Source organism: Ruicaihuangia caeni (assembly GCF_040536845.1).
Classification (GTDB): domain Bacteria; phylum Actinomycetota; class Actinomycetes; order Actinomycetales; family Microbacteriaceae; genus Ruicaihuangia; species Ruicaihuangia caeni.
In genome coordinates, this window is record NZ_CP159582.1 from 342,466 (window position 1) to 573,151 (window position 230,686).

Consider the following 230,686-nt stretch of genomic DNA (forward strand, 5'->3'; position numbering starts at 1 on the left):
ACCTTCGACGAGCCGAGTGCCGTCACGGTGTCGATCTCGCCCGCGAGGTAGCGGATGACGTCGATGTCGTGGATCAGGTTGATCAGCACGGGCCCGCCGCCGCGTCGCCGGCGCCACTCGATGTCGAAGTACTCGTCGGGCTTGCGCCAGGTGCTCATGAGCGAGACCGCCACGATCTCACCGATGCCGCCCGACTCGATGAACTTCTTCGCCGCAGCGACGTCGGGCGCGTAGCGGCGCTGGTGTCCGACCAGCACCGGCACTCCTCTGCGCTCTGAGGCTTCAACGATGCGCGAGGCCTGTTCGAGCGTGTCGGCGATGGGCTTCTCGACGAGCACCGCGACGTCGCGGTCGATGGCGGCAACGGCCGCATCCGCGTGCATGGCGTTCGGAAGCGCGACGATCACAGCATCGACCCCGCCCGCCTCGAGCAGCGATGCGTAATCGTTATGGTGCTGCGCGCCGAGTTCGACCGAGAGCTGCTTCGCGGCATCCGTAGGGTCGGCGATGGCGACGAGTTCGACGCCCTGCGCCTGCTGTGCGTATTGCGCGTGCTCGCGGCCGATCAGGCCGGCGCCGAACAATCCGAGTCTGAGTTCTGACACCCGTTCACTCCGGTTCTCTCAGGTCATTGACGATGCGTTCGGCGAGCAGCTTGCAAGGTGCAGCCCGACCTCACGCCGGTGTGTGCCATCCGATGGCACGCCTCCTTATGAGGGTCTCTCGGGTCGCAATTCCGCAGTTATGCTCCCTGCTGACTATTCTGTCGGAATACCGTTCCATTATTCGAAGGCGAACTAATCGGCGCGAGCACAGCGAGCCCACCGGTGGGATATGTCATCTGGGGCATTGAGCCGCGCCGAGTAAGCTCGCCGGGGCCCTGCGGATGCCGCAGCAACGATGCAGCGCAGCGCTTGCACCGAACCGCAATCACGAAAGGCAATCGATGAACCGATCGCTCATCGCGCCTACCGGCTTGTCCGGCGGGCGACGAATCGCGCGGAAAGCGCGAGAGAGGACAGCGGGAGATGACTGACTCCGCACCCGAGAACGCAGAAGCGGCATTCGAGAACCCCACAGCAGGCCCCGCTCCCAAAGAGAGCGCGTTCTTCCGCTGGTGGGGGAACATCGAGCTCTCGCTGGCCGCGTTCTTCTTGCTCACCATGTTCGTCGGCGTGCTGTGGCAGGTGCTCGGCCGCTATGTGCACGAGCTCAACTGGCCCGGCGCCGGTGAGATCGCACGCTACTCCCTGACGGGCATCACCTTCATCCTCATCGGCTACCTGATCGGCAAGAACGGGCAGATCACCGTCGCAGTGATCGACAACATCGCCAAGGGCCGCGCGCAGGTGATCGTGAAAGCAGTGGCAGCGTTGCTGCTCGCCGTGATCTGCGCGCTGCTCACCTGGGAGGCGTGGGCGATGTTCCAGAGCGGCTTCAGCCGCACCACCACGGTGCTGCAAGTGCCGCTCGCCTACGTCTTCGCGCTCCCGCTGGTGGGACTCGTGTCCGGAACCGTCCGCGCAGTCATCAAGATCTTCCACGCCAAATACGACGAGGCGGATTCGCTCACGCTCGAGGAAGCAGAGGCATAAGTCACATGGAACTCGCACTCGTAGCCATCGGCATCCTCGTCCTGCTCTTCCTGAGGGTGCCCGTCGCCTTCTCGATCCTCGGCCCGTGCCTCATGTACTTCATGCTGAACGGGTACTCGACCGGTCTCGCCCTGAAGACTGTGTTCGACGCGGCCAACAGCTTCCCCCTGCTGGCCGTACCGCTCTTCATCTTCGTCGGTGTGATCGCGAACAAGCTCGGCATCGCCGAGCGACTGTTCGACTTCTGCCTCGCGGCCATGTCGCGCGTTCGCGGAAACCTCGCCTACGTCAACGTCGGCACCAGCGTCGGCTTCGCCTGGATGAGTGGTTCGGCGCTTGCCGACGCCGCCGGCCTGGGCAAGGTGCAGGTGCCAGCCATGACGCGCGCCGGGTACCCCTTCCGCTTCGCCGCGGGCCTCACGGCGTCGTCCGCACTGATCTCGCCAGTCATGCCGCCGAGCATCCCCGCTGTCATCTTCGCCTCCGTGGCGACGATCTCGACCGGTGCGCTCTTCGCGGCATCCGTGGTTCCCGCGTTGCTCATGGCGCTCGGGCTCTGCGTGTACATCTTCTTCTGGGTGCGCAAGCGCCCTGAGTTCGCGAGCCAGCCCTTCGACTCCCGCCGCTTCTGGCGCGCGGGCCGCCGGGTGCTGCTGCCTCTCGGTACACCGGTCATCATCCTCGGCGGCATCGTGGGCGGCCTCTTCACGCCCACCGAGGCAGCCGGTATCGCGGCGCTGTACATGCTGATCCTCGGTATGTTCAATCGCACGCTGAACCTGCGTGTGCTGTGGGACGCAGCCAAGGAGACCGTGTTCCTCACCGGTGGCATCATGATCATCATCGGCGCGGCCGGCATGCTCGGTCAGGTGCTCGCTCGCGAGCGTGTGGCGCAGGGCGTCGCCGACTGGATGACGAGTGTGACCGACAGCCCGATCGTCTTCCTGCTCATTGTGAACGCGATCTTGATCCTGCTCGGCATGGTCGTCGACGCGACCGCGATCATCCTGGTCACGGTGCCCGTGCTCATGCCGGTCGTGGTGAGCTTCGGCATCGACCCGGTTCACTTCGGCGTGATCATGATCGTGAACCTCATGATCGGTCTGCTCACTCCACCGGTCGGCAGCGTGCTCTACGTCATGAGCTCCGTGACGAACCGCTCGGTGGACGAGATCTTCCGCGGCATCCTGCCGTTCCTCGTCCCGCTCGTGAGCGTGCTGCTGCTCATCACGTTCTTCCCGCAGATCGCGATGTTCGTCCCCAACGCGCTCGGGTTCTAGCTCCGGCAAGGCCCCCAAAGCGCACACACCGAGACGGCTCCGGAATGATCCGGGGCCACGAAGTAAAGGAAAATCAATGATCCACAGCAATCGGATCCGCCGCGGCGCCCTCTCGGCGCTCGCGCTGACCGCCGGAATCGGCCTGCTCGCCGGTTGTGCCGGCTCGGGCGACACCGGTGCGGACGGCAAGGGCGACGCCGCCGAGACCATCACGCTCGAGTTCGCAAGCAGCCAGTCGGAGCAGACCCCGAACTACTTCTGCGGCATGGAGCTCTTCAAGGAGCGCGTCGAGGCAGCCGACCTGGGCATCGAGGTCGACCTGTTCCCCGCCAGCCAGCTGGGCCCCGACACCGAGCGCGTCGCCGCGATCCAGTCGGGCGACATCGCCATGGACCTGCAGGAAGCCGGCCTCGCGTCGGTGTACCCGCAGGTGGGCATCCTCGGTGCTGCCTACGTGTTCGACGACGTCGACCACGCCTTCGACTGGATCGACAACAACTCGGAGGACTTCCGCACCGCGTTCAACGAGGCCACCGACATCACCATCATCGACGGCTGGTACTACGGTTCGCGCACCTTCAGCTCCAACGACCCGATCCACGGGCCGGAGGACCTCGCAGGCATGCAGATGCGCTTCCCCGACACCCCGCAGTACCTCGCCAACGCGAAGGCTCTCGGTGCGAACGCCGTGGCGGTCGCGTACGAAGAGGTCTACGTCGCGCTGCAGCAGGGCATCGCCGACGGGCAGGAGAACCCCGTCGTCGGCACCAAGACCGCCAGCTACGACGAGGTGCAGAACTACGTCGCGCTGAACAACCACCAGGTGAGCATCCACTGGGTGACCATCTCGGACAAGGTGCTCGACAAGATGAACGACGAGCAGCGCGAACTGGTCTTCGACACCGTGCGCGACATCCGCGCCGAGAACCGTCAGTGCGTCGAGGACGAGACCGAGAAGATCCTCGAGGACTGGCGTGCGAACGGCCCGGTCGAGGTCATCGAGACCGAGGACATCGACGTGCAGGCCTTCATCAAGGGCGCCGAGGAGTACTTCCAGTCGTACTACAAGGGCGACGACCTGGCGTTCTACAACAGCATCCGTGAGACCGCCAAGTAGTCTCTAGGACACGCGAGAAGGGGATCGGCTGGCGCCGGTCCCCTTCTTCGTTTCTCAGTTCATGGCCTCGGCCCCGAGCGCGAAAAAGAGGGGGACCGCCAAGTGAGCGGTCCCCCTCTTCGCCATGAACGAGTCAGTCGCCGTTGCTCACGAGCGTGCCGAGCTGTTCGCCGAGGATGGCGCGCGTGATGTTGCCGGCGGGTTCCATGCCGAACACGAGCATCGGCATCCCGTTGTCCATGCAGAGACTGAACGCTGTCGAGTCGACGACCTTGAGGCCCTGCACCAGCGCCTCCTGGTAGGTCACACGGTCGAGTTTGACGGCGCCGGCATGCTTGCGCGGGTCGGCGTCGTACACGCCGTCGACGCCGTTCTTCGCGACCAGCACCACATCGGCGCCGATCTCGAGAGCGCGCTGGGCCGCGACAGTGTCGGTGGAGAAGTACGGCAGACCCGCTCCCGCGCCGAAGATGACGACGCGGCCCTTCTCCAGGTGCCGCTCGGCACGCAGCGGAATGTACGGCTCAGCGACCTGTGTCATCGAGATCGCGGATTGCACGCGCACCTGCGCGCCCGCCTGCTCGAGGAAGTCCTGCAGCGCGAGCGCGTTCATGACGGTGCCGAGCATGCCCATGTAGTCGGCTCGCCCGCGATCCATACCCCGCTGGCTGAGCTCTGCGCCGCGGAAGAAGTTGCCACCGCCGACCACGATCGCGACGTCGACCTCGCGGGCCGCCTCGGCGATCTCGCGGGCGATGGCGCTGACGACATCAGGATTCACCCCGAGGGAGCCCGCACCGAACGCCTCCCCTGACAGCTTCAACAGCACTCTCCGTCGGCGCACCTCGGTCACATCGTCTCCTTCACAACGGGGTTGGTCATCACACTATGGCGGGGTGCCCGCTCATGGAAATGGGGTCCGAGACCGCAGTCTCGGACCCCATCACGTAGCGGTCTTACGCGCCGACCTTGAACCGGGCGAAGCCCGTGACCGTGATACCGGCGCTCTCGGCGACCTGCTTGACCGTCAGCTTGTTGTCGCGCGCGTACTCCTGGTCGAGCAGCGCGACCTGCTTGAAGAAGGCGCCGAGGCGACCCTCGACGATCTTCGGCAGCGCCGCTTCCGGCTTGCCCTCGCCGCGGCTGATCTCCTCGACGATGCGACGCTCGTTCTCGACCTCTTCGGTCGGGACGTCTTCGCGCGTGAGGTAGCTCGGGTTCGCGAACGAGATGTGCTGGGCGATGCTGCGCGCCGTGTCTGCGTCGTCACCGCTGTAGCCGACGACCACGCCGACCTGCGGGGGCAGGTCCTTGTTGGTGCGGTGCAGGTAGATCGCGAACTTCTCGGCCTCGACCGAGGCGACACGCCGCAGTTCGACCTTCTCGCCGAGGATCGCGGCCTCGTCGTTGATGAGGTCGGCGACGGTCTTGCCGTCGGCGGGAGCAGCAAGTGCCTCCTCAACGGTCTTCGCGCCCGCAGCAGCAGCGGCTTCGAGCACCGCGTTGCCGAGACCGACGAACTTCTCGCCCTTGGCCACGAAGTCGGTCTCGCACGCGAGCTCGATCATGGTGGTGACGGAGCCGTTCTCCTTGGCTGCGACGAGCCCCTCGCTGGTGGAGCGGTCGGCACGCTTCGCGTTGCCCTTGGCACCCTTGAGCCGGAGGATCTCGGTGGCCTTCTCGACATCGCCCTCGGCTTCGACGAGCGCGTTCTTGGTGTCGATCATGCCCGTGCCGAGTCGCTCGCGCAGGGTCTTGATGTCTTCGAGGCTGACGTTAGCCATACAAGCCGTCCTTACTTGGTCTCGTCGTTGGCGGGAGCGCCGGCGGCTGCCGGAGCCTCCTCGTCGGCGGGGAGAGCCGCTTCCTCAGTGGGAGCGAGGTCGCCGGGGACTTCCTGAGCGGTCGCCTCGACAGCGGGAGTCTCCGACGGTGCGGCAGCGGCGTTCGACTGCTCGAGCAGTTCGCGCTCCCACTCGGCCAGCGGCTCGACGGCCGAGACGTTGCCGGCCTCTTCGGGCTTCTGGTGGCGCTGGATGAGGCCCTCGGCCGCGGCGTCGGCGATGATGCGGGTGAGCAGGCTCACCGAGCGGATCGCGTCGTCGTTGCCCGGGATCGGGTACTGCAGCAGATCGGGGTCGGCGTTGGTGTCGAGGATGCCGATCACCGGGATGCCGAGCTTGGTGGCCTCGTCGACCGCGAGGTGCTCGCGCTTGGCGTCGACGACCCACAGCGCCGAAGGGGTCTTCGACAGGTTGCGGATGCCGCCGAGCGTCTTGTGGAGCTTGTCGAGCTCGCGGCGCTTGATCAGGAGCTCCTTCTTGGTGAAGCCCTTGGTGGTGTCCTCGAAGTCGATCTCCTCGAGCTCCTTCATGCGGGCGAGGCGCTTCGAGACGGTCTGGAAGTTGGTCAGCAAACCGCCGAGCCAGCGCTGGTTCACGTAGGGCTGGCCGACACGCGTCGCCTGCTCGGCGATGGACTCCTGCGCCTGCTTCTTGGTGCCGACGAAGAGGATCGTGCCGCCGTGCGCGACGGTCTCCTTGACGAAGTCGTAGGCCTTGTCGATGTAGGCGAGCGACTGCTGAAGGTCGATGATGTGGATGCCCGAGCGCTCGGTGAGGATGAAGCGCTTCACCTTCGGGTTCCAGCGGCGGGTCTGGTGCCCGAAGTGCACGCCGCTGTCGAGCAGCTGGCGGATGGTGACGACGGCCATGGCCGTTCTCCTTGTCTTGCGCGGTTGCGCGATCTCAGTTGTCTTCCGGAGCCGGTCGGCTCGGAACCTGGTGCCCGGTGCGTTCCCGCCACTCACCGCGACGACCGTGGTCGACGTGCGAAGGACTGAGTGGGAGCGTTGACCGAATGGGCACGCGAAGTCACCCGTCGATGACGGATGCAGGTGCAATAGTAGCAGCCGAGTCGCTGCACGCTCGCTCGGTTCGGCGACGGCGACGGCGCTTCGCCGCTCCTCCCCGAGCCGCATTCGCCCATGATGCTGCCCCAGTACGGCTGCGGTCGCACCGCGAGCGGGGTGGGCTCGAGAACGTATGCGAATGCTCCGAGGATCCGGCCGTCGATGTTGGTGGCGCCGTGCCGCACCTCGCGCGCGAAGAGCGCTTGCGGGCATGCTCCCGCTCGTGCTCGCCTTGGTGCTCGCCTCAACGCCCGCTGGTTCCTCCGCCGGTGCGGAACTGGGCTTGTCCTCCTCACCCTCGCCCCGGTGGAACGCGGATGCCCGCAACGATCCGCTCTGGGCATGGCCCGTACGCGCTGCGGCTGCCGTGGAGCGCGACTATCTCGCCCCGCCGACTCCCTACGGGCGAGGCCACAGAGGCGTCGACTTGCATGCCCCCGAGGGGACTACGGTGCTCGCGCCCGCAGCGGGAACGGTGCACTTCGCGGGGTGGGTGGTCGACCGGCCGGTGCTGTCGATCCGCCACGAGGGCGGCCTGCTCTCGAGCTACGAGCCGGTGGAGTCCGAGCTCTCGACGGGTGATGGGGTCATGAAAGGAGAAACGATCGGCACTGTCGTGGCCGGGCACTGCAGTGACGTCGGCTGTCTGCACTTCGGCGTGCGGCTGCACGGGGAGTACATCTCCCCGATGCTGCTGCTCGGCACCGTCCCTCGTTCAGTGCTCCTGCCCACACGGCGTTTGCCCTAGTGCGAGGGGCTGCCTAGGCGCGCGGGTGCGCGTTGCGGTACGTGGCCTTGAGTCGCTCCGCCGAGACGTGCGTATAGATCTGCGTCGTGCCGAGGCTCGCGTGCCCGAGCAGCTCCTGCACAGCACGCAGATCTGCTCCGCCGTCGAGCAGGTGGGTGGCCGCGGTGTGCCGGAGGGTGTGCGGGCCGGCGGGACCGCTATCGAGGTCACCCAGGAGCCGGGACATCACGCTGTGCACGGCCCTCGCTCCGAGCCGTCCGCCTCGAGCGCCGAGGAACAGTGCGTCATGCTCCGGCGACCGGCCTGCCCCGGCGAGCAGTTCCGGCCGGCCGCGATGCAGGTAGTCGTCAAGAGCGCGCTGGGCCGGGATGCCGTAGGGAATCACACGCTGCTTGGCGCCCTTCCCCATCACGCGCACGGTGAGGCGTTCACGGTCGAGGTCGCCGAGGTCGAGGCCGACAAGTTCGCTCACGCGAAGAGCAGAGGCGTAGAGCAGCTCGACGACGGCCAGGTCGCGAAGCGCGACCGGGTCACCGGTGGCGGCACGATCAGCGAGATTCTCGAGCAACGCCGCTGCCTGCGGCTCTGTCAGCACCCGCGGCAAGTGCCGGGCGGGTCTCGGCGAGCGCAGGCGCAGGCCGGGGTCGGCGGGCGCCGGCAGCTGTTTGGCGAGCCACTTCGTGAACCCGCGAACCGACGCCGTCCTTCGGGCCAGACTCGACTTGGCCATGCCTCGATTCGATTGCTCCCACAACCAATCACGCAGCAGTTCCAGATCCAGCTGATCCGCCTCGACGATGCCGGCGCGCTCCGCGAACGCCGCGAGACCAGCGAGATCCGCTCCATACGCACGGAGCGTCTGCGCGCTGAGGGCGCGCTCGGTCTCCAGGTGGGCGAGGTAGGCGTCGATGGCCGTGTCGAGGCGCATCGCTCAGCCCTCCCGAGCCACGGCGGCCGACGCATTCATCGGTTCAGGATAGGCCCGACCCAGAGGCCTTCCGCCAACCTCGTTCGCCAGACACGACCGCCCCCTCGAGTTCGAGCGCTCCGAGGATCGCCTGGACCCGTGCAACCGCGAGCCCGCTCCGCCGCGACACCTCGAGCGTGTGGCGCTCCGCTCGGCTGCTGAGGGCATCGAGCAGGCGCAACTGCTCGGGGTCGTGCGATGTGAACAGAGCCTGCTGCATCTCTGCTCCCTCGGGGTGCAGGGCGATCACCTCCTCTGCGTTCGTGACGCACACCGCGTCGTACTCCCTGATGAGGCGGTGACAGCCGGCGGAGGCGGCGCTGGTGACGGGCCCGGGCACGGCGCCGAGCGCGCGTCCGAGTGCAGCAGCATGCCCGGCCGTGTTGAGCGAGCCGGATCGACGGCCGGCCTCGACCACGACCGTCGCCTGGCTGAGCGCGGCGAGCAATCTGTTTCGCTGCAAGAACCGCCATTTCGTTGGCGGGCTTCCACAGGGCACTTCAGACAGCACCACGCCGTGCTCGGCGATGCGATGAAGCAGACCGTCATGCCCACTCGGGTAGAAGCGGTCCACGCCTCCCGCGAGCACAGCCGCGGTGACGCCGCCACGAGCGAGGGCCGCCCGGTGCGCTGCGCCGTCGATGCCGTACGCGGCGCCCGAGAGCACCGCGAAGCCTCGGTCGCAGAGGCCTGCCGACATCTCGATCGCAACGCTCTCGCCATAGGCCGTCGCCGCGCGCGCCCCGACAACCGCGATCGAACGCTGGAGCGACGCCAGTCGCCCGGGGTCGCCGCGCAACCAGAGCGCCGCCGGGGCATGCGGACCGAGATCATCGAGACCCATCGGCCACTCCTCATCGTCAGGACACAGGACCCTCACGGCTTGCCGCGCAGCGCTCAACAGAGTCGAGTGCACGTGACGAGCGACGGCACGAGGCCGCCACCTGTCTAGGGCCGCGTGCAATCGGGAGATGGCCGCCTGCGCATCACCGGCCTCTTCGAGCGGTTCACCAGTGGCGTCGTGGAGCCGGCGCACCAGCTCTGCGGGAGCGGTGCCATCGATCACCGCCTCCAGCGCTCGCACCCCGCCGAGCGCTCCAGTCAGCGTGCCTGCGTCGCGATCACCGGGTTCGGCGATCATGCTCCAAACGATGGCTGCGAGCAGGTGTTGGCGGCCATCGTCGTCGCGTTCGCGAAGCGCCACGCGATCGAGCAGCGGACGCAACTCGCGTTCATCGAGCCCGAACAGCGGTGCCGTCGCGCGCCCAGGCTGCGACCCATCGATCAACGGTCGGGCATGGGGGCTCAGGATCATGAGGAGAGGGCCTTTCGAAAGTAGAGAGCACGACCGAGGTGTTCTGCGGTTGGAGAGGACGAACCGGCCAGGTCCGCTATCGACCAGGCGACGCGGAGCACTCGATCGAACCCGCGCATCGAGATCGCTCCTCGCTCCAGCGCGCGGTCGAGCGGAGCCGTGACGGCCGCAGGAAGGCGATGCCGCGTGTCGCGCAACCACGACCCGGGCACTTCGGAGTTGGTGCGCCACGGTGTGCCCGCAAGCCGCTCGCGTGCCGCCGCGCGCGCTGCGGACACGCGCTCACGAGCCTCGGCGGACGTCAGTCGGGCGTTTCCCGAGGCCGCGGTGAGTTGCGCTGCGGTGACGCGAGACACACGAAGCTGGATGTCGACACGGTCGAGCAACGGACCCGACAATCGCGCGAGGTAGCGACGCCGTGCGTACGGAGCGCAGTCGCAGTCGGCGTCGGGCGCACCGTGCTGGCCACAGGGGCACGGGTTCGCCGCGAGCAGCAGCTGGAACTTGGCGGGGAACGATGCCACAGCGTTCGCCCTGTGAATCGTGATGCGTCCAGATTCCAGCGGCTGCCGCAGCGCGTCGAGGGCGACGGCCGAGAACTCGGCCGCCTCATCGAGGAACAACACGCCGTGGCTGGCTCGAGCGGCGGCGCCCGGGCGGATGATCCGGCTCCCGCCTCCGACGAGCGCGGCCGGAGTCGCCGTGTGATGCGGCGCTTCAAACGGCGGCCGGGTGGGCAATCGGCCGGTGACCGGCTCCCCTGCCAATGAGCGCACAGAGTTCACCTCGAGCGCCGCGTCCGTGTCGAGCTCAGGAAGGATGCCGGGAAGCCTCGCCGCAAGCATCGTCTTGCCCGCGCCCGGTGGTCCGAGCAGGAACATGTGGTGCCCGCCCGCAGCAGCGGCAAGCATTGCCTCGATCGCATCGTCGTTCCCGATGACCTCGCAGAGATCGGCATCTGCATCTTCGACAACGCGGGGCGCGGCCGGCATGATGGGCTCGACGTCGATCAGTTCCAATTCGGCGCCGTGCCAGACGGCCGCCTCCCGGAGTGAGGCCACTCCGACCACTCGCACACCCGGCACAAGGGCCGCTTCGGCCGCGTTGCCTGCCGGCACCATCACGGTGTCGAAGCCGGCCCGCGACGCCGCCAGCACTGCCGGGAGGATGCCGCTGATCGGGCGGAGCCGTCCGTCGAGGCCCAGCTCCCCCAGGTGCGCGAGCCGCTCGACGGACGCGGGGTCGACGACCCGGTCGGCAGCGAACGCGGCGAGTGCGATGCCGAGGTCGAACGCGGTTCCGTGCTTCGGGAGTCCCGCCGGCGAGAGGTTGATGGTGAGGCGTTGCCTGGTGAGAGGGCACCCCGAGTTCATGGCTGCAGCTCGCACACGATGCTGAGCCTCCCCCAGCGCGGCATCGGGCAATCCGACGAGCACGGTGGCGGGAAGCCCGCTGGAGATATCGGCCTCGATCTCGACGATCGCCCCGTCGATGCCGAGCAGTGCGACCGAGTGGGCGCGAGATACCGCCATCAGCACACCGCCCGCAGATGCTCGATGGCGGCGGCGCCGTCGTTCGACCGCAGCACGGCGACCGCGTCGATTCTGATCGCCCCCGTGCCTGGATGCGCTTCGCGCCACAAGCCGGCGAGCCGGCGCAAGCGCGACTGCTTCGCAGGTGTGATCGCAGCGAAAGGATGCCCGAAGGCCTCGCTCGACCTCGTCTTGACCTCGACCAGGACGAGCTCTCCCTGGTGCTCGGCGACGATGTCGACCTCGCCAGAGCGGCAGCGCCAGTTGCGTTCGACGATCGTGTACCCGCGACGTTCGAGATACTCAGCGGCGAGAGATTCCCCCTCGCGGCCGAGCCGGTCTTTCTGTGCCATGTCGTCCGCCCTCCTGGAACGAGGGTGGAGGGTCTGTGCAAAGGGAATCGGCGTCCCACCCGAACCTGCTCATCAGGCAGTTCGGTTCGCGGGTGTTGAGGGCGCGCGAAGACGGCGCCACGAGCCGCTCAGGGAACGGGCTCGGGCGAGCTACTCGTCGAGCGCGAGCTCCTTCGGCAGCTTGAACTCTCGCGTGCTCAGCTCCTCGATGTTCACGTCCTTGAACGTGAGCACCTTCACCGACTTCACGAAGCGGTCTGAGCGGTAGACATCCCACACCCAGACGTCGTGCATGACGAGCTCGAAGTAGAAGTCGTTCGCCGTGTCGACGCGAGTCTGAGTGACTTCGTTCGCGAGGTAGAACCGCCGCTCGGTCTCGACGACGTACTTGAACTGGCCGACCACATCGCGGTATTCGCGGTAGAGGGCGAGTTCGACCTCACGGTCGTAGTCGTCGAAGTCGTCGTCATCCATGCTGCACCAATCCTAGGCCGGAATATCGGGCGCGGTTCTCAGCCAGGTGCGCCGGTGCATGGCGCTGGCGCCGTGCACGGCGAGCGCCGCGAAATGCGCTGCACTCGCGTAGCCCTTGTTGCTGAGCCAGTGATACACCGGCTGCTCGTCGTGCGCACGGATCATGAGGCTGTCGCGATGCACTTTCGCGATGACGGATGCCGCGGCGACCGAGCCGCAGTCGCGGTCCGCCTTCGCGCGCGTCACCACCCGGAGCGGAGCCCGCAGCACCGGTGAGAGCCAGTCGTGGGTGCCGTCGAGGAGGACGACGCTCTCAGTGACGGGCACGCCCGACCGGTGCAGCTCTTCGAGCACGCGTCGAGCCGCGAGCCCTAGCGCGGCGATGATGCCGTCCTGGTCGACCTCTGCGGCAGACGCCAGCCCCACCCCGCACGCCTCCGCCCACGCGCGCGCGTCGGCCTCGACCCCGGAGCGCTTGGCCTCCGGGATGAGCTTCGAGTCGCGGAGCCCCTTGGGCACCGCTGAGGCCTTCGCCGCGATGACGGCAGCGCCGACGGCCACCGGCCCGGCGAGCGCGCCCCTGCCGACTTCATCGAGCCCGATCACCAGACGCGACCCGCCCGCGAAGAACGCCCGCTCAACCGAGAGATCCGGTTCGGCGACCGCCATCATCGCCTTCAGCGCTCCAAGTCGACGCCGCGGAACACGGTCTCGTAGTTGTCGAGCCAGGTCCAACGATCGATGGGCCACGAGATGACCACAGCCCGCCCGACGACATTGCCCATCGGCACGAAGCCGTTGCCCGGCTTGTCGCGGTTGTAGCGCGAATCGGCGGATGCCCAACGATTGTCGCCCATGACCCAGAGGGCGCCCTCCGGCACGGTGATCTTGAAGTCGTCGGCGGAGACCCTGGTGGCGCCGGCAGGCAGGTTCACGTACGGCTCGTCGAGCGGCACGCCGTTCACGGTCAGCTGACCGAACTCATTGCAGCAGGCGACGGTATCGCCGGGGAGGCCGATCACGCGCTTGATCAGGTGCTCGTTCGTGTCGTCCGCCGCGAGCCCCACCAGCGAGAGCACCCAGTCAGCCGCTGCCGCGATCGGCGCCTTCTCAGGCTCCGGCGACGGGGTGAGCCAGCCCCCTGGGTCCTCGAACACCACGATGTCGCCACGCGCCACTGGCACGAGCTCCGGCGTCAGTTGATTGACGATGATGCGGTCATCGCGGTGCAGCGTGTCGAACATCGACTCCGACGGGATGTAGAACGACCGGATCAGAAACGTCTTGATCAGGAACGAGATCACCAGAGCGGCGACGAAGATCACGAGCACGTCGCGGAGGAACGACCGCCATCCCCCACGCCTGCGCGGCGCCCTGCGAGATTCCGCCCGGCGCGCAGGCTGCAATGCATCCGTCATTAAACCCCTGAGCTCCCCGACCATCCTAGATGTGCGGGGAGCTCAGTCGAATCGGTGAGAGCCAGCGTCAGCTCTCGCGCTTCTCGCGAATCTTCGCCTTCTTGCCCGTGAGGTTGCGCAGGTAGTACAGCTTCGCGCGACGCACGTCACCGCGGGTGACGACCTCGATGTGGTCGATGACGGGCGAGTGCACCGGGAAGATGCGCTCGACGCCCACCTGGAAGCTCACCTTGCGCACGGTGAAGGTCTCACGCACGCCGTGGCCCGAGCGAGCGATCACGACGCCCTGGAAGACCTGGATACGCGAGCGCTGACCTTCAATGATGTTGACGTGCACCTTGACGGTGTCACCGGCCCGGAACTCGGGGATGTCGGTGCGAGTCGCAGCCGCATCGACGGAATCGAGGATGTGCATGGTGGTTCGCTCTCTGCGGCCGCCGCTGGTCGGCTCGCGGTAAGGAAGAATGGTTGTCAGTGGTGTGCCGTTGTGATCGTCGGTTCCCCAGAGGCAGAACCGGCTCAAGGCACAGCTATCAATTCTGCCATAGAGTCGAGCAGGCTGCGAACGAGTCGAAGGAGGCCGGTGACCCAGACCCAGGATCTGTTGCGACGGATCATCCGCACCGCCCCAGTTCAACAGCGCAGCAGTGAGCGAATCGAGCTGCTGCTCGATGCTGCTGCCGCGATCATCGCCGAGACGGGCGTCGACGGGCTCACGACGAGCCTCGTCGCGGCGAGGGCTCACTCCTCTGTCGGGGTGGTCTACCGCTACTTCCCGAACATCGGCTCGCTCCTGCAGGCGTTGACGGTCCGGAACATCGAACGCTACGTGGGCCGCCTGGCGTCCGCGCTCCGCCCCGGTCTGGAGGGCTGGGCGCCGGCGCTCGACGCGACCCTCGACATCTTCGTCGACATGATGCGCAATGAACCCGGGTTCCGATGGCTGCGACTCGGCGATCTCGTGCCGGAGCGGCTGCTCGATACCGATGGAGCGAGCGGCGGAATGCTGGCACAGCTGTACCTGTCGATGCTGAGCGAGCACTTCGAGGTGCAAGCGACCCCCGAAGCGGTCTTCAAGATCGAGGTCGCGGTCGAGATCGCCGACGGACTCATGCGCCGGGCCTTCGCGTACGACGCACACGGCGACGAGCGCTTCATCGAACGAACTCGGGAGCTCATGCACGCCGAGTTGGAACCCATCCGAGCGATGATCCCACGGTGACTCCCGCACGGCGGTGACTCTCGAACGGCAGGGCCTCCCGCGGCAGTGTCTCTCGAACGGCAGGGCCTCTGGAAGAGCGGTTACTGCTGGGCGCTGTACCGGCCCCGCTGCGGCTCAGCCGGGCAGCAAGTCTGGCCGCACCTGGCGCGTGCGCTCGAGCTGCTGCTCGTGACGCCATGCAGCCACGGCCGCGTGGTTGCCGCTCAGCAGCACCGGCGGAACGTCGAAGCCCCGCCAGCTCGCGGGCTTGGTGTAGCTCGGGTACTCGAGCAGCCCTGACTCGTGGCTCTCCTCGACCAGGCTCTCGGGGTTGCCGACCACGCCAGGGATGAGCCTGCCGATCGCCTCGATCATCGCCATGGCTGCCACCTCGCCGCCGTTCAGCACGTAGTCGCCGAGGCTCACGAGGCGCACCCTCGCGCGAGTGGCGGTGTGGTCGACCACGCGCTGGTCGATGCCCTCGTACCGGCCGCAGGCGAAGACCAGGTGCTGCTCCGCGGCGAGTTCCCTCGCCATCGCCTGGTTGAACTGCAGGCCCGCAGGCGAGGGGAAGATGACGAGAGGGCCGGATGCAGCAGTATCCTGCTCCGCCTCACCGTCGGGGTCGCCGATGATCTCGTCGAACGCCTCGCCCCATGGCTCCGGCTTCATCACCATCCCGGCGCCGCCGCCGTACGGTGTGTCGTCGACAGTGCGGTGGCGGTCATGCGTGAAATCGCGGAGATCGTGCACGCCGAGCTCGATGAGTCCTGCCCGGCGCGCCTTGCCGAGCAATGAGATGTCGAGCACATCGAAGAACTCGGGAAAGATCGAGACGATATCGATGCGCACGATATCGACCCTAGACTGCCCGGTCGTTGCGCGGGTACACGGCAGCGTGCCGGGGCGTCACTCTGCGGCGTCTTCGAAGAGCCCGGAAGGGGGCGTGAGCTCGACGAACCCAGCCTCGATATCGACCGACGGCACGATGGCCTTCACGAATGGGACCATCACTTCGCGATCGCCGGTGTCGACGACGAGCAGGTCTTGTGCGGGCAGGTGCTCGACTCGCGCGACGGTGCCGACCGGGGCTCCGTCGCGGCGCACCTGCAGACCGACCAGCTGGTGGTCGTACCAGGCGTCTTCCTCGGCGGGCAGCTCATCGCTGCTCTGTTCGATCCACAGGATCGCACGCACGAGAGTCTCAGCCGCGGTGCGATCGGTGACGCCCTCGAAGAAGGCGACCGGCTGGCCGTTGTACCAGCGGAGCTCGGTGAGCTCGATCGTCTTGCCATGCCACGGCGAGGTGCTCGGCACCTGGAGCGTGAAGGAGGCGCCCGGCACGAAGCGTCGCTCGGGCTCGTCGGTGTACAGCTCGAGCTTCAGCGCGCCCTTGAGCCCGTGCGCTTTCACCAGCCGACCGACGCGAAGCTGCGTGCGGTCGGGCTTCTTCGATGACGCCGCCACGACTAGGAGTCGGTGTCGATGACGTCGACACGCACACGACGACCATCGGCGAGAGCGGCCACGAGCGTGCGCAGCGCCTTCGCGGTGCGCCCGCCGCGGCCGATCACACGGCCGAGGTCCTCGGGGTGCACGCGCACCTCAAGGACCTCGCCGCGCGGTGAGCTCTTCGACGCGACCTGCACCTGATCGGGGTGGTCGACGATCCCCGAAACGAGGTGCTCGAGCGCAGAGGACAGCACTGGACTAGGCCTGGCCCTCTTCGGTGCCCTCGGCCGCGGGCGCCTCAGCGGCGTCGTCGGCTGCGGGTGCCTCGGACCCCGCCTTCGGCTGTTCAGCCTTCTCGCTCTTCGGCTTGAGCACGGCCTTCTTCTTCTCGTCGGCGACGAACTGAGCCTTGGCCTCGACGGGCTTGATGGAGCTCTTCGCGTCCTTCTCGCCCTTGAACTTGCCCCAGTCGCCGCTGAGCTTCAGCAGCGCGAGCACCTGCTCGGTGGGCTGAGCACCGACGCCGAGCCAGTACTGGGCGCGCTCCGAGTCGACCTCGATGAACGAGGGCTCCTCGGTGGGGTGGTACTTGCCGATCTCTTCGATCACGCGACCGTCGCGCTTGGTGCGCGAGTCTGCGACGACGATGCGGTAGTACGGCGCACGGATCTTTCCGAGGCGCTTGAGACGGATCTTGACAGCCACAATTCTCCTGAGTATTTGCGTGGTGTGAACTGGAGCCGCAGGCGTGGGGGCACTCTCGGCGAAAGCTCGTGGTGCTGCGGGCGCCTGATAGAGGGTCGGGCGAGCCGCAACTCGGCTATCCATTCTGCCAGATCCAGCGGGCTGCGGCGAACCACGACGTTCGCCGCCCGATGCGGGTGGCCCAGTCGGAGAAGAGACAGTGCAGTCGCATGGCCACCGGCATCCGCCCACGTCACAATCGAGTGTGGCAGTGACCTTCGCGAGTTCAGAGCGTTCGACCATCGGCATCGAGTGGGAATTGGCCTGCGTGGATGCCGAGACCCGGGAGCTCAGCCCTCTCGCGGCAGAGTTGCTGCGGCGCACCGAGGGGTACGACGGCTATCCGCGCCTCACGACGGAGTTCCTGACCAACACCATCGAATTGGCGAGTTCGGCGCACCGCCGGGTGCGGGATGCGGTCGCGGATCTGGTGTCGCTCATCGACCGCGCGCAACCGGTGGCGCGTGAGCTCGGTGTCGAGCTCGTCTGCGGCGCCACGCATCCGTTCAGCCGCTGGGACCGGCAACAGGTCACGCCCGGTAAGGACCGCTACCAGCGCGTGCTCGATCGGTCGCAATGGTGGGCTCGGCAGATGATGATCTGGGGCGTGCACGTGCACGTCGGCGTCGACCGCGCAGAGGCGGTGATACCCGTCATGAACGTGCTCATCGACCACTTCGCACACTTCCAGGCGCTGTCCGCGTCGAGCCCGTTCTGGCAGGGCGACGACACCGGCTACGCCTCCAACCGGGCGCTGATCTACCAACTGCTGCCGATCGCTGGGCTGCCACCGCGCTTCGAGCGCTATGAGGAGTTCGAGCGGATGGTGGAGGATCTCGTGGGCTGCCAGGCGATCGAGGACTCCAGCGAGCTGCGCTGGGACGTGCGCCCCTCGCCGAAGCTCGGCACCGTGGAGAACCGCATCCCCGACGGGGTCGCGACGATCGAAGAGGTGGGCACCATGGCGGCGCTCACCCAATGCCTCGCAGAGGAGACGATGCGACGACTCGACGCCGGAGAGACCGTGGAGCCGTTGCCCCATTGGTTCTGGCGCGAGAACAAGTGGCGCGCCGCCCGCTACGGACTCGACGCGAACATCATCGAGGATGCCGCCGGGTCGAGCCGGCCGGCACGATCGGCGATCGCGGCGCTGTGCCAGCGTCTGGCGCCGATCGCCGAGGAACTCGATTGCGCAGACGAGCTCGCGGGCGCAGAGCGGATCATGCAGCGGGGTGCCGGCTACGAGCGGCAGCGCCGGGTCGCGACCGACAGCACCGACCGCGGGCGGTCGGTCGTCGACTCGCTCATCGAGGAGTTGCGCGCAGGACTGGCATGAGCCCGGTGCGCCGGCCGACGATCACCTGCGGCACCGGAGGGGACCAAGCCGCGCCCCGCCCAGCCGCGCGGGGAAGCCGACTCAGCCGCGCGAGCGCTCGTCGCGCCAGCGGAGCCAGCGAGCGACCTTCTCGAAGTCGTACTCGGGGCCGCGGAGGCCGATCGTGAAGAAGGTCGCACCGAGGTCGAGCAGGGCGTCGGCATCCGCATCGCTCGCCCGCCGCAGTTCGACGGAGACCTCGATCTCCGAGACATCCCGACCGACCGCGTCGGCGTGCATCCGAAGCACCTGCAGCTTCTCAGCGAGCACCTCAGGGCTGCTGAAACTGTGCCAGATGTCGGCGTGCTCGGCCACGATTCGAAGCGTCTTGCGCACTCCCCCGCCACCGATCAGCACCGGGATGCGGCGAGTCGGCGGCGGGTTGAGCTTGGCCCAGCGCTGCTCGATCACCGGCATGTCGCGGGCGAGGGCATTCAAGCGCGAGCCCGGGGTGCCGAACTCGAAGCCGTACTCGTCATAGTCGCGCTCGAACCATCCGGCTCCGGTGCCGAAGATGAACCGACCCTGGCCGCCGTCACGGGCACTGATGTGGTCGATGGTGCGCGCCATATCGGCCTGCAGATTCGCGTTGCGGTACGAATTGCAGCTCACAAGCGAGCCGAACTCGACGCGCGACGTCTGCTCGGCCCACGCGGCCACCATCGTCCACGCCTCGAAGTGCAATCCGTCGCGGTCTCCAGTGAGCGGAAAGAAGTGGTCCCAGTTGAAGAGCACATCAACGCCCATGTCCTCGAGGCGAGCCACCGCGTCGCGGATCGTCGAATACCGGGCGTGCTCAGGCGCGAGCTGCACCGCGATGCGAAGCGGACGATCGGGGCGCGCTGCCTCACGGATGCCGTTGCTCATCGGCTCTCGATGCTCAGCTCTCGACACTCAGCTTTCGACACTCAGCTTTCGACACTCAGCGACCGAGGAGCTTCTGCAGCGACTCGAGCTCTTCGGCGCTCGGCCCGCCAGCACCCGCCGCGCCCCCGAGGCCGAAGCCGGATCCGCCTCCTGCACCCGGGGTCACGCCGGTCGCGCGGGCTGCTTCTTCGGCTGCGCGCTTCGCCGGGTTCCCCGACCGCGAGCCGCCCTTCTTCTTGCCCTTCGCCTTCGCGGCCTTGCCGCGCCCGCCGCCGAATCCCCCGGGGATCGGCCCCATTCCCGGCACCTGCGGCACCCCGCCGCGGGCGACGGTCTTCATCATCTTCGCGGCCTGCTCGAAGCGTGCGACGAGCTGGTTCACATCGGTGACCGTCATGCCGGAGCCCTTCGCGATGCGAAGCCTGCGGGAGCCGTTGAGGAGCTTGGGGTTTCGTCGCTCGGCGATCGTCATCGATTGGATGATCGCCTCGGTGCGCGTGATCTCGCGCTCATCGAAGTTCTCCAGCTGCTCACGCATGCCCTTGGCCCCGGGCAGCATGCTGAGCATGCCCTTCAGCGAGCCCATCTTCTTGACCTGCTGCATCTGGGCGAGGAAGTCTTCGAGCGTGAAGGTGTCGCTCGCGAGCTTCTCGGCGACCTTGCGCGCCTCTTCCTCGTCGAACTGCTTCTGCGCCTGTTCGATGAGCGTGAGGATGTCACCGAGGTCGAGGATGCGGCTCGCCATGCGGTCGGGGTGGAAGGGCTCGAAGTCGCTCAGCCCCTCACCGGTCGAGGCGAAGATGATCGGGCGCCCGGTCACACTGGCCACCGAGAGGGCGGCACCGCCGCGTGCGTCGCCGTCGAGCTTCGACAGCACGACGCCGGTGAAGTCGACGCCTTCCTGGAACGCCTTGGCCGTGGCCACGGCATCCTGACCGATCATGGCGTCGATGACGAAGAGCACCTCGTCTGGATCGATGGCCTTGCGGATGTCGCGCGCCTGCTTCATCATCTCGGCGTCGACGCCGAGCCGGCCCGCGGTGTCGACGATGACCACGTCGTGCTGCTTGTCGATCGCGTGCTTGATCGCGTTCTTCGCGACCTTCACCGGGTCGCCGACGCCGTTCCCGGGCTCCGGCGCGAACACGGGCACGCCCGCCTGCTCACCGACGATCTGCAACTGGGTGACCGCGTTCGGCCGCTGGAGGTCTGCTGCGACGAGCATCGGCGTGTGCTGCTGCTCGGCCAGCCACTTCGCGAGCTTGCCGGCGAGCGTCGTCTTTCCAGCACCTTGCAGGCCGGCGAGCATGATCACGGTGGGCGGGTTCTTCGCGAACTCGAGCCGACGCTGCTGACCGCCGAGGATCTGGATCAGCTCGTCGTTGACGATCTGCACGACCTGCTGGGCGGGGTTGAGCGCGCGGTTGACCTCGTCGCCGAGCGCGCGTTCGCGCACGCGGGTCGTGAACGCCTTGACGACGTCGAGGGCCACGTCGGCGTCGAGGAGGGCGCGACGGATCTCGCGCACCGTGCCGTCGACATCGGCGGCGCTCAGCTTCCCCTTACTGCGAAGGTTCTTGAACGTATCGGCGAGCCGGTCGGAGAGCGTGCCAAAAACAGCCATGATGCAGCCAGTCTACGGGAGCGGGCATCGGCGGATCGGGAACCGGACCAGGCTGCGGGCCGACGTCTCCCCGCGGCGCTTCGGGCGGTTCGGCGTGCAGTACGGTGACACGCATGCCTGCACCAGCGCTCACGCGCACCGAACGTCTCGATCGTCTTCCGTTCACCAGCCGGCATCGCCGTCTCCTTGTCGGCTCGGGCATCGGCTGGGCGCTCGACGCCATGGATGTCGGGCTGCTGTCGTACGTGCTGGTGGCACTGGCCGCCACCTGGCAGATCACTCCTGGCGAGCAGTCGTGGATCGCCACCGCGAGCGCCGTCGGCATGGCGATCGGCGCGAGTCTCGGCGGTCTCCTGGCCGATCGACTCGGCCGGCGGCAGGTGTTCGCGCTCACCCTGCTGGTCTTCGGGATCGCGACGGGAGTCAGCGCGCTCGCCTGGTCGGTGGCGCTGCTAGTGGCTCTCCGGTTCATCGTCGGTCTCGGCCTCGGCGCCGAGTTGCCGGTGGCCTCGACCCTGGTGAGCGAACTGGCGCCCGCCCGCATCCGGGGTCGCGTGGTGGTGCTGCTCGAAGCGTTCTGGGCCGCGGGCTGGCTCGCCGCCGCCCTCATCGGAGCGTTTCTCGTGCCCTCGAGCGACGACGGCTGGCGTTGGGCGCTCGCGATCGGAGTGGTGCCGGCCTTCTACGCCATCGTCGTGCGGTGGAGGCTGCCGGAGTCGGTGCGATTCCTCGAGACGCGGGGTCGTCACGAGGAGGCAGAGGCTGTCGTGCGCTCCTTCGAGGAGTCTGCAGGTGTCGGGCACGAAGCGGATGCGGCAGCCGACCGCGGCACACGCCTCAGCGTTGCCGAGCCGAACGCCGTGACGAGCAGCGCGGATGCCGCTGATGCGGCGGATGCGCACTCCACCATTGCCCACTCCACCGATGCGCGCTCGGCCGGTGTCGGGCCGGGCGCCGCGACTCAGACGACGCGGCTCGGTGGCCTGTTCAGTCCGGGCATGCTCCGCCGCACGGTGCCGCTCTGGGTCGTGTGGTTCTGCGTGAACTTCTCGTACTACGGCGCGTTCATCTGGCTGCCGACGATCCTGTTCAACTCGGGCTTCTCGCTCGTCCGCTCGGTCGGGTTCACGCTGATCATCACGCTCGCTCAGCTGCCGGGCTACGCCGTGGCTGCCTGGCTCATCGAGGTGTGGGGGCGGCGAGCGACGCTCACCGTGTTCCTGGCCGGCTCAGCGGCATCCGCCGCACTGTTCGGCACTGCGACCACCGACGCTTGGATCTTGACGTTCGGCTGCCTGCTGTCGTTCTTCAATCTGGGCGCGTGGGGTGCGCTCTACGCGGTGACGCCGGAGCTCTACCCGACCCGGCTGCGGGGAACGGGTGCCGGCTGGGCGGCCGGTGTCGGGAGGATCGGAGCGATCCTCGCGCCGCTGTCAGTGCCCCTGCTCAGCGCGGCCGGCGGATCGCCACTGCTGTTCGGGGTCTTCGGAGCGGTGTTCGTGATCGCGGCTGTGGGCGCGCTGCTGCTGGCCGAGCGAAAGGGGCGGCCGCTCGAGGACTGACCCAGTGGGTCTTCGAGCGACCGCCCCTTGCAAGCGGCGCCGTAACCGGCGCGGATCAGAACCCGGCGGGGACGACGGGCGTGAAGATCGTCTTGTAGTGCAGATAGGCGGTGATCGCCTCTGCCCCGAGTTCGAACCCGACGCCGGAGTCCTTCCGCCCGCCGAACGGCGCTCCGATGTCGAAGTTCGCCATGTTGAAGCCGACCGTGCCTGTCTCGAGGCGACGCGCGGAGTCGAGCGCGAGCGATTCGTTCTCGCTGAACACCGCGCCGGAGAGCCCATAGCGCGAGTCGTTCGCGATCGCGAGCCCCTCCTCCACATCGCCGCTGTACTTCGTGATCGAGACGGCGGGACCGAAGAGCTCCTCGCGGAACATCGTCATCTCGGGCGACACATCGACGAAGACCGTCGGCTGGACGAAGAACCCGGTGCCCTCGGCCGAACCGCCACCGATCATCGCCCGGGTGCCCTCCGTCTTCGCGATCTCGTAGTACCGCTCGATCGACGCCTTGTGCGCGCGGCTCACGACAGGGCCGACGACCGTTTCGCGGTCCATCGGATGGCCGACCGGCCATGACCTGACGGTCTCGGTGACGGCGGCCACCACATCGTCGTAGATCGCGGCGGGCACGATCAACCTGGTGTTGTTCGTGCAGGTCTGCCCGTTGTTGGCGAAGCTCAACTCGTGCAGGTGCTCCACGAACTTCTCGATGGATGCGTCTTCGAGCAGCAGTGCCGCCGACTTGCCGCCGAGTTCGAGTGTCACCGCCTTCAGGTGCTGGCCGGCCAGCCCGCCGATGTGACGCCCCACATCCGTGGAGCCCGTGAACGCCACCTTCTGCACGCCCGGGTGAGTGACGAGGTGGTCGCCAGTCTCGCGGTCGGTCGGCACGATGTTCAGGACGCCGGCAGGAACGCCGGCCTCTGCCGCCGCCTCAGCGACGAGGAAGGAGTTCAGCGCGGTCATGGTCGCCGGCTTGACGACAGCGGTGCAGCCAGCCGCGAGTGCTGGCGCCAGCTTGAAGAACAGCGTGCTGAGCGGGTAGTTCCAGGGTGCGATCATGGCGACCACACCGATCGGCTCCCGCCGGACGAGTGAGTGGCCGACGCCTGCGGGGCGCAGATCCTCGACCGGCGATCGCTCGATGACGTCGGCGTAGAAGCGCAACAGCGCCGCGGCGGTGTCGGCGTTGGCGCCGCGGGCGCGTCCGAACGGTGTGCCGACCTCCCGTGTGATGAGCTCGCCGAGCGCGTCGCGCCGGCGCTCGATCGCGTCGGCGAACCGGCGCATGACGGCCGCTCGTTCGGCCGGCCCGTAGCCGCCCCAGCCGTCCCTGTCGTTCAGCGCGGCGTTCGCGGCGGCGACGGCTCGATCCACATCCGCTCGCCCCGCGACCGCGTATGAGCCGACCACTGCCTCGGTGGTCGAGTCCACGATCTCGTGGCGAGCGGAAGTCTCTGGTGCGGTCCAATCGCCGCCGATGTACAGCTCGTCGCGTTCGACGATGCTCAGCGTGGCCTCAGGCATGTGCCACGACTCCTCTCAGGTTCTTGCCCGCGCGCAGATCGGCGAAGCCTTCGTTGATGTCTTCGAGCGCGTACTGCGCCGAGACGAGTTCGTCGAGCTTGATGCGGCCCTGCGCGTACAGGTCGAGGATGATCGGGATCTCGTGGCGCGGGTTGCACGAGCCGTAGATGGTCCCCTTGATCGTCTGCTCCTTGAAGATGATCTGGGTGCCGGGCAGTTGCACGTTCTTGTCGAACACGTCTTGCGACATGCCGGCGAGGACGAGGCGCCCGCGCTTGCCGAGCAGGCCGTACGCGGCCGTGACGATCGGTTCGGTCGTGTTGCCAGTGGCGACGATGACGACATCCGCCCCATCAGCCACCGGGTTCACGCTGCGCACGAAGGCGCCGGCTTCATCGGTCGAGGTGAACTCGGCCGTGGCGCCGAACTGACGCGCGAACTCGAGCTTCGCAGGGTTCATGTCGATCATGACGACGTGCCTGGCCCCGGCGAACTTCGCGCCCTGGGCGGCGTTGATCCCCACGCCGCCCGCACCGATCACGACCACCGTGTCGCCGACGCGCACCTCGGCCGAGTGCACTGCGGCGCCCCACCCGGTGAGCACGCCGCAGCTCACGACCGCCACGACCTCGAGCGGCACGACCGGGTTGACCTTGACCACCGTCTTCGCCGACACCACGGAGTAGCGTGCGAAGGTTCCCAGCCCGCAGTTCGCGGGAACCGGTTCGCCGTCGTGCGAGAACCGGAACGTCGCCGGGTCGGCCGTACCCGGGCTGTTCGCGGCGCTCGAGCAGAGGTTCGAGTGGCCGGTCACGCACCAGTCGCAACGCCCGCACGCCGGGATGAACGAGGCCGCGACGTGGTCGCCGACGGCGAGGCCCGTCACGCCTTCGCCGACCTCGCGGATGATGCCGGCGCCTTCGTGCCCGCCGACGGCCGGCAGGTCTCCGAGCCCTCCGTGGCGGAGGTGCTCGTCTGAGAAGCACAACCCGGCATGGGTGAACTCGACGAGCACTTCGCCGGCCTGCGGTGGCGCTAGGTCGATCTCAGTGACCGTCCAGTCCTCCCCCGGCGCCAGCATGAGCGCTGCTTGGGTCTTCATGGTGCTCCTTATTGCTTGCTGGTGACGAGCTCGTCGGCCGGCCCCGCCGCCGTGGCGGTCGCGTCCTCGCCAACGGCGGTCTGCTCGGCATCGGCGGTCTGCTCGGCATCCTCGGCCACCGGGCGCGCAGCACCGGCATCCGCCGCAATGCGCTCCCCCGCTGCGGCACCCGGGAGCGCCGCACCGGCGACCCCGGCCGCGCGATCGGCGGCGTCGAGCGAGAGCGAAGCAGGCGGGAACGCACGGGCGAGCAGCCAGTGGATCAGGAGTCCGCTGATGAACGCGACAGCCCAGTTGTAGTCGTACAGCGGCTTCAGCAGCGGGATGAACCCCGCCTCAGGGAACGGACCTCCGGTGCCGCCAGCGGAATAGGCGCCGCCGACCGAGAGCAGCAGCGCGATCGCCATCGCCGTCAGGGCCCGCCAGTTGAAGCCGCGACGGTACTCGTAGCGGCTCCCGCGCTGGTACAGCTCTTCCACGGCGAGGTAGCGGCGCCTGATGATCCAGTACTCCGCGACCAGGATGCCGGCGACCGAGCCGAGGAACGCACCGGTGAGACCGAGCCACACGAAGATGTAGAGGTTCGGGCTGGCGAGCAGGTTCCACGGCTGCATCAGGATCGCGATGACGCCCGTGATGATGCCGCCCATCTTGAACGAGACGTAGCGCGGGAAGGCGTTCGAGAAGTCGTAGGCAGGGCCGACCGTGTTGGCGGCGACATTGACCGCCACGGTGGCGACGATGATGCAGAAGAGGCTGAAGAGCACGGCCAGAGCGTTCGGGATGAGGCCGACGAGCTCCACCGGATCCCAGATCGGGCGTCCCCACACCTCGACGGTCGCAGAGGTGGTGAGCGCCCCGATGGTGGTGAACGCGACGATCGTCGGCGTGAGGCCCACGGACTGACCGACGACCTGCGCCTTCTGGCTCTTCGCGAAGCGAGTGAAGTCGGAGATGTTGACCGACATCGTGGCGAAGTACGCGATCATGCCCATCAGCGCGCCAGGGAAGATCGTCCAGAAGCCGGCGCCCCATCCGAGCTCCGATGGCGCCGATGCCATCGGACCGAGGCCGCCGGCGAGGTTCATGACCCAGACCATGAGGATGCCGGCGACCACGAGGATCAGCGGTGCGGCGAAGTTCTCGAGCTTGCGGATCGACTCGATGCCGCGCAGCACGAGGGCCATCTGCAGCAGCCAGAACACCGCGAACGAGAGCCAGAGGGTCCACGGGTGCCCGCCGAAGCGCTCGGCATCCGACCACCACGATCCGAAGAAGACACCGCACAGCGTGTGGATCGCCTGACCTCCGACCCACGTCTGGATGCCGAACCATCCGCAGGCCGAGATGGCCCGGATGAGCGCAGGCACGTTGGCGCCGAGCGCTCCGAAGGCCGTCCGCGCGAAGACCGGGAAGGGGATGCCGTACTTGGCCCCGGCATGGCTGTTCAACAGCAGCGGGATCATCACGATGAGATTGCCGAGCCCGACGGTGATGACCGCCTGCACCCAGCTCATGCCCATATCGATGAGCCCGCTTGCGAGGTAGTACGTCGGGATGCCGTGCGCGATGCTCATCCACAGCGCGGCGTAGTTGTAGGTGTGCCACGTGCGCCCCTTGAACGGGACTGGCGCGAGGTCGTGGTTGTACAGCTTGCTGACCTCGATATTGGCGGTCGTCGTCAGCTCGACGCGGCCGGCTTTGTCTTCAATGATCGCCTTGTTCGTCCCCATCTCAGTCGAATGACCTCACCGGGCGTGCGATCGTCCCTGCGCGACGCAGCATCGAATCCTCCTTGACTCTTAGGTTCAACTAGCGAACCACTGGTTCACTTTTCACGCAACTTGACACGCACGCGTCGGGAAACCGTGCATTCGCGCGGGTGCCCGGGCTGCGGGAGAGACTCCTCGGGCTCCGCGATCGCTGCCGCGAGGCAGGTCGATGCGGCCGAATGACGGATTCCGCGGCCTTGAACTTCGGGCGGCGCCATGAGCAGCGCGCTGTGCAACGGGCGGGCCACAACGAACGAGACGCAGCGGCAGCAGCAGCAGCAGCGAAAGCGGCCGAGCTCAGCCGACGAGCTTCTGCGCGTACACGTGAGGAGTGAAGCCGGTGAGGTCACCGATGCCCTCACCCTGGCCGATGAGCTTGATCGGGATGCCGGTCTTCTCCTGCACCGCCAGTACGAACCCGCCCTTTGCTGAACCGTCGAGCTTGGTGATCACGAGCCCGGTCACGCCGGCGTGCTCGATGAAGGCCTGCGCCTGTGAGACGCCGTTCTGCCCAGTCGTGGCATCGAGCACGAGCAGCACCTCCGCGATCGGCTCGAGCTTCTCGACGACGCGGCGCACCTTCGAGAGCTCGTCCATGAGGCCGGCCTTCGTCTGGAGTCGACCGGCGGTGTCGATCAGCACGATCTCGGCTCCGGTGGCGCGGGCGCGTTCAACCGTCTGGTAGGCGACGGATGCCGGGTCCTGCCCTTCCTGCTGCGGTCGCACGATCTGGGCCCCGGCCCGCTCGCTCCATGTCGCCAGTTGCTCCACCGCCGCGGCGCGGAACGTGTCGGCGGCGCCCACCAGCACGCTCCGGCCATGACCGACGAGGAACCTGGCGAACTTCCCGATCGTGGTGGTCTTGCCCACGCCGTTGACGCCGACGACGAGCACGACGGCGGGCCGGTTGCTGAGGGTCAAGGTGGTGTCGTACTGGGCGAGGCGTTCCTCGACGGTCTCGCGCAGCATCCGTTTCAGGTCTGCCGGGTCGGTCGTGCGGTACTTCGCCACCTGCTCGCGAAGGTGCTCGACGATCGCCTCGGTGGTGTCGGGGCCGAAATCGGCGCCGATCAGGGCGTCTTCGAGTTCCTCCCAGGTGTCGTCGTCGATGGTCTTGCGGGCGAACATGCCGCGCAGGGCACCGGACAGCGACCAGGGGGTGCGTTCAGCCATGCGTCCAGGCTAGGGCAACGCCGCCCCTGGTCTCGGCGTCCGGAAACGAGCACGGAGACGGCGCTCGGACTGGCGTCGCGGCGAGGATCAGAAATGATCCTCGCTTTGAGCTCCAACGTCCGGAACCGAGCGCCGAGACGGCGCTCGGCACTGGCGTCGCGGCGAGGATCAGAAATGATCCTCGCTCCTAGCTCCAGCGTGCTGACCGATCGTTCAGGCCGCTCGGGCATCATGGAGGCATGATCATCGCCCTTGTTCGTCACGGCCAGACCGATTGGAATGCCGAGGATCGGATGCAGGGCTCCAGCGACATCCCGCTCAATGAGGTCGGCCGCGCCCAAGCGGTGACCGCTGCGGAGGTTCTCTCGGATGCCGCCGCATACGGCGCCTCGGCGTGGTCGACCATCATCAGCTCGCCCCTGCAGCGGGCCCACGAGACTGCGAGCATCATCGCGTCGCGGCTCGACGTGCCCCTCGGCGAAGACATGCCCGAATTGGTCGAGCGGCACTACGGCGAGGCCGAGGGGATGACGATCCGCGAGATCGACGCGAAGTGGGCGCGCCGCACCATGATCCCCGGCGTCGAACCGGTCGACTCGGTCGTCACGCGCGGCGTCGCAGCGCTCGACCGGATAGCCGAGCGCCACGACGGCTCCGATGTGGTCGTCGTCTGCCACGGCACGCTCATCCGGTTGACGCTCGGCGAGCTCGCAGGACACCCGGTGGGCCGGGTGCACAACGGCGTGCTTTCGACGGTCGAGTACCGCGACGGCGAGTGGGTCGTGCTCAGCGTGAACGGCCTGCCCCTCGGCGACCCGCGAGTGCCCGCACACATCGAGTCGTTCTAGCCGCGGCATCCGCAAGCGCATGCCGGGCGCCCCGGCCAGAGTTCACCGCAACGGTCGGGGAAGCAACTCTCTCCGAAGCGGCGAACGCGCGCCGGCACGCGCCCGGGCCGGCGGTCAGGCGCTGCGTTCTTCGACGCGGACGCGCTGACCGACGACTGCGGAGACTCCGTCTTGCCGCATCGAGACGCCGTAGAGCGCGTCGGCGATCTCCATGGTGCGCTTCTGGTGCGTGATGACGATGAGCTGCGACGACTCGCGCAGGTCCTCGAAGATGGTGAGCAGGCGGCCGAGGTTCGCGTCGTCGAGCGCGGCCTCGACCTCGTCCATGATGTAGAACGGGCTCGGACGCGCCTTGAAGATGGCGATCAGCAGCGCGACCGCCGCGAGCGACCGCTCGCCGCCGGAGAGCAGCGAGAGCCGCTCGATCTTCTTGCCGGCGGGCTTGACCGTGACCTCGATGCCGGTGGTGAGCAGGTCGTCGGGGTTGGTCAGCTGCAGGCTTCCGGTGCCGCCGGGGAAGAGCACCGGGAACACTTCGTTGAACGCCGTCCGCGTGTCTTCGAACGCGGCCTCGAAGATCTCCTGCATCTTGCCGTCGAGCTCGTCGATGATCGCGAGCAGGTCCTTGCGGGTCTGTGTGAGGTCAGCGAGTTGTTCGGTCAAGAACTTGTGCCGCTGCTCGAGTGCTGCGAACTCTTCGAGCGCGAGCGGGTTCACTCGCCCCAGTTGCTGATACTTGCGCTCGGCCGCGGCGAGGCGGCGCTGCTGCGCGGCGCGGTCGAACGCGACGACCTCACGTTCAGGAGCGGCACCACCGTCGGCGCTTCCATCGCTCGACCGGGCATCGCCCGCCTGTGCATCGCCCGCCTGGGCATCGCCCGCCTGTGCATCGCTCGCCTGCGCGTCGGTGTCGCGCTGGAGCGTCGACACAGCGGCATCCGCATCGCCCGGCGCCTTGTCGACCGGCACCGGAACATGCGGTCCGTACTCGGCGACGAGCACGTCTTCCACCAATCCCAGCTCGTCCCCCGCGCGCTCCAGCAGCGACGAGAGGTGCAGCTTCTTCTCGTACAGCTGCATCTCGAGCCCGTGCACCTGCTCGCTCGCGGCGTGCAGGCGCTCTCGCAGTGCGCTCTCGGTTCGGCGCAGCTCGGAGAGCTCTTCGTTCTGGGCGGCTCGCTCCGCTTCCGCCGCGGCAAGCCGCACGCGTGCATCGGCGACCGAGCGATCGACCGAGTTCAGCACTGGCGGCAGCGCCTCGATGACCGAGGCCGCAGCTGCGATCTGCCGCTGGCGCAGCACCGCGAGCCGGGCCTGCTCCCGGGCGGCGTCGCGCTCGGCGTCGAGCTGTCGTGAGAGCTCGTCAGCGCGCTGCTGCTCGGCACGCACCCGCTCACGAGCGGTTTCGAGCTCGACGCGAGCCTGCAATTCGGCTGCGCGCGCCCGGTCGAGCTCAGCGACCATGCCGTCGCGCGCCGACACGTCGAGGATGGGGCGCGGCCGCGCCGCATACTCCTCATGCTCGGCCCTCGCGCGATCGACGGCGGCCTCTGCCACGCGCGCCGATTCCGCCGCACGGTCTCGAGCCGCCTGCAGACGCTCGCACTCGGCCTCCGCTGCTTCGAGCTGCACACGAGCGCGCCCGAGCTGTTCGGTATGCGCGGCGAGACGCCGGTCACGATCGCGCACGGCCTCGGCAGCGGCCGCGGCTCGCTGCTTCGCGGCGCTCAGCGCCTCACGCAGCGCGTCGACCTCGCTTCGACGCTGCTCGACGGCCGCGGTGACCTCGACGAGTCGTTCAGCGGCGGCATCCCTCTCAGCCAAGAGTTCGATGCGTCCTTGCGACCCCCCGGAGCCACCGCGCAGCACGTGCTCGGTCAGCACATCGCCGTCGCGCGTCACCAGCGTGACCGGCACCGTGCCGAGCGCTTGCCGCAGCAGCGGCACCGCCTTCCGTGCAGCACCCAGATCATCGGCGATCGTGACGTGCCCGAGCACACCAAGCACGCCGCTCGGAGCCGTGACGACGGATGCCGCCGGCTGCAGCCCCGCCACCTCGGGCCACTGCGGCGCGTGGGCCGCGGCATCCGCCACGACCACCTCGACTCGGCCGAGGTCGTTGGCCGCGGCGTGCTCCAGCGCGGCGTGCGCGGCACCCGCGTCGGAGGCGAGAAGCGCCTCGGCGAGCGTGCCGAGCGCTGCGGCCACCGCGGCTTCGAAGCCGGGCTGCACCTGCACGTGGTCGGCCACCGGGCCGAGGAGGCCGGGCAGGTCGGCATCGACCAGTCCCCCGGTCGCACTGCGTGAGTCGAGCGCGCGCGAGAGCGCGCTGCTTCGCGCGGCGAGCGCGTCGCGTTCCCGCTCGTCGGCATGCAATGCCTCGCGCGCCGTCTCCAGCTGCGTTTGCAGCGCGACCACCTGCTCCTCGGCGGCCGACTGGGTCTCGTCGAGCTCGGCATCCGCCGGCTCCTGATCGGGATGCCGTTGGCCTTCGAACTCGTCGTATCGGCCGCGCGCGTCCTTCAAGCGCTGCTGGGCCTGCTCAAGACTGTGCTCGTGGCGAAGCGATTCGCCTCGCGCGGCGGCGAGCGACGACTGGGCGACCTCGGTCTTGCTCGCAAGCCGCGCGAGCTCCAGATCGTGCTGCGAGACGAGCGCGCTCTGCGCGCTGATCTCCTCATCGAGCGAATCGAGGGATGCCTTCGCTGTCGCTGTCGCGGCCGCTGCTCGTGCGACGGCGTCTTCGGCCTGGGCGATGTCGCCGCGAAGGCGTTCGGCCTCCGACCGCGCGTCGTCGACCATCTGCTGCGAAACCGTCGATTGCATCCCCGGCAGCTCAGCCTGCTGCCCGAGCAGCGCGAGCTTCTGGTTCGCGAGCGAGTACAGGCTGCGCAGACGCTCCTGCACCTGCTCGAGCGCGAAGGCGACACGGCGGGCAGCGTCGACGGCATCCCCGCTCATCGCCTGCTCCAGACGGTTCTGACGCAAGCGGGCTTGATCTGCCTGCTCCTGCAGCACGATGCGCTCGCTCTTGCGCTCGTGCTCGGTGCGACTGAACTCGGTGATCGCAGCCCGCAACTGCACGACTTCGTCGGCGAGCAATCGGGCACGTGCGTCGCGCACGATGGCGGCGATGGTCTGCGCCTCGCGCGCGATCTCGGCCTGGTGCCCGAGCGGTTTGAGCTGTCGGCGCAGCTCGCCGGCGAGGTCGTTCAGGCGCGTGAGGTTCGCCTGCATCGCCTCGAGCTTTCGGAGCGTCTTCTCCTTGCGGCGACGGTGCTTCAGGATGCCGGCTGCCTCTTCGATGAACCCCCGGCGTTCCTCGGGGCTCGCGTGCAGCACATTGTCGAGTCGGCCTTGGCCGACGATGACGTGCATCTCACGGCCGAGCCCCGAGTCGCTGAGCAGCTCTTGCACGTCGAGCAGACGGCATCCTTCGCCATTGATGGCGTATTCGCTGCCGCCGTTGCGGAACAGCGTGCGGCTGATCGTCACCTCGGAGTACTCGATCGGCAGGGCGCCGTCGGAGTTGTCGATGGTAAGGGTCACTTCGGCTCGGCCGAGCGGCCCGCGCGTGGACGTGCCGGCGAAGATGACGTCCTCCATCTTGCCGCCGCGCAGGGTCTTCGCTCCCTGCTCGCCCATCACCCAGGCGAGCGCGTCGACGACGTTGCTCTTGCCCGACCCGTTCGGGCCGACTACACAGGTGACGCCGGGTTCGAACGCGAACGTGGTGGGTTGCGCGAAGGACTTGAACCCCTTGAGGGTCAGACTCTTCAGATACACGCAGCCGCCTGTCGTCGCTCGGTCTCGCTCGGTCTCGCACGGCGTCGACGCACCGGTCGAACGCTGCGACAACGGTACCCGACCGTGCGGCCCCGACCTCGACAGCGACGCGGTGCGGCCATAGGCTGTACTGCTTCCCGCAGGAGGACGAGGTCACGCGGGACCGCGGGCACGACCACGACGAGGAGGGGACGACGATGGCCGGGTTCACGATCGAGGAGCTCAGCATCCCTCGACGGCTCGACGACGAACACGGACCTGCCTTCATCGAGATGACGGCCGTGCGGAACGCGGTCGAGGCAGACATCGTCGGCAACGACGATCTGAATTACTCCCCTGAAGACCTCCTCCCCCACTGGCACGACCCGTACTCGCCGATGCGAGCGCTCATCGCCAGGGTCGACGGCCGGATCGTCGCGCGCGGCGTGTTCGAGTGGCAGGCCGAGGACGAGCACGTGGGGTTCTTCGACATCGGCGTGCTGCCGGAGTTCCGCGATCGCGGCATCGGCCTCGCGCTGCACGAGGGGATCGTCCGGTTCGCCCGCCAACAGCAGGTGACGACGCTGCAGGCGTTCGCCCTTCACCGGCTCAACGCAGGAGGAGCGAAGATCGTGCCGCCCACCGGGCACGGCGCCGTGTGGTCGAAAGACGACGGCGTGCGGTTCTTCCGCGGCTTGGGCTACCGGCTCGAGCAGGTCACCCGCATCAGCCGGTTGGCGCTCCCGGTGGACGACACGACGTTCAGGGAGCTGGAGCAGCGGGCACTCGAAGCCGCCGGCGATGAGTATCGGATCGTTCGCTGGCAGGGCCGCACGCCCGATCGGTGGATCGATGACTTCGCGCATCTGCGGCAACGCATGAGCGTCGACGCTCCGAGCGCGGGCATCGAGTTCGCCGAGGAGCAGTGGAATGCCGCGCGTATTCGCGACGCCGACGACCGCGCCGCCGAGAGCACGCGCACCATGCTCACCGTCGCGGCCGAGCATGTGCCCAGTGGCCGCCTCGCCGGATTCACGGAGCTCTCGGCGCCAGTGGCGATCGACCGTGCCGTTGACCAGGGCGACACGCTGGTGGTGCGCGAGCACCGCGGGCACGCGCTCGGCATGCTGCTGAAGCTGGCGAACCTCCGTCACCTTGAAGAGGTGAAACCGGGGCATCCCTCGGTCGTGACGTTCAACGCCGAGGAGAACCGGTACATGCTCCGCGTCAACGAAGCGGTCGGCTTCGTGCCCGTCGGCATCGAGGGCGCCTGGCGCAAACGTCTCGACGACGCATCAAGTTAGCCGCACCTGCCGGGAGCGGGATCCTTAGATAGGTCGTAGATAACTTCAGCTTCGACTGCACCGAAGCTGCTACGTCTTACCGAGCAGGATGTCGACCAGAATCGGCAGTGCAGTTGAAGGGTTGGACCCTTTCCTGCCCGGGGCCAGGTCCGGATCAGCCCGTCGCGCCACCCGGACAGCCGCCTCATATCTTTCGAACGGAAAGTTCGCCGCCAGGTGCTTCTTCTTTTGGAAGAGACCATGTCTCGACATCGAATCGTCTAGCTGCCTCGAGGTCTTCGCACCGGTGCTGGCATCAACATGCCACAGCAGCCACAGTTCGAACTTCACGTTCGAAATGAGCAGAAGTATGCCGTGTCGCTCCGCGAGCTCAATCGCGCTGTCCAGATGCGCATGATCGTCGACATCCACGAGGCAGACTGACTGGTAGTACGGCTCCGCCAATGCCCTCGCCGCAGCCTGCATCTGCATAGCCTTGCGCACGACGGAGACAGGATCCGAGGCGCCGTGCGCAGTTTTCACCGACACGTTCACGCCTTTGGAACGCAGCTTCTGCGTCAGCAACTCGACGTACTGCTTCTCCGTCGTTTCGCCCTCGGCTACGACGAGAATCCGCCGATAAGTCTCTCGCCTGGCCCGTCTAGCTCTTCCGGGCGCGTTGGATCGCCCCCGCGACAACTCGGCCATTTCAATCTTCCTCCGGCACCAGCAGTGCTTCAAGGATGCTCGGAGCCAGTCGCGGTGTTCCGCCATAGCGCCCCGCGAGATACCGCTTGGCTACATTAGCGTCTGAATGGCGTGGAAAGTCAGCGAGGCACCCAAGTTCCGTTACGCCGACGATGCTTTTCTCGGTGAACCACACCTGTTCCGGCTCAAGCTGAACTTCGCTCAGCGGAGAGAGTACATAGGTTTCGTGGCTCGTAAAGAGGAGTTGCGCCCCGGTCCTGTTGAGCGTGGGATCCGCGAATAGGCCGAGAACGACATCGAGGAGGTGCGGATGAAGACTGGAGTCAATTTCGTCGACGCATAGCAGGCCTCCCGAGCGCAGCGTTTCGATAACTGGGACCATCAGCGCCAGCCACGCAATGGTGCCATCGCTCTCCTGCGCGATCGAGAATGGAGGGCACTTGCTCGATTCCCCGCGGTGCGTGAACAGAAGGTTCCGTACCAGCTGTTTCGAGTCTTCCGCCTCAAGTTCTGCTAGCTCTCCCTCGTGCTTTTGTTCGGCTTTGTCTGCCGAACTCTCCTTTTCGTTCATTGCTGACGCAAACACCTGAAGCGCCCGCCGGATGTGCTCCGGTAGGTCCTTCTCTTCGACTGTGACCTCACGGATGCCAATATCCGCGACCTGCAGGAGCGCCTCGATGTCGAGCGGTGAAATCGACCCCTCGATGAGCGACTCCGCGATGTCGCTCAGCCGAACCTCTCGGTGTGCATCCTTTACCGAAACGATGTCAAAAGAGTTAGTCAGATCAGCAGCGATGGGACCCAACTGGGGGTGTTTTACCACTCGAGCGCGACTGAGAACGAGTTCACGTTCCGAAACCTCACCGATAGCTCTGAGCGTCGGATGGACCTTAATGTCGCCACTGTCTCGGTGGCGGTCAAACAAGGTCCGCCACCGGCTCGGCGCATCGCGAAGCCACTCCCTCACGACCCCGTCAGCATCGACTTCGAACCCGTATTCGTACCGTCGGTCATTTCTAATGAACTCGAGAACGAACATGCTCGGTTCATTGCGCGAGTGGTCGTCCAGCCGGAAGGGTGCCCTCGGCATCTTGCTCTTGCCCTGCCACGTTGTTGACGAATTGTGAACTGCGGTGAAGGCGTATTTCAGGGCGTCGAGTATCGCCGACTTGCCACTCGCATTTGGGCCGAAGACGCCAGCCAGTGAGTACACATGCTCGCGCCAGTCACCGCTCTTGGGCCTAAGAGTGCGGAGCGACGGTCGCAAGAATTCGATGGTCACTTCATCACGAATGCTCTTGTGATTGCGAACGGTGAAGCGCAGGAGGATCATGGCTTGACAGTAGCACAATGAAAATCGGCTACTGAACGATTTTCGTGCAAAATACCGCTGTAAATTATGGATTCCAAGTCGATACCTATTTGTGAATCGGACATCGTCAGAATCCGCATCGGGCGTCGCCTTCAAGCAACCGGGGAACTGTCCCCATCCTGAGCAGCCGCGTTGCTGGTGACCTCTCTGATACCTCGTTGCAGCCGACCCAGGCGGAGTCGCTGGCAGCGCGGGCAGAAGTGGCTGCCGCGATTCATGAACTGCTCTCGGCGCATGACAGTTCCGCATCGCGGGCAGGTCAGGCCGTGTCTGCCGTACGCGTTCAGCGAGTGCGCGAAGTACCCGGCCTGGCCGTTGACGTTCACGTACTGCGAGTCGAAGCTCGTTCCGCCCTCATCGAGCGCCTTCTCGAGCACTCCGCGGAGCGCCGCGAGCAGTTCCCCCGCCTTGCGCCGGCTGATGCTCGATGCGGGTTGATCGAAGTGCAGCCTCGCCGACCATAGCGCTTCATCCGCGTAGATGTTGCCGATGCCGCTGATCAGGGTCTGATCGAGCAGAAGGCGTTTGATGCCTGAGTCGCGACGCGCCATGCGGGTGAAGAACTCTCGGGCTGAGAACGCGGGGTCGAGCGGGTCACGGGCGATATGGCTCACCTGGGAGGGAACCGTCGCGTCCGTCGAACCGGCGCCTCCCGGCGCACCGTCCGACGTAGGCAGCAACTCGTCGAGCGCCATGGCGCCGAAGACGCGCTGGTCGGCGAAGTGCACGGCCAGCTCGCCGTGGTCGGGATGGTGGATGAGCAGACGGATGCGCGTGAACCGATCATCCGGCGCGTCGGCCGCTCGGAGCAGCAGCTGCCCGCTCATCCCAAGGTGGGCGACGAGCGCCTCGTCGGCGCGGTCGCCAGTCAGCGCCGGATGCTCGAGCGGCAGCCAAAGGAACTTGCCGCGTCGCACTGCGGCGACGATCCGGGCACCGACCAGGCGATCCACGAACTCTTCTGCAGGGCCAGGATGCCGTCGCAGCGAACGGATGTCGCGCACGTCGACCGCGCGAACGGTGGCCCCGCGAACGGCCGGTTCCAGTCCGAGCCGCACGACCTCGACTTCAGGGAGTTCGGGCATGCTCGCCCTTGTCGCCCTTGTGCTTCATATCGTCGAGGGCGTTCACTTGCGCGATTGCAGCACGGTCCACGCCTCGAGGGCGGCCGCCATCTCGGCCTGCTTCTTGCTTGTGCCGACACCCGTGGCGATCAGCTCGTCGGCCACCACCACCTCAGCGGTGAAGGTCTTGTTGTGGTCGGGCCCCGCGCCGCTGACGCGGTATGCGGGCGCGCCGAGATCGCGAGCAGCGACGAGCTCCTGAAGGCTCGTCTTCGGATCCATCGCGGCACCGAAGCGCTCAGCATCCGCCATGAGCGGCTCGACCAGACGCAGCACCAGCGCGGTCGCGGGCTCGGGTCCGGCGCCGATGTAGACAGCGCCGATGATCGCCTCGACCGTGTCTGCCAGGATGGACGACTTGTCGCGACCGCCGGTCATCTCCTCGCCGCGGCCGAGGCGAAGATGCTCGCCCAGCTTGATCGCTCGAGCGATCTCTGCGAGGGCGACACTCGAGACGAGGCTGGCCCGTCGCTTGGCGAGCTCTCCCTCGTCGAGGTCAGGGTACTCCCTGAAGAGCTTGACGGTGACGGCCTGGCCGAGGATCGAGTCACCGAGGAACTCGAGCCTCTCGTTGTGCCGCCCACCGTGCTCATACGCGTATGAGCGGTGCGTCAGCGCCACGGCGAGCAGATCGGCATCGATGTCGATGCCGATCCGACTGCTGAGGTCGCTCAGACCCGCATCGCGCTCTGGACCAGCGAGCACGGGCTTCAGCGCCGGCTCAGGCGTCCGCGACCTTGCGGCCCTTGTACTCCATGAAGAGCGGGGTGCCGGCAGCGTCCTCGACCACGCGCGCGCGGTGGGGAAGGCTGTAGGTGACCTTGCCGTTCTCGATGGTCTTCACCAGCTGCACCGGAGTCGCCTTCCACTGCGAGCGGCGGGCACGGGAGTTGGCACGCGAGAGTCTCCGCTTGGGAACGGCCATGGCTATCTCTTCTCTCTCTCGGCACCGGGCTCGGTGCCTTCATCGTCAGTTGCGGCTGCCTGAAAACCTTCGAGCGCAGCCCATCGCGGATCGATCACTGCTTCGGGTTCCGAGGCGGGCATATCAGCGAGGCGCTCACCCGTGACCGGGTCGAGGCCTGGGCAATCCGGCCGGCACACCGGCTGGAACGGCAGCGACAGCACTACCGCATCTCTGACTACGGGTTCAAGATCCACGTGGTCGTCGTGAACCTCATAGTCGAAGGCTTCATCGGAAGAATACGCGAAAAGCTCTTGGAATTCGACTTGAACGGGCTGCTCGATGTCGATGAGGCAGCGCACGCAGACACCCGTCGCGCTGCTGCGGATGTCACCGGAGACGAGGATGCCCTCGTGCAGCCCTTCGAGCCGCACGTCGATGTCGAGCGGTACGCCGGGCTTGACCGAGATCATGCCCTCGCCCAGCTGCTCCGGAGCGGGGAAGCTGAGTTCCCGCTCGCGCATCTGCCCAGGGCGGTGCATGAGCTCGTACACATCGAGGATGTACGGCGAATCGGCTGGTCTGGACATGAGAGACGATCCTACCGTCGGGGGCTGTGCGCTCCCTTTGCGCCCCGCCTGCAGTGGCGAGCACCGCTGCAGGCGGGGCGCCCGGGCCGCGCGGCTCAGTCGACCGCTGCGGTCAGCGCCTCGAGGTAGTCGTCCAGGCCCCAGGTGAGCGAGAGCGCGGTGGGCGGAGACACGGCGGCGATGAGCTCCGTTCCGGTGACCGAGGCGACGTGCCCCTCGTTCACCGCAGGGATGAGCGCGGCGTACGGCTGCTGGAGGAAGCGCTCGGCATCCGCCTCCGTATCCGCGAATGCGACGAGCACATCGCTGTCGAGCCGGTCGAGCTGCTCATAGCTGAGCGTGTAGTAGAACGTCGAGTCGCCGCTCGCGAGCTCGTCGACGGCCGGCGCGTTCTCGAGACCGAGATCGAACAGGAACTGCACGCGCGCGTCGGCCGACTTGTACACGTAGAACGTGCCGCCCACGTCCCACACCGCCGCAACCGTCTTGCCCTTGAGCTGTGGGTGCGTCTCGGCCGCATGGGCGATGGTCGCGTCGATGTCGTCGAGCAGGGCCGCCGCCTCGCTCTCGAGCCCGAGCGACTTGCCCACGATGCCGATGACGTCGCGCCAAGGGGTTGCCCAGGGCGCATCGGGGTACGCGACCGTCGGGGCGATCTGGGAGAGCAGTGCGTACTGCTCTTCTGTGATCCCGGAGTAGGCCGCGATGATCAGATCGGGTTCGGCGGCGGCGATGGCCTCGTAGGCCGGCGCATCGACTTGCTCGGGGATCAGCGTCGGCAGTTCGGCATCGGCATCCTTGACCGCCTCCTCGACCCAGGGCAGGTAGCCGTCTGCGTTGGCGCCGTACGACTGCTGCTCGATCGCAACCGGTACGACCCCGAGCGCGATCGCCGCGTCGGTGCTCCCCCAGCCGAGCGTCACCACGCGCTCGGGGGCGCCTTCGATCGTCGTGGTGCCGAAGGCGTGCTCGACCTCGATGGCCCCGGCGTCGCGGGACGGGCCGGAACTCTCGCCGGTCGCGGGCGCGCCGGCGCTGCAACCGGCGAGCAGGAGTGCACTTGCGGCCGCGAGCACGGCTGCGCGAATGATTCGTCTGGACATAGGGCTCCTCAGTGGGTCAGGAACGAGTGGCAGGTCGGTTGTCGTTGGTCGAAGGCCGGATGGCTGCGGGATGCCGGGGGGCTGTGGCTGCGCCTCATGCGACGGCGCCGTGAGTGCGACTGATGGGCACGACCATCGGGGCGCCGCACACGGGGTCGTCGACGATGCGCGCATCGAGGCCGAACGCCTCGCGCACGAGTTCGGTGCTGATGACGTCTCGAGGAGCGCCCTCTGCGAGCACGCCTCCCCCGGCCATCACGACCAGCCGATCGGCATACCGGGCCGCGAGGTTGAGATCGTGCAGCACCATGACGACAGTCGTGCCGCGCGTGCGGTTCGCCTCGTGCAGCAGGTCGAGCACTTCGAGCTGGTGCATGACGTCGAGGAATGTGGTGGGCTCGTCGAGCAGCAGGATGTCGGGGTCCTGTGCCAGCGCCATCGCGATCCAGGCGCGCTGGCGCTGCCCGCCCGAGAGCTCGTCGACGCGGCGGTGCGCGAGAGGCTCGAGGCCGGTGGACCGCAGCGCGGCCGCCACGGCGGCGGCATCCGCGCTGCTCCAGGTCTGCATGAAGCGCTGATGGGGATGCCGTCCGCGCGCCACCAGATCTCGAACGGTGACGCCCTCGGGCGCGACGGGCGATTGCGGCAGGATGCCGAGCACGCGCGCGAGGCGCCTGCCCGGTTCGCGGCGGAGCTGCCTGCCGTCGAGGCGCACTTCACCGGCGACCGGCTTCAGCAGACGAGCGAGTCCTCGAAGCAGAGTCGACTTGCCGGATCCGTTCGCACCGACGATGACCGTGACCGCTCCCGGTTCGATGGTGAGGGTGAGTTCCGAGATGACGGGGCGCCCCTCGTACGCGAGGGTGAGGCCTTCGGCGCTCAGTTCGTGGGCGGGCTTTCGCGTCATGAGCTTCCTCCACGTCGGGTGGCGAGCAGCCACAGCAGGTACGGGGCGCCGATCAGGCCGGTGACGATGCCCGCTGGCAGTTGCGCTCCGGGGATGGCGTACTGAGCGACGAGGTCTGCCGCGAGCACGAGGGCCGCGCCGAACAGCGCCGTGGGCACGAGGGCGAGTGAGCCGTCGCCGAGCAATCGCCGCACGATCGGCGCCGAGATGAAGGCGACGAAGACCATCGGTCCCGCGAAGGCGACCGCGACCGCGGCGAGGCCGACTCCTACGGCGAGCACCGTCGGGCGCGCGCGGTCGGCTCGCACGCCCAGCCCGGCCGCTGCGTCGTCGCCGAGTTGCAGAATGCGCAGCGGCCGCGCGGTCAGCGCCGCGGCGACCATGAGCACGGCGAAGGCTCCGGCGAGCACTGCAACGTCGGGCCACGCCGCGCCCGAGAGCCCGCCCACCATCCAGACGAGCGCCTGCTGCACCTCGCGCACCTCGCCGCGGGTGAGCAGGAGGCCGGTGCACGCCTGCAGGAAGAACGCGGCGCCGACGCCGGTGAGCACGAACCGGTAGCCCGCCGCGCGCCCTCGCCCGGCGATCAGGGAGATAGCGGCGGCGACCGTGACCGCGCCGGCGAAGGCCATCAGCGCGAGCGGCGCTCCGCTCAATCCGAACAGCAGCATGCCGGCGGCGGCTGCCGCGACAGCGCCCTGGCTGACTCCGATGATGTCGGGGCTCGCGAGCGGATTGCGCAGCACGGTCTGGAACAGGGCGCCGGCGAGCGCGAGCGCGGCACCGACCAGCGCGCCGAGCGCGAGCCGCGGCATCCTCAGCGTGACGACGACGAACTCGGTCGCGCCTGACGCTGCGCCAGTCACGAGCCGGAGCAGTTCTTCGACGCCGACCCCGAACGGACCTGCCAGCAGGCCTCCGACGGTGAGCGCGATGAGCAGCAGGGCGAGCACCGCGGTGACGGTGCCGTGGCGTCTGCTTCGGTGTCGGCGCTCACCATCAGCGGGAGCGAGAGCAGCCCTGGCGACGCTCGCGGTCACAGCCGAACCGCCTTGGAGGTGCGCACCACGGCGATCATCACCGGGGCCCCGATCGCCGCGGCGACGAGGCCGGCTTCGAGCTCGCCGGGCGCGGCCACGATGCGGCCGAGGACGTCGGCGAGCAGCAGCAGTGCGGGCCCGAGCAGACACGCCCAGGCCAGCATCCAGCCGTGCGAGGCACCGACGAACGGCCGAACGATGTGCGGGATCACGAGCCCGATGAAGACGATCGGGCCGGCCAGTGCGGTGGCGGCGCCGCACAGCAGCACGATCGCGAGGGTGGCCGTGATGCGGGCAAGTGCCAGGTTCTGGCCGAGCCCGCGGGCGAGGTCGTCGCCCATCGCGAGCAGATCGAGCGGCCGAGCGCAGATCGCCGCGAGTACGATCCCCGCGAGAAGGAAGGGCAGCAGCGTCGCGAGGTCGCCGAGCTCACGCGCTGCCAGCGAGCCCACCGACCAGAAGCGGTACGCGTTGACGGTGTCGAGCCGGGTGATGAGCAGCACGGAGATGATCGAGGTGATCCCGGCTGTCAAGGCGGTGCCGGCGAGCGCCAGGCGCATCGGCGTCGCGCCCTCCCGGCCCGCGGATCCGACGGCGTAGACGAGTACTGTCGCAGCTGCCGCGCCGGCGAAGGCGAACCAGACGAACGCGGCGGGCGAGGTGAGGCCGAACAGCGTGATGGCGAGCACCACGAAGAGCGACGCTCCCGCGTTGACGCCGAGGAGCCCAGGATCGGCGAGAGGGTTGCGGGTGAGTCCCTGCATGAGGGTTCCGGCGACGGCGAGCGCGGCTCCAACCGCGATGCCGATGACGGTTCGAGGAACCCGCAGCTCTCGCACGACCAGGTGGTCGACGGATGCCGAGGAGGGATCGGTCAGCGCACCGATGACCGTCGCGGGGTCGAGTGAACGCGAGCCAACTGCGAGGCTCAGCCAAACGGCAGCGAGCAGCACCGCGCCGCAGGCCGCGAGCCCGACCGTTCGGCGCACGGACGAAGCGGTGCGCGACCGCACTCGGCCGTGCACCGCCGCTACCGCGGGGAGTGCCGCAGCCATGCGCTACTGCGCCTCGGCCTTCCCGAGGCGCCAGTAGCCCATGAACGCGACCCGGCGGCGATCGATGCCGGTTTCGGAGACGAGCAAGCGTCTGAGCGACTTGATGACGCCGGCTTCTCCGGCGAGCCAGGCATAGAAGCCGTCACCGTCGAGCCTGCCGGGCGACTCCCACAACAGTTCGGAATCGACGTCGACCTCGTTGACTCGCTGCGGCGCCGAGGCGAGCCCGGTGGCGAAGGTCTCGGGATGCCGCGTCAACCACGCCCGGACGGCCGGCTCGAGCAGCGCGCCCGTGGGCCGACCCTCGCGCGGCAGCCAGGTGATCCGGTGCCGGTCGGGTGCCACCGCGATCGGGAGCGCGTCGCGCGAGTCGGGCACCTCGATGAACGCGGTCGCCCGGCGGTCTGCGGGCAGCTGCTCGAGCACGCTGCAGATCGCGGGGGCGGCGGTCTCGTCGCCCGCGAGCAGCAGTTCGCGGGCGTCGCCGGGCTGCCAGTCGATGCCGATCGAACTGTGGATGCTGCCGGCGTCGGGGCCGATCAGCACGAGTTCGTCGCCGACGCGCGCCTGGGCGAGCCAGCGCGAGGCCGGCCCGGCAGACGTTCCCGGTGCGGTGGGGTGCCGCACGAGGTCGACATCGACCTGCCCGGCACCAGGCCGCACGGCGCGCACGGTGTAGGTGCGGACCGGGTTGCGAAGTTCATCGGGAAGCGCTCGCCACCTGGCGTACCAATCGCCGTCGGCAATGGTGCGGGGATCGTCGAACCCGAAATCGGAGATCCCGATTCCGGGCACACCCAGCAGCGGGAACACCAGCTTCACTCGCTGGTCGAGGCCATCGGTTCCAAAGCGGTAGAGCTCGGGCCCCGTGAACGTGGCTCGCACGAAGCTCGGACTCAGCGGGGTCAGCGCGGTCAATCGAACCCGGTATGGCCGGTAGCCTGGCGAATCGGTCTTAGGGGGAAGCTCCTCGAAGCGCCGCGCCCTGGAGGCACCCGCCGTGACGGGGCCATGCTCGCGCGTTAGCAGCGGCGCGTCGGGCGCGAAAGGAAGCATTGCCTAAGTATGGCATGCCTTACCTAAGCTTCGCGAGTGCCGTCTTGCTTCATTCCCCCTCGACCGCGGTGAACGCCTCGTCGAGCATGGCGAGGCATCGAGCGACATCCGCGGGCGACATCGTGCACGGCGGCACGACGTGGATTCGGTTATCGGCGGTGAACGGTAGCACCCCTCGCTGCATGAGCTCCTCCCTCAGCCGGCCGACGATCATGGGCGACACCGGCTCTCGAGTCTCACGGTCCGCCACGAGATCGAGCGCCCAGAGCACACCCAAGCCGCGCACCTCGCCGATCAGCCGGTGCTGCTCCTGGAGCGCGGCGAGGCCGGGCCCGATGAACTCGTCTCCGAGCATGCGCGCGTGCTCGACGACCCCCTCATGCTCCATCGCGTCGATGGTGGCGACGATCGCGGCCATGGCGAGCGGATGCCCGGAGTAGGTCAGCCCTCCAGGGAAGACGCGATCGTCGAATGCGCTCGCGATCGCCTCTGAGAGCACCACACCGCCGGCGGGCACGTAGCCGGAGTTGACACCCTTGGCGAAGGTGATGAGATCGGGAACGACATCGAACCCCTGGAACGCGAACCACTCGCCGGTGCGCCCGAACCCGGCCATCACCTCATCGAGGATGAGCACGATGCCGTACTTGTCTGCGAGCGCACGCACGCCCGGCAGGTAGCCGGGCGGCGGCACGATCACCCCCGCGGTGCCGGGAACCGTTTCGAGAAGGATCGCAGCGATCGACGCCGGCCCCTCTGCCTGGATGACTCGCTCGAGGTGGTGCAGGGCGCGCTCGCACTCCTGCTCCACCGAATCGGACCAGAACTCCGATCGGTACAGGAAGGGACCGAAGAAGTGCACGTGGGAGCGCGCGTACTCGTTGGGCACGCGTCGCCAGTCGCCGGTCGCCGCGATAGCAGAGCCCGTGTTGCCGTGGTAGCTGCGATAGGTGCTGAGCACCTTGTCGCGCCCCGTGGTGAGGCGGGCGAGCCTGATGGCGTTCTCATTCGCATCGGCCCCGCCGTTGGTGAAGAACACCTTGCTGAAGATCGACCCGGCCCGCGCGAGGATGCGCTCGGCCGCTTCACCGCGCGCCAGGTTCGCGTGAGCCGGCGCCACGGTGACGAGTTGGTCGGCCTGACGTTTGATCGCCTCGATCACCGCGGGATGCTGGTGACCGAGGTTCGTGTACACCAGCTGGCTCGACATATCGAGATAGCGATTGCCGTCGTAGTCCCAGACCGTCGACCCCTCTCCCCCGGCGATCACCAGCGGTGAGAGCGACCGCTGCGCCGACCAGGAGTGGAACACACTGCCGCGGTCGAGCGAGTACGCCCGGGCTCCTTCTGCGGCATCCGGTTGCGTCATCCTGTCTCCCATCCTCACCAGTTGCTCACACTGGCCGCGGTCATGCTTTCGCGAGGGTGTGCTCTGCGAGCGCGGGCATCACCGTTTCGCCGTACACGCGGAGGGTCTCCTCCTTGTTGTCGTGCTGCAGGTACCCGGCGAAGTGGTCGACGCCGAGCGCCTTGAGCGCCTTGAGCTTGTCGATGTGCGCGGCTGCGTCGCCCAGCACGCAGAATCTGTCGACGATCTCATCGGGAACGAAGTCGGTGTGCGTGTTGTCGGCCTTGCCGTGCTCGTTGTAGTCGTAGTCGACGCGGCCGGCGATGTACTCGGTGAGCGCTGCGGGAACAGCGCCCGTCGTCCCGTACCGCGTGACGATATCCGCGACGTGGTTCCCCACCATGCCGCCGAACCACCGGCACTGATCGCGCATGTGGTCGACGTCGTCGCCGATGTACATGGGCGCAGCAACGCAGAACTTGACCGAGCCGGGGTCGCGGCCCGCCGCGGCAGCGGCATCCCGCACCTGGCCGATCATCCACTGGGCGATATCCAGGTCGGCGAGCTGGAGGATGAACCCGTCGCCGATCTCACCCGCGAGAGCAAGGGCTTTCGGCCCATACGCGGCGATCCAGACCTCCAGCCGCGATTCCTCCGCCCATGGCAGCCGCAGTGTTGCGCCGCGATGCTCCACCGGGCGGCAGTTGGCCAGTTCCCGGATGACGTGCACGGCCTCGCGGAGCTCTCCCAGGGTCGTGGGCTTGCCGTTGGTCACCCGGACCGCCGAATCGCCACGGCCGATGCCGCAGATCGTGCGGTTGCCGTACAGCTCGTTGAGCGTGGCGAAGATCGACGCGGTGACGGTCCAGTCTCGTGTCGCCGGGTTGGTGACGAACGGGCCGACCCTGATGCGATGCGTCTCGGCGAGGATCTTGCTGTAGACCACGTACGGCTCTTGCCAGAGCAGATGCGAGTCGAAGGTCCACGCCGTGGTGAAGCCGTACTGCTCGGCGAGCTTCGCCAGGTGCACGGTGCGGGATGCCGGAGGGTTGGGCTGCAGCACGATTCCGAAGTCCATGAGGCTCCTCAGATCAGGTACTGGCTCAGATCGCGGCGAAGGAATCGGCCGTCGCCCTTGGCGCCCAGGTACTGGCCGCCGTCGATGACGCGTTTCCCTCGGGCGAGCACCGTGTCGACGTGGCCGTCGATCTCGTACCCCTCCCACGCCGAGTAGTCCATGTTCATGTGGTGGGTCTTGTTGTAGCCGATCGATGTGTGACCATTCGGGTCGTACACGACGATGTCGGCATCCGCGCCGGGTGCGATCACGCCCTTGCGGCCGTAGAGGCCGAACATGCGCGCCGGGGTGGTGGAGGTGATCTCGACCCAGCGCTCCAGACTGATGCGGCCCTCTACCACGCCTTGATAGAGCAGGTCCATGCGGTGCTCGATGCTGCCGATCCCGTTCGGGATCTTCGAGAAGTCACCGAGCCCGAGCTCCTTCTGACCCTTCATGCAGAACGGGCAGTGGTCCGTCGACACCAGTTGGAGATCATTGGTGCGAAGGCTCTGCCAGAGGTAGTCCTGATGGCCCTCGTGCTTCGAACGGAGGGGGGTCGAGCACACCCACTTAGCGCCCTCGAAGCCCGGCGCCCCGAGGTTGTCCTCGAGCGAGAGGTAGAGGTACTGGGGGCAGGTCTCGCCGAACACGTTCCGCCCCCGGTCGCGGGCAGCGGCGAGCTGCTCGACGGCCTGCCGGGCGCTCACGTGCACGACGTAGAGCGGGGCTCCCGTGAGGTCGGCGAGCATGATCGCTCGATGCGTCGCCTCCTCCTCCAGCTGCCAGGCTCTGGCGATGCCGTGGTAGTAGGGGTCGGTCTTGCCCTCGGCGAGCAACTGCTGCACCAGCACGTCGATCGCCGGGCCGTTCTCGGCGTGCATCATCGTCAGCATGCCGGTGTCGGCCGACACCTGCATGGCTCGCAGCACCTGGGCGTCGTCGCTGTAGAACACTCCCGGGTACGCCATGAACATCTTGAAGCTCGTGATGCCCTGGTCGACGAGCCCCCGGAGTGCTCGAAGCGACTCGTCGTTCACGTCGCCCATGATCTGGTGGAAGCCGTAGTCGATGGCGCACTCGCCCTCGGCCATCGAATGCCACTTGGCGAGCCCGTCCTCGAGGCGCTGCCCGAAGGTCTGCACGGCGAAGTCGATGATGGTCGTCGTGCCGCCCCAGGCGGCCGCTCGCGTGCCGGTCTCGAACGTGTCGGATGCGGCGGTGCCTCCGAACGGCAACGACATGTGCGTGTGCGCGTCGATACCGCCCGGGATGACGTACTTGCCCGCGGCGTCGATGACGACATCCACGTTCTGCTCGACATCGAAGCCGAGGAGCACCGAACCGGGTGCGAGCACCGCCGCGATCGTCTCGCCGTCGATGAGCACATCAGCAAGCTGCCGCCCGGTGGAACTGACCACCAGGCCGTTCTTGATCAGAGTCTTCATCGTCGCCTCCAGCCTTCGCCCGCGCCTACGGCGCCACGATCGGGCCGTAGGCGTCGGGACGCCGGTCGCGATAGAACTGCCAGTCATTGCGCACCGAGCGCACGAGCGACAGGTCGAGGTCGCGGATGACGAGTTCCTCGGTGGAGTCGGAGGCCTTGTCTCCCACGAAGTTGCCGCGGGGGTCGACGAAGTAGGAGGTGCCGTAGAAGTCGACGGCGTCGTCGCCGTACTCGTTGTCTTCGCGTCCCACCCGGTTGGGGACGCCCACGAAGTAGCCGTTCGCGCCGGCGGCAGCGGGCTGCTCCAGCTCCCACAGCCGGTTGGAGAGGCCGGGCTTCGACGCATTCGGATTGAAGACGATCTGGGCCCCGGCGAGGCCGAGCACGCGCCACCCCTCAGGGAAGTGACGGTCGTAGCAGATCGTCACACCGATGCGGCCGACCGCGGTGTCGAACACCGGCCAGCCGAGGTTGCCCGGTCGGAAGTAGAACTTCTCCCAGAAGCTCGGAAGGTTCGGCAGATGGTTCTTGCGGTACTTGCCGAGCACGCTGCCGTCGGCGTCGATCACGACGGCGGTGTTGTAGAGCACCCCGGGCTGCTCCTCCTCGTAGATCGGCAGCACCACGACGATCGAGTGCTCGCGCGCCAACGCTTGGAACCGCTCGACGGTCGGGCCGGGAATCGGCTCGGCGAAGTCGTAGTACTTCTGGTCCTGCGTGATGCCGAAGTACGGGCCGTAGAACAGTTCCTGGAAGCAGATCACCTGCGCTCCCTGCGCGGCGGCATCGCGCAGGAACCCCTCGTGCTTGACGATCATCGATTCCTTGTCGCCGGTCCACGTGGTCTGCGTGATCGCCGCTCGTACAACCGTCATGCCACTGCCTTCCTGTTCATCGGCAGTGGTGCCCTGCACCCGCCGAGGAGTTGGGTACATCTGAGACGTCGTCGTCTCGTGCCGCGGGGTGCCCCAGGCACTTCCGCTTGGCGCAAACCTAGACGTCGCCGATGACAGTGGCAAGACTTCGCGTGTTGTAGGTTGGTGTCGACTCCACCGCGCTGTGCTGGCGCGGAGCGCTGACCGGTGTTCTCCGGCGGCCGGATCGCTCGCGGGCCACTCATGCCCGCACGTCCGTGGTTCCGCCGCGCTGGTGCAGCGCAGCATCCGTCCATCTGGAGTCTCAATGCCGCTTCTCCCATCCCTCGATCGCGCGCTCAGCCCGCGGTCTCGCCGCGCCGCGGGGCTGCTCGCGTTCGCCTCGCTGATCACGCTCACCGCCGGATGCACGTCGGCGCCCGCGCACTCGAACCCGGGCGCCGACGACTCCGCCGCGCCCGCTGTCACCGACAATTGCGGCGTCGAGGTGGCACTCGACGATCCACCGCAGCGCGTGGTGACCATCAAGTCGACGACGACCGAATTGCTCCTGGCACTGGGCCTCGGCGACCGCATCGTCGGCGCCGCGTTCCTCGACGGTCCGGTGCCCGAGCAGTGGGCCGACGATGCAGCGGCCATCCCGGTGATCAGCGACTTCGCGCCCAGCCAAGAGGCGGTGCTCGACCTGGAACCTGATTTCGTGTTCGCGGGCTGGGAGTCGAACCTCACCGCCGATGCGGCGGGCGAACGAGCCACGCTCGCGAGCTTCGGAGTCGGCACCTATGTCGCCCCCTCTGCGTGCAAGGCGCCCGGGTACAAGCCGGCCAAGCTCACCTTCGAGGTGCTGTTCGACGAGATCGCGGAGGCCGGCGACGTGTTCGGTGCAGAGACGGAGGCCGCCGAGCTGATCGAGCAGCAGCGGTCACTGCTCGCCGACATCGAACCGTCGACCGCCGACCTGACCGCACTCTGGTACTCATCGGGATCGGACACGCCCTATGTCGGTGCCGGAATCGGCGCGCCACAGCTGGTGATGGAGACCGCCGGCCTCGACAACATCGCAGCGGGCATCGAGGACACCTGGACCTCACTCGGCTGGGAATCCGTCATCGAAGCCGATCCTGACGTGATCGTGCTCGTGGATGCCTCGTGGAACACCGCGGCGAAGAAGATCGAGCTGCTCAAGTCGAACCCGGTGACCGCCGAGCTCACCGCGGTCAAGCGAGACCGCTTCGTGGTCGTGCCGTTCGCGGCCGGTGAGGCCGGAGTGCGGTCGGTGGAGGCGGTCGCCTCGGTCGTCGCGCAACTCGGCGAACTCGGCATCGGCTGAGCGGATGAGGTCGGCCGCCCGGATGCCGAGCGCCCGCCGCGACCGCGGTCTGGCGCTTGCGTGGGGCATTGTGCTGCTCGTCGCCCTCGCCGGTTCAGTGGTGACAGCGATCTGCTTCGGCGCGGCTGATCTTCGCCCCGACGAGGTGCTTCGAAGCGTGGCCTCGCACCTGGGCCTCGGCGACAGTCCGCTCAACGCGCTGCGCGACGGCATCGTCTGGGAGCTGCGACTGCCTCGGGTGCTGACCGCGGCTGCGGTGGGCGCGGGCCTCGCGATCAGCGGCACGGTGATGCAGGCGCTCACTCGCAACGCGCTCGCCGATCCGTACCTGCTGGGGCTCTCATCGGGTGCCTCGCTCGGCGCGGTGGGGGTTCTCTTGCTGGGCCTGGGCATCCTGCTGCCGGTGGCGGCCTTCGCAGGCGCCTTCGCAGCGCTCATCGCGACCCTGCTGCTCGCCGGCGCCGCCGGCGGCGTGACGCCGACACGCACGGTGCTCGCCGGGGTCGCGGTCTCGGCCCTCGCGTCGGCGGTGACGAGTCTCGTCATCTTCTGGTCGGCGACGGGCGACTCCTTTCGCGAGATCCTCGCCTGGCTGCTCGGCTCACTCGCCGGCTCGACATGGACGACTGTCGCGATCGCGGGCGTCGCGCTGCTCGTGGTGGGGGTTCCTGTGCTGTTCTCGGGCGGAGCGCTCGACAGCTTCGCGTTCGGCGACGCGACAGCATCCGCGCTCGGTATCAACGTCACCGCGACTCGGTGGGTGCTGCTCGCCGCCACCGCGCTGCTGACGGGCGCGATGGTGTCGGTCAGCGGCTCGATCGGATTCATCGGACTCGTGCTGCCCCACGCGGTGCGACTGCTGACCGGCTCGCGCCACCGCGCACTCCTGCCGCTCTCAGCGCTCGCGGGGGCGATCGTGCTGCTCTGGGCCGATACCGCGGCGCGCACGCTGTTCGACCCGCGGGAATTGCCGGTGGGCATCGTGACCGCCATCGTGGGCGCGCCCGTGTTCGCCCTGCTGCTGACCAGGCGGCGTTCGGCATGACATCTCGAACGGATGCTGCGAACCGTGGGTCGAGCAACGCCTCGGTCGAAGGCGCTCGCCTCGAAGTGCGCGATGCCACGGTGGTGCTCGGAGGGCAGCGAGTCGTCGAAGGCGTGAGCTTCACCGCCGCGGGCGGCGTGACAGCCCTGATCGGACCGAACGGTGCGGGCAAGTCGAGTCTGCTGCGCGGGATCGCGGGAATCGTTCCGCTCGCGTCGGGCTCGGTGCGCTTCGATGGCGCCGATCTGCTTGGACAGGGCCGTCGTGCGCGGGCGCGCGCGGTCGCGGTGGTGGAGCAGGAGCTGAGCTCGGAGGTGGCGCTCTCGGTGCGAGCCGCGGTCGAAATGGGTCGCACCCCTCACCGGTCGCTGCTCGCGACCGCCACCGCGGCCGACGACGAGATCGTCGCGAGCGCCCTTCGCACTGTGGGCATGGAGGGCTTTGCAGAACGGCCGTTCGACTCGCTATCAGGCGGCGAGCGGCAACGCGTGCACCTGGCACGCGCCCTCGCCCAGCAACCCCGCCTGCTGCTGCTCGACGAGCCGACCAACCACCTCGATATCCGCGCGCAGCTCGCGACGCTGGGCCTACTGCGACGGCTCTCCGCTGAAGGAGTCACCGCGGTTGCCGCGCTGCACGATCTCACGCTGGCCGCCGGGTACGCCGACCACGTCGTAGTGCTCGCGGGCGGACGCACCGTTGCCGAGGGAGACCCCCGGTCGGTGCTGACCGCTGACCTCATCCACGAGGTGTACGGGGTCAGCGCGACGGTGCTTCAGCATCCGCGATCCGGGCGTCCCCTGATCGCATTCGACACCGAGGAGACGGCATGAACGCCGGGCACAGGTCGGAATCGGTGCCGAACGCCTCGAGGCTCAGGATCGCCGTGCTCGCGGGCGGAGTGGGCGGCGCCAAGTTCGTGCGCGGCCTGCGCCAGGTCGCACCTGAGGCGACGATCTCCGTGATCACGAACACCGGAGACGATCTGTGGCTCGCCGGGGTGCGGGTCTGCCCCGACCTCGACTCGATCATGTACGCCCTCGCCGGGGTCAACGACGCCGAGCGAGGATGGGGGCGCGCGGGTGAGAGCGAGCGCGTCTCGGCCGAGCTCGCCGCCTACGGCGCCGGATGGCCGTGGTTCACGCTCGGCGATCTCGATCTCGGCACGCACCTCGCCCGCACGAGCTGGCTGCGCGAAGGCGCGACGCTCACCGAGGCGACCGCGCGCCTGGCCGCGCGATGGGACCTCGGGGTATCGCTGCTGCCGATGAGCGATGATCCTGTCGAGACGCACGTGGTCACCGAGCAGGGCACCATGCACTTCGAGGAGTGGTGGGTGCGCCACCGCGCAGCGCTTCCCGCCCTCGCCTTCGAGCAGGTCGGTGCCGACCGTGCTCGGCCGACTCCGTCGGTGCTCGGCGCGCTCGCGTCAGCCGACGCCGTGCTGCTCGCTCCCTCGAACCCGGTCGTGTCGATCGGCACCATCCTCGGTGTGCCTGGGCTGCGGGATGCCGTCGTGTCATCCTCCGCGCGGATCGTCGGCGTCTCCCCCATCATCGGCGGTGCCGCCGTGCGAGGCATGGCCGCGCAGTGCCTGGCAGCGGTCGACGTGGACGTGTCGGCTGCCGCGGTGGCGCGACACTACGGCGCCCGCGTCGACGGCGGGTTGCTCGATGGTTGGCTCGTCGACACCGTCGACTCCGCCGTCGTGCCCGAACTCGATTCGGAGGGAATGCGCGCGGTCGCCCGGCCGCTGTATCTCAGCTCGCTCAAGCAGTCGGCGGCGATCGCGCGCGACGCGCTTGCGGTGGCGCTCGGCTGATCGCGGTCAGCTTGCGAGCAGCGGGCCTTCGGGCGTGATCTCGGACGGCTCGAACGAGCCCTGCGCTGAAGGTGCGGCCGTGGGCGCGGTGACGCCGGAGAGCGACGAGAGCACCGCTCGGGTGTGCACGCCGGCGCGGAGGGCGACGGCTTCCAGGTCGGCCAGGTCGTCGACATCGCGGCGCAGGCCGGATGTCGGCGACACATCGAGCTCGAGGTGTCCTGCCGAGTGGTGTGCGCGGCGCGATCCCTCGCCGAACCGCGGCACGAGCGCGTCTGCGCGCAGAGCCGTGGTCAGCGTCGTGCCGGTGCCGGCGGCATCCGGGACCATGGCGAGGGGATGCTTCGAGGCCGCCTCGAGCGCGCTATCGAGCTCGCCGGGCGCTAACGCCGGCAGATCCGCCAGGAGCACAGCGGCGGGCCGCCGGCCTTCCAGCGCTTCAAGACCCGCCCGGATGGCCGCGTTGAGCCCGGTCAGCGGGTCTTCGACCACCTGGACTCCGCGCAAGGCCCCACGCAGGCGGGCATCGGCGCTCACGACGACGATGCGCTCCACCTGACGCGCAGCGGATGCCGCGGCGATCGTGTCGAGTGCGAACGCGACCGCGAGCCGTGCGCGTGCCCCGGGGTCGTCGAGCAGCAAGCGCGACTTGCCGAGCGAACCCTTGACCGGCAGCACGACGGACCACGTGCACATGAGGCAAGAGCCTAGTCGCCGCCTCCGGTGCTCATCGACACACTCGAGGGTGGGGCGACCGAAGCACCGGAACGGCCTCTGAGCACCGAGAGCGGTGCGATCATCGCGAGCACGCGCCGACCGGGTCGAAGCGACTCACGGATGCCGGAGACCACCGCTCGTGCCGCCCCCTGCAGCTCGTCGACATGCGCCGCGGGTGCGACATGACGCCCGAACCACCGTCGCTCGGCCGCCTCGAGCAGGGCGTACGTCGCCGATGCGGGTGCACCGCCGTGCTCGACGAGCCGCGCGCAATAGGCCCTCGGTGTCTCGACCACGCGCGGCGCGATTCCGGCGTCCTCTGCGGTCGCGCAGATCTCATGCCAGAGCGTCACCGGATCCGCACTGCGCAAGCGGCGGCGTCGCAGCACGCCCCGCACGACGCCCGGTGCGCAGGCGAGTGCCAGAATGACCGCGAACACGGCCCCGGTGAGCACAACGCCGGTGACGTCGTCGCTGAGGTCGGCTGCCTCGGTCACGTTCTCGTCGCGCGGATCGAGCGTGGGGCTCGCCGAAGGACCGCCTGGGACCGCCGCATCCGGCGGCTGCGGCCGCGACTCGTCGACATCCGGCGTGCTGGGGTCATCGACGACAGGCGCTTCGAAGTCCGGTGCGACACCGCGTCCAGGAGTCGGTTCGAATGCGACCCATCCCACTCCGTCGAAGTAGAGCTCGGGCCACGCGTGCAACTCGCTGGAGAGCACGGTGTAGCGCTCATCGCCGATCGTGGGGTCGTATTCAGCGGTGCCGGGCAGGAACCCCACGGCGATGCGCGCGGGGATGCCGGCGACACGAGCCATGACGGCCATCGCCGACGAGAAGTGCACGCAGTACCCGCTCTTCTCCTCGAGGAACCGGCTGATGACATCCAGCCCTGAGCCGTCGTAATCGCGGTCGACCGGCGCCTCTTCGGAGTACACGAAGCCGCCGCTTCGGAAGTGCGCCTGCAGCGCCTCCGCGCGCTCATAGGCGGAGGTCAAGCCGCTCGTGATCCGCATGGTCTCGTCGACGATGTTCTCCGGAAGGCGCGCGCGGTCGAGTTCGAGGTACGCGCGCACCGACCGAGGCACCGAATTGCCCGCGGCTCGCAACTGCGCGGCCGTGGGCCGCACCCAGTCGCTGACGACGGTGTACTCCTGCCCGCGGATGAACGTATCGGCGCCGCGCACCGCGTGCCCGCGCTCCTCCCAGTACCAGCGGCCGATCAGTCCGTCGACCTTGCGCGGCGCGTACGGCAGCGGCAGCCACCTGGCCACGACGGATCCGATTCGGATCGTGGTGGTGACCTGCTCCGTCACCACGTCGGCGCCGGTCCCTGGCGGCTCCGGTATCGCATCGACGGTGTTGGACGAGTCGATGATCACACCAGCCGGCACCCACTCGTGGCCCTCGATGCGGTCGAGGGTCGCCATGCGCAGGTAGGTGCCGGTCTCGAGTGTGGTCGTGTAATCGAGCGCGGTGATCTCGACGTCTCGGCGCAGGTCAGTGCCGAGGTCGATCAGGGGATTCACTCCGACCTGCAGGCCGTTGAACCCGGTGCCATTGCTGCGCGGCAGAGCGAACCCCATCAGGCTCGGCCCGATCACCAGGGTGCCGGCGAGCACGACCGCACCGATGGTGAGGGCCTGCCGGGCGCGGGCGCGGGCGCCATGCAGCCAGAGCGCGAGGAGCCAGCATCCGCTCGCGACCATGAACGCGAGCCACGACGTTGTGCCGGTGACGACCACCCCTGGGATGCCGAGCACGGCCAGCAGCGGGATCGCGGTCGCGGCGGGCAGCCGGAGCGCTCCCCCGAGCACGTCGATGCTGATGGCGACGAGCCCGAGGCCCAGCGTGAGCAGCAGCGCGATACCGGGCGAGGCGACTGCGGGGATCGCCTGCGACGCGATCGAGAGCTGACCCTCCACGGCGAGGTCGACGAACCGGTCCACCGTGGCAGGTGTCGGCACGATGCCGGCGATGGCCGTGTCGGGCGCGTGGAGAGGAACGTTGATCGCCACCAGCACTGCGACCGCCGCAAGGGTCGGCGCTGCTGCGCGAAGCCCCCGCAGGCGTACCGCCGTCAGCCCCGAGCCACGCTCCGGCGCCGCCGGCGCCGCGCCGAATCGGACCCTCACGAGCACAGCCGCCGCGGTGGTCGCGACGATGACGAGCAGCGACTGAGGCACCCAGGCCGACGGCTGAAGCACAGGGAACAAGCCGAACACGGCTGCCACGAGCGAACCAGCGAGGGCAGCGCTCGCCGCCCATTCACGCTGTGCGGGCGCGCGGCTCCAACGGCCAGCGGTGGGCCTTCCGGGCGGCCCCGCCTCCCGCTTCGGGGGGCGCTGCCGCTCTGGGGCGGGCGCAAGATCAGACGTAGCCATACGCGTTCCCGACGTCGTCGATCGCAGCCTGCCAGGCGTCGGCCGCTCCCTCGTCGGCGTCCACCTCGACGCAGCGCCACCCCTGCGCGGCGAGCACCTCAGTGCTCTCCGGTTGCGCGTGGGGCTCGTCACCCACGAACACGAACGCGATCGCGACGTCGAGCGCCGTCTCGTTGGAGGCGATCCATTCGAGCGCGTCGGACGCCGGCGCCGACAGCACCGCGAACACCGGTCCTCGCGCGACGGCGGCAGGTTCGACATCGGCCACCCGCGCTGACCGTTCGACGACCGGTGCGGCGAGCGCGAGGCTCGAAAGGAACGCGGCGTCGCGCACCCCGGTCGGCCGCGATCCCGGCGGTCTCAGCTGAGCCCGGCCGGTTTCGAGCACTTGGACGTGGTAGCCGGCGTCGGCGAGGTGCACTCCGAGCGAGGCGACGAGCGAGAGCGCGGCCTCGAACTCGGGGCTCGTATCAGCACCATGGCGGTGGACGCCTGGCCATCCCTCGCGCAGGGTGTCGACCACGATCCGCGCCTCGGGAACGGAATGCTGCTCCTCCTGCCGCACCATGAGCTCGCCCTGTCTGGCCGAGGCCCTCCAGTGAACGCGACGCAGCGGGTCGCCCTGCCGGTACTCACGCGTGGTCAGGTCGTCATCCGATACCGATGTTCTCCGCTGCACCGGCCGCGACGACCCATCGCCCTCGGCGGGCCAGAGTCCCGCGTCGGTCAGCGGCTCGATGGCCGGCACCACCAGGAGTTCCTCTTCGACTCCCACGGGCGAGCTCGCGGTGAGCAGCGCGAAGGGATCACGCCAGGCGGTCTCGAGCGGGCCGAGCGCTGTGCGTCCGCGCGCGCCCGGTGTGAACTGGTAGCGCAGCGTCGCCGCGCCTCCAGGCGGCAGCGAGGGCAGCGGCAGCGAAGGCGGAGGTTCCTCATCGAGTGCCGCGGGCGCGACATCGCGCACGACGATCGGCGCGGAGGTCGAGGTCGCGACGTTCTGCACGTGGAGCGCGACGGATGCCGTCTCGCCCACTGCCGGCATCGCGGGCTCGACGCGCCGGCGCACCGTGAACGGCGCCTGCCGGCCCATCACCGCGAGGAGTGCCGCGACCAGCAGCAAGGCGGCGAACGCGGCGAGGAAGAACAGTTCAGAGCGGGCGGTCACCACTCCGCCCCACGCGCCGGCGAGCACGCAGGCCAGCACCCCCCACCCGCGCGCAGTCGGCCGCACCGATCTCAGGCGACGGGAGCGGTGGGGCATGAGCGGTCAGCGCAGTCCGGTCGGCACTGGTGTCTCTGCGACGATCCGGGCGAGGATCGGCTCGACCGCCGTCACCGAGGCGTTGGCGGTACGACCGGCGGCCAGCACGCGATGAGCGAAGACCACGGGCACGAGGGCGTCGATGTCGTCGGGCAGCACGAAGTCGCGGCCATCGCGCGCCGCTCGAGTCTTGGCCGCGCGGGCCAACTGCAGCGAGGCGCGCGGGCTTGCGCCGAGCCGGAGCTCGGGGTCTGACCGTGTCGCCTGTGCGATCGCCACCAGGTACTGCTCGACCGAGGAACTCACGAAGACCCCTCGAGCTGTGGCGATGAGCGATCGAAGCTCTTCGATGCCGACCACCGCCTCCAGGCTCTCGATCGGGTCATCGACGTCGCGGCTGCGGAGCAGCGCCGCCTCAGCCGCGGCATCCGGATAGCCGATCGAGATCCGCGCCATGAACCGGTCGCGCTGCGCCTCGGGAAGGGCGTAGGTGCCCTCCATCTCGACTGGATTCTGAGTGGCGATGACCGTGAAGGGCGTCGCCAGAGGATAGGTGTGGCCGTCGACGGTGACCTGCCGCTCCTCCATGCTCTCGAGCAGGGCGCTCTGGGTCTTCGGACTGGCCCGGTTGATCTCATCGCCGATCACGAAGTTCGCGAACACCGGCCCCGGTCGGAACTCGAACTCGCGGCGCGACTGGTCGTAGACCGAGACGCCGGTGATGTCGCTCGGCAGCAGATCGGGTGTGAACTGAATGCGCGAGACGGAGCAGTCGACGCTTCGCGCCAAGGCTCGGGCGAGCATCGTCTTGCCGACGCCCGGCACGTCCTCCACCAGCAGGTGGCCCTCCGACAGCAGCACGGTCAGGGCGATCTCGATGGCTTCGCGCTTGCCGCCGATCACCGTCTCAACGGCGCGCACGATGGAATCGCTGACCTGTTGGAAGTCGCTCATCGGGTACGCATCATCGGGCACGGTGCCGAAGGATGCCGGCAGACTGCTCACATGCCGAGTCTGCCCGTCACAAAGCGGTAACGCCAGACTTGCAGGCATCCTCTCGGCAAGTCATGGAGTGACTCCGGCGCGTCGCAGCCCTTCGGCGACGCCGGCCTCGAACGCCTCGCGCGTGCCGAGGCTGAAGAGGTCATCTGCCGAGGAGCGCACGATCGAACGGGCACCGGGCGCGTCGAGCTCGGTCACGACTTCGGGGAGTCCTCGCACGACCGCCACTGGGCGGCCGGAGGTCTTGCCCTTCACGAGATCTGTGGCTGCGGCGAGTTCATCGGCGGTCGCGGTGATGGTCACCTCGAGCGTGCGGCCGGCGCTGTCTGTCCTGCCGCGCAGATCGTCGAACACGTGCACGCCGGCGGCCCCGATCGCGAGGTCGATCTGCCCGAGCCGCCAGGGGCGGCCGAGCGTGTCACTGATGATCACGCCGACGCGTTTGCCGGTGCGCTCTCGCAGCCCTGCGGCGATCGCCCGGGCTGAGGCGTCGGGGTCTTCGGGCAGGAGCAGCACGGTTCCTTCGGGAGTGTTGCTGGCGTCGACCCCCGCTGCGGCGAGCACGAGCCCCTGCGGGTTCTCGACGATGCGGGTGACTCCGGTGCCGTGCGCGTGCGGTTTGCTCGCGACCAGGCGCACCGTCTGCTCGGTGATGGCCTGCTCGCGGTCGGGCGCGCGCACAATGCGCCCTTCCGCCTTCGAGACGATCTTCGACGTGACCACGAGGATGTCGCCGTCGATGAGCGCGCCAGCGGCGGCGCCCGCGATGATCGCCGCGAGGTCGTCGCCCGGGGCGATCTCGGGGATGCCCTCCAGCGCGAAGATGCTGATCATCGGTTGCGGCTCCTCATCGCTGAAGCTTCGGCAGCACATCCCGGCCGAAGCGGGTGATCCACTCGCGCTGGTTGCGGCCGACGTTGTGCAGGTAGATGCGGTCGAATCCGAGGTCGATGAACCGCTGGATGTGCGCGCGGTGCCGGTCAGGGTCGCTGGAGACCAGCATCCGTCCGTTGAAGTCCTCGGGCCGCACCATTCGAGCGAGCTGCTCGAACTCATAGGGCGAGCGGATGTCGCTCTTCGCGAAGGGCATCGCCGCCATGGGCCACTCGGCGAGCGCGTTGCGCATGGCCTCCTTGTCGGTCTCGGCCCAGGAAAGGTGCAGTTGCAGCACCTTCGGCATCGCCTCGGCTCGACGTCCGCCCTCGCGCGCGCCGGCTGCGAAGCGTGCGAACAGATGCTCGATGCGCTCGCGAGGAGCCTCAACGGTGATGAGCCCGTCGGCCACGCGACCGGCCCGACGAGCGGTCACCGGGCCCGAGGTCGCGATGAAGATCTCCGGCGGCGTCTCGGGCATGGTCCACAACCGGGTCGTCTCGAGCTTGTAGTACTGGCCCTGGTGCTTGACGTCTTTGTGCTGGATGCCGGAGGCGAAGAGCTTCTTGATGATGTCGACGGCCTCAAACATGCGACCGATGCGCTCGTGCGCCTCGGGCCAGTACTGCCCGACGATGTGCTCGTTGATCGCTTCCCCCGAGCCGATGCCCAACCAGTGCCGCCCCGGGTACATCGACGCGAGCGTCGCACTGGCCTGCGCCACGACGGCGGGGTGCACGCGGTAGGTCGGCGCGGTGACGCCGGGCCCGATGTCTCCGGTGGTGCGCTCGGCGAGAGCCGTGAGCACGTTCCACACGAACGGGCTCTGCCCCTGCGCGGGGAGCCAGGGCTGGAAGTGATCGGCCGCCATGACGCCGGAGAAGCCGTGCTGCTCGGCGAACGCGCCGAGCTCGACCGCTTCCGCGGGCGGGAACTGCTCGAGCATCGCCGCGTAGCCGATGGCGCAGCGGCCGAGATCTCCCGATGAGGAGACCCGCGACTCAGTCGCCACGTTGGTTCTGAAGGTAGTCGGCGACCGCGGCCGGCACATACGGCGAGATGTCGCCGCCGAGTCCCGCCACCTGGCGCACGAGCGAGCTCGACACATGTGCGTGGGAGGGGTCGGGCAGCAGGAACACCGTCTCCACCTCGGCGAGGTTGCGGTTCACGATGGCCATCGGAGTCTCATAGGCGACATCGATCTGCGAGCGGATGCCCTTCACCAGCACGCTCGCCCCCACGTCGACGCAGTAGTCGACGAGCAGCCCCATGCTCCAGCTGGTGACGAGCACGTGATCGGGGATGCCGGCCTCGCGAATGGCGCGGTCGATGAGGGTGACGCGCTGCGCGATCGGCAGCAGGGCCGACTTGTCGGGGTTGTGCACGACGAGCACGTGCACCTCGTCGAAGATGCGGGACGCCCGGTCGATGACGTCGAGATGGCCGAGGGTGATCGGGTCGAACGACCCGGGGACGACGGCGATCCTGCTCATGCCTCAAGCCTAGTGATGGCACTGGGGTGATGACTCTGCGGCGCGTGGCCGTGCCGCCACGGCGACGGCGATGCGGGCGTGGCGGCTCAGTTCTTTGCGAGGAACGTCTGTGCGGTCTCGTCGAGGCGCCGCCGGAGGGCTCCACGCAGCGCGGGGTGCGCGTCGAGTTCGGGATCGTCGGCCAGCACGCTCTCGGCCGCGGCGCGCGCCTCGCCGATCAGCTCGCCGTCGTGCGCCACACGCAGCAGCTTCAGACTCGAGCGTCCTCCGGATTGCTCGCTGCCGAGCACGTCGCCCTCGCGACGGAGTTCGAGGTCGATCTGCGCGAGCTCGAACCCGTCGAGCGTCGAGGCCACCGCATCCACCCGCTCCCTGGCGACAGTGCCGAGGGGCGCGCGCGTCACGAAGAGGCAGAGGCCGGGGACCCCGCCTCGACCCACTCTCCCCCGAAGCTGGTGAAGTTGCGACACCCCGAAGCGGTCGGCGTCGAGGATGACCATGGTCGACGCGTTCGGCACGTCGACGCCCACTTCGACGACCGTCGTGGCCACGAGCACATCGATCGCGCCACGGGCGAACTCTCGCATGATGCGGTCTTTGTCATCGCTGGAGAGCCGCCCGTGCAGGGCTTCGATGCGGCGGCCGTGCAGCGCTGGCCCTTCGCGCAGCAACTGCGTGACCTCGAGCACGTTGGCGATGCGCGCCACAGCGGCCTCGGTCTGGGCGCTGTCTCCTTCGCTGACCTCCGCGCGGTCATCGTCGACGACCTCGTCACCCGTATCGTCGAGGGCACCCGGCTCGATCGCCGGGCAGACGACGAACGCCTGGCGCCCCTGGTCGAGCTCCTCACCGATGCGCTCCCATGCTCGCGTGAGCCAGCCGGGTCGCTCGGCGAGCGGCACGACATGCGACGTGATCGGTGTGCGCCCTGCGGGGAGCTGCGTGATGGTCGACACGTCGAGATCGCCGAAGACCGTCATCGCAACGGTTCGCGGGATGGGAGTGGCGGTCAGGACCAGCACATGGGGCGCTTGTGATCCTTTGAGCCGCAGCGCCTCACGCTGATCCACGCCGAACCGGTGCTGCTCGTCGACGACGACCAGTCCGAGATCGGCGAAGGTCACATTGTCGCTGAGCAGCGCGTGCGTGCCGACGATGATGCTCGATGAACCGGCTGCCGCTGCGAGCAGTGCCTTGCGCCGCTCAGCGGTGCTGAGCCCACCGGTGAGGAGCGTGGGTCGCAGCGCCGCCGCGAGGTCGGGGCCGAGCGAGGCGACGATCGAGCGCAGATGCTGGGCGGCGAGCACCTCTGTCGGTGCGAGCAGCGCGGCCTGGCCGCCGGAATCGGCGACCGCGAGCATCGCTCGGAGCGCGACGAGCGTCTTGCCCGAGCCCACCTCGCCCTGCACGAGACGGTTCATCGGTACGCCTGAAGCGAGGTCTGCCTCGATCTCGGCGCCGACCCGCTGCTGGTCGTCGGTGAGCTCGAACGGCAGGTGCGCGTGGAACTCGGCCGAGCGCCGACCCGGCGTGCGCACCGCAGCAGCGTGCTCGCGCCGCTTCGCCCGCTCGCGCAGCAGTGCCGTCTGCAGCACGAACGCCTCCTGATAGCGCAGCGCGTCGCGCGCTCGCCGATGGTCTTCGTCGCGCTCGGGACGGTGCACAGCGTCGAGAGCCTTCGCGTAGTCCATCAGCTGCTCCCGACGGCGAATGGTTGCAGGCACCGGATCGTCGAGCGGTGGCAGCGTGTCGAGCACCACGCCGATCGCGCGCTGCAACTGCCAGGAGGCGACAGTGGACGTGGCCGGGTAGATGGGAATCGGTTGCATCGCCCAGCGCGCCGCGTCTGGCGAGGCGGCATCCGCCCCTGCTGGGGAGCTCGCCCCGACGCCGCCGTCGGGGTCGCGTTCGAAGAGCTCGTAGTCGGGGTGCGCCAGCTGGCGCGTGCCCCGATACTCCCCCACCTTGCCGGCGAAGATGCCGCGCGCACCGGGCACCAGCTCGTTCTTGCGCCAGGCCTGGTTGAAGAAGGTGAGCGTCAGAATGCCGCGGCCATCACTGATGGCGACCTCGAGGATCGACCCGCGTCGCTGCTGCATGCGGCGCTCGCTCGTGCGCAGCACCTCGGCGACGATCGTGACGCTCGCGCCCACCTCGAGCTCGTCGAGCGCGGTGAGCTCGCCCCGCCGGGCGTACCGCCGCGGGAAGTGGTGCAGCAGGTCGCCCACCGTGCGAAGGCCCAGCGCGCGCTCGAACGCGCCCGCGGTGCGACCGCCGAGCGTGTTCGAGAGCTTGGCGTCGAGCGGAGAAGGCACGCTGCAACGCTACCTGCGAGCGCTGACAGTGCAGGGACGGCGCGGCCGCGGCACTACCCTCGAACGCATGACGCGCATCATCGCGGGCTTCGCCGGCTCACTCACGCTGGCGGTTCCCCCGGCCGGCACGAGACCGACCAGCGATCGGGTGCGCGAGGCGATCTTCAGCGCGCTCGATGCGCGCGGCGCGTTGCAGGGCGCGAACGTGCTCGACCTCTTCGCCGGATCGGGCGCGCTCGGACTCGAGGCCGCCTCGAGGGGCGCAGTGAGCATCACGCTGGTCGAACGCGCCCGTGCGGCGGCCGCGATCTGCCGGCGGAATGCGGCAGTGGTGGCGGATGCCGCGCCCCGAGGCCGCGCGCCCCGCATCACCGTGAGCGGATCCCCCGCACGCACCTTCGTCGCCGGCGCGGCCGAGCAGTTCGATGTGGTGCTCATCGACCCGCCCTACGACCTCGGAAACCTCGAACTCGAGCACTTGCTCGAAGCGCTGGTCCCCCGGCTCGGCAAAGACTCGATCGTGGTGCTCGAGCGATCGTCCAAGGCCCCGCAGCCGATGCTCCCCGAGGGCCTCGAACTCGAGCGCCGCAAGGACTACGGCGACACCGCGCTGTACTGGCTCACGCCGGCATCCGGAGACTGACCGCGCTGCTGCCTGTCGGGTTCCGGGTTGCGGCCTCGTGGATGCGGGAGGCGCTCAGGAGTGCCGGTCGGCGAGGTCGAGGCACCACGCGGCAACATCTCGCAGCGGTGCGGCGGTGAGTTCGACGACGGTGGCGGTGCCTCTGCGGCTCGTCGACACGAGGTCGAGCTCGCGCAGCAGGGTGATGTGCTGACTCACCGAGGGCTGCGCGATGCCGAGCTCCGCGGCGAGTTCGCCCACGGTTCGGGGCCGCTCGCCCAGCAGCTCGAGCAGCGCACGGCGGCGCGCGTCGCCGATCGCGTGGAAGAGGTCCTTGCCGCTCATGCGATCACCTTCGATTCTCTGCTCGTGCCGTCGCTCTTGCCGTCGCTCTTGCCGTCGCTCTTGCCGTCGCGATCGATCATCCTCGCGCTCCGTCCCAACCCCGGTACGGATCCCAGCCCGAGGGTCGCTGCCATGGTGCACCGTCGAGCAGCAGACCGGCGCCGGCGACCACCCGGCCGATGGCTCTGAAACCACCCGGCAGCGCTGTGCTGGCAGGGAACGTCGCGAGCAGGCTGTGGGCCTCCCCGCCCTCGAGCGCGAGCAACGGGTCGTCTCCCAGCGCCACCGAGTCGAGGTCGATCGCGATGCCGCTCGCCGCCGCGACGCGGCGCGCGTCGATCGCGAGCCCATCGCTGAGGTCGATCATCGCGTGAGCACCCGCGAGTGCCGCGAGCCGGCCGTCTGCGATCGGCGGCTCGGGGCGCAGCTGTGCCGCGACGAGCTCGGGATGCCGTTCCCGCGCGGAGGCCGCGGCATCCGCGTCGGGCACTCCGTAGGCATCGACGCCCTCTGCGAAGAGCACCGCAAGCCCTCGTCCCGCTTCGCCGAGCACACCCGAGACCGCGACGACATCGCCCACGCGCGCTCCTGATCGCAGCACCGGCGAGAGCCCGCCGAGGTCGCCGAGCGCGGTCACCGCGATCGTCAATACCTCGCTGACCGAGAGGTCGCCGCCGACGACGCCGCAGCCGGGGGCGAGTGCGTCGCAGGCTGCGGCGAGCCCGTCAGCGATGCCCTCGAGCACCGAGACTTCGAGCCCGCGAGGCGCGGCGATCGACACGGTAAGCGCTGTGGGTGTGGCGCCCATCGCCGCGACGTCCGAGAGGTTGGTGGCGGCGGCCTTCCACCCGAGGTCGAACGGGGTCGACCAGGCGAGCCGGAAGTCGGGCCCGTGCACCATCATGTCGCTCGTCACGACGAAGCGGCCGTCCGGAGCTGCCACGACGGCGCAATCGTCGCCCGGACCCAGTTCCGCCGCGGCAGCGGGCGTCAGCCGAGGGAGGACGCGTGACAGCGTGGCGACCTCGCCGATCGCTCCGAGGGTCTCAGATTCACTCACCCGCACCACGGTAGCCTGGCAGCGATGACTGCACTGCACCTCCGTTCGCAGTCCCGGATGCCGCGAGCCCGAGCCGCCATGACCCCCGCGCCGTGGCGCTCGCTCACCCGGGCTGCTGCTGCGGCATCCGTGGTCGCAGCGACCGTGCTGCTGACCGGGTGCGCCGCCACTGTCGTGATGGAGCCCGCCGCCGATTCGAACAACCCGGCATGCGCGGGTGTGATCGTGCGGCTGCCGGAGTTCGCGGGCGACCTCGAGCAGCGGGAGACGAACGCGCAGGCGACCGCGGCATGGGGCGACCCGGCATCCGTCTTCCTGAGCTGCGGCGTTCCCGTGCCCGCGCCGTCGGAGATGGACTGCGTGGAGGTGCGAGGCATCGACTGGCTGCGCGACGCCACCGAGGAGCCCCTCACCTACTTCACGACCTACGGCCGCGACCCTGCAATCACCGTCGCTATCAACGGCGCGACCGTCTCGGGCCGCGCGGTGCTCGAGGACCTCGCGAACTCGGTGTCGACCGTGCCGCAGGAGCGCAGCTGTCTCTCGCGCGTCGACGTGCTGAACGAACAGTAGGCCTTAGCCCGCATCCGCGTCTGCGCCACTCACGGACAAGCGCGCCAGGGAGACGTGGCGCAGATGTCTGCAGGTGGCGCAGACAGGCGGGGAGGCGGATGCCAAACGGTTGATGCCGACGGGCCCCACTCCCAGCGGCCGGATGCCGAGCGGCGAGCGCGAGCCGGACGCCGAAGGCCGGCGTCGTGCGGGCTGGGCTACCGCGCGGTCTCGAGGCCGAGCGTGATCAGTTCGTCGATCAGCTCCGGGTACGAGACCCCCGAGGCGATCCAGCACTTGGGGAACATCGAGATGGGGGTGAAGCCCGGCATGGTGTTCACCTCGTTGACGACGAAGCCGTCGTCAGTGAGGAAGAAGTCGACGCGCGCAAGGCCCGCTCCCCCGATCGCGTCGAACGCGGCGGCGGCGACCCGGCGCATCTCTGCCAGCTCGGCGTCGGACAGCACCGCCGGGCACACCAGCTCGATGCCTGGCGCGTCGAGGTACTTGGCCTCGAAGTCGTAGAAGTCGCGACCGGTCACGACGATCTCGCCCGCGACGGAGACCCTCGGCGCACCGCCGTTGCGACCGGCGAGCACCGCGCACTCCACTTCGCGGCCGACGAGGGCCCGCTCGACCAGCACGCGGGAATCCTCGGCGAACGCGGCGTCGAGCGCAGCGTCGAGCCCCTCAGGAGCGGCGACCCGCGTGACGCCGACGCTAGAGCCGGCTCGCGCGGGCTTGACGAACAGCGGCCAGCCGAGCGGCTCCAGCTCCTCGACGAGCCCTGGTCGACGGGACTCGCGCTCGTCCGCCGTGATCGTGACCCAATCGGCCACTGGGATGCCGGCGTGCTGCAAGAGGCTCTTCGTGAAGTGCTTGTCCATGCCCGCGGCCGACGCCAGCACGCCGGCGCCGACGTACGGGATGCCGAAGAGCTCGAGCATGCCCTGCACGGTTCCGTCTTCGCCGAAGGGGCCGTGGAGGATGGGGAAGGCCACGTCGACGGTGCCGAGCGATGTGGTGGCGCCCGCGGCATCCGTCACCGTCCACTCCGATGACGCAGCCGAGTCGGGGAGCCGCACCCGCGTGCCGTTGTCGATGACCTCGGGCAGGTCGCTGCTGAGCGCGAATCGGGCCGGATCGTCAGGCTGCAGCGTGAAGGCGCCCTCGCGCGTGATGCCGACCGGGATCACGTCATAGCGCTCGCGGTCAATGGCGCCGAGCACGCCGCTCGCCGTCGCGCAGCTGATCGAGTGCTCGGAGGAGCGCCCGCCGAAGAGCAGCGCAACGGTCAGTCGCGAACGGGTCGGTTCCGAACCGGGGTGTTCCGATCCGGCCGATTCGCCGCTGTCAGCCGTCGGCTCGATGTGCTCCGCCACGGATCATTCCCCCTGTGGTTCGTCGGTGTCGGTGAGGTGCGGTGCGAGGTCGCGAGGAGCGAGCGTACCCGACAGCACCTGCTGCACCTGCGACACGATGGGCATGGTCACGCCCTTCGCCTCCGCGAGCTCGAGCACGGGCGCCACTGAGGCGAGCCCTTCGGCCACCTGGTTCATCTGGCGCACGACATCGGCGAGCGCATATCCCTGCCCGAGCAGCCGACCGGCCGTGTTGTTGCGCGAGAGCGGCGAGCCGCAGGTCGCGATGAGGTCTCCGAGGCCAGCGAGCCCCGCCAGCGTCTCGGGCCGCCCTCCGAAGGCGACCGCGAACTCGGTCATCTCGGCGAGCCCGCGCGTGATGATCGACGCCTTGGTGTTCTCGCCGTAGCCCACGCCGTCGACGATCCCGATCGCGACGGCGATGAGGTTCTTGAGCACTCCGCCGAACTCGGTGCCGATGACGTCGCTGTTCACGAAGCAGCGGAAATAGGGATTGGTGGCCGCCGACGCGACCTCCGCTGCGGTCTGAGCGCTTTCGCTCGCGACCACGGCGGCGGTCGGCTGACGCTTCGCGATCTCGAGCGCGAGGTTCGGGCCGGATGCCACGGCGATGCGCCCCGAGTCGAGTCCGAGCTCCTGGCAGATCACCTCGCTCATCCGAAGCGCGGTGCCCTTCTCGACGCCCTTCATCAGGCTCACGACCGGCACGTCAGCGGGGATCAGGTCGCGCACCTGGGCGAGCACCTCGCGCAGGCTCTGGCTGGGCACCGAGAGGTACACCTGCTCGGCGCCGTCGAGCACTCGCTCCACGGAGCTGTCGGCGACGAGGCTGATGGGCAGGTTGATCCCGCGCAGGTAGTCGGAGTTGCGCTTCGTCTCACTGATCTCGCGCGCGAGCTCGGGCCGCCGCGCCCAGAGCACCACGTCATTGCCGCCCTCGGCGAGCACCTTCGCGAAGGTGGTGCCCCAGCTGCCGGCTCCGAGCACTGCGAGCCGACGCCGTTGACCGGCGACCGCGAGCGTGCGAAGCGCCTCGGTGTTCAGTGGCCCGGGGGCGGGTGCGCGCTCACTCAAAATCGTCCGGTCTCCGATTGGTTGTTCTTGCTGGGGTCCCACAGCTCGGCCGGCGGAGTCTCGCCGCGCAACCGCCCGAGCAGTTGAGCGATGGCAGCCATCAGGTCTGCAGTGGCCTCGTTGAGCACCTGAGCGTCGAGCGGACGGCCCTCGTACTTCGAGAGGTCCACTGGGTCGCCGATGATCACCGAGACCGGCTTGCGCGGCGGCCAGATGCTCACGCGCTTGCCATAGCGAGGAAGGATCGCCTGGGTTCCCCAGTGCGCAGCTGGGATCAGCGGGATGCCGGCCTGCAGCGCCATGCGCACCGCTCCGGTCTTGCCCCGCATGGGCCACAGGTCGGGCTCGCGTGTGAGGCTGCCTTCGGGGTAGATGATCACGGCGAGGTCGTTCTCGACGAGCGTGCGCGCCGCCGCCATCGGGTCGTTCTCGCGCGTCGAGCCGGCACGCTGCACGGGGATCTGGCCCGACTTGGTGAGGAGCCAGCCGAGCACCGGCACCTTCCAGAGCGACGCCTTGGCCATGAAGCGCGGCACGCGGCCGAGCTTCCACACCGCGATGCCCATGATGATGGGGTCGATCTCGGAGTAGTGATTGGGCGAGAGCACGAACGCGCCCTGCTTCGGCAGCTTTTGTCCATCGATGAAGCTGAAGCGCGCCAGCAGCCCCATCACCGGAAGGATCAGCGCTGCGAGCAGGTTCCAGATCCACCCGCGCTCGGACCGGGGCTTGGGGTGCGATGACACCTGAGGATTTTATCCTTCGGCCGAGAAGTCGGCGCCCAACTGCTCGAGCTTCTCGATGAAGTGCTCGTACCCACGGCTGATGATGCCGACGTTGCTGATCGTCGAACGGCCCTCCGCGGTCAGCGCCGCGATGAGGTGGCTGAATCCGCCTCGAAGGTCGGGCACATGCACATCGGCGCCATGCAGCGGCGTCGGTCCCGTGACCACAGCAGCCTGCTCGAGCGGCCGGCGCGGCACTCGGCGGGTGACGTTCGCCAGCCCGTCCTTGTGCACGACGATGTCGGCGCCCATCTTGTTGAGCGCCTCCGTGAACCCGAACCGGTTCTCGTACACGGTCTCGTGCACGACCGACACGCCCTCGGCCTTGGTGAGCGCGACCACGAGCGGCTGCTGCCAGTCGGTCATGAAGCCCGGATGCACATCGGTCTCGATGACCACCGGCTTCAGCGGTCCGCCCGGGTGATAGAAGCGGATGCCGTCCTCGTGAACGTCGAAGGCGCCGCCGACCTTGCGGAAGATGTTGAGGAACGTCATGAGTTCCTCCTGCTTCGCGCCCTCGACGTAGATGTCGCCCTCGGTCGCGAGCGCTGCGCTGGCCCAGGAGGCGGCTTCGTTGCGATCGAAGATCGCCCGGTGCTCGTAGCCGCGCAGCGAATCGACACCCTCGATGAAGATGACGCGGTTCGGCTCGACCGAGATGATGGCGCCCATCTTCTGCAGCACCATGATCAGATCGGTGATCTCCGGCTCGATCGCCGCGTTCTTGAGCTCGGTGACGCCCTCGGCGAGCACAGCGCTCAGCAGCACCTGCTCGGTCGCCCCGACGCTCGGGTACGGCAGCTCGATGTTCGCACCGTGGAGCCCGTTGGGCGCCTTGAGGTGGATGCCGTTCGGCTGCTTGTCGACGATCGCCCCGAAGGCGCGCAGCGCGTCGAGGTGGAAGTCGATCGGCCGGTCGCCGATGCGGCATCCGCCCAGGTCTGGGATGAACGCCTCACCGAGCTGATGCAGCAGCGGACCGCAGAACAGGATCGGGATGCGGCTGGAGCCGGCGTGCGCGTCGATCTCGGCGAAGTGCGCGCTCTGCACATTGCTGGGGTCGAGCAGCAGCTCGCCCGGGTTCGGCTGGGTGACGCGCACTCCGTGCACCTCGAGGAGCCCCTTGACGACCTGGACATCGCTGATGTCGGGCACGTCTTTGAGCAGGCTGGGAGTGTCACCGAGCAGCGATGCGACCATCGCCTTCGTCACGAGGTTCTTGGCGCCGCGCACCTGCACGCGCCCACGCAGCGGTTTGCCACCGTTGATGACGATCTTGTCGGACTTGAGACCGACGCGTTCTCCCGCCTTCTGGGCGTCTGTGAGGAGCGAATTCAATATTTCACCGGCAATGTCTTGGGCCGCCAACTCTCGCGACGGGCTTCGAAGGCTGTGATGGCGGCCTCGTCGCGCAGGGTGAGCGCGATGTCGTCGAGGCCCTCGAGCAGTCTCCAGCGAGTGTAATCATCGATCTCGAACCCGGCCTGGAAATCGCCGCAGCGAACCGTCTTCTGCTCCAGATCGACGGTGACCTCGCGCGTGGGCTCGGCCTCGACCAGCTGCCACAGCGTCTCGGCGGTCTCCTCGCTGATCACGCCAGTGAGCAGGCCCTGCTTGCCCGAGTTGCCCCGGAAGATGTCGGCGAACCGCGGGCTCAGCACGACCTTGAACCCGTAGTCGCGCAGCGCCCACACGGCGTGCTCTCGGCTCGAGCCGGTGCCGAAGTCGGGTCCGGCGATGAGCACCGTGCCGCGGGAGTAGGGCTCCCGGTTGAGGATGAAGTCGGGGTCCTGCCGCCAGCCGGCGAAGAGCGCGTCCTCGAACCCGGTCTTGGTGACGCGCTTCAGGTAGACGGCCGGGATGATCTGGTCGGTGTCGACGTTCGAGCGGCGCAGCGGCACGCCGATGCCCGTGACGGTCGTGAACTTCTCCATCAGTTGCTGCCCTCCGCTTGTGCGCCAGTTTGTGCGCCCGTGTGCGCAGCCGCGAGTTCGGTGTCGTGCTCGAGATCCCACGGGCTCGACAGGGTGCCACGCACAGCGGTCGCCGCCGCGACCAGGGGCGACACCAGGTGCGTGCGCCCGCCCTTGCCCTGACGCCCCTCGAAGTTGCGGTTCGAGGTCGAGGCGCAGCGCTCGCCCGGGGCGAGCTGGTCGGGGTTCATGCCCAAGCACATGGAGCAGCCGGCGAAACGCCACTCCGCCCCGAACTCGGTGATGATCTTGTCGAGCCCCTCGGCCTCCGCCTCGAGGCGCACGCGCGCCGAGCCGGGAACGACCATGACGCGCACTCCGTCGGCCTTCTTGCGACCCTTGATGATCGAGGCGAACGCGCGCAGGTCTTCGATGCGGCTGTTGGTGCACGACCCCATGAAGACCGCATCGACCGCGACGTCCTTCAACGGCGTGCCGGCCTCGAGGTCCATGTACTCGAGCGCTCGCTCGGCTGCGGCGCGCTCGTTGGGGTCGTCGAACGACTCCGGCGACGGCACGGTGTCGCTCAGCGACACGCCCTGGCCCGGGTTGGTGCCCCAGGTGACGAACGGCTCGAGCTCGTTGGCGTCGATGAACACCTCGGCGTCGAACTCCGCGCCCTCGTCGGTGGGCAGCGTGCGCCAATAGGCGACGGCGTCATCCCAATCGGCACCCTGCGGCGCGTGCGGACGGCCCTTCAGGTACTCGAACGTCGTCTCGTCGGGCGCGACCATGCCCGCTCGTGCACCGGCCTCGATCGACATGTTGCAGATCGTCATCCGGCCCTCCATGGAGAGCGCACGGATGGCGCTGCCGCGGTACTCGAGCACGTAGCCCTGGCCGCCGCCGGTGCCGATCTTCGCGATCACCGCGAGAATGATGTCCTTCGCGGTGACACCCGGCCGCAACTGGCCCTCGACGTTGATCGCCATGGTCTTGAAGGGCTTCAGCGGCAGCGTTTGGGTCGCCATGACGTGCTCGACCTCACTGGTGCCGATGCCGAATGCCATGGCACCGAAGGCGCCGTGCGTCGACGTGTGGCTGTCACCGCAGACCACCGTGATGCCGGGCATCGTCAGGCCCAACTGCGGGCCGACGACGTGCACGATGCCCTGCTCCTTGTCACCCAGCGAGTGGATGCGCACGCCGAACTCCTCGGCGTTCTGGCGGAGCGTCTCGATCTGCAGGCGGCTCGTCGGGTCGGCGATGGGCCGGTCGATGGCGAGGGTCGGCGTGTTGTGGTCTTCGGTCGCGATCGTCAGGTCGACGCGGCGCAGCGGCCGGCCCGCCTGCCGCAGCCCGTCGAACGCCTGCGGGCTCGTGACCTCGTGCACCAGGTGCAGGTCGATGTAGATCAGGTCGGGATTGCCGTTCTCGCCGCGCACGACGACGTGGTCGTCCCAGACTTTCTCCGCGAGCGTGCGAGGGCGCTGTGCCGATGCATTCATCAGTTGAGTGTTTCCTTCGTCAGTGTGCCGTTGTAGGGCACTGTGCCGGAAGCGGCACGGTGATCGGCCAGCACGGAACCCCGCGACGAGGGAGGCCAGAGATCAGGACTCGTCGCGGCAACCGAGGAGAAGGCGACCGAGGAACATCTGCTCAGAATACCACCCGCGGGTACCGGTCACGCCGATACGACCCTCAACTCGAATCGGCCGAGCGATACGACGGCGGCATCCGGCACCACTTCGGGCTGCCCCGGCACCACCGGCTGGTCGCGCCCGTCAGCGCTGACGACGACGCCGTTCGTCGAGTCGAGATCGAGAACCGTGAGCACACCGTCGCGAACCTGGAACAGCGCGTGCGTCTTCGAGACGCTGCGCTCGGGGTCCACGATCGCGAGTGGGAGCGCGCCAGCACCGGCTGCGCTCCCCAGACCCTGTGGATTGGGGTTGCGGCCCACGACCACTGCAGGGTCGACCGGATGCCGAGTGCCATCGCCCAAGGCGAGCACCCAGCGGCGCACCGCCACCGGCGCGGTCTCGGTCGCGCTCAGGGTCGAGCGCTCCCCCTCGTCGACCGCTGTCGGCTCGACTGCCGGTGTGACCGCGCGTTCGGCTGCGGGCTCGGCTGCGGGTCCGGCCGCGGGGATCGGCGCGGCCGGCTCGGAGACCGGCGCGCTCCGCGGAGGTGCGGAGGGAAGCGGCGAGCCGGGGCCGAGCGATATGACGGGCCCGCGCGGTCCGGCCCCCGGCGTTGACGGTGCCTGCTCCGGCGGTGGCCCCGACGGTTTCTGGGGCTGGGGCAGCTTGCGGGTGCCGGAGTTGACGTCGGGCTCGGCCTGCGGGATGAGCCCTGGCGGCACGGAGATCAGGTAGCGCTTGTCATCCGGCATCCGGAGTGCTCCTTCCGTCGAGTCGGTCCCCATTGTCCACGCCTCCGTCGGGTCGACCCCAGTGGGCTCGATTCCCGTGGCCCCGATCCCGAGCGTCGACGCGTGCCCGGTCGACAACGGTGCCAGCCCATCGCCGCACCGAGCTCAGCCGGTAGCGGCTGAGGATCCGGCGACCGCGCGACACCGCGAGGCGAGCGAGCTCGACCGCGCCGTGCGCCTCGTTCCACACGCTCTCGCGCTCGGCGTCGGGCACCTCTCGCCCCGAGAACACGGCGTCGTCGGCGAGCGCGGCGATACCGAGCACCCGGCCCGTCGCGTGCTCGCCCACCTGCTGCTCGAGCGACGCCGCGGCCATGGTGCGCGTCACGCGCGTGGGCACATCGAAGCCGAGTTCGCTGTAGCGATCGAGCAGTTCCTCCCAGGCGCCGGCGATCGACGCGTCAGCGGCTGCCGCGCCGCGGCGGCGTCGAAGGCGCCGAGACTTCAGCGCCGTCACGATGAGCATCGGCACCAGCACGATGATCAGCACCGCCACGATCGAGAGGCCGCCCACGATGACCCAGCCGGGGATGCCACCGAAGGGGTCTTCGTCGTCGGTGTCGCTGTCGTCGATGTCGACCGGTGTGAGCAGGTCCTTGGTCTCGTTCTCGCTTCGCGGCGGCTGCCGCACCTGCGGCTGGGGCTCTGACTGCGGTTGCGGTACTTCGTCCTGAGGAACGTCGGTCTGCTCGGGCGTCGGCATGAACGGCAGCCATCCGACGTCTTCGAAGGCGACCTCGGCCCAGGCCGTCACATCGTCGCCGACGACATCGACGGATACCGCGCCTTCCGCCACCTCGGGCGCGAAGCCCATGACCACCCTCGCCGGGTAGCCGAGACTCCTCGCCATGAGTGCGAACGCCGACGCGTACTGCTCCTCATCGCCCACCATCTGCGAGCGCTCGAACAGCTCCACCATGCGGTCGGCACCGTGGCCAGCACGGGAGGGCGCAGAGTCGGAGGCAGCGCCATGGCTGAGGAAGCCGGTGGTGGCCATCGTCTGCTCGATCGCGCGCAACTGCTCGATCGGTGTTGTCGCCCCACCGGCGAACTCGCCGGCCTTCGCCACGACGATGTCGGGAATGGTGCTGACCGGCGGCAACTCGACGTTCGCGGTGGGCACCTCGAGCAGCTGCTCGGTCGCCGGCACGAGCTGCGTCTGGGCGGTGAGCCTGTACGCATCGCCCTCGGCGAGGCCGTCGATCAGCACCGCACTGCCCGTCGCGGCGTTGTAGCGCAGGCCGTGCTCTCGTGCTCGTGAGTCGTCGCCGTCGAGCGACACCTGGCTCGGATAGCCGACGCCCGGGATCCATACGTCTCCGTACTCGGCGACGGTGACCTCGAGCCGGGCTTCGGCGCCGGGCGTGAGCAACTGCGGCTCTGGGAACGTCGTGCCCACCATCGTGAAGCTGCCCGAGCCATCGCGGGCCTCATGCACGCCCGCCACGTTCCAGAGCACGCCGTCGTAGCTGTCCATGGTGGCGAGCCGGATCCGCTGCCCCGGTTCGAGGCCCCGCACGGAGAACAGCACTGTGTCGGTGAGGTCCTTCGTGTACTTGCGGAATCCGGCGAGCGGGCTCGGGAAGTCCAATTGCTCGGACGGCGGCACGATCTCGTCGCGGAGCACGAACCGGTCATCGGCCGACGGGGTGAGGAGCATGCCGCCGCCGAGTCCGAGGACGGATGCCGCGACGACGAGCACTGTTGCGCTGGCGAGGTTGCGGCGCAGCATCCCCCTGCGGAGCGCGATGTCCGCGCCGGCGGAGTGGAATCGGTGCCACGCGATCCACCCGAGCGCGATGGCGGTGAAGCCGACGCCGCGCACGGCCGCCAGCACGGGCTGCTCGGTGCCGAACAGCACGCTCAGCGCATAGAGCGAGAGAGGGCCGGCGAGCAGCAGCGCGTGGGTCCAGACCGTGCGTCGGCGGTGCTCCATCCAGCGCACGACGAGCAGCGCGCCGATGAGCCCGACCAGCCACGCCGCCGCATACGGCACGGCGGTCACGTAGTCGGGCAGCTCGACAGGGGCTCGCAGGGTGAGCAGATCGGCCCAACCGAAGACCGCACCGATCGCGAGGCTGGCAATCGATGACAAGGTGGGAATGACGGCGTAGACGCCCTCTTCCGGTACCGCGAACGCCGTGCCGAGCACGAAGTACCCCGCGATCGCGAGGATCACCGTCGCGAGCGCGCCGAGACCGAGACGCGTGCCGAGCACCGCCGCGCCGACGCCGACGATGAGACCTCCGACCCCGGCGAGCAGGAAGCCCGCGTCGTCGAAGGCGGCACCGAAGCCCGCGATCGCGATCACGCTGAGCACCACGACGAGTGCCAGGTCGAGCACGCCCCGGCCACTCACCACGCGGCGCCGGACGGCACCGGCTCCTGAGCTCGCGAATGCACGCCGCAGGTTCGTATCGCTCTCGCGCCGGGGCGCCGCACGCCGGCCGCGGCCACGACGATTCGCCATCACCGGACCCTCCTGGCAAGACCGGAGAGGTCATCGAGCGTGTTGAGCGACACCACGGCGAGGCCTCCCACCGACATGATGCGCGAGGGGTCATCGAGCGCGGCCCGGAAGCCGAGCGTCTGGGTGTCGCTGCCGAAGAGCCGCTCGATGGCGCGGAAGTCGCTCAGCGGCATACCAGATCCCGTCACGATGAGCACCACGCTCGGTGGTGGCAGACGCAGCGTCGCGGCACGGGCGAATTCGCGAGGGCTGTCGAACCGCGAGTCCACCGGGTCGAGGCGGCAGGAGTCGTCGAGCATGGCGGTGACGGTGCGCGTACGGAGTGCTCGCTCCTCGCTGACGATCGAGAGTTGCGTACCGTCGCGGATCACCTGCGAGCCGAGCGACGCGAGCACCGAGACAGCCAACTCGTACTCGTCTTGATCGCGGTAGTACCGACGATCGGCCGGGTGCACGATGGTGAGTTGCGAGCGCCGGGTCTCCTCGAACTGCCGAACCATGAGCGTTCCGCTCCTCGCGGATGTGCGCCAGTGCACGTGCCGCAGATCGTCGCCGGGCTCATAGGGCCGCAGCGCATGGAACGAGATGTCGCTGTTGGTGATCTTCTTGGTGACCTCTCCCTCGATATCGCGCACGAGACCGGCCGCGCTCGGCGAGAGCCGCCTCGTGAGCGGATGCACGAAGAGCTCGACAGGCTCGCTCCAGCGCAGCGTTCGCCGCAGCAGTCCGAGCTGATCGCCTCGAACCGAGAGCGCAGGCCCGGCATCGATGACGGCGCGGCGCTGGGTCGGCACGGCGAAGAGCTCCTCGTGCTCCGCCCCGGGGTCGAGCCCGGGGATCATGAACTCCGCGACTCCGCTGCCCACTGGCAGCTCCATGCGGGTGGGCGACGACCGTTTCTGGGCGCGGTTGACGACAGTGATCCGGCCCATCGCCCGCTCGCCCGCCACGACCCGCCGCGGGGTCAGGTCGATGCTCACCTCGAAGCGGTGGCGCCCGAACACGAACGCCGCCGCCATGAGCAGCGCTGCCGCAGCCGTGGTGCCGATGAAGACGAACTCCGCCCAGCCGAACACGACCGCGAGCGTGAGCGCGACGAGTGCGCAGCACAGCACCAGCCACCCCGCGGCACTGACGACCTCGAGCGCGGGCTTGACGCGTGCCCAGCCCTCTCGTGTCAGGTACCGGGCGATGGCCAGCGCGTTCCTCATGCGGCGCGGTACGCGGGCGGCTCGATGCCGAGGAGGATGCGCTCGATCACGGCATCCGCCTTCACCCCGGCGAAGTCGGCCTCCGGATCGATGATCATTCGGTGTGCCAGCACCGGTGCCGCGAGGGCGCGCACGTCGTCGGGCGTGACGTACGTGCGCCCGTGCGCGATCGCCCACGTCTTCGTCGCCCTGGCGAGAGCGAGCGCGCCTCGCATGCTGACGCCGAGCACGACATCGTCGGCTTCGCGGGTGCCGTGCACGATCTGGTTGAGGTAGCCGGCGACCGAGCCGTCGACGTGCACGTCGCTGGCGAGGGCCGCCATCGCGGTGATCGACTCCGCAGCGATGATCGGGCTGATCTTGTCGGCGCGTGCGCGATTGGACGAGTCGAGCAGCAGTGTCACGGCGGTGTCGTGGTCGGGGTAGCCGAGGGAGGTCTTGATGAGGAACCGGTCGAGCTGGGCCTCCGGAAGGGAGTAGGTGCCCGCCTGCTCGACCGGGTTCTGCGTCGCGATCACCATGAAGGGGCTCCCGACGGGATGCCCGACGCCATCGATCGTGACGACGCTCTCCTCCATCACCTCGAGCAGCGCGCTCTGCGTCTTGGGGCTCGCGCGGTTGATCTCATCTGCGAGCACGATCGAGGCGAAGATCGGGCCCTTGTGGAACTCGAAGCGACCCTGCGCCTGGTCGTACACCGTGACGCCCGTGACGTCGGAGGGCAGCAGGTCGGGCGTGAACTGAATGCGCGAGTTGCTGCCGTCGATGGTGTGCGCGAGTGCTTTGGCGAGCACGGTCTTGCCCGTGCCGGGGAAGTCCTCGAGCAGCACGTGGCCGCTGCTGAGCAGCGCCGTCACGACGAGTTCGATGACGTGACGCTTGCCCAGGATCGCCTGGTCGACGTTGTCGACGAGCTTGCCGAAGGCGTCGGCGAACCAGTCGGCCTGTTCCTGAGTCACTGCCATGCGGTGGTTCCTTTCGTGGGGCGGGAAGGAGCGAGGCGGATGGATGCCGCGGCTGGAAGGATCTCGGGGCGGAGGCTCATCGGCATCCGCTCGTCGAGTCGGAGGAGCGGTTCCGCGCTCCGAGGTTGTTCCACTGCTCACCCGAGATCGGGGTACTCCAGGTCACGGTGCCGGTCGCGACCGAGACGAAGCGCACCCTGATGGTGCTGTCGCGACGCACGCCCAGGCTGTTATGGATGGCGAGTGCGCCGTTCGCGCCCATGCTGTAGCGGCACTCGGAAAGGCCGGATGCGCCGTCGAGGAAGGTCGTCACCCAGTAGTCGCCTGGCGTCCAGTTCGAATAGTCGACGCCCACGTACCGGCACCCGCTGCACGAACTGGGCGAGATCGCGCCCTTGAAGATCGTGGCGCTGGCGCTCGGCGGCGGAAGAGTGTCGAGCGGCGTCGCGGTGTTGGAGCGAGCAGACCACGGGCCGGCGACGCCGTTCGTGACGGCGCGAACGATGAAGTTGTAGCCGGTGTCGAAGTTGCCGGTGAAGGTGTGGCGTGTGCCGTTCACGTTCACGGTGCTCTCCGAGCCGTTCGAGGTGTTGCGGATTCGAACCTCGTAGCGGTCCACCGCGTCTCCGTTGGAGTTCGCCGCGTTCCAGGTCAGCGTCACGGTGCGGTCGCCTCGGCTTCCGGTGCTCGCGCTCGCTCCGCCGGGTGTGCCCGGGGTGGGAGTCGCGGCCGTCGACTGCCCCGACCAGCCGCTCGCGCCCCCGGGGCCGATCGCCTGGACTCGGAATGTGTAGGCGCGGCCGACGGTCTGCGCCGATGCGGCGCTCAGCGTGGTGCCGTTGGTCTGACCCGAGGCGACCTGGCTGCCGCCTTGGAACAGTTGCCACTGATAGTTCTGAACATCGCGCCCGTTGCCGCTCGAAGCGCTCCAGCTCATGGTCACCCGGCCATCGCCCGAGGTGCTCGCGGTCATGCCGGTGGGTTGCGGGACCGTCGGCTTGCCGAACGGGCGCACCGCGGCGCTCTGTGAGGATGGCGCGCCCGACCCGAGCATGTTCCGCGCGGTCACCGTGAATCTGTAGTCCACGCCGTTGGTGAGACCCTGGATCGTGTACTCGGGCCCCGCCTCGCCGACCACCATCTGCCCGCCACCGCCACCGGTCCAGCGGATCGTGTAGTCGATGATCGGCTCGCCGTTCGTCGCGGGCGCGCTGAACGTCACGAATGCCTTCTGATCACCCGGGGCGACCGTCGGCGCACTCGGCTGGTCGGGAACGTCGCGCACCGTCAGCTGAAGGCGCCCCTGCACCTGTCGGTCGGGGTCGCGGGTGCCGTCCTCGATCACGTAGATCACGCTCACCACGCCGATGAACGCTGAGCCGGGGCGAACCGTGACGTCCGAGCTCGTGCGGCTGACGCTGGCCTGAGACTCGGCGTCGTTCTCGATCCAGGCATCGATGATGCGAAGCGGCTCGCCCTGCGCGGCGAACGGGTTGAAGTCGTTGGCGAGCACATCGACGGTCTGAACGACGCCGCGCTGCCCCTTCGCCTCATCGGCGGTGGCTCGCGCCAACGGCCGCGTCGATGCGACGACGCGCACCTCCACCGTGCCGGGAACGCTGAACTCGCCGTACGTGACGTTGAACCGGAGCGTCGTCGACGCGCCCTTCTGCGTGCCGAGCGGCGAACTGAGGCGCACCGTCGAGCCGTTCTGCTGGGCCGAGATCTGATCCGTGCCGCCCACGAGGTCGCGGTACTCGAGCTGCGCGAGAATGCCGGGGTTGGGGTGCGAGCTGGAGGCGCGAAGGTCGATCTCGAGCGGGTCCTCCCCCGCCTCGATCGTGACGTGCTGCGGCGTGAAGGTCGGCGGCACGTCTTCGAAATCGGGATCACCCACCGTGATCGGCAGCGTGATCCAGGCCTTGTTGCCATTGAGGTCGTTCGCGTCGGCGCCGTCGGTCACCTCGAACACGATGGAGGCGCCACCACGGTAGTCGGTGGCTGGTTCGAAGCGCAGGGTCGTGCGGTCGACGTGATTCGAGGTGCCGTTGCCGTTCGTGCTGCGCACCGTGGCAACGTCGGTGATGACGGCTGGACGCCCGGAGGGCACGACGAGGATGTCGTCGAGCCGCCAGGTGCCCTCGCCGTTCATGCGCACGATCTGCTCGGGCAGGTCGGGGCGCAGGTACGGCGGCGGCGACCAGTTCGCACTCACTGCAGGAGGGACGATGATGAAGGCGGATGCCGAGAGCCCATCGATCTCGTTGGTCAGCGTGTACGCAATCGCGATGCGCGTGTCACCGGGCCGCACCCGCACCTGACCGTTGTCGAGCACCTCGGCGTTCCCGCGGTTCGGCCCGACTGCTTCGACGTTCAGGTCTTCGATGCGCCCGCCGGCGTTCTCGGCGGTCGCCAGCACGTCGACGTCGACATAGTCGGCATCGACGACCTCGTCGACCTCGATGACGTGATCGCTCGCGCTCGGGTAGAGCGGGGCGGCATCCTCGGTCACCTCGATCTGAAGGAACGCGGTGTCGACGCCCCCGTGGCCGTTGCTGATCTCATAGCGCACGGTGTACGCGGCCTCGACCTCGGAAACCTCGACGATCACCCGCACGCCGTCGGTCTCAGCGGTGATGCCCTCGTCGACCTCGGGCACGCCACTGACCTTCAGCGCGTGTCCCGCTGGGTCCGAGTCGTTGAGCAGCACGGGCACTGAAGCCGTTCTGCCGGGTTTCATCTGGATGCTGTCGTCGACCGCGTTCGGCGGATCCGCTTGCGCGGGCGGCGGGATGACGCCCACATCGATGGTGCCGATGGCCCGCGCACCCCAGATGTCCTGGACCTCGTAGCTGAAGGTGTCGGTGCCCGCCGAGGTGGCGAACGCCTCGTAGACGAACGAGGTACTCGTGGTCTCCACGATACGACCGAGCGATGGGGCGTCGCGCATGCCCACGACCATGACGGAGTCGCCGTCGGGGTCGATGCCGTGAAGCGGCACCTCGATCCGCACGGTGTTGCCGGCGAAGACTCGCCCGGTCTGAGGAGCCGGCTGCGGCGGCTGGTTCGACTCGAGATCTCGTGGGGTGACGACGAAGTGCACGCGCGCGGTGGCCGTCTCGCCGAACTGGTCGGCGATGCGATACACCACGCTGTACTCGCCCGGCTCTTCCGGCGCCTGGTAGCGAACCGCGTCGTCGCTGACGAATGCAAGGCCTCCGCCGTCGTTCTCCGTCTCGATCAGTTCTCGCTCGAGGCTGATAGCCGCGTTGTCGGGGTGAAAATCGTTGTCGAGCACTGCGGCCGTGACGATGTCGCCAGCGCGCACGCTGTAGCGATCGTCGGCGGCGACCGGCGGCTGCCGGTTCACCAGCGGCGGCACCGGCACCACGGTCACTCCGGCCACCGCGGTGTGGATGCCGTCTGAGACGGTGTAGGTGAACTGGGTCTGCGCGGTGAGCGCGGCTGACGCGGTGACCCGGATGACAGTGTTCCGCAGCAGTTCGACCGAGAGCGCGGCATCCGTGCTGCCGGTGTCGACCGATTGCACCGCGAGCACCCGCCCGCTCGGCGACACATCATTCGCCAGCACGCTCACCGTTGTCGGCTCGCCAGGGCGCAGGAACGCGGTGTCTTTCACCGGCACGGGCGCCGCGTCATCCGCGGGGGCGTCGATCGCCTCAACCCGGATCAGCCCCACCGTGGTCTTCGCGCCCGCTCCGAGCGAGTACTTGAAGTAGTGCGCTCCCGGTGTGGAAGCGCGCACCGCGATCGTGCCGCGCTCGAGGTTCAGTTCGGTCTCGAGCGCGTCGGGAAGCTCGTCGATGCCGAGGAGCCGCAGCGGCTGACCCGACGGCGTGAGGTCGTTGGCCACCGGCTCGACGACGACCGTCTCGCCGACGAACGCGGTCGCGAAGTCGGGCGTCGCGATGGGGTTGAGCGACCCGGGCTCCACCACCTCGACCTCGAGGGTGCCTACGGAGGTGAGCGCGCCATCCGACACGACGAACTGCACTGTCTTCATGCCGAGCTCGGTGCTGCGGCTCTCGAACGTGACGAAGCCGTCGGCGGTGTGGCGCACGATGTCGGCGCTCGTGGGCGATGCCGAGGCCAGATAGATGTCGTCGCCGTCTGGATCGACCCAGTCGGCGAGCACGTTGTGGCTGATCGACTGGCCGGGCTCGACCTTCAGCGCCGTCACGCGCTTGGCGACGGGCGCCGCGTTGAGCTCGCCGGGGACGATGCGCATCGAGACTTGAGCCTGCGCCGTGCCTCCGCGGCCGTCGTCGACCGTGTACCGGAACGAGGCGCCTCCCACGGCATCCGGAGCTGGTGTGAACTGCAGAGCCCGCGCGCCGTCGATCGCATCGATCACCCCGAAGCTCCCGGGCACCTCGCCGATGCCGGTGATGGTGAGCACGTCACCGTCGGGGTCGGTGTCATTGTCGAGCACCGGCAGGATCGTCGTGCGGCCGGGACGGATGCCGTAGTCGTCATCGACCGCGATGGGCGGTCGGTTCTGCTCGGTGCGCTCCGCGAGCGTGTCTTCGAACGATTGCGTCGTCGACTTGTCGCCGCCCTCATCGCTCTCCGTCTGCTCGGGCGGAGTGACCTCTTCCCAGTTGTCGACGAGGCGCATGTTCGCGTCGATGAGCCAGACATTGCCGGTGCTGAGGTCGTTGAGGGCGACCACGTCACGGTTCACGCGGAACCGGAACTCGGAGCCCTGCGCCGGCGTGTCGATCTCCTGGCTGACCGCGTCGGCATCGTCGCACCAGCGCTGATAGCGCTGCGAGTCGGCCCATGCGCCGTGAGCGCACCCGTTCAGCCACACGGGTGCCGCGACTCCCTCTGCGCGGGCGGATGCCGCGCCTTCCAGCACTGCGTGCTGCACCTCGCCGCCGTCAAGCGGCACCCGCAACAGTCCATCCGCCGCAGCGACGAGCACCGATGCGGCCTCGTCTCCCGGCAGCTGGAGATGGATGCCGGGCACCGGCAACTCGGTCGAACGTCCGTCTCCGGTCAGCACCGTGTCGCCGTCGAGGTCGAGCACCACCGCCCGATCCCCAACGGCGGTGAGCTGGTGGTTCAGAGGCACGTCGAGCGAGCGTTCCGTCGGCTCGCTGTCGGCGCCGTCGAAGCGATAGAGGAGCCCCTCACCCGGCGAGGTCGCGTAGACCGCTCCATCGCGGGTGACGGTGACCTCGGCGTTGCTGCCCAGTTCGGCAGTCGGCTCCATCGTGATGGGGTCGAAGCTCAGCTCGTTCGCGACATCCGTGACCCAGAGCGAACCGGCGCGGGGCTCGAGGATCGCCATGGTCGTTCCGCCCAAGCGCACTTCGGCTCCGGCCGGCAATTGGGCCTGCTGCGCGAGGTCGGTGAAGGCGGGGTCGATGCGTTCGACGGTGCCCAGGTCGTCGTCGACGAGGAACACGTGCTCACCGTGCTGCACGATGTCGAGGGCCGCGGACATGGCGTGGACCGAGGCGTCGAGTTCCTCGATCTGCCGGTTGAGCCTGCCGGCGAGCAGGTCTTCACCGTTGGTCACCCACACCGTGCGCTGGTCGAGGTCGACGTCGGTCACCGGGAAGCCGTCGTGAAGCACTGCAGCGCCGACGAGCAGCGAGGATCCGAGGGCCAGAACGGTGGCCGAAGCGATGGACTTTCGCCGCATCCGCTTCAGATCGTCCGCCGACACGCTGCGTGAACCCCACCCCCGGCCCGCCCGTGAGGGAGGGCATCGCTACTCCGACCGATCGAAACTAACACAGTCTCGTCTACCCCAGAGCGGGGGATGCCGGTGGCGCCGTCTCAGAGGCGTCGAGCAGTTCGAGATCGTCCGGGCCGACAAGTCGGCTGGCCACCGCGTACTCGACGAGTCGAGCCCGGCGGTTGGTGGCGAGCCTGCCCCGCCCGCCCCGCAGCCCGTGCACGCCGATCTTGTCGAGCTTCTCGCAGACGTTGTCGAGCTTGCGGTTGAACGTCGTCATCGACCAGCCGAGCCGAGCGGCGGCGTCGGCGGAGCTCGGGATCTCGCCGCGGCCGGGCACCCCCTGACGCAGCACGTGCTCGGCCAGGGCGACGACCAGCATCCGCTGCGACGTTGTGAGCGTGACCGGCATCATGGTCGTGCTGCCGGCGCTGTTCAGCGTGATCGCTGAGGTGTTGAAGTGGTCGCCGTCACTGTGCAGCGTGAAGTCGTACGTCGTGGATCCGGCGCTGAACATGACGTGCATGGTCTCGAACACGATCGGCAGGCGCGCACCGGGCGCGAGCCACGCCTGCACCTGACCGGTGCCGTCGGTGACGGTGGCTGAGAGAAGGCTGCCCACATTCGCGATCCACCACATGCCGAACTCGTACCCGATGGCGAGGAACCGGCGATGCAGGTACGGGTTCTCGTCGATCACGAGGTCGCCCTCGCGGCCGATCGTGAACTCCGCTCCGGGATCGAGTTGATGACGCTCGCCGCAGAACTCGAGCGCGAGCGCCGACGCCGCGGGGTTCGCGGGAGACGGCTCCTGGATCGGGCTCATGACGGGAAGCACATCTCAAGAGGATCGGCCGAGAGCTTGCCGGCGCGAAGCACCGACACCTGTACGCACACGCGACCGCCGTCGAGCGGAACGACGAGTTGCGGGTCGTCGACGCGAGTCTGCTTCGCCGGCTGTGACGCGTACGCCCAGCTGAAGCGATCTCCCTCCTGAGCGGACGGATGCTGCCACACGAAGGTCACGCTGCTGCCGTCCGCGCTCGGAGTGGCTGAGACGAAGTCGGGGGTCGGGGGCGAGGTGACCACGATGGCGTCATCCGGTTCGACTGCGCGCGTCGGGGCGGGCGACGACTCGCGAACATCGCCGCCGGCGAGCACGACCGCGGTCGCAACTCCCCCGCCGAGCAGCACGACGGCGGCGGCAGCGAGGGCGACGATCAGCGGGCGACGTGGTGACTTCGACGCTGACGCGTGGCCCGCTTCGGCCTGTGTCCCGACGCGGTCGTCGCCGGGCTCGGCGGTTGGGTCGGCTCGGTGTTCGGGGCCGGGGTGTTTGGAGCTGGAGGTGTCGCCGGGGGTGGCTGGGGGGCGCAGCACAGTGTGGTCGGCTTCGCCTGAGGTCGCCCAGTCACCGGGCGCTGCCGGCGGGATCGAGGGCGCAGAGCTGCTGCCTGGAGGCGAGGCGCCGCGCACGACGGTGCGATCATCAAGCACGCTCGATTGCGGCGCGGCGCGCTCCGCGGGAACGGCTGGCGCCTGCGGCGAGGGCCCGGGCTGCGGCCGCGGCTGCGGCTGCGGCTGCTGCGGTTGCACAGTGACGATCTGCTTGACGCGGGTCTCGTCAGCATCCGGCCCGCCGTCACCCGCCGGGTGCTCAGGGCGAGAACCCTTTGGGATGGCGGATGCGGGAACGTCGAACGCTGTGGCCGAGTAGCCGAGCTCGAGCTCGACGCGCTGCAACGCCCGCGCGAACTCGGCGGCGGTGCGGTAGCGGTCCGCGCGCTGTTGCGCCATTCCCTTCTGCAGCACCGCGAGCAGCGATCGCGGTACGTCGTCGCGACCGATCGGAGTGATGGCGCCCCGCTCGATGCGGCCGATGAGATCGAGCGTCCCGTTCGGCCCGCCGGGGACCTCGAACGGCGTGCGACCGGCCAGCAGGGTATGGATCGTCGCGGCCAGTGAGAAGACATCCGATCGCACATCGGGCTGCGGGTCGTCGTCGAAGAGCTCGGGCGGCGACCAGGGAACGCTCAGGCCGATGGCCTGCGAACCGGTGCCGCTTCGGCCGCTTCCATCGGTGCTGTCTCCAGCGGTGCTGTCTCCGCCGGCGCTGTCTCCGCTGTGAGCCGCTGCGGTGTGCAGTGGCAGTTGACCGTCGAGCGTCGACGAGATGCCGAAGTCGGTGAGCGCCGGCCAGCCGTAGTCGTTGGTGAGCACGTTCGCCGGCTTGATGTCGCGGTGGAGGATGCCGGCCGCATGCGCAGTCGCAATGGCGCTGGACAGCCGCACCCCGGTGCGCAACGCGTCGTCGACCGCGAAGCGCTCTCGCTTGTACCGCTCGCCGAGGCTCGGCCCTGAGCAGTACTCCATGACGAAGTAGGGCCGATCGCCGTCCGCGATGTCGGCGTGATGGATCGTGACGATGAACGGATGCGTCGAGAGCTGAGCCATGAGGTTCGCCTCGGCTGCGAACGCCGCGCGATCAGCGGGCGAGACCCCGTCGGTGAGCAGCACTTTCACGGCCACCTGGCGCCTCGGCAATTGCTGCTCGTAGAGGAAGACGTCGGAGAAGCCTCCGGCGCCGAGCGGACGCACGAAGCTGAACCCCGGGAGCACGGGCGGGGTCGAAGGTGGTCGCCTCATCGTTCGTCGCCCGGCATCAGCGCTCGCACACCGTGATCGTGGTTCCACCGCCGAAGTCGATCACAGCCCCGGTGACCACGGGCGTCGGCTCCCCCTTGCGGATGAGCTGCGGAGCCTTCCCCGGCAGTGTCACCGCCGTGCCGTTGCGCGAGTGCAGGTCGGTGACCAGCACCGTGTCGCCTTCGACATCGAATCGTGCATGGTTCCGCGATACGTCAGGTTCGCCCGAGAGCGCGAGCAGCGTCGGCAGACTGCCGCCCGGAACCTGACTGACGCTCGGCGCTCGGCCGACGAGCACAGGGCGGTCGAGGTCATGCTCCGCGCCGGTCGAAAGCTTCAGGAAGTACTGGTGGCTTGGTGTCGGCGCCGCGGATGCGCGCGGTGTGCTCGCCTCGGCGCGGTTCCCCCGCATCGCTGCGAGGTCGGCGGTGGTGATGGTGAGTCCGTCGTGGTCGCCCGCCTGTGGCTCCGCCGTCGCAGCGAGAGCGCCGGCTTCGAGCGCGTCGGGGTGCCCTCCGCCCGGCGCGGCCTCGGCATCGTCAGCGCGCACGGCCGCCTCTTCGATGGTGCGCACGATGGTCGCGTCGAAGAGATGGTCGTACGCTGTCTGCGCCCCGAACCCGCGACGTTCATCCAGCATGGCGGTGTCGGAGAGGTCGGCGATCGTCTGCTCGAGCGGCGCCACCGCAGCCTGAGCGGCGGGCACGGCCAGTCGAACTGTTGGTCCCACCTCCGTGGCGGCGCGTGCAGACCCGGCGTTGTGCGCAGCCGCGGCACCGCTGGTCTTGGTCGCCGAAGCAGCACTACCGCGCTCGCTGACGGTCAAGCGCGACACCCATACCGCTCCCGCACCGAGTGGAAGAGCCATCGCATCGGCGTCGTCGGGTACGTCGATTCGCAGCGATGTCACACCGGCGGTGCGCTGCTCGAGCCAAGTCGTGACGCCGGATGCCTCCCATTCGCTGTCTCCCGACGCCCCAGCGAGCTCCACGATCGCCTCGCCGCGCAGGAGGCCGTGCACCTCGAGCGTCCCGTCGGAGTCCGGCGTCCACTCGAGGAGGGCGAACGAGGGCAGCGAGGCGATGCCGTCGCGCAGCAGTCGGTCGAGAGCGGTCGGCAGCCCACCCGCGAGAGCGGTGGCGAGGTCGCCGGCGAGCTGGGCGTCCGCACCCGTGTGCACCACGGCGGCTCGCCCATCGGTGACAACAGCGAGCCAGCGGCCCGGGGCCGCTGCGTGATAGCGGACGATATGAGCGCTCACGGCCGCGGCCTCCTCGGCAGCGTGTCTTCAAGCTCCCGGGCGACGCCGCTGCGATCGATCGTCGTCTCGTCGTCACAGTCACCATCACCATCGCCGCTTCGGCCATGGACGATGGCGTCGACCACGAGCGCGGTGACGTTGTCGCGGCCTCCGGCGGCCACGGCCCGCTGGACGAGCAGTTCGGCGATCGGCGTCTGAGGCCGTCGGTCAACGTTCTCGCTCGAGGCGGCGGCCCCCGCCAGAACTTCGGCGATATCAGTGTCGGCGAGTTCCTTGGTGAGACCGTCGGAGCACACGAGGAACGTCTGCCGCCCCTTCGCGGGGATCAGCCACACGTCGGAGTCGACCTGCTCGGCTGCACCGATCGCCCGCGTGATCACGTTGCGCTGCGGGTGCGTCAACGCCTCCGTCTCGCCGATCCGCCCGGCATCCAGCAGTTCTTGCACGAGAGAGTGGTCGACGCTCAGCTGAGCGAGCTCCGAGCCATTCCAGCCGTAGACCCGCGAGTCGCCGATGTTGAACACCATCCAGTAGTGCTGAGCGCCGTCGCGTGTGCCGACCAACGCGATTCCGGAGAGGGTCGTGCCCGACATCGCGCTCGGGTCGACCCGGCGCACGCTCGCGTTGGCCGTCTCGATCGCGTCGAGCACCTGCTCCGGGGTCGTGGGACGGCCGGCTTCGATGCGGTCAGCGAACACTTCGCAGACGGTGCGGCTCGCGAGATCACCGCGGGCGTGGCCGCCCATGCCGTCCGCGACCAGGAACACCGGCAGCTGCGATAGGAAGCCGTCTTCGTTGACGCGCCGAACCTGCCCGACATCGGTGCGTGCCGAGGCCACGACGTCGACGCGCCCGTGCGGCAACGCAACCGAGCTCTGCTGACTCACGCAGACATCCCCTCACGCCGATCGGCGACTGCGATCGCAGCCCCGTGCCACCCCCCTGACGAGGGCGGAACACCCGTTCTACGGTACCAATCGCGGGGGCAGGCGCTCGCTCACCGTGCCGAGTCGTCGTCGCGCGGCAGCTCCTCGGCATTCTCGTGCGGTCCGACGTGGAGCTCCTCGCCCCTCATCCTCGCCTTGACCAGGCTCGCCACGACCGCCACAAGCATGGCCGCGACGATCACTGCGAGCGACAGGCCCGTGCTGATCTCCGGCGCCCACTCGACAGGCTCGCCGCCGTTGATGAAGAACAGTTCGTTCACGTGCAGGGCGTGGAAGAAGAGCTTCACACCGATGAACGCGAGGATGAACGCGATTCCGTACTTGAGGTACTCGAGTCGGTCGATCAGGTCGCCGAGCAGGAAGTAGAGCTGCCGCAGACCCATCAGCGCGAAGATGTTCGCGGTGAAGACGATGAACGGGTCGTGCGTGATGCCGAAGATCGCCGGGATCGAATCGATCGCGAAGATCAGATCGGTGGTGCCGAGGGCGATGAACACCATGAGCATCGGAGTGAACATGCGTCGACCGTCGATCGTGACGCGCACCTTGGCGCCGTGGTACTCGTCGGAGATGCGGATGCGGCGACGCAACCAGGCGATGAGCTTGTTCTCGGTGGCCTCTTCATCCTCGTGACTCGAGAACGCCTGCGTCCAAGCCGTGTAGACGAGGAACGCGCCGAAGATGTAGAAGATCCAGCTGAAGTTCTCGATGAGCTGTGCGCCGAGCAGGATGAAGATGCCCCGGAAGATCAGCGCGAGGATGATGCCCACCATGAGCGCTTCCTGCTGGTACTTCCTGGGCACCGCGAAGCGCCCCATGATCAGCACGAAGACGAACAGGTTGTCGACGCTGAGGCTGTACTCCGTCAGCCAGCCGGCGACGAACTCGAGTGATTTGTCACGCCCCCCGACGAGAAACAGCACGCCCGCGAAGCACAGTGCGAGGACCACGTAGAAACTCACCCAGAGCGTCGATTCCTTCACCGACGGGATGTGCGGCCGCTTGAAGATGATGAGCAGATCGGCGATCAGGATCAGCGTGAGCACCACGAACGCGGCGATCTCGAACCACACGGGGAGGGCCATTGAGCTCCTAGAGAAGGGTAGAGACGGACCCGAAAGTCTCTCCCGCGGCTGCCGGCTGCGCCGGCGGCCGCCGCCGCGTCCGGGGCAGCATCCGAACTGCCCGTATTGACGATCACGGCGAGGTGGGATACTCCCCTTCGCTCGTGCGAGTGTACCCGAGTACCATGGCGCTCGCGGGGCCTCCACCAGCGAGGGCGGCTGCGATGACCGAGCAGAACGAAGACGTTTCCGTCCCGGATTCGCGGGACTCCGGGTTCGGCCGGGTGCCGGACCGGCTGAGTCATGGGCAGACCGATGAGCGCGAGCGCTCCATCCGCCTCGAGGAGCGCTCGAGGATCGCCGTCGAATTGCACGATCGCGTGATCCAGCCCCTCCTCGGAGCCGGTCTGCGCACGCAGGCGATGGCCGACCACGCAGACGATCGCGGCGTGCGCGATCAACTCGCGGAACTCACGGCGTTGCTCGAGAGCGCCATCCGCGAGATCCGCCAGGCGATTTTCGCCCTGCCGAACGACGCGGCCGGGTGGGAGCGAGGGCGTCCCCTCCGTACTCGGGTCTCGGGGCTGATCGACGAGATGACCGAGCTGCTGCCATCGGCCCCGAGCATCACGTTCTCGGGCCCGCTCGACGTCTCGCTCTCTGATGACCTGGCAGACGACTTCCTGGCGGTGCTCCGCGAAGCGCTGACGAACATCGCTCGGCACGCACACGCATCCGAGGTGCTCATCTCGGTCACCGTCGACGCCGAGCGCGCAGCGCTCCTGGTGCTCGACGACGGAATAGGCATCGGCAAACCCGAGCGACGGGGCGGGCTCGCGAGCATGGAGCATTGCGCGGCGCGCTGGCACGGCGCGCTCTCCTTCGGACCCCGGCCCGGCGGAGGGACCATGCTCGAATGGAGCGCCCGGATTCCGGGAGCTGTGGCGACGGGAGCGCACCCGTGACCCCCGGCGGGCAGGTCGGGCGGATCACGACCGTGTTCGTCGTGGACGACCACGAGATCGTGCGCAGGGGCCTCTGCGACCTGCTGGACGGGGAATCGGAGCTGACCGTCGTCGGCGAAGCAGCCACAGCACGCCAAGCGGTGTCAAGAATCGCGGCCACGCTTCCCGACGTGGCGGTCATCGACGTGCGGCTGCCCGACGGCAGCGGAATCGAGGTGTGCCACGAGGTTCGCAGCAGTCATCCCACGGTGCACTGCATCGTTCTCACCGCGTTCGACGATCCCGACGCGAACCGGGCGGCCGCGATCGCCGGCGCATCGGCATACCTGGTGAAGGACATCCGCGGCCGGAGTCTCATCGAGACCATCCGGCGCGTCGCCAGCGGTCGATCGCTCATCGACCCCGCGCCTGCGCGCGACCCATCGCCACAGCCATCGGTCGAAGACCCTGAAGCGCTGCTCTCGGCTCTGACGCTCCGCGAGTTGCAGGTGCTGGAACTGATCACGCTCGGGCTCACCAATCGACAGATCGGCGAGCGCCTGGAACTCGCGGAGAAGACCGTCAAGAACTACGTCTCGGCGCTGTTCACGAAGCTCGGAATGGAGCGACGAACCCAGGCGGCGGTGTATGGGGCCAAGCTCCGACGTCGGTAGGCGGTCGCGTCTCTCGCCGCCGGGTCTGACGACCGCGCAAGTCGAGGAGCGATTCGCTCAGGGTCTGCGGAACGCGGTGCCGGACGACTCCGTGCGGTCGATCCTGCGCATCTTCTCGTCCAACGTGCTCACGGTCTTCAATGCGGTGGTGGGCGGCTGCTTCTTGTTCCTGCTCGTCTTGGGAGCTTGGCAGGACGCCCTCTTCGGCTTCTTCGTGCTCGCGAACACCGGTATCGGGCTGGCTCAGGAGTTGCGTGCCCGGCACACGCTCAACCGCCTCGCGGTCCTGAATGCGCCTCGAGCGCTCGCGCGGCGGAACGGCGAAGACGTCGAGTGCGGGGTGGCCGACGTCGTGCTCGATGACCTGCTCGTGCTGCGGCCTGGCGAGCAGCTCGTGGCCGACGCGGTCGTCGTCGAGTCGCAAGGGCTGGAGGTCGACGAGTCGGCGCTCACGGGTGAAGCGAACCCGGTGCTCGCCGCGGCGGGGCGCGAACTGCTGAGCGGCGCGGTCATCGTCGGCGGTGCTGGACTCGCCAGAGTGGTGCGGCTCGGCACTGAGTCGTATGCGTGGAGGATCACCGCGGAGGCCAGGAGGTTCTCCCTGGTCGACAGCGAGCTGCGCCAGTCGATCGCCCGCGTCATCCGATGGGTCTCGCTCGCACTGATTCCGTTCGGGGCGGTCATCGTGAACGGTCAGATGCAGGCGGTCGGCGGTTGGCAGTCGGCCTTCTCGAGCGGCGCGTGGCGTGACGCGGCCGTGGCGGCGGTCGCGAGCATCATCGCGATGGTTCCCGCTGGCCTTGTCTTCATGACCTCGGTCGCGCTCGCGGTGGGAGCGGCGAGACTCGCTCGCCGTCGCGTGCTGATGCACGAGCTCGCGGCTGTGGAGATCCTCGCCCGAGTGGACGCGCTGTGCATCGACAAGACCGGCACGCTGACCGACGGCTCGCTCGTGCTCGACCGCGTCGAGACTCTCGGCGACGGCGTCGAGGGCTGGCAGAGCGCGCTGGCGTGGTTCTCGTCGGATCTCGCGGCGAACGCCACGACCCTGGCGATCGGTGCGGCATTCGGTTCAGAGCCGGATGCTGCTCCCTCGCGCACGGTGCCCTTCTCGAGCCGCCACAAGTGGAGCGGGGCGCAGTTCCCCCGTGGGCCTGCCGGCACCTGGGTGCTCGGCGGCGCCGACGTCCTCCTCCCCCGGCTCGGCGCATCGGGCGACCTGGAGGAACGCGCGGCGTCGATGGCGGTGAGCAGCCGAACGCTCCTGCTCGCGCATTCCTTGGAACCGCTTCCCGACCGCGAGGACGGGAAGGCGCCGGACCTGCCTCGCACGTTGACGCCGGTCGCGCTTCTTGCCCTCAGGGAACGCGTGCGCCCCGACGCGGCGGAGACCATCCGCTACTTCGCCGAGCAGGGAGTGCAGCTCTACGTCATCTCGGGCGACGACCCGAGAACGGTCGCCGCCGTCGCTGCCGAGGCCGGGATACAGGGCCCTCTCGTCGGTGTCGACGCCCGCACGCTGCCGTCTGACCCGACGCTGTTGCAGGAGACGCTTCGCACGGAGCGCATCTTCGGGCGGGTGACCCCGGAGCAGAAGCGGGCCATGGTGCTCGCCCTGCAGTCGCTCGGGCGCACGGTCGCCATGACGGGCGACGGAGTCAACGATGCTCTCGCGCTGAAACGCGCGGATCTGGCGATCGCCATGGGCACCGGCACTCCAGTTGCACGAGCCGTCGCGAATGTCGTGCTGCTCGATGACCAGTTCACGAGCCTTCCGGAGGTCGTGGCCGAGGGCCGGAGGGTGATCTGGAACGTTGAACGGCTGGCAAAACTGTTCCTCTCGAAGACCGTGTACGCGATCATGCTCGGAGTGGCCTTCGGTGCGCTCCTGCTGCCCTTCCCGTTCCTGCCCCGACAGCTCTCCGTGGTCGATGGGCTCACGATCGGGCTGCCGGCGATCGCGCTGGCGCTGCTGCCGGATGCGCCCGTCTACCGGCGAGGCTTCCTCGGGCGCGCTGCACGGTTCTGCATTCCCTCGGGGATCATCGTCGGCGCGGCTGTGATCGCCGCATCGGGGTACTCCTTCGCGACGGGTGTGCCGACGGCCGAGGTGCGCACCACGGCGGTGATCACCCTCACGCTGAGCGCGCTGTGGGTGCTGGTCGTGCTCGCCCGGCCCTTCACGGTCTTGACGGCGAGCATCGTCGTGGGCGCATACGCGGGGTTCGTGCTCGTGCTGATGATCCCATTCGCCTGGCGGTTCCTGGAACTCGCGCAACCCCCTGCGGACGCACTCGCCGTCGGCATCGGCACTGCGGCAGCGGCGAGCGTGTGCCTCGAGATCGTGCATCGAACGCTTCGTCGTCGGCCCGCGCGATCGACCAGTCCCAGCCGGCGGGATGCGGCACGCGTCCCGCCGCTCAGACGCCGTCGTCGCTGATCTCGTCGAACCAGCGGGCTGACATGTTGGCCGATCGCGCGCGCTCCAGCGCAGCCGCCGCGTCAGCGGCGTACTGCGCAGCTTCCTCGAGCGCCACCTGAGCGCGGACCCATCCGGGGTTCTGCGGATCCCGCGGGTCGTGCTCCCCCGCATGATGCACGCCCAACTGCGCTCGCCCGTGCCAGGAGGCGAGCTCCGCATAGGCTGCGGCGACGGTCTCCTGTGCGGCCTTCAGCACGCTGAGCACCTCGGTGCTCTCCGAGGGCTTCGAGAACGACGAGACCGCGTCTGCCACCGCCCGGGCTGAGCGCTCGAGTTCTCGGGCCAGGGCGAGCGGGTCGGTCGATGTGTCTTCCTGCACGGTGTCGTCCCTTTCCATGAGAAGCCGCGGCCTACCGCAGCCCGGCGCTGGAGGCTGACCGCATCCGCTCGGCCTCAGCGATCACGGTGACCGTCTTGGCGAAGCTGTCGGGATTCAGCGAGATCGAGTCGATCCCCCGCGACACCAGGAACTCGGCGAAGTCCGGATGGTCGCTGGGGCCCTGACCGCAGATCCCCACTTTGATCCCGGCATCATGAGCGTCATCGATCACCTGGGCGATGAAGCGGGTGACGGCCTCGTCTCGTTCACTGAACAGCTCGGCCAGCGCCTGGGAATCACGGTCGACGCCGAGCACGAGCTGGGTGAGGTCGTTCGACCCGATCGAGAACCCGTCGAAGCGTGAAGCGAACTCGCTGGCGAGGATCACATTCGACGGCACCTCGCACATCATGTACACCTCGAGACCGTCCTCACCACGCACCAATCCGTTCTCGGCCATCACTCCCAGCACGCGGTCGGCCTCAGCGATCGACCGGCAGAACGGCACCATCACGATGACGTTTCGGAATCCGATCACGTCTCGCACCCGCTTCAGCGCGCGGCATTCCAGCTCGAACCCGTCACGGTACCGCTCGCTGTAGTAGCGCGACGCTCCGCGGAACCCGATCATCGGGTTCTCCTCGTCGAGTTCGAAGTCTTCGCCGCCGACGAGCTGGGCGTACTCGTTCGACTTGAAATCGCTGAGTCGCACGATGACCGGATGCGGGGAGTACGGCGCCGCGAGCTTGGCGATCCCGAGCGATAGACGCTCCACGAAGAACTCGGCCGGATCGCCGTAGGGCTCGGTGAGCTCCTGAATCGTGCGCCGATCGTCGTCGCGGCTCACTCGATCGGGGTGGGCCAGCGCCATGGGGTGGATGCGGATCTCGTTCTCGATGATGAACTCCATGCGGGCGAGCCCCACGCCGGCCGCCGGCAGGCGCCACCAGCGGAACGCCGTCGCCGGAGTAGCGATGTTCACCATCACGGCGGTTCGGGTGGCGGGCAACTGCGCGAGCTCGATGGTCTCCGACTCGTATGGGAGCTCACCGTCGTACACCCGTCCCTGATCTCCTTCGGCGCAGGACAGCGTGATCGTCTGGCCGTCAGCCACTGCAGACGTCGCGTCGCCGGTGCCGACGATCGCAGGGATGCCGAGTTCTCGGCTGATGATCGCAGCGTGGCTCGTCGTGCCGCCACGGTCGGTGATGATTCCCGCAGCCCGGGTCATGATGGGCACCCAGTCGGGGTCCGTCATCTCGGTGACGAGCACCGACCCGTCGCGGAAGCGCTCGATGTCCGACGCTGTCGCGATCACGCAGGCCTGCCCGACGGCGATGTCGTCGCCAACGGCGGCACCAGTGGCGAGCACGGTTCCGGTCGACGCGAGATGGTGCACCGTGAACTGCGTATCGCTCTTCCGCGCCTGCACCGTCTCGGGTCTCGCCTGCACCAGGAAGAGCTCTCCGGTGACACCGTCCTTCGCCCACTCCATGTCCATGGGCTTGCCGTAATGCTCTTCGATTCGAACGCCCCAGCGCCCCAACTGGATGATCTCGGAGTCGTTCAGCACGAATGCGCGACGCTCCTGCTCAGGGGTCTCCGCTAGACGGGTCCCCGGCATCCCCTCCACCGCATAGACCATCTTCCGCGCCTTGGCGCCGATCGTCTTCTCGATGATGGGAGCGAGAGACGGGTCATCGAGGAACGGCTTGAAGACCATGTACTTGTCGGGGTTCACCATCCCCTGCACGACCGTTTCACCGAGGCCCCATGCGCCGCTGATGACGACGACATCCGGGAACCCTGTCTCGGTCTCGATGGAGAACATGACTCCGGACGCTCCGACATCGGAACGCACCATTCGCTGCACTCCAACCGACAGTGCGACCTCGAGGTGGTCGAACCCCTTGACCTCGCGATAGCTGATGGCGCGATCGGTGAACAGCGAGGCATACGATCGCCGGCAGGCCTCGAGCACGGCATCGTCGCCGCTGATGTTCAAGAAGGTCTCCTGCTGACCCGCGAAGCTCGCGTCGGGGAGATCCTCAGCGGTCGCGCTGCTGCGGACGGCGACGGTTGCGCGGGCCTTTCCTGGCGTCACCGGGAGCGCTCCGTACGCAGCGATGACCGCGGCGCTCAAATCCTGAGGGAAGGGGCTCGCCAGAATGGCGCCGCGTATGGCATCGCCGGCCCCGCGCAGCGTGACAGCGCCCCTGTGGTACTGCTCGATCTGCTCCCGGATGAAGGACTCCAAGCCGTTCGCCTTCAGGAACGCCCGATAGGCGGCGGCCGTAGTGGCGAAGCCCTCCGGCACGCGGATGCCGGCATCCGCCAGAGAGCGGATCATCTCGCCGAGCGAAGCGTTCTTGCCGCCAACTGCAGCGATATCGCCCATGCCGACAGCGGCGAAGGGAACCACGTATTCCTTGGTCATATCACCCGATCCGAATGGCTCGTTGGTGGCTCGTTGGTGCTCGTTGGTACCTCGTTGGCGAGATTGTCAGCCGGTCGCACCAAGGCCCCCAGAGTCGTTGGTCCCGCACCGGTCGTTGACGGAACAGCCGGTGGTCTCGTACGGCGGCGAGCTGACGGCGTCATCGCACAGTCGCTCCGCCTCTCGACGGCAGACCCTCTTCGCGGGAACATCTGTGCATGGAGCGATCGACGGCGACCGAATCCGCCCCGACCCGGCACACACCCGAGACTTGACGTGACTGAGCCGGTCGAGCCCTCACCAACCGGCTCCGCCGAGCGCGGCGCTGCCGAACGCGGGGCTGCCGAGGGGTTGGCGTCGGCGGTCGCGCGCCAACGACTGTCCGTCGACGGGCCGAACACCCTTCCGGCGCTGCGGCGCCCGTCGGCGCTTCGGTCGCTCGCTCGCCAGTTCACGCATCTGATGGCGCTGCTGCTGTGGGCTGCCGCAGGGATGGCGCTGCTCAGCGGCACTCCTGCGCTCGCGATCGCCATCGTGACCGTCATCGTGCTCAACGCCGTGTTCGCCTTCTGGCAGGAGCACCGCGCCGACCGTTCGCTCGACCGGTTGGCCTCGCTCATGCCGGCCTCGGCGCGCGTCGTTCGCGACGGGCGACCCGTGACGATCGATGCCGCCGAGCTGGTTCGCGACGACATGCTGCTGCTCTCCGCCGGCGACCGGATTCCGGCCGATGCAGTCATCGTCGGAAGCGAGGGGCTCCGCGTCGACGAGTCGATGGTCACCGGTGAGAGCCTCGCTGTCGATCGGGGCGAGGGCCAGCCGCTGATCGCCGCGACCTTCGTGGTGCAGGGGCTCGCGCGCGCGAAGGTCACCGCCACCGGCTCGGCGACCCAGCTCGCGGGCATCGCAGCACTTGCGAGGTCCACCCGCCGGCCTCCCAGCCCGTTGACGCGAGAGTTGAATCGCGTCGTGCGCATCATCGCGTTGGTCGCGGTGCTGACGGGCACCGGTCTGGCAGCGATGGGCCTGACGCTCGGTCTCGCCGGGGCCGAGGCGTTCCTCTTCGGAGTGGGCGTGGCTGTGGCGTTGATCCCTGAAGGGCTGCTTCCCACGGTCACGCTGTCGCTCGCGTTCGGTGCCCAACGGATGGCCGAGAAGAAGGCACTGGTGCGCCGGCTCGATTCGGGGGAGGCTCTCGGCTCGACGACGATCATCTGCACCGACAAGACGGGGACGCTCACCCAGAACCGCATGTCGGCCGTCGAGGTCTGGACGGAGTCGGGCTCGGTCACGATCGACGGAAACGGATACTCGCCGGAAGCCTCCATCAGCGGGGGCGAGCAAGCACGCGCGGTACTCGGCGAGCTCGCCCGGTCGGCGGCCCTGTGCGTGACCGGCCGAGCGGTGCTGAGGAGCGGCGAGTGGAAAAGCGATGGCGACCCGTTGGAGGGCGCGCTCTGGGTTCTCGCATTGCGCTGCGGAATCGCCGCGTCAGATCTGGAACCGAGTGCGAGAGCGCCCTACACCGGCGAACGGATGCTGAGCTCCGCGACGCTCGACCACGAGTCGCACGTGCTGGGGGCACCTGAGCGGGTGCTCGACCGCTGCGCGCGCATACCGGCCGGTGCCGCAGCAGCGCTCGACGACCTCACACGCCGAGGCCGGCGCGTGCTCGCCGTCGCCCGCGGCACAGCCGGACCGCAGGCGGAGACCGGGCTAGCCCTGCTGGGCCTGGTCGGGCTCGAGGATCCGCCTCGCCCCGATGTGCGGGAGTCCATCGAGGCGTGCCGAGGCGCCGGCATCCGACTCGTCATGGTCACCGGCGATCATCCCGGCACGGCCGTCGCGATCGCGCGGGAGGTCGGACTACTGCTCCAAGGCGGCGCGACCCTGACCTCGCCCCTTGACGCCGATGACGAGATTCTCGCGGCGACCCTCGACCGACCCGAGGGCGCTGTGGTCGCACGCGTCACACCGGCCGACAAGGTGCGGATCGCGCGCGTGCTGCGGGCCCGAGGGCACGTGGTCGCAATGACCGGCGACGGGGTGAACGATGGTCCGGCACTGCGAGAGGCGGATGTGGGCGTCGCTATGGGGGCCAGCGGCACCGACGTCGCCCGCGAAGCCGCCGATCTGGTGCTCCTTGACGATCATTTCGGCACCATTGTCGCGGCCATCCGGCAAGGACGCACCACCTTCGCGAACGCGCGCCGCTTCCTGACGTACCACCTGACCGACAACGTCGCCGAGCTCGCGCCGTTCGTCGCCTGGGCGTCGACCGGCGGCGAGTTCCCGTTGGCGATCGGGGTGCTGCAGGTGCTCGCGCTCGACATCGGCACCGACATGCTGCCGGCCCTGGCCCTCGGGGTCGAGCCTCCGAGCCGCAGGGCGATGACCCGACCGCCCGGGAGGCGTCGCCTCATCGACGGGACGGTGCTGGGGCGGGCGTTCGCGCTGCTCGGACCGGTCGAGGCCGCCCTCTCTCTCGGGGCCTTCGCAGCGGTGCTGCTCTCGGGCGGGTGGACGTGGGGAGCTGTGCCGGACGGGAACCTCTTGGCCATGGCATCGGGCAGCGCATTCGCGGTGATCGCGACGTCTCAGATGGCCAACGCGTTCGCCTGCAGGAGTGAGACCACTGCCGTCTTCTCGCTTCGGCTGCTCGGCAATCGTCAGCTGCTCTGGGCGATCGCCGCCGAAGCTGCGCTCTTGATGGTCTTCCTCGGTGTGCCGAGCGTGAGCGCACTGCTCGGCGGAAGCTGGCCGACTCCACTCGGGTGGGCGTTCGCCATTGCCGCACCCGCGGTGGTGATCGCGGTGGACACGCTGCAGAAGCGCCTGTCGCGACGCTGACTGCGCGCCACTGACCATGGGGTGCAGACCCATGGGGTGCAGACCCATGGGGTGCAGACGCATCGCGCGACGTGCAATGAGCGACCGCCCCGACACCTCACTCGGCCGGTGGAGCACTTCCGAAATGCTCGACGTGCGCGTCGGCGCCCGGGAAGATGAGCGCGGTGTGCCCGTTGTCAGACCATCGCACAAGGTACGGAGGCGAGCCGTCGGCCGACTGCACTTCAAGGATCTCAGCATCCCGATCAGGTTCGTCCACGTGGGCGCTGTGCACGACGAGGCGATCACCGATCTTCGCGTACATGGCCCTCCCTTTCACGAGCAACGAGCGGAACATCGACACGCTGCCCGTCACTGCGGCGCACGCCTAGGGGCCTTCGTCCCGCGCGGGTCGAAGGCGGAAGCGATGCGCATCTCCCCCGCCCATCAGCTTCACCGCTCCGTCCACCCCGACGCGCACAGGCGGGGCGGTCGAGCGACGCAGCGATACGTCGGCGCCTGTGGCCTCGATGGTCACATCGACACGGTGACCTCGGTACCAGACCTCGAACCGGAGCCGTTTGATCCTCGACGGGAGTCGGGGTGAGAGGCGCAAGCTGTTCTGCTCGGTTCGAAGCCCGGCGAATGAGTGGACGGTCAGTCCGGCAGTGCCGGCCATCGCTCCGAGGTGGATGCCTTCGCTCGTCGTCCCGCCCTGGGTGTCGTCGAGATCTGCGACGAGAGCTGCCCGATACACCGACCACGCTCGTGCCGGATCGACCTCCGTGAGGATTGCGGCGTTCGCCACGCGGCTCAGCGTGGAGCCGTGCACGGTGCGCTTCAGGTAGAACTCGACGGTGCGGTCGAGATCGTCGGATGGCAGTGGGTAGCGGAGCCTCCCCAACTGTCGCTGCAGGCCTTCACGACCGAGCAGGTAGAGCAGCATCAGCACGTCAGGCTGCTTTGTGACCTTGTACCGCAGAGATGTGTCGCCCTCGGACTCCAGGATCAGATCGATCCGGCTGAGATCTTGGTATCGCAGGCGGTAGCCCTCCCAGTCGAGCTCCTCAAGGCGGTGGAAGTCCTCGAATTGATCGAGCAGCCCGTCGGGACTGAACGGCACGGCGAGCGACGTGCTCAGGACACGCCAGCGGTCGAGCTCACCATCGTCGACGGCGAGACGTTCCCGGATCGCCTCAGCCGCGTGGCCTTCCAGCACCGCGAGCGAGTCGAGTGCCCGCTCCCACGTCCAGGCCGCCAGGACGTTGGTGTACGTGTTGTCATGAAGCCCCTTGCCGGGCGCGTCAGGGTAGCCGTCGTGATACTCGTCAGGTCCCATGACGCCGAAGATGTGCGCTCGTTCGTCTCCGGAACGGTGCACCACCAGCGATGCGAAGTAGCGCGCGACCTCGATGATGAGCTCTGCTCCCTGCTCTGCGAGCCATGAGAGGTCCCCGGTGAGCTGGAAGTGCTGCCAGGCGTCATATGCGACCGCCAAGCCGACGTGCTTCTGCAGAGCGGAGTGATCAGCCACCCACCGTCCTGACAGGGGGTTGTAGTCAGCTGTGGGCGTCTGCTCAGTGCCATCGCCGGCACTCTGCCAGGGGAAGCAGGCCCCGGTCGCGCCCTCGGCACGAGCGATCTCGCGGGCGGCCGGGAGCCTGCGCCAGCGGTATTCGAGCAGCGCACGGCTGACGTGCGGAAGTCTGTGCCCGATCACCGGGATGACGAACAGTTCATCCCAGAACACATGGCCTCGGTAGCCCTCGCCATGGAGGCCACGTGCTGGCACTCCGGCATCCAGTGCTGCGGTGTGCGGCGAGATCGTTTGCAGCGTGTGGAACATGTGCAGGTTCAGCACGAGCTGGCAATGCCGGTCGGCGTCGATGTCGATGGCGAACCGGCTCCAGAGGCTCGTCCAGACCCGCTCGTGGCGGCGCAGCAGCTCCTCGACGTCACCGGAGTTGCGGTGCAGCACCGCCGCCGCTCCGGCTGCGGGCGACGTGATCGCGGAATCTCTCGAGGTGGCGACGCCAACGGTCTTCGCGATCACCACGGGGAGCCCATCACTCACTCGCAACTGGAACTCGTGCTGATACCCGCGGCCGGCGGCCTGCGACCTCACGCGTTCAGGTTCCGCCCCCGACACAGCGACCCGAACGGCCATCGCGATGCGGATGCCGCTGGCAGACGTCACGGATTCGAAGAGACGATCGCCGTTTGGGAGAGACGTCGAGGCGAACCCCGTCAGGTGCGAGGACCCGTGACCCTTGTCGCGGAGCACGTTCGCGTTGTGAACGGATCCATCGACGCCGGCGCGGATCGTGACGGTGCCGCTGAACCCGAGCGGCGTCACCGTGGTCTGCAGCACCGCCAGGTGGGGGTCGTGCATCGAGGTGAACCGGCGTTGCACGATCGCCAATCGCTCGCCGGCTTCGGTGCCGAGCACGAGAGAGCGGGTCAGCACGCCGGCCTTCAGGTCGAGTTCTCGGCGCTCGCCAGTCGTCGAATATGAGTCGCGCGACCACCAGCCGTCCGTTCCGATACGGATGTCGAGCGGCAGCCAGTTCGGCACGTTCACCAATTGCTCTTCACGCACCGCGCGCCCGTGCACGACAGACTCGGCGGTGTTGTACACACCGGCGAGGTAGGTGGCCGGATAGTGCACGCCGTCATCGTGGGACTCGGGACTCGCTCCCCTCGTTGCCATGTAGCCGTTGCCCAAGGCGGTCAATGCCTCGCGGTGCCCCTCGTGCGCGGGATCGAAGCCTTCGTATACGAGCTTCCACGGGTGCACGCGTGACTCGCCGAGGTCGAGCTCGCCGACATCATCCACGACGATGTCGGCTCCAGCGGCCTCCAGCGCTTCGCGCTGACCCAGGCGATCGACTCCCACCACGAGTCCGAATCCGCCCCTTCGACCCGCTTCGACCCCGGCGATCGCGTCTTCGATGACCGCTGTCTTCTCCGCCTTCACGCCGAGCCGTCGAGCGGCCTCGATGAACATCGCCGGGTCGGGCTTGCCGCTCAGATGCTGCAGCTCGACGACGTGCCCGTCGATGACCGTGTCGAACATGTCGTCCACGCCGGCTGCTGCCATGACGGGGTGGGCGTTGCGGCTCGCCGACACGAGTCCGACAGCGACGCGTCCCGCGCGCAGACGCTGCAGGAGAGACGCCGTCGCCGGGAACACGCCGACCCCTTCCGCCGCGATACGTGCGAGAAACAGGTCGTTCTTCTTCTTGCCGAGCCCGGCCAGGCTCCATGTCCCAGCCGGATCGCGCGCGTCGCCCCTCGGGGCCGTGATGCCCCGCGACGAGAGGAAACGGCGGATCCCGTCTTCGCGCGTCTGCCCGTCGAGGTACTCGAGGTAATCATCGATCGGATCGAACGGCGGGAGTCCTCTGCTCGAGAGAATCGGATCGAACAGCTCGGTCCAGGCTGCGGCATGGGCTGAGGCGGTGTTCGTGACGACGCCGTCGAGGTCGAAGAGCACCGCGTCGAAGGGCAGCCCCGTTATGGTCGAGGGCGAGGGGGCCGATCGCCGTGGATTCCGCACCCCACTCAGCTCTCCCCGTGCTTCGGACGCACCACCGCGGTCACCCCGGCGGGATGCAGCAGTATCGAGCGGCTCACCGAGCCCAGGAAGTACCGGTCCATGCGACCGCGTCCATGCGACCCGATCACGAGCATCTCGGCCGTACTGGCCTCATTCCGGAGTGCCGATACGGGGTCATCCTCGATGAACTCGCCTTCGATCTTGAGCCCCGGGCTCCGCACATCGAGCTCAGCGATCTCGCGCTGCAACACGCGCTGATGCTCCATGCGCGTCTCCGCGAGCTCAGAGGAGCGCTCGAGCGACGGCGGAAACCATGCATGCACGACCCTCAGCGGGCGCCGGAGCACACCTGCCTCCCGCGCCGCGAAGCGGGCCGCCGCGCTGTCGCTGTCGTCGCCCTCCACGCCGAGCACGACCGGCCCGGTGGGTCCCGGTTCCCACTCGCGCGGAACAACAACGGCAGGGCACCACGACGCCTCGGCCAACTTGACGGAGAACGTGGATGCCAGAAGCACATCGGCGAGTCGCGTGACCCTGTAGCTTCCGACCACGACCAGGTCGGCCGAGATCGATGCCTCTTCGAATCGGTCGCGCGCATCACCCTCCTCGACGCGTGTGCTGATCCTCGTCGAGGGCGCGAGCGCCGCGAGCGCACGCGCAGCGCGCTCAGCCACCTCTTCGGCTTCACGCCGGAACGCCGCTGCATCCCGCCCGCCGATGAACCGGTCGGGCTCGGCGACCGTCAGCACCTCGACATCGAGCCGGTGATGCTTGCTGCGGTGGGCGACCCATCGCAGTGCGCCCTCGCCGGCCGGCCCACCGTCGCCGGCGAGCACGACTCGCTCGACCCGGGGGTCCGCCGCGTGCTCCTCGAGCTGCGGTTTCGGCGTCGATTCCTGCTGTGTCGAATCCTGCTGTGTCGATCCCTGCTGTGTCGATCCCTGCTGTCTCGATCCCTGCTGTGCGCCGTTCGCCACCTCGTTCGCCACGTCGGCTCCTTCGCTCGGGCTCCTTGGCTCGCGCGGTCGAGACCGCGCCACAGATACCGTGCTCGTCATCCTCTGCAGCGCCGATCGAGGTTCGAAGAGGCGAAAGTCCCGAACCGAGCGTCAGCGGCGGGAGGTTGCTACGTCGCCCCTGCTCCCGGCATCCCGGAATGCCCGGGGATGGTGAACGCGATCCGCAGCCGAGCGCCATCGTCCATCCGGAACTCGTCGACGGTTCCGCGCAGCGCGAGGAAGTACGGCGCGAGCCGCAGTTGCAGCCCGTCGCCTGGAAGCTGGGCATCGATGCTCACCGACACCGCGGTGGCTCCGCGTTCAGTGCCCCGCAGCTCGACGCGCACCGTGCCGGCACCCGCGTCGAGCTGGTCGATGATCGCGCTGATCATCCCGCCGAACGCCACCCGCTGGTCGGCCCGCATGCGCTCGGCCGACTGTGCGGGATCGCTCACCGAGATCCGATCGTCTCCCATCGAGTCGAGCCAGGTGAGGCGAGATGCCGAGACCAGTTGATCGCGGATGCCGCGCGCGAGGTCGCGCGCCGTGGCCCGGTCTGCTTCTTCCACTCGGCCCGCCTCGAGCACGCGCTCGATGAACGGCACCGCCGGCGCCGTCAAGCTCGCCAGCCGTCGTCGCTCCATCGCCTCGACCCGCGCCCCGCGCGATGCGTCGAGCGCGAGTTTGGCTTTCGCCCGCTGTTCCAGCAGCGGCAGCATCCGAGCGACCACGGATACCGAGAAGGTGGTCGACGCGGCGATGCCGCTGGTGAGCGGCGAAGCGATGATGAACATGGCGCCGACCGGCCCCCACTCGCCCCAGCTGCCCGAGACGGCGAACGCAGCGATCGGAACCGCGGTCAGCGTGGCCGCGGAGCCCAGCATCAGGAGAGCTCGCGCCGGCAGGTAAGGTGCCAGGCTGCCCAGCGTGAGGGCGAGTCCGAACGGCGCCCACCAGAGCTCGATACCGATCCGCGCCTCGGCATAGCCGAGAGCCGAGAGGAGGAACGCCGCTGTCGACATGGAAAGCGCGAGCGCGGCGCCCGCCCAGCCGATTGGCGGTCGCAATGGGCGGCTGATCGCGTGCACCACCATGCATCCGCCGAAGGCAAGCGCGACGGCGAACAACTGCAGGAGAGGGCTGCCTCCGGCGTCCCAGTTCAGCACGGTGAAGGCGGTGCCGTATGCCAGAGCGAGCGCGCCGAACACGAGCGGCACGAGGGAGCCGGTGAACCAGTTGACCGGGTCGGTCTCGTGCGCCGATAGGCGGAAGAAGGGCCGATGCGCGGTCATGACGCCCCCTCGAGCGGTGCCGGCACGGTCAGCATGACGGAGGTTCCGACGCCGGGCGACGACCAGATGCGAGCACGGCCGCCGACGCCCTCCATGCGCTCGCGCACCGAGACGCGCAAGCCGAGGCGGTCGTCGCGAACCTCGTCGGGATCGAAGCCCACTCCCTGGTCGACGATCAACGCGGCGAGCTCCTGATCGTCGGCCATGACGTCGAGCTCGGCGCTCGAAGCGCCCGAGTGCCGCAGCACGTTCTCGAGCGAGGCACGCACCGCGGCCACGAGCGCCGCGGACGCCTCCGCGCCGAGCCTTTCGTCCGCCGAGTCGGCGATGGTGAGCTGCACCGACAGTCCGCGCCACTGATACTCGGGCACCAGCTCCGCGAGGGCCTGCCTCAAGCTGCGCTCGTGGGATGCGGTCGCGGGGTCGTTGCCGCCCGAGCGTCGCTTCGCCGCATCCGTGCCGGCATCGCCACCGGCGCGGTCGCTGGTGGGATCGCCCGCACTATCGGGATCGCCTGCCCTGTCGCCCGCGGCGGGGTTGGCTGAGAGCCACTCGGCGCGCTTCACGGTGTCGAGATCGGTGCGCAGCCACTGACTCGTGCGGTGATCGATCGCACCGCGAAGATTCATGATGACCGCGAGGTCGCCGAGCAGGGTGTCGTGCACGACTGCGGTCGTGCGTTTCGCGAGCCGCTGGCCGTGCGCGATCTGCAGCATCTCGCGTTCGAGCTCGTCGAAGTTCGGCATCCGCTCGCGTGCACGGCGCTGCACGGCTGCGAGCGTGAGGTACGCGACTGATCCCACCACCAGTACCATCGCCGGGCCGAACCCCGGCCGGTACGGAACCTCTGCGATGGCGGATGCCGAGAACCCGCTCGCGGTCGCGACCGCGAACCCGAGTGCGAGCCACCCGATTCCCACTCGCGCGGTCGTCACGGCGGCACCGACCGCGGTCAAGGCCAGCATGGGCCGATTGAGCAGGAACAGTGCCTCATCGAGCAGCGCAGGCTGCGCATGCAACAGGGCCACCTGATAGGCGGCGCCCGCTGCTCCCCCGACGACGAGATACGCGAGCACCACGGAGACTCGAGGGCGAAGGATCGCTGCCAGCACGCCGAGGAACATCACCGCGAGCATGAGCAGTGGCAGGGGCAATTCGTGCGCGCGACCGCGCACCAGCAGCGTCTCGAGAAGCACCGGAACGGTGGAGATGAGGGTGACGGCTCCGACCACGAGCGTCACGCGCGAGATCGAGCCGGAGTTGACCGCCGCAACGGCAGCCCCCGGCAACACTCTGATGCCCATGTCGATCCCCCCGTGTGATTCTCCCGTATCCACGGCGCCCGAGACGCGCTTGACATTCGCTTCCACGCCTGATTGGTTAGTTACATCACTAATGAACCAGGGAGGCAAGCGTGGACGAAGACCGGCCGATCTTCGTGCAGATCGCTGAGCAGATCGAGAACGACATCCTCTCGGGAGCTCTTGAGGAGGAGTCGCAGGTGCCGTCGACGAACGAGTTCGCCGCCTTTCACCGCATCAACCCCGCGACCGCCGGCAAGGGCGTGAACCTGCTGGTGGATGCCGGCGTGCTGTACAAGCGCCGCGGTATCGGCATGTTCGTCGCCGCGGGCGCCCGAGAGCGCATCGCCAGCGAGCGACGCGCACGCTTCGCCGACGAGTTCGTCACGCCGCTCGTCGCCGAGGCACGCAAGCTCGGCATCGGCGACGCCCAGCTCATCACCCTCATCCGCGACCACACGACCAAGGCGAGCGCGGCCCAACCGCTCGCTCAGACATCCGCTACCAAGCGAACCCACACGCAGGAGAAATCGAAATGACACGATCCCCCGTCATCGAGACGGAAGGACTCACTCGCCGGTTCGGCGACCTCACCGCGGTCGACGACGTGACGTTCTCGGTGCAGGAGCACAGCATCGTCGGCCTGCTGGGCCGCAATGGCGCCGGCAAGACGACCGTCATGCAATTGCTCACCGGGCAGGACTTCGCGACGAGCGGCGAGATCCGCATCTTCGGCGAATCGCCGGTCGAGAACGCTTCGGTGCTCAGCCGGCTCTCGTTCATCAAAGAGAGCCAGCGCTACCCCGAGGACTTCAAGCCCAAGCACGTGTTCAAGGCGGCGCCCTGGTTCTTCGAGCACTGGAACGAGGAGTTCGCACAAGAGCTGATCGAGGAGTTCCGGCTCCCGCTCAACCGCCGCATCAAGAAGCTCTCGCGAGGCCAGCTCTCGGCAGTCGGTGTGATCGTCGGTCTCGCGGCCCGCGCGCCGCTCACTTTCTTCGACGAACCGTATCTCGGGCTCGACGCGGTCGCCCGCCAGTCGTTCTACGATCACCTGCTCGCCGACTATGCCCGGCATCCGCGCACGATCGTGCTCTCGACCCACCTGATCGACGAGGTGAGCGATCTGCTCGAGCATGTGCTGGTGATCGACGACGGCCGCATCATCATCGACCAGGATGCCGAGAGCCTGCGCGGCAGCGTCACAACCGTCGCGGGGCCCCGGCACGCAGTCGAGCGCTTCGTCGAGCATCGCGAAGTGCTCGCGAGCGACCGGCTCGGCGGGCTGGCGACCGCGACCCTTGAGGCGCTGACCCCTGCCGAGCGACGCGAGGCCGCCGATGCGGGCCTCGAGCTCGGGGGCGTGTCTCTTCAGCAACTCATCGTGCGCCGCACTCGTGCGCACGCCTCGGAATTCGGAGCGGAATCATGACCGACCTGGCCATCAGCACCCCCGCCGTGCGGCAGCGCGGCAGCGAGTGGCAGCGCATCTGGAACGTGGTGCGACTGCACTTCGTGAACATCGGCACGACGATCGCCGTGCCGAGCATGATCATGGGCTTGATCTTCCTCGCGAACCTCGCGATCTGGGCGATAATCCGAGCCTCGCTCGCACCGGGCGACCGCACAGACTTCAGCGAAGGCATGCAGTGGAGCGGCTCCACCTTCTACATCTTCGTGTACATGCTCGTGGTCGCCGTGCAGGCGATCAGCGCGACGTTCCCGTTCGCGCTCGGCCTCAGCACGACCCGTCGCGACTACTACCTCGGCACGGCAGCGAGCTTCATCCTGCTGTCGGCGGGCTACGCGGTCGCGCTCACGCTGCTCTCGCTGCTTGAGGAGGCGACGAACGGCTGGGGCCTCGGGGGCCGCATGTTCGTCACGAACTACTTCAGTGACGGCCCCGTGCTCGAGCGCTTCTTCGTGTTCTTCGCGGTGATGCTGTTCTTCTTCTTCGTCGGCTCGATCTTCGCGAGCGTGTGGATGCGGTGGCGCGCCTACGGCGTCATCGTGCTCGGAGTGCTGCTCGCGGCGCTCCTGCTCGGCGCCATGCTGCTGATCGGCGTCACCGGCAGCTGGGGCGCGGTCGGCGACTGGCTCGTGTCGAACCGCGCGCTGGGCGTCGCCTGGTGGTCGCTGCTGCCGACGGCCCTCTCGGCGGTCGCCGGGTTCTTCCTGCTCCGGCGGGTGACGCCGCGCAACTGAGGCAGCGCGGCTGAACCTGGCCGCGGCCTGGCTGCCACCGGTCCACGGCCTGCCCGCGGCGTGGCCGGCGCGCGGCGTGGCGTGCCCGGGGCGTGGCCTGCCCGCGGCGTGGCCGTCGCCGTCGCCGTCGCCGTCGCCGTCGCCGTCGCCGTCGCCGTCGCGAGGGTTTGCTGCACAAGCGCGGGTTAGAACCCGCGCAGCTGCAGCAAACCCTCGCGTGAACGGCCGCGGCGAGCGCGGACGGCGCTGCGGGGACATGCTGGAACCGGCCCGCGAGAGCCCCCGAACTCTCCCGAGCAACACCCCGATCCCACCCGAACCCTTACCCCGAGCAACTCCTCATCGCCCGAGATCAGGAGCCCCCGACATGTCAGCCCCCGCGGCAGGAGCGAGCGCGCACCCACCGTCTCGGGCGCCCGTCACCGCCGCCCGGCGTGCCGCCAGTGCCGAGGTGGCGCGCGACAGCATCCGTGCCCACGCCGTCTCCGCTCCGGCATCCGGCTCGGCGGCGAACGCGGGCGTGCGGGCCTGGCGAGTCGTGCGCCTGCACTTCGTGAACTTCTCGACGATCGTGATCGTGCCGTGGATCGTGCTGTTCGCGATCGCGCTGCTCTCGGTCGCGGTCTGGGCCGTCGTGCTGAGCGCCTCGCCCGTCATCGTCACGGCCGCGCCCCTGGCGCTGTGGTCGGGCGCGGTCTTCTACCTCTTCGTCTACATGAGCGTGGTCGCCGTGCAGGCGATGAGCGCCACGTTCCCCTTCGCGCTCGGCATCGGATCCACGCGACGCGACTACGCCGTCGGCACGGCGCTCGCGTTCACGCTGCTCTCGGCCGGCTACGGTCTTGCGCTCACCGCGCTCTCCGTGGCAGAGGAGGCAAGCGGCGGCTGGTGGCTGGGTGGCCGCATGTTCGCCACACCCGGACTGACCGACGGCCCGGTGCTCGAGCGGCTCGTGGTGTTCTTCACTGGGCTGATGCTGTTCTTCTTCGTCGGAGCGGTCTTCGCCGGAGCCTGGCTCCGCTGGCGCGTCTACGGCCTGGTCGCTCTCGGCGGTGCGCTCGCCTCGCTGTTCGTGGCGCTCCTGTTCGGCGTCACTGCCACGGGCAGCTGGGCCAGCCTGATCGACGCCCTCGTGCGGCTCGGCGCGTTCGGCGCGAGCCTCTGGTCTCTGGTCCCCACCGCGCTCGCCGCCGTCGCCGCGTTCCTCTTGCTGCGCCGCGTCACTCCGCGCGGTTGAGCACGTGCGCGCCGCTCAACCGGCGGCGTCGAGCAGGGCGAGCCGGCTCAGCATCCGCTCCACATCGTGCGGGCTGGCGGTCTCTTCATCGACGAATCGCTGTCGCGAGACCGTTGCGTGCACCACGAGCTCGTGTCCGCGATCGCTGAGCACGTCGACGAGGTTCGCGAAGCGCTGCCGGGCAGCGAGCGTGGTCCGCGCGAGCGGCGGCACGCCGAGGAGCGTCCAGTGATCGAAGCGGTCGGCCCACGCCACGATGTCTGATGCCGCGACGGGCGCTTCGCACAACTGCGTCCAGTGGAACCGGATGCTTGACCCGTCCGCCTCGAGCGCTTCGAAGCGCCGCCCGCCGAGCTCGAGCACGGCCGCCGGTGCTTCGGCGAGGTCGACCGATTCACTGATGCGCCACACTCCGCGCAGGCCCCGCGAGGAGGTGCCGCTCACCGCGGATCGAGTCGAGTCGCTCACCGGGTTGCCGTCCGCCGTGCCCATGCGCCGATAATCCTGAGCTCCGGCCACTTCGGCGGCCTCGAATGCTCCCGCGACAGCGGCGCGCAGGGGCAGAGCGACGTGCTCGAAGACGGGATCAGGCAGCAAGCCGTCCGGCGCATAGTTCGACGTGACGACCACCCGCACTCCCCGACGGCCGATGAGGCCGAGCGATCGGGTCAGCAGCAGAGCGTCGGCCGGGTCATGAACATGGAACTCGTCGAAGACGAGCAGACGGATGTCGCCGAGCAGCGCGTCGATCGCGGCATCCGTGTCGCACACGTTGGCGACGATGGCACGCTGCAGTTCAGTGAGGAACCCATGGAAGTGCACCCGCCGCTTGGGCGCGGGCATCGTCGCGAACCACGTATCCACGAGCCACGACTTGCCCCGCCCGACCGGCCCATGCACATAGACATTCGGCGCCCCGGATGCCGTCAGCCGCGCAAGCGCGGAACGCTGACCTTGATCGAGTTCGAAGCCCGCCGCGGCCGCCGCGCGCTCGACAGCGCGTCTCACTCGTCTCGGGCCCACGTCACCTCACCCTAGCCGCGGCCGCTGAGCGTGACCGCGCCCGCCGAGTTCGCGCCGCGCTCCTGCCCTGCCCTGCCCTGCCCTGGCGGGGCCTGGCCTGCCCGCAGTATGGCTCGGCCAGAGTTGGCTGCCGCCGGCCAGAGTTCCACCCCTCGCCAGCGTCGCGAACTCTGGCCCGCGCGGCCAGACCTCCGACCGGGCGCGCAGCCGCCCCGGCGCAAACGAGAAGAGCAGCCCGGCCGAAGCCGGACTGCTCTTGTTGCGCGTGACCCCAGCGGGATTCGAACCCGCGTTACCGCCGTGAGAGGGCGGCGTACTAGGCCGCTATACGATGGGGCCTCGTTGGCGCTTGAAAAGTATGCCACACCACGTATGCGGCTCGCAAAATGAGAGAATATCAAGAGAGCTAGACGGCATCGCTCCGTGGATCGGCACGCAGCGGCGGCACCAGCAGGCGAAGCGCACCGGCCTCCACCCGCACCTCCAGCGGCAGTTCGCCGATCGGCTCGCCATCTGCATAGGCAACGATGCGGCGGTCGGCCGATTCAATCCGAACGCTCCGCGCCTCCTCGAACGCGAGTTCCCGAACCGACGTGTGCGTTCCCTTGAACACACGTGGAAAGAACCGGAGGAACCGCAGCTTCGCCAGCGGCGCCAGCGTCACGAGGTCGAGCACCCCGTCGTCAAGCCGTCCGTGGGGCACGAGCCGCATTCCGCCGCCGAACACGCCGGCGTTCGCGACGCTGAGCAGCATCGCTCGCTCGCCGCGCGGCATCCCGTCGACCACGATTCGGTACTGAATCGGGCGGAACCGCAGCAGCTCGAGCAGCGCTGCGAGCGAATAGCGCCGGGGCCCACGCGGCCACCGCATCCGGTTCGCACGGGCGTTCACCGCCGCGTCGAAGCCGAGCGACAGCACTCCCGCGAAGCGGCACTCACCCCTAGCTGCGTCGCGCACGACCCCCAGGTCGACGTCGCGCCCGCCGCCCTCGAGCGCCGCGAGCATGAGGCTCACCGCTCCCTCGACGTCGCCCTGCGGTATGCCGAGCGCTCGGCAGAAGTCGTTCCCCGTGCCGGCCGGCACCACGCCGAGCGGCAAGCCGGTGCCCGCGACGATGTTCGCGCCGAGCTGCACCATCCCGTCGCCACCGACCACCACAAGGCCGGCGGTGTCGGCGCCAAGGCGGCTTCGCACGGAGCGCGCCAACTCCGCGGCATCCGCCCCCTGCACGAGGTCGGCACCGTATCCGCGCGCGTGCAGCAGCGCGATCACCGCCTGACCCGCAGCGATCCCGCGGCCCTGTGCGGCGGCGGGATTGACGGCGACGGCGAACCGTTTCGACGTCGCCATGCTCTGATTATCGCGGCTCGTGAGTCGCACCGGGCCAAACCCACTTGCACACGATCGCGCCTAGGGTCGAGTCATGAGGATCATCAAGCATGAGCACGCCTGCCTCGTCGTCGAGCACGAGGGCCGCAAGCTGGTCATCGACCCGGGCTCCTTCACGCCGCCGCTCGAGGGCATCGGCGATGTCGATGCGATCGTCATCACCCACGAGCACGCCGACCACTGGACGCCCGAGCAACTCAGCGGCATTCTCGAGGGCAACCCGGATGCCGTGATCTTCGGACCGGCCGGCGTAGTGAAGGCCGCCGAGGGCTTCGCCGTGCACGAGGTCGCGGAGGGCGACACGGCGCAGGCGGGCACGTTCTCGTTGCGGTTCTTCGGCAAGGACCATGCGGTGATCCACTCGTCGATACCGGTCATCGACAACGTCGGGGTGCTCGTGAACGACACCCTCTACTACGGCGGCGACTCGTACACACAGCCCGGCGTCGAGGTCGAAGTGCTCGCCGCACCGGTCGGTGCGCCCTGGCTGAAGATCGGCGAGGTCATCGACTACGTGCTCGCCGTGAAGCCAAAGCGGGTCTTCGGCACGCATAACGCTCCGCTGTCGCCGCTGGGCGAGAACATGGCGAACGCGCGGCTCACGTGGGCGGCCGAGCAGGTGGGCGGCGAGTTCGTGCCGCTCATGCCGGGCGAGCGCATCGAAGTAGGCTGACGGGCGCTACTGGCGCGGTCTGCCAGGGGCCTCGATCTTCTCGCGAGCACGGCCAGCCCTCCGACCGATAGGTGGCGTCGCCGCGCTCGGGCTCGCACACTGACTCCATGGGCAGCAACGACGCCGTACGGAAGGTCCACCGGCATCCGGAGCGTCAACGGGTCGACCGAGACGCGCTCTATCGCCTGCTCGATGAAGAGCTCGTCGGACACCTGGCGATGGTCGTCGGCGGCGAACCGCTCATCGTGCCGATGGCGTACGCGCGCGTCGCCGATGCGCTCCTGCTGCACGGTTCCACGGGCGGCGGCTTCGCGCTGCGGGCCGCGACCGAGGGCCACACCGTCGCGTTCTCGGTGACCGCGCTCGACGGCATCGTCGTGGCCCGGTCGCTCTTCGACCACTCCATGAACTACCGCAGCGCCGTCGTGTACGGCGAGTTGGAGACCCTTGGGCCCGCCGAGGAGGACGCCGCGCTCATCGCCCTCTCCGAACGGCTCCTGCCCGGCCGACCCTCCGAGGTGCGCGCGAACACCCGCAAGGAACTGGCGGCGACCCGCGTGGTGCGACTGCCGCTCGCCGATGCCGTGTTCAAGGTGCGCGACGCCGGCCCGGGAGAGGCGGAGGACGACGGAGAGGATCACCATGTGTGGGCGGGCGTCGTTCCGGCGCGTCGCGGCTGGGGTGCACCGGTGGTCTCAGCGCTGACCGAGCCGGATGCCCCGCTGCCGCCGTCCGTGCGACGGCTGATCGAAGTTCCGGGGTGACGTCCGGAGCACCCACAACAGCCCCCGAGCAGGGCCCCTTGCAACGGCAGGAGAAGATCGATGACTTCGCTCTGGCACGCGTACTCCACCGGCATCGACACGGATGCCGCAGCTCCAGACTCGAGCGACGTGGTCGTCGTCGGCGCTGGCCTCGCGGGGCTCACGACCGCGCTGCTGCTGTCGCGTGCCGGTGTGAGCGTCACGGTGCTCGAGGCCAGAACGATCGGCGCGGTGACCACGGGGAACACCACTGGCAAGGTGTCCTTGCTGCAGGGCGCCGCGCTGCAGGGCATAGCTGAGCACAACGACGCCCAGGTGGTCGGCGCGTACGTGACGGCGAATCGGGCCGGTCAGGCCTGGCTGCGCCAGTATCTCGGCACGATCGGAGCCGAGGAGCGCGACCGCGACGCGTGGTCGATCGCGTTCACGCAGCAGGGGCGCGAGACGCTCGAGCGAGAGCTCGAGGTCGCGCGCGAGGCCGGCCTCGACGTCGACTGGGCTGAGACCACCGAGCTTCCGTTCACGACGACCGGCGGCATCCGCCTGGCCGGTCAGTTCCAGATCGACCCGATGCCCGTGCTCGCAGCGATGGTCCGCGAGCTTCGCGAGCGCGGGGCTGCTGTGGTGCAGAACGCTCGTGTCACCGAATTCGAGGTCGACGGCGACCGCGTGCGGGTGACCCTGCACGGTCACGAGGTGTCGGCGAGCCGGGTCGTGATCGCGACCGGGATGCCGGTCACCTTCCGTGGCGCGTACTTCGCACGACTCGAGCCGAACCGCTCCTACGCGTCGGCGTACCGCGTGCCGGGCCCGCTGCCGCAAGCGATGTACCTCTCGGTCGATTCCCCGTCGCGCTCGCTGCGCACCGCGACATTCGGCGACCAGCAATTCCTTGTCGCCGGGGGCCCCGGTCACATCGTCGGCAGGGAGCGCTCACCGAAACGACTCGTCGAAGAACTCGACGCGTGGGTCAAGCAGCACTTCCCCGGAGCGGTACGCGAATACACCTGGTCGGCGCAGGACTACCGCGCCCTCGACCACGCGCCCTACGTGGGGCGCGCCACCCCTGGGGATGAACGCATCTACGTGGCCACGGGCTTCAACAAGTGGGGCATGGCGAACTCGGTCGCCGCGGCTCTGACGCTCTCGGCGAGATTGAGCGGCGCCGCAGCCCCCGATTGGGCGACCGCCCTCTATGACCGCCCGACGACGCTGCCGGATGCCGCAGAAGCCGTGCGCGTCAACGCCACCGTCGGCGGAAACCTTGCCAAAGAGTGGGCAATGACGCTGTTCAAGGCCGCTCCCGACGCCGCCCTTGCCGAGGGCGAGGGCCGCGTGTTCGGCGAAGGACTGCACCCGCGCGGCAGGAGCGTCGTCGACGGCGTCGCGACAGAGGTCAGCGCCGTGTGCACCCACCTCGGCGGCATCCTGAGCTGGAACGACGCCGAGTGCACATGGGACTGCCCCCTGCACGGCTCACGCTTCGCCGCCGACGGCAGCCGACTCGAGGGGCCTGCTGTGAAGGACCTCGGGCACTGAAGGCTGACGGGCATCCCCGGATCCATGCGCCCCCTCGCTCACGAGCGAGCGGAATCGCCAAGGCATCGGCAGGATGAGCGAGCGCGAGATCATCAGCGTCTCGAAGGCGAAGATGTCGTCGTGAGCGGTGATGCGGTCGACGGCTGCGGCGAAGGCCGCGGGTGTATCAGCGTTCACCTCGATCACGCCAGAGAACTTTCCGACCGTCCGCGTCACGATGCTGGCCTCCGGCATCGCCGCGATCGCACGCAAGGTCTCATCCGCGTGCTTCGAAGCCACCTGCACGACCCCGAGAACGTGACCGTCTGGAACCACACGCTCTGTGATCGCGACCGCGGTGATCACACCTGACGCGAACAAGTGCGCGCACTTGCGGCGAACCACGGCGTACGGGCTGTCAAGCACGTCAGCGAGCTTGCTCACTTTCGCTCGCGGGTCGAGCACGAGCTGCCTGAGAAGGGCGATGTCGAGGTCGTCGAGGAGGTCGAAGGCAGCAGGGTCGGCGTACTGCTCGTTCGGCCGCCAGCCCACTCCCTTCCACTTGTAGACGTTGACGGTACGGGTCACCTCCACCGCCGATACACCGGGAATCACAGCGATCTCTTCGGCGACGAACGCAGCAAGTTCATCGTCATCCGAGGCCGCGACCTCGGCGAAAACGTTGGTGCGCCCGACCGTGCTGGCCAAGAAAGTCACGCGCTCGTGCTGGCGAAGCACCCTCGCGAGCGCTGCGATGTCTCCCGCGTACTTCAGTGCGACGTTCGCGATGAAGCGGTAGCCCAGCGAGTCAGGCTCGACCACGCCGATCAGTCGGAGCTTGCCATCGTCGACGAGCCGATTCACTCGCACCCGAACAGCGTCGGGCGAGAGCGCGACGTGCGCGGCGAGGTCGGAGAAGCTTCGACGAGGGTCGCTCTTCAACAGGCTGATGATCGTTTGATCGAGGGAGTCCACCGCGTTCCAATCTCCGGCACGCAGGCCATCCGGCCTCGGCACAGTTCTGAACTGTACTGCAAATCACCGGCGTGACGAAGCCTGACTTACCAAATATTCCTTGCGTGTAACACGCTTGAAACAAAAACCGCTTGCAGTATTAACGTTCCTAGACAAAACTGAGGTGCAACTTCCGAAACAACCGCAAGTGAGGCAGTTCGAGGATGATTGCTCAACACGACGGGATCGCGGTGCTCCCCACCGCCGACGTCGACGGCCACCAACCCGTGGAGGCCCCCGCGCGATTCGACGTTCTGCGATTCACCCGCGCGCTGCTCGCGGCCGCCGATCCTGCAGCGATGGTGCGAAAGATCGGCGAAGAGCTCCGCGCCCGAGTGGTGCTATTCGATCACCGCCGGCAGATCCTGGCGGCCTACCCGGCCGTGATGCGGGTGGACCGCACTCCTCCGCAGACTGCGGCTGAGGCACCGGTCACTGCAGGCGAACGGATCTTGGGCTGGCTGCGTATCGAGGACGTCGCGATCCCGGGCGAACTTCTCGACCTGTGCGCAGGAGTCATCGCGACGGCTCTGTCACGAGATCACGCGGACCATGACGACGAACGAGCGATTCATGGACGCGCCATCGCCGCCATCATCGGCGGCGGCGACCTGCGCTCAGCTTCGACCGTGCTCACCGAGGCCGGTATCGACTTCGACTCACCGATCTACCTGGTGCTCGCGCTGCAGCGCCGTAGCGCCGCAGCGCCGACGTGGAACTGCCCTGAAGGGCCTGACTGCTGCGTATCGGCGATCGTCGATGATCGCGCGGTTGTCCTGCTGCAGCGTGCGGCTGACGTACGACGCCATGCCGAGGGCCTGCTGTGCGCTTCGAGCTCCGACCGAGCAGCGGGTTGTGTAGGCATTGGAGGGCCCGCGCGCGGCACGACTGGCCTCCGGATAGCGTTCGCTGAGGCCTCGAGTGCTGCGAAGGCGGGATGCGGGATCAACGAGAGCCGGCCGCTGGAGGTGTCGGAGCTACTCGCCATGCACCTCGACCAGACGCTCACCGAGCAGGCCGAGCGCCTGCTCGAGCCGCTCATGCATTTCGACCGCAAGCGCGGAGCAGAGCTCATGGCGACCCTGCGTGTGCTCCTGGAGGAGGACTTCTCGCTCGTCCGTACGGCGAAACGCCTCTTCGTACATCAGAACACGGTGAAATATCGGATCGCGCAGATCAGCGAACTCGTGGGAGTGGACTGCGCAACCCTTCGCGATCGGGTGCAGCTGTGGGTCGCTGTGCAAGCGCTGGCCGGCTCGACGGCTCACTGAGCGGTCGAGCCGGCCGACGAACGATGTTTCCCTCAGCCGCCGTACCGGCCGGCGATACGCTATCCGCCGCACCTCGTACAGCATCGCGCTCAGCGCCGAGCAGAGTTCAGCGCCGAGCAGAGTTCAGCGCCGCCGCACCCGCGCTCAGCATCAGGCCCCCGATACAGGCGATCGCGACAGCCAGAGCGAGCAGCGCCGCCGTCACTCCCACGAGGTCGAGGACGACCCCGAACACGAGCGGCAACCCAAGCAACGCGATGCCAGCGGGGAGCTGACTAGCAGCCAGTCGCGCACCGTAGGCTCCGGCATCCGCACCGTGCGTGGCGAGCAGGTTCGTCGTCGCGATCCCGGCACCGACGATGAACCCGTGCAGTAGGAACGCGGGGATATACAGTCCCTCGACGTGCGGCGCGAACGCGAGAATCGCCAACGACACGAACGCCGCAGCAGCGATCAACGTCAGCGTCGCCTGCTGGCCCACACGGCGCCGCACACGCCGGTAGAGGAGCCCCGTGACCACCGACGTCGCATCCCGCGCCACGATCAGTGCCGTCAGCATGACGGCCGCCACAGCGCTGTCTTGGCGCCGCTCGAGAACCAGGCCGACGAGAGAATTGCTGACAAGCAGCGACATCAGGATCACCACGTTCAAGTACGCCGACGCGCGCACGCGCGGGTCACGGAGCGCCTCCAGCAGGACACGCGGAGAGTCGCGCAGCATCCACCGCCGGGGCGATCCGCCGCTTGAGGGTGCGCGCAGCATCCAGATGATGGCCGCCCACAGCAGCATCGCGAACGTGATCACCCCATAGACCAGGCCCCAGAGCCCGGCGGCGAGCGCCGAAGACAACGCCGCGATCGCGACAGCCGACCCCAGCCGCTGGCTTGCGCCATTGAGCCCCTGCAGCAGCGTCGCATCACCCCGCAGCCCTGCAAGCTGCGCCAGCAGCGACACGGTCGCTGCAACCCGAGCGATGCCGAACACCAGCACCGCGACTACCAGTAGAAGCTCGAGACCCTGCTCACTACTGATCCAGGTTGCCGCTGCCGCTATGGCCATGAGCACGCCGGAGACGAGCATGAGGGCTCGGCGCAGGGGCGAATCGATCAGGGCGATGAACAGCGGCAGCATCAGCAGTCCTACGCCGTTCGTCAGGGCCACGAGCAGACTAACGAACCACGGATCGGTCCACCCGGCCTGCGAGACGGCTAGCGGTAGCCCCGCGGCGTACGCGGTTTCGACGCCGAACAGCAGGAAGACGCAGAACAGCGTTGCTGCACTGCGCCTTCCCGCTTCGGCATCCGTCGAACTAGATGGCCTCACCGAAGTAGTCCGTCGTGGGCAGAGTCCACTCGAAACCGCGCTTGGTCTGCACGTACTCCGGCCAGGGCAGCTCGATCGGCGCGTTGAAGTCCTTCGGCAGCAGCGGGTTCAGCAGGCGCTCATCGGCCTTGCTGCGCCGCTCGTCGAACTCGGCGGTCGCCGTCTTCAGCAGCTCCGGATCCTCGACCAACTGCACCGCAGTGCTCGCGATCGTCTGCGCACCGCGCTCCCAGCAGGGGTCGATTGCCTCGGGCACACCGTTCATCGCGTTGTTTGCCCAGTGCCACAGGTCGATGCCCAGCTGCTTGAGGAACGGCTTGGCGGTGAAGAAGCGCACAGTCGGCGCGTGCCATGAGTACTCGGTGTAGTCGTCGGCGCCGGTGCACTCCTGCCACGGCGGCAGGTTGAAGCGGATGTCCTTATCGGTCTCCTGCGGCGTGACCAGCGACATCGTCTCGGGCAGGAACGGGTCGTCACTGGGCTCGAAGCCCAGGTTGCGCTCGAGCTCGTTGGCGAAGTCGACGACCTTGCCCTCGAACGTGGGCGCACCGAGCTCCGAGAGGTTGTCGTACAGCGCCGTCGTGAGGGCGTGGTTCGGCAGCCCCGGGCGGGTACGGGTCACCCAGCGCATCGTCACCTCGGTGTTGGTGATGCCGGCGACGTGCTTAGCGTTGTTCTTCAGAATGCCGAGGATCTGCTCCTGGATGTCGATCAGCGGCGAGCGCCAGCTGAACTGGATCTGCGTGATGCGAGGGGCGAGGTTGTCGGCGGTCGCTGTGCTCGCCCCGAGGATCGCCTCGTTCAGCGTCCACGAACCGGTCGCCGGGAACATGTTCTCGCGGGTGACCTTGGTCGTGTTGATCATCAGGCTCAGCGCGTCGATCGCACCGGGCGAGCGCACGAGGTTGTGCGAGCCCACGTTGTTGCTCTTGAACAGAGGCACGCCCCACGGCTCCTCTTCAGGGCACTGGAACGTGAAGACAGCCGACCAGTAGAGGTTGTTGGTGATATCCCAGAGCGCTGTGTTGTGCCAGAAGGGGTGGTAACTAATGACAGCGTCGAGGCTGTCGTAGTAGCCCTTCGCAGCGTGAACGGCCTTAGAGCCGCACACCTTTTCGGCCGGCTCGCCGAACAGGTGCACCCGACCCTTCTGTCCGCTCTCCTCGAGCGCGCGCTTGGTGGCGATCGCACCGGCGAGCGCCCCGACTCCAAGGGCGGAGTGGGCATCCGTGAACCCGGGGGCCCACTGGTGCAGCCCTTCGCGAGGCTTCCGCTCAGTCGCGGCATCCTGGCAGTAGCCAGGGGTGGCGTCGTACTCGGCGTACATGCCGATCTCGGGGCCCTCGTCGCCCCAAGTGGCGTGGAACGCGGTCGGCATACCGCCCGAGCCCTCCTCGACGCGGAACCCCTCTTCGCGCAGTCGGTCCACGTAGAGCTCGACCGAGCGGTACTCGCGCCAGGCGCTTTCCGAATAGCTCCAGATGGTTCGGTGGAACTCAGAGAGCTCGGGGCGCAGCTCTTCGACGATCTCGCTCGCGCGCCGTTGCAGTGGTGACATGGGCATGCCTGTTTGTCCTCCTAGATGTGGGTCTGAGAATGAAGTCGTGTGCGCTGGCGATTCAGCGCGGGCGGGTGATGACCACGTGGTCGGGCCGCCACGACAGCTGCACGAGCTGACCCTCGTGCAGCTGCTCGTCGGCGCTGTCGAGCGAGCGCCGAACGATGAACTCGCGGCCGAGCGGCGTCTCGACGAGCACCTTCTGCGACTCACCCGCGTAGATGAGGGCCGACACCGTTCCGACGGAGCCTTGCTCGTCGGAGTCGGCGCCGCTGAGCGAGATCGACCACGGCCGGATCACCGCGACGACACGGTCGCCGTCGGCGAAGCCGTCGGCGGCGGATGCCGTGAGCTCGACCTCGATGTCGTCGGCGCGCACGAACCAGCGCTCCTGCTCATGCACGAGCTGGCCCTCGAAGCGATTCGACTCACCGAGGAACTCGGCGGCGACCTCTGAGACCGGCGCCGAGTAGAGCGCGGCCGGCTCGTCGTACTGGATGAGCGTTCCGTCGGCGAGGAGGGCGATCTTGTCACTCATGGTGAACGCCTCTTCCTGGTCGTGGGTGACGTTGATGACCGTCAGTCCGAGTTCGCGGCTGAGCTTCAGGATCTCCAGCTGCATCGCCTCGCGCAGCCGGCGGTCCAGTGCGCCGAGCGGCTCGTCCATCAGCAGCAGCCGAGGCTTCATGACGATGGCTCGAGCCAGCGCGACGCGCTGCTGTTGACCACCCGAGAGCTGCGACGGCATCCGGTCTTCGAAGCCTTGGAGCTTCACCGCTGCGAGGGCGTCGCGAGCAAGTTCCTTGCGCTTGACCTTGGGCACCTTGTGCATCTCGAGCGGGAACATGACGTTCTTCAGCACGTTCATGTGCGGGAAAAGCGCATAGTTCTGGAAGACCACACCGATCTTGCGCTTGTGCACGGGCACTGACGTGACGTCCTTGCCGTCGATCGTGATGACTCCGGCTGTCGGCTCGAGGAAGCCGGCGATCATGCGGAGCAGGGTCGTCTTGCCCGACCCGGAAGCACCGAGCAGGGTGACGAACTCTCCTGGCTCGACGTCGAGCGTCACGTCGTTCGCGACGATGTTCTCGCCGTACACCTTGCGCACGGCCTCCAGCCGCAGCGCGGCGCCCTTCGCGCGACCGCGCTCCTTGCGCTCCGCAAGGGGCATATCAATGGTTCGAGTCGTTGCTCGCATGGGGTTCTCCTGGGTAGCGGTCACGAGGTCGCGGTCCTCTTCGACTTGCGGGCGTTGAGCAGGGCGACGATGCCGAAGACGATGAGCGTCACCACGGTGAGTACCGTCGACACCGCCGAGGTGGAGGGCTCGAGTCCCTCGCGCACCTGGCTCCAGATCATCACCGGGATCGTCTTGAACCCGGGGGTCACCAAGAAGATCGCGACGACGACCTCATCCCATGACGCGATGAAGGCGAACAGTCCACCCACGAAGGCTGAGGGGAGGATCTGCGGCACTGTGATGCGCAGCAGCGTGATCGGGTAGCTCGCTCCAGAAGCACGTGCCGCCTCTTCGACTCTCGGATCGAGATTTGTCAGTGCCGCGAGCACATTGATGAACACGAACGGGATGCCGAGAATCGAATGTGCGACTCCGAGGGCGAACACGTTGCCGTAGAAGCCGATCTGCACGAACGCGAGATAGACGCCGATCGCGATCACGACGAGCGGAACCAGCATGGGCATCAGTGCGAACGTCGTGAGCCCCGTGCGCGGGATAGCGGTGCCTCGAGCAGCGGCCATGGCCAAGGAGATGCCGACCACCACTGCGAGCACCGCGGCGATCGCACCGGTGATCAGGCTGTTCTGCAGAGCCTCGATCCATTGCCGTGAGGTGAGCACCTCTTCGAACCACCGGAAGGAGAATCCCTTCGGCGGGAACGTGATGATGCTGCTCTCAGTGAACGCGGTCGCCACCACGATGATCGTGGGCGCGACGAGCACGAACGCGATCACGAGGCCGAAGATCTTGATGGCTGGATTCGCTTTCATCGAGACTCACCTCCCGGTGCTCCGGTGACCCCGAGGATGCGTCCGAGGCCGATGAACCGGGTCGCGATCACGAACACCAGCAGCACGAGCGCGACGAGCACCACGGCCATCGCCGCGCCCATTCCGGGTTGGAGGTACTGCTGCACCTGCAGCACGACCGACTGGCTGATGAGGATGTCGCCGGGTCCGCCGAGCAGCGCCGGCGTGATGTAGAACCCAAGCGACAGGACGAACACGAGGATTCCCCCGGCCGCGACTCCCGGCAGTGAGAGCGGCAACGTGACGCGCGTGAACACGCGCCAAGGGGTGGCACCAAGGCTCTGTGCGGCCTGCTCGACTTCCGGCTTGATGCCGCGCAGCGAGGCGTAGATCGCAAGGACTGCGTACGGGATGAGGATGTGGACCATGCCGACGAGCACCGCGAAAAGATTGCGGATCAGCGCAATCGGTTCATCGATGATGCCCGTGCCCAAGAGGAACTGGTTCACCAGACCGGTGTTGTTCAGAATCACCTGCCACGCGAAGGTGCGAACGAGCAGGCTCGTCCAGAACGACAGCAGGAGGGCTGCACCGAGCACCATGGCGAGCCGCTTGCCCGATCTCGCCATCGCATAGGCGAGCGGATACCCGATCACCAGTGAGAGCACGGTCACCAGGAACGCGATCTGCACGGTGCGCCAGAGCGAGGCGCTGTAGAGCGGGTCTTCGACGACCGCCGCGTAGTTGGCGGGCGACGGGTCGGTCAGGCTTCGCACCACGATGAACACCAGGGGGATGCCGAAGACAGCGATGAGGTAGACGATGCCGGGAAGCCCGGCGAGCGTCCAGAAGTTGGGACGCTCGAAGCGTCTACGTCGCGGTGCTGCAGGTGCGGTCACTGCTGGTGACGAGGTCATGCCCTCTCCTTCCTTGCACTTGCGATTGAGACGCTGGGGTCTGCCGGCGCGGGTGTCTGACGCCCGCGCCGGCAGGGTTGATGGCGGCGCCTACGCGCCGCGCCGGATCATTCGGCCTTCCAGGCCGCCCAGCGCTCGTTGACCATCTGGAGGTTCTCGGCCCACCAGTCGCCGTCGATCTTGATAGCGCGGTCATCGCCACCCAGATCGTTCATCGTGGGCAGGTCGCTCGCGACGTCCGAAGCGACCTCGGCATTCGGGTTCGGCGGACCGTACGCGATGTACTGACCGAGCGAGCCGTTGTGTTCGTTTGAGCCGATGAACTTGAGCAGCTGCATCGCCTGCTCGGTGTTCGGCGCGCCCTTGGGGATCACCAGGTAGTCGGCATACTGTACCTGGTTCGACCAGGTCATGCCGACCGGCTGGCCCTCCTCGGCGGCGATCTTGACGCGCCCGTTGTAGCAGTTGCCGAACGCGGCTTCACCCGTGGCGACCAGCGTCGTGCACTCGCCGAAGTCGTTGTACAGGATCAAGTGGTCCTTGATCGTGTCGAGCTTCGCAAGTGCGCGGTCGACATCGAGCGGGTAGAGCTCGTCGATCGGCACACCGTCTTGGATCAGTGCCAGGTCGAGCAGGCCCTGTAGTCCACCGCCGGCGTCGCGACCGAAGACGGCGCGCTTGCCCGGGTAGTTCTCGACGTCGAAGAATGCTGCCCACGAGTCGGGCTCGTTGCCCGCGAACATCTCGGTGTTGTAGGCGAGCACGACCGAGAACACGAGAGCCGGCATGCCGTACTTCTCGACCGGGAACAGACCGTCGAAGTTGTCGCAGTCGACCACGTCGCAGTCGATCTCGGTGAGGAGTTCGCCATTGGTCTTCACCCCGATGTCTTCGCCGACCTGAGCGATGTCCCAGATCACCTGGCCCGACTCGACCATCTGCTGGATCTTCGCGTAGTCGGCCGGTGAGTCGGGGATGACGCGGATGCCGGTCTCCTCCTCGAACGGGTCATACCAGGCGTTGGTGAACGCTTCCTCGCTGACACCGCCGTAGCCGGCGAAGGTGACGCTCCCGCCGTCGCTGTCGCCGCCAGGCGACGAAGAACATCCCGTCACTACGAAGACGCCTGCGACGAGCGCCGCCGCATACGTCAGAGTCTTGCGCTTCACTCAGATCTCCTCTTGTTAGGTGCTGGATGGGGTTGGGGCTGAAAGCTTGAGTCGCCCGCCTTGCGGCCACTCGCGCTCAACTCAGGCCGGGTCCGACTGCTATCACGGTGGGCCGACCGGCCGTGAGCGCTTCCTTGACGGCGTCCGCGAGTTCGTCGCGCGATGACGGGGCGGCGAACGCGGCGCCGAACGCATCCGCGAGCGACGAGAGGCGGGGCGCCTCGATGTCGACCGCCAGTCTTGGGATGTCGGCCGCGTCCATCTCGTCTCGGATCTCGGCGAAGCCGCCGTTGTCGAAGACGATGATGGGCAGGCTCAATCCGAGATCACTGGCGGTGGCGAGTTCCTGCACGCTGAACATGAAGGCTCCGTCGCCGAGCAGGCACGTCACAGCCCGGTCGCGGTTGGCGAGCTTCGCACCGATCGCCGCCGGCAATCCATATCCGAGCGTCGCGTAGCCGCTCGGATACATCACCTGGTCGGGCTCGATCGCCGGCCAGAGGAGCGCGGTGCCCATGTAGCTCACCTGCGAACTGTCGCCCGTGATGATCGCGTCTTCCGGCAGGGCCGCTCCCAGTGCGTCGTGCACCGCGACGAATGGTGCACTGATCTCCGCGGCTTCGGCCGACGCTCTCGAGCGGAGTTCAGCGATCACGGCCGAACGGTCGACAGGCTCTGAGCCGCTCGACAGAGCCGTGGTGGCGGCCATCGCGAATTGGGCTATGTCGGCGAGCACGGGTAGGTGCGCACGAACGTTCTTCTGCAGCTGGTCGCGGTCGACGTCGACGCGCACGACCGTGCCAGAGGGTCGCAAGGGCATCGCACCGAGCTCAGCATCCGACACCTCTGTGCCCAGCAGCACCAGCAGGTCGGCCCGTTCCATCAACTCGCGAGACGACGCCAGCCCGAACACGCTGCCGAGCGAGAGCGGATCATCGTCACGCAGTACGCCCTTGGCTCGCGCCGTAGAGATCACCGGGGCGCCGATCGCAGTGCACAGCTCGCGCACCGCACGGTGCCCGCGCACGCATCCGCCGCCCACGACCACCACGGGGTTTTCGGCTTCCGCGACCGCTTCGCAGAATTCACGCACGTCGGCGGCAGCAGGTTCCGGCATCCGCACTGAGGGGCGAGGCGTGACCTCGGCTGCGACATCGCGTTCGAGCAGCACGTCGTGCGGCACTTCGACAACCACTGGGCGCGCCCGACCGCAGCTCCAGTCGCTGAAAGCCTTGCCGATGAGGTCGGCGGCGTCCTGCGCACTGTTCGCGGTCTCGGCCCACTCTGACACGGCATCCATGGCCGCGCGCTGGTCCTTCACCTCGTGCATCCAGCCGATGTTGCGGCGCACCGCTCCCCTCGGTGCCGACGGCGTGATCACCATGATGGGCACCCCATCGGCGTAGGCACTCGCTACGGCAGCAGCCGCGTTGAGAATGCCGGGCCCGCTCGTGGTGACGACGCCAGCGACGCGGCCGCTCGCCCGGAAGTACCCATCTGCGGCATACGCCGCCCCCTGCTCGTGGCGGGTGACGACGTGCTGAATCGGAGACGCCGCGAGGTAGCGGTAGATCTCGAGATTGTGCGTGCCGGGGATGCCGAACACGGTCGTCACGCCGTGCTCCTCGAGCGCGCGAACCACCGCGTGCCCACCAGTGACCTGACCGCCTACGAATCGCTCCACTTTGTCCTCCAACGTCGTTCGAAACGCTATGTCGGCGGGTCGGGCGCGGGCGATGTCTGTTGAGACAGAGTTTCGAACCGGCCGCTGGCGGCTCAGACAGTCACCGCTCAAGGCCGCGGCGCAGAACCGGAGCCGCGGTCGCGATGGCCACGGCGATGGCCATCGAACCGATCGAGGCCAAGAGCGCTGCATGGGCGCTGACCGATTCGATGAGTGCACCGGCGAGAGCGGTACCCACAGCGAGGCCGATCAGCTGTCCCGAATGCGACAGGGAGTAGGTCAAGGCCGTGCGGTCATCGGGAACGCGAGTAGCGATGATCGTATGCACGCCTGCGAAGGCAGGCGCGACGCCGCCGCCGGAGATGAGCAGCGCGATCACCAACCAGATCACATTGTCGGAGAAGGTGGCTGCGACCAGGCCGCTCAGCGCCAGTCCGAGGCGCAGGGGCAGCGACCCCGATCGCAATGGCCGTTTGCCGATGAAGATGCCGCCCACGAGCGAGCCGACCGAGATCGCGGCGAGCGCGATCCCCGCAGCTGGATTGTCGTACCCGAAGTGCGCAACTACGAACAACTCGATCGTGCCGCTCGTGCCGACGAGGAAGAAGCCGACCGCGATCAGGATGGCCACGAGCCGCAGATCGAGGCGGCCCTTCACGGTGGAGCGGGACGCCATGGCGATCCCGTGCAGGTTGCCGTAGCGCCGTGTGGCAGGCAGCGCGGCGAACACGCTGACGCCGGCGAGCAGCACGCTGGCCGCGATCAGCAACGCTGCTGAGGGGCCGACGAGCCACGCTGCCGAGGTGGCGACGAGTGGTCCGACGATCCAGATGAACTCCTGCGCGATCGCGTCGACCGCGAAGACGGGCTCGAGCTTCGCTCTGCCGACGATGCGGGGGTACATCGACCGGGCGAGCGGCGTCACCGGGGGGAAGGTGAATCCGGCGACCGCGGCGAGGATCAATGCCCCAGGTGCAGTCGGCGCCAGCATCACCAGCGCGGCAAGCGCACCTGCGCTCACGATCGCGTAGGCCCCGAGTACCGGGGCGGTGCCGATTAGGCTCAGGAGCCGGGCGGCGAGCGGGCTTCCGATCGCGTAGGCGATGTTGTAGGCCGCGACCAGCATCCCGCCGATGGCGTAGGAGCCGAGCACACCCTCACCGAAGAAGACGAGCCCTAGGTTCAGCATGCCCGACGGAGCACGTGAGACAAGTTGCCAGATGAGGACTGACCAAGCGTGCCGGTCGAACGCGAACTCGCGCCCTCCGCCGCTCAACTACCGGACCTGGGGCACACATACGCGATCATGTGACCTGATACTGCCGCGGGGGCCGACGGACGCGCCAGGAGAAGCGACGAGGTCTGTCTGATCGGACAGCGCAGGCATCAGGGCCTGTCTGGCACGACAAGGCTGCCGTCGGAAGCACGCGTTAACGACGCAGGCGACCCGCTCTTACGTGGAACCCACGTCCGAATCACCCAGGAGGATCGGCGATTCGCCTGGCCATGACGCCAAAGGAAGCGCTAGTCGCGACCGACGCCGAGACCGCGCCGCAACGAGGGCACAATCAGCGCCAGCAGCACAGCGACGACCGAGGACGCGACGGCCGACCAGATCACGAGCGCCGAGCCTGAGAGGTCGACCATGGCACCCGCGACTGCCGTGCCGATCGCGAGTCCGACGAGCTGACCGGAGTGGGTGACTGCGTAGGCCACGGCGTGGTGTCGGTTCGGCAATCGCAGCGCGATGATCGTGTTGAAGGCGGCGAAAGTAGGGGCGAGCCCCATTCCGAGCACGAAGAACGCGATCAGCATCCAGACGAAGCCGTCGGTGAGCCCGGCCAGCAGGGCGCCCGCCAGCACCATCGAGAGACGGATGGCGACAGAGCCGCGGCCGAGCCTGCGCTTGGCGATCGTGATGCCTGCGACCAGTGATCCGGTCGCGGCGGCCGCCAGCACGAACCCTGTCTCCGGGCCTGAGTAGCCGAGTTCCGCCACGACGAAGAGCTCCGACATGGCGCTCGCTGTGACGAGGAAGAATCCCGTGGCGATGAGGGCGCTGAGCACACCGAGGCTGGCGCCGATCGCAGGCGCGGAGCCGCCGGCATCCGCCCGGATTCGTAGATTGCCGAACTCGCGCGTCGCGGGCAGGAACGAGAACACCACAGCACCGATCACGAGCATGATCGCCGCTGCCAGCAGCGCGGTCGAGGGCCCGAGAAGCCATGCCGCCGCGGTCGCGATGAGCGGGCCGACGATCCAGATGAACTCCTGCGCCACGGCGTCGATGGCGTAGACCGGCTCGAGCCGGGCGTTGCCGACGATGCGTGGGTACATCGAGCGAGCGAGGGGCGTGACGGGAGGGAACGTCAACCCGGCCAGGGTTGCCAGCGCCACCGCCGCCGCGGGCGCCGGCTGCACGACCGCCATCGCGGCGAGCGCTCCCCCGCTGATCGCCGCATAGGTCAGCAGCACGGGCGCGGTGCCGATCGCGCCGAGCAAGCGTGCACCGAGCGGACTGCCGATCGCGTAGGCGATGTTGTAGGCCGCGACCAGCAGCCCGCCGATGGCGAACGAGCCGAGCACGCCCTCACCGAAGAAGACGAAGCCCAGATTGACCATGCCCGACGGCGAGCGCGAGACGAGTTGCCAGAACAACACCGCCCACGCGCGCCGGTCGAAGGCGAACGACGAATCGCGCACTAGGAAGGGCGATTCGGATGCCGGCGGCGAACACTCATGCGCTAAGCCTGCCTGTTCGGGGCCCTCACGTGCGCGCGCGACACCGATGCACTTCACCCGCCGCCGACCATGCCGCGTCATCAGGCGCCCAAGAGCATCGCGTTCCCAACAGCATCGCGTTCCCAACAGCGGGGTACCGTGCACCCCATGGAGGGCAGAACGTGACGGCCGACTTCGATTGGCGCTGGTTCGAGGAGCACGCGCAACACACGACCGATTGGCCTTCGCTGCTCGATCGCGCGGCGGACGACGGACTGCTGGAGGTGCATCCAGAGCTCGATCTTCGCCGTGTGCCGCAAGATCCGCGCTGGCATCCCGAGGGCACTGTGTGGGTGCATCTGGGACTGGCGGCGCAGGCAGCCGCGGAGGCCTGCGATCGAGATGGCGTCGAAGGCGATGATCGCACTGTCGCGGTGCTCGGCGCGCTATTCCACGACCTGGGCAAGGCGACTCACACCTTCGTCAGCCCCGACGGCCGCATCCGCTCGCTCGGTCATGCGGAAGCGGGTGTCGCTCCGGCCACGGCAATCCTCGAACGTGCGGGGGCGCCGCCGCGCGGGATCACCGCACGCATCACCCCCTGCATCCGCGAGCACATGGTGCACTACTCGGTGCGGGGTGAGCCGAGCGCGAAGACCGTGCAGCGACTCATCCGCAGACTCCGGCCCGCGAGCCTCGAGGATTGGGCCCGCATCGTCGCAGCCGACAGCGCCGGGCGCGGCCCGGGTTCACGGCCGTCGCCGGCGACAGCGTGGCTCGCTGCGGCGGGTCGGTGGGCAGAACGGGCGAGCCGGTGAGCACTACGCGCGGGCTGATGCGGAGCGCGCCACGCTTCGTGACAGACAGGTCTAGTGCTGCACTGCCCTCCGGGCCTATGCTGGCGCAACACCGAGTCTCGACGTCGAACTCGTAGTACCCGACCACGCGGCGCCGAGGCAACAACCGAGAACGGGAACCCGAGCCCGCGATCGTTGGTGGAGCGCCGCTATGGTGCCCCGCCCGGCGCGCCACCCGACACACGGCCTGGGCTTCCGAGGGAGCCTCATGGGCGCGAAGGTCAAGGCAGAGTCCGCCGGTCGACGCTGGGCGCGATGGTCACTCATCGCCGGCGCGGCGGTGATCGTGATCGCGCTCGCCGCGGTCTCGGCGATCGCCCTGCGCGGCGGCGCACTCGGCGAGCAGAGGGAAGCAGCGGCCGGGCCGACCCCGACGGCTGTCGAATCGCCAGGGGCAGAGGGTCCGCCCGCCGACGAGAACGCGACCCCTGCTCCGACGGGGCTGCCGCTGCCTTCGCCTGGACCAGCGCTCGTCTCGCTGCCGTTGCCTCCTGCCGCGCACGCCTCAGGCGACTTCGCGAAGGGATTCCCGAGCGACGTCATCGACCTTCCGCCCGAGTCGGCGATCACGAGCACCTCTCTCGCCTCCGAGGGCCCGCGTCTCCAGGCGGGGCTCGTGGGCACCTCGCGCTCGGCACCTGAAGCAGTGCTCGAGCACTACCGCAAGCAGTTCGCCGACCTGGGCCTCTCTTCCCGCGAGGGCACGACGGCCCCCGACTCGACGAGCATGGTCTTCAACGCCGGAGAGAACACCATCACGGTGACGGTCGCGGCCTCAGAGAACGGCACGGAGTTCAGCGTGCTCGGCATCCTGATGGCAGCGGAGTGACCGCCGCATGTACATCTCACTGCGAAACACCCCCGGGCCAACGAGAGGGAGGAATCGCGGGAGGAATCGCGGCCGCGTCTCGTCGATCGTCATCACCCTCGGCATCGTCAGCCTGCTGACCGATGTCGCGTCGGAGTCGGTGTCGGCGATCCTGCCCATCTACATCACCGCGGCCATCGGCCTCTCGACCGTCGCATATGGGTTCATCGACGGGCTCTACCAGGGCGTGAGCGCGCTCGTCCGAATCGGCGGTGGCTGGGTGGCTGATCGCGGGCAGCAGCCGAAGTGGGTCGCCTTCTTCGGCTACGGCATCTCGGCGGTGGCGCGCGGCGGCTTGCTGATCGCCACGGGCTTCGGCGCGCTCACTGCAGTGGTCACGCTCGACCGCATCGGCAAGGGCGTGCGCACGGCGCCACGCGACGCGATGATCGCCGCAGCATCTGACGAAGCGTCGCTCGGGCGATCGTTCGGCGTGCACCGGATGCTGGATACCGTCGGCGCGGCGCTCGGCCCGCTGCTCGCCTTCGTCATCCTGTTCGTGATCCCTCACGGCTACACGGCAGTCTTCGCCGTGTCGCTCGCCTTCGCTCTCGCAGGCCTTGCCGTGCTCGGGCTCATGGTGCCCGACATGCGTTCCGCGCCGCGGGCGGCGGCGGCAGCAGCAGCAGAGCGAACAACGGCGGCAAGCACCGCACACGAGTCAGCCGCTGCCGCACCCCGCTTCCGCTGGCGCCAACTCAACGACCCGTCGCTGCGGAGGCTGCTCATCGCTGCGGGCCTCTTCGGGTTGCTCACGATCGGCGACGGATTCATCTACTTGGTGCTGCAATCGCGCGACGCCTTCGCGACCGAGTGGTTCCCGCTGCTGTACGTCGGCACCAACATCACCTTCCTCGCGTTCGCCGTACCGGCCGGCCGGATCGCCGACCGATTCGGCCGCGCCCGCATGTTCGTCATCGGCCACCTGGTGCTCCTCGGCGCCTACGTCGTCGCCGCGCTGCCCGCGACCGGGCCCGTGCTGACGGTCGCGTGCCTCGTGCTGCTGGGGGCGTTCTACGCCTCGACCGACGGCATCCTCGCTGCGCTCGCCGCCCAGCACACACCGCCCACGGCACGTGCGACGGGAATCGCCGCCGCCCAGACGGTCGTCGCGCTCACCCGCCTCGTGGCGTCGACCGGGTTCGGGCTGCTCTGGTTCATGGTGGGACGGGAGACGGCCATGGTTATCGCCGCAGGAGCGCTCGCACTAGTGCTTCCCGCTGTGGCAGCGCTGCTCTGGGCGCCCCGCCGCATGCCGCTCGACGACCCGGCGGGTGCTGCGGAATGAGCAGGATGAGCGAGCACGAGGTCGTACCCGTTTCGATGGCTCGCCGTCGTATCGCTGCGGCGATCATCGCGATGCTCGTGCTCGCCACCGCTGCGGTGCTCGTGGTGCAGTGGGCGCAGGCCAAGCAGGCGCCTTCAGCCAGCGAGGTCGAGACGGCATCGCCACCCGCGCTCGCCGGCCCGCGAATCGTGTTCCGCAACACGGCCATCGGTGACTCGTACGGGCTCGTCGCGGCAGTGCCGCTGCACGACCCCGGCGCGAAGCGCACGCTGAGCGCCCTGGCGTGCGACCGCGTCGACGCCTCGCCTGCTCGAACAGTGTGCCTTCGCACCGTGCGCGGCGTTCTCTCGAAGTTCGAAGCGGTCGAGCTCGGCGCAGACGGTTCGGTGCATCAACGCGCGCTCCCCGGCATCCCGAGCCGCACCCGCATCTCACCCGACGAACAACTCGTGGCCACCACCTCCTTCGTGAGCGGTCACTCCTACGCGACGATCGGGTTCTCGACAGAAACGGTCATCACGGATGCCGCCGGCGCGAGTTCCGGAAACCTCGAGGACTTCGCGCTGCTGATCGACGGCGCACGCATCACCGCTGCAGACCGGAACATCTGGGGCGTGACTTTTACCGACGACGGACGCACGTTCTACGCCACCGCGGCGACGGGCGGCCGCAATTGGCTCGTGCACGGTGACCTCGAAGCGCGAACGCTCACCTCCATCAGAGAAGGAGTCGAATGCCCATCCCTCTCCCCCGACGGCACCCGCATCGGCTTCAAGTCGGTGTCGACCGACGACACAGCAGCCTGGGGCGTCTCAGTGCTCGACCTCGTCGACGGCACGGTCGTCGAGCTGCCGATCGAAGGCAGTGTCGATGATCAGGTGGCGTGGCTCGACGATGAGACACTGCTCTACGGGATGCCACGCGAAGGCGAGCCCGGAGACTCCGACATCTGGGCGGTCGCTGCCGATGGCGGCAGCGCGCCCCGCATCCTCATCGAGCACGGCTGGTCGCCGGCTGTGGTTCGGAGGTGACGTCATGACCTCGACGCAAGCGACGGTCCAACAGCACCGCTCCCACGCAGCCTGCCGCAACACCGAGCACCATGATCGCGCCCACCGCGCGGATGGAGCTTCCCTTGGCATAGCGGATGCCGCTCGTCTCATCGGAGACCACCACCTGGATGCGCCGATCTTCGGCGACGCCGGCGTCGAGTTGCCGCTGCTCGGCGATGCGCTGCACCTCGGTCACCGCTTCGTTCAGTCGCTCGACCGCGAGCTCGCGGGAGGGGTCGATCGACTCGACCATCAACGCTGCGTCTCGGAAGCTGCTGCTCCACTGCCCGCCGGCGTTCGGCAGAGTGACTCGCACGCCGGTGCGCGCTCCAGTGCCGTAGAGGGGGGCGTCGACAGAGGCGAAGTCGGGGGGCTGATGGTTGCCGGTGTATTCGCGCTCGACGAGGGCCGCGAAATTGATGAGCGTCTGCTCCGGGTCTCTGAGGGTGTTCTCGTCAGCCGTGACAGCGGCGGGCGGAAGGAAGACGAGCTTCAGCCGCGCCTGGTAGACACCCTCAGCCTGAATGCTGATCGCCGCGATCAGGCCTGCCGCGATCACCGCCGCGGCGAGCACGTACCAGCGCCTGCCGAGGCTGCGCAACAAACCGGCGAGTGTCACGTGGCCCTCCTCGGCCTAGGATACGGTGCAACGCCCACAACCCGAGAGGGTGACGCCGATGTATCTGCGTGATCTGCTGATCGGCATGGGTCGGCGCTGGTACGTGACCGTCGTCGGCTTGTTGCTGACGGGCGCCGCTGCATGGGCGGTCTTCGGCGCGGTTCCGATCACCTACACAGCGAGCTTGAGCGTGCTGCTCATGCCGCCGGAGGATACGACCGCCGAGATCCGCAACCCCTATCTGAATCTCGAGGGCATGGCATCTGCGCGCGATGTGCTCACGCGGCGCGTCGACGCCGATGTGGTGCGGGTGCCCGTCGAGAAGGCGTTCCCCGACGGCGAGTACATCGTGTACTCCGACATGTCGACCGGCGGGCCGATGGTCGTGGGAGAAGTGCGCGAACGCACCGAGCGAGGCGCCATGCAACTGCTGGAGCGCATCCGCTCCGAGCTGCACTCGTCGATCGACATCATGCAGGCTGAAATCGGTGTGCCGCCCGTCTCGCGAATGACGCTCACCGATGTCGCGATCGATCAAGCGAGCGAGCCCGACCCGAGGGCGCGCTACCAATGGACGCTCGCGGTCGTCGGCGCCGGCATCGTGCTCACAGCCCTGCTCGCGGGCTTCATCGACGGACTCGTGCTCTCTCGCCGTGCCAAGCGTGAGGCGCGAGCGTCGGACGCCGCGGGCATCGAGGAAGTCGAAGAGCAGGATGCCGCGAGCGGCTCGCCGCTCGCCGTCGGTGGTCGGACCGAGGCCGCGACGAAGGCAAGCGCGGGGCGCGCGCTCGACCGCGAGCTCACCAAGTAGGCCAACGGATGCTGGGCGCCGATCGTCGACTCACGAGCACCGGCGCCTCAGCAGCGCGCCCAGCACGACCCGCGCGCCCGGCACGGCCTGACGGTGTCACGATCCTCACGATCTTCATGCTGCTGCTCCTGGCCATCCCTTCGGGGCGCACCATTCCGTCGCTCGGCTCGGCCGGTTCGGTCGCGCTGCTCTGGGGGCTCGCAGCAGGAGTCTGGTGGTGCTGGCACCAATTGCAGCGACGGAGCGTCTCCACGCCTGCCCCTCAACCCGCACGGACGCTGGCGCTGCTCTTCGCCGCGGCCGTGCTCGTCAGCTACATCGCCGCCATGCTGCGCGCGCTGCCCCCCGAGGAGGCCAATCCCGCCGACACGGGACTCATTCGCGCGGCGGCCCTCGTCGGCATCCTGCTCGTCGCAGCCGACGGCCCGCCGGATATGCCCCGCCTCGAGGTGCTGCTGCGCCGGATGGCTGCCTTCGGCGCGCTGTACGCCCTGCTCGGGCTGGTCCAGTTCGCCTCCGGTCACGCTTTCGTCGACCAGCTCCCCATTCCCGGTCTCTCGTCGATAGAGGGATACGAGAGCATCGAGACTCGCGGCGGGGTGACCCGCCCGCTGTCGACCGCGACGCACCCACTCGAGTACTCGCTCGTATTGGCCGCCATCCTGCCGATCGCGCTCGCCTTCGCAGTGCACGACTCGGATCGAGGCGTGCTGCGCCGGTGGACTCCCCCCTTGCTCATCGGGCTGGCGATGGCCCTGTCGAGCTCGCGCTCCGCCTACGTGGGTCTCGCGGTGGGGATGCTGGTGCTGTTTCCGACGATCGGCCGACGCGGAAGGCTCACGCTGCTCGCAGGGGGCGTCCTGCTCTTGGGCGCGGCGTACATCGTGGCGCCGAGCGCACTCACCAATGTGCGCTACCTCTTCACGGCAGTCAGCGACGACTCCAGCGCGGCATCGCGCACCGACAGCTACTCGATGGCGGTCGACGTCGTGTCGCAGAGCCCGGTCGTCGGCCGCGGATTCGGCACATTCCTTCCGCAATATCGGATCCTCGACAACCAGTACCTGCTGTTGCTGATCGAGGTCGGCATCCTCGGCACGGTGCTCTTACTCACGGTCGCGTTGGCCTCCATGACGAGCGCCCTCCGCGGTCGATCGCTGGTCTCTCGGCCGCTGGACCGCGCGCTTGGAGGAGCACTGGCAGCATCCGTCGCCGCTGCGGCAGTCATGCTCGGCCTGTTCGACGCGCTCTCGTTCCCGCAGGCGGCCGGCATATTCTTCCTCGCGCTGGGGTTGTGCTCCTCATACTGGCGATTGGCGAATCGAGCAGACACGTTTTCCTGAGTCGTGTGCGCCAGCCGGTCTGGTGCCGCAAATAGCTCAGGTCGCCCGTGTTCATGCCGATCGGCGCGTCGCCGGCACTCCATGACGTGTGATCGTTACGGTCCTGTTACACACAGGGCCTGAGAGATCGGTGATCATATGCCGATTTGCGCAATCAGTCCCCGTGGCTATAGTGATCCGGTCCTAGCGGGGGCGGGACACCCAATAGTGGGTTGTAGACGAGCGAGCAAGGGGCGGTTGCTCGCAATTCGATAACAGTTACGGAACCATGCGCGAATTTTTGAGATTTCTCCGCCCGCTCGGCCGGCACCGCGATGGGAGGCGACGCTCGCTGCGTCGATCCCTTGCAGTCTGGGGCAGCGCGTTCGCCATCGTGAGCGCGAGCCTGACCGCGTGGGGCGTCACCTCGGCCGGTTCGACCGAGGCTTCCGCCGCGAAGCCGACGACGAGCAAGAGCGAGACCAGCAAGGACTGGAAGAACGACAAGACCAAGAACGACAAGTGGGGCAAGGGCAAGCCGTCGACCGGCACTCCCTCGACCGACTCGGGCACGACTGAGCCCGACTCGACCACCGACGTGAACGACTCCGGCTCGACCGAGACCGATTCCGTCGTCGCGACCGAGCCGACCCCGGCTCCCGCACCGGCACCTGAGCCGGCCCCTGCGCCTGCTCCCGCCCCGGCTCCGACCGGCGGCGTGCCGAGCGCTTCGACCACCGGCGTTCCTGCCGGCACCACCCTCTCCGCAATGAGCGGGCTCACCATCACCACCCCCGGCACCGTGCTCGACGCGCGCCACATCAAGGGCAACGTGACGATCGCCGCCGACAACGTGACGATCAAGAACTCGCTCATCGAGGGCCTCGTGAACATCCGCCCGCCGTACAAGGGCCTGCTGCTGCAGCGCGTCGAGATCGCCGGTCCCGGCACCTCGGCCGCCGCCTACGAGAACGCCGTCGGCTACTCGAACTTCACGTGCGACGGCTGCAACGTCCACGGCTGGGGCAAGGGCTTCATGATGGACAACAACGTGACCGTCAAGAACTCCTGGGTGCACGACCTCGTCGTCTCGGGTGACCCGGCCGGCAGCGGCAGCCACAACGAGACCATCCTGAGCCTCGGCGGCAGCAACTTCACCATCGTGAACAACCGCCTCGACTCGGGCCGCGCGGGCAACTTCTCGGCCTCGATCGCCCTCTACAACCAGTGGGGCCCGATCAAGGACACGCTCGTGCAGGGCAACCTGATGAACGGCGGCGGATACTGCCTCTACGCCGGCTACGACGTCGCCGGCAAGAACCACCCGTCGAACCTGCGCATCGTGGACAACACCTTCGGCACGTCGGTGAGCCCCAAGTGCGGTTCGTACGGCCCCGCCGTCGCGTTCTACTCGGGCAACGGCAACGTGTGGTCGGGCAACGCCATGCAGGGCGGCGCCGCAGTCGCAGCCCCCAAGGGCGGAATGTGATCCACCAAGGCGGTCTCTGACCGACCTTCCGCGCACCGCAGCGCGCTCCCTATACTGACCGGTGACGGCACCCCTCGTGTCGTCACCGGTCGGGAGGGGCGCCGATGATCGATTGCTCGATCATCGTGGTGAGCTACCGAAGCGCCGACGATCTCGCGGCACTGATCGATTCAGTGCCGGAGGCCGTCGGCGCTTTGTCGTGGGAGCTGATCGTCGTCGACAACGTTCCCGACGGCGACAGCAGCCTGGATGAGATCGTCCTGGGGCGCTCGGCCGTGCAACTCGTGCGGGCGGGAGCGAACCTGGGCTACTCCGGCGGCATCAACCGCGGGCTGGCGGCTGCGACAGCAAGCCGATACACCGTCATCCTCAATCCCGATCTCACGCTCGAGCCTGGCTCCATCGAGCGACTGGCGAGGGCATGCGAGCTCGACGGCGTGGCTGCGAGCGTTCCGCTCATCCTCGATGATCACGGCGTCCCCCAGCCTTCACTGCGCCGAGAGCCCAGCCTGCTGGGGTCGCTTGGCGAGGCGCTGTTCGGCGACCACTGGTCGCAGCGTCCGGCCGCGCTCACCGAGATGGTGCGCGATGCACGCGCCTATCAACAGGCGCGCGACATCGAGTGGGCCACGGGTGCTGCACTGATGATGCGCGCCGACGTTGCCGAGCGCGTCGGCGACTGGGATGCCGACCGCTTCTTCCTCTACTCAGAAGAGACCGACTACTGCCGCCGCATCCGCGCGACCGAGGGCACGGTGCGCTTCGAGCCGAGCGCGGTGGTACGGCACCGCGGCTCGGGTTCGGGCAGCTCGCCCCAGCTCGACGCCCTTCGAGAAGTGAACCGCCTCCGATACTTCGCCAAGTGGCACGACGACAGCGCCGGTCGGCTGAGCACCGCGCTCTTCGCTGGTGTGCTGTTGCTGCACCATGCTCTGCGGGCTCACCGGCCCGACTCGCGCGCGGCGTTGCTCGCGCTGGTCTCCCGGTCGCACCGGGCTGCGCTGCCAGGCGGCAGGCGATGACCGGGTCGGCTCGGCCGCTCGGCTCGGTGATCATCGCGGCTCACAATGAGGCCGCGGTCATCGGGCGCACCCTCACCGCGCTGGAGCCTGCCGTCAGCGACGGCTCGATCACCGTGATCGTGGTGCCGAACGGATGCCGCGACGACACCGCATCCATCGCTCGCACGTTCCCCGGTGTCGTCGTCTCGGAGCTCGAGCAGGCGTCGAAGGCAGCGGCGCTCCGCGCGGGCGATGCCCTCGCGGCATCCGGTCCGCGCATCTATCTGGACGCCGATGTGGTGCTCACCGCGCGAGCCGCGCGAGACGTGCTTCGCACGCTGGCTTCAGGTGCCATCGCGGGTCGGCCGCCGCACCGCTTCGACTCGTCGCACGCGACGTTCATCGTGCGGCGATGGTATGCCGTTCGCGAGCGCCTGCCATCGATCTCGCACGCGCTCTGGGGTGCCGGCTGCTACGCGCTGTCGGTCGAAGGGCGCGACCGCTTCGACGAGTTCCCCGACATCCTCTCCGACGACCTCTTCATCGACGATCTGTTCACACGCGACGAGATCACGATCGTGCCGACCGACCCGGTTGTCGTTCGCGCGCCTGGCCGCGCTGCCGACCTCGTGCGCATACTGCGGCGCAGCTACCGCAGTCAGCACGAAGTGATGGAGGGCACCGGTCGTTCTGCTGCGGCGGCTGACGGAGTGGGTGGGCGCGTCTCGGCCGGCCAACGCGGGCAGTTGCACGATCTCGCGCAGTTGCTCAGGCGCGAGCCATGGCGCGTTGCGGATGCCGGCATCTATGTCGCGGTCGTGCTGTACTCGCGGGTGCGGGCCCGGCTGTCGACTCCCACCGTGCACTGGGAGCGCGACGAGAGCTCACGCGCAATGACGGAGCGGCGGCGCGGCGTGAGCCGGCGCCGCGCCACGTCTCGGGGCGGCTCCGCCGGCTGAGCCGCTTGGCGCCGTGGCCTCTCACGCGCCGGCCGCGACCGGCACTGGGCTGCGGAAGAACGCCTCGTGCCAGACTTCGAGCGACATCAGCGTGAAGATGCGGGCCTCCTCGTTGAAGCGTCCGCTCTCGTGCCGCTCCAGCAGCCGAACGACCGCTTGCCGGTTCAGCGTCTGGGCCACGAACGAGCCGGTGCCCGTGAGCCGGTCCCACATCGAGTCACGCAGACCGCTGCGGAACCAGGCGTCGAGCGGCACGCGGAAGCCGACCTTCCGCCGGTCGACGATCTCGCTCGGGAGCGACCGCCGGGCGACCTCCTTGAGCGCCCATTTCGTCGTGCCGTCGTGCAGCTTGACGCGCGATGGCAGCCGGAACGCGAGTTCCACGAGCCGGTGGTCGAGCAGCGGGGGCCTGAGTTCGAGCGACGCTGCCATCGACATGCGGTCGCCTCGCTCGAGGAGATTGTCGGGCAGCCAGGCGGCCAGGTCGTGCAGCAGCATCTCGCGCACCGGATCCCGACCAGTCGCCGCGGGCCAGTCCAGCGTGCGCGACGGGATGCCGGCAAGCAGCTCAGCCCGCTCTCGCGTCGTGAACGGCGCGAACCAGGCGCGGTACTGCTGGTGGCGTTCCCGCTCGCCGAGCACGCGCAGCACGATGCGGGGTCTCGACCACTGCTGCGGCATCCGTCGTTCCGCCACGTCGGATACAGCGGCACGCAACCCCGCCGGAAGCAGCGACAGCCTGCTCATCCACGCTGCTGCACGGTACTTGGGATAGCCCGCGAACAGCTCATCGCCGCCTTCGCCCGACAGCACGACGCTGACCTTCTGCCGGGCGGCCTGCGCCAGCCGGTACACGGCGATGTCTGCCGGTTCCGACATCGGTGCGTCGCGGTGCCAGGTGAGCAGCGGCCAGAGGCGTTCGAAGTCTGCCGCGTCGACGGGGACCTCGTGGTGCTCGGAGCCCACGTGCTCGCTGACGAGCCGCGCCCACTTCAGTTCGTCGTGCCTGGGATCGCCGAAGCCGGCCGCGAAGGTGTGCAATGGCTGGCCCGGGCGCAAGGCGGCGGCCTTCGCCACGATCAGGCTCGAGTCGATGCCACCGCTCAGGTAGGCGCCCACCGGCACATCGGCCACCAGCGCGGCGCGCACGGCCTCGGTGACGGCCTCGTCGACGGCATCCACCGCGCCATGGTCGCTCCAGACGCCGGCGCCGTCGGCCTGCGGGGGTTGCCAGTAGCGGATGACTCGCATCGTGCCATCGGCGTCGATCTCGGCCCTGTGTGCGGCCGGGAGTTTCGACACGCCCTCGAAGAGCGTGTGCGGTGCCGGCACTGAGCGGCCCGCGAGGTAGGCGTCGAGGCTAAGCAGGTCCACTCCTGGCGCCTTCGGTAAAGCGGGCAGCAAGGCTTTCACCTCTGAACCGAAGACGAGGGCCTCGGAGGTGTGGGAGAAGTAGAGCGGAAGCACGCCGAGGCGGTCGCGCACGAGGTACAGTCGCCCGGATTGCAGGTCGGCGAGTGCCAGCGCGAATTGGCCGACGAGCCGGTCGATGAAGCGGATGCCGTGGATCGCCACTCCCGCGAGGATCGTTTCGGTGTCGCCCTCTGTCGTGAACGGGTAGTCGAGCATTCGCCGGAGCTCGCGGTAGTTGAAGATCTCGCCGTTGAACGCGATCACCCAGCGGCCGTCGGCGCTGCGCATCGGCTGGTGCGATCCGGCGAGGTCGATGATCGACAGCCGCGTGTGGGCGAAGCCGATGCCGTCGGACTGCCACTGGTCGCTGTCGTCGGGGCCTCGGTGCTTGAGAGCCGACCCCATGGCGAGGAGGGTGTCGGGTGAGACCGACTCCCCTGTGAACCGACGGATGCCCGCGATCCCGCACATGTGCGCAGCCTATCCCCGCCCTGGTCAGCAGCGACAGGGCCCGGTAACGTAACGCTCAACCGAACGGCGCGACCCGAATGCGCCGAGCGGCAACCCGAATCGCGCCAACGGAGGTGCGGCTATGGCTGCTCATCGTGTGCTCATCATCGTGCAGAACCTTCCGGTGCCCCTTGACCGGCGTGTCTGGCTGGAGTGCCAGGCGCTCACCGCGCAGGGGTATCAGGTCTCGGTGATCTGCCCGAAGGGGCCCGGTGATCCGCCCTACCAACTGCTCGACGGCGTGGCGATCTACAAGTATCGACCGGCGCCGCAGGCACGGGGAGTCGGGGGCTTCGCGCTCGAGTTCGCTTGGTCGTGGTTGCTCACCGCGCTGCTCTCGCTGCGGGTGTGGCGGCAGCGCGGCTTCGACGTGATCCAGGCGTGCAATCCGCCCGACACGTATTGGCTGCTCGCGCGATTGTGGCGCGTGCGGGGTGTGAAGTTCGTCTTCGACCAGCACGACCTCAACCCCGAGCTCTTCGTCTCGCGCTTCGGCCCGCCTCGCTCGTTCGCGCAGCGACTGCAGTTCCGCGCGCTGCTGTGGCTGGAGCGACAGACGTACCGCGCGGCGGACCGCGTCATCTCGACGAACGGCTCGTACAAGGCGATCGCGGAGCGACGCGGAAAGCGAGACCCGAAGCACGTCACGGTCGTGCGCAGCGGACCCGATACGACGGTGATGCGCCCGGTGTACCCCGACCCTTCGGTGCGAGGTGACGCTGAGGCACTGCTCACCTATCTCGGCATCATGGGCCCCCAGGACGGCGTCGACAATGTGCTCAAGGTGATGGACGAACTCTTGCACCGCCGCGGGCGCAAGGGTGTGCACGCCGTGCTCATGGGCTTCGGCGACTGTCTCGAAGAGCTCAAGCAGCAGTGCACCCGACTCGGGCTCGACGGGCATGTGCGCTTCACAGGACGGGTCGGTCCTGACCGCATCGCGCAGGTGCTGAGTTCGGCCGACATCGGGCTGGGGCCCGACGAGAAGACTCCGCTCAACGACATCTCGACGATGAACAAGACCATGGAGTACATGGCGTATGCCCTGCCCTCGGTGTCGTTCGATCTCGTCGAGACGCGGGTGTCGGCCGGGGATGCCGGTGTGCTCGTGCGGCCCGGCGATCTGAGCGCCTTCGCCGACGCCATCGAGCGGTTGATCGATGACCCTGCGGAACGGGTCAGGCTCGGCCTGGCAGCGCGCGAACGCGTTGTTGCGGAGCTGGACTGGCAGCCACAGGCACGAGCGTACGTCGGTGTCTTCGACGAGTTGCTCGGACGTGTGCCTGACACGGATCGCCTCGCCCGTTGGCCCCACGCAGCGAAGCCAGTCGCCACCTCTCCTGCACCTGACGCTCCCGTTCCGGTCGACCTCGACGACGAGGTGGAGTTCGCACGGTTCATCGCGGAGCGCCGGGCATCCACTGCGCGTGACACGACGCGTGACACGGCGCGTGAGACGACGCGTGACACGACGCGTGACACGGCGCGTGAGACGACGCGTGACACGGCGCGTGAGATGGCTCGTGAACTGGTCGTCGAAGACTAGGGCGGCTCCTCAATCCCAGCAGAGCACTTCTCCGGTCTGAGCAGCCAGAGAGGGATCGCCTCTCACACTGAGAGGCCTGGGAATACGGATCGTCAGTCGCTGTTCGCAAGGGCGCGCTCGTCTCCTCTCATGTTCGCATTGCGATGCGGATGCGGGATTTGGTGCTGGGTCGCCAGGTGCCGGTCGGGTCGAGCCATGGCGGGGGTTTCACCCATGGGGTGCCGTGGCGCATGCTGATCCGCCAGCCGCTGGTGTCGATGGTGCGGTGGTGGAAGTAGCAGAGGCTCACCCCGTTCTCGACGCTGGTTGGTCCGCCGTGGCTGGCGGGCGTGGCGTGGTGGAGCTCGCACCATGCAGCGGTGATGCTGCAGCCGGGGATCACGCACCCGCTGTCGCGGAGGGTGATCGCCCGTCGTTGCTGCGGGGTGAACACCCGTTGCGGGCTGCTGAGGGAGATGATCCCGCCGTGCGCGTTCATGATCGCCTGTTGGATGCCGCCGTTGCAGGCGTAGGCGCGGGCCTTGACCATGCTCACCGGCTCGCTGACGCCATCGACCATCGCCGCCCCGCTGCCCCGGTCGAGGTCGCGCTGCTGGACGGCGACGATCACCGTCGGCGGTGCCCCACCGATCGTCGGCGCGTCGGCGGCGCGGGCGGCGGTATCGAGAATGCTGGCCAGCACATCATGCCGGCGCTGATCGAAGGACCGCGGATCCGGCTTCACGAGATCGTTCGAACCACCGTAGACCGGGGTGCCACCAAGATCGGACGCGACCGTCACGCCTGCTCCGAGGCCCGCTGCAGCCGCGCCGGCACGGTTGGCGCCCGAGGCAGCCGCAGGATCCGAGGCCGCCCACGCCTCTCGCTGTCCTGACGGGCTCGAGGCGCTGTCGGCATCCGCGCCCGAAACCGAATCGGAGTCCTCGAACGCGACTTGGCGTCGCGGTGACAGGTGCGCATCCAACTGGCGTTGCAGGGACGCGGCGACCTCGGGCATCAGCATCCCGGTGATCGGGATCAACCCGTCTCTGGCCCGACCCAGCCGCAGGAACCGGCGGGCCATCGCCTGCTCATCCGACAGCACCGCACCGTCGGGATCGATCGCGGCCCGCCACACCTGCGCCTGCACCCGCACCTCATCAGCATGGAACTCGCCCGCCGAACCGGTGACCGCCGCCTCCGCCGCGACGAAGTCAACCTCGAGCACACCCCCGGCGGGCACCAGGTCACGATCCTCCACCGGCGTCACCCGATCCAGCAGCGGCCCGAACGTGGTCACGATCGCCGTCGCCGTATCAACGCCGATCCGACCCTCCCGCAGCGCCGCCGCCACCGTCGGAAACGCCGGCGGCACCGTCTCGCCGGTGAGCGTCGTCTCTGGCGTGAGCCGCTCCCCCAGCCGCAGGCGGCGCTGCGCGGTCACCGCGCTGACACCGGTGACGCGCTGCACCAACTCGACCGCGGTTCGACAACCGTGACGCCTCGCCATCGATTCCTCACCAAGGCTCGTGCGAGAGCGTCGACCAATCTCACCAGCGACCGAGACCCGAAGCGAGTCAAGAAGCCGGCCGGCGCGCTCCGCGACCTCGAGCAGCTCGATCAGGCCAGCGTCATCCGCGCTCTCGATCCGAGCGTGCTGCGCCTCAACGAACGCCACCAACCCCGCAGGCAGCAACGCAGCATCGACCGCGCCTGCCGCGGCGGCGGCGCCAGCGGCCGCGTCGCCCTCGCCCCATCGGTGAACCATGCCCCGATGCTGTCACCAGCCACCGACATTCACGATCCGCGAAAAACGCTGATCAAGACCGACTTCCTGTGGAGAAATCAGACCCTGTGGAGGAGACGGTGCGTGCGGGCAACACAAGAAGGCGTGAGACAACGTCCCCAGAGTCAGTGCTGCAACGGCGACCAGTCGCGAGGTCCCGGCCCATTCCTCAGCGGCATCACCGGCTGCGGAGACTGGTCGGGCTTCGTCCTGTGGACGAGCCCCGGAGCGTTCCCGGGCGGCCTGCGCCGCTGATACTCGGCGCGCTGTCGAGCGACTCGACGGTTCGCCGCCTGGTACTCCAGCCGGATCAGCCAGCGAAGCGACGTCACCGCGCCGATGCAGGCGAAGAGCCCGAGCACGCCGAGCAGAACGAACGGCGTCCAGTCCGTGACGTACCCGAGAGCTTCATTGATCTCCCCCAGCATGAGCGTCACCCTAGGGCAACCGCGGCCATTTGAGCTAGGTTCACGATTGGAACTGAGTTGCCGTCATCCCACGCGGAAGTGCGACAGTCTCGTTGGCGCGGGGCAAATATCCGCGTCGAAGGGCCTTGCTGAAGCCCTCAATCGACCTTGCTCACCCCACCGCCCCGAGCAGCACCTCCGCCACGCGCTCCTGTTGCGCCGCCGTGAGATGCGGGAACATCGGCAGAGAGAGGATCTCTTCCGCGGCGCGCTCCGCGACCGGAAACGCTCCGCGTTCGTACCCGAGGGAGCGGTACGCCTCCGTGAGGTGCACCGGCGTCGGATAGTGGATGCCGGTTCCAATGCCGGCGCGCCCGAGTGCCTCAATGGCCCTCGCGCGATCCTGCACGCGCACGACGTACAGATGCCACACGTGGACATTGCCGGGCATCGACTCGGGAATCCGCACCGCGGTGCCCGCCAACAACTCGGCGTACCTCGCCGCAGCCGCGCGCCGCGCCTCGTTCCACCCAGCGAGTCGCTCGAGCTTCGCGTTCAGCACGATCGCCTGCAATGCGTCGAGCCGCGAGTTCGTGCCGACGGTCTCATGCTCGTACTTCACGCGCGAGCCGTGCCCGCCGATCAGCCGCACCCGATCGGCGAGTTCCTCATCATCGGTGGTCACCGCTCCCGCATCGCCCGCCGCACCGAGGTTCTTCCCCGGGTAGAAGCTCGTGCCCGCGATCGCCCCCAACGATCCAGCACCACGTCCGTGCCTCGCGGCCCCCTGTGCCTGCGCCGCGTCCTCGATGATCAGCGCGCCCGCGCACTCCGCGATCGGCTCCAGCGCTTCGACCGGCGCGACCTGGCCGTAGAGGTGCACCGGAATGATGGCGCGGGTTCGCGCGGTCACGGCGGCGGCGACGGCATCCGGGTCGATGAGCAGATGCACCGGGTCGACATCCACCAGCACGGGCGTCGCGCCGGCGAGACTCACGGCCTCCGCGGTGGCGATGAACGTGTTGGCCGGCACGATCACCTCGTCACCGGGGCCGATCCCCGATGCTCGAAGCGCCAGGTGCAGCGCATCGGTTCCGTTCGCGACGCCCACGCAGTGCTTCACACCCACGGATGCCGCGTACGCGCGCTCGAAATCCGTGACCGCCGCGCCGCCGATGAACGCTCCCGAACGCAGCAGTTCGAGCACGAGCGGCTCGATGTCGGGCATGATCTCGGCCTGCTGGGCAGCGAGGTCGACGAATGGGATGTCGGCGGCGACGGCCGCGCGCTCACTCACAAGGCTCATGCGAAGATGCTCCGTTCGATGAAGTCGGTCACGGCTCGGGACGGATCGCGCCATGTCTGCTCGGCGACCGATTCGGCAAGCGATTGCGGCGTGCTCGGGGCCCGCCACGAGCGCCAGGCACTGTCAAGTGCTCGCGCGAGTCCGCCGGGCGTCGGCGGCGCCCACGCGACGTGCTCGTTCCGAAGCACGATGCGGTTGTGGTCGGCCTCGTTGACGACCGGTCTGACTCCGCTGGCCAACAGTTCCCAGGGGATCAGCGACACGTTGGAGAACGACAGGCTGAGCCCCACGCGGCATCGGTTGTACAGCTCGTCGAGCTCGCGCGGGGTGATGCGTCCATGGTCGACCGCGTCGAAGGGAAGATCGCCGGGCGAGTCGCCGAAGAAGTGGATGCGCGCTTCAGGGTGCATGCTGGCGAACCGCTGCAGCGCGAGCACGCCGAGTTCGTGACCGCGCCTCGCGACCCCAGGTTTGCTGTAGAAGACCACCCCGTCGCGGTCGCCGAGGTTGCGCACGCGGTACACATCGGTGTCGGCGCCGAACTCGAAGTGCGAGCAGTGCATGCCGAACCGATCGCTGAGCAGGCCTGCGAGCCAGGCTCCGGCCGTGATGCCGGTGAACCCGAACCGGTACGTCTCCTCGGCGAGCGCATACAGCGCGCCGTGGGGATAGAACCACGGCTCATAGTCCTGCACGAAGTACATGCGGTGACCGGTCAGGTGCGGCCGGCTGGCGAGCACATGCGCTGTCTGCCACGACGTCGCGATCCAGACATCCGCGACACCGAATCCCTCGGCCGCATCTCGCACCTCGGCTCGCACACGCGGCCAGTGCTGCCGGATCACCGTCTCGTGCGCCGCCCGGTCACCCCGGAACACGTCGTACAGCACCAGCGCCGTCGAGTGCCCCGCCTGCTCGAGCCCTTCGACCATGCGCAGCATGGTGGTGTGCCCGCCCGACCCTGCCCCTGGCGGAGTGGTGATCCACGCGATGCGCAGTGGCCGGCCGGTCACGACAGGGGGTGCCGTGGGCACCAATTGCGCCGCATCCGCGACGTCGTCGGGGTGCAGCGGGAACGGCTCCCCCGCTTCGCCCAGCATCCGATGCGCGACCCGCACCAGTCTCCGGCGCACGCCGGCAACACCATCAGCCTGCAGCACACGACGCAACTGCTTGAAGCGCGACCGGATCACCGAGCCTCCTTGATCGAGCGGACCACCGATTTGGCGACTTGTGCCGTGAGCAGCAGGTACGCCGCGAGCCCTGAGCAGCCCGCGACGATGAGGGCTGCCCAGGGCGAGTCGATCAACGAGCCGGCCCACGCCGCCACTGCGCCCGCCGCGAGCGCCGCGAGCAGCAGCGGCGAGAACGCCCGCAGTTGAGCACTCACCGGCACATCGGCGATGCGAGCGAGCAGCCATAGGTATGCGGGCACGACGACGAACCAGCAGACCGCCGCGTGCGCGTAGCCGGCTCCGGCGATGCCCCAGCCGGCGACGCCGGCGATCATCGCCGGCGCCAGCGCGATGATCCACAGCACTTGCACCCAGAGGAGTCCGCGCGTCTGGCCTGCGCCGACGGCGAGGTCGGCGAACAGCTCGGAGAGGATGCGGGATGCCGCGAACACGCCGAGCCCCAGCAGCGCCACCGCTCCGGGCAGCCACCGCTCGCCGTAGAGAGCGTGCATGAGCGGGGCGCCCAGCGCCGCCACCAGTGCGCAGATCGGGAAGGTGATCCACGCGACGCCTCGGATGAACTGGGGTACGAGCTCGCCGAGCGTTCCCGCAGCGTGCAACCGGCCGAACGCGGGAACGGCGACCGTTCGGATCATGGTCGTGATGACGGTGCTGGGGAGGGCTGCGAGGTTGAACGCGAGGAGATAGAGGCCCAACTGCTCGGGGCCCAGCATCCGGCCGACCACGATGTAGTCGACGTTGAGCATGACGAACGCGACGAGGTTCGAGAGCGCGAGCGGCATCCCGAGCCGCATGAGGAACGACAGCTCGGCACGGTTCCAGCCCGGCAGGTAGCGGCGCGGCGTGACGATCCAGTAGCCGATGGTCGAGACGAGCTGCCCCGCCACACGCGACCAGGCAAGCGCCATGGCGCCCCAGCCGGCGAGTGCGAGCGGGACGACGAGTGCGAGGGTCACGAGAATCGCCGTCAGATCGACGATGACGCGCTGGCGCTGCAGGAAGTCGCGCCACACGAGCGCGGTCGGCACTGAGGCAAAGCTCGCGAGCATCACGCTGATCGCCATGACCTGAACCACCGGCGTCGCGGATGGATCGCCGAGGGCGGCCGAGAGCCAGGGGGCGACGAGCACCATGGCGGTCGTCAGCACCGCGCCGGTGACGAGCGAGATCGTGAACACCGTGGGCGCGATGCGGTCGGGGTCTCGATCGCCGCGCGCGATCGCAGCCGTCGTGCCGAGCTCGGTGATGTTCAATGCGATCGTCTGAGCGACGAGGGCGACCGCGAGTGCGCCGAACTCGTCGGGCGCGATGATGCGCGCGACGATGAGGGTGGTGACGAACTGCAACGTGCGCGAGAGCGCGATGTTGACCCCGCCCCAGAACGAGCCACGGCGGATGCGGGCGGCCAGCGTCGCCTGATCACCACGCCCGTCACGTACGCCCGTCACGAGATGCCTGCCGTCTCCCAGATGCGCCAGCGCACGCGATCGAGCTGACGGCGCCCGTGCTCGAGGGCGCGCTGAGCGGTGGCAGGCGGCATCCCGCGCGATTGCCGGGCGATGCGCCGGCCGAGCAGTCGGGCACGCCGAGATTGTGCCGACGCAGCGGAGATCTCAGCAGCGACCTGCCGGAGCGGCGCCACCGCCTCAGCCGGATCCCCGGCGTCGAGACTGCGGGCCGCGATCAGCAGCGCCTCGCGCGCGAGCGCCCGCCTGGCCCGCTCCAGCAGCTCGTCGGCGTCTTCGAGGTCGAGGTCCGGGTCGGTCAACGCGTTGAACGCGGCCAGCCTGTGCCGCAGATCGACCGCCATGGTGGCGAACGTGGTGAGGTGCATATTGCCGCCGTGCACCCGGTACCAGGCCTGGGGGCTCCCGTTGACCCTGCCGACATCCCAGTGCGCCGCCACCCTGAGCCAGTAGTGCAGATCGCCGGAATGAGGCAGAGCCGGGTCGTATCCCCCGGCCTGGTGCATCGCGTCGGTGCGCAGCACAGCCTCGGGCGAGAGGATGAAGTTGCGTCCCCGCCGCACCGACCACTCGATCCACTCGTGGCCGTGCCAGATCGACCAGGTCTCGGGGAGCGGCCGGTGCGGCGGGGAGAACTCGTCGGCGTGGCTTCGGTCGCCGTCATCTTCGAAGGAAGCCGCGTGGCCGTAGACCAACCCCACTTGTGGGTGGGCCTGCATCAGCCTCGTCGCGCGCCCGAGCGCCCCGTCGGCGATCACGTCATCGGCCGAGACCAGGGTCACGAACTCGGTGTCGACCAGTGCGAGGCCATCGTTGTAGGTGGCGATGTGCCCGAGGTTCCGCGTGTGCAGCAGCACGCGCACTCGCTCCGGATGCCGATCGGCGAGCGCCTGAGCGACGGTCGCCGAACCGTCCGGTGAGGCGTCGTCGACGATGATGACTCGGGCGTCGACGTCGTGCTGCGAGAGCACGCTCTCGACCGCGTGGGGCAGGTAGTGGCCGTAGTTGTAGCAGGGGATCACGACCGTGATCGTCCCGGGCGCGGCGGCGGGCCGCGGCATCCGAATCCTCATCGTCTCCCCCGACTCATGGCGCTGTCGCTCGCCACCCCGCCCTGGTCAGTCACGGTGTGACCACCATGGGCACCTCGAGTGGCCGCGCCGGCACTCCGGCCCAGATCTCCCCCGGCGGCAGGTCGCGGGTGAGCACCGCGCCCATGCCGAGCACCGAGTGCTTGCCGACCCGCACGTTCTCGCGAACCCCGCAGTTCATCCCGAGGTACGCGCCCTCGCCGATCCACACGTTTCCGCCGAGCACCACGCCCGCGCAGAGCGTCGCGTACGACTCGATGAGCACGTCATGCGTCAGCACGGCGTTCGGCATGGCGACGACGTGCCTGCCGACTGAGACATTGGTGGTCAACACCACACCGGCGAGCAGAATGCTGCCCGGGCGGATGTCGCATCCGGCCGCGACGGAGGCGCCCCGGTCGATCACGGTCACGTAGTCGTCGTCGGTGCGGCCCTGCGCGATCAGCCGATCATCGAGTGAGCTGCGCGCCCTTCCCTTGCCTGCGCACAGCAGCAGGCGTGCATCCGGATACTCGCGCGCGACCTCGAGCGGGCCGAGCACCGGCAGGCCGTCGAGCTTCAGCCCGACCTTCGCCGGGTCGTCGTCGAGGTAGCCGAGCACATCGTGCTCCCCCGTTCTGCGGATCGACGCGAGAGCCTCTCGCGCCAGACCGCTCGCTGCGACCAGCAGCAGCTCAGCCATGCGCGAGCGCTCCCACCGGTGCGAAGATCGCCTTGATCACGGTCGCCAGCTCGGCTTCGGTCATCTGGTGGTACAGGGGCAGGATGACGGTGCGATCGGTCAGGCGCTCGGTGACGGGCAACGGCGCCCGCTGCGACGCTCCTCCCGCATACGCGGGCTGCCGGTGCGCGGCCATGATGCCGCGACGCGCAGACACTCCGGCAGCCGCGAGGTGCTCGAGCAGCCCCTCGCGGTCGAGCGGGTAATCGTCGCCGATCTCCGCCCAGAGCGACTGGAAGTTGCTCGTTCCGAAGATCGGATCGGCGACCAGACGGATGCCGGGAACGCCCGTAAGCCGCTCGGCGTACTGCGCCGCCAGCTCTCGCCGACGGGCCACGATCGCGGGCAGCTTCTGCAGCTGCACGAGCCCAAGCGCCGCCTGCAGGTCGGTCATGCGGAAGTTGAACCCGATCTCGTCGTACTGCTCGGCGGGCGGCAGCACTGATGCGTGGCGCTCTGCGGCCGAGACGCTCATGGCGTGCTCGCGCAACCGTCGGGCCCGCTCCGCCCAGTCGGCGCGAGAGGTCGTGAGCATGCCGCCCTCCCCCGTGGTGAGCAGCTTGCGCGGGTGGAACGACCATGCCGCAAGCTCCGCACCGGCACCGACCGGGCGGCCCAGGTACTGAGATCCGGCACCGCATGCGGCATCCTCGATCACCACGATGCCCCGCCGGTCGCAGAGCGACCGGATCGACTCCAGATCGGCGGGCACCCCGCCCTGATCCGCAACGATCACCGCGCGCGTTCTGTCGGTGAGCCGGGGTTCGATCGTCGCTGCCGTGAGGTTTCCCGTGAGCGCGTCGACGTCAGCGAACACCGGCTGTGCGCCCACATAGGTGGGGGCGTTCGTCGTCGCGATGAACGAGAACGACGGCACCACGACCTCGTCGCCCGGCTCGACGCCGGCGACGATGAGCGCCAGGTGCAGCGCTGTCGTGCAGTTCGAGGTGGCCACGGCGTGCTCAGCCTGCATCGCGGCCGCGAACTCCTGCTCGAATTCGGCGACGCGCGGGCCCTGCGCGACCCAGCCGCTCTCGATCACCTCCGTGACCGCAGCCACCTCCTCGGGCCCCATCCACGGCTTCATCACGTTGATGCGCGACATCACGCACTCACCTTCCGGCCCGCAGCGATCTCATCTCGCAGCGGAGCCCACCACTCGACGAGCTCACGGAGGCCCTGCTCCAGACCCACCTGCGCCTCGAAGCCGAGGTCGCGTCGTGCGGCGGAAGTATCGGCGAGCCTTCGCACGACGCCGTTCACCGCCCGCTCGGGCCCGTGCTCGACGTCGAGATCGGAGCCCATCACCCGCAGCAGCGCCTGCGCGAGCTCGAGCAGGCTCGTCTCGGTGCCGCTCGCGATGTTGTAGACGCCGTCGGTCACAGCGCTGGTGGCGGCCATCAGATTCGCCCGGGCGATATCGCGTGTGAAGACGAAGTCCATCGTCTGTCGACCGTCGCCGAAGATGAGCGGCGGCTCCCCATCTGCGATGCGTTCCATCCAGCGCACCAGCACCTCGGTGTACGCGCCGTGCACGTCCATGCGAGGGCCGTAGACGTTGAAATAGCGGAGCACGACGGCATCCAGCCCGGTCATCGCACGGAACGAGCGGATCATGCCCTCGTTGAACGACTTCGCCGCGCCGTAGAAGGTGTCGTTGGCGTTGTGATGGTGACTCTCGGGGGTGGGGAACTGCTCTGCCATTCCGTAGACCGAGGCGCTCGAAGCGGCGATGAGCTTGCCGACCCGGTGCCGGGCCGCTGATTCGATGACGTTGAACGTGCCGTCGACGAGCACCTCGAGAGCGAGCCGCGGGTCTTCGGCGCACTGGGTGATGCGAATGGCGGCCTGATGGAACACGAGATCTTTGCCCCTCACCAGCTCGTCGACGAGTTCGCGATCTCTCAGGTCGCCCTCGATGAGCCGCACCCGGCCGCTCTCGAACGCCGGCTCGAGGTTCGCGAGACGGCCGCGAACGAGGTTGTCGAGCACGTCGATGTGCTCAGCACCGGCGTCGACGAGCTGGTCGACGAGCGTCGAGCCGACCGTGCCCGCACCCCCGGTGACGAGCACTCTGGCTCCGCGGATCTCGGTCATGCGACAACCTCCAGGGGTGAGCGATTCGATGGTGAGGCATGACCGGCGTCGACCGGCACTGCGGCGCCGGCGGCACGGAGACTGATGGCTGCGGCATCCAGCACGCTGAGCACTCGCATTCCCGCGTGCCCATCGGTTCGCGCTGGACGCCCTTCGGAGATCGCGGCGGCGAACTCGGATGCCATCGCGGCGAGCGCCTCGTGCTCGGGCAGCGCGGGCGACCAGGTGTCGCCGAGCCGGTACGACACGGTGGCCGCACGCCGCTCGGCGGTGGCGGCCGATTGGCGATCGATGTCGACCCCACGGTCGTAGATGCTCAGGCGCTGTTGCGGGTTGAGGTCATCCCAGACCAGCGTGCGCTTGGTGCCGCCGATGACCATCTGCCGAATCTTTGTCGGGCTCAGCCAGTTGACGTGAACATGCGCGATCGATCCGTTACCGAAGGGAAGCGACAGGTATCCGATGCACGCTTTGCCGGCACCCAGCGGGTCGGCGCCCTGAGCGGAAACCGATTTCGGTCGAAGCCCTCCGGGCAGGATGAAATCGAGCACCGAGAGGTCGTGCGGCGCGAGGTCCCAGAACACGTCGACGTCGGGTTGGATGAGTCCGAGATTGATGCGAACGGAGTCGACGAACAGGATGTCGCCGAGTTCGCCCTCCTCGATGAGTTGGCGTATGCGCATCACCGCCGGCGTGTAGCAGTAGGTGTGGTCGGTCATCAGCACCAGGCCGCGCTCGGCCGCCGCGCGCACCATGCGCTCGCCGAGTTCGCGCGAGTCGGCGAGCGGCTTCTCGACCACCACGTGCTTGCCTGCGGCGAGCGCGGCGCACACGACGTCGTGATGGGTGCGCGCGGGAGTGGCGATCGCGACGGCGTCGATCGCGGCATCCGCCAGTACCTCGTCGAGGCTGGTGACGACTGCCGCTCCCCCGACCGCGTCGGCGACGCGCTGCGCGCGTTCACGGTCGAGATCGCAGATGGCGGCCAGTTCCCAATCGGGGTTCGCCTTGAAGTTGCGGGCGAGGTTCGGGCCCCAGTAGCCGGCGCCGATCACGGCGATGGTTCTTCTGTCGGGCATGTCTTCCTGCTCCAGAATTCGGGTGTTCGTGGACGAGGAGCGCCAACGCAATCAGCCGGATGGATCGAACAGCACGTCGACCCAGAAGTTGTGGGGCGTGGGCGCGCCCGGGTAATCGGTGCCATACACGTACGCGCCGCCCATGGCAGGACTCGAGAGCGGACCGTTCACCACGGGGTCCTTGAGTCCGTTCAGGGTGACCGCGTAGCGGCCGGTGGAACTGTGCAGGCCGATCCGGTACTCCGTTCCGGCCTGCAACATCACTGGGGAACCGAACATGGCGGTCTGCCAGCCCTCGGCGGTCTCATCGACGAACTGCACTTCGGCCAGTCGGCCGCCGTTGATGTTCCAGAGGTAGCCCGTGTGAGTGCCGGTGTTCGCGGCTCCCTTGTAGAAGCGCACGCCGGTCACCGCGCCGGGCACTTGCGCCACGAATCTCAGGGCGACTTGCACCGAGGCGGTATCGTCCCAGGCCGGGTGCTGGGGCACGCTGTTGGGCGGGAACAGCGAGACGACATCGACGGTCGGCGGCGGATCGGCGGTGGTGAACGACCAGGAGGCTCCGCTCAGCGCTGCGCCGTCGATCGACACTGTCGCCCGGTAGACCGTGCGCCACTCGAGCGGGTTCGTCGGGGTGAACGAGAGCGTCGACTTCGCCGAGTCCCACGCGCTCTCTCCCGCGACGGCCCCTGCCGGTCCGGTCAGCGCGAGTGACGGCGCGCGGGTTCCGACTCCGCTTAGGGTCGCGGTGATGACGTCGGTCGGCGCAACGCCGGTCGCGTTCGAGGTCGGGCTCGTCGCCGTCATCGTCACCGGTGTCGGCTCAGGCGTCGGTTCAGGGGTGGGCGTCCGCTCGGGCGTCGGTGTGGGTTCGGGGGTCGGCGTCGGCTCCGGGGTCGGTTCGGGTGCCGGCGTCTGCCCGCCGGTCACGAACACCACGTCGACGAAGTACGCCGAGGCGTTCCAGCTTCCCGTCGGGAATCCGCTCGAGCTGCCGTAGCGGAACCGGCCGTTCTGCGAGGTCTCGGCGGTGATCGGGCCGCTCGTGCGCTGGGTGCTGAAGTACCCGGTCGTGTACGAGTAGCCGCCGTTGGGGGCGAAGTACGAGACGACGTACCGCTCACCCGGTGTCAGCGCCACCGGCGTTGCGAGATTCGCGGTCTGCCAGCCCGTCGCTGTCTCGTTCGTGAAGGTCACTCGAGCGAGCGCGGTGCCGGCGGAGTTCCACAGCGTTCCAGTGTGCGTTCCGGTGTTCAGCGACCCCTTGTAGAACCGGATGCCGGTGACAGAGCCCGGCTGCGACACCGAGAACACCATGCCGAGTTCGACCGACGCGGGCTCGTTGACGCTGAGGGTCTGCGGCGTCGTGTTGCCGTGCAGCGTGAACGTGCCGCTCGGCTGCGGCGCTGTCGCGGTGGTGAACGACCAGTTGCCACCGCTCACTTCAGCGCCGGCGATCGCCACCCTCGCCGTGTAGCGGGTCGCCCAGGCGAGCGGCGCCGCCGGAGTGAAGCTGACCGTGCGGGTCGTGGCGTTCCAGGTCGACGTGCCGGCGACGGCGCTTCCGTTGGGATCGGTCACCGCGAGCGTCGGGGTTCCCGATGCACTGACGGCGCTGAGCGTGGCGGAGACCGACGCCGACGGTGACACTCCGGTCGCGTCCCGAGCGGGGGTGGTGCTCGAGACCGAGATCGGTGTCTCTGGCGGCGGTGCCGTCGTGCCGGTCGCGAAGACGATGTCGACGAAGTAGTTCGACGACTTCCACACGTTCTCGGGGAACCCGCCGCCAGCGCCGTAGCGGAATCGTCCGTTCACGACCGTGTCGGCGATGATCGGCCCATTCGACCGCTGCGTCGAGAAGTAGTCGGAGGTCACCGCGTAGCGGCCCTGCGGGGCGTAGTACGACACGACGTACCGCTGACCGGGCGAGAGCGTGACGGGCTGCGAGAGCATGGCGGTCTGCCAGCCGCTCGCCGTCTCGTTCGCGAAGGTTACCTGCGCGAGACGCGTGCCGTCCGCCGCCCACAGCGACCCGACGTGCGTGCCGCCGTTGCCACTGCCCTTGTAGAAGCGGATGCCGGTGACCATGCCGGCCTGCGTCACCGAGAAGGCCATGCCGAGTTCCACGGCTGCGGTGTCATCGGTCACTGCCGATGTCACCGGCGTCGCGTCGCCGAGCAGGCTGAACTGTCCGTTCCAGGCGGGCGGAGCAGCCGTCGTGAACGACCAGGTTCCGCCCGTCGGCGTCGAGCCGCCGATCGAGACGGTCGCCTGGTAGCGCGTCGACCACTCGAGCGCGGCGCTCGGTGTGAAGCTGATCGTGCGGTTCGCGGCATCCCACCTGGTGGTTCCCGCGACCGGGCCGGCGGGGCCGGTCAGCGTGATGGTCGGCGTGCTGGCCGGGTCTGCCGAGAGCCGCGCCGACACCGCCGTCGAGGGCGCCACATCGGTCTGCCCGGCTGCGGGGGTGCTGCTCGTGACCGACACGGGGAGCGGGCTCGTGGTGTTGTTCACGTACACGACGTCGACGAAGTAGTTCGTGGTGGAACTCGACGACGGGAAGCCCGAACTGTAGGTGAACGCACCCGCCGAGGCGCCGACGCGCAGGGGTCCGCGAGTGAAGCCGGCGTCGGCGAACGCACCGAGCGTGGCCGAGTACGCGCCCACCGTCGTGCGATACGCGGCGATGTACTCCGTTCCGGCCTGCACGGTGATCGGCGTGCCGAAGTAGACGGTCTGCCAGCCCGACGCCGACTCGTTCACGAAGGTGGCGGAGCCCAGTTCGCGGCCGTCGCTGCTCCACAGCGAGCCGACGTGGGTGCCGGTGTTCCCTGCGCCCTTGTAGAAGCGGATGCCGGCGATCGCGCCGTCGGTGAGCGGCGTGAACTTCACCCCGAGGGTGACCGGGCCGTTGTCAGCGACCTCGAGGATCGCGGGGGTCGCTGTCGGCGGGAACAGTGTGCACGGGCACGCGGCCTCGCCTCCGTCGGTCACCGTCGTGAACGACCAGGAGGCGCCCGTCGCCAAGGCGCTGCCGTTCGTGCCGGTCGCGCGGAGCACGACGGTATAGGTGGTGCCGGCCTTCAGCGCGGCGCTCGGCGTGAAGCGCACCGTGCGTGTGGCCGCGTCGTAGGTGACAGCGCCCTGAACGGCGGCTCCCAACTGGTCGGTCACCGTTGCGCCGACCGAAGAGGCGACCACATCCGCGGAGAAGCGGGCGGTGATTGGCGTTGAGACGGGCACATCCGTCGCGCCTGGAGTCGGCCACTGACCGACCGCGGCAAGCGGCACGTTCGCCGCGGTGTCGAAGATCGCGTCGACGAAGTAGTTGCCCAAGCGGTAGCTCAGGTTCGGGAAGGTCCCCGCATTGCCGTAGACACCGGCGGGCTGCGCACCGTAGCCCGAGGCGATCGTGAAGGGCGGCGCGGCCTTCGCGGAGTACGGCCAGTAGTAGGTCTCGATCGAGTAGCGACCGCGCGGTGCCGTGTACGACACGACGTACGTGGTGTCCTTGGCGACGGCGACCGGGGTCGAGAAGAAGGCGCTCTGCCAGCCGGCGGCGGTCTCGTTCGAGAAGGTGACCGTCGCGAGGCGGTTGCCTGCGGCATCCCAGAGCGATCCAACATGGGTGCCGAGGTTGGCGGCCGATTTGTGGAACCGAACTCCCGAGATGAAGCCGTCGACCTGGGTGGTGAAGCGCAGCCCGAGCTCGACTGCGGAGGTGTCGCCGGAGTCGACGGTGGCGGGCTGGGTGGCGCCGAAGACGCTGTACGGCCCCGTCACCTGCAGCGGCACCGTCGCGGGCGTGGACGCGTAGTTGGCGCTGTCGTCGATCGCTCGCACCCGGATGCTCTGGGCGCCCATGCCGCTCTGCACGTAGCTGTAGCTCCACTGGGTGGTGCCTGTCGCCGCCCGCCACGTGGTGCCGCCATCGGTCGAGACTTCGACGCCGGCGACGATTCCGCCCGAGTCGGCTGCGGTTCCGGTGACGGTGACGAGCGTTCCGTTCGCGACGGTCGCTCCGCTGACGGGAGAGCTCACCGTCACGGTGGGCGGCGTGCGGTCGGTCGTCTGCTGGGCTTGCGTGAGGCCGTTCATCAGGGTTGCCGGCTGCGCGCCCATATCGGCCAGCAGGTTCACCTGCGCCTGCTGCATCCGCGGGTCGGCCGGAGCGCCCTCGCCGTCATGCGTCTGATCGAGCCCCCACGCCCATTGCACGCTGCCGGCGGAGAACACCAGTGCTCCGCTCGAGGCTCGGTAGAGCGTCGTGTGGTGCTTCGTCGTGCCAGGAGTGACAGTGTTGCCGAAATCGCGCAGCACCTCGGGCACCGCGCCGGTCGTAGTCGACATGCGGATGAGCCCGGGCGGGCTGTAGCCGTTCTCGACCACCTCGTTCGACTCGTATCCGACCGTGTGGGCGGCGAGCGTCGCTGTCTGCGTGCCGCTCATCGACGCGAGCGGCGTGTGCCGCCACATGCGGTACTTGCCTTCGGCGGCTGAGACGGTCAGCGCGAGATCGCTGTGGTTGATCAGGTACATGGTGCCGGTGAGGGCGTTCTCGGGCAGACCACCGCCGTTCGCCTGCGACGCGAACCTCGGGTCGCGCCACGTTCCCGTCCACTCCGCACTCGGGTCGATCTTGGCGTCGTTCCAGGTCTCCTTGTACGACACGAGTGTGCGGTACTGCGTGCGGTCAGCGGATGCCGCCGGCTCCCACCGCACGCGCCAGTACATCTCGTTGCCGGTGAGGAACTGCATGTTGACCCCGGCGGCGCGAGCAGCCTCGACGTTCGCTCGCTGCCGGCCCGACCAGTACTCGTCGTGGCCGACCGAGAGGAAGACCTTGTGATTGCGAAGGTTGGCGCCGAAGCGGTCGGAGTCGATGCCGCTCGCGTAGCTGACGTCGTATCCGTTGCGCTCGAGGAAGCGCACCTGCGCGTACTCGCTCGAGAAGTAGAAGTCGCGCTTGGTGACGCCCTCACGGGTGTTGAAGGGCCGGTTGTAGCTCAGCTTGTACGCGCGCCCATTGGCGCCGCCCTTGTAGAAGCTCGAGCCGCCATAGCTGTTGTACGCCTGCCAGGTGGTGTCTGAAGTCTGGAACAGGATGTCGGATGATCGCGCATCGTTGCGCACGACGAAGATGATGTGGCTGTCGCCGCCGGTGTCCGCTCGCTTGAGACGGGCGACGTAGACGCCCGAGACCGCGGTGGAGGGCACTTGCCAGGATGCCGAGACGGCCCAGTTGCCGCAGTCGTAGAGCTCGGTCGCGACGTCCCTGATGCACTGCGGCTGGCTTTGCGGCAGTCGCGCGGAAGGCTGGATGGTCGTGATGAGTCGGGCGCCGTTGCCCTGGTACCAGCCCGTGCGATAGATCTCGAGCGAGTAAGCGCTCGCGTTGGTGTCGACCTTGAAATCGATGCGCTGTCCCGCGTTGACGCTGATGTCGGTGGCGAACCCTTGGATGCTCGGGTCGCCCGCCCCGTCGATGTCCCACACGCTCGCCGGCGTGCCAGGCTTCGTGTTCTCGCAGGCGACGGGGTTCCCGCCTGTGCCGCACGGGTCCACCGCGGCGCTCGATGGGGAGCTCGTCTGGAACAGCATGGTGGTCACCATGGCGATTCCAAGGAGCAGCGCGAGGATGGTGCGACCCGCATGCTGCGTTCTGGACGCAGTCGGATCGTTCGGCACGGTCGGGAACGAAGCTTCGCGCACGGAGTACCTGCGATTCGGGTTGGCAGGCGGGCAGACTGCTGTCTGCGAAGGGCTGCCGTCGTGCAGGCAGCGGGCAGTGCTACGGCGACGCGTCGACCTCGAGTGGTCTACGACCTCGGGTGGCTGCAGACCTCGGGTGGTCTTGCGCCGTCGTCGTGTTCGGGCAAACGGGGTGGGTGGCCCCGGATGCGTGCCACCCTCCCACGCCGACCGCGGCCCGGTCTACCCCCCGAATGGGGGGTGCCACTCGGCATTCGGTCAAGCTGGCATTCAATCGCGGCGAGGCTGACTCGAGGAGACATGGCGTCATCGACAGGGACTTTCGGGCCTGGAGGTTCACCCCGCTCGCCGCTAGCTTCGCGGGATGTCGGCTCGAGCCGGCCCGCGCGGAAAGCGGTGGCCGGCCGCGTCCGTCGAGTTGGAAATCGGACGGTGGTGACCTCAATGCGGAGTTGGCGCACGACCCCGTCACCAGGTGAGCTCGAGCTTGTGGAGACGCGGGTGCCTTCGCCGCGGCCCGGGGAGGTGCTGGTGCGCGTCGAGGTATGCGGCATCTGCCGCACCGATCTCCACGTGATCGATCGTGAACTTCAGGTGCATCGTGAGCGCGTCATCCCAGGGCATCAAGCCGTCGGACGAGTGGCGAGCCTCGGGGCGGGCGTGGAGGAGCCGTCGATCGGGACGCTCGTCGGCGTGCCCTGGTTGCATCGCACGTGCGGAGAGTGCCGGTGGTGCCGTTCGGGAGCGGAGAACCTCTGCCCGAGGTCGCAGTACACAGGCTGGGACGTCGATGGCGGGTTCGCCGAGTTCATCGTCGCACCGGCCGCCTTCATCTACGAGCTTCCCGACGCGGCTGATCCGGCGACCGTGGCACCATTGCTCTGCGCCGGAATCATCGGCTTTCGAGCCCTGAGCCGAGCAGCGCTTCCGCCCGGTGGGGTCCTCGGCCTCTACGGCTTCGGATCCAGCGCCCACATCGTCGCCCAGCTCGCCATCGCCGCGGGCGCCCGAGTATTCGCCATGACCCGGGGCGAGCAGAACCGAGCACTCGCGCGCGAACTGGGGGCGGCCTTCGTTGGGGACGCGATGACCGCTCCCCCCGAGCCGTTGGATGCGGCGATCATCTTCGCGCCGGCCGGCGAGCTCGTTCCGGTGGCGCTCCAGGCGACGCGAAGCGGCGGCACCGTCGTGCTGGCCGGTATCGAGATGAGCGACATCCCGTCGATGTCGTATCAGCGCACCCTGTTCCGAGAGCGAGACCTGCGCACCGTGACATCGAACACTCGCGATGACGGCCGCAGGCTGCTGGATCTGGCAGCGAACCTGCAACTGCGACCGACCATCACCCGAGTGCGGTTCGACTCACTCGACACCGCCGTCGAATCGATCCGTAGTGGCACTGCCAGCGGTTCGCTCGTGCTGTCAGTCGGCGAATCGGATGCCGAGGCGGCGCAGCGGCGGTCGTGACGAGCTTCTGGATCGACCGGTCGAGGGACCTAAGCCCCGCCGAACCGGCTCACCCAGCGGGCATGCTGATGGGATGTTCCGTGACCGCATCGACGGCGCGAACCGGTTGCTGAGCGAGTTGCGCGAGTTCCGCGGCGACAACAATGCCGTCGTCCTGGGACTCCCTCGGGGTGGGGTGCCGGTCGCGGCCGTGGTCGCTGAGGAGTTGGAGCTCCCCCTTGACGTAGTGGTCGTGCGAAAGCTCGGCGCACCATTTCAGCCTGAACTCGCCATGGGCGCTATCGCCGAGGGGGGCACGAGAGTGCTCCACGAGACCTTGATCTCGGAGTTGGGCGTTGACTATTCGCAGCTCGCCCGAGTCGAGCAACGAGAACTGGCAATGCTGAACGACCGCGTGCAGTTGCTGCGACGGAACGCGCCTCCTCGCTCCCTCGACGGTTGCACCGCCATTCTGGTCGACGACGGCCTGGCGACTGGCGCCACCGCCGAAGCTGCGTGTCGATCCGCTCGAGCGAGAGGCGCGGACCGCGTCGTGTTCGCGGCACCGGTCGGGCCTCACGATGCTGCCCGCCGTGTTCGATCGGCCGATCGAGTCATCTGCGCCACGGTCCCCGACTCGTTCTACGCGGTGGGTCAGGCGTATGCAGAGTTCGCGGCGACGAGCGACGAGGAGGTCATTCTCCTCGTCGACGAGGCGCGGCGGCGGGTGGAGGGACGTCCGTGGCGAGCACGCACCGGCATCCGAGCATCAGAGGTCGAAGTCCCCATGGGTCGAGCCGCTCTCACAGGGACCATGGGCCTCCCTGCCGACCCCAGTGGATTCGTGATCTTCGCCCACGGGAGCGGAAGCAGCCGCTTGAGCCCCAGGAACCGACTGGTAGCCGGTGCGCTCAATCGAGCAGGCATCGGAACGCTGCTCATGGACCTCCTGCTGCCGCGGGAGGAGGCGCACCGCGAGAAGGTGTTCGACATCCCCTTACTCGGAGAGCGGCTCGTGCTCGCGCTGCATTGGCTCCGGACCGCGGAAGGGATCCGGAGGCTCCCCATCGGATACTTCGGCGCCAGCACGGGTGCCGGCGCGGCGCTGTGGGCTGCGGCGGCACCGGAATCCTCCGTGACGGCGATCGTCTCGCGGGGCGGCCGCCCAGACCTCGCCGGCGACCGACTCGAAAGCGTATCGGCGCCCGTCATGCTCATCGTCGGCGGCGATGACGCCATCGTGCTCGACCTCAACCGCAGCGCACAGGCGCGCCTGAACGGCCCGAGTGAGTTCGTCGTGGTGCCGGGAGCCACGCACCTGTTCGAAGAACCGGGCGCTCTGGCTGAGGTCGCGATCGCCGCTCGGCGCTGGTTCCTGCACTGGTTCTCGCAGTCCGTCTGAGCAGCACGGCGACTCGAGCGCCCGAGGCCCTCATCGCCCGGCCAGCGACCTGCGCACTTCCGGGAGCACCTCGGTGGCGAGCAGTTCGATGGAACGCAATGTGTCGCCGAGGCCCAGGCCTCCGAGACCCACTTGCGCCAGGAAGCGCGTGTGGCCGAGCATCTCGTGCTCCCACAGGATCTTGTCGACGATCTCGGCCGGGCTCCCCGCAAACAGGGCGCCCTGAGGGCCTGCCCACAAATCGAACCCGGCCCGATCGAGGCCGCCACCGCGAGGCATGTTCTGCGCGAAGTAGCCCGCGTAGTGGGGAAAGAACGTGTCGCGCGCGGCTTGGGAAGTCTCGGCGACATGGAAGTGCGACGTCACGCCGAGTTGCGGCCGGGCATGGCCGGCTTGAATTGCAGCGTCCCGGTGCAGGGCGGCGAGCGATCGAAACCGCGGGGGCGCGCCGAGGATCGCCAAGTACATCGGCAGACCCAGCCTGCCCGCGCGCACCGCCGACTCCGGGGTACCTCCGACCGCCACCCAAACGGGAAGCCGTTCCTGCACCGGACGTGGCCACACACCGGCCGCGCGCAACGGAGGCCGCGTCGATCCCGACCATGTGACAGGGTTCTGATCGCGCAGCGTCAGGAGAAGGTCGAGCCGGTCGTCGAAGTACTCGTCGTAGCGCGAGAGGTCCTGCCCGAATAGCGGGAACGACTCGATGTAGGCGCCACGGCCGGCGGTGATCTCGGCGCGTCCGTTGCTCAAGAGATCGACAGTGGCGAACTCCTCGAACAGCCGCACCGGGTCGGCGCTGGAGAGCACAGTCACCGAGCTCGTCAGCCGGATGCGTTCCGTTTCGCGAGCGACAGCGGCAAGCACCGTCTGCGGCGACGAGACCGCGAAGTCGGGGCGATGGTGCTCCCCAACCCCGAACACGTCGAGTCCCGCCTGATCGGCGACTCGAGCCCATTGGAGGATCTCCTCGAGACGCACGCGCGGATCGATCGGCTCGCCGCTCGCGTCGCGAGTGAGTTCGCCGAAGGTGAAGATGCCGATCTCGAAGGGCTCCATAGAACTCCTGGATTCGCTGCCAACTAGTTGTAGATACAACCGAAACCGCAGCGCACTATTCCCTCGGCAGCCGCGAGCCCTGCGACGCGCTCACTCGTGCCCGGCATCCTCCTCCGCACGCGCCCAGTCGGTCGCGCCGTACCAGTCGATGACCACGACTGGCTCATCGCCGACGACCCACGCATCATGGCCTTGCGGGAGGCTCGTGATGTCGCCGGGCCCTCCGACGAACTCCCTGCCATCATCCATGCGGATCGCGAGCCGGCCCTGAACGTGGTACTGGAAATGGGGGGCGAGGCAGGAGTCAGTCCCGGCGATCGGCTTCACATCGTTCGACCACCTCCACCCGGGTTGGAGCGTGAGGCGCCCGATGACACTGTCACCGACCTTCAAAAGCTCAGCCTTGCCGTGCGGGAACTCCCGCACCTCTGAAGGCTTGGCGAACGTTTCATGCTCTACGGTCTGCATTGTGTCCTCCTGACCGAACGCGCACCTCTCGGCGGCGCGTTCACAATCCACCCGTCGGCGAACCGCGACAAGAGGCGGTCGCCCTGCACCGTGCCGCCACGACCGAGTCGTGGCCACGGCCGAGTCGCTTGATCTCCCGAGAACACCGCCGCCTACGAAGCACTTCACAAAGCCGACGACGTCAAGTCATGATCGGCACACGAGAACGGTGCGAAACGCCGGGCCGCGCTCCCCCGCGTCGAGCGTTTGCAGGTCGGACGGGATTGGGGGCAGCAATGAAAGCAGAGCCCGCGCCGCCCAATGCGCGGCCGACGCGCGTGGTCCTCATCGTGGGACTTCTCCGCGCGGCACTCACCGCGGTGGTCGTCACGCTGGCGTACTTCTTGCTCCCCCTCGACCGCATGCGTGCGGCCCCGTTGTGGATCTCGCTCGGCGTTGCGGGCGCCGCCCTGCTGCTGTTGGCCACCTGGGAGGTCCGCGGCATTTCTCGATCGCGATACCCAGCCATTCGCGCCGTGCAAGCGCTCGCGCTGACTGTTCCGCTGTACGTGCTTCTGTTCGCCGCAACGTACTACGGGATGGCGGTCGAGAATCCGCACAACTTCGAGCCCTCTGGCCTCACGCGCGTCGACATGCTGTATTTCACGGTCACGACGTTGGCGACCGTGGGATTCGGCGACATCGCCGCAGCGAGCCAGGAGGCACGACTCCTCGTCACCGTGCAGATGATCTTGAATCTGCTCATCCTCGGCGCGGGCATCCGCGTCTTCGTGGGCGCAGTCCGCAGTCGTCGCGCAACAAACCGCGCGCAGCAAGCGCCGTGAACGCGAGGACGACGAGATCCTTGCCGTGATGGCTCAGTCACCGTGACGAGAACTCTGCGAAGGAGAGCTGGGGTACCTGGACTCGAACCAAGAACAACTGAACCAGAATCAGCCGTGTTGCCAATTACACCATACCCCAGTGCGCCCTGCCGAGGCCGGGGCACGAGTAGCTACTTTACCCTACGCAGCAGGTGTGAGCGAATCACGGGCGACGGCCTCGGAAGGACCTTCGGCCCGAGATGGTTCGCCGTCGCGCGTGGAGAATAGCGGCGACCGAGGAGGGCAGCGATGTCTACCTACCCCGATGCGCCGATGGGTGATCGCACCCCCTACCAACAGGGCGTATATCAACAGAGCACGCCATCGAACAGGTCATTCATCGCAACGTGGCTGTTCGCCTGGCTGCTCGGCTTTCTCGGTGTCGACCGCTTCTACCTCGGAAAAGTCGGTACCGGGATCGTGAAGCTGCTCACGATCGGCGGTCTCGGCATCTGGTGGCTCATCGACCTCATCCTCACCCTGGCCGGCGTGCAGCGCGACAAGGAGGGGCGGCTGCTGCCCGACTACCAGGAGCACAAGCTGATCGCGTGGATCGTCACCGCTGCCGGCACCGCACTGTGGATCTTCATCTCTGCGATAACCCGGCTCTTTGCGTTCGTACCCGAACAGCTCGGGCCAATGACGCCTTGGTGGAACGGATGACGAGGATCGCCCATGTCTGACGGACGGAGAAGCGTCAAAGTGGTCGAGCGCGCCGGGCCTTGGGGCTTCTTCTTCGTACTCGCTTACATCGGCGCAGCCATTTACTTCATCTCGCACTCCGACGGCAGTTTCCTCGGGGTAGTGCTGGGACTCTTGCAAGCGATCGTCTGGCCGGTGTATGTCATTTACCACGTGCTCGAACTCCTGGCCGTATGAACGGGCAGCGCGGCACTCCTCACTAATCTCTGCGGGAAGCAGGTTGCAACGATGTCTCGAACCCATGTCATCACCGGAGCCGCAAGCGGAATCGGGATGTCCACTGCTGAGTTGCTGACTCAACGCGGCGACCGAGTCATCGGCGTCGACCTGCGCGGCGCCGATGTGAACGTCGATCTCTCGACCGCGGAGGGGCGAAGCGAACTGGTCGACAGGGTCACCGACTTGAGCGATGGCGTGATCGACACCATCATCGCGAACGCCGGACTGGCGACGCCCACCGCAACCACTGTGGCGGTGAACTTCTTCGGCACTGTCGCGACGCTCACCGGCCTTCGGCACCTGCTCGCCGCGTCGTCTGCGCCGAGGGCGGTTGCGACCGCGTCGATGGCCTCGCTGTTCCCTCCCGACGACGCGCTGCTCGAAGCGCTCACGGCCGAAGACGAGCCGCGAGCGATGGAGCGAGCATCCGAGTTGGAAGCGGCGGGCGGCGACGCCGCATCCCAGATCTACGGAACCACGAAGCGGGCACTCGCGCGCTGGATCCGGCGGAACGCCATCACGCCTGACTGGGCGGGAGCCGGCATCCCACTCAATGCGATCGCGCCCGGCGTGGTGAAGACGCCGATGACGGAGGCGTTCACCGGCACCGAGGAAGCGCGCACGGCCATCCTGAAGACGGTTCCCATGCCCCTGAACGGCATCTTCGAGCCGCGCGACGCCGCATATCTGCTCGCCTGGCTTGTGAGCACCGAGAATGCACACCTCTGTGGGCAGGTCATCTTCATCGACGGCGGCTCAGACGCGGTGATCCGCGGCGACTCGACCTGGTGACAGAGCCGGTCGCCAAGCCCTCTCAGTGGAGGACGTCCAGAACGACCCTCGACCCGCTGCCAGGGCCCGGAAGAGTGAACGCCCGGAAAGGCCGTTGGCTCTCCACTCCTACACCGAGCACGGTCCTCCCCTCGAAGCTGCCGGCCCACCCGACCTGCCGGAACACTTCGAACCCTGAGACGTCGGCGACCTTGTTCCGATCGGCCGGGAAGTACGTCTCTTTCCCGGTCTCGATGTCGTAGGCGGGCGCGAGGACGACCACGCTGAGGAAGGCCGAGCCGGCGAGGGACAGCATCCGACCGCTCCCCTCCTCACTGACTGCGGAGACGTACCGCACCTCGTAGCCGGGCGCACTTCGGTCGAGGTCGATCACGAGGCGGTCGAAGCAGTCGTGGCGGCCGACCCGCACGTCGGTCACGCGGGCGGTCGAGGCCTGCGTCGCCGCTTGTGGCGCGGTGGTCCAATCGGCTTCGCACGATGGTCCGGGCGGAGGGGGCGTGATCGGCGCAGCCGTCGGTTCGGGCGAGAGTGTTGGGCTCGTGGGCGTCGGGGTCACCGGCTCCGACGGCGAGGCCGATGGCGTCAGCGTCGAGGTCGGGCTGGGCGAGGACCCGCCCGTGCACCCGCCCAGCAGCATGACCGCTGCGAGCGCGAGAATCCCCCACGCCGCTCTCACGCCCTGCGCGGTGAGATCGCGCTCGGCAGTCTTGCGGGATCGGTCACCCGTCATACCCGAACAGTAGGCTCGCGCCGGTTCCCCTCCACAGGGCCCTTCGACCCGATGTCACAGGCCTTCGACCAGCAGAGCAGACAGTTCAGCGACTGTGCGCGGTCGGCACTCCGATGAGGTCGCGATTGATCGTCGCCGCCACTCGAGCCCCAGCGCCCGCGGCCACGATGAGCTGCTGCGGACCGGGTGAGGTGCAGTCGCCGGCGGCGTACACACCCGCATGACTCGTGCGCCCGTCGCGGTCGATCGTGAGCAGGCCCCAGCCGTCGGTGGCCAAGTCGAGCGAGCCGGCGAAGTCGAGTTGCGCGTGCCACTTCGGCCGAACGAATCCGCCGGAGATCTCGATCACGTCGCCGTCGTCGAGGCGGATGCCGCTGACACCCTCGCGACTGCCCTCGACATCGGCGATGGGTCTGCGCTCGACGCGCACGCCACGGTCGGCCAACACTTCTTCCTGACCGTCGGTGACAGCATCCGCGCCATTGGTGAAGACCGTGAGGTGGTCGCTCCACTGCGCGATGAGCAGCGCCCGCCACGCGATGTCGGATGTCTCGCCGATCAGCGCGATCGGCCGGTCGCTGTACTCGTAGCCATCGCAGGCGACGCAGCTGAACAGACCCATTCCGTAGAACGAACGGATGCTGGGGAGCTTCGGCAGCGTCTCCTTCAGCCCCGTCGCGAGCAGCACCGTCTTGCAGCGCACCACGCGGTCGGGCTGACCGTTGATGCCGCGAGCCCGCACTTCGAACAGGCCCGTCGAGCCGGTCGTGTGAGTGTCGGTCTGGTAGATGTGGCGCCCAGGCCCCTCGAGCGCGGTGATGGACTCGACGACCGCCAGTTGGTGCTCCGCTTCCGGGTAGGCGAGGTACTCCTCGCGGCCGAGTCGCCGGAGCTCATGCGGCGGCGTGCTGTCGCGCGTCAAGAAGCCGTGAGAGATCAGGGTTGCCGAGTGACGCGGGCGGTTGCTGTCGAGCACGAGCGTGCGTCGCCGCGCACGCACGAGATTCAGCGCGGCGGAGAGCCCCGCCGGCCCCGCTCCGATGACGATGACGTCGTACTCGGTGGCGGCATCCGTCGGCAGCGGAGCGCGCTCGGTGGTCACAGCCGCGCCCGAAGCCGTTCGAGTCGGGTCAGCGTCGAGTCGCGGCCGAGCAGCTCCATCGACTCGAACAGCGGCGGGCTCACACGACGGCCCGAGATCGCGGTGCGCAGCGGACCGAACGCGAGCCGCGGCTTCTTGCCGAGGCCGTCGATGAGCGACGCGCGAAGCGCGCTCTCGATGCCGTCGAGGCCCCATTCGTCGAGCGCTGAAAGCGCCTCGATCGATGCCTGAAGCACCTCGCCTGCGTCGTCCTTCAGCCCGATGAGCGCGTCGTCCTCGTACTCGATGGCGTCATCGGCGAGGAAGAAGAAGCCCATCATGTCGCGCGCTTCGCTCAGAAGGGCGATGCGCTCCTGCACGAGGGGTGCGGCCTTCGCGAGCAGCACGCGATGCTCGCCGCTGTTGATGAGGTCGGCGAGGTAGGGCAGCAGCCGCTCGGCGAAGTCGGTCGGCTCCAGCATCCGAATGTGGTCGCCGTTGATGGCCTCGGCCTTCTTCACGTCGAAGCGGGCCGGGTTGGGGTTCACGTTCTCGACATCGAACGCGTCGATCAGCTCGGCGATCGTGAACACGTCGCGATCTGCCGCGATCGACCAGCCGAGAAGTGCGAGGTAGTTGAGCAGTCCTTCGGGAATGAATCCGCGGTCGCGGTGGTGGAACAGGTTCGACTCGGGATCGCGCTTCGAGAGCTTCTTGTTGCCTTCGCCCATCACATACGGCAGGTGCCCGAATCGCGGGATGAAGGTGGTGACGCCCGCCTCAATCAGAGCGCGGTACAGCGCGATCTGCCGCGGGGTCGAGCTCAACAGGTCTTCACCGCGCAGCACGTGCGTCACGCCCATCAGCGCATCGTCGACCGGGTTCACGAACGTGTACAGCGGCAGCCCGTTCGGACGCACGACGACGAAGTCGGTGAAGCTGCCGGCCGGGAACGTGATCTCGCCGCGAACGAGGTCGGTGAAGCTCAGGTCGGTGTCGGGCACTCGAAGTCGCAGCGCGGGCTGACGTCCCTCGGCGCGGTAGGCGGCCCGCTGCTCGTCGGTGAGGTCGCGCTCGAAGTTGTCGTAGCCCTGCTTCGGATCACGCCCGTTGGCGATGTTGCGCGCTTCGATCTCCTCGGCGGAGGCGAACGACTCGTAGAGGTGACCGGATGCCTTGAGCTTCTCGATGATGTCGGCGTAGATGCCTTGCCGCTGAGACTGCCGGTACGGGCCGTGCGGGCCACCGGTGTCGATTCCCTCGTCCCAGTCGATGCCGAGCCAGCGCAGTGCCTCGAGCAACTGGAAGTAGCTCTCCTCACTGTCGCGCGCCGCGTCGGTGTCTTCGATGCGGAAGATCATCGTGCCCCGGTTGTGCCGGGCGTACGCCCAGTTGAACAGGGCCGTGCGGATGAGCCCGACGTGCGGGGTGCCGGTCGGAGACGGGCAGAAGCGCACTCGGATATCGGAACCGGTCGCGGTGGAGAAGAGATCAGCCATCGAGACCGATTCTAGTTCGCCGGAATGGGCGGTTCAGCGGTTCTCACGCGCCCGTGAGCGGGCGCGCACGATCAGCCAGATACCGAGCACCACATTGACCGGGATCCACAGCAGGAAGACTGACCACCAGAGGTCGAACGCGGCGGGGACCAAGGGATTCACCCCAGGGTCCATCTCAGAGTCAGCGAGGCGCTGCACCCAGGCCGCCGCAATGCCGAGCAGCACCGCGCCGGCTGCTCCGAACGTCGCGACCAGCTTCTCCCACGTGCGCCACACGCGCGACATCCAGACGAGCACGATGCCGACCACCCAGCCGAAGAACGGCACGACGAACCCGCCGACCGCGACGAGCAGGACCGCCGCAAGTTCGAAGCCTCGGATCCCGATGGCAGCGAGCCCACCCGGTGCCGCCTCGGCACGCCCGTCGGATGCCGCAGACAGCGGTTGCGCGCTGATCCCCGCCGCGGCACCGTCAGGTGCCGCAACAGCGCTGCCTGCGGCGGCCTCCTCGCGGGCGTTCGCCGCGATCAACTGCGGGTCGCCGAGCAGTTCGATGCGCTCGGCGGCGGTCGCGGCATCCGCACCGAGCAGCTCTTCTTCAACACCCGCGCGGATGTCGCGGCGCACGCTTTCGGGCAGGCCCTCGAGCGCCACGTCGAGCTCGGCCAGGTACGACCGTGTGACGCGTGGCAGTTCCGACGACGGCGTGGACATCATGTGCTCCTCGGTTCGGCGGGTTCGGTGATCGTCGCTTCGTGCGGCGGCCCCGAGCAGGGGGTCGACAGTCCACCGACGCTTCACGCACCCGACCGCCCTGCGCGCTCGAGACAACGGGTAGACGCACGAGATCCGCGCGGATACCGGCAGGTCAGGCTCGGTTGCGCGCCGGGTTCGAGAGCACGCCGATGCCGTCGATCTCGATCTCGACCGTCTGCCCGTCGACGAAGCCACCGAGGCCGGCCGGTGTGCCGGTCAGAATCAGGTCGCCCGGCAGCAGCGTCCACACATCGGAGATGAACTCGATCAACTCTGGAATCTTGTGCAGCAGATCGCGAGTGAAACCGTGACGACGCTGCTCGCCGTCGACCCTGGTGGTGATCTCGAGGTTCGAGGGGTCGAGCTCGGTCTCGATGACGGGCCCGATCGGGCAGAAGGTGTCGTAGCCCTTCGCGCGGGCCCACTGACCGTCGGCGAACATCTGGTCGCGCGCAGAGACGTCGTTCGCGATGGTGTAGCCGAAGATGTGGTCGTACGCGTCGGCGGCCTTCACACGCTTCGCGATCTTGCCGATCACGACGGCGAGTTCGCCCTCGTGCACGATGCGCCCCTCCACCGGCGGGATCTGAATCGTCTCACCGGGGCCGATCACCGAGGTGTTCGGCTTCAGGAAGATGAGGGGGTTGCTCGGCGCTGCGACATCCATCTCAGCCTTGTGCTCGGCGTAGTTCAGCCCCACGCACACCACCTTCGACCGAGGGATCACGGGAGCCAGCAGTCGAGCCGACTCGAGCGGCACACGCTCCCCCGTGGTGTCGAACCCGGCGAACATCGGGTCGCCCTGCAGAACGACGAGTTCCTCGTCGTCGACGATGCCGAAGCGCGGGTCGCCGTCGCCGGTGGTGAAGCGTGCGATTTTCACGTGTTCTCCTCGCGCGCATGAGCCATGCGCATGGTCACATACTGATGGTGGTGATGCTCAGGTGTGAGGGCGCCGGTGCCCATGAATCCCGCGGATGCCGCGGGCGTGCGTGCTGATCAGGCGTCGAGTCGCAGCATCCAGCCGTGCTTGTCGTCGCGACGACCGTACTGGATGTCGGTCAACTCCTGGCGGAGTGACATCGTGAGCTCACCCGCCGGCGCATCGGCCGAGCCGATGGCGAAGTCGGGCGTCTTCAGCATCGCGATCGGCACGATCACGGCAGCGGTGCCGCACGCGAAGACCTCGGTGATCTCACCGGAAGCCGCGCCGTCCCGCCACTCGTCGATTGAGATCTCACGGCGCTCGATGGCGTGGCCGCGGTCGGCGGCGAGTTGCAGCACCGAGTCTCGCGTGACGCCCTCGAGGATGCTCTCGGATGCCGGGGTGACCAGCGTGCCGTCGCGCTCCACGAACACGATGTTCATGCCGCCGAGTTCCTCGACGTACTTGTGGTGCACGGGGTCGAGGAAGAGCACCTGCTGGCAGCCCTGCTCGTAGGCTTCCGCCTGAGGCAGCAGCGAGGCCGCGTAGTTGCCTCCGGTCTTCGCGAAGCCCGTGCCTCCATCTGCTGCTCGCGAGTACTTGCTCGACAGCCAGATCGACACCGGTGCGACGCCGCCGGAGAAGTAGGCGCCGGCGGGGCTCGCGATGAGGTAGTACGCGACCTTGTTCGCCGGGCGCACGCCGAGGAACGCCTCCTTGGCGAACATGAACGGGCGCAGGTACAGGCTGGTCTCCGGGGCTGAAGGCACCCAGTCCCCGTCGACCGCGATGAGTTCGCGCAGCGATTGGATGAAGTACTCCTCCGGCAGCTCCGGCAGTGCGAGACGTCGGGCTGAGCGGTTCAGGCGCTGAGCGTTCATCTCGGGACGGAACGTCCACACCGAGCCATCGGCGTGTCGGTAGGCCTTGAGCCCCTCGAAGATCTCCTGCCCGTAGTGCAGCACCGCTGCCGAGGGATCGAGGGCGATCGGGCCGTACGGCTGGACTCGCGGCCGGTGCCACCCGCCGCCACGCGACCAGCAGATGTCGACCATGTGATCGGTGAACCGCGTGCCGAACCCGGGATCGGCGAGCACTTCATCGCGCTCGGCGGCCGACTTCGCCTGGAGGTTCTTCGTCACCGCGAATTGGAGCGGAGTAGCGGTTGCGGCGCTGGTCATGGCGTTCCTTAGTGGGCGATCGGTTGGTTCGTTCTATTTGGTCGGTGCTCTTCGGATCGGTCAGTGCTCGCCGATCGCCGCCACGATGGCGTCGCCGGTTTCGCTGGTGCCCCGACGCGCTTCGCCGCGGCTGGCGAGGTCGCGCGCCACTGCCCCATTGATCTTCGCAGCCTCGTCAGCGAGCCCGAGGTGCTGCAGCAGCAGCGCGGCCGAGAGGATGGCGGCGGTCGGGTCTGCGAGCTGCTTGCCCGCGATGTCAGGCGCAGAGCCGTGCACCGGCTCGAACATGCTCGGGAACTCGCGGTCGGGGTTGATGTTGCCCGAGGCGGCCAGGCCGATGCCGCCGCTGATGGCGCCAGCGAGATCCGTGAGGATGTCGCCGAAGAGGTTGTCGGTCACGATCGTGTCGAACCGGCTGGGCTCCGTGACCATGAAGATCGTCGCGGCATCGACGTGCAGGTAGTCGACCGCAACCTCTGGGTACTCAGTGGCGACGCGGTCGACGATCCGCTGCCACAGCCCACCGGCGTGCACCAGCACGTTGGTCTTGTGCACGAAGGTGAGGCGCTTGCGGGCACGGGATTGCGCGGTCTCGAACGCGAAGCGCACGACGCGCTCGACACCGAAGGCGGTGTTGACGCTGGTCTCGTTGGCCACCTCGTGGCGGGTGCCGATGCGCATGGCACCGCCGTTGCCGACGTACGGCCCTTCGGTGCCCTCGCGCACCACGACGAAGTCGACATCGCCGGGGGCTGCGAGCGGCGAACTGATGCCGGGGAACAGCGTCGCCGGGCGAAGGTTGACGTAGTGGTCGAGCGCGAACCGCAGCTTGAGCAGCAGCCCGCGCTCGATGATGCCTCCCGCAAGGCGGGGGTCGCGCGGGTCGCCCCCGACCGCGCCGAAGAGGATCGCCTCGTGCTGCTTCAGTCGTGCGAGGCTCTCGTCGCTCAGCACCTCGCCCGACTCCAGATAGTGGGTGGCGCCGAAGGGGTACTGGGTCTCGACCAATTCGATGTCGGCCGGAAGCACTGCCCTCAGCACCTTGAGTGCTTCGGCGGTGACTTCTGGCCCGATGCCGTCTCCAGGAATGACGGCGAGATCGATGGTGCGAGGCATGGCCACTAGCGTATCGCGCGTTCGGGAGCGGCCAGAGCGAACCCCCTCTGACGTTCCCAGCGGTTGCTCGTCTTGCGGACAGGTTCCCCACAGGGTCACCATGTGCCGCGGGCCCTGCGCCGATATCACCTCGGTGTCGACCTGGCCCAAGGATCGGAGGAAGCCGTCATGAGCATCGGTTTCGGAGTGTTCCTGTTCGTCGTGGGTGCGATTCTCACGTTCGCGCTGCAGGTGGAGGTCGACTGGATCTCGCTTGACCTCGTCGGCTGGATCCTGATGATCGCCGGCGTGGTGACAGTGCTGATCGGCATTGTCCTGATGGCGCGTCGCCGTCGTTCGACGAGCGTCTCGCGTACCGAGATCGACCCGGGTACCGGCGCGGCGGTGCGCCGCGACGACAACCTGAGCGATCCGCTCTGAGTCACGAGTGAAGGGCGGGGCACGAGGTGTCCCGCCCTTCACCATGGGCGGGCTCCGTGCTCAGCGTTGGCCGCGCTGACCGCACCTAGACTCAAAACATGGAAATCGTTCGCAATATCCTGCTCGTGCTCCACTTCGTGGGTCTCGCCTCGCTGTTGGGCGGCTTCATGGTGCAGATGTCAGCCTTCAGGACTCGTTCCGGCCGCATCAACCCCGCGATCCTCCATGGAGCGCTCACGCAAGTGGTCACCGGCCTGCTGCTGGTGGGCGTCGCAGAGATGGGCGACGCCGATGTCAACCACGTCAAGATCGGCATCAAGCTGGTCGTGGCGCTGACCATCTACGTTCTCGCGCTGGTGTTCCGCAAGAAGGAGACGATCTCGAACGGCATCCTGGGAACGATCGGGCTGCTCACTCTCGTGAACATCGTGGTAGCGGTCTTCGTCTAGCGCGGACTGCAACGTGAAGGGCCGGGGTCTCCCCCGGCCCTTCTTCGTTCTTCCTGTTCGAGGTTGCGCGAACGGATGCCGCAGCCGCACCTCGATCGGTGGTCAGACCTCGATGACGTCGATCTCGCGAACGAAATCGGCCTCGATGGCGCCCTCGATCTCGCTGAGCAGTTCAGCGGGCACCGGTGAGTCGACCATCACGATGCTCAACGCCTTGCCGCCGGCGGTCTTGCGCGCGACCTGCATACCGGCGATGTTGATCTGGGCGTCGCCGAAGAGCTTGCCGTACACCGCGACGATTCCCGGCCGGTCGACGTAGCGCATCACGATGAGGTGGTCGGCGATCGGCACCTCGACGTCGTAGCCGTTGACCTCGACGATCTTCTGCGCCTGCCTCGTGCCGGTCAGCGTGCCGGAGACCGAGATCTGCGACCCGTCGCTGAGCGCACCGCGAAGCGTGAGCAGATTGCGGTACTCCTCACTCGTTGCGTCGGTGATGAGCTGCACCTCGACGCCGCGCTGCTCGGCGAGCAACGGCGCGTTCACGTAGCTGACCTGCTCGCTCACGACGTTCGTGAAGATGCCCTTCAGCGCTGCGAGCTTCAGCACGCTCACGTCGAAGGCGGTGATCTCACCGCGCACCTCGACGGCCACGCTCGTGAGCGGGCTGTCGACGAGACCCGCGAACACCTGGCCGAGCTTCTCCATGAGCGGGATGCCGGGGCGAACAGTCGGGTCGATGACACCGCCGGCCACGTTGACCGCGTCGGGCACGAGTTCGCCGTCGAGCGCCAAGCGCACCGACTTCGCCACCGAGACACCGGCCTTCTCCTGTGCCTCACCGGTGGAGGCGCCAAGGTGCGGGGTGACGGTGATGTTGTCGAGCTCGAGCAGCGGCGAGCCGGTGGGCGGCTCGCTGACGAACACGTCGAGCCCTGCACCGGCGATGCGCCGTGACTTCAATGCCTCGTAGAGCGCGTCCTCATCGATGATGCCGCCGCGGCTCGCGTTGACGATGCGCAGCGACGGCTTCGCCTTCGCGAACTGCTCGGCGCCGATCAGGCCCGTGGTCTCAGGAGTCTTCGGGATGTGGATGGTGATGAAGTCGGCGCGCTCCATGAGTTCGTCGAGAGTCACCATCGTGACCCCCATCTGCTGCGCCCGGGCGGGCGTGACGTAGGGGTCGTAGGCGATGATCTCGGTGCCGAACGCGGCGAGCCGCTGTGCGACGAGCGCACCGATCCGACCGAGGCCGACGATGCCGATGGTCTTCTCGTAGAGCTCGACACCGGTGAACTTCGAACGCTTCCATTCGCCGGCCTTCAGCGAGGCGTTCGCGTCGGGTACGAGACGCGCGAGTGAGAGCAGGTGTGTGATCGCGAGCTCGGCGGCGCTGACGATGTTGGAGGTCGGCGCGTTCACGACCATGATTCCGGCCTCGGTCGCGGCCTTGATGTCGACGTTGTCGAGACCCACACCCGCGCGTGCGATGACCTTGAGCTTCTTGGAGGCGGCGATCGCCTCTGCATCGAGCTTCGTGGCCGAGCGCACGAGCACGGCATCCGCGTCCGCCAGTGCTTCCAACAGCACCGCGCGGTCGGTGCCGTCGATGTTCCTGATGTCGAAGTCAGGGCCGAGCGCGGCGACGGTGGCGGGTGACAGTTCTTCTGCGATCAACACGATCGGCTTAGCCACGGGTGCTTCCTTCGATTGAGACGGAGTGCGTCGGAAGAGACAGAAACGTTGTCGGAAACGACTGAACGAGTCTACAGACCGCCGGCATTCACATAGGCGGTCAGGGTGAGGGTCAAGGCTGCTGAGGCGCACAAGCTCGCGAGCAGGGCGCCACCCCGTTCGATCAACGGCCGGCCGCGTCCGATCAGCACCGCGGCGATGAATGCCGCCGGCGGGACGACGATGTTCGCGATGAGGGCCGACCACGGCACCGGCTGGTCGATCTGGAAGAGGTCGTTGAAGTACGCGATCTGCTGGGGCAGAGCGACGGCGCTCGAGGCCGCCTCCCAAAGGTCCCACGCGAAGAAGAGCCCGAAGACGACATAGAGCACCACCAGCGACGCGGTGCGCGGACGCTTCGGCGCCAGGCCGTTGGATGCCGGGGCCGCTTCGGCCGGGGACTCCCCCGTGATCGCATCGTTCACGCCCGTGCTCGGGTTCTCGAGATTGCTCATGCTGCGCTCCCGAGCACCCAGGGAAGCGGCACCAGCAGCACGAGTCCGGCCGCCAGCCAGCCGAAGCGCGCAAGCGGGCGTCTGCCCCGAGTGAGCACGAGCACGACGGCGAACCAGACGGCGGGCGCCACGATGGCGAGCGCCTCTCCGAGCTGATACATGATCTCCGGCAGCAGCGCGCCGAGGGTCACCGGGTCGCGGAACACGGCTGCGACCCAGCCGACGCTGTAGATGACGTAGATGCCCGCGATCACGCCGAGCGCGACCAGTTGCAGCGCACCACCCGTCGACGAGGCGACGGCGGCGCCTGCGTTGGAGGCATCCTGACCGCCTTCGACTCCGGTCGAGAGCGCACCGCGCGCCGAAGACTTCTGGGGCGAGTCGGTGTCGAGGGACTCGTCACCAGCCCATCGCAGCGCCTCATCGTCGGACGCGTCGAACCGGTCGTCGGGAGAATCGCCCTGGGTCACCCGCGCAGCTTTTCGTAGATCTCCTTGCAACTGGGGCAGATCGGGAACTTCTCCGGGTCGCGGCCCGGCGTCCACTTCTTGCCGCACAGGGCCCGCACCGGCTTGCCCGTGATCGCCGATTCGACGATCTTGTCCTTCGGCACGTAGTGCGAGAAGCGCTCGTGGTCGCCGTCTTCGAGCTGCTCCTGGTTGAGCAGCTTCTCGAGTTCGCGATCGAGAACGTCTGTGCCGCCGCCGGTGTGTTCGGTGCTCATACCTTCATCGTAGGCTTCAACGCCTGTTCGCGCCCTCCGCGAGAACGGCCAGCGAGGGGGTTCGGAAGAGGGCAGCGAAGGGGCCAGCGGCGCAGACTGTCGGATGCCTGAGAGCACCCTCATCGACTCCGGTTCGCGGCTTGCCTGCCGCTGTCAAGACTCAGCCGCGGAGCGCAGCCGCGAGGAGTTCGGGGCCCCGGCGATCGAAGATCTTCCCGCCGAGGTGCAGACCGAGCACAAGACAGAGCAGCCCGAGACCCACGCCGCACCACAGGGTGAGCCAGACGTACTGACCGCCGAGCACTTGGCTCGCGACAGCCAGCGCGAACACAGGTCCGGCCAGCAGGAGCGTCGCGAAGAACGAGACCGCCTGCCGAACCGCTCCGCCGCCGCCCGACGGCTGTTGGAACGGGCTCTCGCCTGGAAGCGCCGTGGGGTATGGCAAGGCCGCGGAGGCGACCGACGAGACTCCGATCGACGCACCCAGAATGGCGAACCCGACGCCGAGCATGGGCGGCAGGATCGCGGCGTCGCCGTAGACACCGGCGCACAGCAGGCTCGCGAGGGTCACGGCCGGCACACCGATGATGATGGGTGGAACCGCCCGGCCCACTCGGTCGTCGAATCCGCGAGTGTCGGCCACGAGGTGGAGCCACACGGCGCTGTGGTCGAGCGCCACATCGTTGTGCACCGACCATCCGATGAACAGGGCCACGACCGGCACCGGCAGCAGCGCGATGAAGTCCACCGGCACGCCGGCGATCAGCAGCGGCACCGCCATGAGCAGCGGGATGAGGGGCACGACGACGATCGCCGTGAGGTAGCGCGGGTCGCGCACCCAATAGGTGAGGCTGCGCGCAGCGATCGCCCACGCCGCGCCGCGCCCGAAGAGACCGAACAGCCCGATGCTGGAGTGGTGCTCCCTCCTGCCTGCAAGGGCAGGAGCGCGCAGCATCCGCTCCACCGCGAAGGACCAGCAGCCGAAGAGCACCGCGACCCAGACGAACGTGACGAGCAGCCTCAGCAGTGCGCCCCACCAATCGCCCTCCGACGCGAGTGGGCCGACGGCCCATGCGGCCCCGAACGGCGTCCAGCCGAGCACCTCAGCGATCTGAGCCACCAGCTCACCGCCCTGCCGTGCCCAGTCGAAGTCGGCGATGCGGAGGAGCACCGGAACGATCAGCGCGAGTACCACCAGCGTGATCACCCGCACGACGCCGCGAGCGACCAGCACCGAGTGGAGCGCAGCTCCGACGCTGATGCCGAGCCGCCCGAAGAGCGCGAGAGTGGCGACGAGCGCCGGCAGCGCGACGACTCCGAACAGGCCCGCAACGCCGTCCCGCGCGAACGTCACCGTATGGGCGATGCCGATGACGATGAAACCCAGCACCGGAAGGCTGAGCACCGACGACAGCAGGATGCCTCTGGCCAGGGCGGCGGGTTCGAGCCCGAAGAGGACGAACCGGCGCGGGTCGAACTGGTCGTTCCCCGAGACAAGCAGCGGCAGCACGAAGATCGCGGCAGTGAACAGGGCCCCTGCGGTCGTGGCGATCGCGGCGGCGGTGTCGACTGGCAGCTCGCGGAGCAGCGCGAACCCGCCGAGTGCGAGGGCGAGGAGCGCGATGCCGTACACGACGACGATCGCGAGGCCCGCGAGCCCGAGGGGGCTGCGGCGCAGTGCGTTCGCGAGGAGGGAGAGCCTCAGTCCGAGAAGCTGTGCAACCACTCGAGCTCCCCGCTCTCGCTGTCGGCTCCGGCAAGCTCGATGAATCGCTGCTCGAGGGATTTGCGCGCGCGCACCTTGCCCATCGTGCCCGAGGCGAGCACACGACCCGAAACCATGATCGCGACGTGCGAGCAGACGCGCTGGATCAGATCCATGCTGTGGCTCGAGAGCAGCACAGTGCCACCGGATGCCGTGTACCGCTGCAGCATCTCGATGATGGTCGCGGTCGATACCGGGTCGACCGCTTCGAACGGCTCGTCGAGCACGAGCACGCGAGGCGAGTGCAGCATCGCTGCCGCCAGCGCGATCTTCTTCGTCATTCCCAACGAGTAGTCGCCGACGACCCGGTCGAGCGCGTCTTCAAGCCCGAGCGCCTTGGCGAGGTCGGCCGAGCGTCCACGCAGGGTGAGCGTGTCGAGCCCACGCAGCGACCCCGCATAGTGCAGGAACTGCGCTCCGGTCAGGCGGTCGAACAGACGCAAGCGGTCGGGCAGCACGCCGAGCTGCCGCTTGGCCAGCGCGGGGTTGAGCCAGACGTCTGCACCATGCACCGTCACCAGGCCGGCGTCGGGCCGCAGGAGTCCGGTCGCCATCGAAAGCGTGGTGGTCTTGCCCGCGCCGTTCGGCCCCACGATGCCGTAGAAGCTGCCGGCCGGCACTTCGAGATCCATCGCGTCGACCGCCGGCACCCCGTTGAAGTACTTGGTGAGGTTCCGCATGCGAAGCACGACCTCGGCGGGCGCCTTGCGGGGCCGCGGCTTGGCCGGTGCGCTTCGACTACCGCTTGCCGCGTGCGGTGCGACGCGCTTGACGGGATTCGCCTTCGATTTCGCGGGAGCCCGCTTCGCGGGGGCCTTCTTCGCCGTCGTCTTCTTCGCGGGCGACTTCTTGGCCTCTGCGGGCGCGCTCGCAGCCTCGGCATCGCTCTCAGCGTCTGCGTCGCTCGTCGATGCGGGCGAGCTCGGGGCGGCCGGAGGCCCGGGAGGCGTCGGGGCGACGGGAGGAGCAGGCGGGGGCGGAGGCGCAAGGCGCTCCACTGCGGTTCGCACGCCGGAGCTCGCTTGCTGTTCTGGGGCGAGATCGTCTCTCACCCTGTCGTCGACTCCGGGCTCCACTCCTCAACCGTAGCAAGCGCTTCGCGCGCAGCCGACCTCGAAGATCTATCACGAAACGGCTACATTTCCGCGATCGGTGCGGGCCCCCGAGCGGGGGCGGGGGTACCGTGGTGCTCGCACGACGGAGTGTCCACAGCATTGCTGCGCGCCGAACAGCAGGTGAACGCGATTCAGCGTTCTCCCCGGTTCATACAGGTTCTGCACGGGCGCGGGCAGCACAATCCATGAGGAGGAAATGTGAGCACTCAAGTCGTCATTCTCGCTGCCGGTATGGGCAGCCGGCTCGGCCGCACGCTCCCGAAGTCGCTCACCGAGTTGAGCGACGGGCGAACCATCATGCGGCAGCAGCACGACAACATCCATGCCGCCTTCGGCCACACCGCGAAGATCACCACCGTCGTCGGGTACAAGCTCGACTACATCATCGACGCCTTTCCCGAGGCCAACTACGTCTACAACGAGCAGTACGACGTGACCAACACCTCGAAGAGCTTGTTGCGGGCCCTGCGTCGCACGAAGCCGGGCGGCGTGCTCTGGATGAACGGCGATGTGGTCTTCGACCCGACCGTGCTCGTGCGCGCGACCAACCTCGTCCAGCGCGACCAGTCGTTCGTGACGGTGAACACCTCGAAGGTCTCGGATGAAGAGGTGAAGTACACCACGGATGCCGAGGGCTACATCAAGGAGCTCTCGAAGACGGTTCGCGGTGGCCTCGGCGAGGCTGTCGGCATCAACTACATCTCGAGCCGTGACAAGGCTGCGCTCATCAGCCACCTGCAGCGCGTAGACGATCAGGACTACTTCGAGCGGGGCATCGAACTCGCCATCGAGCACGACGGTCTTCGGGTGGAGCCGTTCGACATCTCCGACCTGTACGCGGTCGAGGTCGACTTCGCCGAAGACCTGGAGCGCGCGAACCTCTACGTCTGACCCGCAGCGGGGCGCGCAAGCCCCCGCTTCAGCGGGCAATAGCATTGAGGCCGTGACTGTCCGCACCGAGTCTCCCGCGGCATCCGGGTTCTCGAGCTATCGCCATTCGCTGTGGCTGCTCACCCGGCGCGACCTGCGTGTGCGGTACTCGACCTCGTTCCTTGGGTACCTCTGGTCGGTGATCGACCCGCTCGTGATGGCGGGGATCTACTGGTTCGTCTTCACGCAGGTGTTCGATCGCACCGTCGGCGAGCAGCCCTACATCGTCTTCCTGCTGTGCGCGTTGCTGCCCTGGATGTGGTTCAACGGCGCGGTCGGCGACAGCACTCGCGCGTTCCTTCGCGAGGCGAAGCTCATTCGTTCGACGCGCATCGCGCGTACCGTCTGGGTGAATCGCATCGTGCTGTCGAAGGGCGTGGAGTACCTGGCGAGCCTGCCGGTGCTCGCAGTGTTCGCGGTCGCCTTCGGGGCAGCGTGGCACTGGGAGCTGCTGCTGATGGTGCCCGCGGTGCTGCTCCAGACCGTGCTCACCGTCGGCATCGGGCTGATCGTGGCCCCACTGGTCGTCTTCTTCCGAGATCTCGAGCGGGCCACGAAGCTCGTGCTGCGGTTCCTCTTCTATGCGTCGCCGATCATCTACGGCATCAGCGACCTGCCTGACGGTCTTGAGTTCTGGATGTCGTTCAACCCGTTGGCCGGCATCTTCAGCCTGTATCGAGCGGGATTCTTCCCCGGGCAGCTGCACTGGGATGCCGTGGGCATCAGTGCCGCCATGAGCGTGGCGATCCTGCTGATCGGTGTGTGGGTGTTCCGGCGAGCCGAGCGACTCGTGCTGAAGGAGATCTGATGGCCGTGATGATCGCGACCGAGGGCCTCGGCATCCGTTTCCGGCGCAATCGACGTGGGAGGCGCAGCTTCAAGGATCTGTTCGCATCGAAGCACCGCCGGTCGCGGCCGAATGAGTTCTGGGCACTCAAAGACGTGTCGTTCAGCGTCGAGCGCGGCGAGGCGATCGGCGTTGTCGGTCGCAATGGGCAAGGCAAGTCGACGCTGCTCAAGCTCGTGGCGCAGGTCATGCTTCCCGATGAGGGGTCTGTGCGAGTGCACGGCGGAGTGGCGCCTCTCATCGAGATCACTGGCGGCTTCGTCGACGACCTCACGGTGCGCGACAACGTGTACCTCACCGCCGGGCTGCATGGCATGACCAAGCGCGAGATCGACGCCTGCTACGACGAGATCATCGAGTTCGCAGAGATCCAGGGTTTCGAGGAGACCCCGTACAAGCACCTCTCCAGCGGGATGAGGGTGCGCATCGCGTTCGCCGTGATCTCGCGCCTCGACGAGCCGATCCTCTTGGTCGACGAGGTGCTGGCCGTGGGCGACAAGGCCTTCCGCGAGAAGTGCTACCGGCGGATCGAGCAGCTGCTCGCCGAGGGCCGCACGATGTTCTTCGTCTCGCACAACGAGCGCGACCTGAAGCGCTTCTGCACCCGCGGGCTGTACCTCGACAAGGGGCGCCTGGTGCATGACGGACCGATCGACGAAGTGCTCGCGCTGTACAACCGGCACTACGCCGATAAGTAGTCGCCTCTCCCCCACCGATCTCGCCGCGCGGACGGCATCCACAGCGGTCGCCGGGGTGTCGGGGGCCGTTCATAGCCTCGCGGCATGTTCACCCCGCTCAGGCCCGTCGACCCCGAACTCGCCTACGCCGTGCCATTCGTCGTCGAGCGAGCGCGAGCGCCGGTCTTCGAACTGCTCAACACGAGCGAAGAGCCCGCGCGCGCGGTCATGCTGAGCCTCATCGGCGATGGTCGGCTGGTCTCCGGGATGCCGACGACGCTCGAGCCAGGGGCGCGCCTGAGCTTTGCGCTGCACGGCGACGATGTCGCACGCGGCAGCGTCGTGATCGTGCGCTGGTTCAGGACCGACGGCTGTGAGTACCTGTGGCGTATCGCGTTCTGACTGCCGCTCCCGCTCGGCCGGTTGGCACTGCCCGACGGGCGCTAGTGCTCCGCACGCCGTTCCCGCTCTCGAAGGAGTTCGGATGCCGTCAGCTGATGCCGCCGCTCAGGAAGAGAGTCGACGCCGATCCCCCGCACGAGCTCGCCCGGGTCGATCTCAAGGGCCGCTGCGATGCGCACAATGGTGAGGAAGTTCGGGTTGGCAACGCCGCGCTCGACCTTGCCCCAGTTGGTCCAGTGGAGCCCAGCGAGCTCGGCGATGTCCTCCTGGCTGAGCCCGAGCCGCAGGCGGGCCTCGCGAACGCGCTGGCCGAGCGTGATCGCGGCAACGGACTTCGAAGCGGGCACTACTCATGACTAAGCGCATGGCGCGTATGAATCCAGAGCGCACGAGCCCCATGTGTTTGAACCTCAGTGTTCAGATCGGCACGGGAGCGCCTCAGCGTGGGCGGATTACCATAGGGCCCCCGACCGGGAAGGAGCGCCCTGGTGCCTTTGGATCGACGAATCGCTGCCCCGCACCGACTCGCGGAGCAAGCGGCGCAGCAGCGCATGATCGTGCGCGGGTTCGACCGCCTGCTCACCGTGCAGCGGCCGGTGGTGCTGGCTACGCTTCGCGACCTGCGCCGCCGGCATCCGTCTGCGAGCCCCGACGAGATCATCCGGATGCTCGAGCGGCGCTACCTGGCCGCGGTCACAGTCGGAGGGGCGGGCGTCGGAGCCAGCGCGGCGGTGCCGGGTGTGGGCACAGCCGTCGGTATCGCGCTCACGGGCGTGGAAACCGCGGTCTTCCTCGAATCGAGCGCTCTGTTCGCGCAAGCGGTCACCGAAGTGCACGGCATCGCGGTGACCGACCCCGATCGCGCACGCGCCCTCGTCATGACGATGATGCTCGGCGACTCGGGGGCAGACCTGGTGCGTCAACTCGCAGCGCAGTTCGCCGGGAACGGTATGCCGCAGACGGCGTTCTGGGGCGACATCATCGGCAAGAGCTTGCCCAAGGCCTTCACCGGCCAGCTCGCCGACCAGGTCAAGCGGCAGTTCATGCGCCGCTTCGCAGCGAACACCTCCAGCGGCGCGGTGGCACGACTGCTGCCGTTCGGAGTCGGTGCAGTCATCGGCGGGAGTGCGGCACACCTACTGGGCCGCAAGGTGGTGACCAGCTCTCGGACGGCGTTCGGACCCGCGCCACAGCTCTTCCCCGACAATCTGGCTGCGATCGCTCCGCCCCGGCGGGCGGTCCGCACTGCTTTCAAGACAGCAGCCGCGACCACGGCCGAGGCTGGTCAACGCGCAGCGGCCAGCACCGCTTCTGCGGCGAAGCGGGCTGCGTCGAGCACAGCCAAGGCGGGCCGGACGGTCGGCAACGGTCTCGCTCGGCCGGTCAGACGATTGCGCCGCACCTCCGTCGCCGAATCCGCCTCCGAAGCGACTCAGGACTCGTCGACGGGTGCTTCGTCTTCGTCGGCTTCCTCATCGTCGAACGCACCCACTAGCGCTTCCTGATCGGCATGCAGCTTGGCGTGCACCTGCCAGTGCTCGATCAGCCGCTCCACGGCCCCGTGGAACCGCTGCGTCGATGCCCCAGGCGTCGTGTCGCCGAAGTGATGCTCCGACCAGCGCTGAAGCGTCGCCAGCGACTCGGAACTGGTCTGCACGCGGTCGACAGCCTCGACGACATTGCCCGCGTCTTCCACGTCGAGCCACTCGCAAGAGCCGAGGAACCCCGACGCATCGACGACAGCATCCGACGAAGCAGGGCGTGTGACGATGATGGGCTTCCCCGTCGCCAGCCGGTCGTAGATCATCGCTGACACATCGGTGATCGCCACGTCGGTGGCCGACAGCTGCCAGTCGAGCGACCCGCTGGTGTCGTGGATGTGTCCCGCAGCCGGATCAGCGGCGTTCGCGGCCTCGATCGCCGCGATGACACGCTTGTTCGCCTCGCCGTACGAAGGGTCGGCCACCCCGCTGCGAGGATGAGGCCGGTACACCACCCGGTGCCTGCCGCTGGCGAGCAGTGCGCCGACGAGCGCCTCGCCGTGAGACGCCACCGAGCCGTAGCGCATCGACCCGCGATCGCCCTCCCAGGTCGGGGAGTAGAGCACGACCGTGCGGTCGTCAGCGGAATACGGAGGCTGCGCGCGCAGGTGGTCGACCTGCGGACGCCCGATGACCAGAGCGCGCTCGTCGACGTCGTAGTCCCAGAGCGCGCGGCGCAGCCGATCGAGCGCCGCCTGCCCTGCCACGAACGCGAAATCGTAGGCCTTGTACTGATTGCTGCTCATGTACGCCTTGTCGCTCTCGCCATGGCTGATGAACACGTGCCACATCCGACCGAACCGGAACATCTGGAAGTTCTTGGCGTTCTGATTGACGTAGAACACCAGCTTCAGCTGACGCTGGTCATGCACGAACCGCTCGAGCTCGGAGATCTTGCGCAGGTACAGCGTCGGAAGCGGGGCCTCGTCCCACAGTGTGAGCGCAGTGCCCGGCGATCTGGAGATGAGCACGACCCGGTGCTGCTTCGAGAGCTCCTTCAACGGTTCGTACCACTGACGGATCTGGTAGAGGTTCACCCTCGTGTCGGCGAAGTACACCGCGATCTCGACGCTGTCGGCATCCGGCATCGGCATGTCTACCAGCCGTCGCTCGACACGCAGTCGTGTCAACCGCGACCTCACCATGTTGCGCAGGATCCGCACAGCGGTCTTCGCGTCGTTCAGCAGCGGCAATTCTTGGTCCTCCGAACGTGCCCTCGCCCGGCAGGCACATCGAAGGATTAAACCAGCGCGTGTCACACAGCCGCCCCGAAACTGCGGGATAGTTGTTGAATCGTGTCCGGGTTCACCTTCTCAGCCGGCAATGCCGCGAAGCTGCTGTCTGCGCCGCTCTATGCCCTCGGCGCGCTCGCAACGCGCCTGACGCCGAGGAACGCGCGGCTCTGGGTGTTCGGCTGCGGCTCCGGGCTCGGTGAGGGCGCCCTCGAACTGGCTCGGCACGTGGCGCGGGCGGATCCGAAGGCGCGTGTCGTCTGGCTGGGGCGCGACGAGGCCGAGGTCGAGGCCGCTCGCGCTCGAGGGCTGCAGGCCGCTCGCCGGGCCAGCTGGCGAGGACTGCGGGCGACGCTTCGCGCCGGTGTCATCGTGATCACGCACGGGTTCGGTGACGTGAACCGATTCGCGGTTCGCGGGGCCTTCATCGTGCAGCTCTGGCACGGCATCCCCTTGAAGCGCATCCAACTCGATGCCTCAGCGACCTTCGACTCCCCGTTGCCGCTCGAGGGCCTGCTGCGGCGCTTGTATCGGCTCGCCGGCCGCAACATCACCCTCATGCCGGCAGCCGGCAACATCTCGGCCGAGCGGCTGCGCAGCGCGTTCGGCCTGCCTGCCGAACGGGTCGTCGTGACCGGCGACCCACGAGACGACGTGCTGTGCCGAGGCACAGCGACCGAGCGCGAGTTCGCGGCGCGCGCACTGCTGGCACCTCTCCTCACCTCGCAGACCGCCGGCGCGACCGGTACCGCGCAGCATGAGCGCGGAGTGCGGTTGGTGCTGCACGCGCCGACCTGGCGCGACGGCGAGCCCGACCCCGTGCTGCCGACCGACAGCGAATGGGCTGCGATCGACGCCTGGCTCGAACGCACCGGCTCGGTGCTGCTGCTTCGCCCGCATCCGCACTCGGTCGGCGCGTATGCGGAAGCGGCCACCCGTTCGCCGAGGGTCGCGCTGGTCGACTCGGAGGCGATCAGCGACGTCAACACCGTGCTTGCGGCCGTCGACGTACTCATCACCGACTACTCGTCGATCGCCTTCGACTTCGCACTGACTGGGCGGCCGATCCTGTTCCTGGCGCCCGACCTGGAGCGATACAGCCAGACTCGTGGGCTGTACGAGGAGTACCACGACTTCAGCGGCGGGATGGAGGCGTCCGACTGGGCGGCGCTGCTCGACCTGCTCGAACGCTTCGACCGTGACCCGGCGACGCGGCGACTGCTGCGCGACCACAGCGAGCGCCTCGCCACACGTCATCACGCCTACCGCGACGGGCGCAACACCGACCGTGTGTACGACGCTATCGTGCAGCGCCTGCCGGAACGCAGCGGGGGCCGCGCATGAGCACGTCCGACGAGCGCGGCGGCGCATCGCAGGAGCGCGGCAACGCCTCGGACGCGCGCCACGTCGACCGCGTCGACCCCGCCGACCTCGAAAAGAATGGGGAGCCGACTTCGGGTGAGCCGACCGGGGGCATGGATGCGGTGATCATCGACACCGTGATGCTGCACGGCGGAGAAGTGCCGGAACTCGTGCTCGGCGGCACCGGGTCCACGCCGGTCGACCTCGAGCTCGTCGGATCCCGCTGGCGGGCGCCGGCGTCGGTCGAGCGCGACCCGCAGCGAGATGGGTGGCGGGCGACGGTGGCACTCCGGAACGGGCGGTGGTCGCTCGGGGTTGAGGAGCGGCATCCGCTGCCTCCGCCCGCCGGCCGGTACACGATGCGCGCCGCATCGCCGCTTGAGTTCTCGGCTTCGGCGTCGCTACCCGCTGCGCTCTTGGTCGAGCAGGTTGCGAGGCTCTCCTTCGAGCCGGGCGGAGGCATGGGCGATCACCAGGCGCCCACCCTCCTCATCGCACCCCCGTTGGCCGACGACGAACGCGGGCCGGAGCAGCAACGACGCCTCGAGCAGCAGTACCGGCGAGCGCGGCCAGCGCCCGAGAACGCCGTGTTCTTCGAGAGCTTCTACGGCAGCAGCGCCTCGTGCAATCCGCGCGCCATCGACCGTGCCCTGCGCGAGCTCGCGCCGGGCGTCACACGGTACTGGAGCGTCGCCGACGCATCGGTGCGCGTGCCGGAAGGCGCCATCCGCCTCATCGAGGGCAGCCGCGAGTGGTGGAGGGTGCGGGCGTCGGCGAGGCTGCTCGTCGTGAACGACTGGCTGCGCGGCCGGTACCGTCGGCGAGCCCACCAAGCGGTGCTGCAGACGTGGCACGGCACTCCCCTCAAGCGGCTCGCGCTCGGGCGCCCCGGGTTCCGTCCGAGAGCGGCCATCGCGACGCTTCGGGAGCGCTCGCGCTGGAGCATCATGCTCTCGCAGAACCCGCATTCGACGCGCGTGTTCCGCCGCTCGTACGCGTTCTTCGGGCCGGTCTGGGAGCTCGGCTACCCGCGCGACGATGTGCTCTCGCGAGGCGAGTCGTCGATGGTGCGGCGCCGTCTCGGCATCCGCGACGATGCACTCGTCCTGCTCTATGCGCCCACCTGGCGCGACGACCGGCCGGACGAGGTCGATCACTTGGGAAGCGCGGAATTCGCGCGCCGGATGCCGCACGTCGACGGCCGCGAGGTGGTCGTGCTGCTCCGAGGCCACTCGCGCACGCTCGGCCCTGGCACCGACGTGGAGGCGCCCGGCGTGATCGATGTCACCCGCTTCCCGGACATCGCCGAGTTGTACCTCGCTGCGGACGCGCTCATCACCGACTACTCCTCGGCGATGTTCGATTTCACGGTCACGGGCAAACCCGTGCTGTTCTTCGCCCCCGATCTGGAGCACTACCGAGACCGGCTGCGCGGGTTCACCTTCGACCTGCTGGAAGATCCGCCCGGCCCGGTGCTCGCCGATGTGGAATCGCTCGCGCGAGCGGTGTCGTCGCTCGACGAGGTGCGCCAGCAGTTCTCCGAGGCATACGAGCGTTGGCGGCAGCGGTTCAACCCGAAGGACGACGGCCGCGCAGCGGAGCGAGTCGTGCGGCGCCTGCTCGACACGGGTCGGATCGGCTGAGGCGTCAGCCCGTTCGCGAGGTGTCGACCACGTCGCGGGCGCCCTTGAGAACACCGACGATGAACCCCGCTCCCCACGCGAGATGCATGCTCGGCAGCACCAGCAGGTAGAGCCAGCGATCTCGAGCGGTGGCGCCCCGTTCGCTGACGAAGCTCACCCAGAGCAAGAGCGCGAGGTAGGCGAGCGGGCCGAGGTACACCGCGCTGAGCAGCCACGACGGCCAGCCGTGCACCACACCCGTCAGTTGAAGCACTGCGAGCACCAGGCTCAGCACGATCGCGAGCACCAGCAGGGGCGGCACGAAGAATCGGAGCGGGTTACGGCCCTTGTACCGGCGCACGAGCTCGCCACGCCACGCACCGGTCGCGCTGAACTGGCGCACCAGCTTCTCCCAGCTGTCACGAGGCCAGTACGTCACCTCGAGGTCGGGATCGAACCAGACGAGGTGCCCGGCCGAGCGGATGCGCAGGTTGAGCTCCCAGTCCTCCCCGCGCCGCACCGACTCGTCGTAGAGCCCCGCTTCGAAGAGCACTTCGCGGCGGAACACGCCGAGGTATGCCGACTCGGCAGGGCCGGCATCCGTGCCGCCGTGGTACTGACCTCCGCCAAGCCCGATGCGGCTGTTGTAGGCGCGCGCAACGGCCGCCTGGAAGGGCGTTCGGCCTTGCGCCTTCATCAGGCCGCCGACGTTCGCGGCTCCCGTGCGCTGCAGAACGGCGACCGCCTTCCGCGTGTAGTCGGGCTCGAGCTCCGAGTGGGCGTCGACGCGCACGACGATCGGATGCCGGCTCGCGCGGATCGCCAGATTGAGCCCCGCCGGGATGTCGGTCTGCGGGTTCCTCACCCAGCGCACGCGCGGGTCTCGCTCGGCAAGACGCTCGACGATCTCATCGGTGCCATCGGTCGAGGGTCCAAGCGCGAGGATCAGCTCTCGCTCGCCGGGGTAGTCCTGCGCGAGCACGGTTCGCACCGCGTGCTCGATGTACCCGGCCTCATTGAGCACCGGAATGACGTAGGAGACGCCGGGGAACCGATCGTCTGCCATGCGCACAAGCGTACCGGCGGGCCGGGTGCGCTCTTCGCGCCCCGGCCCGCCGGTGTGGTGTCGCCTGCTCGGCGCTCTCTGTCTGGATTCCCTGCCGCGACCTACTTCAGGGATCCGAGCGTGACATCGGCGGTGTGCACCTTTCCGTCCCTCACGTAGGTGATGGTCGTCTTGGCGCCCGCCGGCAGCGCGCGCACCTGGGCTGTCAGGTCGTTCGCGCTCGTGATCGGGGTGTCTCCCAGGTAGGTGACCACATCGCCCTTGCGCAGGCCGGCATCATTGGCCGCGCCCTGCCCCGGGTTCTCGGCGATCTCGGCCCCGAGCGTGCCGCCCGAGGGCTGGGTGACCATCGCGCCGAGGAGGCCGTGCGTCGCCGCACCGTTGTCGATCAATTCGCCGGCGATCCGCTTCGCCAGATTCGACGGGATCGCGAATCCCACTCCGATGCTGCCCGCCGAGCCCTGGCTGTTGCCCGCGCTCGCGATCGCGACGTTCACTCCGATGAGCTTGCCCTCTGCGTTCAGCAGGGCGCCGCCCGAGTTCCCGGGGTTGATCGCGGCATCCGTCTGCAGCACGCTCAACTGCACGGTCGACCTCGCGCTCGACTGCTCCTGACCCGGCACGTCGAAACGCCAGAAGTCGAAGGGGTTGTCGGGCTGTTGGGGCTGATCCTGCTGCGGCTGCTCGGGCGCTGCAGACGAAGCCACCGTGATGCTGCGGTTCAGTGCGCTCACGATGCCATCGGTGACCGTGTTCGCAAGCCCCAGCGGGGCGCCGATCGCAATCGCCGCGTCGCCGACGTTGAGGCTCGACGAATCAGCGAAGCTGATCGCCGGCAGGTCAGCGCCATCGACCTTGATCACCGCCAAGTCGCTGAGCGGGTCGGTACCGACGAGTGTGGCGTCGAGCACGCGACCGTCCCACGTGCGCACCGTGATCTTCGGGTTGCCGCTCGCACCGTCGAGGGTCACCACGTGCGTGTTCGTGATGATGTGCCCCTGATCGTCGATGACGACACCCGAACCGGTGCCTGCGCCCTGAGAGGTGCCGACGGAGATGGTGACGACGCTCGGCCCTGCCTTCGCCGCGACGGCGCTGACAGGCGCGACCCCGTTGCCGTTGTTGATGCTGATCGTGCCAGGGCTCTGGCTGCCCACGATCGTGGTGCCGCTGTCACCGCCGTCTGCGATGAGGGCGACCGAAGCGCCCGACACACCGCCGACCAGCGCGCCGACGGCGAGCGCCGCGATGATCGGGATCGCGGAGCGGCGCGGCGCGGTGGCAGGAGCGGATGCCGCTGTGCCCGTGGAGTGAGCGGTTGCCGGGTGCGGGGCTCCGGTGTGGGCCCCCGCGACGTACTGAGCACCGGCGTGCGAAGCGTGCGCATGCTGGCTTCCGGCGTAGGCGGAGGAGCCGAACGCCGCACCGGTGTGCGCGTGGTCCTGTGCGCGCTCAGCACCTGGCGCGTTGCCGATGGGGTTCGGGCCGTGCCCGCCCAGGTACGGCGCCGACTCCGCAGGCTGGGGACCAGAAGAGCCGGGAGCGGCGGGGGGCACCTCGCTGGTGCGAGGCGCGTCGCTCTGAGGTGTCTGCGGCGCTGAACTCATCGGCGCGGAGTTCATGGTGTCGGGAGCGGCCTCACGGGGTCGCTGCGATCCGGCGTCGAACGGCTCGGGCCGACCCCCGGCATCCGTCGCGCCTGGCTCGGACGGAACAGCGCGTTCACGGTCGTCGCCTCCCGAGGCTTGGCCGGGGTGCTGGTTCTCGGTCGGTTCGGTCATCATGCGCTCCTTTCACGCTTGATCAGCGTCCACCGGCAAGCTGTGCGTTCTCTATGGTGCCGCTGAGCAGCGACTTCCGGCTCCCTTTGGTCTGACTTGTCTCATCGCTCGCGGCTCGGCCACCGGTTGCGCGTCGCACGCAGCACACAGCACGCTGCACGCTGCACCCAACACGCGAAGGCGTGCCGCTGGCGGTGGTTGCCGGCCGGCGTAACCGTCCGTCACGGTCGGAACAGACAGCCTGTGATCCGAAGGGGCCGGCGGTAATGTTGCCGGGTGACAGTTTCAGGTGCGTGGCGGCGCGCCGCTCAGGGCGCGATGCTGCTCGGTGACGACGGCGAAGTGCGACCAACGATCTTCGCCGAGATGTCGGGGCTCGCCGTGCGTCACGGCGCGATCAACCTGGGGCAGGGGTTCCCCGACGAAGACGGTCCGACCGAAGTGCTCGAGGCCGCCCAACGAGCGATCCGCGACGGCCACAACCAGTACGCCCCGGCCATGGGCGTGCCAGTGCTGCGCGAGGCCATCGCCGACCACCGCGAACGGTTCTGGGGGCTCTCGGCCGACCCGGACCGTGAGGTGCTCGTCACTGCCGGCGCGACAGAGGCTCTCACCGCGACGTTGCTCGCGCTGCTCGAGCCCGGCGATGAGGTGGTGACGTTCGAACCGTTCTACGACCTGTACGCCGCAGTCGTCGCCCTCGCCGGCGCGACGCTGCGCCCGGTTCCGCTGCTCGCACCCGAGTTCGAGCCCGACCTCGACCGGCTGCGCGACTCGTTCACCGATCGCACACGGATCGTGCTGGTGAACAACCCGCACAATCCGACGGGAGCCATGCTGAGCAAGGAGGCGCTGCAACTCATCGCGGAGCTCGCCGAGCGACATGATGCGGTGATCGTCGCCGACGAGGTCTACGAGCACCTCGGATTCGAGTCGAAGCACACTCCGATCGCGACGATCGCCGGTGCCGCAGAGCGAACCGTCAGCATCTCGAGCGCCGCGAAGACCTTCAATGTCACGGGCTGGAAGATCGGGTGGCTGGTCGCGAGCCCGGCTCTCGTCGAAGCGATCGTCGCGGTGAAGCAGTGGTTGACCTATGTGAACGGCACGCCATTCCAGCACGGCGTGGCGGTCGGCCTCGGGCTGCCCGACGAGTTCTTCTCGGGCGTTGCGAGCTCACTCGCGCACAAGCGCAATGTGCTGTCGGCGGGGCTGCGCGAAGCGGGCTTCTCGGTGTCGCCGTCGGCGGGAGGCTATTTCGTCGTCGCCGACGCCACGCCGCTCGGGTACTCGGATGCCGCGACCCTTTGCCGCGAGTTGCCGGAGCGCGCCGGAGTAGCCGCCATCCCGCTCTCCGCATTCGTCACGCCCGAGAACCGGGCTCCATACGAGTCGCTTGTGCGCTTCGCGTTCTGCAAGCGCATCGATGTGCTCGAGAGCGCGGCCGCGCGCCTCGCCTCCATGGGCTGAGCGGCGACCGCCTCAGCGCGTGCGAGGCACGATGTCGAATCGCCGCAGCGCCAGCGCGGGGTTCACTTCGCGCACAGCGCGCACGCGTCCTCGTGACACCCAGCTGACTGCGACGTCTTCGATCTCGCCGATGGTGGCGAGTTCGATGCCCATCGGATCGACGATCATGCTGTTCCCCACGCCGATCGGCGGCGCCTGGTCAGCAGCGGCGAAGTACACGGTGTTCTCGATCGCGCGGGCCGTGACGAGCGTGCGCCAGTGGTACTCCTTCAGCGGCCCCCGCACCCACTCGGCTGGCAGCGCGATGAGCTGCGCACCCGCCTCGGCCAACCGTCGCGAGACTTCCGGGAAGCGGATGTCGTAGCAGGTCTGCATCGCGACCGGAACGCCCTGCACGTCGAAGACGATCGGGTCCTCGATCGGTCCAGGCGCGACGAACTCGCTCTCCTTCTGACCGAACGCGTCATACAAGTGGATCTTGCGGTACACCGCCACCACGTCGCCCGAGGGATTCACGGCGACGAGCGTGTTGAAGAACCGGCCATCGGGCGCCCGCTCGATCATTCCGGCGACCAGGTGCACCCCCTGATCCTGCGCGACCGCCGCGAGGCCCGTCACGAACTCGCCGTCGAGATCTTCCGCGGCTTCAAGCCAGGTCTCATCGATCGGCGCGCTGAAGAACGCGGAGTACTCCGGGAACACCACCAGCCGCGCGCCGCGCTCGACCGCCGTTCGGGTGAGCCGGCCGATCGTCTGGAGGTTCGCGGAGGTGTCGGTGCCGGGCGCGAATTGCGCCACGGCAACGCCGAGTACGTCGTGAGGCATACTGCCATCCTGCCAGCGACGCATCGGCTCTGGCAGAGTGTTGCCCATGACCGCTCCCCTCATCGTGCTGGGCTCCGCCAACCGTGACCTCGTCGTGCTCGTCTCCCGGCATCCCTTGCCCGGCGAGACGCTGCTCGCTACCGGGACCACGACCGGCGTCGGCGGCAAGGGCGCCAATCAGGCACTCGCCGCGGCCAGGGCCGGAGCCACGCCGGGCTTCGTCGGCGCGGTCGGGGCGGATGCCGAGGGCGACGAGCTCGTGCAGGCCCTCGCCGACGGCGGCGTGGATGTCACTCACGTGCGGCGATCGATGCTGCCGACCGGGCTCGCGTTGATCACCGTGTCGGACGCGGGCGAGAACACCATCGTGGTCGCACAGGGCGCGAACGCGTCGCTCGAGCCCGAGCAGGTCGCGGGTGACGTGGCCGCAACCGGTCAGGGGCCGGTGCTGCTCGCTCAATTGGAGGTGCCCCTGGATGCGGTCGAGGCCGCTGCCCGGACCGCTGGGCGTTCCGGTGGCCGCTTCGTGCTCAACCTCTCGCCGGCGCGCGAGGTGCCTGACTCACTGCTGGAGATATGCGACCCGCTCGTCGTCAACGAGTCGGAGGCCGCGCTGGTGGCGGGTCGCGACGCGGCGAGCGTCGAGTCGGTCGATGACGCCCTCGAGCTGGCACAGGCGCTGGCCGGCCGGTGCCGGTCGATCGTGATCACGCTCGGCGGCGACGGCGCCGTCTTCGGCGACCAGAGCGGAGTCACCCACGTGCCGGCCGAGAAGGTCAAGGTGATCGACACGACCGGTGCCGGCGACGCCTTCGTCGGAACCCTCGCCGCACGACTCGCACGCGGCGAGGAACTAGCCGATGCGGTCGAGGCCGGGCTCGCGGCCGGCACCGCTGCGGTGCAGCACCTCGGGGCGCAGCCGCCCCGCGCCTGACGCTGCCCGCCCTGTGGCGCGCGCGGTGGCGGCGCGGATCACCGCGGCCCCGATGCCGATGCTCAGTACGGCGAACACGACAGTCGCGGCCGCATCGGCTCCCGTCGGCGGCAGCATCCCATCAGCCGAGCGACCCGGAGCGATCGCGGGTTGAGCGTTGCTGTGCTGGGTAGTCGGGCCTGTGACCGAAGAGCCACCGCTGGCGGGGCCGCCCGGTGCTGCTGGCGCAGCCTCGACGACGAGCACTCTCGTCGCCGCTGTGAGCGCGGAGTCGAGGGTGTCAGAGGTCACCTGCACATCTGCATAGCCGGGCGGCGTGCCGGCGGGGACGATGGCGCGGAGCTCTGTGTCGGATACCACCGAGAAGCGGGTGCGATCGAGCACCGTGCTCCCGATGCGCAGTGAGGTCGTCAAGGCCTGATCGAAGCCCGTGCCGAGAATGGTGATCTCTTCACCGACGCGCGCCTCCGCTGGGGCCACCGAGGTGATGCGGGGCATGAGGAGGAAGGTGGCGGAGGCGCCGAACTCGCCGAAGTGATCAACTGATTCCCACAAGACTCCGGCTGTATCGGTCCTGACAGGGCCGACTCCGTCGGAGGTATCGATAGGGGCTGTATCGGCCACGCACATCAAAATGCCTTCGCCGTCAGCACCAACTGCCGGGACATCAAAGATCAAGTCCTCGCCGGGCACAACCTGAATAAGACCGACTTCGATCGGACCGCGCCACGCGCCTGCTGCTCCGGCGCCTTCTGCCTGTACCGGCGCGCTTTCGAATAGCACCGCCATCGAGTGAGTAGTGGCATCCGCGCTCCACCGCCTCACGTTGATGCTGAAGAAGTTGTTTTTTGCCGCGCTTCCGCCGTTCATCACGGGCAATCCGATCGAAGCCAAGACGTTAACTCCGTCGGGAACTCGTACCTTGAGCCCTTGCCGACCGTCCCCGCTGGTCAAGCGTGAGCCGAAAGCACAACTAGTTGAGATCGAGCGCTCCTCGGCCGCTTGTGCCCATCCACCACCTGGCACAAGCACCAAACCAAGGACAGCCACAATGAGAAAACTGAGATTTCGACAAGTTCTCCACACGCTCGCGACCATATTGAGGTTTTCTCGTTACGGCCAGGGCGTTCACGCTCTGTCATGCCCCCACTACGGGCCTCACGACCCCATTCCGACAGCTAGGAGAGCACCGAAACGCCCCGGCGATGCCGATCAGCCCGTCGCAACACGCCGAAAGGGTCGCGCGAGCACGTCCCGACGTGAATAATGGTGCGGTGCGCGTCGAGGCCCTCCGCGCATGCGCTCGCTCACCACGATCTCGGCGCTCCACGCCGCGCTCGTTCCGCCGCTCTCGACGGATCCGTGACGATTCCCCGACCACAGGGCACTGACGACTGAGACCATGAACGCTGCGCACAAGAACTCTCCTTCCGCCTCCGCCTCTGCGACGACTCCCGATTCGGCGACAGGCGTGACGGCCGTCTCATCGGCCGAAGCGCTCGGCCGACGCAATCGCCTGGTGATCTGGCTGCTGCTCGCGTCGAGCTTCGTCGTCATCCTCAACGAGACGATCATGAGCGTTGCCATCCCCGAGCTCATGATCGATCTCGAGGTCGACGCGCGCGCCGCGCAGTGGCTCTCGACCGCATTCATGCTGACCATGGCTACGGTCATCCCGATCACGGGGTTCCTATTGCAGCGGTTCAATACCCGTCCGATCTTCATCGCTGCGATGTCGCTGTTCTCGCTCGGCACGCTCGCGGCCGCGCTGGCGCCCGGGTTCGCCGTGCTGGTCGCCGCCCGCGTGGTGCAGGCATCCGGCACCGCGATCATGATGCCGTTGCTGATGACCACGCTGATGACGCTGGTTCCGCCCGGAGCCCGCGGACGCACGATGGGCAACGTGTCGATCGTGATCTCGGTCGCGCCCGCAATCGGCCCGACCGTGTCGGGCGTGATCTTGAACTCTCTCGGCTGGCGGTGGATCTTCATCATCGTGCTGCCCATCGCGCTCGGGATGCTGGCGCTCGGCGCGAAGCGGATCGCGAATGTCACCGAGCCGAAGCAGGTGCCGATCGACCTGCTCTCGGTCATGCTCTCGGCGCTGGGGTTCGGTGGCCTGATCTACGGCCTGAGCCGCATCGGCGAGAGCAGTGCGCAGCCGGCAGATGCTGCGGCATCCGCGACGCAGATGTGGGCGACCATCGCTGTCGGAGTCATCGCGCTGGTGCTCTTCGTCTGGCGACAGCTGCGACTGCAACGCCGGGATCGGGCGCTGCTCGACTTGCGCACGTTCCGCTCCACGAACTTCTCTGTGACCGTGGCGCTCATGGTGATCGCGATGGCGTCCCTCTTCGGCGCCCTCATTCTGCTGCCGATCTACCTCAGGCAGGCGCTCGAGCTGGAGCCGCTGATGATCGGGCTCCTGCTCCTGCCCGGTGGCTTGCTCATGGGGCTGCTGGCGCCGTTCGTGGGTCGGCTGTACGACCGGTTCGGGCCGACACCGCTGCTGGTTCCAGGCACCGCGATGGCGAGCGCGGCACTGTGGATGCTGTCGGCCACGGGCCCGGGCGCGTCCGCGTATTTCGTGCTCGGCGCGCATCTTGTGCTCAGCGCCGGTCTCGCGCTGATCTTCACGCCGTTGTTCACCTCGGCGATGGCGTCGGTGGCACCCTCGCTGTACTCGCACGCGAGCGCGATCGTCGGCACGGTGCAGCAGGTGGCGGGAGCTGCGGGCACGGCTCTCTTCGTGACGGTCATGTCGATCCAGCAGCAGGCCAGTCAGGCGCGAGGAGCCGTCGAGACGGTCGCGGTCGCAGAGGGCGTGCAGCTCGCGTTCTTCGCGGCGGCGGTGCTGTTCACGCTCACGATCATCGCGGCGGCCTTCGTGCGCCGCCCGCAGGAGCACCCGCACCCCACTGACGCCGAAGCGCCAGTCAGCGCCGCGGCAGCCTGATCGTGATCCGCCCCTCCTCAAGGGGCCGATCGCCTGCGAGCGGTGCCGGTGCGGGCACGATCTTCTCGGTCTCGAGATGTTCGCGAGCGTGCCGCTGAGCGGGGTTGAACACCTCGTCCATGACGCCGAGCGCTCCAGCCAGGCCGCCGAGCCCGTCGCCGCTGCCCGCGCCGCTGCGGCGGAACCGCAGGCTGCCCACGCACATCGCCACGACAGCGAGGGCTACAACGGCCAGCACCAGCCATTCCATGCCGCGAGTGTACGCCCGAGTCTCGCTCCAGGCCTCGCTTCAGGCGTTCGAAGTCCCTACTATCGACGCACGAGTCTGGAGGCCGATCATGCGCAAAGTGACCTATTCGATGAACGTCTCGCTCGACGGCTACATCGTCGCTGCTGACGGAACGTTCGACTGGTCGGGACCCTCAGACGAGGAATTCCGCTTCTTCATCGACCAGCTCCGGCCGGTGGGCGTGCACCTGCTCGGCCGAAAGCTGTACGAGACGATGCTGTACTGGGAAGACCCGGAGCAGACGCCGTCGTTCGACGCCGCCGAGCAGGAGTGGGCATCGCTGTGGAACCCACTTCCGAAAGTCGTGTTCTCCAAGACGCTGTCGACCGTGCATGGCAGCGCGCGGCTCGCGACTGGAACCGTGGCCGACGAGATCGATCGGCTTCGAGCCGAGCCCGGTGACGGCGACATCGCCATCGGCGGCGCCACGCTCGCGGCCCAGGCCGCCGCAGCCGGGCTCATCGACGAGTACCAGTTGATGATACGCCCTGTGCTGGTCGGCGGAGGAATCCCCTACTTCGCGCACGAGGAACGTCGCGTCGACCTCGAGCGGGTCGAGACGCGCAACTTCGACTCCGGCGCGGTCTTCTTGCGGTACCGCGTCGCCCGCTGATCGGCCGCCGGTTTCCGCGCCCGGAATACATGCTTGCGACGGCCGGTTGTCATCCGCGTGAGCAAGAGAATCGGCTTTCTGTCGTTCGGGCACTGGACACCGCACCACTCCTCCTCGACTCGCACGGCGGCAGACGCGCTGCTGCAGAGCATCGACCTGGCCGTCGCGGCCGAGGAGCTCGGCGCAGACGGCGCGTACTTCCGGGTGCATCACTTCGCCCGCCAGCTCGGCTCCCCGTTCCCGCTGCTCGCCGCTGTGGGCGCCCGCACCGAGCGCATCGAGATCGGCACCGGCGTGATCGACATGCGCTACGCGAATCCACTGGCGTTCGCAGAGGATGCCGGCGCCACCGACCTCATCGCGGGAGGGCGACTGCAGCTCGGCATCTCGCGGGGATCGCCCGAACAGGTGATCGACGGCTGGCGGTACTTCGGGTTCGAGCCGGCGGAGGGCGAGACAGAAGCCGACATGGCGCGACGTCACGCGGAGCTCGCGCTGATGGCGCTCTCTGGAGAGCAGTTCGCCCAGCCGAACCCGAGGCCCATGTTCCCGAATCCACCCGGGCTGCTGCGTATCGAGCCGTATTCCGAGGGCCTCCGCCGCCGCATCTGGTGGGGTGCCGGTTCCGATGCCACCGCGCGGTGGGCGGCTCAGCGCGGCATGAACCTGATGTCATCCACCCTCAAAGACGACGAGTCAGGCGAACCGTTCCACGTGCAGCAGCGCAAGCAGATCGAGGCGTTCCGCGACGAGTGGGCGAAGCAGGAGCACGGATTCCAGCCTCGGGTGTCAGTATCGAGATCGATCTTCGCGATCGTCGACGAGCGCGATCGACGGTACTTCCTCGGCAGTGGCGAGCGTGATGACCAATTCGGCTACATCGACAGCACCCGCTCCGTATTCGGCCGGTCCTACGCTGACGAGCCCGACGCGCTCGTCGAGCAGCTCCGCGGCGACGAGGCGATCCAAGCCGCGGACACGCTTCTCTTGACCGTGCCGAATCAGCTGGGCGTCGACTACAACGCCCACGTGATCGAGTCGATCTTGAAGCACGTCGCGCCCGCCCTCGGATGGCGTTGACGGACGGCATCCAGCCCGGGTAGCTCGACGTGCGGCGTCGAGGCCGGCGTGACGATCGGATGCTGAATCAGCGCTCGAGCGACTGGCTGGAGACGAGCGCGATGGCCGCCTCGGGCGTCGCGATGTGGAACGTGAAGGTCTGCTCGATGTACAGCCGTACCGAGTCGGCGTCGTGGTGGCGATAGCCGACCGAGAGGTCCTGCCCAGACTCGAAGAGGAAGTCGCCTCCGCGCTGGCTGAGCACCACTCCCCCGACGAGTCCTGGCACGCGCACCATCGGTCCGTCGAGGATCGCGCGCACATGCTCGAAGAGCGGGTAGCCCCCGTGCTCGGTGGTCTCGACGATGGCCGTGTGGTCGTCCGGGCTCACTGCCAGGGCGTAGGGGCCGCCGATGCCGTGGTTCAGCAGGGCTTCGACAGCTTGCGCCACCCGCTGCGGGTAGTCCGCGAAATCGGCGACGCGCGGCACGGGGCGGTGGGGTGACGAGGGGATGATGCCGACGATGCCCGCGGCGTCCCATCCGTTGAACACCGCGATGTTCTCAAGCCGGGCCACGCGCAGAGCCGCCTCCGCCAGATCGTCGAAGTCGACGTCGACGGCGCCGCGGTCGGCATCGAAGAGTTCCTCTCGAGACACGGTGAACTCGGCTCGTGCCTCGAGCATCGGCAGCACCCGGCGCCGCCGAGTCGTGACCCCGGGAACAGGTCCGTTGTCGAGCCGGTCGACGCGGCCGAGATTCACAGACGACCGCTGCCAGCCCATCGGCCCGTTGAAGTCGACGAGCCTCCTCGCGCCGAGCGAGTCGACGAGTCGTTCACGCGCCTCGTCGTCGATGAGCTTCCATGCCAGGTCGGAGATCGGGGCGTGCTCCCGAAGCAGATGATCCATCGTCACGCCCTCCCTTGAAGACTGCCGATGCCCAGGCCGGCTCCGTCAGCGGCAGCCGAGTCGGTCGCTGGCGCTGTTGCGGCATCCGCATCGCCCTCTGCCGCGTTGCCGAGCTCCACGATGTCGCCGCTCTGGAAGAGGATGCCGTGCGCGGTCTCGCGCCAGACCGGCGTACGGCGCAGCAGGAACTCGAGCTCCATGCTGAAGTGCTTGTACTCCTCGGCCAGGGAGTCGTGCATGATCGCCCGCGAGGCGGCATCCGGCTCGACCGAGATGCGCTGGTGGTACCAGCCGATCGCCTCGGCTTCCTCCGTGAGGTTCGCGCACATCCGCGCGAACGTGCGGGTCTCTGCCGAGAGTTCCCCGGCCGGCTCGTGATACTGGTCGAAGCCCATGAGGCCTCCGTTCGCAGCGGAGTGGAAGGGGCCCATCGCCCTGGACGGGGCCGACCCTACGCCTCCCCCCGCGGCCGCGCCAGGGGGTTGGGGAGCCTAGACCGCGACGGTCGAGAGGTAGCTGCGGCACTCGCGCAGCAGCATCTCCATGTAGCCCTGCGCGTCGTACTGCGCACGAAGTCGCGCATTCACGACTTCGACGCTCACCCACGCATCGTCGGGCAGCAGCCGCAGCAGCTCACGGATCGGTGCGTCGCCGTCGCCCGGCATCAGGCGTCCGTGGCGCGACTCCTCGATCTCGTCCGCAACGCTCGGGCGGCCGCCGTCCGCGGCAGTGAGCACAGCCGGCGCGTCGCACAGCTGGAAGATCGGGAAGAGGTCTGCGTTCTCGGCGATCAATTCAACGGTCGCGCCGGTGCGCAAGAAGTGCAGAGCGTCGAGCTCGACCTGGCATCCGACCTCGCGCGCGAGCCGCACCGCCGTGTCGAACGAGTTCAAGTCGGTGTAGTTGACCGTCTCCAGCACCGGCTGCAGTCCCACCTCGTGGGCGTCGGCGGTGAGCTCCGCGAGCTTGGAGGCGAAGAGGCCGGCATCCGGCGTGCGGCCGACGATGTTGACGTACGACGCGCCGAGCTGCGCTCCCATCTCGAACCCGCGACGCCAGAAGTCCCGCTCGGTGCCGGGCTCGACCACGCACACCTCGATGTCGAGCACGCGGATGCCGGTGTCTGCGACCGCCCGCCGGACCTCGTCGAACTCAGTGCTGCCGTACTCGAGCACCGGATCGTCCGCCGTCACAGGGAACACCCGAACGCCCGTCGCATCGAAGCCGGCCGCCGCGGCCGTCTTGACGAAGTCGAGCGCCGAGAGCGAGCGGTCGGTGAGCGGAGCAATGCCGAGTTCGGTGCGCACGGAGTGCCTCTCATGAGTAGGGGCATGACGGATGCCGGATGCTGCGGCCCCGCGCCGGGCGGCGGAGCCCGCCCATCCTCCCATGCGCGGCGCGCCGAAGTGGAACCACGTTCCACTTGGCGGGCGCCTCGCCTGGCCTGTCGCGCCCGACACGAGTGAGCAGTCGGGATCGGGCAGCGCTGAATCCCCTGTGAACTGCTGAGCGCCCCGTCGACTCGCCGTACGCTCGCAGCGTGCGGATCGAATCCTTGCGCGATGACGAGATCTTCGTCTTCGGGTCGAACTCCCACGGCATGCATGCCGGAGGCGCGGCCCGATTCGCCCATGAACGATTCGGCGCCGTCTGGGGGGAAGGACACGGGCTGCACGGGCAGTCATACGCCATCGACACGATGAGCGGACTCGAAGAACTCTGCGTCGAGGTAGCCGGATTCCTGGAGTTCGCGAAGCGGCATCCGCACCTGCGATTCCTCGTGACTGAGATCGGGTGCGGCATCGCCGGGTACACGCCTGAGCAGATCGCGCCATTCTTCTCGGGTGCACCAGAGAACGTCGTGCTGCCGCCGAGCTTCAAGGCGCTACTGGTCGAGTTCGAGCAATGATGCGAGGCGTTCGCGCGCTGGCGAGACTGAGGCGCCGACCGATACGGGCCTGCCCCTGACACGGCCGGCAGCGCGCCTCACACCGCGCGGGACCACCCGCCCGGCGGGTAGCTTGGGGCCATGGAAGACGTCACTGAAGACCGAGTCCTCGTCGTCGACGACCTGCTCGGCCGGGCGCCGGTGGAGGCAGGCCGGCTCGGTCACCACACCGTCCTGAAGTCGCCCGACGTGCGCATCGTCGTACTGGCGTTCGAGGCCGGCCACCTGCTGAAGGAGCACTCGGCCCCGAAGACCCTTCTGATGCAGGCGCTCGACGGTCATCTGCTCGTCACCGTGGGAGGGCGCGAAGTGGACCTGCGTCCGGGAATGCTGATCCGGGTCGAGGCGCTCGAGCGGCACGAGGTACGAGCGGTCGAAGACTCGCGCCTGATGCTCACCTTGGTCGGCTGAGTTAGTCGGGCGCGCCGCTCGCAACTCAGGGCGGCTCAGCACCGGTCGGTGTGAACTCAGAGCAGTTCAACCGAGGCCTGCAGCCTCGTGCGCACCTCGAACGACTCGGTGCCACCGATGCGCTGCGCGCCAGGCAGGCCGTGCCGCATCACATCGGCCAGGCGGGATTGCTGCACGACCGCGGCGAGCGCGCCCTTCACCGGGCCGATGACTTCGAGCGACTGTGGTGAGGCGTCGTCTGGAACGACGATGAGCAGGCTGGTGAACCTAGCGCGTGACACCTTCTGCACGGCCTTGGCCCGGCGAGCGAGGGTCTGCACCGGGCGTTCGCCCGCACCGATGCCTTCGCCGATGAGCTCGCCTCGCTTCAACCGGACCGTGCTTCCCCAGTCCTCGCTGAGCATCGCGTACAGACCCGACGGGCCGAGCACGATGTGATCGAGCTTTCCCGCGGAGGTGTCGACATCGTGCCAAACGGTGAACCCGATGCCGAGTGACGCCAGCGTGCGAGCCGTCTGCTCCTCGGCGATCGCCGCCGCCAGTTCGTGACGCACTTCACGCGGCGCGCTCTGCACGAGCGCCGGGTCGAAGAGATCAGGCGCCGGAGCGCCGCGCCCGACCCACTCGCGCATGAGCGTCAGAAAGCGCTCCCGGTGCCAACCCCCCGGGTGCCCGTAGATGCGAGCGCTCGGGCGACTGTCCTGCCGCTTCGGCGGCGGCTGGGGCGCATAGCTGACGGGCGAGCCCGGCTCCGCCCCTCGCCCGCGCCCGGCGTCCCATGCAGCACGGTCTTCAGGCGTGCCGACGCGCTGCCATGCCCGCTGCACGGCATGGAACCGCACGGGGTTGCCGCCCATATCGGGATGCGTGGCTCGCAGCATCCGTCGATACGCCTTCCGGAGCTCTTCCTGCGAGGCGGTCGGTGGCACGCCGAGCACCTCGTAGGGGCTGGATGCGAGTGGGCTGTCGGGCATGGGAATCGGGTTCGAGGCTAGCGGGCGGAGGCTGGGCGGCGCCATCGGACTGGAGCGGCATGCCGCGTCGATGGAGCGAAGCGGCATCCCACGGTCAATAGACGAAGATCGGCAAGAAGTGCGGATGGTGCGCGTGCACGAGCACCAGGAACACCACCAGGTCGAACAACAGGTGCACCGCGATCACGTACAGCAACGACTTGGTCTTGCTGAAGATCCAGCCCTGCACGAGCGCGAAGGGGATCGTGAGCAACGGGCCCCACGCCTGGTAGCCCAGCTCCCACAGAAACGACACGAACACGATCGCTTGGAGCACGTTCGCGGTCGGCATCGCGAAATGGCGCCGAAGCAGCGTGAACACGGTGCAGATGAAGAAGAGCTCGTCCCAGATGCCCACGGCGTTCACCCCGACGAACAGGCGCGCGATCTCGTCGGGCGCCTCCACAGCGGGCCAGTTCAGGTATACGCCGGAACGAATGAAGTAGAACGGCAGGAGCGCCCAGCCCAGTGCGAGCACGATCACGAGCCAGCTGCGCTCGAGGGTCGACCAGCGCTGTCCTCGTCGCAGGGGGAAGCGCACAGCGTGATCGCGATAGACGAAGCGGCTGATGAGATACGGCACTGCGACCGCGGACCCCAGCACGCTGCCCATCAGCAGCATGTTCCCGTAGCTGATATCGGCTTCGAGCGAGATGGTGCTGATGATCAGCAGGCCGAGTGCGATCAGCAGCAGATCACGGGCCAGCGCCCGATCGATGAGCACGCTCACCAGCAGGCCCGCGGCGAGCGTCGCGTACCCGAGCGGCGTCTGCACGGCGAACAGCAGTGTGGCGGATACCGCGACCAGCAGTGCCGGCACGACGCCCCACGACACGATGGGCTTCGCAGGAGCCAGCACAGTTGATGTCACGCGTTCAAGCTTGCCGGATGATCGGCATGACGGCATCCGGTCGAGTGCAGATCTCAGGTGGGTCGCATACGCTCAGAGGCATGTCTGTCGCGACCTACACCCCTGCCGCCGGCGAGATCACGATGTTCAGCACCACCTGGTGCGGCTACTGCAAGAGCCTCAAGACCCAGCTGGAGCGGGCCGGAGTGCCCTATACCGAGATCAACATCGAAGAGGTCGAGGGCACTGCGGAGCTGGTCGCATCGGTCAACGGCGGCAATCAGACCGTTCCGACGGTGATCTTCCCCGACGGCAGCACGGCCACCAACCCCTCGCTCGCCGAAGTGCGTTCACGCTTGAGCTGACCCCGGCTCACGCGCACCGCAGGCCGACCTTGACGCCAGCGCGGCTGCCCGGTCGGTGGGCGCAGCGCCAGCTACACGGTGTTCGGCGGCCAGTGCTGAGCGCACGACGCTCGGCGGGCGGCGCTCAGCGGGCGACGTGCGCTGACTTCGCCGCGTCGAGGAACGCCCGGATGAGCGTGCTGCTCTTCTCCCCAGGGGCGACCTCGACACCGCTCGACACATCGACACCCCAGGCGCCGGAGGCGCGGATGGCATCGGCGACCGTGTCAGGAGTGAGCCCGCCGGCCAAGAGCCACTGCTTCGGCAGTGCGGCGTCACGCATCGACGCGTAGTCCCACGGCTCGCCAGAGCCCGCGCGCGGCGCGTCGATCAGGAGGTACTGCTCCCCCAGGCTGCCCTCGTCGGCCCGGCTGAAGGGCACGGCTCGCACCACCGGGCGTCCCTGCGCCACGAGCCATTCGATCTGCTGCGGGGTGAACTCGCCGTGCACCTGCACGACCTCGGCGCCTGTCTCATTGGCCAGCCGATGCGCCTCCTCCACAGAGACGTCGCGAACCACGGCGAATGTGAGGGCGCGCTGCGCGACGTGCTCGACGAGGCTGCGCGCGCTGTCGACGTCGATGTAGCGCGGGCTGTCGGTGAGCACGAAGCCGACGGCATCCGCCCCGCCCTCGATCGCCGCGTCGACGTGCTCTTCCGAACGCAGCCCGCAGATCTTGACGAACACCATGCGCTCCATCCTGCACCGTCGGCATGCACAATTGCTGCATGGGTGTGCTCGTGATGATCAACCGACCATCGGCGGATGCCGCAGCGCACCGTCCGGGCGCGCCCGACTTCGAAGAGGCCGACCCCGCTTCGCCGCAGCTCAGCGTGCTCGACCTCGCCGCCACTCGCGGTGACGGGGTGTTCGAGACGATCGCGGTCGGCGACGGATATCCCCAGGCGCTCGACCACCATCTGCGGCGCTTCGCGTCGTCCGCGTCGATGCTCGATCTGCCCTCTCCAGACCTCGCTGTCTGGCGGCGGGCGATCCTGGAAGTGGTCGACAAGCTCGGACCGTTGCCCGAGGCCACTGTAAAAGCGGTGATGAGCCGCGGCATCGAAGGCGACGGTCGGCCCACCGGCTGGGTTCACGGGCAGCAATCGCCGGACCACACGCGTGCACGCACGGAGGGGATCGCCGTCGTCACACTCGACCGCGGTCTGCGGCACGACGTCGAACGCACCTCCCCCTGGCTGCTCGCGGGCGCGAAGACACTGTCGTACGCCGTCAACCGGGCCGCGATCCGGGAAGCCGTGCGGCGCGGCGCCGACGATGTGATCTTCATCTCGAGCGACGGCTTCGTGCTCGAGGGGCCCACCTCGAGCCTGGTGGTGCAGCGCGGGGACACCCTGCTCACGCCGGGCATCGAGCTCGGCATCCTGGATGGCACCACGCTCGGCAGCGTCTTCGACTTCGCCGCCGAGGAGGGGTTGCGCACGGGTTATGCGATGCTCACCGCCGAGCAACTCGGCGAGATGGACTCGCTCTGGCTCGTGTCGAGCGGGCGGCACGCAGCGCCGGTTCATACGCTCGACGGCGTGCCGCGTCCCTTCGACAGCGAACTGAACCTCCGCATGAACGCCTTCCTCTCGCGCCGGCAGGAGTAGGCGAGCATGCCGAGGCATCGGTACGCCGCGCTGCTTCGCGCGGTGAACGTGGGCGGCGCCGGCAAGCTCTCGATGGGCGAACTCCGTGAAGCATGCGAGGTGGCGGGGTTCCGTGATGCTCGCACCTACATCGCCAGCGGCAACGTGGTGTTCACCTCGTCGCTCGGTGAGCGTGCAGTGGCCAGCCACCTGGGGTCCGCAGTCGGAACCCGGATGGGCAAGCGGGTGGAAGTCCTTGTGCGGAATGCCGCACAGCTTCGCCAAGTCATCGAGGCGAACCCGTTCCCGGATGCCGCAGGCAACCGGTTGATGGTCGTGTTCCTGGCTGCCGCCCCTGCCCCAGAGACTCTGACCGCGGTGCGCAAGGTCACCGACGAGCGCATCGCTCTTGGCGAGCGCGAGGTGTACGTGCACTATCCCAGCGGAGTGGGGCGATCCAAGCTCGTGCTCCCGTGGTCGGCTGAGGGGACGGCGCGCAACCTCAACACGGTGTCTGCTCTCGCCGAACTGGCGGCGGAATTGCCTTGAGAGAACTCATTGTCGGCGGCCCTCGCTAGCGTTTCCTGCAGTACGACCCGATACAGCGGCGATCAGGAGGAGGCGAGGCGCGATGTTCATTCTCGACGGACGAATCATCACGAGCCCGAGCGACCTGACGCTCGCGTCGAACTGCGAGTTCGCGTTCTTGCGGGGCATCGATGCGAAGCTCGGCCGCGTGGCGACGGTGGCCGACGATGACGACGCGATGCTCGTCCGCGCCGGTGCGCTTGGCGACCAGCACGAGCTCAACGTGCTCGCTGAGTACCGCGATCGGTTCGGTGCCGGTGTCGTCGAGATCGAACGGCCCGAGACGCTCACGACCGAATCGATCGAGGCAGCGGCGGCGGCCACTCGCGACGCCTTCGCAGCAGGCGCCGATGTGGTGTTCCAGGCGACCTTCTTCGACGGCTCTCTCGTCGGATTCGCCGACTTCATCGTTCGTCGCGCCGATGGCTCGTATCTGGTGCAAGACACGAAGCTCGCGCGTCGCGCGAAGGTGACGGCGCTGCTCCAACTGGCCGCCTACGTGGATCAGCTCGAGCGCTCAGGAGTGGCGTGCGCGCCCGTCGTGCAGCTCTTGCTCGGCGACGGCACGGTGAGCGAGCACCAGGTGCACGACATCATGCCGGTGTACCGCAAACGGCGAGCGCGGCTGCAGCACTTGGTCGCCGACCGTTCCGCCGCGAGCGCGGCGGTGCCGTGGGGCGAGAGCTGGTACTCGGTCGACGGTCGCTGCGCGGTGTGCGCCGCCGAGGTCGAGGCGCACCGAGACGTGCTGCTGGTGGCCGGTATGCGCGTGCAGCAGCGCGAGCGACTGGCGGCCGCAGGCATCCGCACGATCGACGAGCTCGCCGCAGCGACAGAGCGGCCTGATGGCCTCGCGGGCGCGACGTTCGACTTGCTGAGAGCGCAGGCGCGCCTTCAACTGCAGGCGGCGGAGGGCGCGCCACCACCCGTGGAGATCGCAGACGCCGGCTGTCTCGGAGTGATACCCCTGCCTGACCCGGGCGACGTCTTCTTCGACTTCGAGGGCGACCCGCTCTATACCGAAGGAGACGGCCGCACCTGGGGCTTGGACTACCTGTGGGGACTGATCGAAGCCGACGGCACCTTCCGGGCGTGGTGGGCGCACGACTTCGCCGGCGAACGAGCGGCCATGCAGAGCTTCATGCAATACATCGGCGAGCGCCGCGCTCAGTACCCGGGCATGCATATCTACCACTACGCGAGCTATGAGCGCACGCACCTCCTCTCGATCGCCGCCCGGCACGGCGTGTGCGAGAACGAGGTCGACGATCTGCTGCGCAACCACGTGCTGGTCGACCTCTACCCCGTCGTTCGACGCGCTGTCCGCGTCGGCAGCCGCTCCTACTCGATCAAGAAGCTCGAGCCGCTCTACATGACCGGCTCACGTGAAGGCCAGGAGGTCACGACCGGCGCCGACTCCATCGAAGAGTACGTCGCGGCACGGCAGCACATCGAAGCGGGTGACACGGTGGAAGGCGAGCGGATGCTGCAAGCGCTCGCCGAGTACAACGAGTACGACTGCCGCTCGACCCTTGCTCTCCGCGACTGGCTGCTCGCTCTGGGCTCGCAGCATGGCGTCGAAGCGGGAAGCGAACACACCGACGCCGAAGCGCTCGAGGTGGAGCCGTCACCGCTCTCCGCCAGACTGATGCGACACGCGGGCGTGCCCCTGCACGAGCGCACCGCCGATCAGACGGCCGCGGCGCTCGCTTCGGCGGCGATCGACTACCACCATCGGGAGCAGAAGAGCTTCTGGTGGGGCCACTTCTCCCGATTGGTGGCGCCGATCGACGAGTGGGCAGAGACGCGCGATGTGCTGCGAGTCGAGCGATCATGGATCGAGCGTGACTGGTACCGCGAGGACGGTCAGCGTGTCGAACGGCGCGAGCTCAAGCTGCAAGGGGTGTGGGCTCCCGGCAGCACTGTCAAGGCGAGCCAGCAATCGGGTCCCTACATGGTGTACGAGTGGCCAGGTCCGTTCACCACGGCGGCGCAGGCTCCGGGGGCACGACCGTATCGCTCAGTGCGCGTCCTCGAAGTGTTCGACGACGGCGTGCTCGTCGAAGAGACCCTCGCAAGAGACGTCGCCCCATACGACGATCTGCCGGTGGCGCTGACGCCCGGCGCACCGCCGAGGGCCGGCGCGCAGCAGTCGGCGATCGAGAGCTGGGCCGACGAGGTCGTGCGCGCGCTCGACGGCGGTGGATGGCCCGAGAACGCCATGTGCGACATCCTTCGCCGGCGACCGCCGCGCACGAGGAGCGGGCGGCTCGCCCCCATCGTGGGCGGCGACGTCACCACAGCGGTGGTGGAGAGCTCGCTCGACCTCGATGACTCGTACCTCGCCGTTCAGGGGCCGCCCGGCACGGGGAAGACCTGGCTCGCCTCGCGTGTGATCGCGAGGCTCGTCGCCGAGCACGGGTGGCGCATCGGGGTGGTGGCGCAATCTCACAGCGTGGTCGAGAACCTGCTCGAGAAGGTGGCGTCCGACACAGGTCTCGATCCGCGTCTCGTGGCCAAGGCGCCCAAGGACCGATCGGAGTCGGCCGCCCGCAGCTACAGGGTGCTCGCAGACAAGAACGAGGCGGCCCAGTTCGCCATTGAGCACGCGGCGACGGGGTTCGTCCTGGGCGGCACGGCGTGGGACTTCGCCAACGAGTCGCGCGTCGAGCGGGGATCGCTCGACCTGCTCGTCGTCGACGAAGCCGGCCAGTTCTCGCTCGGCTCGACGATCGCGGCAAGCGTGGCGGCGCGCAATGTGCTGCTGCTCGGCGACCCCCAGCAACTCCCTCAAGTGAGCCAGGGAGCTCACCCCGAACCGATCGACCAATCGGCACTCGGCTGGATCGCCGACGGGCACGATGTGCTCCCCGCTGAGCTCGGGTACTTCCTCGCTGAGAGCCGGCGCATGCACCCCGCAGTGGCCGAGGCCGTCTCCCAACTCTCGTACGAGGGAGCGCTGCGCTCACACCCGACCGCGGCCCGCCGCCGTCTCGAGCATGTGGAACCGGGGGTTCACGCGGTCGCGGTCTCGCACCACGGGAACTCGACCGTGTCGCTCGAGGAGGCGCGACGCGTGGTGTCGCTCGCGACCGAGGTGCTCGGCCGTAAGTGGCACGAGGGTTCTGGCGGTCATGATGCGTTGGCTCGACCATTGCGGCCGGCCGACATCATCGTCGTCGCGCCCTACAACGCGCAGGTCGCCGCCATCAGGGAGCACCTCGATGCCGAAGGCCTCGAAGGCGTGCGCGCGGGCACCGTCGACAAGTTCCAAGGCCAAGAAGCGGTCATCGCCATCGTCAGCCTCGCCGCCTCATCGGCTGCCGACGTGCCCCGAGGCATGGAGTTCCTCATCATGCGCAACCGTCTGAACGTCGCCGTATCGCGAGCTCAGTGGGCAGCGTTCCTCGTGCACTCCCCCGAGCTCACCGAGTTCCTGCCCCGGTCGCCCGGTGGCGTGGCCGAGTTGAGCGCGTTCATCCGCCTCACCGAGCGGTGAGACGAGCGCGAATCAGCCCGAGCGTCGACCCTGTCGGGCGTCGTCGCGCTCCACCGGCAACGCGCCGCCCTCGTTCGCCCAACGATCCAACTGCTTCTGCACGATCCGCTTCTTGGCCGCCTTCTGATGCTTCCGCGCGGATCGCAGCTTGTCTGCGTGCTGTCCCATGGCTCGAACTGTACCTGCATCGAGCACAACGGCAGCCGAGCATCGAAGCCCTTGGTCGCTTCGCGAATCCCCAGCGGCTTCCCTCATATCTCGGCTTCCCTCAGATCTGGAGCACGGCCTTGGCGACCGTGAAGTAGATCACGAGCCCTGTCGCGTCGCAGAACGTCGTGATGAAGGGTGTCGAGAACACGGCCGGGTCGACGCGGATCGCTCGGGCGATGAGCGGCATCGCACCGCCAACGGTCGCAGCGATCGAGCACACGAACAGCAAGGTCGTGCCGATCACCACTCCCATCGGCAGGCCGTACACCAGCGACGCGAGCGCGAAGCCCGCACTGCCCAGCAACAGCCCGAGCAGTGCGCCGACACGCAGTTCTCGGAAGAGCACCTTGCCGATATCACCGGGACGCAGTTCAGCCACCGCCAGTGCACGAGTGATGGTCGTCGCCGCCTGAGAACCGGTGTTGCCGGCGGTGCCCGTCAACAAAGGAATGAAGAGCGCAAGCGCGACCAGCTGCTCGAGGGTGCTCTCGAAGATCTCGAGCACCTGCACCGTGAGCAGTGCCGAGATCGCGAGCACGAACAGCCACACGACACGGGAACGGGCGATGTACAGGATCGACGTCGACAGGTAGGGGCGGCGCAGCGGCTCCCGCGCTCCCGCGCGAGCGATGTCTTCCGCCTCGGCATCCTGCAGCACCCGGTGCGCGTCATCGATCGTGAAGATGCCGATGAGCCTCTGCTCGCTGTCCACGATCGGAATCGGCTCCTGCAGCGCCTCGCACATGCGGGCGGTCTCCTCGGCATCCGCATCGACCGGCGCCGACTCGGCCGGCTGCATGAGCTCCCCGACCTCCCTCGCGGGGTCGCTCTCGAACAGGCTGCGCAATGTCAGCACCCCGAGCAGGCCGCGCTCGTGATCGGTCACGAACACCGTGTACACGGTCGCCGCGTCTCGCGCGCGCTCACGCACCCGCTCCAGCGTTTCAGCCACCGTCGACTCTGGTCGGGTGGTGACGTGGGCGAGGCTCATCTGCCGGCCCACCGAACGGCTGGGGTACCCGAGCATGAGGTGAGTCGTCGCCAACTCATCGGCGTCGAGCGTCGCAAGCAGCCGCTTGGCCACCGCCGCAGGCACCTCGTCGAGCAGACGCACGCGGTCGTCTGGTTCGAGCTTGGCGAAGAGCCTCGCGACGTCCTCGTCCTGGAGGCCGCGAAGCAGCTCCCCCTGCATGGTGGATCCCAGACGCTCGAAGACCTCCATGGCCCGGTCCTTGCCGAGCAGCCTGAACACCACCGCGCCTCGCCGCCATGTGGTGCGCTCGATGAGACCCACCACTTCGCGGGGAGTCAAGCTGCGCAGAAGCCTGGCAGCTTCTGCCAACCGGTCTTCAGCGAGGGCCTGCTCCACCTCCTGCTCGGTTCTCCGACCAGCCATGCGCTTCCCCCTCCTCTCATCGTGCAACTCGAACAGCATGAACTCCGCTGGCTCCGCTGCAGAACTCTCAGGTGGACTCAGAACCGGCGGGGTTCGGCGCCGCGTCTGACGCTTCTTCTTCGCGGCGTCCTACCCCGGGAACCGCGGCCCGCACTTGGCACCATCTCGCCGATGAACGTGTTCAGTGAATGAGTCTTCAGTGGAGCTATCGCGCGCCACGCGACCGGCGAGATCGTCCACGGGTCGGTGCTCGACCCAGCCGGCGGCGCAACCACGTGATGCCGATCGCCCCGGCGAGCAGCACGCCCACCAGCACGCCGAGCGAGAGACGGTTGAGCGCGACTCCCGCGATCAGCGCGAGCCCGAACGCGACCGTCGCCGCCATCGCCCAGGGCGCCCGAGATCGGCGCGCTGCGGCACGAGCTGAACCGGCTTCACGCATCGCTCCACTCTAGGTGCGACGACATCTGCGTTCACTGCTTGGTCCTCGCTGCGCGTTGCACCCCGCGGCTACGCTGAGGGAATGGAGCTGGAGCCGCCGATCGCACCTCAGATGCCCACCGAACGAATCCACCACGGCGACATCGTGGTCGACCCGTACGAGTGGCTGCGCGACAAGTCCGACCCGGCCGTGATCGCCCACCTCGAGGCCGAGAACGCATACACCGAGCAGGAGACCTCGCACCTCGCGACACTGCGCCAGCAGATCTTCGATGAGATCAAGTCGCGCACGCTCGAGACCGACCTGAGCGTCCCGGTACGTCAGGGTCAGTGGTGGTACTACACCCGCACCTTCGAAGGGAAGCAGTACGGCGTCCACTGCCGTGCGCCGATCAGCGGTCCCGACGACTGGGCTCCCCCGACGATCACCGAGGGCGACGACGGCCTCATCGGCGAGCAAGTCCTCCTCGACGACAACGCTGAGGCCGAGGGCCACGACTTCTACTCCTTGGGCAGTTTCGACGTGAGCGACGACGGGTCCCTGCTGCTGTATGGAGTCGACGTCGAAGGCGACGAGCGGTACACGCTGCGGATCCGCAAGCTCGGCGAGGTCGCCGAGGACCACCCCGCGGCATCCGTCGAGATCGGTGATGACCTCCCCGATGTGATCGAGGGCACCGGACATGGTGCGCTCTTCTCACCGGATGGGCGGTGGGTGTTCTACACGACCGTCGACGAGGCGTGGCGCCCCGACACCGTGTGGCGTCATGCCGTCGGAAGCGACAGCAGCGCCGACGTCTCGGTGTTCCACGAGCCCGACGAGCGCTTCTTCGTCGGCGCGGGGCTGACGCGCAGCCGCAAGTACCTCGTGATCGAACTGGGCTCGAACACGACCAGCGAAGCATGGACCCTCGATGCCGAGAACCCCGAGGGCGAGTTCACGGTCGTCTGGCCCAGGCGCGAGGGCGTGGAGTACGAGATCGAGCATGCGGTCGTCGATGGCGAGCAGCGGCTGCTCATCGTGCACAACGACCAGGCGCCGAACTTCGAACTCGTGAGCGTCTCTGCCGACGACCCGCAGGGCGAGCGGCGCGTGCTCATGGCCCATCGCGACGACATCCGTCTCGAGGGCGTCGACGCCTTCAGCGACCACATCGTGGTCGAGTACCGTCGCGACGGCCTGACCAGAGTCGCCATCGCGACCAGCGGCGAGCGAAAGCTGCGCGAGATCGACTTCGACGAGCCCCTGTTCACCGCGGGGGTCGGCAGCAATCCGGAGTGGCACCAACCCGTCGTGCGCCTGGGATACACGAGCTTTGTGACCCCCTCCACCGTTTACGACTACGTCATCGACACGGGCGAATTGCGGATGCTGAAGCGGCAGCCGGTGCTCGGCGGCTACGACCCGTCGCTGTTCGAGCAGCGGAGGGAGTGGGCCGAGGCAGACGACGGCACGATGATCCCCATCTCGCTCGTCTACCGGGCGGATCTCGTGACACCGGGCACGCCTGCACCGATGCTGCTCTACGGCTACGGGGCGTACGAGCACAGCATCGACCCCGGCTTCAGCGTCGCCCGCCTCAGCCTGCTCGATCGAGGGATGATCTTCGCCATCGCGCACGTGCGCGGCGGCGGAGAGCTCGGCCGGCACTGGTACGAGCAAGGCAAGCTGATGCACAAGAAGAACACCTTCCTCGACTTCATCGCCTGCGCCCAGCACCTGATCGACGAGGACTACACGTCCCCCGATCGGCTGGTCGCCGAGGGCCGCAGCGCGGGTGGCCTGCTCATGGGCGCCATCGCGAACAAGGCGCCGGGGCTGTTCGCCGGCATCCTGGCCGGAGTTCCGTTCGTGGACGCGTTGACCACGATCCTCGATCCGTCGCTACCGCTCACCGTCATCGAGTGGGAGGAATGGGGCGATCCGCTGCACAGCCCCGAGGCGTACGCGTACATGAAGTCGTACTCGCCCTACGAGAACGTGCGAGAGCAGCAGTACCCGCGCATTCTCGCCGTGACGAGTCTCAATGACACGCGCGTGTACTACGTCGAGCCCGCCAAGTGGGTCGCGAAGCTGCGGACAGTCGGTGCCGACGCGCTGCTGAAGACCGAGATGGCCGCGGGGCACGGCGGAGTCTCGGGACGGTATCGCGCCTGGGAGGAACACGCCTTCGACTACGCCTGGATCATCGACGTGGCGGGCGCGCATCCGAGCAGCGAGGGCCGCGAAGTGATGGCGAGCGAGACCTCGCTCGGCTGAGCGAGCGCTCGGGCTACTCGGACAGAGCGAGGCCCGACGGCTCTCAGCTGCCGGTCGGCTCGCTCTCAGCGCCCAGATCGAGCACCAGCTTCCCCCGCAAGTGGCCCTGCGCGAGGTGCTGGTAGGCCTCTCGCACGCGCTCGAGCGGGTACACCGCTTCGATGGGCAGCGCGACAGAGCCGTCAGCGATCCAACCGGCAAGCCGCTCGAGCTCGGCGGGCGTGGCGGCCTGCCCTCCGACCGTGTGCATTCCGAGTTCGGGGCGGTACGTCTTCGCGGCGGTCGTGTTGATGCGCTCGGGCCGCACGCCGAGCTCAAGCGCCGCATCGATCGACTCCACGCCGTGGTAGTCGAGCGCCGCGGTGACGCCGGCCGGTGCAGCATCCCGGATGCGCTCGACCATGCCTTCCCCGTAGAGCACCGGGATGACTCCGAGTGATCGCAGGAAGTCGTGGTTGTGCAGACCCGCCGCGCCGATAACAGTCGCACCGGCTCGACGTGCGAGCTGCACCGCCAGCACGCCAACCCCTCCCGCGGCGGCGCTCACGAACACCGTGTCATCCGCACTGAGCCTCAGCGTGCGCACGCTCGCGATGGCAGCGCGGCCGGCGATGTCAAGCGCGCCGGCCTGCTGCATGCTCAGCCCGCCGGGCTTGTGCAGCACGGTGTCGGCGTCGACCACCACGTAGTCGGCCTGCGCCAGATGCCGGGCGCCACCGAAGACCGCGTCGCCCAAGCGCACACCGTCGACCTCGGCACCGACCTGGTCGACCACGCCGGCATAGTCGTTGCCATTGATGTACGGGGGCACGGCGTTCCAGCGCGCGGCGGTCTCGCCACCCGCGAAGATCTTGCGATCCACCGGATTCACGCCCGCGAAGTGCACGCGTACTCGCACCTGACCGCTGCCGGCATGAGGTTCGGTGTCGTCGACGACTTCGAGCACTTCAGGCCCGCCGAAGCGCGTGACGCGCACATATCTCGACATGGCGTCAACACTATCGGCGCCGGCCGCAGTGCTAGACGGCTGCGCCGTCGAACCCTCCGGCGAGGCGAGAATGCATCGCGGTGCTTGCTTCGTTCATGCCCTCGATGACGACCCTCTTGCCCTGCTGCTCGTACTTGGTCGTCACAGCATCGAGCGCTGCGACCGTGGATGCATCCCAGACGTGCGAGTTCGACATGTCGATGACCACCCGCTCCGGGTCATCCGTGTACTCGAATTGTGTCGTGAGGTCGTTGCTCGAGGCGAAGAAGAGCTCCCCATTGACGGTGTAGTACGCGGTCGGCACAGTCTCGTCCGGGCGCAGCTCCCGATCCACCGTTGCGAAGTGGGCCACGCGTCGCGCGAACGCCACCATCGCGACGACCACTCCGACGATCACGCCGACGGCGAGGTTGTTTGTCGCGACCACGACGATGACGGTCGAGAGCATCACGGTCGTCTCGCTCTTCGGCATCCGCTTCAGCGTCGACCAGCGGATCGAATGCCAGTCGAACGTGGCGACCGACACCATGACCATGACGGCGACCAGAGCAGCCATCGGGATGAGGCCGACGATGTCGCCGAGCACCACGACGAGGATGAGCAGGAACACGCCCGCGAGGAATGTCGAGATGCGTGTGCGGGCGCCGGAGGCCTTCACGTTGATCATCGTCTGGCCGATCATGGCGCAGCCACCCATCCCACCGAAGAGACCCGAAAGCACGTTGGCCACGCCCTGTCCGAACGACTCGCGCGTCTTGGGCGAGCCGGTGTCGGTGATCTCGTCGACGAGCTTCGCCGTCATGAGCGACTCGAGCAGGCCTACCAGCGCCATGGCGAAGGCGTAAGGAGCGATGATCGCGAGCGTCTCGAGGTTGAGCGGCACGTCGGGGATGAACAGTTCGGGAAGGCTCCGCGGCAGTTCGCCCTGATCGCCGACGTTGGGGACAGCGAGGGCGAACGTCAGCGTGATCGCCGTCACCACGATGATCGCGATCAACGGCGCTGGGATCGCCTTTGTGAGCCGCGGCATGACGATCATGATGAGAATCCCACCGGCGACCAGTGGATACACCAGCCACGGAACACCGATGAGGTGCGGCAACTGTGCGAGGAAGATCAGGATCGCCAGCGAGTTGACGAACCCGACCATCACGCTTCGAGGAATGAAGCGCATGAGCTTCGCGACCCCGAGCGCCGCAAGCAGCAACTGGATGATCCCGCCGAGGATGACGGTCGCGATGAAGTAGTCGAATCCGTGCTCGCGCGCCACCGGCGCGATGACAAGGGCGATCGCGCCAGTCGCTGCGGTGATCATCGCGGGTCGGCCGCCGAGGAAGGCGATCGTCACCGCCATGACGAACGAAGAGAAGATGCCGACCCTCGGGTCGACGCCTGCGATGATGGCGAACGAGATCGCCTCCGGGATGAGCGCGAGCGCGACAACAAGCCCGGCGAGCACCTCGCGCACGAGAAGGCGAGGTGTGCGCAACGCAGTGAGCACCGAAGGCGCCGCACGGTACCGAGCCGCCCGTTCGTCCCGGGCGCTCCGCTGTGCGGCCACGCCGTCGGGGCGCGACCTCACAGCGCGGGTGCCTCGGCGAGCGCCTCCTCGAGGAGGGAGACGAGCGCCTCGAGCTGCAGCGAGCCTTCTGCGAGCACCTCGGCGTCGCTTCCGTCGAGAGCCCTCGCGGCGAGACCGGCCTTGCTCCCGATGAGCTCGGCGATCTTCGTGTCGAGGGTCTGCGCTGCGATGATCCGCCACGCGGTGACCGGCAGTTCCTGACCGATGCGGTGCACACGGTCGATCGCCTGAGTCTGCTCGGCATCCGTCCAGCTCAGTTCGGCGAGCACGACGTTGGATGCGACCTGCAGGTTGAGGCCGACTCCCGCCGCAGTCAGCGAGCAGACCGCGACCGCGACCTCCGGGTCTTCCGTGAACGCGTCGACGTACTTCTGACGCTGCACAGCGGTCTGGTCGCCGCGAATGCTCACGGTGCGCAGGCCGCTGTTCGCGAAGTGCTGCTCGGCGGCATCCATGACGTCGATGTGCTTGGCGAAGAACACCACCTTCCCGACGTTGCGGGCGAGGTTGACGGTGTAATCGGCGGCGGGCACGGCCTTCGCTTGCCCGATGCGGCGCACCATGGTGAAGACGTTCTCGCCCGACGACTGCGACTTCGATTCCTCGAGTTCCGCGTTGGCCACGAGGCGCACGAGCGCGTGGTCGATGCCGATCGGCTGCTCGTCGCGGTTCGCAAGCACGCGGCGGTAGCGCTCCACGAGCCGCGCAACGAGCGCGCGCTCCGCATCCCGGATCGAACGCCCGAGATCATCGTCGAGCTCGACGGGGATGTCGGCGATGCGCCGGGCGGGAATGTCGGCGGCGACGTCGATCTTCTTGCGGCGAACGATGCCCATGTCGATCACGGCTTGGCGCGCGGCAGCGAAGAACCCGAAGTCTGCCGGAGTGAGCTCGGTGTCTTCGAGGCGCTTCATGAGTTCCGGCAGGGGCTTCTTCTCGTCGATCCAGCCGAGGAACTGCCAGATCATGCGGAAATCGTCGACCTGGTTGATGAGCGGCGTACCGGTGAGCGCGATGAAGAGCGCGTTCGGATGCCGCTGACGAATGCTCTTCGACAGTGACAGCACGTTCTTCGACCGCTGCGACTCGCGGTTCTTGATGAAGTGCGCCTCGTCGACGACCATGCCCTTGAACCCGCGCTTCGACAGCCAGTTGACGTGGCGGTCAAGCACTTCGTAGTTGACGATGACGACATCGGCGAACGCGTCGAGATCGTGGCCGTCGCCATGCACGACGGTGGAGGTGCGGTGCGGCGTCCAGCGCTGCACCTCGCGCGCCCAGTTCATCTTGACGACGTTGGGCACGACGACCAGCAGAGGGTACGAGCCGGAGGCCTCGGCTGCGAGCAGTGCCTGGGCGGTCTTGCCCAGGCCCGGTTCGTCGGCGAGCAGGAAGGTGCGGTGACCTTGGCGGGCGGCCTCGATGAAGCGGCCCTGGTGCGGCATGAGGTGCAGGTCGCCCGGCGCATCGAGCGAACCGGGTTCGGGCAGGTCCATGACGGCGCTGCCGCCGCCCGCACCGTATTCGAACGCGCGGAACAGCGGGTCGATGAGCTCCCAGTTGTTCAGACGACCGCTCAGTTGCGGCTTCGACGTGGGAGCGATGCTGAAGTCGGGAGCCAGGAAGGGGTTGTACCGCTCGTACTGTCGCACCGACTCGGGCACCACGTCGCGCGCGGGGCGTTCTTCGACGGGTTCCGGCTCGGTGACGATGATGAGATCGTCTGGGCTCAACTCCACGCCCGCCGCCATGAGCAGGTCGCGCTTGAGCTCGCGCGCCGCTGTGGTCACCGGGGCGTCTTCGCCGAGCAGGGCGATCAGCGACGTGTCGCGGGCCGCAGTCTTGGCGAGGATGCCGGCGAGGCCGTCGAGCCGCTTCTGTTCGTTCAGGCGCGCGGCATCCGTCAGTTCGGTCGAGTGCTTGACCCGGGCGCGCTCTTCGCGCAGCAGCAGCGCGGCCACCTGGAACTTCGCCCGGCCTGCCGACTTGAGCGGCCCGCGCTGGGCCGCTGCCTCGACTTCGCGCGCGACTTTCGCCAGCACGGGAATGACCCCGCCCTCGTCGCCGTGAGCGCGACGGCGCGTGGTCGCGCGACCGCCATTGTGTTGCCTTTGACGCTGGCCGATGGCCATGCTCCTCCTCGTGCCATCTCCCCGCGATGGCTGGGCGGCGGACACCTGTCCACCGTTGCGGTGCGATACCGCCGACTCGCCGGGAGGCAGGAACGACGGTGAGAAACTGTTGGCCGGCCCCAGACCCAACCGTGAACTCGGATGGTGGCGGCCGTGCTGCGACTAGTCTACGCGCAGTTTCAGACGTCGGTGCGCTGTTTGATGAACACGCCCGCGAGCACGACGACGATTCCGGCGATGTAGTGCAGCGCCCGCCACAGGTCAGGCGCGAGATCGATGGGCCAGACCGGGTTCCAGAGCACCGCGATCGCCAGCAGCGGGAGCGGGAACACCCAATTCTTCGTCTGGAGCGCGAAGACGACCATGATCAGGGCGAAGATGCTGACGACGTACCGCACGACGGTGAACCCGTCGGTCTCGCTGAACCCGGCCCCGATCAGCAGAGCGAGCACCAGAAGGATCGCCGGCAGCAACGCGGTTCGTCGTCGCGCCGGGGTTCGGTACTCGGTCATCGTTTCAAGCCTATGCCGAATGGAGACCGGTCGATTCACCCGGCGCCCGCTGCAGGGATCGACGGGATCCGGGGGGCGGAGCGGTCAGACTCCCCCGCCTCCCCCGCCGCCTCCGCCACCACCGGAGGATCCGCCGCCAGAAGAGCCGCCGCTGGTGCTGCTCGACGTGTACGCGGAAGACACCGCCGACGTCACCGCGCCTATGCCGCCGGCGAATGCCGCGGCGCTGAAGGGCGCGCTGCCCGAGTACCAATCGGGCTCACGGTCGAGGTAGCGCGCCAGTTCGGCTGCCCACTGCTTCTCCTGCCCGAACAGCACGGCGTATGGCAGCATCCGCTCGGTCAGATGCAGCATCTGCTCGCGGTCGCTCGGGTCGACCGGTCGGCGCTCCGCCCCCTGAGGACTCTGCAAGGTTCGCAGCCGATCGGCTTCGGCGACCTTGATGTACAGTTCCATGCCCCGCAGATGGTCGCGGAACTCCGCGCCCTGCGAGGTCAACGGCGCCCGGAACACCGCCGCGGCCGCGCCGATCACCGCCAGCACCGCCACCGCGGCGGGCAGGAGCGGCCAGAAGGCACCGCGCGCATCGTCGAACAACGCGATCATGCACACGAACGCGATGACGGCCCCCAGGAGGGCCAGCACGAACGGCCAGATGAGTTCTCGCATGCTCGTGCGTCGCCGGAGGCCCGCCTTGATCGTCTGCTTGCGAATGGCCGACTGCACCTTCTGCACGCGCTTGCCGACCCGCGTGTCACTGCTCGAGAGCGTCTCGCGCTGACCAACGCGCGCCGTTTCGCCGAACACGGCATGAACGAGTTCGAGCTCGAGCTCGTTCATGCCCGTGGCGTCCACGAGTTCCACGGCGTACCGACCGGATCTCGCCTCCGGTCGCTCCTCGATGATGCGGAGCTTGCGGCGCACGGCGAGGTCGATGAGCTGCGCCGGCACCGCCTTGCTCGAGCGGCCGACGACATCAGCCGCGAGCAGCACAGTCGCCCCTCTCGGCGGGGCGTACTCGGCGACGATGACCGGTCGGCCATCTGCGTCACGAGTGCGAGTGAACCAGAGGATCCCGCCCCAGACGAGCCCAGCCAGAGCGAGGAGCGTGCCGAGCAACTGCGCCCAGCCTGCCCAGCTCGCGAAATAGCCATTGTCACGGGGCGTGAACGTGCCCTCCTCGAAGCCGATCGCGATGGTCACGTTCTCGTATGGGCGGATGCCGGAAGCCGAGGCCTCGAAGGTGCTGCCGTTCTGCACGATGTCGCAGCGCTGGTTCGAGCCCTCGGCGCCGCGGTAGCAACTCGCAAGGCCCGTCAGCCGGGGCACGAGACTCTCCTCGAGGTGCACCCGGGCGGTCACGACCGCGAACGGTTGCGGCCAGTCGAGGCCATTGGTGTCCCAGTAGAACTCGTCGGAAGCGGTGTCGGCGAAGTACCGCGTGACGTTGCGCTGGGTGTATGTGATCACGTACGTCTGCACGCCGTGCACGTAGTCGTTGGAGGCGATGGTGATGTGCATCACCTCGTCGTCCTCCTCCAGTTCGAAAGCGCGGTCGTTGCCATCGGCATCCGTCACGCTCTCGACCGTGAGATCAGTGGGGTGGCCGTCGTACCAGGTCGGGATCGATCGGCGGATGCCGCGGTTCTGATCGCGCTCGGGGAAGCGCGCGACGAGCGTCTCGGTGGTGCGGAGCGTCGAGCGCCCGTCGTCGTCGACGCCCAGTTCGTAGTCGGCCTCGAAACGGTCGAACCCGAAGTCGTTCACGTCTGCCGGCAGCGCAGAGGCGGCGTTCGCTGACGCGTTCCCCGCCTCGGACGCGGGCGCCGACACCGGCGCCGCAGCCGCTGCCCCCGCCGTCGCCGGCGTGCCGGCTGCGGCGAGCAGCCCGCCTGCGACGAGCAAGGCGATGACGAGCCGTCGCACCGCTACAGCTCGACGATGCTGATCGGCCGACTCATGGGAGGGCCGTCCCAGAGCCGCTCGAGCGCGGGACGGAGTTCCGCGACCCAGGCGTCGTACCCGGCAGCGGAGAGACCACCGCCCTGGCCCCGGTACTCGGCGGGCAGCGCGCCGGACTTGTCGCTCAGCGCCGGCCACAGATCGAGATACTGGGCGCGCACCGTCGCCGCGAACTGCCATAGATGGCGGTTCGCCTCGCGGCGGCGTTCGGCACTTCGCTCATCGCCCGGCACGACCGAGATCAGCAGCAGCCGCACGCCGGGCAGTCGCCGTCGGACCTCGACGAGGATCGACTCGAGAGTGCGCACGACATGCTCGACCGTGCTGCCGCGCCGGTCGAAGTCTGTCGGCCCGGCCAGCAGCACGACAGCATCCGGCTGATCGTCGACGACTCTGTCGAGCGCCTCGAGCACCTGCTCGACCTTGGCATCGGGGATGCCGAGGTTCGAGACGTCGTAGTCGGGCACCCACTCCTGCCAGCGGCCGTCGGCGACCAGTCCATCGCCGAGGAAAGCGACCCTGCGGCCAGCGCCGCGGTCTGTTGCGCCCATGAGCTCCTCCCGGGTCCGCGTTCAATCATGGCCTGCGAGCCGACGTGAGCCAAGCCTTCCGAGCCCCCACAGGGCGCGATCTGCCACGGCGCTCGAAGGGCGATCATCCCGCGCCTCCATACCAGGACCGGAGGTCGCGCGGCGCGTCTGTCACCACCGCATCGACGCCGAGCGCGAGCGCTGCAGCCCAGTCGTCCTGTGTGTTCAGCGTGTACACCATCACGGCGACGCCCGCGCTGTGCAGATCGTCGACCAGCCGATCGTGCTCGATGAGCGACTTCGCCCGAGTCATGAACGCGGATGCCTCGTACTGTTCGACGAGCTCGAGCGGTCGGCGAGGAACGCCCGATGTCACGACGATTCGCGGCAGCTCAGGGGCTTGCAGTTGCGCCTGCCGGAGAGTCTTCCGGTCGAAGCTGGCGAGCATCACTCGGTCATGCATCCCGTGCTCATAGACCAGGGTGCGAACGAGACGCACACCCTCGGCGCCCCATCGGCCCTTGAGCTCCAGCAGCAGGATCGCCTCAGTCGGCGCGGCGATCGTCAGCAGTTCAGCGAGGGTCGGAACCGGGGTGCCTGCGAACTCCTCGGCGTGCCACGACCCGGCATCCAGAGCACGAACGGCATCGGAGTCGAGCGCGAAGACCCAGCCCGAACCGCTAGTGGTGCGATCAACAGTCGCATCGTGCATGAGCACGGGCACTCCGTCAGCGGTGAGGCGCACATCGGTCTCGAGCAGCTGAGCGCCTGAATCGAGGGCGGCCAGGTACGCCGGCAGGGTGTTCTCGGGAGCGTTGGAGCGGTCACCGCGATGCGCCGCCACCATGCCGGCCTCGCCAGGTGCTCGGAGGATCTCGAGGGTTCCAGCCGCGTGCACCGACCCCGTGCCGCCGAGCTGCAGCACGCTTCCGACGAGCAGGGCGAGCGAGAGCAGCAGGAGGGCGACGCGCTTCAGACGCTCGGGCCCGACCGCGATGCTCGTCACGGCCGAACGGCGCCGAAAGACCGGCGAGCGGCGTCCGAGCCGGGACGCTCGCTGGGCAGCGGTACTGGGGCGGGAAGGGTAAGGAGTGTCTGGCATCGATCGCTTCCGGGTCAGCGCCCGCTCCATTGCGGGTGCCGTCACTCTAGCGCGAACGTTACCGTTTCGTTACATGCCCAATTCGGGGCGCACCGGCTGCGGTGCCGGTGTCAGAGCATCGACTTGGTGTGCCAGACGGTCTTCGTCTCGGTGAAGAACCCGATGCGCTCGAGCGTCGCAGCGGGGACTCCGGGCTCGGGGGTCAGCACCCGCTTCAACGTCTGCGCCGCCGCGATCTGCAGATCGACCCATTCGAGCCGCTCGGCGCCGCACAGGTCGAGCGCATTGACGTCTGCATGCGAGGCGAGCCACGGAGCAATCTCGGCCGGCGACCCGGTCAGCACGTTGACCACTCCCCCGGGAACGTCGCTGGTGGCGAGCACTTCCGAGAGACTGATCGCGCTGAGCGGTGCTCGCTCGCTCGCGACGACGACGATGCTGTTGCCGCTGAGGATCGCGGGCGCGACGACGGCTGTGATGCCAAGCAGGCTCGTGCCCCGCGATTGCGGAGCGACGGCGGCGACCACTCCGGTCGGCTCCGGAACCGAGATGTTGAAGTACGGGCCGGCGACAGGGTTCGCATTGCCCATCACCTGCGCGAACTTGTCGGCCCAGCCGGCGTACCAGACCCAGAGGTCGATGGCGGCATCGACCTCGGCCAGCGCCTCGGCGTCCGCGACGCCCTCGACGGCCGCGATCTCGTCGGCGAACTGCCCACGCCGGCCCTCGAGCACCTCGGCGATCCGGTACAGCACCTGCCCGCGGTTATAGGCGGTCGCTCGAGCCCAGCCCGGCTGTGCGGCGCGAGCCGCTCGCACCGCGTCACGGGCGTCCTTGCGGCTCGCCTTCGCTGCGTTGGCGAGGAATCGGTCGCCGGCTCCGACGATCTCATAGCTGCGGCCCGACTCGCTCCGGGGGAACTGGCCGCCGATGTAGAGCTTGTACGTCTTGGGCACTGCGAGACGGCTCACTTCGCCTCCCCCTTCTTCGAGCGTGACGACTTCGGCTTGCTTTCACCGCTGGAGGCCCCCGACTCGGATGCCCCGGTGGCGCCTGCCGCCGGCTGAGTCTCGAGCGATGGGCGGCCCGCGTCGTCTCCGGCATCCGTCGGTGCGAGGACCCGGTTGCGCGCGGGCGCTGAAGCGGGTGCGAGGTACGCGCCGAGCCCGTGCCTGCCGCCCTCGCGCCCGAAGCCCGACTCCTTGTAGCCACCGAACGGCGATGCCGGGTCGAACCGATTGAAGGTGTTCGCCCAGACGACGCCCGCGCGCAGCTGATCCGCGACCGCGAGGATGCGCGAACCCTTCTCGCTCCACACGCCGGCCGACAGGCCGTACGGCGTGTTGTTCGCCTTCTTGATCGCTTCATCGGGCGTTCGGAAGGTGAGCACCGAGAGTACGGGGCCGAAGATCTCATCGCGCGCGATGCGGTTGCTCGTCGAGACGTTGGTGAAGATCGTCGGAGCGAACCAGAACCCCTGGCTCGGCAGCTCGCAGGGCGCGGTCCAGCGCTCGGCGCCCTCTTCTTCGCCGATGGCGGAGATCTGACGGATGCGCTCGAGCTGCTCGCTCGAGTTGATCGCGCCGATGTCGGTGTTCTTGTCGAGAGGGTCACCGAGCCGCAGCGTCGAGAGTCGGCTCTTGAGGCGGTCGATCACTTCGTCGTGGATGTTCTCCTGCACCAGCAGGCGGCTGCCGGCGCAGCAGACATGGCCCTGGTTGAAGAAGATGCCGTTGACGATGCCCTCGATCGCCTGATCGATCGGCGCGTCGTCGAAGACGATGTTGGCCGCTTTGCCGCCGAGTTCGAGGGTGATCTTCTTTCCCGTGCCCGCGGTCGAGCGGGCGATGGCGCGGCCGACGTCGGTCGAGCCGGTGAATGCGATCTTGTCGACGTCCGGGTGATCGACGATCGCGGCGCCCGTGTCTCCAGCGCCGGTCACGATGTTCACAACCCCCGGTGGCAGATCGGCCTGCTGCACGATCTCGGCGAAGAGCAGCGCAGTGAGCGGGGTGGTCTCGGCCGGCTTCAGCACCACCGTGTTGCCTGCCGCGAGCGCGGGCGCGATCTTCCAGGCGAGCATGAGCAGCGGGAAGTTCCACGGGATGATCTGCCCCGCGACTCCGAGCGCCTTGGGGTCGGCTCCGAGGCCCGCGTGATCGAGCTTGTCGGCCCAGCCCGCGTAGTAGAAGAACCAGGCCGCCACCAGCGGCACGTCGACGTCGCGGCTCTCCTTGATGGGCTTGCCGTTGTCGAGGCTCTCTGCGACGGCGAGTTCGCGAGCGCGCTCCTGCACGAGCCGGGCGATGCGGAAGAGGTACTTGCCGCGGTCGCTGCCGCGCATGCGCGACCACACCTGGTCGTATGCACGGCGAGCCGCGGCGACGGCCTTGTCGACATCCGCAGAATCGGCGCGCGCGATCTCGGCGATCGGCTGCTCGTCCGCCGGCGAGATCGTCGTGAAGGGGTCACCGCTTCCGTCGACGAACTGGCCGTCGATGAACAGCCCGTATCGATCGCGGAGCTGCAAGATGCTGCGCGACTCGGGCGCGGGCGCGTACTCGAGGAATCCCATGGTGTCTGCTTCCAACTCGTTCAGTCGACGGTGACGTAATCGGGGCCGCTGTAGTGGCCGCTGCGCAGGCGTTGACGCTGCAGCAGCACATCATTGAGCAGGCTCGAAGCGCCGAAGCGGAAGAGGTGCGGAGTGAGCCACTGCTCTCCCACGGTCTCGGCCACCGTGACGAGGTACTTGATGGCGTCTTTGGAAGTTCGGATGCCGCCCGCGGGCTTCACCCCGATCTGCTCGCCCGTCAGGCGGTGCCAGTCGCGCACGACTTCCAGCATCAGCAGCGTCACCGGCAGCGTCGCCGCCGGAGAGACCTTGCCGGTCGAGGTCTTGATGAAGTCGCCGCCGGCGAGGATCGACAGCCATGACGCCCGTCGCACATTGTCGTAGGTGTTCAACTCGCCGGTCTCGAGGATCACCTTGAGGTGCGCGTAGCTGCCGTCGTCACGGCGGCAGGCTTCCTTCACCGCGACGATCTCATCGAACACGCGACCGTAGCGGCCCGACAGGAACGCTCCTCGGTCGATCACCATGTCGATCTCGTCGGCACCGGCTGCCACGGCATCACGGGTGTCAGCGAGCTTCACGGCGAGCGAGGCACGACCGCTGGGGAAGGCTGTCGCCACGGCGGCGACGTTGATGCCGCCGGTGTCGAGCCCCTGGTTCGCCCCAAGGGCGTCGACCGCGATCGGCACCATGTCGCCGTACACGCACACTGCGGCAGGCCTCGGGCAACCGGGGTCGGAGGCGTCGGGCTGCAGGGCCTTGGCCACCAATGAACGAACCTTGCCTGGAGTGTCAGCGCCTTCGAGCGTCGTGAGGTCGACCAACCGGATGATGGTGTCGATGGCCCAGGCCTTCGACGTCGTCTTGATGGAGCGCGTGCCGAGCGAGGCGGCTCGCTGCTCGAGGCCGACGGCATCCACACCGCTCAGCCCCTCGAGATGCAGTCGCAGGCTCTTCTCAGTGAGATCGCCGCCGAGCAGCTGCACCGCCCGGTCGGCGGGTGCGAGCGCGACGGGGTGTTCGAGTGTCATCGGGTTCCCTCCAGAAGGGGCGTCGGCCGTGGCCTGGTCTGAGCGTATGCTGCGGCCCCAACCGTGTACAAGGTACGCGCAACTGCTGCGTGTTGGCGGTGCGTCGCCTGGCTCGCAGCCAGGCGGACCGCTGCGGGCAAGTGCTTGACCGCCTTCGCCCGGGGCCGCAGCTCAAGCCAGCTCGTCGTCGACCTTCCGGCCGCCGGCCAGCATGACTGCTCCGACGAGCGCGCCGCCCGAGGCGACGAGCAGCATCACGAGCGGCGCGAGCCACCCTCCAGTGAGTGTGAGCAAGGCGCCCACGAGGAACGGGAACGAGGCGCCGAGGATGTAGCCGTTGCCCTGAGCGAAGCCCGACACCGCAGTCGTGACCCGCTGGTCACGGGTGCGCAGATTGATGAGAGCCAGCATCACCGAGAAGTTCACCTGCGCCACCGAGATCAGCGCGACCCACAGCCAGGGCACCACCGTGGGCACGAGAAGAAGGCCGAGGTACCCGGCGATGAGCGAGACACCGCCGAAGGCGATGATGAGCTCCTGGCGACGCAACCGGGCGGCGAGGCCCGGCCCGACCGCGGTCGAGACGACGCCGACCACGGTGTAGAGCGTCAGCAGCGCCGCGGCTTCTGCGCCGCTCGAGCCGGAGATCGCGACGAGCATTGGAGGCAGCCACGCGAAGGTCGAGTAGGAGGTGCCCGAGGAGACCCCGTGGATGATCAGCAGGGCCCAAGTGACCCTCGAGCGGCGCACTGACCCGATGAGCCGATCGGGCGATGATTCGAGCTCCGGGCCGTCGTCGGCCGCCGAGGCGCGGTGCCGAAGCCACAGAATCGCCCACGGCACGGCAGCGACCAGCGCGACGATCGCCCACACTCCGAGATTGACTCGCCAGCCGTAGGCCTCGGTCAGCGGAAGAGCGAGAGCTGGCGGCAGCATCGTGCTGATGCCGATCGCGATGACGTATGCGGTCGTCATCGTGCCGATTCGATCCGGGAAGTAGCGCTTCACCACAGGGGGCAGCAGCACATTGCCCACGCCCGCCGCCGCGAGACCGAGCGCGCTCGAGGTGAGGAACATCGCGGGCTCTTGCGACAGCGAGCGGATCGTATAGGCGAGCGCCATGGCGAGGGCCGCTGCAGCCAGGCTGGCCTCGAGGCCGAACCGTTTGGCGAACCATGGACTGAACAGCCCGGATGTTGCGAACGCTAGCGGCGGGAGCGTGCCGAGCACGCTGAGCACCATCGCGTTCAGATCGATATCGGCGCCGATCGCTTCGACCACCGGTGATACCGCTGCGACCGCCGAGCGGAGGTTGACGGCGATGAGCAGGATGCTGACGAGGGCGAGCCCGCGGCCATGCCACAACGGCAAGCGGTGAGAATCGGTCACTAGGCCAAGTGTATGAGCCCCGAGAGCGGCTCATGCTCGCTACCCTGAGAAGCACGAGGACAGGGGGGCGGATGCAAGACACGGCCGACACGCAGCCCGACGCGCCGCGCTCCGGCATCCGTCCGTCGAACTGGTCGCGGCATATCAGCGGCATTCTGCTGCAGGTGGCCGATCTGCTCGAGCAGGCGGGCGAGGAGGCCTGGGAGCTTCCGAGCATGCACCGCGGCTGGAGCATCCGCGAGGTGGCAGGACTGCTCGTCTGGCGCCTCGGCACCTCGCCCCAGGAGCGGGTGCGCGCGTACTCGCGCACCATGCTCGACACCGGCAGCGCGGCGCAGCTCGGGCTCGCTCGCGCAGCGGCGAAAGGTGCCCTGCCCCCGGTCTTGCGCGACGTCGCTGCCTCGCGGGCGAGCGGCCGTCGCAGGGGAAGCCTCCCGGCGCTCACGGCCGCCGTCATCGGTGCGCTCGACATCGCCACCGCGCTGGGAGCCACGATCTCGATCTCGCCGGTCGTCAGCGAAGCCGTCGCGAGATCGCGCGCCATGTCGGCGCCCGTGGCTCTGCGCACTGTGCTGCGCAGAAACACGCTGAAGGCAGCGGATGCCGGCTGGCAAGTGGGCCGAGGGCCCGTGATCACCGGCGATGCCGCCGCGATCCTGCTGGTGATGTTCGGCCGCACGGCCCTTCCGACCGACTCGGTCAGCGACTCGGACGCGGGGCCGACGCCATGATCTCGCGCGTGCGCCGCACATCTTCGTGCAGTGTGTCGATCAGCGCTTCGATCGTCGTGAACTTCAGCATGTCGCGGATGCGGTCGACGAACGCGATCTCGACGGTTCGGCCGTAGAGGTCGAAGTCCTGGTCGAGCACGAAGGCCTCGACCTGCCGCTCGGGCACGCCGTCGAAGGTGGGATTGTTGCCGATCGAGATGGCCGCGGGCATCGGCACTCCCTCGCCCTCCTGATCACCCGCGATGGTGAGCCATCCGGCGTAGACACCGTCGGCGGGGATGAAGCCTTCCACGTCGGGACGCAGGTTGGCGGTGGGGAACCCGAGCTCGCGGCCGCGCTTCTCGCCCGCGACGACGACCGAGCGCAGCGTCGGCAGGTGACCGAGCAGCTCGGAGGCCCGGCGGACATCGCCCGCGGCGAGCGCCTCCCGCGTCCACGTCGATGACGCGCGCCGACCGGCTTCTCGCACGTCGTCGACCAGACGCACATCGAAGCCGAATCGCGCGCCCTCGGCCCGCAGCGTGTCGATGTCTCCGCTGCCCTTCACGCCATACCGGAAGTCGCCGCCCACGAATACGATCCGCGCTCGCAGCGCATCGACGAGCACTCGACTGACGAACTCGTCGGGTGTCTGCTCGCGCAACGACTCATCGAATGTGAGCATGAGCGTCGCCTCGACGCCCGCTTCCTCGAGCAGCTCCAGCTTCTGGGCATTGCTGACGAGGGGCTCAGGGCACAACTCGGGGCGCAGGAGCGAGAGCGGGTTGCGATCGAATGTCACCACGGTCGGCACGAGCTGTTCGGCATCCGCCATCCTCTTGAGCTCGTCGATGACTGCGCGATGGCCCATGTGCACGCCGTCGAACTTGCCGATCGTGACGGCGCTCGGGCCGAAGCCGGCGGGCACATCCGCTATCGAGGTGAACACTCGCATCTCAGGCGGTCACCCGCTCATGCGCAGCGCCGCGAGTGCGGGC

At 68.2% G+C, this 230,686-nt stretch carries 205 protein-coding genes and 2 tRNA genes (2 of these 207 running past the window's edge); 65 read left to right on the plus strand and 142 right to left on the minus strand.

Going from position 1 to position 230,686, the window contains the following annotated elements:
- Nucleotides 1-605 carry the 5' portion of a Gfo/Idh/MocA family protein gene (locus ABV606_RS01625; protein WP_353988088.1) on the minus strand. 430 nt of this gene lie to the left of the window's left edge, so the window shows 605 of its 1,035 coding nt (coding positions 1-605); it begins with the start codon at nt 603-605; its stop codon lies beyond the left edge, outside the window.
- Between the two features lie 423 nt (nt 606-1,028).
- On the opposite strand from ABV606_RS01625, the gene ABV606_RS01630 reads away from it, so the two are divergent.
- From ABV606_RS01630 to dctP, 3 genes are all read left to right on the plus strand, one after another.
- A complete protein-coding gene (locus ABV606_RS01630) occupies nt 1,029-1,595 on the plus strand; it encodes a TRAP transporter small permease (RefSeq protein ID WP_353988089.1) in 567 nt (188 codons plus the stop codon).
- A gap of 5 nt (nt 1,596-1,600) precedes the next feature.
- Entirely contained in the window at nt 1,601-2,875 is a 1,275-nt protein-coding gene (locus ABV606_RS01635) for a TRAP transporter large permease (RefSeq protein ID WP_353988090.1), read from the plus strand.
- 76 nt (nt 2,876-2,951) lie between these two features.
- Nucleotides 2,952-3,992 carry a TRAP transporter substrate-binding protein DctP gene (dctP, locus tag ABV606_RS01640; protein WP_353988091.1) on the plus strand — a complete coding sequence of 347 codons (1,041 nt, stop codon included), beginning with the start codon at nt 2,952-2,954 and terminating at the stop codon, nt 3,990-3,992.
- A 133-nt stretch (nt 3,993-4,125) separates the two neighbouring features.
- Here dctP and pyrH read toward each other — a convergent pair whose 3' ends face one another.
- The 3 genes from pyrH to rpsB all read right to left on the minus strand — a co-directional run bounded on the left by pyrH (nt 4,126) and on the right by rpsB (nt 6,705).
- On the minus strand, nt 4,126-4,845 hold the full coding sequence (gene pyrH, locus ABV606_RS01645; RefSeq protein ID WP_281487504.1) for a UMP kinase: 720 nt from the start codon (nt 4,843-4,845) through the stop codon (nt 4,126-4,128).
- A 103-nt stretch (nt 4,846-4,948) separates the two neighbouring features.
- Nucleotides 4,949-5,776, minus strand: a complete 828-nt coding sequence (tsf, locus tag ABV606_RS01650; RefSeq protein ID WP_281487503.1) for a translation elongation factor Ts — start codon at nt 5,774-5,776, stop codon at nt 4,949-4,951.
- An 11-nt stretch (nt 5,777-5,787) separates the two neighbouring features.
- Nucleotides 5,788-6,705, minus strand: coding sequence for a 30S ribosomal protein S2 (gene rpsB, locus ABV606_RS01655; protein WP_353988092.1), 918 nt, complete (start codon nt 6,703-6,705; stop codon nt 5,788-5,790).
- A gap of 409 nt (nt 6,706-7,114) precedes the next feature.
- Here rpsB and ABV606_RS01660 point away from each other — a divergent pair, with 409 nt between their 5' ends.
- Nucleotides 7,115-7,651 carry a M23 family metallopeptidase gene (locus ABV606_RS01660; RefSeq protein WP_353988093.1) on the plus strand — a complete coding sequence of 179 codons (537 nt, stop codon included), beginning with the start codon at nt 7,115-7,117 and terminating at the stop codon, nt 7,649-7,651.
- A 13-nt stretch (nt 7,652-7,664) separates the two neighbouring features.
- Here ABV606_RS01660 and ABV606_RS01665 read toward each other — a convergent pair whose 3' ends face one another.
- The 8 genes from ABV606_RS01665 to rplS form a co-directional block, all read right to left on the minus strand.
- The gene (locus ABV606_RS01665) at nt 7,665-8,579 is read right to left on the minus strand and encodes a tyrosine recombinase XerC (RefSeq protein WP_281487500.1); all 915 of its coding nucleotides are present in this window, start codon (nt 8,577-8,579) and stop codon (nt 7,665-7,667) included.
- A 43-nt stretch (nt 8,580-8,622) separates the two neighbouring features.
- Nucleotides 8,623-9,933, minus strand: a complete 1,311-nt coding sequence (gene dprA, locus ABV606_RS01670; protein WP_353988094.1) for a DNA-processing protein DprA — start codon at nt 9,931-9,933, stop codon at nt 8,623-8,625.
- On the minus strand, nt 9,930-11,465 hold the full coding sequence (locus tag ABV606_RS01675; protein WP_353988095.1) for a YifB family Mg chelatase-like AAA ATPase: 1,536 nt from the start codon (nt 11,463-11,465) through the stop codon (nt 9,930-9,932). Before ABV606_RS01675 ends, dprA begins: the two co-directional genes overlap by 4 nt.
- Nucleotides 11,465-11,818, minus strand: coding sequence for a YraN family protein (locus tag ABV606_RS01680; protein ID WP_281487497.1), 354 nt, complete (start codon nt 11,816-11,818; stop codon nt 11,465-11,467). Before ABV606_RS01680 ends, ABV606_RS01675 begins: the two co-directional genes overlap by 1 nt.
- A gap of 150 nt (nt 11,819-11,968) precedes the next feature.
- The gene (locus ABV606_RS01685) at nt 11,969-12,292 is read right to left on the minus strand and encodes a DUF2469 family protein (protein WP_281487496.1); all 324 of its coding nucleotides are present in this window, start codon (nt 12,290-12,292) and stop codon (nt 11,969-11,971) included.
- Nucleotides 12,293-12,304: 12 nt separating this feature from the next.
- The gene (locus tag ABV606_RS01690; RefSeq protein ID WP_353988096.1) at nt 12,305-12,964 is read right to left on the minus strand and encodes a ribonuclease HII; all 660 of its coding nucleotides are present in this window, start codon (nt 12,962-12,964) and stop codon (nt 12,305-12,307) included.
- A gap of 5 nt (nt 12,965-12,969) precedes the next feature.
- Nucleotides 12,970-13,710, minus strand: coding sequence for a signal peptidase I (gene lepB / locus ABV606_RS01695; protein ID WP_353988097.1), 741 nt, complete (start codon nt 13,708-13,710; stop codon nt 12,970-12,972).
- Nucleotides 13,711-13,777: 67 nt separating this feature from the next.
- Complete coding sequence (gene rplS, locus ABV606_RS01700) at nt 13,778-14,125, minus strand: 50S ribosomal protein L19 (protein WP_281487493.1); 348 nt, start codon at nt 14,123-14,125, stop codon at nt 13,778-13,780.
- Nucleotides 14,126-14,293: 168 nt separating this feature from the next.
- Between rplS and ABV606_RS01705 the strand changes: the two genes are divergently transcribed.
- On the plus strand, nt 14,294-14,932 hold the full coding sequence (locus ABV606_RS01705; RefSeq protein ID WP_281487492.1) for a TetR family transcriptional regulator: 639 nt from the start codon (nt 14,294-14,296) through the stop codon (nt 14,930-14,932).
- Nucleotides 14,933-15,046: 114 nt separating this feature from the next.
- Here ABV606_RS01705 and trmD read toward each other — a convergent pair whose 3' ends face one another.
- The 4 genes from trmD to rpsP are packed head-to-tail and all read right to left on the minus strand — an operon-like array spanning nt 15,047 to nt 17,068.
- Nucleotides 15,047-15,763, minus strand: a complete 717-nt coding sequence (gene trmD / locus ABV606_RS01710) for a tRNA (guanosine(37)-N1)-methyltransferase TrmD (RefSeq protein ID WP_353988098.1) — start codon at nt 15,761-15,763, stop codon at nt 15,047-15,049.
- A 57-nt stretch (nt 15,764-15,820) separates the two neighbouring features.
- Nucleotides 15,821-16,378 (minus strand): ribosome maturation factor RimM, encoded by a 558-nt coding sequence (gene rimM, locus ABV606_RS01715; protein ID WP_353988099.1) that lies wholly within the window; start codon nt 16,376-16,378, stop codon nt 15,821-15,823.
- 2 nt (nt 16,379-16,380) lie between these two features.
- On the minus strand, nt 16,381-16,617 hold the full coding sequence (locus ABV606_RS01720) for an RNA-binding protein (protein WP_281487489.1): 237 nt from the start codon (nt 16,615-16,617) through the stop codon (nt 16,381-16,383).
- 4 nt (nt 16,618-16,621) lie between these two features.
- Nucleotides 16,622-17,068 (minus strand): 30S ribosomal protein S16, encoded by a 447-nt coding sequence (rpsP, locus tag ABV606_RS01725; protein ID WP_353988100.1) that lies wholly within the window; start codon nt 17,066-17,068, stop codon nt 16,622-16,624.
- A gap of 244 nt (nt 17,069-17,312) precedes the next feature.
- Here rpsP and ABV606_RS01730 point away from each other — a divergent pair, with 244 nt between their 5' ends.
- A complete protein-coding gene (locus tag ABV606_RS01730; protein ID WP_353988101.1) occupies nt 17,313-18,443 on the plus strand; it encodes a glutamate--cysteine ligase in 1,131 nt (376 codons plus the stop codon).
- A gap of 81 nt (nt 18,444-18,524) precedes the next feature.
- Here ABV606_RS01730 and ABV606_RS01735 read toward each other — a convergent pair whose 3' ends face one another.
- Both ABV606_RS01735 and ffh read right to left on the minus strand, forming a co-directional pair.
- Nucleotides 18,525-19,349: an LLM class F420-dependent oxidoreductase gene (locus ABV606_RS01735; RefSeq protein WP_281487486.1), complete on the minus strand. Its 825-nt coding sequence runs from the start codon at nt 19,347-19,349 to the stop codon at nt 18,525-18,527.
- A 55-nt stretch (nt 19,350-19,404) separates the two neighbouring features.
- Nucleotides 19,405-20,973 (minus strand): signal recognition particle protein, encoded by a 1,569-nt coding sequence (gene ffh / locus ABV606_RS01740; RefSeq protein WP_281487485.1) that lies wholly within the window; start codon nt 20,971-20,973, stop codon nt 19,405-19,407.
- 113 nt (nt 20,974-21,086) lie between these two features.
- Between ffh and ABV606_RS01745 the strand changes: the two genes are divergently transcribed.
- A complete protein-coding gene (locus tag ABV606_RS01745; protein ID WP_353988102.1) occupies nt 21,087-22,535 on the plus strand; it encodes an MFS transporter in 1,449 nt (482 codons plus the stop codon).
- A gap of 55 nt (nt 22,536-22,590) precedes the next feature.
- On the opposite strand, the gene ABV606_RS01750 is transcribed toward ABV606_RS01745, so the two are convergent.
- The 4 genes from ABV606_RS01750 to ftsY all read right to left on the minus strand — a co-directional run bounded on the left by ABV606_RS01750 (nt 22,591) and on the right by ftsY (nt 28,110).
- Nucleotides 22,591-24,063, minus strand: coding sequence for an aldehyde dehydrogenase family protein (locus ABV606_RS01750; RefSeq protein ID WP_353988103.1), 1,473 nt, complete (start codon nt 24,061-24,063; stop codon nt 22,591-22,593).
- Nucleotides 24,056-25,165: an alcohol dehydrogenase catalytic domain-containing protein gene (locus ABV606_RS01755; RefSeq protein ID WP_353988104.1), complete on the minus strand. Its 1,110-nt coding sequence runs from the start codon at nt 25,163-25,165 to the stop codon at nt 24,056-24,058. The genes ABV606_RS01750 and ABV606_RS01755 overlap by 8 nt, the downstream gene beginning before the upstream one ends.
- Before the next feature lie 8 nt (nt 25,166-25,173).
- A complete protein-coding gene (locus ABV606_RS01760) occupies nt 25,174-26,898 on the minus strand; it encodes an NCS1 family nucleobase:cation symporter-1 (RefSeq protein WP_353988105.1) in 1,725 nt (574 codons plus the stop codon).
- 336 nt (nt 26,899-27,234) lie between these two features.
- Complete coding sequence (gene ftsY, locus ABV606_RS01765) at nt 27,235-28,110, minus strand: signal recognition particle-docking protein FtsY (RefSeq protein WP_353988106.1); 876 nt, start codon at nt 28,108-28,110, stop codon at nt 27,235-27,237.
- 239 nt (nt 28,111-28,349) lie between these two features.
- Here ftsY and ABV606_RS01770 point away from each other — a divergent pair, with 239 nt between their 5' ends.
- The gene (locus tag ABV606_RS01770; RefSeq protein ID WP_353988107.1) at nt 28,350-28,958 is read left to right on the plus strand and encodes a histidine phosphatase family protein; all 609 of its coding nucleotides are present in this window, start codon (nt 28,350-28,352) and stop codon (nt 28,956-28,958) included.
- A 114-nt stretch (nt 28,959-29,072) separates the two neighbouring features.
- On the opposite strand, the gene smc is transcribed toward ABV606_RS01770, so the two are convergent.
- A complete protein-coding gene (gene smc, locus ABV606_RS01775; RefSeq protein WP_353988108.1) occupies nt 29,073-32,744 on the minus strand; it encodes a chromosome segregation protein SMC in 3,672 nt (1,223 codons plus the stop codon).
- Nucleotides 32,745-32,941: 197 nt separating this feature from the next.
- Between smc and ABV606_RS01780 the strand changes: the two genes are divergently transcribed.
- Nucleotides 32,942-34,027 (plus strand): GNAT family N-acetyltransferase, encoded by a 1,086-nt coding sequence (locus ABV606_RS01780; protein ID WP_353988109.1) that lies wholly within the window; start codon nt 32,942-32,944, stop codon nt 34,025-34,027.
- A gap of 69 nt (nt 34,028-34,096) precedes the next feature.
- Here ABV606_RS01780 and ABV606_RS01785 read toward each other — a convergent pair whose 3' ends face one another.
- From ABV606_RS01785 to ABV606_RS01855, 15 genes are all read right to left on the minus strand, one after another.
- The gene (locus ABV606_RS01785; RefSeq protein ID WP_353988110.1) at nt 34,097-34,714 is read right to left on the minus strand and encodes an RloB family protein; all 618 of its coding nucleotides are present in this window, start codon (nt 34,712-34,714) and stop codon (nt 34,097-34,099) included.
- Between the two features lies 1 nt (nt 34,715).
- On the minus strand, nt 34,716-36,047 hold the full coding sequence (locus ABV606_RS01790; protein WP_353988111.1) for an AAA family ATPase: 1,332 nt from the start codon (nt 36,045-36,047) through the stop codon (nt 34,716-34,718).
- 131 nt (nt 36,048-36,178) lie between these two features.
- Entirely contained in the window at nt 36,179-37,171 is a 993-nt protein-coding gene (gene mutM / locus ABV606_RS01795) for a bifunctional DNA-formamidopyrimidine glycosylase/DNA-(apurinic or apyrimidinic site) lyase (protein WP_353988112.1), read from the minus strand.
- A 42-nt stretch (nt 37,172-37,213) separates the two neighbouring features.
- On the minus strand, nt 37,214-37,915 hold the full coding sequence (gene rnc, locus ABV606_RS01800; RefSeq protein ID WP_353988113.1) for a ribonuclease III: 702 nt from the start codon (nt 37,913-37,915) through the stop codon (nt 37,214-37,216).
- 16 nt (nt 37,916-37,931) lie between these two features.
- A complete protein-coding gene (gene rpmF / locus ABV606_RS01805) occupies nt 37,932-38,135 on the minus strand; it encodes a 50S ribosomal protein L32 (RefSeq protein WP_281487474.1) in 204 nt (67 codons plus the stop codon).
- Between the two features lie 2 nt (nt 38,136-38,137).
- Nucleotides 38,138-38,704 (minus strand): YceD family protein, encoded by a 567-nt coding sequence (locus ABV606_RS01810; protein ID WP_281487473.1) that lies wholly within the window; start codon nt 38,702-38,704, stop codon nt 38,138-38,140.
- A 95-nt stretch (nt 38,705-38,799) separates the two neighbouring features.
- Complete coding sequence (locus tag ABV606_RS01815; protein ID WP_353988114.1) at nt 38,800-39,807, minus strand: iron-siderophore ABC transporter substrate-binding protein; 1,008 nt, start codon at nt 39,805-39,807, stop codon at nt 38,800-38,802.
- A gap of 94 nt (nt 39,808-39,901) precedes the next feature.
- Nucleotides 39,902-40,714 (minus strand): ABC transporter ATP-binding protein, encoded by an 813-nt coding sequence (locus ABV606_RS01820; RefSeq protein WP_353988115.1) that lies wholly within the window; start codon nt 40,712-40,714, stop codon nt 39,902-39,904.
- On the minus strand, nt 40,711-41,754 hold the full coding sequence (locus ABV606_RS01825; RefSeq protein ID WP_353988116.1) for a FecCD family ABC transporter permease: 1,044 nt from the start codon (nt 41,752-41,754) through the stop codon (nt 40,711-40,713). The genes ABV606_RS01820 and ABV606_RS01825 overlap by 4 nt, the downstream gene beginning before the upstream one ends.
- Nucleotides 41,751-42,809: a FecCD family ABC transporter permease gene (locus tag ABV606_RS01830; protein ID WP_353988117.1), complete on the minus strand. Its 1,059-nt coding sequence runs from the start codon at nt 42,807-42,809 to the stop codon at nt 41,751-41,753. The genes ABV606_RS01825 and ABV606_RS01830 overlap by 4 nt, the downstream gene beginning before the upstream one ends.
- Before the next feature lie 3 nt (nt 42,810-42,812).
- Nucleotides 42,813-43,727 (minus strand): siderophore-interacting protein, encoded by a 915-nt coding sequence (locus ABV606_RS01835; RefSeq protein WP_353988118.1) that lies wholly within the window; start codon nt 43,725-43,727, stop codon nt 42,813-42,815.
- 187 nt (nt 43,728-43,914) lie between these two features.
- Nucleotides 43,915-45,234, minus strand: coding sequence for an aspartate aminotransferase family protein (locus ABV606_RS01840; protein WP_353988119.1), 1,320 nt, complete (start codon nt 45,232-45,234; stop codon nt 43,915-43,917).
- 40 nt (nt 45,235-45,274) lie between these two features.
- Nucleotides 45,275-46,291, minus strand: a complete 1,017-nt coding sequence (locus tag ABV606_RS01845; RefSeq protein ID WP_353988120.1) for a TIGR03842 family LLM class F420-dependent oxidoreductase — start codon at nt 46,289-46,291, stop codon at nt 45,275-45,277.
- 8 nt (nt 46,292-46,299) lie between these two features.
- A complete protein-coding gene (gene hydA, locus ABV606_RS01850; RefSeq protein ID WP_353988121.1) occupies nt 46,300-47,718 on the minus strand; it encodes a dihydropyrimidinase in 1,419 nt (472 codons plus the stop codon).
- Nucleotides 47,719-47,743: 25 nt separating this feature from the next.
- Complete coding sequence (locus ABV606_RS01855; protein ID WP_353988122.1) at nt 47,744-48,592, minus strand: nitrilase-related carbon-nitrogen hydrolase; 849 nt, start codon at nt 48,590-48,592, stop codon at nt 47,744-47,746.
- Nucleotides 48,593-48,899: 307 nt separating this feature from the next.
- Between ABV606_RS01855 and ABV606_RS01860 the strand changes: the two genes are divergently transcribed.
- Genes ABV606_RS01860 through cofD form a run of 4 tightly spaced genes read left to right on the plus strand, consistent with a single transcriptional unit; the run spans nt 48,900 to nt 52,789 of the window.
- On the plus strand, nt 48,900-49,922 hold the full coding sequence (locus ABV606_RS01860) for a putative F420-0 ABC transporter substrate-binding protein (protein WP_353988123.1): 1,023 nt from the start codon (nt 48,900-48,902) through the stop codon (nt 49,920-49,922).
- 4 nt (nt 49,923-49,926) lie between these two features.
- A complete protein-coding gene (locus ABV606_RS01865; protein ID WP_353988124.1) occupies nt 49,927-50,967 on the plus strand; it encodes a putative F420-0 ABC transporter permease subunit in 1,041 nt (346 codons plus the stop codon).
- The gene (locus tag ABV606_RS01870; RefSeq protein ID WP_353988125.1) at nt 50,964-51,800 is read left to right on the plus strand and encodes an ABC transporter ATP-binding protein; all 837 of its coding nucleotides are present in this window, start codon (nt 50,964-50,966) and stop codon (nt 51,798-51,800) included. Before ABV606_RS01865 ends, ABV606_RS01870 begins: the two co-directional genes overlap by 4 nt.
- Complete coding sequence (gene cofD, locus ABV606_RS01875) at nt 51,797-52,789, plus strand: 2-phospho-L-lactate transferase (protein ID WP_353988126.1); 993 nt, start codon at nt 51,797-51,799, stop codon at nt 52,787-52,789. Before ABV606_RS01870 ends, cofD begins: the two co-directional genes overlap by 4 nt.
- Nucleotides 52,790-52,795: 6 nt before the next feature.
- On the opposite strand, the gene cofC is transcribed toward cofD, so the two are convergent.
- From cofC to ABV606_RS01915, 8 genes are all read right to left on the minus strand, one after another.
- Nucleotides 52,796-53,485 (minus strand): 2-phospho-L-lactate guanylyltransferase, encoded by a 690-nt coding sequence (cofC, locus tag ABV606_RS01880; RefSeq protein WP_353988127.1) that lies wholly within the window; start codon nt 53,483-53,485, stop codon nt 52,796-52,798.
- An 11-nt stretch (nt 53,486-53,496) separates the two neighbouring features.
- A complete protein-coding gene (locus ABV606_RS01885; protein ID WP_353988128.1) occupies nt 53,497-55,740 on the minus strand; it encodes a transglutaminase TgpA family protein in 2,244 nt (747 codons plus the stop codon).
- Between the two features lie 136 nt (nt 55,741-55,876).
- Nucleotides 55,877-57,121, minus strand: a complete 1,245-nt coding sequence (locus ABV606_RS01890; RefSeq protein WP_353988129.1) for a DUF58 domain-containing protein — start codon at nt 57,119-57,121, stop codon at nt 55,877-55,879.
- A gap of 36 nt (nt 57,122-57,157) precedes the next feature.
- Nucleotides 57,158-58,105 (minus strand): AAA family ATPase, encoded by a 948-nt coding sequence (locus ABV606_RS01895; RefSeq protein ID WP_281488102.1) that lies wholly within the window; start codon nt 58,103-58,105, stop codon nt 57,158-57,160.
- A 111-nt stretch (nt 58,106-58,216) separates the two neighbouring features.
- Complete coding sequence (locus ABV606_RS01900) at nt 58,217-58,987, minus strand: coenzyme F420-0:L-glutamate ligase (RefSeq protein WP_281487456.1); 771 nt, start codon at nt 58,985-58,987, stop codon at nt 58,217-58,219.
- 13 nt (nt 58,988-59,000) lie between these two features.
- Nucleotides 59,001-60,038: a TIGR03557 family F420-dependent LLM class oxidoreductase gene (locus tag ABV606_RS01905; protein ID WP_353988130.1), complete on the minus strand. Its 1,038-nt coding sequence runs from the start codon at nt 60,036-60,038 to the stop codon at nt 59,001-59,003.
- Nucleotides 60,028-60,519 (minus strand): pantetheine-phosphate adenylyltransferase, encoded by a 492-nt coding sequence (coaD, locus tag ABV606_RS01910; protein WP_281487454.1) that lies wholly within the window; start codon nt 60,517-60,519, stop codon nt 60,028-60,030. The genes ABV606_RS01905 and coaD overlap by 11 nt, the downstream gene beginning before the upstream one ends.
- An 86-nt stretch (nt 60,520-60,605) precedes the next feature.
- Nucleotides 60,606-62,834: an ATP-dependent DNA helicase RecG gene (locus ABV606_RS01915; protein ID WP_353988131.1), complete on the minus strand. Its 2,229-nt coding sequence runs from the start codon at nt 62,832-62,834 to the stop codon at nt 60,606-60,608.
- 67 nt (nt 62,835-62,901) lie between these two features.
- On the opposite strand from ABV606_RS01915, the gene rsmD reads away from it, so the two are divergent.
- Nucleotides 62,902-63,477: a 16S rRNA (guanine(966)-N(2))-methyltransferase RsmD gene (gene rsmD, locus ABV606_RS01920; protein ID WP_353988132.1), complete on the plus strand. Its 576-nt coding sequence runs from the start codon at nt 62,902-62,904 to the stop codon at nt 63,475-63,477.
- 54 nt (nt 63,478-63,531) lie between these two features.
- Here rsmD and ABV606_RS01925 read toward each other — a convergent pair whose 3' ends face one another.
- Together ABV606_RS01925 and thiL are read right to left on the minus strand one after the other, a co-directional pair.
- The gene (locus ABV606_RS01925; RefSeq protein ID WP_353988133.1) at nt 63,532-63,801 is read right to left on the minus strand and encodes an ArsR/SmtB family transcription factor; all 270 of its coding nucleotides are present in this window, start codon (nt 63,799-63,801) and stop codon (nt 63,532-63,534) included.
- 76 nt (nt 63,802-63,877) lie between these two features.
- Entirely contained in the window at nt 63,878-64,870 is a 993-nt protein-coding gene (thiL, locus tag ABV606_RS01930) for a thiamine-phosphate kinase (RefSeq protein ID WP_435415254.1), read from the minus strand.
- A 15-nt stretch (nt 64,871-64,885) separates the two neighbouring features.
- Here thiL and ABV606_RS01935 point away from each other — a divergent pair, with 15 nt between their 5' ends.
- Nucleotides 64,886-65,434, plus strand: a complete 549-nt coding sequence (locus tag ABV606_RS01935; RefSeq protein ID WP_353988135.1) for a DUF3515 family protein — start codon at nt 64,886-64,888, stop codon at nt 65,432-65,434.
- A 197-nt stretch (nt 65,435-65,631) separates the two neighbouring features.
- Here the strand turns inward: ABV606_RS01935 and ABV606_RS01940 are convergent, their stop codons facing one another.
- From ABV606_RS01940 to ABV606_RS02015, 16 genes are all read right to left on the minus strand, one after another.
- A complete protein-coding gene (locus ABV606_RS01940) occupies nt 65,632-66,711 on the minus strand; it encodes a D-alanine--D-alanine ligase family protein (RefSeq protein WP_353988757.1) in 1,080 nt (359 codons plus the stop codon).
- Nucleotides 66,712-66,798: 87 nt separating this feature from the next.
- Nucleotides 66,799-67,782 carry an NAD(P)H-dependent glycerol-3-phosphate dehydrogenase gene (locus tag ABV606_RS01945; protein ID WP_353988758.1) on the minus strand — a complete coding sequence of 328 codons (984 nt, stop codon included), beginning with the start codon at nt 67,780-67,782 and terminating at the stop codon, nt 66,799-66,801.
- A gap of 83 nt (nt 67,783-67,865) precedes the next feature.
- Nucleotides 67,866-68,615: a lysophospholipid acyltransferase family protein gene (locus ABV606_RS01950; RefSeq protein ID WP_353988136.1), complete on the minus strand. Its 750-nt coding sequence runs from the start codon at nt 68,613-68,615 to the stop codon at nt 67,866-67,868.
- 9 nt (nt 68,616-68,624) lie between these two features.
- Nucleotides 68,625-69,992: a UDP-N-acetylglucosamine 1-carboxyvinyltransferase gene (murA, locus tag ABV606_RS01955; protein ID WP_281487448.1), complete on the minus strand. Its 1,368-nt coding sequence runs from the start codon at nt 69,990-69,992 to the stop codon at nt 68,625-68,627.
- Nucleotides 69,989-70,588 (minus strand): 3-isopropylmalate dehydratase small subunit, encoded by a 600-nt coding sequence (gene leuD / locus ABV606_RS01960; protein WP_281487447.1) that lies wholly within the window; start codon nt 70,586-70,588, stop codon nt 69,989-69,991. Before leuD ends, murA begins: the two co-directional genes overlap by 4 nt.
- The gene (gene leuC, locus ABV606_RS01965; protein ID WP_353988137.1) at nt 70,588-72,075 is read right to left on the minus strand and encodes a 3-isopropylmalate dehydratase large subunit; all 1,488 of its coding nucleotides are present in this window, start codon (nt 72,073-72,075) and stop codon (nt 70,588-70,590) included. Before leuC ends, leuD begins: the two co-directional genes overlap by 1 nt.
- Nucleotides 72,076-72,251: 176 nt before the next feature.
- The gene (locus ABV606_RS01970; protein ID WP_353988138.1) at nt 72,252-72,962 is read right to left on the minus strand and encodes an FHA domain-containing protein; all 711 of its coding nucleotides are present in this window, start codon (nt 72,960-72,962) and stop codon (nt 72,252-72,254) included.
- Nucleotides 72,952-75,471, minus strand: coding sequence for a transglutaminaseTgpA domain-containing protein (locus ABV606_RS01975; protein ID WP_353988139.1), 2,520 nt, complete (start codon nt 75,469-75,471; stop codon nt 72,952-72,954). The genes ABV606_RS01970 and ABV606_RS01975 overlap by 11 nt, the downstream gene beginning before the upstream one ends.
- Nucleotides 75,471-76,682 carry a DUF58 domain-containing protein gene (locus tag ABV606_RS01980; protein WP_353988140.1) on the minus strand — a complete coding sequence of 404 codons (1,212 nt, stop codon included), beginning with the start codon at nt 76,680-76,682 and terminating at the stop codon, nt 75,471-75,473. The genes ABV606_RS01975 and ABV606_RS01980 overlap by 1 nt, the downstream gene beginning before the upstream one ends.
- Nucleotides 76,679-77,647: an AAA family ATPase gene (locus ABV606_RS01985; RefSeq protein WP_281487442.1), complete on the minus strand. Its 969-nt coding sequence runs from the start codon at nt 77,645-77,647 to the stop codon at nt 76,679-76,681. The genes ABV606_RS01980 and ABV606_RS01985 overlap by 4 nt, the downstream gene beginning before the upstream one ends.
- A gap of 76 nt (nt 77,648-77,723) precedes the next feature.
- Nucleotides 77,724-83,321 (minus strand): Ig-like domain-containing protein, encoded by a 5,598-nt coding sequence (locus ABV606_RS01990; RefSeq protein WP_353988141.1) that lies wholly within the window; start codon nt 83,319-83,321, stop codon nt 77,724-77,726.
- 103 nt (nt 83,322-83,424) lie between these two features.
- The gene (locus ABV606_RS01995) at nt 83,425-84,183 is read right to left on the minus strand and encodes a hypothetical protein (protein ID WP_353988142.1); all 759 of its coding nucleotides are present in this window, start codon (nt 84,181-84,183) and stop codon (nt 83,425-83,427) included.
- The gene (locus ABV606_RS02000; protein ID WP_353988143.1) at nt 84,180-86,003 is read right to left on the minus strand and encodes a serine/threonine-protein kinase; all 1,824 of its coding nucleotides are present in this window, start codon (nt 86,001-86,003) and stop codon (nt 84,180-84,182) included. The genes ABV606_RS01995 and ABV606_RS02000 overlap by 4 nt, the downstream gene beginning before the upstream one ends.
- Before the next feature lie 16 nt (nt 86,004-86,019).
- Complete coding sequence (locus ABV606_RS02005; protein ID WP_353988144.1) at nt 86,020-87,264, minus strand: FHA domain-containing protein; 1,245 nt, start codon at nt 87,262-87,264, stop codon at nt 86,020-86,022.
- Nucleotides 87,261-88,151, minus strand: a complete 891-nt coding sequence (locus ABV606_RS02010; RefSeq protein WP_353988145.1) for a PP2C family protein-serine/threonine phosphatase — start codon at nt 88,149-88,151, stop codon at nt 87,261-87,263. Before ABV606_RS02010 ends, ABV606_RS02005 begins: the two co-directional genes overlap by 4 nt.
- Before the next feature lie 110 nt (nt 88,152-88,261).
- Nucleotides 88,262-89,296, minus strand: a complete 1,035-nt coding sequence (locus ABV606_RS02015) for a TerC family protein (RefSeq protein WP_353988146.1) — start codon at nt 89,294-89,296, stop codon at nt 88,262-88,264.
- Nucleotides 89,297-89,499: 203 nt separating this feature from the next.
- On the opposite strand from ABV606_RS02015, the gene ABV606_RS02020 reads away from it, so the two are divergent.
- The 3 genes from ABV606_RS02020 (at nt 89,500) to ABV606_RS02030 (ending at nt 93,333) form a co-directional block, all read left to right on the plus strand.
- Nucleotides 89,500-90,240: a sensor histidine kinase gene (locus ABV606_RS02020; RefSeq protein WP_353988147.1), complete on the plus strand. Its 741-nt coding sequence runs from the start codon at nt 89,500-89,502 to the stop codon at nt 90,238-90,240.
- Nucleotides 90,237-90,893 carry a response regulator transcription factor gene (locus tag ABV606_RS02025; RefSeq protein WP_353988148.1) on the plus strand — a complete coding sequence of 219 codons (657 nt, stop codon included), beginning with the start codon at nt 90,237-90,239 and terminating at the stop codon, nt 90,891-90,893. Before ABV606_RS02020 ends, ABV606_RS02025 begins: the two co-directional genes overlap by 4 nt.
- 76 nt (nt 90,894-90,969) lie before the next feature.
- Nucleotides 90,970-93,333, plus strand: a complete 2,364-nt coding sequence (locus ABV606_RS02030; protein ID WP_353988149.1) for an HAD-IC family P-type ATPase — start codon at nt 90,970-90,972, stop codon at nt 93,331-93,333.
- Here the strand turns inward: ABV606_RS02030 and ABV606_RS02035 are convergent.
- Together ABV606_RS02035 and ppsA are read right to left on the minus strand one after the other, a co-directional pair.
- Nucleotides 93,314-93,712 carry a hypothetical protein gene (locus ABV606_RS02035; protein WP_353988150.1) on the minus strand — a complete coding sequence of 133 codons (399 nt, stop codon included), beginning with the start codon at nt 93,710-93,712 and terminating at the stop codon, nt 93,314-93,316. The genes ABV606_RS02030 and ABV606_RS02035 overlap by 20 nt on opposite strands.
- A gap of 13 nt (nt 93,713-93,725) precedes the next feature.
- Nucleotides 93,726-96,131, minus strand: coding sequence for a phosphoenolpyruvate synthase (gene ppsA / locus ABV606_RS02040; RefSeq protein WP_353988151.1), 2,406 nt, complete (start codon nt 96,129-96,131; stop codon nt 93,726-93,728).
- Nucleotides 96,132-96,407: 276 nt separating this feature from the next.
- On the opposite strand from ppsA, the gene ABV606_RS02045 reads away from it, so the two are divergent.
- Complete coding sequence (locus tag ABV606_RS02045) at nt 96,408-98,981, plus strand: cation-translocating P-type ATPase (protein ID WP_353988152.1); 2,574 nt, start codon at nt 96,408-96,410, stop codon at nt 98,979-98,981.
- Nucleotides 98,982-99,078: 97 nt separating this feature from the next.
- Here the strand turns inward: ABV606_RS02045 and ABV606_RS02050 are convergent, their stop codons facing one another.
- The 5 genes from ABV606_RS02050 to ABV606_RS02070 form a co-directional block, all read right to left on the minus strand.
- A complete protein-coding gene (locus ABV606_RS02050; RefSeq protein WP_353988153.1) occupies nt 99,079-99,336 on the minus strand; it encodes a DUF1918 domain-containing protein in 258 nt (85 codons plus the stop codon).
- Between the two features lie 12 nt (nt 99,337-99,348).
- Entirely contained in the window at nt 99,349-102,456 is a 3,108-nt protein-coding gene (locus tag ABV606_RS02055; RefSeq protein WP_353988154.1) for an HAD-IA family hydrolase, read from the minus strand.
- Between the two features lie 68 nt (nt 102,457-102,524).
- Nucleotides 102,525-103,508 (minus strand): universal stress protein, encoded by a 984-nt coding sequence (locus ABV606_RS02060; RefSeq protein WP_353988155.1) that lies wholly within the window; start codon nt 103,506-103,508, stop codon nt 102,525-102,527.
- 137 nt (nt 103,509-103,645) lie between these two features.
- Nucleotides 103,646-104,809: a hypothetical protein gene (locus ABV606_RS02065; protein ID WP_353988156.1), complete on the minus strand. Its 1,164-nt coding sequence runs from the start codon at nt 104,807-104,809 to the stop codon at nt 103,646-103,648.
- A complete protein-coding gene (locus ABV606_RS02070; RefSeq protein WP_353988157.1) occupies nt 104,806-106,113 on the minus strand; it encodes a sensor histidine kinase in 1,308 nt (435 codons plus the stop codon). Before ABV606_RS02070 ends, ABV606_RS02065 begins: the two co-directional genes overlap by 4 nt.
- Nucleotides 106,114-106,223: 110 nt before the next feature.
- On the opposite strand from ABV606_RS02070, the gene ABV606_RS02075 reads away from it, so the two are divergent.
- From ABV606_RS02075 to ABV606_RS02090, 4 genes are all read left to right on the plus strand, one after another.
- Nucleotides 106,224-106,649, plus strand: a complete 426-nt coding sequence (locus tag ABV606_RS02075; protein ID WP_281487424.1) for a GntR family transcriptional regulator — start codon at nt 106,224-106,226, stop codon at nt 106,647-106,649.
- Nucleotides 106,646-107,542 (plus strand): ABC transporter ATP-binding protein, encoded by an 897-nt coding sequence (locus tag ABV606_RS02080; protein WP_281487423.1) that lies wholly within the window; start codon nt 106,646-106,648, stop codon nt 107,540-107,542. Before ABV606_RS02075 ends, ABV606_RS02080 begins: the two co-directional genes overlap by 4 nt.
- The gene (locus ABV606_RS02085; RefSeq protein ID WP_353988158.1) at nt 107,539-108,315 is read left to right on the plus strand and encodes a hypothetical protein; all 777 of its coding nucleotides are present in this window, start codon (nt 107,539-107,541) and stop codon (nt 108,313-108,315) included. The genes ABV606_RS02080 and ABV606_RS02085 overlap by 4 nt, the downstream gene beginning before the upstream one ends.
- A 367-nt stretch (nt 108,316-108,682) precedes the next feature.
- A complete protein-coding gene (locus tag ABV606_RS02090; RefSeq protein ID WP_353988159.1) occupies nt 108,683-109,552 on the plus strand; it encodes a hypothetical protein in 870 nt (289 codons plus the stop codon).
- A gap of 15 nt (nt 109,553-109,567) precedes the next feature.
- Here ABV606_RS02090 and zapE read toward each other — a convergent pair whose 3' ends face one another.
- From zapE to ABV606_RS02105, 3 genes are all read right to left on the minus strand, one after another.
- The gene (zapE, locus tag ABV606_RS02095; RefSeq protein WP_353988160.1) at nt 109,568-110,575 is read right to left on the minus strand and encodes a cell division protein ZapE; all 1,008 of its coding nucleotides are present in this window, start codon (nt 110,573-110,575) and stop codon (nt 109,568-109,570) included.
- A gap of 266 nt (nt 110,576-110,841) precedes the next feature.
- Nucleotides 110,842-110,914 (minus strand) — tRNA-Glu (locus ABV606_RS02100).
- A 67-nt stretch (nt 110,915-110,981) separates the two neighbouring features.
- Nucleotides 110,982-111,926, minus strand: coding sequence for a diacylglycerol/lipid kinase family protein (locus tag ABV606_RS02105; RefSeq protein WP_353988161.1), 945 nt, complete (start codon nt 111,924-111,926; stop codon nt 110,982-110,984).
- Nucleotides 111,927-111,999: 73 nt separating this feature from the next.
- Between ABV606_RS02105 and ABV606_RS02110 the strand changes: the two genes are divergently transcribed.
- The 3 genes from ABV606_RS02110 (at nt 112,000) to ABV606_RS02120 (ending at nt 114,941) form a co-directional block, all read left to right on the plus strand.
- Nucleotides 112,000-112,638 carry an MBL fold metallo-hydrolase gene (locus tag ABV606_RS02110; RefSeq protein ID WP_353988162.1) on the plus strand — a complete coding sequence of 213 codons (639 nt, stop codon included), beginning with the start codon at nt 112,000-112,002 and terminating at the stop codon, nt 112,636-112,638.
- Nucleotides 112,639-112,745: 107 nt separating this feature from the next.
- Nucleotides 112,746-113,402 (plus strand): pyridoxamine 5'-phosphate oxidase family protein, encoded by a 657-nt coding sequence (locus ABV606_RS02115; RefSeq protein WP_281487417.1) that lies wholly within the window; start codon nt 112,746-112,748, stop codon nt 113,400-113,402.
- A 60-nt stretch (nt 113,403-113,462) separates the two neighbouring features.
- Nucleotides 113,463-114,941: an FAD-dependent oxidoreductase gene (locus ABV606_RS02120; protein ID WP_353988163.1), complete on the plus strand. Its 1,479-nt coding sequence runs from the start codon at nt 113,463-113,465 to the stop codon at nt 114,939-114,941.
- Here ABV606_RS02120 and ABV606_RS02125 read toward each other — a convergent pair.
- Nucleotides 114,879-115,937: an Lrp/AsnC family transcriptional regulator gene (locus ABV606_RS02125; RefSeq protein WP_353988164.1), complete on the minus strand. Its 1,059-nt coding sequence runs from the start codon at nt 115,935-115,937 to the stop codon at nt 114,879-114,881. The genes ABV606_RS02120 and ABV606_RS02125 overlap by 63 nt on opposite strands.
- A 161-nt stretch (nt 115,938-116,098) precedes the next feature.
- Here ABV606_RS02125 and ABV606_RS02130 point away from each other — a divergent pair, with 161 nt between their 5' ends.
- Nucleotides 116,099-117,205 (plus strand): PucR family transcriptional regulator, encoded by a 1,107-nt coding sequence (locus tag ABV606_RS02130; protein ID WP_353988165.1) that lies wholly within the window; start codon nt 116,099-116,101, stop codon nt 117,203-117,205.
- Between the two features lie 106 nt (nt 117,206-117,311).
- On the opposite strand, the gene ABV606_RS02135 is transcribed toward ABV606_RS02130, so the two are convergent.
- The 9 genes from ABV606_RS02135 to ABV606_RS02175 form a co-directional block, all read right to left on the minus strand.
- Nucleotides 117,312-118,529 carry an MFS transporter gene (locus tag ABV606_RS02135; RefSeq protein WP_353988166.1) on the minus strand — a complete coding sequence of 406 codons (1,218 nt, stop codon included), beginning with the start codon at nt 118,527-118,529 and terminating at the stop codon, nt 117,312-117,314.
- Nucleotides 118,516-120,093, minus strand: coding sequence for an amidohydrolase (locus ABV606_RS02140; protein WP_353988167.1), 1,578 nt, complete (start codon nt 120,091-120,093; stop codon nt 118,516-118,518). Before ABV606_RS02140 ends, ABV606_RS02135 begins: the two co-directional genes overlap by 14 nt.
- Before the next feature lie 55 nt (nt 120,094-120,148).
- Nucleotides 120,149-121,288 carry an ABC transporter ATP-binding protein gene (locus tag ABV606_RS02145; protein ID WP_353988168.1) on the minus strand — a complete coding sequence of 380 codons (1,140 nt, stop codon included), beginning with the start codon at nt 121,286-121,288 and terminating at the stop codon, nt 120,149-120,151.
- 20 nt (nt 121,289-121,308) lie between these two features.
- On the minus strand, nt 121,309-122,100 hold the full coding sequence (locus ABV606_RS02150; RefSeq protein ID WP_353988169.1) for an ABC transporter permease: 792 nt from the start codon (nt 122,098-122,100) through the stop codon (nt 121,309-121,311).
- Entirely contained in the window at nt 122,097-122,996 is a 900-nt protein-coding gene (locus ABV606_RS02155; RefSeq protein WP_353988170.1) for an ABC transporter permease, read from the minus strand. Before ABV606_RS02155 ends, ABV606_RS02150 begins: the two co-directional genes overlap by 4 nt.
- 107 nt (nt 122,997-123,103) lie before the next feature.
- Entirely contained in the window at nt 123,104-124,165 is a 1,062-nt protein-coding gene (locus ABV606_RS02160) for an extracellular solute-binding protein (RefSeq protein WP_353988171.1), read from the minus strand.
- 76 nt (nt 124,166-124,241) lie between these two features.
- Nucleotides 124,242-125,849, minus strand: coding sequence for a thiamine pyrophosphate-binding protein (locus ABV606_RS02165; protein WP_353988172.1), 1,608 nt, complete (start codon nt 125,847-125,849; stop codon nt 124,242-124,244).
- Nucleotides 125,850-125,949: 100 nt separating this feature from the next.
- On the minus strand, nt 125,950-127,125 hold the full coding sequence (locus tag ABV606_RS02170) for an MFS transporter (protein WP_353988173.1): 1,176 nt from the start codon (nt 127,123-127,125) through the stop codon (nt 125,950-125,952).
- A 248-nt stretch (nt 127,126-127,373) separates the two neighbouring features.
- Entirely contained in the window at nt 127,374-128,552 is a 1,179-nt protein-coding gene (locus ABV606_RS02175; protein ID WP_353988174.1) for an MFS transporter, read from the minus strand.
- A gap of 200 nt (nt 128,553-128,752) precedes the next feature.
- Here ABV606_RS02175 and ABV606_RS02180 point away from each other — a divergent pair, with 200 nt between their 5' ends.
- From ABV606_RS02180 to ABV606_RS02195, 4 genes are all read left to right on the plus strand, one after another.
- Entirely contained in the window at nt 128,753-129,388 is a 636-nt protein-coding gene (locus ABV606_RS02180) for an HDIG domain-containing metalloprotein (protein ID WP_353988175.1), read from the plus strand.
- A gap of 247 nt (nt 129,389-129,635) precedes the next feature.
- Nucleotides 129,636-130,256 (plus strand): hypothetical protein, encoded by a 621-nt coding sequence (locus ABV606_RS02185; protein WP_353988176.1) that lies wholly within the window; start codon nt 129,636-129,638, stop codon nt 130,254-130,256.
- A 7-nt stretch (nt 130,257-130,263) separates the two neighbouring features.
- On the plus strand, nt 130,264-131,583 hold the full coding sequence (locus tag ABV606_RS02190; protein WP_353988177.1) for an MFS transporter: 1,320 nt from the start codon (nt 130,264-130,266) through the stop codon (nt 131,581-131,583).
- Nucleotides 131,584-131,588: 5 nt separating this feature from the next.
- Nucleotides 131,589-132,614, plus strand: a complete 1,026-nt coding sequence (locus tag ABV606_RS02195) for a hypothetical protein (protein ID WP_353988178.1) — start codon at nt 131,589-131,591, stop codon at nt 132,612-132,614.
- Here ABV606_RS02195 and ABV606_RS02200 read toward each other — a convergent pair.
- Nucleotides 132,574-133,254: a hypothetical protein gene (locus ABV606_RS02200; protein ID WP_353988179.1), complete on the minus strand. Its 681-nt coding sequence runs from the start codon at nt 133,252-133,254 to the stop codon at nt 132,574-132,576. The genes ABV606_RS02195 and ABV606_RS02200 overlap by 41 nt on opposite strands.
- Before the next feature lie 58 nt (nt 133,255-133,312).
- Here ABV606_RS02200 and ABV606_RS02205 point away from each other — a divergent pair, with 58 nt between their 5' ends.
- The 5 genes from ABV606_RS02205 (at nt 133,313) to ABV606_RS02225 (ending at nt 138,836) form a co-directional block, all read left to right on the plus strand.
- On the plus strand, nt 133,313-134,065 hold the full coding sequence (locus ABV606_RS02205; protein ID WP_353988180.1) for a hypothetical protein: 753 nt from the start codon (nt 133,313-133,315) through the stop codon (nt 134,063-134,065).
- An 8-nt stretch (nt 134,066-134,073) separates the two neighbouring features.
- Nucleotides 134,074-135,408 carry an O-antigen ligase family protein gene (locus ABV606_RS02210; RefSeq protein ID WP_353988181.1) on the plus strand — a complete coding sequence of 445 codons (1,335 nt, stop codon included), beginning with the start codon at nt 134,074-134,076 and terminating at the stop codon, nt 135,406-135,408.
- A gap of 373 nt (nt 135,409-135,781) precedes the next feature.
- Nucleotides 135,782-136,876 (plus strand): hypothetical protein, encoded by a 1,095-nt coding sequence (locus ABV606_RS02215; RefSeq protein WP_281487397.1) that lies wholly within the window; start codon nt 135,782-135,784, stop codon nt 136,874-136,876.
- 104 nt (nt 136,877-136,980) lie between these two features.
- Nucleotides 136,981-137,898 carry a glycosyltransferase family 2 protein gene (locus tag ABV606_RS02220; RefSeq protein ID WP_353988182.1) on the plus strand — a complete coding sequence of 306 codons (918 nt, stop codon included), beginning with the start codon at nt 136,981-136,983 and terminating at the stop codon, nt 137,896-137,898.
- Complete coding sequence (locus tag ABV606_RS02225; RefSeq protein WP_353988183.1) at nt 137,895-138,836, plus strand: glycosyltransferase; 942 nt, start codon at nt 137,895-137,897, stop codon at nt 138,834-138,836. The genes ABV606_RS02220 and ABV606_RS02225 overlap by 4 nt, the downstream gene beginning before the upstream one ends.
- Nucleotides 138,837-138,857: 21 nt before the next feature.
- Here ABV606_RS02225 and asnB read toward each other — a convergent pair whose 3' ends face one another.
- The gene (gene asnB / locus ABV606_RS02230; protein WP_353988184.1) at nt 138,858-140,720 is read right to left on the minus strand and encodes an asparagine synthase (glutamine-hydrolyzing); all 1,863 of its coding nucleotides are present in this window, start codon (nt 140,718-140,720) and stop codon (nt 138,858-138,860) included.
- Between the two features lie 121 nt (nt 140,721-140,841).
- Here asnB and ABV606_RS02235 point away from each other — a divergent pair, with 121 nt between their 5' ends.
- Complete coding sequence (locus tag ABV606_RS02235) at nt 140,842-142,305, plus strand: glycosyltransferase family 4 protein (RefSeq protein WP_353988185.1); 1,464 nt, start codon at nt 140,842-140,844, stop codon at nt 142,303-142,305.
- A 127-nt stretch (nt 142,306-142,432) separates the two neighbouring features.
- On the opposite strand, the gene ABV606_RS02240 is transcribed toward ABV606_RS02235, so the two are convergent.
- The 11 genes from ABV606_RS02240 to ABV606_RS02290 all read right to left on the minus strand — a co-directional run bounded on the left by ABV606_RS02240 (nt 142,433) and on the right by ABV606_RS02290 (nt 159,145).
- Nucleotides 142,433-144,052, minus strand: a complete 1,620-nt coding sequence (locus tag ABV606_RS02240; protein WP_353988186.1) for an HNH endonuclease signature motif containing protein — start codon at nt 144,050-144,052, stop codon at nt 142,433-142,435.
- 143 nt (nt 144,053-144,195) lie between these two features.
- A complete protein-coding gene (locus ABV606_RS02245; RefSeq protein WP_353988187.1) occupies nt 144,196-144,498 on the minus strand; it encodes a hypothetical protein in 303 nt (100 codons plus the stop codon).
- A gap of 151 nt (nt 144,499-144,649) precedes the next feature.
- Nucleotides 144,650-145,783, minus strand: a complete 1,134-nt coding sequence (locus tag ABV606_RS02250) for a DegT/DnrJ/EryC1/StrS family aminotransferase (protein ID WP_353988188.1) — start codon at nt 145,781-145,783, stop codon at nt 144,650-144,652.
- Nucleotides 145,780-146,976: a rhamnosyltransferase WsaF family glycosyltransferase gene (locus ABV606_RS02255; protein WP_353988189.1), complete on the minus strand. Its 1,197-nt coding sequence runs from the start codon at nt 146,974-146,976 to the stop codon at nt 145,780-145,782. The genes ABV606_RS02250 and ABV606_RS02255 overlap by 4 nt, the downstream gene beginning before the upstream one ends.
- The gene (locus ABV606_RS02260; RefSeq protein ID WP_353988190.1) at nt 146,973-148,427 is read right to left on the minus strand and encodes a lipopolysaccharide biosynthesis protein; all 1,455 of its coding nucleotides are present in this window, start codon (nt 148,425-148,427) and stop codon (nt 146,973-146,975) included. The genes ABV606_RS02255 and ABV606_RS02260 overlap by 4 nt, the downstream gene beginning before the upstream one ends.
- Nucleotides 148,424-149,506 carry a glycosyltransferase family 2 protein gene (locus ABV606_RS02265; RefSeq protein WP_353988191.1) on the minus strand — a complete coding sequence of 361 codons (1,083 nt, stop codon included), beginning with the start codon at nt 149,504-149,506 and terminating at the stop codon, nt 148,424-148,426. Before ABV606_RS02265 ends, ABV606_RS02260 begins: the two co-directional genes overlap by 4 nt.
- 61 nt (nt 149,507-149,567) lie before the next feature.
- On the minus strand, nt 149,568-150,218 hold the full coding sequence (locus ABV606_RS02270) for a NeuD/PglB/VioB family sugar acetyltransferase (protein ID WP_353988192.1): 651 nt from the start codon (nt 150,216-150,218) through the stop codon (nt 149,568-149,570).
- Complete coding sequence (locus ABV606_RS02275; protein WP_353988193.1) at nt 150,211-151,362, minus strand: DegT/DnrJ/EryC1/StrS family aminotransferase; 1,152 nt, start codon at nt 151,360-151,362, stop codon at nt 150,211-150,213. Before ABV606_RS02275 ends, ABV606_RS02270 begins: the two co-directional genes overlap by 8 nt.
- Nucleotides 151,362-152,354, minus strand: coding sequence for an NAD-dependent epimerase/dehydratase family protein (locus tag ABV606_RS02280; RefSeq protein ID WP_281487384.1), 993 nt, complete (start codon nt 152,352-152,354; stop codon nt 151,362-151,364). The genes ABV606_RS02275 and ABV606_RS02280 overlap by 1 nt, the downstream gene beginning before the upstream one ends.
- Nucleotides 152,351-153,433, minus strand: a complete 1,083-nt coding sequence (locus tag ABV606_RS02285; protein ID WP_281487383.1) for a Gfo/Idh/MocA family protein — start codon at nt 153,431-153,433, stop codon at nt 152,351-152,353. Before ABV606_RS02285 ends, ABV606_RS02280 begins: the two co-directional genes overlap by 4 nt.
- Before the next feature lie 51 nt (nt 153,434-153,484).
- Entirely contained in the window at nt 153,485-159,145 is a 5,661-nt protein-coding gene (locus ABV606_RS02290) for a DUF4082 domain-containing protein (protein WP_353988194.1), read from the minus strand.
- 444 nt (nt 159,146-159,589) lie between these two features.
- On the opposite strand from ABV606_RS02290, the gene ABV606_RS02295 reads away from it, so the two are divergent.
- Together ABV606_RS02295 and ABV606_RS02300 are read left to right on the plus strand one after the other, a co-directional pair.
- Nucleotides 159,590-160,612, plus strand: a complete 1,023-nt coding sequence (locus tag ABV606_RS02295) for a zinc-dependent alcohol dehydrogenase family protein (RefSeq protein WP_353988195.1) — start codon at nt 159,590-159,592, stop codon at nt 160,610-160,612.
- Between the two features lie 73 nt (nt 160,613-160,685).
- Nucleotides 160,686-161,993, plus strand: a complete 1,308-nt coding sequence (locus ABV606_RS02300; RefSeq protein WP_353988196.1) for a phosphoribosyltransferase family protein — start codon at nt 160,686-160,688, stop codon at nt 161,991-161,993.
- Between the two features lie 30 nt (nt 161,994-162,023).
- Here the strand turns inward: ABV606_RS02300 and ABV606_RS02305 are convergent, their stop codons facing one another.
- Together ABV606_RS02305 and ABV606_RS02310 are read right to left on the minus strand one after the other, a co-directional pair.
- A complete protein-coding gene (locus ABV606_RS02305; protein WP_353988197.1) occupies nt 162,024-163,052 on the minus strand; it encodes an LLM class flavin-dependent oxidoreductase in 1,029 nt (342 codons plus the stop codon).
- Nucleotides 163,053-163,142: 90 nt separating this feature from the next.
- Nucleotides 163,143-163,520: a cupin domain-containing protein gene (locus ABV606_RS02310; protein ID WP_281487380.1), complete on the minus strand. Its 378-nt coding sequence runs from the start codon at nt 163,518-163,520 to the stop codon at nt 163,143-163,145.
- A gap of 275 nt (nt 163,521-163,795) precedes the next feature.
- On the opposite strand from ABV606_RS02310, the gene ABV606_RS02315 reads away from it, so the two are divergent.
- Nucleotides 163,796-164,344 carry a potassium channel family protein gene (locus ABV606_RS02315; RefSeq protein WP_281487379.1) on the plus strand — a complete coding sequence of 183 codons (549 nt, stop codon included), beginning with the start codon at nt 163,796-163,798 and terminating at the stop codon, nt 164,342-164,344.
- A 67-nt stretch (nt 164,345-164,411) separates the two neighbouring features.
- Here ABV606_RS02315 and ABV606_RS02320 read toward each other — a convergent pair.
- Nucleotides 164,412-164,483 (minus strand) — tRNA-Gln (locus tag ABV606_RS02320).
- Between the two features lie 149 nt (nt 164,484-164,632).
- Between ABV606_RS02320 and ABV606_RS02325 the strand changes: the two genes are divergently transcribed.
- Genes ABV606_RS02325 through ABV606_RS02335 form a run of 3 tightly spaced genes read left to right on the plus strand, consistent with a single transcriptional unit; the run spans nt 164,633 to nt 166,096 of the window.
- Nucleotides 164,633-165,046: a TM2 domain-containing protein gene (locus ABV606_RS02325; RefSeq protein WP_353988198.1), complete on the plus strand. Its 414-nt coding sequence runs from the start codon at nt 164,633-164,635 to the stop codon at nt 165,044-165,046.
- Between the two features lie 12 nt (nt 165,047-165,058).
- Nucleotides 165,059-165,262 (plus strand): hypothetical protein, encoded by a 204-nt coding sequence (locus tag ABV606_RS02330; protein ID WP_281487377.1) that lies wholly within the window; start codon nt 165,059-165,061, stop codon nt 165,260-165,262.
- Nucleotides 165,263-165,313: 51 nt separating this feature from the next.
- Nucleotides 165,314-166,096 (plus strand): SDR family oxidoreductase, encoded by a 783-nt coding sequence (locus tag ABV606_RS02335; RefSeq protein ID WP_353988199.1) that lies wholly within the window; start codon nt 165,314-165,316, stop codon nt 166,094-166,096.
- 22 nt (nt 166,097-166,118) lie between these two features.
- On the opposite strand, the gene ABV606_RS02340 is transcribed toward ABV606_RS02335, so the two are convergent.
- The 7 genes from ABV606_RS02340 to ABV606_RS02370 all read right to left on the minus strand — a co-directional run bounded on the left by ABV606_RS02340 (nt 166,119) and on the right by ABV606_RS02370 (nt 173,384).
- Nucleotides 166,119-166,826, minus strand: coding sequence for an AMIN-like domain-containing (lipo)protein (locus ABV606_RS02340; RefSeq protein WP_353988200.1), 708 nt, complete (start codon nt 166,824-166,826; stop codon nt 166,119-166,121).
- An 85-nt stretch (nt 166,827-166,911) separates the two neighbouring features.
- Entirely contained in the window at nt 166,912-167,928 is a 1,017-nt protein-coding gene (locus ABV606_RS02345; protein ID WP_353988201.1) for an NAD(P)/FAD-dependent oxidoreductase, read from the minus strand.
- Nucleotides 167,925-169,406 carry a glutamate--tRNA ligase gene (gltX, locus tag ABV606_RS02350; protein ID WP_353988202.1) on the minus strand — a complete coding sequence of 494 codons (1,482 nt, stop codon included), beginning with the start codon at nt 169,404-169,406 and terminating at the stop codon, nt 167,925-167,927. The genes ABV606_RS02345 and gltX overlap by 4 nt, the downstream gene beginning before the upstream one ends.
- A gap of 33 nt (nt 169,407-169,439) precedes the next feature.
- The gene (locus ABV606_RS02355) at nt 169,440-170,120 is read right to left on the minus strand and encodes an HAAS signaling domain-containing protein (RefSeq protein ID WP_353988203.1); all 681 of its coding nucleotides are present in this window, start codon (nt 170,118-170,120) and stop codon (nt 169,440-169,442) included.
- A 154-nt stretch (nt 170,121-170,274) separates the two neighbouring features.
- On the minus strand, nt 170,275-171,045 hold the full coding sequence (locus tag ABV606_RS02360) for a fumarylacetoacetate hydrolase family protein (protein WP_281487372.1): 771 nt from the start codon (nt 171,043-171,045) through the stop codon (nt 170,275-170,277).
- 116 nt (nt 171,046-171,161) lie between these two features.
- The gene (locus ABV606_RS02365; protein WP_353988204.1) at nt 171,162-172,268 is read right to left on the minus strand and encodes a branched-chain amino acid aminotransferase; all 1,107 of its coding nucleotides are present in this window, start codon (nt 172,266-172,268) and stop codon (nt 171,162-171,164) included.
- 60 nt (nt 172,269-172,328) lie between these two features.
- Nucleotides 172,329-173,384, minus strand: coding sequence for a 3-isopropylmalate dehydrogenase (locus tag ABV606_RS02370; RefSeq protein ID WP_353988205.1), 1,056 nt, complete (start codon nt 173,382-173,384; stop codon nt 172,329-172,331).
- A 168-nt stretch (nt 173,385-173,552) separates the two neighbouring features.
- Here ABV606_RS02370 and ABV606_RS02375 point away from each other — a divergent pair, with 168 nt between their 5' ends.
- Nucleotides 173,553-173,804, plus strand: coding sequence for a DUF6458 family protein (locus tag ABV606_RS02375; protein WP_281487369.1), 252 nt, complete (start codon nt 173,553-173,555; stop codon nt 173,802-173,804).
- Nucleotides 173,805-173,902: 98 nt separating this feature from the next.
- Entirely contained in the window at nt 173,903-174,253 is a 351-nt protein-coding gene (locus ABV606_RS02380; RefSeq protein ID WP_353988206.1) for a hypothetical protein, read from the plus strand.
- Nucleotides 174,254-174,355: 102 nt separating this feature from the next.
- On the opposite strand, the gene serA is transcribed toward ABV606_RS02380, so the two are convergent.
- The 6 genes from serA to ABV606_RS02410 all read right to left on the minus strand — a co-directional run bounded on the left by serA (nt 174,356) and on the right by ABV606_RS02410 (nt 180,007).
- Nucleotides 174,356-175,948 (minus strand): phosphoglycerate dehydrogenase, encoded by a 1,593-nt coding sequence (gene serA / locus ABV606_RS02385; RefSeq protein WP_281487367.1) that lies wholly within the window; start codon nt 175,946-175,948, stop codon nt 174,356-174,358.
- Nucleotides 175,949-176,019: 71 nt separating this feature from the next.
- Entirely contained in the window at nt 176,020-176,442 is a 423-nt protein-coding gene (locus ABV606_RS02390; protein WP_353988207.1) for a hypothetical protein, read from the minus strand.
- Complete coding sequence (locus tag ABV606_RS02395; RefSeq protein WP_353988208.1) at nt 176,439-176,912, minus strand: hypothetical protein; 474 nt, start codon at nt 176,910-176,912, stop codon at nt 176,439-176,441. The genes ABV606_RS02390 and ABV606_RS02395 overlap by 4 nt, the downstream gene beginning before the upstream one ends.
- Complete coding sequence (locus ABV606_RS02400; RefSeq protein ID WP_353988209.1) at nt 176,909-177,166, minus strand: DUF3039 domain-containing protein; 258 nt, start codon at nt 177,164-177,166, stop codon at nt 176,909-176,911. The genes ABV606_RS02395 and ABV606_RS02400 overlap by 4 nt, the downstream gene beginning before the upstream one ends.
- Nucleotides 177,167-177,326: 160 nt before the next feature.
- Complete coding sequence (locus ABV606_RS02405; RefSeq protein ID WP_353988210.1) at nt 177,327-178,892, minus strand: ABC transporter permease; 1,566 nt, start codon at nt 178,890-178,892, stop codon at nt 177,327-177,329.
- Nucleotides 178,868-180,007: an ABC transporter ATP-binding protein gene (locus ABV606_RS02410; protein ID WP_281487362.1), complete on the minus strand. Its 1,140-nt coding sequence runs from the start codon at nt 180,005-180,007 to the stop codon at nt 178,868-178,870. Before ABV606_RS02410 ends, ABV606_RS02405 begins: the two co-directional genes overlap by 25 nt.
- A 237-nt stretch (nt 180,008-180,244) precedes the next feature.
- Here ABV606_RS02410 and ABV606_RS02415 point away from each other — a divergent pair, with 237 nt between their 5' ends.
- From ABV606_RS02415 to ABV606_RS02430, 4 genes are all read left to right on the plus strand, one after another.
- A complete protein-coding gene (locus ABV606_RS02415) occupies nt 180,245-180,937 on the plus strand; it encodes an NTP transferase domain-containing protein (RefSeq protein WP_281487361.1) in 693 nt (230 codons plus the stop codon).
- Between the two features lie 52 nt (nt 180,938-180,989).
- Nucleotides 180,990-181,784, plus strand: coding sequence for an ABC transporter permease (locus ABV606_RS02420; protein ID WP_353988211.1), 795 nt, complete (start codon nt 180,990-180,992; stop codon nt 181,782-181,784).
- Nucleotides 181,784-182,521 (plus strand): ABC transporter ATP-binding protein, encoded by a 738-nt coding sequence (locus ABV606_RS02425; protein WP_353988212.1) that lies wholly within the window; start codon nt 181,784-181,786, stop codon nt 182,519-182,521. Before ABV606_RS02420 ends, ABV606_RS02425 begins: the two co-directional genes overlap by 1 nt.
- Nucleotides 182,522-182,605: 84 nt before the next feature.
- Nucleotides 182,606-182,902 carry a hypothetical protein gene (locus ABV606_RS02430; protein ID WP_353988213.1) on the plus strand — a complete coding sequence of 99 codons (297 nt, stop codon included), beginning with the start codon at nt 182,606-182,608 and terminating at the stop codon, nt 182,900-182,902.
- A 41-nt stretch (nt 182,903-182,943) separates the two neighbouring features.
- Here the strand turns inward: ABV606_RS02430 and ABV606_RS02435 are convergent, their stop codons facing one another.
- Nucleotides 182,944-183,249 (minus strand): helix-turn-helix domain-containing protein, encoded by a 306-nt coding sequence (locus ABV606_RS02435; RefSeq protein WP_353988214.1) that lies wholly within the window; start codon nt 183,247-183,249, stop codon nt 182,944-182,946.
- A gap of 141 nt (nt 183,250-183,390) precedes the next feature.
- Between ABV606_RS02435 and ABV606_RS02440 the strand changes: the two genes are divergently transcribed.
- A complete protein-coding gene (locus tag ABV606_RS02440; RefSeq protein ID WP_353988215.1) occupies nt 183,391-184,407 on the plus strand; it encodes a hypothetical protein in 1,017 nt (338 codons plus the stop codon).
- On the opposite strand, the gene ABV606_RS02445 is transcribed toward ABV606_RS02440, so the two are convergent.
- On the minus strand, nt 184,335-185,636 hold the full coding sequence (locus ABV606_RS02445; protein ID WP_353988216.1) for a CDP-glycerol glycerophosphotransferase family protein: 1,302 nt from the start codon (nt 185,634-185,636) through the stop codon (nt 184,335-184,337). The two genes, ABV606_RS02440 and ABV606_RS02445, sit on opposite strands and share 73 nt — an antisense overlap.
- Nucleotides 185,637-185,738: 102 nt before the next feature.
- Between ABV606_RS02445 and ABV606_RS02450 the strand changes: the two genes are divergently transcribed.
- Both ABV606_RS02450 and ABV606_RS02455 read left to right on the plus strand, forming a co-directional pair.
- Complete coding sequence (locus tag ABV606_RS02450) at nt 185,739-187,019, plus strand: CDP-glycerol glycerophosphotransferase family protein (protein ID WP_353988217.1); 1,281 nt, start codon at nt 185,739-185,741, stop codon at nt 187,017-187,019.
- The gene (locus ABV606_RS02455) at nt 187,016-188,680 is read left to right on the plus strand and encodes a CDP-glycerol glycerophosphotransferase family protein (protein ID WP_353988218.1); all 1,665 of its coding nucleotides are present in this window, start codon (nt 187,016-187,018) and stop codon (nt 188,678-188,680) included. The genes ABV606_RS02450 and ABV606_RS02455 overlap by 4 nt, the downstream gene beginning before the upstream one ends.
- A 4-nt stretch (nt 188,681-188,684) precedes the next feature.
- On the opposite strand, the gene ABV606_RS02460 is transcribed toward ABV606_RS02455, so the two are convergent.
- Both ABV606_RS02460 and ABV606_RS02465 read right to left on the minus strand, forming a co-directional pair.
- Nucleotides 188,685-189,725, minus strand: a complete 1,041-nt coding sequence (locus tag ABV606_RS02460; protein WP_281487347.1) for a glycosyltransferase family 2 protein — start codon at nt 189,723-189,725, stop codon at nt 188,685-188,687.
- 101 nt (nt 189,726-189,826) lie between these two features.
- A complete protein-coding gene (locus ABV606_RS02465; protein WP_353988219.1) occupies nt 189,827-191,506 on the minus strand; it encodes a S1C family serine protease in 1,680 nt (559 codons plus the stop codon).
- Between the two features lie 276 nt (nt 191,507-191,782).
- On the opposite strand from ABV606_RS02465, the gene ABV606_RS02470 reads away from it, so the two are divergent.
- The gene (locus ABV606_RS02470; protein ID WP_281487345.1) at nt 191,783-192,976 is read left to right on the plus strand and encodes an aminotransferase class I/II-fold pyridoxal phosphate-dependent enzyme; all 1,194 of its coding nucleotides are present in this window, start codon (nt 191,783-191,785) and stop codon (nt 192,974-192,976) included.
- 12 nt (nt 192,977-192,988) lie between these two features.
- On the opposite strand, the gene ABV606_RS02475 is transcribed toward ABV606_RS02470, so the two are convergent.
- Complete coding sequence (locus tag ABV606_RS02475; protein ID WP_281487344.1) at nt 192,989-193,801, minus strand: carbon-nitrogen hydrolase family protein; 813 nt, start codon at nt 193,799-193,801, stop codon at nt 192,989-192,991.
- 46 nt (nt 193,802-193,847) lie between these two features.
- Between ABV606_RS02475 and ABV606_RS02480 the strand changes: the two genes are divergently transcribed.
- Nucleotides 193,848-194,735, plus strand: a complete 888-nt coding sequence (locus tag ABV606_RS02480; protein WP_353988220.1) for a ribokinase — start codon at nt 193,848-193,850, stop codon at nt 194,733-194,735.
- On the opposite strand, the gene ABV606_RS02485 is transcribed toward ABV606_RS02480, so the two are convergent.
- The gene (locus ABV606_RS02485; protein ID WP_353988221.1) at nt 194,655-195,833 is read right to left on the minus strand and encodes an IPT/TIG domain-containing protein; all 1,179 of its coding nucleotides are present in this window, start codon (nt 195,831-195,833) and stop codon (nt 194,655-194,657) included. The two genes, ABV606_RS02480 and ABV606_RS02485, sit on opposite strands and share 81 nt — an antisense overlap.
- Nucleotides 195,834-196,137: 304 nt before the next feature.
- Between ABV606_RS02485 and ABV606_RS02490 the strand changes: the two genes are divergently transcribed.
- The gene (locus ABV606_RS02490) at nt 196,138-197,691 is read left to right on the plus strand and encodes a DHA2 family efflux MFS transporter permease subunit (protein ID WP_353988222.1); all 1,554 of its coding nucleotides are present in this window, start codon (nt 196,138-196,140) and stop codon (nt 197,689-197,691) included.
- Here ABV606_RS02490 and ABV606_RS02495 read toward each other — a convergent pair.
- Nucleotides 197,672-197,941, minus strand: a complete 270-nt coding sequence (locus ABV606_RS02495; RefSeq protein WP_281487340.1) for a hypothetical protein — start codon at nt 197,939-197,941, stop codon at nt 197,672-197,674. The genes ABV606_RS02490 and ABV606_RS02495 overlap by 20 nt on opposite strands.
- Nucleotides 197,942-198,029: 88 nt before the next feature.
- On the opposite strand from ABV606_RS02495, the gene ABV606_RS02500 reads away from it, so the two are divergent.
- Nucleotides 198,030-198,593 (plus strand): dihydrofolate reductase family protein, encoded by a 564-nt coding sequence (locus ABV606_RS02500; RefSeq protein ID WP_353988223.1) that lies wholly within the window; start codon nt 198,030-198,032, stop codon nt 198,591-198,593.
- Nucleotides 198,594-198,650: 57 nt separating this feature from the next.
- A complete protein-coding gene (locus ABV606_RS02505) occupies nt 198,651-199,673 on the plus strand; it encodes an LLM class flavin-dependent oxidoreductase (protein WP_353988224.1) in 1,023 nt (340 codons plus the stop codon).
- Nucleotides 199,674-199,740: 67 nt separating this feature from the next.
- Here the strand turns inward: ABV606_RS02505 and ABV606_RS02510 are convergent, their stop codons facing one another.
- The 3 genes from ABV606_RS02510 to ABV606_RS02520 all read right to left on the minus strand — a co-directional run bounded on the left by ABV606_RS02510 (nt 199,741) and on the right by ABV606_RS02520 (nt 201,869).
- Nucleotides 199,741-200,562 (minus strand): family 1 encapsulin nanocompartment shell protein, encoded by an 822-nt coding sequence (locus ABV606_RS02510; protein ID WP_281487337.1) that lies wholly within the window; start codon nt 200,560-200,562, stop codon nt 199,741-199,743.
- Nucleotides 200,563-200,564: 2 nt separating this feature from the next.
- The gene (locus tag ABV606_RS02515) at nt 200,565-200,957 is read right to left on the minus strand and encodes a ferritin family protein (protein WP_353988225.1); all 393 of its coding nucleotides are present in this window, start codon (nt 200,955-200,957) and stop codon (nt 200,565-200,567) included.
- Between the two features lie 96 nt (nt 200,958-201,053).
- On the minus strand, nt 201,054-201,869 hold the full coding sequence (locus tag ABV606_RS02520) for a sugar phosphate isomerase/epimerase family protein (protein ID WP_353988226.1): 816 nt from the start codon (nt 201,867-201,869) through the stop codon (nt 201,054-201,056).
- 233 nt (nt 201,870-202,102) lie between these two features.
- Between ABV606_RS02520 and ABV606_RS02525 the strand changes: the two genes are divergently transcribed.
- The gene (locus ABV606_RS02525) at nt 202,103-202,471 is read left to right on the plus strand and encodes an A1S_2505 family phage non-structural protein (RefSeq protein ID WP_353988227.1); all 369 of its coding nucleotides are present in this window, start codon (nt 202,103-202,105) and stop codon (nt 202,469-202,471) included.
- 120 nt (nt 202,472-202,591) lie between these two features.
- Nucleotides 202,592-202,921, plus strand: a complete 330-nt coding sequence (locus ABV606_RS02530) for a cupin domain-containing protein (protein WP_353988228.1) — start codon at nt 202,592-202,594, stop codon at nt 202,919-202,921.
- Between the two features lie 56 nt (nt 202,922-202,977).
- Here ABV606_RS02530 and ABV606_RS02535 read toward each other — a convergent pair whose 3' ends face one another.
- Nucleotides 202,978-203,895 (minus strand): J domain-containing protein, encoded by a 918-nt coding sequence (locus tag ABV606_RS02535; protein ID WP_281487332.1) that lies wholly within the window; start codon nt 203,893-203,895, stop codon nt 202,978-202,980.
- A 94-nt stretch (nt 203,896-203,989) separates the two neighbouring features.
- Nucleotides 203,990-204,841 carry a CPBP family intramembrane glutamic endopeptidase gene (locus ABV606_RS02540; RefSeq protein WP_435415294.1) on the minus strand — a complete coding sequence of 284 codons (852 nt, stop codon included), beginning with the start codon at nt 204,839-204,841 and terminating at the stop codon, nt 203,990-203,992.
- Between the two features lie 44 nt (nt 204,842-204,885).
- Here ABV606_RS02540 and ABV606_RS02545 point away from each other — a divergent pair, with 44 nt between their 5' ends.
- Nucleotides 204,886-205,149 carry a mycoredoxin gene (locus tag ABV606_RS02545; protein WP_281487330.1) on the plus strand — a complete coding sequence of 88 codons (264 nt, stop codon included), beginning with the start codon at nt 204,886-204,888 and terminating at the stop codon, nt 205,147-205,149.
- A gap of 124 nt (nt 205,150-205,273) precedes the next feature.
- Here the strand turns inward: ABV606_RS02545 and ABV606_RS02550 are convergent, their stop codons facing one another.
- Nucleotides 205,274-205,879: a phosphoribosylanthranilate isomerase gene (locus tag ABV606_RS02550; RefSeq protein ID WP_353988230.1), complete on the minus strand. Its 606-nt coding sequence runs from the start codon at nt 205,877-205,879 to the stop codon at nt 205,274-205,276.
- 38 nt (nt 205,880-205,917) lie between these two features.
- On the opposite strand from ABV606_RS02550, the gene ABV606_RS02555 reads away from it, so the two are divergent.
- The 3 genes from ABV606_RS02555 to ABV606_RS02565 all read left to right on the plus strand — a co-directional run bounded on the left by ABV606_RS02555 (nt 205,918) and on the right by ABV606_RS02565 (nt 210,868).
- Entirely contained in the window at nt 205,918-206,802 is an 885-nt protein-coding gene (locus tag ABV606_RS02555; protein ID WP_353988231.1) for an aminodeoxychorismate lyase, read from the plus strand.
- 6 nt (nt 206,803-206,808) lie between these two features.
- Entirely contained in the window at nt 206,809-207,330 is a 522-nt protein-coding gene (locus tag ABV606_RS02560; protein WP_353988232.1) for a DUF1697 domain-containing protein, read from the plus strand.
- An 82-nt stretch (nt 207,331-207,412) separates the two neighbouring features.
- Nucleotides 207,413-210,868, plus strand: coding sequence for a TM0106 family RecB-like putative nuclease (locus tag ABV606_RS02565; RefSeq protein ID WP_353988233.1), 3,456 nt, complete (start codon nt 207,413-207,415; stop codon nt 210,866-210,868).
- 12 nt (nt 210,869-210,880) lie between these two features.
- Here ABV606_RS02565 and ABV606_RS02570 read toward each other — a convergent pair whose 3' ends face one another.
- From ABV606_RS02570 to ABV606_RS02580, 3 genes are all read right to left on the minus strand, one after another.
- Nucleotides 210,881-211,036, minus strand: coding sequence for a hypothetical protein (locus tag ABV606_RS02570; RefSeq protein ID WP_353988234.1), 156 nt, complete (start codon nt 211,034-211,036; stop codon nt 210,881-210,883).
- 100 nt (nt 211,037-211,136) lie between these two features.
- Nucleotides 211,137-212,474, minus strand: a complete 1,338-nt coding sequence (gene mgtE / locus ABV606_RS02575) for a magnesium transporter (protein WP_353988235.1) — start codon at nt 212,472-212,474, stop codon at nt 211,137-211,139.
- A gap of 205 nt (nt 212,475-212,679) precedes the next feature.
- Nucleotides 212,680-212,916 (minus strand): hypothetical protein, encoded by a 237-nt coding sequence (locus ABV606_RS02580; protein ID WP_281487323.1) that lies wholly within the window; start codon nt 212,914-212,916, stop codon nt 212,680-212,682.
- Nucleotides 212,917-212,997: 81 nt separating this feature from the next.
- Between ABV606_RS02580 and ABV606_RS02585 the strand changes: the two genes are divergently transcribed.
- The gene (locus ABV606_RS02585) at nt 212,998-215,175 is read left to right on the plus strand and encodes a S9 family peptidase (protein WP_353988236.1); all 2,178 of its coding nucleotides are present in this window, start codon (nt 212,998-213,000) and stop codon (nt 215,173-215,175) included.
- 43 nt (nt 215,176-215,218) lie between these two features.
- Here the strand turns inward: ABV606_RS02585 and ABV606_RS02590 are convergent, their stop codons facing one another.
- The 11 genes from ABV606_RS02590 to ABV606_RS02640 form a co-directional block, all read right to left on the minus strand.
- Nucleotides 215,219-216,163, minus strand: a complete 945-nt coding sequence (locus tag ABV606_RS02590) for an NADP-dependent oxidoreductase (RefSeq protein ID WP_353988237.1) — start codon at nt 216,161-216,163, stop codon at nt 215,219-215,221.
- A 31-nt stretch (nt 216,164-216,194) separates the two neighbouring features.
- Nucleotides 216,195-217,664, minus strand: coding sequence for a SulP family inorganic anion transporter (locus ABV606_RS02595; RefSeq protein ID WP_353988238.1), 1,470 nt, complete (start codon nt 217,662-217,664; stop codon nt 216,195-216,197).
- Nucleotides 217,665-217,741: 77 nt separating this feature from the next.
- Nucleotides 217,742-219,877, minus strand: a complete 2,136-nt coding sequence (locus ABV606_RS02600) for a DEAD/DEAH box helicase (RefSeq protein ID WP_281487320.1) — start codon at nt 219,875-219,877, stop codon at nt 217,742-217,744.
- A 179-nt stretch (nt 219,878-220,056) separates the two neighbouring features.
- Nucleotides 220,057-220,389, minus strand: coding sequence for a DUF6804 family protein (locus ABV606_RS02605; protein ID WP_353988239.1), 333 nt, complete (start codon nt 220,387-220,389; stop codon nt 220,057-220,059).
- 84 nt (nt 220,390-220,473) lie between these two features.
- Nucleotides 220,474-222,315 carry a DUF2207 domain-containing protein gene (locus ABV606_RS02610; RefSeq protein WP_353988240.1) on the minus strand — a complete coding sequence of 614 codons (1,842 nt, stop codon included), beginning with the start codon at nt 222,313-222,315 and terminating at the stop codon, nt 220,474-220,476.
- A 2-nt stretch (nt 222,316-222,317) separates the two neighbouring features.
- Nucleotides 222,318-222,902, minus strand: a complete 585-nt coding sequence (locus ABV606_RS02615; RefSeq protein ID WP_353988241.1) for a GDSL-type esterase/lipase family protein — start codon at nt 222,900-222,902, stop codon at nt 222,318-222,320.
- A gap of 103 nt (nt 222,903-223,005) precedes the next feature.
- Entirely contained in the window at nt 223,006-223,887 is an 882-nt protein-coding gene (locus ABV606_RS02620) for a glycerophosphodiester phosphodiesterase (protein WP_353988242.1), read from the minus strand.
- 206 nt (nt 223,888-224,093) lie between these two features.
- The gene (locus tag ABV606_RS02625) at nt 224,094-224,954 is read right to left on the minus strand and encodes an aldehyde dehydrogenase family protein (protein WP_353988243.1); all 861 of its coding nucleotides are present in this window, start codon (nt 224,952-224,954) and stop codon (nt 224,094-224,096) included.
- The gene (locus ABV606_RS02630) at nt 224,951-226,558 is read right to left on the minus strand and encodes an aldehyde dehydrogenase family protein (protein WP_353988759.1); all 1,608 of its coding nucleotides are present in this window, start codon (nt 226,556-226,558) and stop codon (nt 224,951-224,953) included. The genes ABV606_RS02625 and ABV606_RS02630 overlap by 4 nt, the downstream gene beginning before the upstream one ends.
- A 20-nt stretch (nt 226,559-226,578) precedes the next feature.
- Nucleotides 226,579-227,589, minus strand: coding sequence for a deoxyribose-phosphate aldolase (gene deoC / locus ABV606_RS02635; protein ID WP_281487314.1), 1,011 nt, complete (start codon nt 227,587-227,589; stop codon nt 226,579-226,581).
- Nucleotides 227,590-227,760: 171 nt separating this feature from the next.
- Nucleotides 227,761-228,978: an MFS transporter gene (locus tag ABV606_RS02640; RefSeq protein WP_353988244.1), complete on the minus strand. Its 1,218-nt coding sequence runs from the start codon at nt 228,976-228,978 to the stop codon at nt 227,761-227,763.
- 71 nt (nt 228,979-229,049) lie between these two features.
- On the opposite strand from ABV606_RS02640, the gene ABV606_RS02645 reads away from it, so the two are divergent.
- On the plus strand, nt 229,050-229,709 hold the full coding sequence (locus ABV606_RS02645; RefSeq protein WP_353988245.1) for a hypothetical protein: 660 nt from the start codon (nt 229,050-229,052) through the stop codon (nt 229,707-229,709).
- Here ABV606_RS02645 and ABV606_RS02650 read toward each other — a convergent pair.
- Nucleotides 229,678-230,643, minus strand: coding sequence for a bifunctional riboflavin kinase/FAD synthetase (locus ABV606_RS02650; protein WP_281487311.1), 966 nt, complete (start codon nt 230,641-230,643; stop codon nt 229,678-229,680). The genes ABV606_RS02645 and ABV606_RS02650 overlap by 32 nt on opposite strands.
- Before the next feature lies 1 nt (nt 230,644).
- Nucleotides 230,645-230,686, minus strand: partial view of a hypothetical protein gene (locus tag ABV606_RS02655; protein WP_281487310.1) — the final stretch only. 393 nt of this gene lie beyond the right edge of the window; only the last 42 of its 435 coding nucleotides appear in the window; the start codon falls outside the window, past its right edge — the gene reads right to left on this strand; its stop codon occupies nt 230,645-230,647.

Coding starts and splice junctions, on each gene's coding strand:
- ABV606_RS01780 (WP_353988109.1), top strand. CDS start 32,942: ATGGCCGGGTTCACGATCGAGGAGCTCAGCATCCCTCGACGGCTCGAC.
- ABV606_RS02315 (WP_281487379.1), top strand. CDS start 163,796: ATGAAAGCAGAGCCCGCGCCGCCCAATGCGCGGCCGACGCGCGTGGTC.
- ABV606_RS02650 (WP_281487311.1), bottom strand. CDS start 230,643: ATGCGAGTGTTCACCTCGATAGCGGATGTGCCCGCCGGCTTCGGCCCG.
- ABV606_RS02535 (WP_281487332.1), bottom strand. CDS start 203,895: ATGCCCGACAGCCCACTCGCATCCAGCCCCTACGAGGTGCTCGGCGTG.
- hydA (WP_353988121.1), bottom strand. CDS start 47,718: ATGAAGACTCTGATCAAGAACGGCCTGGTGGTCAGTTCCACCGGGCGG.
- ABV606_RS02205 (WP_353988180.1), top strand. CDS start 133,313: ATGTATCTGCGTGATCTGCTGATCGGCATGGGTCGGCGCTGGTACGTG.
- dprA (WP_353988094.1), bottom strand. CDS start 9,933: ATGATCCTGAGCCCCCATGCCCGACCGTTGATCGATGGGTCGCAGCCT.
- ABV606_RS02460 (WP_281487347.1), bottom strand. CDS start 189,725: ATGGCAGACGATCGGTTCCCCGGCGTCTCCTACGTCATTCCGGTGCTC.
- ABV606_RS02295 (WP_353988195.1), top strand. CDS start 159,590: ATGCGGAGTTGGCGCACGACCCCGTCACCAGGTGAGCTCGAGCTTGTG.
- ABV606_RS01630 (WP_353988089.1), top strand. CDS start 1,029: ATGACTGACTCCGCACCCGAGAACGCAGAAGCGGCATTCGAGAACCCC.
- ABV606_RS02140 (WP_353988167.1), bottom strand. CDS start 120,093: ATGCCCATGTCACCACTGCAACGGCGCGCGAGCGAGATCGTCGAAGAG.
- ABV606_RS02305 (WP_353988197.1), bottom strand. CDS start 163,052: ATGGAGCCCTTCGAGATCGGCATCTTCACCTTCGGCGAACTCACTCGC.
- ABV606_RS01855 (WP_353988122.1), bottom strand. CDS start 48,592: ATGACGGTTGTACGAGCGGCGATCACGCAGACCACGTGGACCGGCGAC.
- mutM (WP_353988112.1), bottom strand. CDS start 37,171: ATGCCCGAACTCCCTGAAGTCGAGGTCGTGCGGCTCGGACTGGAACCG.
- ABV606_RS01995 (WP_353988142.1), bottom strand. CDS start 84,183: ATGAGCCCGATCCAGGAGCCGTCTCCCGCGAACCCCGCGGCGTCGGCG.
- ABV606_RS01685 (WP_281487496.1), bottom strand. CDS start 12,292: ATGGATGACGACGACTTCGACGACTACGACCGTGAGGTCGAACTCGCC.
- ppsA (WP_353988151.1), bottom strand. CDS start 96,131: ATGACCAAGGAATACGTGGTTCCCTTCGCCGCTGTCGGCATGGGCGAT.
- ABV606_RS02480 (WP_353988220.1), top strand. CDS start 193,848: ATGACCGCTCCCCTCATCGTGCTGGGCTCCGCCAACCGTGACCTCGTC.
- ABV606_RS02465 (WP_353988219.1), bottom strand. CDS start 191,506: ATGACCGAACCGACCGAGAACCAGCACCCCGGCCAAGCCTCGGGAGGC.
- dctP (WP_353988091.1), top strand. CDS start 2,952: ATGATCCACAGCAATCGGATCCGCCGCGGCGCCCTCTCGGCGCTCGCG.
- ABV606_RS02300 (WP_353988196.1), top strand. CDS start 160,686: ATGTTCCGTGACCGCATCGACGGCGCGAACCGGTTGCTGAGCGAGTTG.
- rpsB (WP_353988092.1), bottom strand. CDS start 6,705: ATGGCCGTCGTCACCATCCGCCAGCTGCTCGACAGCGGCGTGCACTTC.
- ABV606_RS01760 (WP_353988105.1), bottom strand. CDS start 26,898: ATGGGGACGAACAAGGCGATCATTGAAGACAAAGCCGGCCGCGTCGAG.
- mgtE (WP_353988235.1), bottom strand. CDS start 212,474: ATGGCTGGTCGGAGAACCGAGCAGGAGGTGGAGCAGGCCCTCGCTGAA.
- ABV606_RS02485 (WP_353988221.1), bottom strand. CDS start 195,833: ATGGTCGCGAGCGTGTGGAGAACTTGTCGAAATCTCAGTTTTCTCATT.
- ABV606_RS02270 (WP_353988192.1), bottom strand. CDS start 150,218: ATGGCTGAGCTGCTGCTGGTCGCAGCGAGCGGTCTGGCGCGAGAGGCT.
- ABV606_RS01980 (WP_353988140.1), bottom strand. CDS start 76,682: ATGAGGAACGCGCTGGCCATCGCCCGGTACCTGACACGAGAGGGCTGG.
- ABV606_RS01635 (WP_353988090.1), top strand. CDS start 1,601: ATGGAACTCGCACTCGTAGCCATCGGCATCCTCGTCCTGCTCTTCCTG.
- ABV606_RS02390 (WP_353988207.1), bottom strand. CDS start 176,442: ATGAGCAATCTCGAGAACCCGAGCACGGGCGTGAACGATGCGATCACG.
- ABV606_RS01790 (WP_353988111.1), bottom strand. CDS start 36,047: ATGATCCTCCTGCGCTTCACCGTTCGCAATCACAAGAGCATTCGTGAT.
- ABV606_RS02630 (WP_353988759.1), bottom strand. CDS start 226,558: ATGGGATTCCTCGAGTACGCGCCCGCGCCCGAGTCGCGCAGCATCTTG.
- ABV606_RS02155 (WP_353988170.1), bottom strand. CDS start 122,996: ATGACCTCGTCACCAGCAGTGACCGCACCTGCAGCACCGCGACGTAGA.
- tsf (WP_281487503.1), bottom strand. CDS start 5,776: ATGGCTAACGTCAGCCTCGAAGACATCAAGACCCTGCGCGAGCGACTC.
- rpmF (WP_281487474.1), bottom strand. CDS start 38,135: ATGGCCGTTCCCAAGCGGAGACTCTCGCGTGCCAACTCCCGTGCCCGC.
- ABV606_RS01840 (WP_353988119.1), bottom strand. CDS start 45,234: ATGACGCAACCGGATGCCGCAGAAGGAGCCCGGGCGTACTCGCTCGAC.
- ABV606_RS02335 (WP_353988199.1), top strand. CDS start 165,314: ATGTCTCGAACCCATGTCATCACCGGAGCCGCAAGCGGAATCGGGATG.
- ABV606_RS02245 (WP_353988187.1), bottom strand. CDS start 144,498: ATGCTGGGGGAGATCAATGAAGCTCTCGGGTACGTCACGGACTGGACG.
- gltX (WP_353988202.1), bottom strand. CDS start 169,406: ATGGCTGATCTCTTCTCCACCGCGACCGGTTCCGATATCCGAGTGCGC.
- ABV606_RS02275 (WP_353988193.1), bottom strand. CDS start 151,362: ATGTCGCGCATCAACGTGATGAAGCCGTGGATGGGGCCCGAGGAGGTG.
- ABV606_RS02600 (WP_281487320.1), bottom strand. CDS start 219,877: ATGGCCATCGGCCAGCGTCAAAGGCAACACAATGGCGGTCGCGCGACC.
- coaD (WP_281487454.1), bottom strand. CDS start 60,519: ATGAGCAGGATCGCCGTCGTCCCCGGGTCGTTCGACCCGATCACCCTC.
- ABV606_RS02380 (WP_353988206.1), top strand. CDS start 173,903: ATGGAAATCGTTCGCAATATCCTGCTCGTGCTCCACTTCGTGGGTCTC.
- ABV606_RS02210 (WP_353988181.1), top strand. CDS start 134,074: ATGCTGGGCGCCGATCGTCGACTCACGAGCACCGGCGCCTCAGCAGCG.
- ABV606_RS02225 (WP_353988183.1), top strand. CDS start 137,895: ATGACCGGGTCGGCTCGGCCGCTCGGCTCGGTGATCATCGCGGCTCAC.
- ABV606_RS02430 (WP_353988213.1), top strand. CDS start 182,606: ATGTTCACCCCGCTCAGGCCCGTCGACCCCGAACTCGCCTACGCCGTG.
- ABV606_RS02080 (WP_281487423.1), top strand. CDS start 106,646: ATGACACGATCCCCCGTCATCGAGACGGAAGGACTCACTCGCCGGTTC.
- ABV606_RS02110 (WP_353988162.1), top strand. CDS start 112,000: ATGAGGATCATCAAGCATGAGCACGCCTGCCTCGTCGTCGAGCACGAG.
- ABV606_RS02235 (WP_353988185.1), top strand. CDS start 140,842: ATGGCTGCTCATCGTGTGCTCATCATCGTGCAGAACCTTCCGGTGCCC.
- ABV606_RS01770 (WP_353988107.1), top strand. CDS start 28,350: ATGATCATCGCCCTTGTTCGTCACGGCCAGACCGATTGGAATGCCGAG.
- ABV606_RS02585 (WP_353988236.1), top strand. CDS start 212,998: ATGGAGCTGGAGCCGCCGATCGCACCTCAGATGCCCACCGAACGAATC.
- ABV606_RS02580 (WP_281487323.1), bottom strand. CDS start 212,916: ATGCGTGAAGCCGGTTCAGCTCGTGCCGCAGCGCGCCGATCTCGGGCG.
- ABV606_RS02150 (WP_353988169.1), bottom strand. CDS start 122,100: ATGAAAGCGAATCCAGCCATCAAGATCTTCGGCCTCGTGATCGCGTTC.
- ABV606_RS02500 (WP_353988223.1), top strand. CDS start 198,030: ATGCGCAAAGTGACCTATTCGATGAACGTCTCGCTCGACGGCTACATC.
- ABV606_RS02185 (WP_353988176.1), top strand. CDS start 129,636: ATGGGCGCGAAGGTCAAGGCAGAGTCCGCCGGTCGACGCTGGGCGCGA.
- ABV606_RS02115 (WP_281487417.1), top strand. CDS start 112,746: ATGGGCAGCAACGACGCCGTACGGAAGGTCCACCGGCATCCGGAGCGT.
- ABV606_RS02120 (WP_353988163.1), top strand. CDS start 113,463: ATGACTTCGCTCTGGCACGCGTACTCCACCGGCATCGACACGGATGCC.
- ABV606_RS02365 (WP_353988204.1), bottom strand. CDS start 172,268: ATGACCAGCGCCGCAACCGCTACTCCGCTCCAATTCGCGGTGACGAAG.
- ABV606_RS01935 (WP_353988135.1), top strand. CDS start 64,886: ATGACTGCACTGCACCTCCGTTCGCAGTCCCGGATGCCGCGAGCCCGA.
- ABV606_RS02130 (WP_353988165.1), top strand. CDS start 116,099: ATGATTGCTCAACACGACGGGATCGCGGTGCTCCCCACCGCCGACGTC.
- ABV606_RS02560 (WP_353988232.1), top strand. CDS start 206,809: ATGCCGAGGCATCGGTACGCCGCGCTGCTTCGCGCGGTGAACGTGGGC.
- ABV606_RS02475 (WP_281487344.1), bottom strand. CDS start 193,801: ATGCCTCACGACGTACTCGGCGTTGCCGTGGCGCAATTCGCGCCCGGC.
- leuD (WP_281487447.1), bottom strand. CDS start 70,588: ATGGAGAAGTTCACGACCGTCACGGGCATCGGCGTGCCGCTGCGCCGC.
- ABV606_RS01845 (WP_353988120.1), bottom strand. CDS start 46,291: ATGGACTTCGGAATCGTGCTGCAGCCCAACCCTCCGGCATCCCGCACC.
- ABV606_RS02310 (WP_281487380.1), bottom strand. CDS start 163,520: ATGCAGACCGTAGAGCATGAAACGTTCGCCAAGCCTTCAGAGGTGCGG.
- ABV606_RS01675 (WP_353988095.1), bottom strand. CDS start 11,465: ATGGCGGTATCTCGCGCCCACTCGGTCGCACTGCTCGGCATCGACGGG.
- ABV606_RS02555 (WP_353988231.1), top strand. CDS start 205,918: ATGGGTGTGCTCGTGATGATCAACCGACCATCGGCGGATGCCGCAGCG.
- ABV606_RS01755 (WP_353988104.1), bottom strand. CDS start 25,165: ATGAAGACCCAAGCAGCGCTCATGCTGGCGCCGGGGGAGGACTGGACG.
- ABV606_RS02195 (WP_353988178.1), top strand. CDS start 131,589: ATGAGCGAGCACGAGGTCGTACCCGTTTCGATGGCTCGCCGTCGTATC.
- ABV606_RS01925 (WP_353988133.1), bottom strand. CDS start 63,801: ATGAGCGGCAAGGACCTCTTCCACGCGATCGGCGACGCGCGCCGCCGT.
- ABV606_RS02285 (WP_281487383.1), bottom strand. CDS start 153,433: ATGCCCGACAGAAGAACCATCGCCGTGATCGGCGCCGGCTACTGGGGC.
- ABV606_RS01865 (WP_353988124.1), top strand. CDS start 49,927: ATGAGGTCGGCCGCCCGGATGCCGAGCGCCCGCCGCGACCGCGGTCTG.
- ABV606_RS01860 (WP_353988123.1), top strand. CDS start 48,900: ATGCCGCTTCTCCCATCCCTCGATCGCGCGCTCAGCCCGCGGTCTCGC.
- ffh (WP_281487485.1), bottom strand. CDS start 20,973: ATGGCTGTTTTTGGCACGCTCTCCGACCGGCTCGCCGATACGTTCAAG.
- ABV606_RS02455 (WP_353988218.1), top strand. CDS start 187,016: ATGAGCACGTCCGACGAGCGCGGCGGCGCATCGCAGGAGCGCGGCAAC.
- ABV606_RS01830 (WP_353988117.1), bottom strand. CDS start 42,809: ATGGCTGCGGCACTCCCCGCGGTAGCGGCGGTGCACGGCCGAGTGCGG.
- ABV606_RS02645 (WP_353988245.1), top strand. CDS start 229,050: ATGCAAGACACGGCCGACACGCAGCCCGACGCGCCGCGCTCCGGCATC.
- ABV606_RS02325 (WP_353988198.1), top strand. CDS start 164,633: ATGTCTACCTACCCCGATGCGCCGATGGGTGATCGCACCCCCTACCAA.
- ABV606_RS02530 (WP_353988228.1), top strand. CDS start 202,592: ATGGAAGACGTCACTGAAGACCGAGTCCTCGTCGTCGACGACCTGCTC.
- ABV606_RS02330 (WP_281487377.1), top strand. CDS start 165,059: ATGTCTGACGGACGGAGAAGCGTCAAAGTGGTCGAGCGCGCCGGGCCT.
- deoC (WP_281487314.1), bottom strand. CDS start 227,589: ATGACACTCGAACACCCCGTCGCGCTCGCACCCGCCGACCGGGCGGTG.
- ABV606_RS01870 (WP_353988125.1), top strand. CDS start 50,964: ATGACATCTCGAACGGATGCTGCGAACCGTGGGTCGAGCAACGCCTCG.
- ABV606_RS02240 (WP_353988186.1), bottom strand. CDS start 144,052: ATGGTTCACCGATGGGGCGAGGGCGACGCGGCCGCTGGCGCCGCCGCC.
- ABV606_RS02510 (WP_281487337.1), bottom strand. CDS start 200,562: ATGGATCATCTGCTTCGGGAGCACGCCCCGATCTCCGACCTGGCATGG.
- ABV606_RS01985 (WP_281487442.1), bottom strand. CDS start 77,647: ATGGCAGTGACTCAGGAACAGGCCGACTGGTTCGCCGACGCCTTCGGC.
- rsmD (WP_353988132.1), top strand. CDS start 62,902: ATGACGCGCATCATCGCGGGCTTCGCCGGCTCACTCACGCTGGCGGTT.
- ABV606_RS02145 (WP_353988168.1), bottom strand. CDS start 121,288: ATGCGAGCAACGACTCGAACCATTGATATGCCCCTTGCGGAGCGCAAG.
- ABV606_RS02000 (WP_353988143.1), bottom strand. CDS start 86,003: ATGAGGCGACCACCTTCGACCCCGCCCGTGCTCCCGGGGTTCAGCTTC.
- ABV606_RS01750 (WP_353988103.1), bottom strand. CDS start 24,063: ATGCCTGAGGCCACGCTGAGCATCGTCGAACGCGACGAGCTGTACATC.
- ABV606_RS02070 (WP_353988157.1), bottom strand. CDS start 106,113: ATGGGCATCAGAGTGTTGCCGGGGGCTGCCGTTGCGGCGGTCAACTCC.
- ABV606_RS02605 (WP_353988239.1), bottom strand. CDS start 220,389: ATGACCGAGTACCGAACCCCGGCGCGACGACGAACCGCGTTGCTGCCG.
- ABV606_RS02090 (WP_353988159.1), top strand. CDS start 108,683: ATGTCAGCCCCCGCGGCAGGAGCGAGCGCGCACCCACCGTCTCGGGCG.
- ABV606_RS02425 (WP_353988212.1), top strand. CDS start 181,784: ATGGCCGTGATGATCGCGACCGAGGGCCTCGGCATCCGTTTCCGGCGC.
- cofC (WP_353988127.1), bottom strand. CDS start 53,485: ATGTGCACGTGGTCCGTCGTGCTGCCGGTCAAGGGTTCGCTCGGCAAG.
- ABV606_RS02615 (WP_353988241.1), bottom strand. CDS start 222,902: ATGGGCGCAACAGACCGCGGCGCTGGCCGCAGGGTCGCTTTCCTCGGC.
- ABV606_RS01900 (WP_281487456.1), bottom strand. CDS start 58,987: ATGATCAGCATCTTCGCGCTGGAGGGCATCCCCGAGATCGCCCCGGGC.
- ABV606_RS02280 (WP_281487384.1), bottom strand. CDS start 152,354: ATGACCGAGATCCGCGGAGCCAGAGTGCTCGTCACCGGGGGTGCGGGC.
- ABV606_RS01990 (WP_353988141.1), bottom strand. CDS start 83,321: ATGCGGCGAAAGTCCATCGCTTCGGCCACCGTTCTGGCCCTCGGATCC.
- ABV606_RS02490 (WP_353988222.1), top strand. CDS start 196,138: ATGAACGCTGCGCACAAGAACTCTCCTTCCGCCTCCGCCTCTGCGACG.
- lepB (WP_353988097.1), bottom strand. CDS start 13,710: ATGACGGATGCATTGCAGCCTGCGCGCCGGGCGGAATCTCGCAGGGCG.
- ABV606_RS01665 (WP_281487500.1), bottom strand. CDS start 8,579: ATGCGCCTCGACACGGCCATCGACGCCTACCTCGCCCACCTGGAGACC.
- leuC (WP_353988137.1), bottom strand. CDS start 72,075: ATGAATGCATCGGCACAGCGCCCTCGCACGCTCGCGGAGAAAGTCTGG.
- ABV606_RS02250 (WP_353988188.1), bottom strand. CDS start 145,783: ATGAGCCTTGTGAGTGAGCGCGCGGCCGTCGCCGCCGACATCCCATTC.
- ABV606_RS02375 (WP_281487369.1), top strand. CDS start 173,553: ATGAGCATCGGTTTCGGAGTGTTCCTGTTCGTCGTGGGTGCGATTCTC.
- ABV606_RS01970 (WP_353988138.1), bottom strand. CDS start 72,962: ATGCCGGATGACAAGCGCTACCTGATCTCCGTGCCGCCAGGGCTCATC.
- ABV606_RS01735 (WP_281487486.1), bottom strand. CDS start 19,349: ATGAGCAACGGCATCCGTGAGGCAGCGCGCCCCGATCGTCCGCTTCGC.
- ABV606_RS02015 (WP_353988146.1), bottom strand. CDS start 89,296: ATGGCCCTCCCCGTGTGGTTCGAGATCGCCGCGTTCGTGGTGCTCACG.
- ABV606_RS02020 (WP_353988147.1), top strand. CDS start 89,500: ATGACCGAGCAGAACGAAGACGTTTCCGTCCCGGATTCGCGGGACTCC.
- ABV606_RS02265 (WP_353988191.1), bottom strand. CDS start 149,506: ATGCCGCGGCCCGCCGCCGCGCCCGGGACGATCACGGTCGTGATCCCC.
- ABV606_RS02550 (WP_353988230.1), bottom strand. CDS start 205,879: ATGGTGTTCGTCAAGATCTGCGGGCTGCGTTCGGAAGAGCACGTCGAC.
- ABV606_RS02220 (WP_353988182.1), top strand. CDS start 136,981: ATGATCGATTGCTCGATCATCGTGGTGAGCTACCGAAGCGCCGACGAT.
- ABV606_RS01810 (WP_281487473.1), bottom strand. CDS start 38,704: ATGTCCAGACCAGCCGATTCGCCGTACATCCTCGATGTGTACGAGCTC.
- ABV606_RS01785 (WP_353988110.1), bottom strand. CDS start 34,714: ATGGCCGAGTTGTCGCGGGGGCGATCCAACGCGCCCGGAAGAGCTAGA.
- ABV606_RS02540 (WP_435415294.1), bottom strand. CDS start 204,841: ATGCCGTCATGCCGATCATCCGGCAAGCTTGAACGCGTGACATCAACT.
- ABV606_RS01975 (WP_353988139.1), bottom strand. CDS start 75,471: ATGGCGAATCGTCGTGGCCGCGGCCGGCGTGCGGCGCCCCGGCGCGAG.
- ABV606_RS02590 (WP_353988237.1), bottom strand. CDS start 216,163: ATGTCGAGATATGTGCGCGTCACGCGCTTCGGCGGGCCTGAAGTGCTC.
- ABV606_RS02495 (WP_281487340.1), bottom strand. CDS start 197,941: ATGGAATGGCTGGTGCTGGCCGTTGTAGCCCTCGCTGTCGTGGCGATG.
- ABV606_RS01690 (WP_353988096.1), bottom strand. CDS start 12,964: ATGATGGCGGTCGCCGAACCGGATCTCTCGGTTGAGCGGGCGTTCTTC.
- asnB (WP_353988184.1), bottom strand. CDS start 140,720: ATGTGCGGGATCGCGGGCATCCGTCGGTTCACAGGGGAGTCGGTCTCA.
- ABV606_RS01820 (WP_353988115.1), bottom strand. CDS start 40,714: ATGACGCGAAAGCCCGCCCACGAACTGAGCGCCGAAGGCCTCACCCTC.
- ABV606_RS01660 (WP_353988093.1), top strand. CDS start 7,115: ATGCTCCCGCTCGTGCTCGCCTTGGTGCTCGCCTCAACGCCCGCTGGT.
- ABV606_RS01815 (WP_353988114.1), bottom strand. CDS start 39,807: ATGTCCAGACGAATCATTCGCGCAGCCGTGCTCGCGGCCGCAAGTGCA.
- ABV606_RS02570 (WP_353988234.1), bottom strand. CDS start 211,036: ATGGGACAGCACGCAGACAAGCTGCGATCCGCGCGGAAGCATCAGAAG.
- ABV606_RS02565 (WP_353988233.1), top strand. CDS start 207,413: ATGTTCATTCTCGACGGACGAATCATCACGAGCCCGAGCGACCTGACG.
- ABV606_RS02355 (WP_353988203.1), bottom strand. CDS start 170,120: ATGTCCACGCCGTCGTCGGAACTGCCACGCGTCACACGGTCGTACCTG.
- rplS (WP_281487493.1), bottom strand. CDS start 14,125: ATGCACATCCTCGATTCCGTCGATGCGGCTGCGACTCGCACCGACATC.
- ftsY (WP_353988106.1), bottom strand. CDS start 28,110: ATGGCTGAACGCACCCCCTGGTCGCTGTCCGGTGCCCTGCGCGGCATG.
- ABV606_RS02190 (WP_353988177.1), top strand. CDS start 130,264: ATGTACATCTCACTGCGAAACACCCCCGGGCCAACGAGAGGGAGGAAT.
- ABV606_RS02400 (WP_353988209.1), bottom strand. CDS start 177,166: ATGAGCACCGAACACACCGGCGGCGGCACAGACGTTCTCGATCGCGAA.
- ABV606_RS01745 (WP_353988102.1), top strand. CDS start 21,087: ATGCCTGCACCAGCGCTCACGCGCACCGAACGTCTCGATCGTCTTCCG.
- ABV606_RS01895 (WP_281488102.1), bottom strand. CDS start 58,105: ATGAGCGACTTCCAACAGGTCAGCGATTCCATCGTGCGCGCCGTTGAG.
- ABV606_RS02035 (WP_353988150.1), bottom strand. CDS start 93,712: ATGGAAAGGGACGACACCGTGCAGGAAGACACATCGACCGACCCGCTC.
- ABV606_RS02085 (WP_353988158.1), top strand. CDS start 107,539: ATGACCGACCTGGCCATCAGCACCCCCGCCGTGCGGCAGCGCGGCAGC.
- ABV606_RS02545 (WP_281487330.1), top strand. CDS start 204,886: ATGTCTGTCGCGACCTACACCCCTGCCGCCGGCGAGATCACGATGTTC.
- ABV606_RS02065 (WP_353988156.1), bottom strand. CDS start 104,809: ATGACCGCGCATCGGCCCTTCTTCCGCCTATCGGCGCACGAGACCGAC.
- ABV606_RS02105 (WP_353988161.1), bottom strand. CDS start 111,926: ATGGCGACGTCGAAACGGTTCGCCGTCGCCGTCAATCCCGCCGCCGCA.
- ABV606_RS02515 (WP_353988225.1), bottom strand. CDS start 200,957: ATGGGCTTCGACCAGTATCACGAGCCGGCCGGGGAACTCTCGGCAGAG.
- ABV606_RS02340 (WP_353988200.1), bottom strand. CDS start 166,826: ATGACGGGTGACCGATCCCGCAAGACTGCCGAGCGCGATCTCACCGCG.
- ABV606_RS02370 (WP_353988205.1), bottom strand. CDS start 173,384: ATGCCTCGCACCATCGATCTCGCCGTCATTCCTGGAGACGGCATCGGG.
- cofD (WP_353988126.1), top strand. CDS start 51,797: ATGAACGCCGGGCACAGGTCGGAATCGGTGCCGAACGCCTCGAGGCTC.
- ABV606_RS01680 (WP_281487497.1), bottom strand. CDS start 11,818: ATGGCACAGAAAGACCGGCTCGGCCGCGAGGGGGAATCTCTCGCCGCT.